The organism is Bacillus sp. 3255 (genome assembly GCF_031456485.1).
Taxonomy (GTDB): Bacteria; Bacillota; Bacilli; order Paenibacillales; family NBRC-103111; genus Paenibacillus_E.
Genome location: NZ_JAVDUS010000014.1, coordinates 1 through 230686, shown reverse-complemented (window position 1 = coordinate 230686; position 230686 = coordinate 1). Strand labels below are relative to the sequence as shown.

Below are 230686 nucleotides of genomic sequence, written 5' to 3'. Positions count from 1 at the left end.
GCCGATAGCAGCAAAAAGCTCGATAGCAGAACGGCTGAAAGTTTCTTTTTCATGTTGCTCCCCCTGTTTGATTGAGTTATGAAAATGCTTACAATGTAATCTTAACATCCCTCGAAAAAGGCCTGTTAGGAATTACTTTTCAACAATTAGTGTTATTTTTTGAAGTTACAACCGTTCTTATTCTCTTATTTTTTTAGAATTTGTACTTTTTTTAGAATTTGTACTTTTTTTAGGATTGCAGGGGGGTTACACCCGCTGATCGGTCAGCCATGGAATCCTAATCGTAATTTTCGTGCCCTGGCCTAGTCCGCTCTCCATCGAAACGCCGTACTCCTTGCCATACAGCAGTAATAAGCGGTCGTGAACGTTGCGGATACCGATGCCTGTGAACGGATGTTTCGCATGGGCCGGATTCGTCGTTGTCTCCTCAGAGGGTGCCAGCTCCATTCCGTCGCCATTATCGACGACCTCGCAGACGAGTGTTTCCCGGTCTCTGGTAATGATAACGTAAATATAACCTGTATGTTTTTTATTAAAAGCATGAAAAAAGGCATTCTCGATAAAAGGCTGGAGCATCAGCTTGGGCACCTGCGCCGTCAGGCAATCCGGCGAGACGAAGTAATCGACTTTAATGCCGCGGCCATAGCGCACCTGGTTAATAAACACGTAATGCTTCAGACTCTGGAGCTCCTGCTCAACCGTAATCGTTTCTTTGACATTGCTGATCGTATTTTGGAGGAGCGAGATGAGCGCATGAATCGTCTCTGTAGCCTGATCATTACTGCCCCGCTGGACTAATATGTTCACGGAGGCGAGTGTATTATACAGAAAATGAGGATTAATTTGCTGCTGCAGCGCGGCCAGCTCCGCCCTTCGCTGCTCCTTCTGGGTCTCAACCAGCCTGCTGATATAGTCGTTAAGCTCGTCGAGCATATAATTGAAGGAATTGCTGAGCTCCCGCGTTTCGTAGGTCCCTGAGACCGTCATATAGTTGTTAAAATTGTTTTTGGTTACGTTCGACATCTTCTTGACGAGCGTTCGCAGCGACTTGGTCAGTCTACGCGTAATAAAGTAAACGAGCAGCACGGCAGCGGCCACAATACCTGTACAAATAAGCACGATCGCCTTCGTGTTGAGCATATGGCCGAGCACCATATTTTTATCGATCACATTCACAATATAGAAATCAAACAAAGGCAAATAATCGGCAAGCACGATAACATCTTTGCCGATCATTGCCATCTCCAGATTAGCCCCGCCCGTCTGCTCCAGCGTCTTGGCGCCGGTTAGCAGCTGATCGGATACCGTCCCGATGAGCTCCGTCCGATTGCTGGAGACGATGACCCCGGATTGATCCAGGATCATCACATCATTACCGGTGCTTGTAAAATTGTTGTACACACCATTGAATTCGCTTTCCCTGATCATCATGTACAGGGTGCCGTATATTTGCTCGCTTCCCGGTATGTACAGCGCTTTCGAAGCGACCAAACAAGCCTCATCGCAGCCCGCCGCTTCCGGTTTCATAAAGCTGTATAGCAGCTTTCCAGGCTGACTGAGCGTGCTTTGTGTGATCGGATTTTGCTGCAGTTCATGCGGGGATCCGGACCAATAAGCACGGTCGCTGACATAGCTTTTGCCGTTTCCCCCGAGCAGCAAGATCCCAATGCTTTTGGCCCCGATACCGGATTGAATCCGGTGCATCTGCTCCTCCATGCTGTACACGATGCTGTAGCTCGTCAAAGAGTCCATCTCCGGCCCGGTCAGATAATTTCTGATCGCAGCGCTTTGCGCCGTATTAATCGCTATGTTTACGTTGGAGTAGTGGAACGATTCCAACCCGCTTTTAATCTGGTCGATAATCTTCGAATTGGTAATACTGAACGTTTGTACAAACAGCTTTTTAGACATTTGCACCGTTACCCATGAAGTTAAGATCGTGATGGAGATAATACTGATTACCATGACGATGAAAATTTTGCTAAATAAGCTTTGTTCTGCGATTTTCCGTAGACGCGTTCCCATTGGCAGCCGATTGTCTCCTCTATTGGTTTTTACGATATAGGCTAGGCGAAATTCCCTTTAACTTGCGAAACACTTTCGTAAAGTAACTGTGGTCGGAGTAACCGACTTTACTGCCTATCTCTGCGATCGAAAGCGCCGGGTTATCCCGCAGCAGCTCACAGGCCTTGTCAATGCGAAGACGGTTCAAGTATTCATTGAAGCCTTCTTTATTATGAACGGCAAAATAATTGGATAAATACGAGGCGTTAAAATGAAACAGCTTCGCCACTTCCGTTAAGGTCAGCGGTTCCGATAGATGCTCGTCGATATACTGTAAAATCTTTTGGAAGGCCGGCGAGCCGGCTTTTTTGCCGGTGACGCATTCCATGGCCTCGTTCAAAAATTTCTCTACCAGCGCGATCACGTCCGTAATATGATCCGCCTCATGAATCAAACGAAAATACTCATATTTGCTTTCATCCAAGGAAGCCGCCTCATAATGAAAATGCAGCAGCGAAACGATAATATTGAAAAGGCTGTGGCCTAATGACGATTTCAAGGCGAACATGTCCATGTCCATCCGTCCAGGCATCGACTGCACATAGCTGCGCAGCCGCTCGAACGCCTGAGGATACTCTTGGCGGTTCAGCCCGGCATTAAACGCTTCCATATCAAAGCTGACGCTTTCCCCTTGCTCCATCAACTCATCCAAAATCAAGTACTGCCGGTTCGACAAAAAGAAGCGGTGGTTGACGATTTGCATAATTTCGTTGGCATACACCTCGTGCATCGCTTCAATGTCTGTAAAAAATCGGCTAAGCGCGAAAAACAAGCTTCTGCCCGAGCTGGCCCCGGCTTCCGCAAGCTGTCTAACCAAGCGTGCAGCATCCGCTTTGGCCTCCGGATCCAGGTTGAGCAAGAAGCGGATTTGCCCGTCTTGATGAGACAGCAGCCGCACGGTCATTGGGCTTTGCATTTGCTGCACACCGGCCCCGATAACCGCCTCGGCCCATTCTTCACTGCGTTGAAGCGTGGCCGAACCAAGCTGCTGCGCATCCCCGATCAATAGGGCAAAGTCCGAATATGGAAGCGCGCTGGTCAGCTCCTGACGGTCGTACGGGATGGAATAGCCGGATATCAGCTTATCGAGAATATAATCCAGAGAATGCTTGCTTTCGCCGGCCAGCTCCATACCCCGCAGCTCAGGGATGCGCTGAGCTGTTTTATGCAGCACTGCGAGCAGCGAATCGGCATCGAGCTTCGGCTTCAGCATATAATCGGCAACACCGCTCTGAAAGGTCGAACGCACGTATTCAAATTCGCCGAAGCTGCTCAGCACGACAATTTCAATGTCCGGGTACATCGCTTTCACGACTTTCGCCAGCTCTGTGCCGTCCATCACCGGCATCACAATGTCGGTCAAAATAATATGCGGCCGGTGCAAATGAACCAGATCCAGCGCTTCCTTGCCGTTGGCGGCTTCGCCGACGATTTGAAACCCTTCACTTTCCCAGTTCAACAGATGGATAATTCCTTGACGCACCAGCATTTCATCGTCAACCACGAGGATTCTGCCCTTAGCCTCCATGTTCCGCTCCTTCATTCCAAATATAATTAGTCTCGCAATGACTTCCATTTTTATACATGTAAAAAAACGAGAGAGGATGCTTCGGTGTGAAGCGTCCCTCTCTCGATTCTATGATGGAAATAGCCTCGGTCGTGCCCATCCTTGGCAACCTATTCTAGCAAAAAACTTATGAAATTACAAAGAATATGCAAGATTGTGGCGGCTCTAAGTCAACACTTCGATGTCTCTTTTTGTTTAAACCCAAGGGGACTTGGAAATAATTCTCTGAAGAGGTTTGGATAAATGGGGGATACCCGTGCAAAACAAATTAGGCAACGATCTCATCGGCATCCTGTCCGCGTTCTCGATCATCATATTGGCCGTAGGGTTAATGAATCACGTCATGGTCATCCCCCCGCTTCTCCATGAGGCAAAACGGGATGCTTGGGTAAGCGTATTGTTTGCCATACTGCCCTATTTAGCGTGGACAACCCTTTTATTCTACATTATGAGGAATACAGATCAGCAGCCTCTTTTTACTTGGCTGACACAATATTATGGAAGAGTGATCTGCGGAGCCTATCGTCTTTTTTTCATTCTATACCTCTTCTTGATCATCGTGATGACGTTAAAGGAGACGACGATGTGGACACATACATCCTATTTGCCGCGCACTCCTCAGTGGGCCCTTTCCATTTCGTTGGTCCTGCTTTCCTGTTTTGCCGCACAATTCGGCGTACAGTCCATTGCGATTACATCGGGTATTTTGTTACCTTTCGTAATCATTTTCGGAGACTTTGTCATGAGCTCTAATCTTCCCCAAAAAAATTATTCCTTACTAACACCTGTTTTTGAAAATGGGATAGGCCCCATGATCAATGGGAGTTTGTATATTGGCGGGGGGCTTGTTGAGCTTATTGTCATTCTGCTTTTCCAGCATCAGATCAAAAAGAAAGTCCCGCTCTGGTCGTTATATTTGCTGGCTTGCTTTCTAGTCCTATTGATTCTCGGACCTGTAACGGGGGCAATTGCAGAATTCGGACCCTTCGAGGCTGGGGAATTACGATACCCTGCCTATGAAGAATGGCGGCTTGTCACGATCGGGAAGTACATCCGTCATGTAGACTTTTTATCTATCTATCAATGGCTGTCAGGAGCTTTCGTCCGTATAGCTATATCGATGTATTTACTCGTCGAATTGATGACAATGACCAAGCAAAAGAAGAATTCTGGTGTATTATTAGCGCTTCTCGGCATCGTGGTCGTAATCTTTGTAGAATTACCTATCAGTGATATGCAGTATACCGCATTCTTGAAGGGCTTCTACTTGCCAGGCTCCCTGTGGGGTACCACTTCGGCATTGGTCATTTTATTTGCATTGGCATTTTTTTCGAAAAGGGAGGTGAAAAGAGAATGAAATCGAATTGGTTTCGGAGACTTATTACACAAGAGGAAAATGTCCGAGTTGCTTCGGAAGCCCTCCCTTCATCTTCTCAAGATAAGGAATGGACCGCCGAAGAGATTAGTCAGCTATTTCGAAAATCAGCGGACATGAAAATGGAAACATACGAGCTGGGTGACACGGAACATTTGCAAAGCGTGTTGCTTTTTTATTGCGAAGGGCTGACGGACACCAAACCGATGAATGAATATTTGCTCCCTCGATTGACAGACTTAATCAATAAGAATTTCAGTATGGAGCTGGATAAAAAACTAAAATTAGACCGCATCTATCAAAAAGAAGAAATCATTGACCGTGTTTTTTCCGGCGAACTCGTTCTATACTTTGAACAATTGAATGTCATATACACAGCTGATACGTCGTCCCCTCCTCAACGCCAGCCCGAGGAATCGAATACCGAGATATCCATTAAAGGCCCGAAAGACGCGTTCGTTGAAGAGCTTAGTACCAATGTAGCATTGGTTCGCAAAAGGCTTCGCAGCAACTCTTTGTGCTATGAACAGTTTACCATAGGCAAACGAAGCCGCAGTAAGGTCGCGCTTCTCTATGTTAACGATATTACGCGGACGGAGATCGTTGACGAAGTCCGATCACGGTTGCAGCATATTCAGATGGATTTGCTGTTCAGCAGCAGTCAGCTGGAAGAAATACTTTCGGATTCTTCCCGTTCCTTATTTCCATTGCTGCATTATACCACTCGTCCCGATTTTGTAGTGGATTGCCTCGCACGGGGCAGGTTTATCGTGATCGTTGATGGGGCACCAACGGCCGTCATCGGGCCGGCCAACTTAACGCTGCTGCTGAAGACCCCGGAAGATTTCTATATTCCATTCTATATGAGCTCGTTCGGACTGCTATTTCGCTTTGCCGGGCTTGTAATCTCTTTACTGCTTCCTGGTTTTTGGGCTGCACTTGCGTCATTCAACTTGGAGCAGCTTCCTTATCCGTTCGTTGCCACAATCTCTCTTTCACGTATTGGACTTCCGATGCCAGCACCTTTGGAAGGATTCTTGATGATCGCTCTGTTTGAATTGTTCCGGGAAGCCGGTGAACGTCTCCCCAAAGCAGTTGGACAGACGGTTGCCGTTGTCGGAGGCATTGTCGTCGGCGATGCGGCTATTCGAGCTGGACTTGCGTCCACGACCTTTCTCGTCATTGCCGCTATCACCGCCGTCTCCAGTTTCACTCTGGTCAATCAGTCCCTGGTAGGTACAGTCAGTATCATCCGACTCTTTGTCCTGCTCTGCGGGTCTACGCTCGGTATCTTCGGATTTAACCTATCGGTCATCGCCATTGTCGTTTACCTCTCTTCGCTCAAATCGTTTGGGGTACCGTACCTTGCGCCCTTATCCCCCATCCGCTGGAAGGATATTGTCATGGCGCTGCTCCGGAAGCCCTGGTACATGAAAACCCGGCGATCCGACATGCTGCAGACCAAAGACACGACCCGGCAACCGGAGGAATCCTAATGCGCAGAGTAGGGAAAATCGCTATGATATGGTTGCTGCTGCCGTTGCTAGCAGGGTGCTGGGACATTAAAGATATACAGGAAATCAACTATGTCACTTCCATTGGGTTCGATCTAGACAACAACCGGTACCGCGCGTATGTGCAAATGCTTGACTTTTCCTCCGTAGCGAAAACAGAATCAAGCAAACCAACACAGCCCATGCCGGTTTGGGTGGGGGTTGGTACGGGGGAGACCTTAATTGGAGCATTCAATGATCTGTATAAAACCTCACAAATGCGAACTTCATTTGGTCAGCTTAACACAGTTGTCATAGGTGAAGGCCTCATGAAAACAGGAATGAAAGATGTGAAGGAACTTCTGAGCCGCTATTATGAGTTCCGATACACACCATGGGTGTTTGGAAGCCGACAACCTATCGATGAATTGTTTGAGATTACCCCTTTTTTCAATCTATCGCCACTCATGTCCGTGCTGAATCAACCTCTAGAAGTATACAAACAACAATCTCTCATCGCACCTTTAACATTGAGAGAGTTTATTTCGGAGACGCGTGAACCTGGTAACTCCACGTTCCTACCTTCATTGTCAATCTCAAGTCATACTTGGAGAAACGGTAATCAGCAAAAGCCAATGCTGAAGATCGACGGTGTTTTTGTTTTTCAGCGTGAACATTTTCAAAAATGGTTCGACTGGGAAAGCGTTCAAGGACTTAGGTGGGTTGAGCCTAAGACCGAACGAAGTCCGCTTCTGCTCCGTTCCGAAGGTAAGCCTCAAGCATCCGTATCCTTGGAAAAACCCAAAATCAACATAGTTCCCCAAGCCGGAGAGGATCAAGTCACTTTTCATATGAACGTAAAGATTTCAGGTTATATCAGTGAAATTTTACAGCAACCGATACCCGAAACGGTTCTGGAGCTAAGAGTCGCGGAGGAAGTAAAGAAACAAATCAAAGATACCTACGAGGAAGGACTTAAAAAAAATTTGGATTTGATGCATTTAGAACACGCCCTCTACCGGCTAGACAACCGGGAATGGAAAAAATGGCGTGATCGCGGAGGTCTGAATCTAACTCCAGATTCCCTCAACATGAGGGTCGAAGTTAAATTAAACCACTCGGGAAAAATCAAGTACTGATTCTCCCGCATTGGTCAATAGCTGTATGACTCGGGCTGCCGTTTTCATCATGCGGCAGCCACTTTCTGTCTCCTTTCTCCTTTCTGCATCAAAAAATATTCGCCTTGTTTTTGTACAAAACCCTTATATATTCGAAAGCATACCATGCAGCAGCTTCATTCATCATTTTCAAAACCTTTTCATCTTCATAATCGGCTTGTTTCAAATGCTTTTCGAGTGTTTCACTGAGACCATCACTAACATTTTTTATTAAATCTAGATATGGAGCGTAATCCTTTAATAGCTTTGGCACTCTTTCATACCCCTGATGGATCATCAATATGGCTTCTTCCTCAGAAATTCCATAGCTCTCTCTTAATAGATCTTTGAGTCCATCCAATAATTCAGTGTTTTCATTTTCATTCAAGGACACAAATGTGGTTTCCATACACTTCCTCCTATCTGGCAATTTAGCACAATAGCGTATAATTGATTTGTAGGATCAAATTTAATATAGCTTTTATTTAGAACAAAAAGTTATACTTTTTCGCCACAAAATGTCACTCAATTGATATACTTGAGATTGGGGGGGAGAGTTGGATGGAAATCATAGAAAAGGGTTTTAATGTTTTAAATAATAGGGACATAGAGCTACGATATAGAATGGTAACTACAGAAAACCCTCGTATTTTTTATCATTATCACAAAGGCATCGAGGTCATATTTGTACATCGGGGTAAAGGAAACCTGACCCTCAATCGCAGGATTTATGATTTGGAATCAGGATGCGTAGTCATTTTACAACCTTTTCAGTTACACCGTATTCAATTTGATACGAGTCAATGTCCATATGAGCGCACGGTTTTGAATTTTGAACCCTCAGCTTTCGCACCTTTTCTTAAGAATTTCCCTATCCTCTTCCGTTTTTATGAGCAGGTGTGGAAAGAACAACTTGTTAATCAAGTGTTCCGTATAGAGAGCAACACGGCTTATATTTCAGGCGTTCTAGAACGTTTAAATGATCTTTTTTCGTGGCACGAGGATATTAACCCGGAAGCTGCATCGATGCTGATTCTCAACATTTTTGATTATCTCAAATCATTGCATAACGGCCATTCCGTTGCAGTCGCACGCCATGCAAGCCATGTTGAGAAAATAATGAATTGGATAGAGCTGCATTATACAGAACCTTTTAACCTCAACACCTTAGCCGAAGAACTTTATCTTTCTAAGCACCATGTCTCCCGTCTGTTTCGATCCGAAACAGGGGGCAACATCACCGAATATATAATTGCTCGAAGAATAAGACAAGCTTGTTGGTTGCTTAAAACTGAGTCCAAATCGGTTGAACTTATCGGATCGTCCGTCGGAATCCCCAATTTCCCTTACTTTTGCCGTCTATTCAAAAAAATAACGGGCTTAACTCCCATTCAATATCGTAACAGCCATTTAAATTAATTGAATTACTATCCGTTCTCATATCTCACGATCAAAGATCCAGCGGGCTGCTTAGACGATCCGCATAAAAATCAAAATAGAGCTTGCCATCCGTACCCCGTACAGCATAAAAGACATCACCTAGTGCATATCCCTTACTACGTACAGCCTGCTCTAGGGACTGCGTTTCCATACCGGCTTCCTGCATATGCTCAGGAATCACCTTCCCCTCCATGATTAGTTCAATCGGATATTTGGATTTGGGTTTCTTTGGTTGGGGCTTCCCTTGGAGATGTGACTGTGATTGGTAATCTTGAAGGGTGAGCGTCCGATACTCCTTCTTCTTAAGCACCGAGAGCTTTCCGTTATTCTCAAGGAGCGCATACTGGACTTCGGCGATGTCGAAGATATCTTTCTCACGAAGCATCTCGTTCAACGAATCCAACGTATACTTATTTTTCTTCATATGATCCTCCAGCAGCTTCCCATCCTCAATGAGCACGGAGGGTTTGCCGAACAACCATTTTTCGGTATTACGGCTCTTTAAGGTTAGAAATGAAATGATCCACGAGGTAACCGTAAACACAAGTAGGGAAATCAGCAGATGAGAGGAAGCAATTTTCTCATTGAATGCCAAATTAGCGGCAATGGCGCCTAAAATGATTGTGGTAACAAATTCATGAATATTCATATTGGATAACGTCTTCTTACCGATAAACCTTGTAATGACTAATAGAAGAACGAAGGCTGCAATGCTTCGGTACAAGATAATTAGATAGTCTGACACTCATATACCTCCGACAATTGTGTATTTGGAAATATTTTGCTCAAAGGGCATTTATTTATTCGCCTCCGATGAGAACAACGCATATGATGATGTGCGCCTACTATTTCCCGACATTGGAGGAAGGTTCATGTATTACGTAAGTTCTTACTGGAGAGCTCCTACTCTTGTTCCCGTCTGGCTCATTACGCCTCAGCAAGCTGTTGAACTAATTAAGGAGTCTGTGCAAGGTGAACGAAGTGATGAATTGTTTTACGACCAGCTGATCAACTTGGCACCGAATGCGCAGCAAGCCGCGATCATCGCCTCGATCCGAGATGATGAACGCAGCCATAATCGTATGTTTCGGCAGATGTACAAGGACTTAACCGGCTATGAAATTACAGGGGAAGTGAATGAAGAGAACCCTATCGTGGACTCCTACATGGACGGCTTGCAGAAAGCGTTCGAAGGCGAATTGGCCGCGGTTGAGAAGTACAGAAAAATTTGGTTTGGGCTCCCGAATGGCATCTATAAGGACACCTTGTATGGAATAATCGTGGATGAGCAGAAGCATGCCGCTAAGTATAACAACCTGCTTATCAATAATATAAAAACTGCGCTCTAGCCTATTGTTCGAGGTCTTGAAAACAGACAAACTCCTGCGTCTCGTTTAGAGCGCAGGAGTTTGTCTTACAAACATAATACAGCAAATGCTAGGCTAGTGTTTCGATCTATTCCGTAAACCGACTGTTATACAAACGTTTGCTGAACGCCTCAGCAATGATTAAAAGCAAAATGGGGAACAAGATATAATACCATGAGTCCCACCAAACCGTACTAAACAAAATCCTACCTTTTTTCAAGGAATATGTCACTATGAGTGTTATCATCACTGTTAATACAGTTTTTATCCATTTATTTATCCAAAACCTTTTCACTAAAAAAACTAATATAAAACTAATGCCTATGTAATACACAACCGCGAAAGCACTTGTGTCATAAGACTGATTTAAATACCAACCAGGTCGATAAACCCTGTTCGAGAAAAACATAATGGGGAGAAAATGCAAGGTACCGGAGATAGGTGCTATGCATAAATATAAAAAAACGGAATGTAGAAAACCATTTAAGGAATAAAGCATCCGCCGATAAATGATTTTTGAGAGTGGAAAATATATTAAAAGACCGATAACCGTATATTCAATTCGCCACCAATGTAGGGTGTAAATTTGAAGCTTCACGAATAGCCATTCGATTCCTGCGAGCAATATCGTTGCCGCAATCATCCAAACCCAGTTGAGCTGAAATGTGGAGATGATGGTGGCAGCCACAGGAACTGCAATCAAATTCGAAGTTATCGCACCCAGATGGCTATCGTAATATGAATTGTATTTGATGATGTTCGGGTGATATAGATAGCTTCCCAAGAAAATATAGATGACGGCTTCAATGAGATACGCAATTTCGACTAGTACGAGGAATTGGAATATCGTAAGCATGTTTCCTTGTTTATAAAGTACGAAGGCAAGTAAAATCAAAAAAAGCACACTCAATCCCACATACCAAAATGTATTATGAGTCACTCCTACTCACTCCGCTTCATATCTAAATAAACGCCATGAGGTACATAATTTCCCCATTTCTAAATAATTTATCCTATCTTGTAGTTGTATAAATCAAAGCTTGTGAGCAGAAAAAGCCCCTGCAGGGGCTTTTTTACATGACCTCAAAAGTGATATTCTCTGTAAATTCATTTATATCAATAAAATTGCGGCTGGCCTCCTGCAAGTATTCGCCATTCACTTGCACATTAATAAATCGGATCCCGCTCACTCCCCGCTCCGCATTGTAGCCATGTATGCGAGACGGATTCTCATGTCTTCCGCAGTACGTGATATCTTTGAATGTAATATTTGAAATTCCCTTGCCAGGGACCGGGTTGTACTTCGCATTCCAGACGACCCGTAGATCGAACAATTGCCCCTGTTGGAAATCCTCTACCCGGATATTATCGAACACAACATCACGAACGGTATTATTATCCCCAGCATTAATAGCGATCGCCCCCCAATAATCGGGCTGCGGCTCATGATGCTCCAGAATATCGATATTCTCAAACCGGATGCCGCTCACTTGATCCCCGTTCCCCTGATGGTTGCCGTGTGAGCCCAAGTTAATAGGATGTGCAACGTCCGCCCATAGAACGGAATTCCGCACGGTGATATCACTCGAACCCCCTCGATACTGCCAGCGGCTTCCGTAAATCGCAATGCAATCATCTGAATTACGCATAAAAATGTCATCAATGTCGATATGCGAGCTAGCCATCATATCAATGCCATCCGACCAACCGCGGGTGCTAAATGATTTGAAATTCTGGATCGTAATGTATGCCGACTGCCCGATGTAAATACTGTAATGAGGAGAATCCACGGTGATGACACCCTCAATGTGGATGCTTCGCGAGAATTGCAGCCGAATGGCGCGGAAAGCCGAGAATCTGTGGAATGCCTCCAAATAAATGATGCCTCGGCCGCGAATCGTAACATTCTCTGCATGTCTGCATACCAGCGAGCCGGCAAGCACGGCGCCCCCCGCCAAGTAAACGGTCGTATGGGATGGAATAAGCAAAATGGTCTCCTCCAGCCAATGCATGCCCGGAGCGAAATAAATGACCTTAGGTGCCCGTACACATCCGGTATGTACATCAGTCATTTCCAGCAGCTGCTCATTGCGGTGAATACCGGGCCCAACCACAAGGACACCTTCCTCCTGCATGTCCGGAACATCGGACTCGAGCGGATTGGCGAACACATGCAGATTATGAAACCGATCCCCATCCACTTCAATGGACAGTTTTCGCGGACGATCCAACGGAAAGGTAAGAGAGTTCCCATTCTGCTCATACACAATTCCTGCTGACAGGGGTCGAATAGCGACCAAGCTAATACCGCAGCGGTTGCCGGTTACCTTAACCTCTACCGTTCCCTCCATGTCGAAATATACCATTGAAGCTGCGCGCACTTCGTGCATATCGACCTTAACCCGATATACGAATAATTCTTCCCAAGTTCCTCCAGCAACTCGTACCCACACCGAGAAGTCATCGTTTGCGGGCGCTCCGGCGGGAGCTGGGTATATGACAGTTTTATTCACGACTAATCCTCCTGCAAGCTTTGTCTGAATTCAATCCCAGGACGCCAAGTCAGCTAGCCGGTTGGCGCCCATTCTACTCAGCGCTATGTGTGCGCCCCTGCGTGCCCCTTGAATTATCTAGTCTCGCAGCCTGTTATCCGATACTTAAAGCCCTTATAATTACCGCTTCGTTCAATGGCTAAGCTTCCATCCCAGTCCAGCTTGATCCAATTGTAATGACCATCCCGGAATTCAAAGGATTCTCCATCATCTTCATAGAGGTAAGCCGCTTCAGGATGATCCCCGAAACGAATTACGGTGATGTCAAAGACGGTATCATCGGAAATGTATGGAAGCGGCTTGGCAAGAGGAAGCAGCGTTCCTTCTTTTACAAATACCGGAATTCGCTCAAGTCCCGGTGCCAAGGTATACGTTTGCCCGCCTGAATAAGATTGGCCTGTCCAGAAACAACGCCATTCGCCTAAGGGCAAGTAAACGTTTCGTTCTGAAGTTCCCGTTACGATGGGAGCAACCAGAATGGCATCTCCCATCATATAGGCATCGTCGATCCCATACGTGTTGGGGTCATCCGGATAATCCATGACGAGCGCTCGGAATGGAGGTAATCCGTTTTGATTGTATTTCGCATAGCTGGCATACAAATACGGAATGAGCGACATGCGAATTTCGAATAGATTTCGGCAAATCGCTTGGATCTCCTCAGCATTATCAAGAAATACACCTTGAACATTTAATTCACGATCCACCTGCATCCACGGCGGATTAGGAATACGCCAGCAGTTGAGAAGCGCCATTGGAGAGAAAACGGTTGTCTGAATGCGACGTATTAAATCTTCCGCCGATGCCGCCTGGCGCACTTCCGGGGTCCAGAGAAGTCCGGAGAACCCCGCATTCACGACCCCACGGATAAACACTTTATGGTCATATAAATCGCTATAAAGTACAAATGGAAACGGAGCCGCGAGGGCGCCGGAGGCACGCACTTGGGACAACGTTCTTCGGCCTGCCTCTTCGAAAGGGGCTTGGATTACCGATTGATACAGAGTACCAATCATATTGTGCATCTGTTCCCCATCCATACCAGACGGGAATACGGAGGTGTCCGGGAATGACCAATTGGAATGAACAAAATCGGAACTATCGCATTCATCTAACTTGAACCCTGCGATCCCCTTATCCACGAATGCATACAAATGATGTTTGGCAAACACGTCCTTCGCCTCAGGTATAGACAGATCAGGAACTAAGCCTTCCCAAACTTCGTAATCCCCGGAATGAGGCAGCAGCTCTTGGTACATAGGTGAAGTTGGATGCACAAAGAGATGCTCCCACAGATTGACACGATAATTGTTCGCATACAGCTCATTCAGCATATCTTCATGTTCCGGAAACCTTACGTCATCCCAAACAAAGGAGCATGAATAAGCCTTGGTTTGCCATCCCGGTTCAAAGCCAAAAACATCGACAGGTATTTGATCTTTTCTAAACCCATCAGCTAAGCGCATCACATCCTCACGTTTGGCCGCACTGTACGCACGGTACCACATCCCAAGGCCCCACATAGGTGGCAGACAGCCGCCTCCCGAGAACAGGTTATACCGCTGAACGGCCTTGACCAACGTCGGTCCTTCAAATAGATACACATCGATTCCCTGTGCTGCCGGTACGTCAACCACGACAGATCGATCGCCTTCCGTCTCCTGATAGCCATACAGCTCATTCTCCGAGGTTCCGATTTCCTTATGCTCAAGCTTCTTGTACTCGGAAGCTCCTTTGCGCAAGTTCGTTCCACAGTAAAAAGTCGCATAACGGGCTGTATCCACGTAAACACCGTAACCGGCCGTTGAAACATAAAAAGGCACCGGCGCATGGCTGTCACCCGTATCCGCAACAGGGTCACTATTTACGCGGATCACTTTCTTTCTGCCTGTATGATCTGTGCGATGCAGCTGTAGTCCGAAGCCATAAATATGCTCCGTTGCTTTTAGAGGGATTTCCATATAAACCCCTCGAGGCGTTTGCTTCATAATAATTTCGTTGTCAGAAAACGGAGAAGTCCCGCTGCAATCAAGTTTCTCTAAGGCTGCTGCGTTAATTGAAGATTCACGTAATTTAACAGGTGTATGCGTCTCTGTCGTTCCAAAACTTAATTTCCAAATGCCATTTGCAATGTTCTCCATTAAACATAACCTCGTTTGCAATATTTCCATCAGTATATCACTTCGATTTCCGGAAAAGTTATGTTATGATATCGGAAAATGTTCATTTTTTGTCATATCAGGAGGATCATGAAGCGGCTATTTGAGTATGTGAATTTAGAGCGAAGAACGATCTTTTGGGATTACCTTATTCGGATGCAGAGCAATTTTAAAGGCTACTATCATTGGCATCAGTGCTGCGAGATCCTGTTCGTTCATGAGGGGCAAGGCCGTGTCGTCCTCAATCGCCAGACCTATGACATTCGCAGAGGCATGCTATTCTTCTTTCAACCCTTTCAATTGCATCAAGTTTATGCGGATGTAAGTCCAGACACCCCTTACTGCCGCACCATCTTTTATGTCGATCCGCTCATTATGGACACACTTTTGCGTCCTTTCGCCAACCGTCATGCTCTTTTCACCTCGTTATGGCAGGGCAAAGTCGACTGTCAGGTTTACGATTTATCTCACCAGGCTGAAATTTTAGAATGGCTATTTGGCGCCTATCAACAAGCTTACCTCGCGGGAAAAGGGGAAGAGGATGAGGAACTGACATTTTTATTTTCTCATTTGATGAGCTGTCTGCTCTCGGTTGAAAGAAAAAATGTCGAATTGCCTCCTGCAGATACTCATGATAGGAGAGCTCAGCGATATTCGGAATTGATGATGCAGTGGATCGAGGACCATTTCCATGAAGAGATTAACCTGGATCGGCTTGGAGAGCACATGCATTTGTCCAGTTCCTACCTATCGAAAGTATTTCAACAAGAAACCGGGAGCAGCCTCACCGATTATGTAACTGCACGAAGGATCAAGCAAGCTTGCCGGTTATTGGACACTACGATCTTATCCGTTCAACAAATAGGAGAGGCGATCGGATTTCCGAATTCTTCTTATTTCATCCAAGTCTTCAAAAGAGAAGTAGGCATGACGCCTTTGAAGTTCAGAAAGCTGGAAGTATGACCGAAATCGGATTTCTCCGCCTTGTCCTCCTAAAAAAGCTTAAAACCAACGCCCTCTCCTGGACAACGGAGCGAGTTTTTTCATCAATCGAAAAGGGCGGTAATAAGCGACCTTCCGCCCAATTGCATAAGCATCATGTTCAATTCGCTGCCGCTCAATGGCCCACTGCTCCTCATTAGAAGCGTCGAGTAAAAGCACGGTACTGTGCCATCCCTTGGTTCTGCAGTGAGTCAGAATGAATTTGGATAATGACTGCTTTAGCATAATTCGTGCATCAGGCCATGCTTGGTCCTCGCTCAGTATCATATACAGTGCCAAGGGCAGGTCATTATTGATGTGTGTGTTGATGCCAAGCAAAGCATCCTGCAGTACGAAGCCATATTTGACGGCAGCCTCATGAAAAGCAAGCTCCCATGCAGGTGAACAGGGCAGCCCTGCCTCGTAAGCATCGACAGCATCGAGGTAGAGCTTCGCGAAGCCGACTAGAACACGCTCCATCCAAACGGTATCATGGAAAAAGCCGGATGCAAGACGCTTTTGCATCTCCTGCGTCATCAACAATTAGACACGCTGAAATACGGCCCGATGGACCGAAATCGCATTTCTCCTTCGATCTTCTACTTATTAGCCCCGCCTAGCGATTTGAATTCTTGCGGCAGCTTCCCGAAGTGCTTTTTAAACATATCGCTAAACTGTCTCGCGTTGTTATACCCTACACGCTCGGCAATCTCATAAATCTTCATATCGGTATGAAGCAAAAGTCTAACGGCTTGTTTCATCCGAACATCGGTTAAATATTGCTTAAAATTCATTTGCGTATGCTTCTTGAAAAAGCTGCTAAAGTAGTACGGATTCATAAATATTTTGGAGGCAACGCCTTCTAGTGTGATATTCTCCATATAATACTGCTCGATATACGCTTTGACCGTCAGAAGCTGCTGCACCTCCCTGAATCCGCCGCCTGATTCCAACCGCTGGAGCAGACCTTCAATCAAGTCAGATAGATATTGCTCCAGCTCCTCATAATGGGAGAACTGCTGCATGAAAGTAAGCTGATCCTTAAGCTCTTCACTGGATTGCGTTAAGGTAATGCCGACTTCCTCTAATCCATCCGACCACTCCAGCAGCGTATTGTAACAGGCCATCACAGCTTTGTCCTTTCTCCCGCGGGAGAACAGTCGAATTTTCTCGAACAGGGCCGGCAGCTCGATCTCCAACCTGCCGCGTTCCTTCGTAATGATGGACTGCAGGACAAGCTGTCTGGCTTCTCCAAGGTCTCGTTCGGACAAAGTGGTATCCCAATTTTCTTCAAGTAAAGAATGAGCCCTGCCGCCATTTGAGAAAAAAATGAGACCTAGCGCCTCGGAAGCCGTCTGATAGGAGTACTTCATCTCTTCCAAATCTGTGACTTCATTGCCGATTCCAATCGACAGCACAACTTTCAGATAATTTTGCACGTTCACAATCATTTCCTCAGCAAGTGACTGTATTCCGATATCCTCGCCATGGTTCACCACCGCGCAAAGCCGTTCCCCTCTGCGTAATACAATGCCCACCGCATTGCGATGGATAAGCTCTTCTGCCATATTGCCAATTGCAAAAAGAAGCAGCCGCTTCTCATGCTCGCCCCAACGGGAATCCGCACCCGGTTGTTTCGATTCAAGCAGCATAACGGTATAGCGGCTATATATATAACCGGGATCCAAGCTGTACAGCTTCTGTTCAGCTTCCTCTTTCCGAATGTCTCCATCCAGGAGACGATCAAACAACTCCTCCAGTTTGGCCTTCCGGTTTTTATGCTCATAGACTGCTAGTTTGCTCTTGTATTGCACGCCTTCCGACTCTTCCTTTAGAACAGATAAAGCTCTCTCCACAGCATTCAGCAGCAGCCCTTTCTCGATGGGCTTCACCAGATAGTCTACGGCTCCGAGTGCAACAGCCTCCTTGGCATAGGAGAACTCTTGGTAGGCACTGATGAAAATCACCTTAGCCCGCAGCCCTCTGCGCCCGATTTCTTTAAGCACATCAATACCGGTCCAGTCCGGCATGCTAATATCCGTAATGACCAGCGAAGGCTTCTCTGTCTCAATAAGCTCCATGAGTCCCCTGCCTGTCCAAGCTTCACCTACAATTCGAATCCCGTGCTCCTCCCAAGGAATGAGCTTCTTCAGTCCTTTAATGATCATAGGCTCGTCGTCGGCCAGAACCGCTGATATCATACACTTTTCACCTCTTTCTTATAGGGAAGAATCATTTGGATGGAGGTGCCGATATACGGGGTACTGTTCACGCGAATTCCGAACTCGGGTCCGTATAAGGCCGTAATACGGTCATGTACATTCTTAATCCCGATCCCCCCTACCTCTTGATCCGGTGGGACATTACCTGCCAGTTTATCTCTCAGCATTTGAAGTTTACCCTCCGTCATACCTACCCCGTCATCATCCACAGTAAGCATGAAAAGCCCCCTCTCTATCTCCCCCGTAATCCGAATCGTTCCCTTACCTGACTTGGGCATAATGCCGTGGTAGATCGCGTTCTCTACTAACGGTTGGATAGACAGCTTGGGTAAGATGCAGTTCAGCAGCTCGCTATCGATTCGAAGATCCAAAGCCAATCGATGATCCCCGTACCGCAGCTTCATCAATCGGAAATATTGCTCGATGTTTGTCTTCTCCTCCAGGAGCGTAACGTGTTCTTCTCCATAATTCAAAACATATTTCAACTGTTGGGATAAGGAGAGAATCATATCTGCCACTTCATCATCATCGTTGGCAACCGCACTCATTCTGATGACTTCCAATGTATTATAAAGATAGTGTGGACGTATTTGACTCTTCAGAGCCGTCAATTCGGCCTGTTTTTGCTTAATTTGGGCTACATACACTTCATCAATGAAGCTTTTCAACCGGTCCGTCATCCTATTAAAGCCCCGGGCTAGCATACCGATTTCGTCGGAAGTTCGGACTTGAACCTGCATATTGAAATCACCGGATTCCACTCGAGTCATATTGCGGATAATTTGGCGTATCGGAATGGATAGATTATTGGAGAACCAAACGGCTACTACCACGAGCGAAAGGATACAAAGACCAATGACGATGGCAATCGTTCTTTTTATCCCGTTAATTTTGTTAAATAGCTCGTTTTTATTGACCTCTCCGATCACGCTCCAATTGGAGTTGGGCATATCATGTTTGACATAATGGTATACCTCAGAATCGGAGGGCTGGAACAATTGTCCGATCAGGTTGATTTTATTGCTATAGAGGATGCGCCCTTCCTGGTCCGTCACATACATGACGTCCTTCTGATCAGTCGTCAAGTGCTGAAAGATTTCATCGAACGCGCTGAGGGAGACATCGAAGAACAAGCTGCCTACGACTTTGCCATCCAATCCCGGACTGCCAATCACATCAATTAAATTGCGTGAGAACGTCATAACCGTCATACCCGAGTGGGGATAGTATTCCTGCGGATGCGTTGGGAACAACACCAACTCTTTTGAATTCTCAGTCATCGTTCTTTTCCACTCGACAGGCGGGTACTGGAATCGGAAGTCAATCCGGCTTCCATCCCGGTTTAAATCCTGGTATCCGCCTTCCGTAAACACAAAAGCGGCGCTGCGGATATGAACGTCCGAAGCCACGACCGTCTGAAGAAATTCGTCAACCGTAGCGGTAAGCCGATTGTCTTTCTGTGAAACTTGTTCTGCAATAACCCTGCCGAATTGGCCGTTGTTGGCATACTGTCCGTATGAATACATCATCTTGGAGATATTATTATACTTCGTATATAAATCATCCGCATTTTTGCCGGCATAAAGTACCATTTGCTCGAAGTTGTTGATGGAGTAGCGCTCCATATAATTGCCGTAGGTGTTCAATGAGAAGAAACTTAAAACTAAGAGCGGTATTAAACCTACAATAATAAATGAAAAAGCGAACTTGGCGAAAATACTCTTTCGCAGCCTGCCAAACTGGAATAGATTCAACATGTATGCCCCTTTCTATCTCAGAGGAGGAAGTGCTTTTATCATATCAGGTTCAATAAGGAAAACCTATCCCATGTGTCACTTATAAATATGGTAAAACCGCTCCCGAAGATTCAGAAGCGGTTTCCAGACATTATCCTTTCGTAGCGCCTGCGGCAATTCCCTTAACAAAATACTTCTGCAAAGCGATGAAAATAACCAGCACAGGTAGGATGGACATCGTTGTGCCGGCGAATACCATATCCCATTGGGAAGCAAGCTCGCCAACGAATTTGAAAATCTCCACAATCATCGTTCTATGATCCGAATGAAGAACCAAGCTCGGCATCAAGAAGTCATTCCAAATTCCCAATCCCTGAAGGACCACCATACTTGCCGTACAAGGTCCAAGCAGCGGGAACACGATCTGCCAAAAAATACGGACTTTCGAGGAGCCGTCAATAGCTGCCGCTTCTTCAATTTCAGCAGGAATGCCTTTGATGAAGCTCGTGAACAACAGAACCCCCATCCCCACAGACCCCGAGACGTAGATAAGAATCGGAGCGGACAAAGAACCGTATAAGCCGAGAGTCCTCATTTCTTTAAACAAGGGAATCATATAGACTTGAAACGGGATCATCATGCCCGCTAGATAGTACACATAAATAAAATGGGTCCATTTTTTTTGTGTCCGTTCAATCGCGTACGCCGCCATAGGGATGATCAGAACCATGAAGAAAATGGATACTACGGTTAAGATCATACTGTTCATCATGGCTTTCGGGAACTCAGTTTGGGTCAACAAGTACTTGAAGCTATCCAAATATAAGCTTGTAGGAAACGCGATGGCATCACGCAATATCTCGCCGTTCGACTTAAAAGATGAGATTAAACTAAAATACACCGGAAAGAAGAACAGGATGGCCAAAATAACGGTAATGACAAACAGGATGATATCGAATCCTTTACTGGATTTTTGCATTACATCTGCACCTCCCGTTGCCGCAGCACTTTAATTTGAATCAACGATACGATAAGAATCAGGATGAATAAAACGAGAGACAGCGCTGTACCGTAGCCTTGCCGAAGCTCACCGAAGCCTACTTTATAGACAATATACGTAAGGGTCTCCGTCGCGAAGCCCGGCCCTCCATCCGTCATTACAGCAATTTGATCGAAGATCTTCAATGCCCCAATCATGGATAACATCACACAAACCGTCATTGCTCCAGCTAATAGCGGGAAAGTGATATGCCGGAATTGCTGCAGGCGATTCGCACCGTCAATAGCCGCCGCTTCGTGGAGCTCGGATGGGATCCCCTGTAAACCTGCCAAATAAATGATCATATAGTACCCCGAGCTTTTCCAGACCGTGGTAATAACGATTGCAATCAAGGCGTAGTTGGGATTTCCCAACCAGTCAATCTTGTAATCGCCCAAGCTGATCCGGTCAAGCAACTGGGAGATGACTCCGAAGTTATAATTGAAAATAATTGTCCATACAAACCCCATAACAATGCCGCTTAGGAGAACGGGGAAATAGAAAACGCTTCGCACTAAATTTTTAAACCAGCGAACCTGATCCACTAGCATAGCTAGCAGAATAGCTATCACATTTTCCAACACAACCAATAATACCGATAAAATCAATGTGTTCTTCAATGCATTGTAGACTCGCTCGCTATGAAACATCTCAACAAAGTTATCGAAGCCGATATAATGAATCTCTTCACTAACCCCATCCCAGTTGGTAAAGCTTAGATTAAAGCTGTTTAGAGTTGGATAAATAACGAATAAGGTATATAGAATAAAAGAAGGTAAGATAAAAAGAACGGAGAAGGAGAGCCATTTTCTTTTCTTTTTGGCTTCCGCCCTCGTGTATGTCCTTGCATGTACAGTTTCCGCTTTCGCCATACTCTCACTCCTTAGAACTGCGATTGGGAAGGAGCAATCGTTCTGCGCTGGCAGAAGATTGCTCTCGCCCCTTTACATCTATTTGCCGGCTGTGTTCGCTTTCACGTTGGCATCCCATTCAGCATCGGCCTTTTTCAAGTAGTCTACACTGAAGTCGCCTTTGGTCAGCCATTCTTGTGCAAGCTTATAGAACCAGTTACGCCATTGTGGAGGCATTTGGTTGTCGCCCCAGAAGCTGTTGATTTGCAGCGATTTAATTGTTTTAGGATCATTCATGACTTCAAGCACTCGTTTCATTTGCGGTCCGCTGTCATAAGTGATGGTTTCTTTGGTAGTTGGGATCCCGTTCACAGACTTCATAAACTTCGTATATTGATCCTTCGAGAAGAAGAATTTCACAAATTCTGTGATGGCAGCTTTCTTATCCGCATCCTGATTTGCTTTGGTGGAAATGGACCACCCTTGAAGCGTGTTTAGGCCGTTCACGACAATTCTGCCCTTACGGTCTGGCACCGGATACCAGCCGAATTCAAATTTAGAATCCGCTTGTGAGATTTGAGAGAACATCCATGGACCTGAGAACAGTTGAGCAGCTTTGCCGGTTACGAGCATAGAAGAAGTTTGGTTGTCGGCTGTACTTAAGAACCCTTTGTCCACGTAACCTTTCGTAAACAATTCACTAAAATCCTTCATAGCCTGCGACGGGCCGGCATCGGTAAAGCTCGCTTGCCCTTTGGTACGTTTGGAATTCCAGTTCGGATCATCCGCAAAAACATCGTCCATCAGGTATTTGTTCACCCAGAATCCCCAGTGGAAAATATCCTTCCCCCCGAAGGTCAGCGGCGTAATTCCTTTCGCTTTCAGCTTTTCTTGAATAGCCAAAAATTCATCATAAGTCTTCGGCTCGGACGTTATACCTGCATCTGCGTAAGCTTTTTTGCTGTAAATGATACCTTGAGGTGCTGTACCTGCAATAGGCGCCGTCCAATTTTTGCCGTTCAATTTCGGTGCGTCACTGAACAATCCAAGCCATTCCGCCGGTAGTTCCGCAATTTTACCAGCCTCAGAGAATAATTGTGTGTCGCGCATCTCCACGAGATCCGGGAACTCGTTAACAGCATCCTTCGTTTTAAGCCAGTCCAAATAGGAGGCCATCCCTCCTTCGGAGAGGTCGTTAATCTTAATATTCGGATTCGCTTTAGTGAAGGCAGCCACTGCATCTGCCATCGCTTGCTTGCTTGCCGGGTCGCCCGTTGCATAACCAATGGAGAATGTCACATTTTTCTTTGGTGCCGCACTGCTCGTGCTTGCTGCTCCCGTTGCAGCCGGGCTCGTGCCTGTGTTGCCGCTTCCGCAAGCGGATAAAACGAGCGATAGTGCCGTTAAGCTTGTTACGGTTAGAACGATATTTTTTTGCATCTTTTTCATGTGCGTTTAACCTCCCCAATATGGTAAGAATTCTATGTGTAGGACTGGTTTTTATCCCACTACACTCTTTTTTCTTCCGTGTTTTAAGACTAACATACCCCAAAATCGTTTCGTATGCTGTTTTTTAAGTTCATTATGCAGGAATTTAAGAAGTTTAGTGTAGATAGATACCTTTCTTTGTTATTACCTTTTTTTAGAAAAATAAATACCGGCTACAAGTCGTAAGACTCATAGCCGGTTAAGTCCTTGTGATTTTCGGTTAAGTGAACCCCTATGTCAGACCTAAAACAATAGGCTTCCAGCCGTCTCTGTTACTGTAACAATCCCCTTTTCGTGTGTTTCAGTCATTCTAATTCTAGTAAAGGTATGGTTGGTACAGTATCCAACATACAAAGTATTCTTTAGTAATGCTTTAAATCCTGTCTTTATGACTATGTCTGAAGTGGAAACTTTTTCATGGACCGCATGACATTTCAAACAGTAAAACATATATGAGTCCCCCTTATGTACCACTTTTCTGTCTGGGGCTGTCTTGTTAAAGTGTACACAATCCTGTCACAGTACTAATGACTTGAGGGCTGCTCTTTTCCTTGTATACCTGCATACCGTTTAGCCACGCGTTTCGTTACGGATTTCCCCGATCCAGCAAATATGTTGGCTGACAGCAGCATCCCCACAATAACTATAACGCCGCCAACAATCTGGGAGACAAGTAATACCTGTCCTGTAAGCACAGACAGAATAGCCGTGAAAACCGGCATTAGATTCATCGTGATGCTGGCTTTACCCGGTCCAAGTATTTTGATTCCCTGATTCCAGAACAAGAATGAACCGATGGATGGGAACAAGCCCAAATAGATGACCCCCGTAATCCCGATTGCAGTGATATGCACGGTTTGTAGAGGTTGAATAAAAAGTAACGGAAACATGCAAATGACGTCGATAAAGGCTGTGAATGCCACAAATGTAATTGGAGGCAGCTGCTGCGCTTTTTTACTGATAATGGAATAGATCGCCCAAAGAAACACGGCTATGAGCAAAATGCCATCCCCTAGGTTGTAATGCGTACTGAACACGCCAAGGAGATGCCCCTTCGACAATACAGTTAATACTCCTAAGAAAGATAATATCAGTCCCACTCCCTGCAACACCGAAATTTTGTCCTTCAGGAACAGCAGAGACAACAGAATCATAACTGCCGGAGTCAAACTGTTAATCAGACTACCGTTTGTCGATGAGGTATGCTGGAGTGCTGTATAGGTAAGAAGAGTGTAGAACATAACTCCCACTATCGAAAGAAATAATATAAGTCCCCAGTTATTTCTCCATATCTTTAGCCAGTTTGGCTTTTCCAGCAGCTGGGCCATTGGAATTAATACGACAGAAGCAATCGCCCAACGCAAGAAGGAAGCCCAAATCGGTGGGAAATCCGTTGTGACCGCTTTGCCGAAAATCAAATTCCCTGCCCAGAACAAATTAGCTAATATTAGAAAAATCCATGCTTTAGCTTTCATAACCAAACACCTCACCCACTCTATTTTAGGTACTTCTTTCTCTTGTTCTATTATCATGTTACAATAAACTTTATCATAAATGAAATGAATATAAGTTATTAAGGAGATATCATATTTGGTATGAATAGATCACTTCTTCAGTTGATTGTTGCTATCTCGGAGACCCAAAGCTTTACTTCTGCCGGGAAAATAATGAATATGACACAGCCTGCCGTCAGCCGTGCTGTCACTTCACTGGAACGCGAACTGGGAGTAACGCTCCTTACTAGAGACCGGCGTCTAGGCGTCGCCCTCACGCCCGTTGGAGAGCGAATCTTACCGATCTTCCGAAAGATTCTTCAAGGGTACGATAAGATTGATCAGGAAATCTCGAATGAAAAAGGGATGGAAACCGGCAATGTCCGAATTGGTGCATTCCCGGTTGCTGCTTCTTATTTCGTTCCCAAACTGATCAGCCATATCAAACAACTATATCCAAAGCTCGAATTCAGCATTTTGGAAGGTACCATTGCGGATATTCAGGAATGGCTGGATAATCGGATCATTGATGTGGGGTTGCTTATCCCTTCGGATAAAACGACGAACTCTCATCCACTTTACAGAGAAGTCATTTATGCAGTTATGAGAGATGATCACCCTTTAAGTGAAAAAAGTATCATCAGACCGGAAGATTTGCGAGAGGAACCTATGCTGATCTGCAAAGCCGGTTACGAACCTCCAGTCCTGCAATGGTTCGAAAGTGCCGGTGTAGAGCCCAATATTAAATACATCCTCTACAACTACAGAACTGCGCTTCAAATGATTCTTGCAGGCGAAGGATTGGCCGTCATGTCCGAGCTGTCCCTATTGGACCTTCCTTCCGGTATAATTCTAAAACCTGTCTCCCCCGCAGCATACCGGGATATTCACATTGCTTCCGGTCCCGTTGAGGACTGTACCATTGCGGTTAAAACTTTTATCGAGAACGCTCAGAAGTTGTTCCCCATTCAAGCTGAGATGAAATAGAATGAGGATTTCATCAGATAAACCAAAAAACAGTCGCAGCGCACCAGCATAACCGCCGGTACTCTGCGACTGTTCTCATAATTTCTGACTCCATTTTCGAATCGCTAGCCTAATTCTCTAAGTGATGCAAACTAGTTTATCTGGCTCTGTATGATATCAAGCAGAGTGCGCTGCTCCTCCACTGGGACGCTTTCTCCTAGGCGTGCCGCTATTAGCGGAAGCTCCCACTTAGCGAGCTCCTCCCGGCTGTATCCGGTCAGTTCGAGATACGTGTCCTCGTAAGTTTGCATTAATATAGTTCTAAGCTGAGCAAACGTCTGGATAATGACCTCGGGAAGCTCCGCCGGTAAGACTGCGTGACGCAGAATAAGGATCGTTCTGGCTGCATCGGCTTGTGCCGGACCACATACGGCGGTCATCCAATCGATGACGACAGGACCCCTCTGACTTAAAAGTACATTGCCAGGATGGAAGTCACCATGGCAAAGATGATCACCCCCGGGAAGCTCGGATAGACGGCTTTCGATCACCGCTCGTAACGGCTCGAAGCCGACGTGACGAATGCCGCTGATCATATATGCCAGTCGACTTTTAATGGGCTCCAAACGACCGGTTGCCTTGACACTGTGTAACTTAGCGTGAAGCTGCGCCAGCTGACGACCGTATTCTGCAGCTTTTTCCGGCTGACTCATTAGAATCTCTAGCATGGAAGGCCCCAGGATCCTCTCATATGCAAGTCCGGTAAGCCCGTCAGTTTCTACCTTTCCATAAAATGTCGGGGCTCCTACCGCCAATTCCTCAATAGTGGCACTAATATTCCGCTCCAGGTCAAGCAGTTTCGGGTCGCGAAATACTTTAAGGACCTGTTTCGACCCTAGTGCATAAATATCCGCAGTGTTGCCTCTGCCAATCCGTTCGCCCACTCTCATAAGAAACACCCTATTCCATATTAGAATAATATTCCTATGAATTACTATAATCGAAATAAGGTAAAATCTCCCGTTTAGGTTGTTCATTCGATCTGATCAACTGAAATTACCTCGATAGCATTGCAATAGAAACTGTCCCGAATCCTACTATAGATTCTCCTTAGTATCGCACAATAAAACAAGGCTGGACACAAGAACCCAATTACAAAAAAACTGCCGCTTCAATGCGGCAGTTTTTTATAATTGCTATTTTACAAATACAATATAACTAACGAATTAATTGATGTTGGTTGCGACATACGCAAGATCCAAGATATCAATTTTGTTATCGTCGTTCATATCTGCAACCTTAGCTTTTGCCCAATCTTCGCTGATGGAGTTCTTGCCGTAGTGATAAGCTACAATCGCGAGGTCACCTACGTTAGTGTCTCCATCTCCGTTAATGTCTGCAGACTTATTAGCTGTTGCTTTGAAGACATCAATGGAGGTGTTGAGGGCTGTGAGAGCACTGTCAACTTGGGCTTGAGTCGCGCTCGCATGGTCTCTTACAGCAATTGCGGTGTTAATTGCTTCAAGGAGTGCGTCTTTAGCTGCTTGCGGATATTGGCCAGGTTGAGTACCTACTATAGCCGCGCTGTACAGGGCTTGTGCACTCGTAATTGCTGCATTTAAAGCAGTTTTATCCACATCTATTTGAATAGCACCAACGGATATAGTCTTGCTGCTCAGTGCCGCAGTGGTTACGGTTCCATCAGGACCGCCAACCTTCGCTTGGGAGACAGCAACGGTACCCGTTGTATTCTGAACCCCGGACTTTACCCTAAAGGTTATATTTAGAACAGGTGTGCTGGTTCCGGATACGCCTCCGATATTAACGGAAATGATTCTCACCTTTCCAAGTGTGGCGGTATCTTCTTTCAGAACCTGAATGTTACTGGTTGCACCCGCTGCACTGACATAATCGAATACGCTGGAATCATAGCTTAGCGTGATATCCTGTGCGTATACGCTTTGTGTCACGCTATCCAGGCTAACAGCTGCTGTGAAAGTACTTCCAGGTGTCACACTGTTGTTAGCTGCAATTGTCGCTGTAAGCGATTTGGCTTCTCCATTACCAGGTGTATAAATTCCAAGATCGCCTAGATCAATTGCATAGCTGTTCTGGAGTTTCTCGTGTTCGCCTGCAAAGAAATCATCCAGGTAAGAATGTCCGAGAATGAATCTGTCCGGATTCACGGCGCCATAGTAGCCGGCATTGGCATTGCTCTGACTGTCGAACAGCACATAGCTTCCCTGCCATCCCGAACCGGCTACGCCCCAGCTGATGATGTGATCGATGTAAGGAGCGAACTTGTTGAACAGTTTGTACATCAGCGCGTACTCATAACCGAGGGCGTCAGACTGTCTGACATTGAGCACTGCGGGAGCGACCGCACCACCACCCGGGGTGTTAGTCGGCATCTTAAGGTCAAGTTCTGAATAGGCAATACCGGATAGAAGGCCTTCGTCCACGAGAGAAGCATAGAGGGCCATGGCATATTGGTTATCGCTTGCAAGGGTCTTTCCAATCGAATCGTGTCCCTGGATACCGATGTCTTCGATTAGAGGTCTTCCGTCATACAGCGGATCGGAAAGCCATGCGGTGTTCAGTGCGCGAACCATGTTGTAGACAGTTCTTGCTTTGGTGCGATTAGAAATGTCGTAATCGTTATAGGTCAGCTTCGGAGGATCGTTAACGATATACGCATCAATGCTGCCAACGTTGTCGTGTCCGTCGAGCTTCATGTACGCGGGAAGGTTAGCGTAGTTGGCTTTGTAAGCTGCCGCCATCTTGGCGTTGGGGGCCGCGATGTGCGCGTATTTGAAGAGCAAGTAAATGTAATGCCCGGAGATGTCGCCGCCAATTAGATTATCCGACATTGCAGAAAGCCAGTTGGTGTTTTTGAGTGTCTGTCTCCAGCTGTTCGGATCCGCAGGGATGGTTTCGCTGTGGCGGCTTTCGTGGACCTCTTCGTTGAGTACGTCCCATGAATTGAAGGGGATTACTCCGCGGGATACACTTGAGCCATACTTCGTATCCGTGGTCAGGAAGTGCCGCATCACATACATTGTGTGGTTATACTGCACTCTTCTTGCCATTTCCCTGTCTACCTTAACCGTTGTTGTAACGCCGTTGCCCAATCCGTAGTAATCAGTTGTTCCATTATATCCCAAGGGAAGTGTCGCGGGAATCATCTGCCTCATCCATGCAGGTGCCTGGTTGTACCATGCCAAGACGTGAGCGTGAGACTTGTACTGACCTGGAGTTCCGGAATCCCTGATCGCTTGATAAGAGCTGGTCGGGAAACTGTATTCACCTATACCAGGGGTGGTGGTTGCGCCGCTTAGAGCCTCGCCGGTAACGCTTTTCAACCAACTCGGGCCGCGGGGATGCGTACCATCTGCCTTGAGATTGTTGCCGTCGACAAAGATTTCATAGTGATTGGCTCTGGTTCCGGTTACTGCTCCGGTTCCGATCGTACCGACCATGAACGTGCCATTTTGCCTGTTGTAAATATTCTTTAAAGGCGTTACGACACTCTGGTTTTCATTGTTGACAACGTTAGGAAGCGCAACACCGTTAGGGTCCGGTGCGGTTATTTGGATGTTGGCGACAAGAAGCATACCGGTTTCTGCGGGACGGCCGTTCTCGCCATGGAGTTCAAGAATGAAGTTAGAGGAAGTGCCTGTTGTGGCGGTAATGCTAGTGTGCTTCAACAACCAGGTTTCACCGTTGTAGCTGCCAATCCAGTCGGGGTTAAGGTTGTTGTACTCGTATTCCCTGAGGTAGGTATCGATGTCAGAGCCTGCATTTCTGATTCTCCACCTCATGAATTTTCCCTGAGCGCTCTTGGGATAGTACACATCAAACTCAATAGTTGAGCCTGCGGGAACATCTACACTCGGGGACAACGGAGATTGAAGAGACATTCCTCCGAAGATGGTTTTTCCGTTATGGACGTAATTGATCTGGAGCACATCAGCTTTGCCTTGAGAATCTGCAAAAGGATACGGAATCATTTTGAATGTACCACCAGCAAAGTCGGTGGGAACACGGTTGTCAAGCGGGGTTCTTGAGGTCCAGACATTGGTGGGCGCGGTAATTTTTACAGGTATTTTACCAGGACCCGGATCAAGACGGAAATAGGGATTGGAACCATCCGCTTTGATCTTTCCAGTGAAACTCGCTATTGCGTTTTCAAGACTGGCAATGGCTTCGTTGGCCGGAGTGTGCGCATCGCGCGCGAACTCAAGCGCGTTATCCAGTTCTTGGAGTTCGTCGGCGAACACCCAGGGGAAAGCTTTATTCACATCGGATCCAACGTCAGTGTGACTAATCTGGAGCGGGAATTCCTCGTTGCCGGCTTTTAAAGCTTCGGCTTGTGCAATGAGGTCGTTCAGTTCTTGTGTCCGTTCGCCTTCAGCCGCAGCGGCCGGGACGGGGGCAGACGCGAATAAAGAGAACAGCATGATGACGACGAGGATGCGGGAGACGTTGATTAAGAATTTTTCACGGTTCATCTTCGTTTTACTCCTTTTCTTAGGCAACCTCTACAGTCTCGTTTTAAAGTCGCCCAATTGTTAGATTTCGAAATTTTTCACAGTTTCACTGATAGTTGTGTTTGTTGGAAAAATAGGAATTACATGGCTTGACGGTCAATTAAACACCTCCCTCTCATATTGGCCGGCAGGAAATGGAAACGTTTTCAAGATTAACTATTGATACTATGATAAACAAACCTTATTATTAACTCCATGGATGGATAATAGATCATTTGTATTTTTTTCGTAGGCGGTTACAACTTGAGCATGAGAGCCCCCTGGAAGGAATGTAATCATTTCTTTCGTAGTCTCATGCGACAGCTCCTCTCCTGTAAATACAGAAAACCACTCCACCAATATATGTAATGGAGCGGCTTTAACTCACTACTGCTTGTTAGTATTGTCGCTCGGGAAGAGCCTTCTTCGCATCTTCTGAAGTAAACACGCCTTCTTTGGTAACAATGCGCTTCTCGATTTGTTTACCGGCCACAACATCATTCACAGCCTGCATCAATTGCGGTCCGAGCAATGGATTACATTCAACGATGAAGTTGATTTTACCTTCAGCCGCTGCTGTCATGCCGTCCTTCACCGCATCAACAGAAATAATTGTAATATCTTGGCCTGGTTTGAGACCAGCCGCCTCAATTGCTTGAATCGCGCCAAGCGCCATATCATCGTTGTGTGCATACAGCACATCAATATCTTTATGTGCTTTCAGGAACGCCTGCATAACTTCTTTCCCTTTGGCACGAGTAAAGTCGCCAGTTTGGGAAGCAATGACCTTGAGGTGCGAGTTGCTCTTAATCTCTTCAGCGAAACCGGCTTTTCGGTCGTTTGCCGGAGCAGACCCTGTTGTCCCTTGAAGCTCAACGATATTCACGTCTTCCTTCGCATCTTTGTATTTATCAGCCAACCATTTCCCCGCCTTTTTACCTTCCTCTACGAAGTCCGAACCTATAAATGTCGCATATAGCGAAGTATCTTTGGAATCAACAGCACGGTCTGTAAGAATGACCGGAATTTTGGCGTCTTTCGCTTCCTTCAATACCGTGTCCCAACCGGATTCAACGACCGGAGAGAACGCGATGACGTCCACTTTCTGCTGGATATACGTTCGGATGGCTTTAATTTGGTTTTCTTGCTTTTGCTGAGCGTCGGAGAATTTAAGGTCAAAGCCCGCATCCTTCGCCGAATCTTGAATTGACTTGGTATTTGCCGTACGCCAACCGCTTTCCGCTCCCACTTGTGCGAAGCCTAGCGTAATTTTTTTTGCTGCCGCCGGAGTCGCCGGAGCAGTTGTCGCTGTATTACCTGCCGGAGCTGCAGTTGTGCCGCTGGAACCCGTACCGGCGCTATTGCTGCAAGCCGCCGTGAATAACATCATGCAGGAAGCTGCGATGAGGACTCCCATTTTTTTCGTCATTTTCATGATTTATTTCCTCCCCTTCATTCACCTCTTGGTCGGTGTGCCCTCATTATAAAACGCTTCCATCATCGCTTTATACGGAGTTTCAAGTTCATTTCTTATAAATTTTTGGGGTTCACTAAGATGTCTCAGCAAAAAGTTTGTTTTTTTGAGAAAAAATTGTTATTTACTTTGAATTTGATAAGCACCATATCCGCCTTGGTAACAATTTGCTATAGTAAAATGGAGAACTATGACCTGAGCGGTAGAAAGGTTGCATCATTCATGAGATTGATACGATGGATTTCTTCCAGCTTGCAAATTAAGCTGCTTACAATGTTTATCATACTAACTTGCATTCCTCTTATTGCAGTTGGACTTATCTCCTATCAGAAGTCTTTCAAAACCGTATTCGACAACAGTAAAGCAGCCGCTATGCTTTCCGCAGGCCAATTGGCTAGGGACCTTGATACACAATTCATCGCTACGCGGAGTCTGCTTGAGATCAGTAAAAACTCGCAGGTGCTTCATTTTATGTTCTCCCAGGAAGATACTTATGAAGATGCCAAACAAATCTTACGAACCATGGATTCTTACCGGCAGACATACCAATATGACAGCGTTCTCAATATTACCATGATTAACTTATACGGCAGAGGCATCAGTGAGCGTAGGGGCCTATTCCAACTGGAGAAAAACCCTTTGCGCAATCCGCACCTGACACATCTGACGAATAACCCGGATGAGGTGCTTATTATTCCTCCATCCGAAGCATCCGCGCTCGACCGTATTGACGGTTTTCAATACAACACCACGAACGTCATTTCCATTATGGCTGCGATCAAACAGCAAATCACTCATGAAGTCATTGGATTCATCATCATTGATGTGGATGATAAGATTGTCAAACAATTTTGCGATAACGTTATGATTGGTGAAACTGGATTTTATTTTGTCGTGGATTCATCAGGTAAACCGATTTTTACGCCATCATCCCTCAAGAACCCGACCAAGCTCCCGTCGTCTTCGGATTTATCACGCATAATGACCGGTTCGGATTCAAATTATGTGGACTCCGCGGAAGGTAAGCCTAAGTTTGTATATGCAGCTCCTTCAAATGCAACTGGGTGGAAAATTATTGGTTATGTCCCGCTTCAGGAAATTGTTGAAGAAGCAAACTCCATTCGCCAACTGATCATTATTACTGTTGTGCTTAGTTTTATCTTTGCCGTCTCGCTTCATTTTTTCATCTCCTATCGATTAACGCACCCTCTTCATCTATTAAAAAGTAAAATGCAGCTCGCGGCTTCAGGCTATTTGGAAGCTAAGGTCACACCAAAAGGTAATGACGAAATTGCGCTTCTAGGCAACAGCTTTAACTCTATGCTCAGTAAAATTCGAGAGTTGCTTGAACAGAGTATTAAAGAACAGGAAGAAATTAAAAAAGCGGAACTGCGGGCCTTACAGGCGCAAATTAATCCTCACTTTCTGTACAACACATTGGATTCCATCGTGTGGATGGCCGAGGCTGGGAAGAATGCTCAAGTCATTCAGCTTGTACAATCTCTTTCCAAGTTGTTTCGCATTTCACTCAGCAAAGGCCGGGATTGGATTATCATTCATAAAGAAATCGAGCATGTACAAAGCTATCTAGTTATTCAACAGATGCGTTATCGAGATATTCTGGATTATGAGATTCTTATAGACGAGAAGTTAAACCCTTATCCAATCCTCAAAATGACGCTGCAGCCGATTGTAGAGAATGCGCTTTATCATGGCTTAAAAAACAAGCGCCGAAAAGGCTTGATCCGAATCTATGGCCACATCGAGGACAATGAAGAAATAGTGCTTGTCGTCGAAGATGACGGTATTGGAATGTCACCGGAGAAGCTTGAACAAATACGTCAATATTTAACCAATAAGCAGCTGCCGGAGCAAACGGGGAATGAAGTATCAGGCGGGTTCGGTCTGCATAACGTGCAGCAAAGAATTAAGCTATATTACGGAGACAAGTACGGAGTAAGTATAGACAGCATTCAAAATGAAGGAACAAAGGTTTCCATTAGAATCCCCAAAACAGGAGGCAACGGATATTGAAAAAGGTGTTGCTAGTTGACGATGAAATTTTAATCCGCGAGACGATTCGAGATACGATTCATTGGGAAGAAGCTGGGCTTATATACTCCGGGGATGCTCCCGACGGTGAAGCCGCACTGCCGCTGATCGAGCAATATAAACCTGACATTTTGATTACGGATATTAAGATGCCGTTCATGGACGGACTTGAATTAAGTTCATACGTCAAGAAGAACATGCCGAATATCAAAATTATCATTCTAAGCGGCCACGGAGAGCACGAATATATCAAATCTGCTTTACAAATAGGCGTGGAAGCGTATTGTACGAAACCGTTTAGTTCAGCAGATCTGTACCAAGTACTTCGGCAGGTAAGCGACAAGATTGACGCTGAGTGCCGTGAAAAAGGGACGCTAACTTGATGAAAAGAAAGGAGCATAAGCTCTGTGTCAGTAACTCCTAGATCGCTTTTGTTATTCTTCATTATCTGTTCACTAATCACAAATGTCGGCTGCCGAAAATCCAGTACTCCCCTGATTTCTTCCGAAACGCTGTCTACGCCCGCTCCAAAAACAGCGCATAACCCAACCTATACGTTTGGTATCATTTATCCAATCGCCCATTTTTTTTACGAAATCATTACCCAAAATGCCGAAAAGACGGCTGCCGCTAATTCAGTTCAACTGGTGGTGAAAGCGCCGGAAGAAATGAGTACCGAGCAGCAGATTCGCATGATGGAAACGATGATTAAGCAAAGGGTCGACGGAATTGCCATTGATCCAATCGATCCAGACTCCCTGATCTCCGTAATTAACAAAGCGGTGGATGCCGGAATACCGGTCATATGTTTCGAAACTGACGCCCCATTAAGCCGACGCTCTTCCTACATCGGGCTTGATCATTATAAAGGTGGGATGCGAATGGGCGAGGTAGTGAACAAGCTAATGAAAGGCAAAGGGATGGTGCTTGTCGAATCTGGCATGGTTCATAACTCTATTCAGAAGGAACGACTATCCGGCCTGCTCAACTATTTGTCCCGGAATACGGAGATTCAGGTGCTGGAAGTCGGCTATAACGAAGGCTCTTCGGATAAAGCTTTAAAAGATATGGAACGTATGATCGACGACCATCCCCACTTTGATACGCTCATTACCCTTGATATTATGTCCAGTCCAGCCTCGATCCTCTTGTGGAAGGCCAAGGGTTTGAAACGAAATGCAATCTCCTTCGGTATGATGCCGAAAGTGAAGGAGGCGCTCATTAACGGGCAAATCACCTCGGTTATTTCACAAAATGAACAGTTGTGGGGAGACTACATCATTGGACAATTGCTAAGCACTGTTCGCGGGGAAAGCGCCTCTGCCTATATCGACACCGGAGTTCAGGAGATGACCAAGCAAATGCTGGAATAATGTTGAATAATTTATTTGAAAGGTTTGTTATTTTATCATCGCTAAAAACGGGAAATAAAAATTTATAATTTTTGAAGCGCAAAACTTCATCGATTCTAGTTATGACACAGGTTTATAATAGAAGTAATTCAGGAAAACGCTTACGTTGCTGTAACTAATATTTTTAAAAATTTATGGTACATTTCCGTGCTACGAGTGGGAGAAACTCGCTCCCCTTGTCCTATAGGAGAGGATGGTAGACATGCTTAAACGTAAACTCATTCTGACAACTCTATTTTGCAATCTATGTTTAACTTTAGCTGCAGCAGCGCCTGCAGGAGCAGCGGACGACGTCAAATTCGAGATAACGGCCCCCGTTACCGAAGCAGACAACGGAGAGTTTACAGTTACTTTGAAAGGGCAAAATATCCAGGATTTATTCGCATATGAAGTAAAACTTGGCATCGATGCCAACAAGGTCGAAATTGTTAAAGCAACCACTGCCATTAACGGATTCTCCGTTCCACCTATAGTGAAAAACAATGAAATTACTTTTGCTCATACAAAGGTTGGTAAAGTAGATGGCGAGAAGGGCAACGTAGACATCGGTACTGTCACTTTCAGGGCAAAAAAAGCAGGAACGACAACCATTAACTGGACGAACATTAAAATCGTCGATTCAAAGTTGGACAGCAAGACTTTTACACCAAACGCATCCACTAATTTTATTAAAATATTCAGCGACCTTGCAAACCACTGGGCCAAATCCGATATTATGCAGATGGTAGATAAAAAAGTCGTAGAAGGTATGGACGACGATCGTTTTGCGCCTGATATGAATGTAACGCGAGCTCAATTTGCAACGTTGCTCTCCAAGGCATTAGATTTGAAGGATGACACTGGGGAAAATCCTTTTGCCGATGTATCCTCAGGAGACTGGTTTGAGGGCAGCGTAAAAAAGGCTTATGCGGCAGGACTTATCAACGGCATAGCGGATGACACGTTCGCGCCGGAACAAAATATTACCCGCGAGGAAATGACAGCAATGCTATTGAGAGCTAAAGCCCATGCAACAGGGATGAATATGGATGATATGACTGTCAAAGAATCCGTCAAATTCAGCGACGAGACTGCCATCAACGATTGGGCCAAAAAAGCAGTCGCACTCGCCGTCGAATCCGGCCTAATGAACGGAAGAACCGAACAAGAATTTGCTCCGCAAGAGCATGCCAGTCGAGCTGAATCCGTTGTCGTGTTGAAAAGGCTTCTAGCAGAGCTGAAATAAAAAAACTTCCCTTCCCGCATATTGCCGTGGGAAGGGAAGTTTTTTATTTCTATTTATAGTCCTCTTTTACACGTAGATGACTCGCTGACCTTGATCGTAAATACCAGATTTCCGGTAAAAGTACGTGTTAATGACGTCTCGCCATTGTTTGGCATTGTCCAGCTGCAAATCAAGTCGCCGTGCGACATGACCGAAGCGCTCCGCGTCCATCTTACCTTCAAGGTCCTGCCAGCGTGCAATCCACTGCTCCACTTGCTCCACGCCAGCGAAGTGTGTATCGTAAATATGCTGAATGACGGTTTTGCCGGTCTGAAGCCGATGCGTATATGGCACATGGTGAAAAAATAGAAGCAGCTTATCCGGGCATCTGTTAAGTCCTTCATATAGCTCAGCGTTCGCCTTACCATATTGTCCCGTATAGCCAGTTCCGGTTCCAGTCGTCCGGTCCACGCCTATTCCTGCATGATCGGCAAAATGGTATGTCCCCCACTTGGAGTACTCGTAACCATCCACGTCAACGCCGTAATGAAGATGCGGGCGCACCATCCATCCTACTCCGAGCGGGGCGGTATAGTTCTCATAGGTCTGCCATGATGACATCAAGATATCCGTTATTGTGTTTTCAACATCGGGATGATCGCCGAACGTTAGGAGTACCCATTCCTTGGCGATTTCCTCCGCCGTAAGCTCGGGATTCCAAATCAGTCTACCGTATCCGTATAAATTCGCCTGTGCCAAATGATGCCCCGTCCAATTCGCGTCATCTCCCACATTGGTTACGGCTGTAATACCGCAATGGACATATGGATGTACAGTGCCAGCCGCGATTTCCTTGATCGTACTGCCTTGCCCCTTCATGTAGGTATCAAATTCAAGAATCTCTTTCCATTGTGGAATTAAGTAGCACACATCAATCTGATGACCGGTGTATTCTTGCGTAATTTGAAACTCCATGATTTGATTCGTCCGCTCCATGGCACCGAACAACGGCGATACGGGCTCACGCACTTGGAAATCCATAGGCCCGTTCTTAATCTGCAGCACGACATTATCCATAAATCGGCCGTCCAGCGGCTTAAAGTGATCATAGGCGGCACGGGCTCTGTCAGTCGAACGGTCTCGCCAATCTTGGTGACAATTATAGACGAAGCATCTCCACATCACTAGTCCGCCATATGGCTTTAGCGCTTCCGCCAGCATATTGGCTCCATCTGCATGATCTCGCCCATAAGTAAACGGACCCGGTCTGTTCTCCGAATCAGCCTTTACAACAAACCCTCCGAAATCCGGGATATAGCGATATACGTTCTCAGCTGTCGTCTTCCACCATGCCGCTACACTCGAATCAAGCGGATCTGCAGTCGTAGTCTCTCCCAGTTCAAGCGGGCTGGCATAATTCACACTGAGGAACAGTCGAATGCCATACTCGCGAAATACATCGGCCACAACTGCGACATGAGGTAAATATGTCTCCGTCACCAGCAGTGTTTCGTGCTTATGAACGTTGACATTATTGATAGCAATACCGTTGATACCGATGCTGGCCATTAAGCGAGCATAGTCCCGTATTCGTTGTGAACCAGCCAAAACCTCATTGTTCAGGAACAGAAAGGAGCGCCCGGCATAGCCACGCTCAATGGAGCCGTCCATATTGTCCCAGTGATTGATCATACGCAGTTGATATTTCGGTTGTTCCTTAATATCAAGGCAATCAAGAGCTGCCCCGGTTGACAACAGCCGCAGCAAATGGAACACGCCATATAAGCAGCCTTTACTCGAACCGCCAGCCAGCAAGATCGCTTCCCGATTCGTTGTATGAACGGTTTTGATCAGGTAACCTTCCGGGCCGACTCCCCCCAATTCGTTCTCACTCAACATTTGCGCCACCAGCGGGGAACGTGATGTGCCCAGTACAATTTGTCGATGCTGCCCAGAATCCTTTACGATAGCCGGACGCTGTCCAAGCATCGCTTCAAGACCTATTACTAGCTCATTAACAGCTGTTTGTAGTGTCCCTTGTTGAGGCGATTCGTCTATGATGATTTCCCTTGCCCACTCCCTGGCAGCTTCTTTCGCTGCCCTTGACGTAAGCTCGTAATCCAGCCAACAAGCATATCCGTTGCTGCTCATTCGAATAATCCTCCTAGTCGTTGTTTAGCCATATCCATGCTTACTTAAGATTCATTCCGTTGATTTCGATTATATGAAATCGCGTATGACTACACCATGGAAGAACCCAAGATGATTTGTAATTTTTAAAGATACTTATCATTTCTACGGTTGTATATGAATCTGAACGGATCACTTGAAACAAAGAAGCCGCTCCCAGGGAGCGGCTTCTTCGTTCAGCTATTCGAGAATCTTGGACGCAATATACGCAATATCAACAATATCGATTATATCATCTCCATTCATATCGGCCATGTTGGCAGTCGCCCAGTCTGCGCTAGTTGAATTCTTACCGTAATGGTAAGCAGCAATCGCAAGGTCACCTACATCGAGGCTTCCATTCTTGTTCAGATCTGCTGATACGACTTTAATGACCGCTGCTTTGAAAATAGCTTCAGCACTACCTAACGCTTCAACCGCAGTGTCTACTTGAATCTGAGTGGCATTTCCGTTGTCTTTTACCGCCTTTGCTGCGCTGATGGCTGCGCCGAATGCATCTTTAGCTGCTTGCGGATATTGTCCAGGTTGTGAACCAACCACTGCCGTTTCATATAAATTTTGAGCATTGGTAACGGCTGCAATCAATGCTGCCTTATCTACAACCACTTCTGAATTGCTGATTGAAATGTTCTTACTGCCATGGGCCGCTTCAATTACAGTTCCCTGAGGAGCTACCCCAAGCTTTGCCTGTGTAACTGCAATTGTCCCGCTAGCATTTAGAACGCCGTCTTTTACTTTAAAAATTGTATTCAGAACAGGCGTACCAGCCCCCGATATTCCTCCGATGTTAGCTGCGATAAGTCTAACTTTGCCAGCGGTACTTTTATCCTCTGTAACAATTTGAATGTCAGCATTTGCACCAGAAGCGCTTATATACTCAAAAACATTGGCATCATAAGTTAAGATGATGTCCTCAGCAAAAACTTGTTGTGTCACATTCGCCAAACTAACGCCTACTGTAAAACTGCTTCCAGGTTTAACGCTGTTGTCTGCCGAAAGTACAGCGGTAGGTACTAATGGTTGGGTGGATGAAACCACCGTAATATGAAACAATGCGGTTTTACTGCCATCTGCTGTGGCTGCAGTAATGACTGCATTTCCTTCTGCTACTGCGTTTACCTTTACGCTAGTAGCACCTGTAGAAGGATTGTAAAATGCTTCAGTAACTGTTGTTACTTCTGTATGACTTGATGAAAAGGTAACTGTCTTGTTTGCAGCATTCCCGGGAGATATTGTTGCAAGCAGTGTTGCGGTGGACCCCTTGATCATGCTTAACGCAACTGTTACATCTGTTACGGGTACAACCTCTTCCGTATTTAGAGTCTTGATTGTATTGCCTGAAGAATCCAATACTATAGCACTGCTTACCCCGTCAATCTTATGCCCTAGATTTAGGTTTGCATCGGTTGCAGCTTTAACGGAAGGTGGCACGCCGATAAAAATGCTCGCCGATATAGCCGCAGACATAAGTAAGGAGACAATTTTTTTTACTTTTCTCATCTGCCGAACTCCTTTTTAAGAAAAGGTGATCTCTAAAGATATTAGAGTTATGCCCTATCTCGCTAGAAATTAACTTATCGAGAGAGGGCATAAACTCGCAGTTCAACTAAATATTCAATCAGTTACTCGAGTATCTTAACTGCAACAATCGCAAGATCCAGAATGTCGATCTTATTATCCCCATTGAGATCAGCAGCTTTAGCAGTCTCCCAATCCGCGCTTGTGGAATCCTTGCCATAATGGTAGGCAACCATCGCCAGATCTCCCACGTTGATGCTTCCGTCATTATTCATGTCTGCAGATTTAATTACCGCAGCCTTGAAGATATCCACTGCGCTGCCCAGTGCTGCTGCAGCACTGTCAACCTGGGCTTGTGTCGCATTCGCATTGTTGTTTACAGCTTTGGCTGCTTGGATGGCAGCGCCTAAAGCATCTTTGGCTGCCTGCGGATATTGACCAGGTTGCATTCCAACCACTGCTGCGTCAAACAGACTTTGTGCATTCGAAATCGCAGCTATCAAGGCGGACTTATCTACAACGACTTCCACGCTGCCTACTGCAATGCTCTTACTGCCGAGAGCTCCCTGCACCACGGTTCCCTCCGGACCTACGCCGAATTTGGCCTGCGTTGCTGCAATCGCTCCCGTCGTATCCTGAACACCGGCCTTAACCTTGAAGGTCAGATTGAGAACCGGTGTGCTGGCTCCAGTAACCCCGCCGATATTAGCGGCAATAAGTCTAACTTTGCCAGGGGTCGACTTATCCTCTTTCACGATCTGGATATTGTCGTTTGCACCTGCCACGCTGACATAGTCAAATACGTTGGCATCATAAGACAAGGTAATATCCTGAGCATAAACACTTTGTGCCAAGTTGTCTAAATTCACCGCCACTGTGAAGCTGCTGCCGGGCTTCACACTGCTCTCGGCCGAAATTGCAGCTGTTGGTCCTTTCTGTTCTGGCCAGACTGGATCAGTCGTTGCGCTGCTTGTGGTTAACAAGATTCGGTCTATAATAAGCCCATCTTCCCTCCCCCACAGTTTCAATTCATGCATGCCGGCAGTAACATTCAAAGCAGCTCCACCGGTTACCCCTGCGCTTGTACCGCTAACATTAATCCATTTAAATTGGCTGTTACTCACGCCTTGCATACCATTGGCGGTAAATTTATATTGATTATCCAATCCGACGTGGATAGAGTCTGAATTATAATCAATACTCTTCGCAAGTAACCATACGTTATAAGAACCGGTAGCCGGGAAGTTGACTTTATAGTTCAGACTTGATCCCGATGCCAGTGTAGCTGCATCCGTACCTGACATGGCAAAACCGTTATCAGGGCCAAATAACATAGCTTTCGTTGACTGTCCGTCAACCAGCGACCAAGTGTGTCCATTTATGGTGCCATATACGTAAGCATTAACTGAGTTTTCTGCTGCAGCTTCTGCTTCAATGGCCACTACGGCAGGCGTATTGACACTTACATTCATTTGCGTTGTTGCTGCATCGCCTAATGTCCCTTTATAACTTACAGTAACATTGGTTGTTCCACTGGCTTTGGCAGTAATTGTACCGTTTGCAACATCTGCTACGGCAGGACTCGAATTCGTATAAGTGGCTAATTTCGTTACATCTTCCGTATGTCCATCCATATACTCTGCTGTTACTTTAAATGTGGCGGATTTGCCCGCATCCAGTGCGAAAGAAGCATTATCAACCGTAATATTCTTTACCGTCAACTCACTGTTCAAGTCCTTAACCAGTAAATTGAGTGTATCTGTTTTACCGCCATAGGTTACGTTAATGGTTGCCGTACCATAGCCAATGCCGGTGACTACTCCTTCACTGACACTTACGATGCTGCTAGGCGATGATGTTGCAGTTGCTTGAGCAGTAACATCTTCACTAGTCCCATCGGAGTATACGGCAGTAACCTTCATAGTTGCTTGGTTCGTTCCGGAAACAGTGTCGATCTTTTGTTTATTGATGGAGGCATTAATGGCAGCTAATTCATGAACAGCACTCTTTGGTTCGAACTGCCAGGAGTCAACCTTGAACAGATTGCCTGCAGATGTTCCTCTGTATACCATATAAACATCATGAACACCTGCCGCGCCTGAAACATTTGTTGCTTTTGTTTTCCATACGTTGTCTCCGCCTGTGTTGGAAATCGGAAGTGTCCCAATCAAGGCGCCGTCCGCACTATCAAGACGGAGTTCTATCGTGCCGCCGGCCGACCCGCTTGCAACATTAGCCTTAAATACTCCTGCTCCTGTGGCACCAAAGTCGACTTTGGAAATGGCTGTCCAGTCTCCATCATTAATATTGGTAACAGCCAGGTTTATGCTGCTTACCATTCCTCCGGGCTCAGTAGTGGCTTCTGTGGCAATGCCCCCGTTCCAACCGATGGTTTCAGCCTCAACTCTGGTATATGGATTGAAGTTTTTCAACTGCGGGACACCTTTATAATCCCCAGTAATATTTTCAATGACTCCGTTTGCATCAATATTGACCTTATTAATGTGTGCATTACGGTATCCATGCGGTTGTCCCCCCATTTGAGGTACAGTCCCGCTTTCAGCCAATGCCTTAGCGAGGGTCTGGGCATGGTAGACGATATACCATTGATCTTTAAATTCAAAGACGGCATGATGGTTGTTGCCTCCAACACCGAAGAAGGTTGCCGGATTAGGCAGTATGGTTTTCACATACGTGAATGGGCCCATTGGATTATCACTTACCATATAAGCAATCGTTCCAGTTGGAATATCCGCCGGATGTCCGCTTGAGAAATTCGTACAATAAGAGTAATAGTATTTTCCATTATATTTATGAATGCCTGAGTCCTCAAACAACCAAGGCGGATTGATGCGGCCCAGTGTTCCACCGCTCGCGCTCAGATCCAAACTGATCATATCCGCTCCGAGCTTAGCCACACGCGCTGTCCCCGGGTCAGCTTCCTTACCCGTCGGTACGCCGCCGCCAAAATAGATATATCCACTTCCATCATCGTCAACCAATACCGCTGGATCAAACAGCCAAGTAACATCACTAGCCCCTGGTGTGTTTCTATTCACCAAAGCCTTTCCAATTGGATCTGTAAAGGGGCCGATGGGACTATCCGCTGTGAGCACACCTATTCCGTTCGCGCTATCAGCAAAGTAAAGGAAGAATTTCTCTTTGCCATCAATCGTTTTATGTGCAGCTGCCGGTGCCCAGGAATTATTGGCCCATTTGGCCGCACCTTGCGGGCCAGCTACAGGTATTTCGCCGTGGTCTGTCCAGTTGATCATATCGTCAGATGAAACAACCGTAATCTTATTAATTTTGCCATATCCGTTATCCTTAATAGTCCCGTCTGCATTGTATTCAAATACATCATTGGTCATGTAAACATAAACTCTGCCGTTATATTCCATGGCATACGGATCAGCACCGAACTTCTGCGTAAATAGCGGATTTGCGTTGCCAGGAGTTTTGCCGATCGCTGGCGTGACCGTCGTTGTCGCAGCCTCGACTCTCTCTGTAATTACCGGGCTTGATGTGAGCGCAACCGTTAGAGCCATTGTCACCCCAAGCACTTTCTTCCACTTTTTCATAGAACAACCTCCACCGTCATGAAAATGATTTTTGTTGCGTTAGCCATCACATTTCTACTTGCAATCTATAACTCGTTTTTGCCTGGACACCTCCTTTCACTCCATCTACGCCATGGAAAATAAAGCGCTTTCATTAACACTGACACAGAATAAGTTTCCTAGTTCCTAGCCCTTTCTTATTCCAGATACTCGAACATTGCTTATGACTGCCATTGTCCTTCTGACTGCTTTAATTATAACTTTGCTATTTGGAAATCACGATGTAATTTCTTTTTTAAAAAGTTGAAATTTTAGGTGGGATTTTGCGCGAAGCGAATGTCAAAAACGACTAAACTTAGGCGAATCAGGCGAGCTAATTGATTATTTTTTTCGGGCGTTTTTTCTACATAGTAAGCTCTATCCCACGATGAGATCACATGTTAAGGATAGAGCTTACTAGCATTCAGTTTTTGTTAGCGTTATGACCTATTCAAGTATTTTAGATGCAACCAACGCAAGATCCAGAATGTCGATCTTATTATCCCCGTTCAGATCAGCAGCTTTAGCAATTGCCCAATCCGCGCTTGTGGAATCCTTGCCATAATGGTAAGCAACCATCGCCAGATCTCCCACATTGATGCTTCCGTCATTATTCATGTCCGCAGACTTGATTACCGCAGCCTTGAAGATATCCACTGCACTGCCCAGTGCCGCTGCGGCACTGTCGACCTGAGACTGTGCTGCACTTGCATTGTCATTTACAGCTTTGGCCGCTTGGATGGCAGCCCCTAACGCATCTTTAGCCGACTGCGGATATTGACCGGGTTGTGTTCCAACCACAGCCGTGTCAAACAGACTTTGTGCATTCGAAATCGCAGCTGTCAAGGCGGTTTTATCTACGACAACTTCAACACTGCCAATTGAAATGCTCTTACTGCTTATAGCTGCTTGAACAACCGTTCCATCCGGGCCAGCCAGCTTGGCTTGAGTAACAGCAATCGTTCCAGACGTATCATGAACACCGGACTTCACTTTAAAAGCAAGATTCATAATCGGCGTGCTGCCTCCCGTGACCCCTCCGATATTAGCCGCAATGAGTCTAACTGTTCCGGCGGTCACTTGGTCCTCGCCGGCAATCACAATGTTTTCATTGGAGCCTGCCGCACTTACATAATCGAAAACATTAGGATCATAGGAGAAGGTCATGTCCTGAGCATAAGCCGTTTGTGTCAGGTTGTTCAGGTTAACTGCAACTGTAAAACTGCTTCCAGGCTTTACGCTGTTATCTGCCGTTATTGCAGCTGTAGGTACTTTCGGCTCGACCGCCGGCCACACAGGATCTGTGGTTGAATTGCTTGTGGTTAGATAGATCCGGTCAATAATTAAGCCGGATTCTCTTCCCCATAGATTCAACTCATGCTCACCGGCAGTGATATTTAACGTTGTGCCGCCTGTTACAGCTGTACCGCCATTACTTAGATTCATCCATCTGAACTGGCTGTTACTCACGCTCTGAATACCATTGGATGTAAATTTGTACTGATTATCCAGCCCGACGTGGATAGAATCCGTTTGGAAGCTATGGCTTTTCGCAAGCAACCAAACATTGTAACTTCCTGCCGTTGGAATGTTGATTTTGTAATTAAGACTGGAACCTGCAGCAAGACTCGCCGCATCCGTTCCTGGCGTAACAGAGGTGCCGTCGTCCGGTCCAAATAACATGGCTTTCGTGGATTGACCGTCAACTAGCGTCCATGTATGGCCATTTGCTACACCATGTACATAAGCATTAGCTGAGTTTTCTGCAGCCGCTTCCGCCTCAATAGCCACAAAGGCTGGCGTATTAAAATTAATGGTATAGACCGCTGATTGCAGACCCTCCCTGCTTACAGTCACTGTGGCCTTTCCTGGTACAGCCGTTGCTTGTGTAATTGTGACAGTTGCATCAGCGTCATTGGAAGCGGCCGTAATTTGCGGCGGTGCTGAGCCTGCTGGCAGATCGACGGAGTAGCTGTATACACTTGGATTAAATCCGCTCAGTTGTACGCCATTCATCTGAAGCGATTTTAAATTCGTGTCGAAATTTGAGCCTGATAACTTGTCATCTAATTTAAAATAATCAAAGTCAACGTAACCGCCTGTTGTTTGAGTCGCAAAATTAAATAATGCAAAACGGTAGCCCATAAAATGCGGGATTGTATACGACATTTGGAGTGTGTTTCCTATCGATGCCCAACGCTGACCGTCAAGACTGAAATAAAAATAAGCTTTATCCGTCCTGTTCTTAAAATCCAGTTCAGTCCTTAGGTAGACCGTATTTTGATTAAGAGGGATACTTGCTAATTCCACTGCCGATCCAGAACTGCCATTCACCATGATGATGGATTTGGTATTTCCCGACATTTTAACGCCGACAAATCCATAGTTTTTTTGGAATGCCGCAATCCCAGCATAATCCCCATCTTTCATATTGCTAACATCTAACGCAACTGTCCCAGAACTCTCCGGTCCAAAGGTTCTCTGTGTAAGAGAATTTCTTGCATTCAAAATATCCGTGCTCGTTGTACCAGTCTTAAGTCTCAGATACCCTGTGCGATCAGTTAGAGACCAGAACCTATTATCCGGATTATGGTTCCATTGCCATACAAGTGAGAGATTCGAACCATTATCGTCGTTTTCACCGCTTGCTACCTCTGTATGATATGCTCTAACTTTCTCTGTTCTCTGATCGAAGTTGTCCGATGAAACCCAGGATTTCGAAAGCGCCGCTGGAATCCCCGTATCATTGACATCCCCGAATACAGGCCATCCGTCCTGACTCCAGGTCATAGGCACAATGTAAGGAATACGGCCCACGGACCCGTAATCCTGGAACAACACGCCATACCATTTCCCGTCAGGGGACTGAACAACTCCCCCTTGCGCTACACCGGCACTGTTAGAATTACTGCCGGATCTTAAAGCAATTTTCCCTTCATATGCTCCATCAATCGTATCCGCTCTGTGGACTAACTCAGTACGGATACTCCCTGATGGCCATGAAATATTGAAAATGTAATATTTTCCATTAATTTTATATACGTGGGTGCCTTCAGCACCAAGACCGCCAGAGCCTCCTGGAGCACTAGCATTTTGAATGATTGTTTTATTCATACCGCCTGCTTTGATTGCTGTCGCATCTGCTGTAAGCTCAATTATTTTAATCGTTCCATTTCCATAAACCATATAAACACGTCCGTCATCATCGAACAGCAAGGACATGTCATGATAAACGCCACCGGCTAATTCATACTTTTCCCACGGACCTTTTTCTATGTCCGTAGTCTGAAAAACATAGGTCTTACCAATATCATTGGAAGCAAACACTACATAAAACTTGCCGTTATTGTATCTAATGCTGCTTGCCCATGAGCCCTGACCGTATAGGTTCTGCCCATTTGAAAGAGTTTGCTTGTCGTTAGCGGCCAGAATATCGTATACATAATTGACAATTTCCCAATTGACGAGGTCCTTAGACTTCATAATTGGAACGCCTGGGTTTACGTGCATGGTCGTGCTGGTCATATAATAAGTATCGTTTACCCTAATGACATCAACATCCGGTACATCGGCCCAGATAATTGGATTTTTCGCAGTGCTTTCTGCAGCTTGTGCCGTATTGCTGCCTGGTAAACAACTTACCACTAATGTAAAAACTAATAAGAATGCAAACATTTTTTTATACATGGATTTGAATTTCCTCCCATTCTGGTTCAGTCTGAAAGCTAATTTTTGACCATTTGGACGAGTGATCTGTACTCCCATGAATTTAAAAGCAGAAATTGATAGCGCTTTAAATATTGCGGATCATCATTGAATTGGAAACATTTTACCGCCCCCCTGGATAATATTTCCTTCATTATAACTGTGCGATTATTAAAGCACGATGTAATTTCTTTTTATAAAAGTTCATTTTTTAGGTAATACGTCCATGATCCTTTTTGCCAAAAATCAAATTTTTTGCGAATGAAAATGAACTTTTGCCTTTTAGCAAGATGCAGCGCTAAAAAATTTACAAGAAACGAGTTAGAAACTCTGTATAAAATGATTTGTGATCTTTCTATAATGAATTCATAAGGAATCGGCCAGCTCTGATGTTAGTGCTCGTGAGGACTGGCTATTCTCATCTAAGAGAGGTGTTATCCAATGAGGGAAAACGAGCCCGTTCTAGAAATGTCCGGTATTCATAAACAATTTCCTGGTGTTAAAGCTCTGTCAGACGTTAGCTTCCGGATGTTCCCGGGAGAAGTTCATGCTTTGATGGGAGAGAATGGAGCTGGGAAATCAACGCTTATTAAAGTTCTGACAGGAGTTTATTCCATTGATCAAGGTAGCGTAATGTTGGACCGGAAAGCGGCTAAATTCACCAGCCCCCGGGATGCACAGCAGGCTGGTATCAGTACCGTGTATCAAGAAGTTAATCTATGTCCTAATCTTACCGTGGCTGAAAATATATTCATCGGTAGAGAACCTCGGCGATTCGGCCGTATTCTCTGGAAAGAGATAAATCGGCAGGCCGAGCAGTTGTTGAAAAAGAGAATGAATCTTGAGATTGATGTAACGCAACCTTTGCATACATACTCAGTAGCTGTTCAGCAACTAATCGCGATTGCAAGAGCTGTAAGTATATCAGCCAAAGTCCTCATCTTGGATGAACCGACTTCAAGTCTTGATCGTGGCGAGGTTATGCAGCTATTTACGGTCATGTCCAGGCTGAAAAATGAAGGATTGGCTATCTTATTCGTCACTCATTTCCTCGACCAGGTATACGAAATTTCAGATCGTATAACTATTCTTCGCAACGGGGAATATGTTGGCGAGCATTTGGCTAAAGACCTCCCTCGCATAGAACTAGTATCGAAGATGATAGGCAAGGACATTAGTCTTCTCGATGAACTTCCCAAAAATAATGTGCATTATCTAAAAAATGAAGTCTTCGTGGAAGCCTCGGCCTTAGGCAAAAAAGGATCGATTGAACCAGTTGATCTCTCGATATGCAAGGGTGAAATTGTTGGCCTGGCTGGTCTTCTAGGCTCGGGGAGAACAGAGCTTGCCAGACTGTTTTTCGCTGCAGACCGTGCCGATTCGGGTGAATTAAAGTTTTCCGGTTCCATCGTCGATGTACAATCGACAAGACAAGCGATTGATCAAGGAATTGCTTTTTGTTCAGAGAACCGCAAGACGGAAGGGATTATTGATGATTTAACCATTCGTGAGAATATAATTCTAGCTCTTCAGGCAACTCGCGGTTGGTTTAAAACGATTTCAAGAAAACGGCAAGATGAGATAGCCGAAGAGTATATCCGTGCTTTAAATATCAATCCGCCCAATCCCGAGCATTTAATTAAGCATCTAAGTGGCGGCAATCAACAAAAAGTACTGCTTGCCAGGTGGCTTCTGACTGAACCAAAACTATTCATTCTGGACGAGCCGACGCGGGGGATTGATATTGGCGCAAAAGCAGAAATTCAAAAGCTGGTCCTTTCTCTTGCACATAAAGGCATGTCGGTCCTATTTATCTCGTCGGAGCTTGAAGAGGTGCTTCGAGTTAGCGAACGAATCGTTGTTCTTAGAGACCGTAAGAAAGTGAAGGAAATGTCAGGAGAGGAAATCAGTCAACGAAATGTCATGAAGGCGATAGCGGGAGGTTAAGTCATGATGAAGCATCATTTGTTTTGGCCGATATGTCTGTTAGCTATTTTGTTATTGTTTAATTTGGTGTACTCCCCCAGTTTTTTCGCTATTACAATGAAAGATGGCCATTTATACGGAAGTTTAATTGACATTCTGAATTTCGGTTCCCCTCTCATTCTTGTAGCAATTGGTATGACTTTAGTTATTGCAACAAAGGGTATCGATCTTTCTGTGGGATCTGTTGTAGCCATATCCGGTGCTGTAGCTTGTCTAACGATTAGTAAAAGCGGCGATCAAAACGCATTGGGAACATTATTGTTATCCGTTGGGATCTCCCTTGCATTATCCTTGCTGCTAGGTTTATGGAATGGATTCCTAGTTGCGAAAACAGGTATTCAACCCATTATCGCCACTTTGATTTTAATGGTTGCCGGAAGAGGAATTGCACAGCTAATAACAGGCGGTCAAATTATTACCGTATCGAGCTCGTCTTATAAATATCTTGGTGCCGGTTCTTTAGGGACTCTGCCCTTTTCCATCTTTCTTGTTGCCATTGTTTTTGTGATTTCCGTTTTATTAACACGTAAAACAGCCCTTGGGTTATTTATTGAGTCCGTTGGTTGTAAACCGACGGCAAGTCTTTTGGCAGGTGTTCGCTCTCACACCGTTACGCTGTCTGTATATATTTTTTGCGGATTGTGCGCAGGAATTGCCGGTTTAATTTTGAGTTCAAACGTCTCTAGCGCGGACGGTAATAATGCGGGTTTATGGTATGAACTGGATGCCATTCTGGCCGTTGTCATCGGAGGAACCTCATTAAATGGAGGACGATTTTATCTTAGCGGTACGCTAATCGGAGCATTAATTATTCAGACCCTGACAACAACGATTTATATGATCGGAGTTCCACCCGAAATTACATTAGTCGTCAAATCCATTGTTGTCCTTGCTGTATGTCTCATTCAATCGGAAACCTTCCGCAAAACGATACTTATGAGCTGGAAGGCTCGCAAATATCCGGCAGAACGGGAGGTTAAACGTCATGCTGCTTAATCGTAAATATATTCCTATCTATGTGACCGTTTGTTTATTCGCATTGATGTATATATCAGGCTCGTTCAGATATACAGGTTTCTTCTCCTTGCAGGTTCTATTAAATTTGTTAATCGATAATGCCTTTCTACTCATTACGGCCGTTGGGATGACCTTTGTTATCATCTCAGGAGGTATCGATTTATCGGTAGGATCGGTAATCGCATTAACGACGATAATCTCTGCCTCGCTTTTGCAAGCAGGCTGGCCCCCTGTTATTGTAATCTTATTCGTATTAATAATTGGGACCCTTTTCGGCTGGGGGATGGGAGCGATTATTCATTACTTCAATATCCAGCCGTTTATTGTCACACTCGCTGGGATGTTTCTAGCAAGAGGACTTTGTTACGTGATCAGCATAAACACAATTACAATCGATAATGCACTTTATACCCGTATTGCACAGACCAAAATTCCGCTGCCAGGAGGTAACTTCATTTCGATTAGCGTAATCATCGCACTCATGGTTGTGGCGATTGGATTTTATATGGCACATTATACCCGCTTTGGACGTAATACCTATGCTATCGGCGGTAGTGAACAATCCACTCTATTAATGGGCTTACCTGTTGCGAAAACAAAGATGGGCGTTTACGCTTTCAGTGGTTTATGCTCTGCACTCGCCGGCGTTGTCTTCACGTTCTATATGTTATCTGGTTATGGCTTACATGCCATGGGAATGGAGCTTGATACGATCGCGGCCGTCGTCATTGGCGGAACCCTCTTAACCGGCGGAGTAGGTTATATAGCAGGTACCTTCTTTGGAGTCCTGATTCAAGGGGTCATCCAAACGATAGTTAGTTTCGAAGGTACGCTTAGCTCTTGGTGGACTAAAATTGTAATTGGTTTACTACTCTGCATATTCATCCTTCTCCAGAAGGCATTAAGTGAGCGAAAATGGGCTAATAAGTAAAACAACAAAAGGACTTTGGCGGGTTCCGCCAAAGTCCTTTCTTTCATTAAGTTTCATCCTTAATGCATAAGATGGATGATAGCAATTCATGCTCATCGTTTAATCAACTGCTCACTGGCTTCGCTCCGCTCCATGACCAAGAGGGCGCTATCCAAATTCCCACTTTTCTTAAATTCCTTGGTGGTCATCCCGGTTATGCGTTTAAAGAGAGTAGAGAAGTAATGGGAGTCGTTATAACCGACGAGAAATGCAATTTCAAACGATTTGTACGATGTCGTTTTAAAGAGCTCCATCGCTTTACGAATACGATAATGTGTCAAGTACTCAATGAACGTGCGGCCTGTTTCCTGACTGAATACCTTGCTTAAATGACTGGAGCTCACCTTGACATGCTCCGCTGCATCCTGAAGCGAAAAAGTGTCATTGTTGTAATTAGCATGAATGTATTCCTTAACACTCCTGAGCATATCGCCATATCTGTCATTCGTTTGAGAACGCCACGACCAAAACTGATTTGTGAGGCTGGTCAAATAGTGAATCGCATCCTCCGTAGAACGAACCGTCTTGAGAATTTGCTGCAACTGCTGAAGCGTGTCCTCAGGCGCGTCCCAATGCCGGTACATATCCTTAGCCGAACGAAATACCTCCAATGTCAAATCATTAAGAATGTAATAACCAATTGGGGAGGAGGTCCAATCAATACCAGCCAATGCCGAGGCGTATTCCTCCAAGAACGAAGATAATTGTGAAGGAGAGCCTATTTTCAGGAAGTTCACGAACCAGGCACGGTCCAAGAAAACGTATTGTTCCATGGACCCTGAGATCGATTCCCAAAGCGTGACCCGGTTTTGACTGGATAATCGCCTCCAGTGCATATCCTCAACAGCCTCCAAGAAAGAGAGGTGAATATTCATCAGCCGTTCCTGTACGCTGCCAATCCCTACCGCGATCGAAACCGAAGCAGAAGGTATCCGTTCGTTATTCATATTTAGTATTTCCTTGAAAATTTCTAGCTCAAACTGGATTTGTTCTAGCGTCTCACCTTTAATTAGCCAACAAATCTCCGTGCGGCTTCGCTTAAATTGTAACAATTCCTTACGATCAAGAGCTTTTTGAAATTGCCCGATCAGATTATCTTCTATTTGACTCGCTACGCCGGCATCCAATATTGGCTTGTCTTCAACCGTACGCACATCTGAGATTACTACAACATAATAGCGCGCTTGCAAATCAAGCGACAAAGTCGCGCCGAGCTGAATAGCCTCAATCGTTGTAACAAAACCGCTGCACAAATCATTCAGCAGCTTTTCACGCGAAACTTCAATTTTCTCGAGCTCGCTTTGCCTCAATTTGTCAATGCTGGCCTTTATTTCACGTTCTTTATCGATCAACTCGCTTGCATTGCGTAAAAGCTGGACGAGATCTAATGCACGGATCGGCTTCAAACAGTAATCGTGGACCCCCATCCTTAAAGCCGTTCTTGCATAGCCGAAATCCTCATGTCCAGTCAAAATAATAATTATCACTTCCGGATATCGTTCTCGAACGATAGCGCTCAGTTCCAAACCGTTCATAAAGGGCATCATAATATCTGTAATGATGATGTCAGGCCGTAATTGCTCAATTAAAGTCAGCGCCATTTCCCCGTCGGGGGCGTCACCGCAATAAATAAAGCCCTCTTGCTCCCAATGGATGCACTCCCGTATCGTTTCCCTGATCAGAATTTCATCGTCTACTAGCATGACTTTTTTCATTATGGCTCACCTTTTTCCATTGGAATGAGAAGGGTGACTATTGAAGCAACTTCGAAGCAATATCCCGGAATTAAAACGCTTTCAAATCTGTGTAACACTATTTTAACAGTCTATAAACCAAAAGATAATGAACAAACTTTCGATCTTTTGCACTTTTATCGGATTTGATGCTCATAATGGATATTGGCAAAATCGGCATACCCACCACTTTCTCCGGTTGCATAGTTTGCATCGGCAGTCAGCTCCGTAATACGGACATCGCCATTTCCATGAAAAACGAAATACGCGGCGGTGATCTTGACGTGTTATATCTTCATTGTAAAATCCAGAAAAGGAGCGGACAATGTGCATCTCTTTACTTCACTTACCAATCGTTGTCATATTGTAAGCGCAATCATAACCAGGCATCAATCATTACTCCTCAAAGGAAAGGAACGCCAGCTTATAGCCAAAAAGGTTAACCAAAACTTTCCGGTTAACCTTTCGTCTCCTCTCACACCTCAGCACGGTGCTTACCATTTGCCGGCTACACGGTCCTTGACAGCATTGGTGATCGTCCCCTCATATCCTTGCTTGTCCAGCTTGTTTAGTTCATTGATGTATGCATTCCAAATGGATTCGAATTTATCAGGAGATTCAAGAATCATCTTCGATAAATATTTCTTTTGAAGATCGTCGGACCTGGTTGTAAAGATCTGTTCGGGCGATCCTTGAGGAATACTGATCGACCAGGCCGGGAACCACTTGCGCTCTTCGGGCTTGCTGAAATAATCACTGAAGGTTTTGGCACCGTAGGTATCGAGAATTTTCTTGTCACCTTCGGTGTACAATTTGGACACGACCTCCGACTGGTTGCCCGGTGCAAAAGCGTTACCATCCTTCAGAACGGAGTTATAGCCGTAACGAGGCCAGTCATTGCCATAATAGGTGAATCCGAATGTGCGGCTAAGTTCAGGGTCTTCATGGTATTTACTTTGATCATCCTTATAATAATAGCGGCCTTTTTCATCAACACTGTAAGTTTGATCCTTCATTCCCCAAGAAACCAGAATTTGATTTTCTTCCTGCAGCATATTATCGAAATACTTGATGATACGAACGGGATCTTTGGCTTTCACTGTAATACCGATACCGTAGTTGTTTACAAATCCCGGCGGGTCTATGTATTGATCTTTTATTCCTTTATCAAATACGATAGGTAACGGCGCATAGCGCTTCTCGTCAATTCCGGCTGCTTTCAGTTTTTTAGTAGCCTCCGCAACCTGCCAGCCATAGTTAAAATAACCGAGTACGCGACCCGAAGTCAGCTTAGCTAAATATTGGTCTTTGTTCATGGTCAAGGACTCCGGATCGAACAAGCCAATGGCATACATTTCATTTAGCTTCTTCATCCATCTCTTCTGATTGTCGGTACCTGCTACAAGCTTGGCTTCATTTGTCTTCATATCCACAGTTACGCTGCCGTCGTTGGGGTAGCCCGCCAAATGCATAGCTGGATTTTGCAGGGTGAAGAAATTGTTTGTTACACCTGCTGATATCATAAAGCCAATTGTGTCCTTACCGTCAACCTTCGGATTTTTTCCCTTATACTTCTTAATCAAATCAAAATACTCATCTATTGTCGTAATTCTGGGATAACCGAACTCTTTCAGTACAGATCGCTGGATCCAGAATGCACCGCCGCCGATATCGGGTTCTGCCGTGTATCCCTGATTAGCTGTGAATGGAAGCGTATAAATCTTACCATCCTTAGCTTTCATCATATTGAAATAAGGACCGTATACACGCTTAATATTCGGTCCATACTTTTCGATCAAATCATCCAGCGCGATGTACGCCCCTGCATCCATCAGCTTGGCCATTTCACCGCTGGAGCTAATGACATCAGGATAATCTCCACTTGCAATCATGACTCCTGCTTTGGTCGCACTGTCGCCAACAAGATATTGAAGTTTGAAATCAACCCCTGTTTGCTTCTGCAGCTCTTTGCCAATGGTAGTTTCGCTAGCCAATACATCCTTTGTCCCCTGCGCGAACAGATAATACGAGAAAGTTACTGGCGCTTTATTCTCAGTATCCGCTGTTTCAAATGCAACGCCTGAAGCATTGATCGGAGTGCTGCTGCAACCGGTCACTACAGCGGCTAACAAGATGGCGGCCAACCCTGAAGCAAACACTTTCTTTCCAAGCATCCGACTATTCCCCCTTTCGGATTGTATGATACCGTCCCCCGCTGAGCAAAGGCAATACAATTTCAACGCGCGTTCCTTCCCCTTCTACACTGTGGATGTTGAGCGCAAAACGTTCCCGGTAGATAAGTTTCAAACGATAATAGGTGTTTTTAATACCGACCCGTTCACCCATCACATCATCCTGATTAAGAAGGTGGTGGATTTCTTCTACCTTTGCCGGGGACATACCGCATCCATTGTCCTCAATCGTAAATCTTAATTCGTTTGCCACCACACCGATTTGAACACGAATGATCCCTTTATCCGGAGTAGATTCGATTCCATGTATGCTGGCATTCTCTACGAAGGGGAGAAAAATCATATTCGGAACATTACAATTTATTGCATTTTCATCGACCTGAATGTCATACTCTAGCTCTTCATCGAACCTATATTTCTGAATCTCTAAGAAGCTTTTAATAACCTCTAATTCCTCGCCGACCGTAATCCAATCTCGACTCCATGAAATGGATTTACGCAACATTTTGGCCATATTATGGATGATCTCTGATGTTTCATCCTCACCTTTGAGTACACTGCGCATTCGAATGGATTCCAGCGCATTAAACAGGAAATGGGGATTTATCTGACTGTGAAGAGCATGGAGCTGGGCTTGCTGTTGCTTAAGTTCCAGATCCTTCTTCTGAATATCCGCAAGATAAACATCGGTAATAAGATTGTCCATGCGCTCTGTCATCCGGTTGAACTCATTCGTCAACTGGCCGATTTCGTCCTGTCCTTCATCATGGGGAATGATCTGGAAGTTTTGATTTTTAACTTTTTTCATATGTTTGAGAATTCGCACAAGCCGAACGTGCAAAGATCGGGACATGAAGACGATGATGATGGTTGGAACCACGAAATTTATGCACGCTAACAGGAAGACGAAGAAACGTGACTTCCGTACTTCGTTCAGTACGATTTCTCTGTTCATTACTCCGTGCAATGTCCAACCTTCCAAATAATTGATCCCTGTGTATGTCGTATTGAACACTTCAGACTTTGGCGGCAGTGCAATATCCTTAAATTGAAGTATTTGCTGTGCCCAATTGGTATCGGAATCGTTACTGTATTGTACGCGCCCTTGGGGATCTACAAGATACACTTTGCCATCGAAACCGTTGTTCTCGAAATATTGGCTGATATTCTTCATGTTAAGATCAATTTTGAGAATAGGGCTGAACGTATTGTTGTGGAAATTATTTAACCTTTGAAGCAAGCTAAACGAGTGATCCGAGCTAATCAGAATGGGGGAGGAAGCGGGATTAAGCTTGATCTGGCTATACCAATCGGAACTTTTGACTTCATCGGTCAACGGCTCAATATAACCAGCAAGGATAGTAGGGTTATCCGTGTAAACACTATATTTCATAATGCTTATCAGATTTTTGTCGGAATTGGAAAAGGCCTCTTTCAAGTATGAATTATACGCATCAACATACTCAAACGTACTGGCATAGTGTCGGTCAAGATAATCATTAAAAGTCCGGTCCACATAAAAGGAGTAGGACAGGCCGGCCGCCTGATCGGTCACTGTCTTCAGGGAACCCTTGATATTTTCTAAAGCTACGCCAGCATCTCGGATCTTCTGGTTACGGATATTCGTAGATGTGACGTTATAGAATACAACATTCGTCATTACGATGGGAATGAAGACGGACAGCACATACATAAGCAGCAGTTTATTTCGCAGTTTCATATTATTGAGATGTATCTTTCGCATCCATAACGCCACCTATTCTTTGTTAACGAGTTTATTACGATAGTCCAACGGTGAGACTTTTTCCCGCTTTTCGAACTGGGTTACGAAATAATTCGCATTCGGAATGCCCACCCTCGACGCAATTTCATAAATCCGCAGGTCCGTTTGCCGAAGCAGCTTCTTCGCCTCCTCCACACGCAACTCTAGGAGGTAATCGTTGAAGTAAGGTCCATAGGTCTTCCGAAAGAGCTGCCCCAAATAGACGGAATTCATATAAAATTGATTGGCAATACTCTTAAGATTAATATTTTCGTTATAATGAGCGTCGATATATTTCTTGATTTTCTCGATATCTCCCTTATTCTGTTCTTTGCGCAGCTGGGCTATATACTCGGCTGCTTGTGAAGTCATTTGTAAGAAATGCTCCTTTAACCTCTGGAGGCTCCAAGTTTGATGGCCTTCTTCTAGAATTGTAAGCAACCGGCGCTGCTCTTCATCGTCGCCGTGCATCTGCTTTATGACATCAATAACTCTTAAACTGAAAGCAGAAAGAAGACTGACAACGGTATGTAGGGCAAATCGCTGATTTCGAAAAGTCAAAAACATGCCGTCGATGGTTTTTACGAAAGCTTGTTTATTATTTTCCTCCAACTCTACCATCAACTGATGGTATGTACTAGGGGCCAATTCGGTCATGTTAAGAGGCTTGCTTTTCACTTTCCCATATAGAATGACATCCTTGCCATCTTCGGCAAACTTATGTTTAACTGCTTCGTTGGCACCGAAATAAGATTGCCGCAAATGCGCGATGCTATTCACGATGTCGCCTGCAAAGAGGGTTACTTCATGACGGAGCTCTCTGGAAATCTCTGCACGAAGCCCCGCCAAGGCATACGATACCTCATTCCCCCACCGATTCAGTACCTCTGTACTTACTACCATTCCAAACCGGCCCTGCGTATTCTCAAGCACGGGGATCCTGCCTCCTGCCTTGCCAAAGGAAGATAATACTTCTCGGAAAATTTTTAAACTAACTTGCTGTTCACCGAGCGCTACTTGGATCTCGGCCCATGCAAATAGGAATCCTTCAGCATTGGATTCAATATAACGCACAGCCTCATCCTCTTGAAGATCCTCCTGCAGCAGCAGCTCCAACACAGAACCGAGTGCGTATCTCCCCTCCGTAAGCGCTGTCAATTTCTTTCTGCTAATAGAAACCGCAAGTCTCTGCAGTGTATCACCCAGTTCCTTCACATCTATAGGCTTTAAAATATAATCCTGAACACCGTAACGAATCGCTTGTTGAGCATATTTGAAATCATTATAACCACTAATAATAATAAATTCGGGATCTACGTGTCCTGCCTCTTTCACGCTTCGGATCAAGCCAAGCCCGTCTAATACAGGCATCATAATGTCAGTAATCACCACATCCGGCTCCAAACGGTGAATCATGCCCAAAGCTTCCCCACCGTTTTTCGCCTCTCCAATCAGGGTAAATTTATAATCTTCCCATTTCATCAACTTTTGCAGACCCTTACGAATGAATACCTCATCGTCAACTAACAATACCTTGAACAAGATAATTGCCCCCTTCTATATCTGCCCAGATTGATGAAAATTATTGTATCATAATTAACCTATCCCCAAAAGAATGCTAGGCAGACAAAAAGAAGGAACTTCAAGAGTCCCTTCCATTTGCCATCTCCTTTGTATTCGCCTAAGTACCACTAAGTACCAAACTTAAACGGAACTATTATTCAATGATCTTGGATGCTATATAGGCGATGTCCATAATATCGATCTTATGATCCCCATTCAAATCAGCCCTCTTAGCCGTTTCCCAATCCGCACTGTTAGAATCCTTCCCATAATGATAAGCCGCAATGGCGAGGTCACCTACATCAACATTTCCATCTTTATTAAGGTCAGGAGATTGAATAACCGCTGCCTTGAAGATTTCCACTGCGCTGCCCAATGCGCCAACGGCACTGTCTACTTGAGGCTGTGTCGCACTTGCATTGTCTCTTACCACTTTGGCCGCATCGATCGCAGAGCCGAAGGCATCTTTGGCTGCCTGTGGGTATTGACCTGACTCTGTGCCGACAACTGCAGCATCATACAGGCTCTGTGCGCTTGAAATGGCCGTTGTCAAAGCTGTTTTATCTACAATGACAACCTCACTGCCAATTGAAATATTCTTGCTGTCAAGCGCTGCTTGAATGACGGTTCCTTCAGAATCAGCAAGGTCTGCCTTTGCAGCTTCGATCGTGCCGGTCGTATTCTGAACACCGGCTTTTACTTTAAAATATAAATTTAGAGCCGGCGTGCTTGCTCCTGTTACACCTCCAATGTTAGCAGCAATAAGCCTAACTTTGCCGGCAGTTGCTTCCTCCTCTCCAACGATCTCGATGCTACGATTTGCCGCTGCCGCACTTACATAGTCAAATTTATTGGCGTCATAAGTCAATGTAATGTCTTCGGCATAAACACTTTTCCCCAAATTGTTCAAGCTAACTCCCACTGTAAAGCTGCTCCCAGGCATCACACGATTGTCTGCTGAAAGTGCAGCAGTCGGTACTAGATTGCCCGTATGGATATCAGCAACAAAAGTCGTAACACTTTGGGCAGGCAGTTCGGCCGTAAAGGAACCGTTCGTTACTTGAATAGGAGCTCCGGCAGTAAGATTCCTTGTGCTGTCCGTTAACCACGAAGCTACGTTCGTTGCGGTCTCATTCTGCAAAACAAATTTTTGACTCACGGCTGTATTTCCTTTATTTACTGCTACAATAACCGCTTTATTGTTACCTTTATAGGCAGATGTAAAAATCTGCGGATCGGGATTCTTGGTAGCCTCAACCCTAACGTAGCCTGGGCGAATAAATTTGGAGTAATGCGCCATCATGTATCCGCGCTTACTTATCGTTCCGTCCTCTTTCATGGGACCGTATTGTCTGCGGATATACCACCATACGTAGGTTTGGAAATTCCCTTCTACCATGGCATTATACATATGCTCTGCAACACCTAATGCCTCGGGCCAACGATCCGCTGAGTTATTCTCACTATTTGGATAGTACACTTCCGTCATCCAGAGTTCTTTGCCTGTTCCTTTCTGTTCAAAAAGCGGGTAAGGGAAATCCTTATAATTCGTGCCATACGTGTGAGCGCCTAGAATATCCAAATTCGCTAGTGCTTCCGGATCGTTCAAGATAGGGTCTGACATTTGTTTTACGTAAGAAAATGACTCCGGTGCGATAACCCTGTTATGAATCGTACCCGCATTTTCTTTCATAAAACGAAGCATTTCTTCAGGGCTCCACCACGTCCAATCGTGGGCATAATCAGGTTCATTTTGAACAGAGATCGCATACAATTCCACGCCATTGCTCTTCATATAAGTATCGAACTCATTCAGATACTGCGCATATTCGTCGTACATATCATGTTTAAGGCGTTTAGCTGATGGATCCTCAACATATGCCGATAGGTTGATATGATCTATATTCGGTCCGTCTGTCCCGGTAGTTACCAGTTTTATCGTATTGTTCCCGCTAATCATAGGAACCTGAACGGATTTTTCGCCCCAGGTTGACAGGCTTCCGGTTGCTGCAAAGGCTACATCGGTGAGCATTTTCGTCCCATTCACATAAATATCTAGATTGCTTGTTCCTTCCTGTAAAGCATACCGAATCCTTACGTTTTTCGTACCCGTACTGCCAATGCCGATACTCCCCCACTGAATAGCCGCATCAGACGCTGCTTGAAAATTAACATAGCCGGTACCGCTATACCCTGAATTGCTCATTTCCACAACGGAATTGGTCAATGTTGTTCCCGTCTCCGCTTCATATGTGGTGCCGTTGCCTGAACTCATGCCAAGGGTGAATGTCTCAAGCATTTCACTCGGAGGATTCCAAGGCGATGCAAACACTATTGCTCCTCGTTCAATCGCCTTTTTAGCTGTTTCAAGTTCTTTATACCAGTTGTTCTTATTGGGATCTATAAAAATCCTTAAAACAGAAAAACCCAACTGATTATCTCCGTTACCAAAAGCAGTTTCTCTCTGAGCAGGTGTCAAATCCCCGATCCATGCCGGGTGGTTTATCCCCCCGAATCCGCGAATCACTTGCTTTTCTGCCGATAAGTTAACAATTACATCGTTAGCTGCCGAAGCGGCTGATACCTCAGCCGGCGCAGGCACGAAAAACAGCGGCATAGCAGTTACACATGCCAAGAGTATGCTAAATGACTTTCTCAAACGTAAGTTCATTGTTTTCATCTCCTTGAGTAGTTAATAGGCTACTGCTTGCCAATAACGTTTATCATCACATCCTTTCTTCCTTCATACGTTCATGTGAAACAGCTCTTAATAAAAATTTTAATCAAATATAGATAGGAGTTACATGGAATATTTTTTTAAAAAACTTTAAATATTTTGCCTTTCATCTTTTATCCAATAGAAATAAAAAACTCGGTTCCCCCAATGAGTGAGAACCGAGTACGTTAGGCTAAAAAAGAGTTATTTTTTGTAGGTTTGTTGATACGCCTGTCTTCTTTCTTTCATAACAGCTTCGCCTCCCGCATCTTTCCATTCCTTCAGCTGCTGGTCATAGACACTGTCGACTTCGGTAGACTTGGCCGTAATAATCTTTGCCAGCATCTGCTTGATCTTGTCGTTCAGAATCTGTGAATACTTGATTTCCGCTTGAATGGGAATGTCCACGCGCGGGCCTGTATAGCCGTCTCGCGCACCAGACTTAATACTGTCTATCGTGAAGTCTTTAAATTGCGGATCCGTTGCATTGGCTGCCATGTTCTTTTCTGGTGCTTCCGTGCTCACGTATTTACCATTCATAATCATGGCGTAATCTTGATTATTAAAGAGAATCTGATTGGCTTCAGGCGTTGTCAAGGCAAATGGAATGCCGTCGTCACCTATTCTATAAGAAACGCCTTCTTGACCAAACTGCAGGGCGATAAGATTCTTCGGTTCCGCCATCCAATTCAAATATTTGATAACCGAATCGACGTTTTTACTCGCTGCTGGAACCATCAGATAAATACCGCTTGGGGAATACATCGGTTTAGGATACTTGCCATTCGCTGCTTTGAACGGATCGATCGTTGCAAGAACAGCTTCAGGATTGTTTTTCTTAAGGTTTGCATAGTAGCCGCTGTAAATTGGATCGTTTGTATTCGGTGTGGCAGACCCTGCAAGACCGTTGACGACTTGTTTGTTGAAGGTCTGACTGAAGTCTGCCGCTAGCGGGAAGTCTTTATCAAGCAGGCCTTCATTGTATAGTTTATTTAAGAATTTGAATGCTTCCTTGTTGCCAGGCAGCGTCCAACCGTCCGGATCAGCAAACAGATCTTCTTCAGTGATCTTACTCCAATCCCAGAAGGAATTGGTTAACGGCTTGATATGGAACATATCGATCAACGTAAAAGGAATGACTTTACCGCCAGTATTGCCCGGATCCTTCTCCTTGAACGCTTTCAATGTTTGATACCATTCATCCGTCGTCGTCGGCAAAGGCAGGTTCAATTTATCCAACCAATCTTTACGGATGATACTTGTCGTTTGCGATTGGATGACCCGTAGCGCTGGAATGGTATATTGCTTACCGTTAAAAACGCCGTCCTTCAGTGTTGGAGCAAGTACTTTCTTCAACTGAGGTCCGTATTTCTCAATCGCCGGCCCAAGATCCGCAATTCCGCCGCTTTGCACGTAACTTTGAACAGTAGGTTTGTCATACGTAAAGACGAGATCTGGCGCAGTTCCGGACGCCATCAATACATTCAACTTCTTGACTTCCTCGGAGCGAGGGATCGTGACAAACTTAACTGTGATATTATTCGGATCTCCGAAGTTTTTCTGAACGTACTGTGTCATGAAATTGTCTGTGATTGGCGGAGCGCCTGCCGGCGCATTACTTCGATCAAACAGCTCAACCGTTAAAGTGATCGGCGGACCCTTCGGGGTCTCGCTCGCACCTGCCGAACTTCCCGGCGCGGCTGAGTGACTTGGGCTGTTTTGTGAGCTGCTGCAGCCTGCAAGCGCAATAGCAGTCGTCGCTACAACGGCCATAGCCACGTTAATCGTTTTGCGTAATTTTACTCGCATGGTTAATCCTCCCTTTAATCTATTGAATATATAGTGAATTCAACCGTTTAAAGCGGTTGAAGACAGCTATCAGCCTTTAACTGCACCTACGAGCATGCCAGAGATAAAATAACGTTGGAGCCAAGGGTATACGAGTAGAATTGGGACAGTTGCGAACATGATGCTTGCCGCCTGCAAGCTCTCCGGCACCGGAGCAGAGCCCCCAAAGCCTTCCTGGGCAGTAGCGTCGTTCACCTGACTGTTGATTACGATCTCATAAAGCTTCTGTTGAATCGGGTATAGCCGTGAATCGTTAATATAGAACAGCGCATCCTGAAACATGTTCCATCGATCGACCGCGGAATACAGAGCCAATGTCGCCAAAATCGGTAATGACAGCGGCAGCACGATTCGCATTAAGTAACGGAAATGACCGCATCCGTCCATCCAAGCCGAGTCTTCCAGTTCACCGGGTAGCTGCGTGAACGATGTTTTCAGGATAATCAACAGGAAGGCGTTGATGAGCAGCGGCAATACCAGCGACCATACGCTATTCAACATATGAAGCTCTTTAATCAACAAGTAGTTTGGAATAATCCCCGGATTAAAGAACATGGTGATGATGATCAGAGCGAACAGCATGTTCTTCCCCTTAAAATTGCGCCGGCTTAGCGGATACGCAGCCAGGATCGTGGCGATCAAGCTAACCATTGTGTAACCGACAACAAGCCAGATGGTAAACAACAGCGAGCGAATCATGCTCAGGTCACCAAATACGTTCTTATAGGGTTCGAAGTTTAAGTCTATCGGCCATAAAGTCACTTCGCCGGACATGATTGCCCGGTTACCACTGAGCGATAACGAGAAAATATGGATCATGGGCACCACGCAAAACAAACAGAAGATGCCCAGCAGAAGGATAATAACTGTATTGCCTATTTTCTCAGCCGGATTCTGAATCATACATGTACCCCCATTAAAAAATACCCTGATTATTGATTTTTCTCGAAAGGAACTCTGCCGACAGAAGAAGTATTAATCCCACTACGGATTGGAACAAACCGACAGCAGTTGCAAGTGCGAATCTTGCCGACTGAATTCCTACAGAATATACATAAGTGCTAATTACCTGAGCGTAATCCATCACATAGGAGTTCTTCAGAACATAGGGCTGCTCGAAGCTGATATTGGCCATATTCCCGATCTGAAGAATGAACAGGACGACGATGGTCGGCTTAATGCCTGGTAAAGTAATATGCCAAATCTTGCGCATCCGGGCTGCACCATCCACTTCTGCCGCTTCATACAACTCCTTATTTATTCCCGTAAGTGCTGCCAAATACAGAATCGTTCCCCATCCGGCATTGCGCCAGACCCCTGTTCCAACATAAGTTGCAATCCATAATGCCGGTTTTTCCAAGAATGGAATGGGGGAAGTGCCGATCGCCATCAGCATATGATTAATTGAACCATTATTGGTTGAGAGCAGCTCGATAGCCATCCCCCCTACGATGACCCACGAAATGAAATGGGGCAAATACATCAATGTCTGGCTAAGCTTCTTATACCATTGCACCCGAAGTTCATTCAGAAGAAGTGCTAATAGAATGGGAACCGGAAAGGTCAGCAATCCGAGCACGTTCAACATCAAAGTGTTGCGAAGTGCCTTATAAAATTCGGGCATGGCGAAGATTTCCTTAAAGACTGCGAACCCTACCCATGGACTGGCCCAAACCCCTTTAAAAATGTTGTACTCTTTGAAAGCAACGGCCACGCCGGCCATCGGGATATACCTAAAAATGATGAAAAATGCCATGGGTACGACCATCATTGCGTAAAGTGGCCATTGTCTTTTCAAGTAGGCGATGCCACCTCCTTTGACAGCAAGAATGGAGGTAGTAGTGCTGGTTTCTGTTTTCATTACATCGTTCCTCTCCATTTGGTGTACTCACCTCTTTGTGTTTTTTAACTATTGCTGCTTGCATCAGATGCCTCAGATCAAACGAATCCTAGGCTCCCGAAGAGTTTTTTATATTTGAATTGTAATTTTAAGCGCTTTCAATATCCATGGACAAACTTTTTACCTTTTGTATTAATTATGGATAACATTTTAATTTAAGCGGACGGATCTCAACAGCATGAAAAAGAACCTCAGAGAAGTCCGAGGTTCTTGTCATTTCAGGCCTACTATCTGCGATAAGCCTTTTTTTCTACTTGTTTACGACTTCAAATTCCTGCCGCTCAGATCTGCTATTTTCTATTAGTATTCTAGAGGGGGGAAAACCTTTTATTTTTTTAAATAGCTTGCTGAAATAATAAATGTCTTCAAAACCGCATTTATAAGCAGCCTCCTGAACGGTAAATTCACCGCTTAGAAGAATATTCTCAGCATTGTTAATTTTCATTCTGTTGATATATTCTTTAACGGATACCCCCATGTATTTCTTAAATAGCGTTCCAAAATATGCAGTGGTTAAACCGGTAATAGCTGCTAGCTCTTCAACCTCAATTTGATTCTGCAAGTTGCTAAATATATATCTAATGGCCTTCTGAATCCGTTTGTCTATATTCACATTGTTACCTTTATAATAAAGAGACTTGAAATAATAATGGAGAATTAGGAGAAGCAATGCACGCGCTTTCATTTCATGCCCTTTATTTTTCTTTAACCATTCAAATGTCAATTCATTGTATAAGGAAAGCAGTTCCTCTGGCTCACCGATATGCGAAATTAAAGGAAACGGCAATTGAACGTCTTTGCCTTTCAGATCATAGAGATGAATGTTTAGAGCATAACTGGTCATCAAATTCGTGGGGTCAGTGGTGGCACTTCGACGGCTGCCTTTAGGAATACATATGAGATCACCTTGATTAACTTCATGCACGGTGCCATTAATGGAGTAGTAAGCTCTTCCCTTGAAAATATAGGTTAAGTCGATAAAATCAGTTGTGGCATCCTCAATAATCCAAGTGGGTGTGGAGTGTCTATTGATGAATAATTCAATCTGAGGATTAATTTCGATATATTCCATAGAAATTATCCTTTCCAATATAAAATTATACAGCTAATCCAATACCTACTCTAGAGAATTTAATTATATTATGGGATTTTTTTGGATTCAAGAAAGTTTACTTCATAAAGTATAGAACATACTACAAAAAGTAAAGAACATGCTCTTTGCGAATTTATACTAGCTTCTATTCTTCTTTCCGACGAATGCTCGGGCGAAAAAAAACAGCCCTTAGGCGCTCCTAGTGAGCACCCGAGGGCTGATTCATTATTTTTCTTATCTTTAGTTATTTAAGATAAGTCTTGCGATGTACGCTAGATCGGCAATATCAATCTGACCACTATTATTTATATCGTAACGCTTATAAAGGTTCCAGTCAGATGAATCCGATTTTTTATTGTAATACTTAGCCAAAATGCCCAAATCACCAATTGTAGCTTGAGTTTGAATAGAATTATGAAAGGTTTGCAGCGCACTGTTTAGCTGCAATACCGCTTGGTCTACCTGCTCTTGCGTAGCTGAGGCATTCGCTGCCGTCGCTTGTGCATCGCTGACAGCCGCTTGCAATGAAGCTTTAGAACCGACTGCATATTGTCCCCATAGAGTGCCCTCCATCGCATTACTCAGAGTTGCGGATGCCGATTGGATAGCATTATTCAATGCAGTTTTATTAACTTCGTTTACACTGCTAATAACGACACTATACGTAGAACCACTGCTCACTGAAGTGACCGTTCCGCTATCATCGGAAACCTTCACATCTGACAAGGATACGGTACTTGTTGCAGTGCCGCTCGAAGCAAGCGCCTTAAACAGTAACTGAAGAAGATCGCCGCTTCCGCTTACCGCGTTCTCCTCACCTTGAGAGTAGGCTAGAATACGCACTTTGCCCGGTGCTACTTCGTGCTTGTCAATGACAACAAAACCTGGCTTCAAGGATTGAACACTTTGCAGTTCAAGCTGCGAGGCATTAAAGTTTACAGTGATATCCTGAGCATATAGATCAGTTGATACATTGGCCAAACCGTAGTTTACTTGAAAGGATTGGCCTGGAGCAACACTTCCTGGGCCTGTTAATGTCGACGTAGCTGCGGTTGACGGAGCTGTGGTAACTGATTTGGAAGGTCCGTTTGTGCTCCAATTTCCGGCATGATCCCCTGCCTCAACCTTGAATGTATAGGTCGTTTTTGGCGTTAATCCAGTCATAGCGTGACTATATACATTTCCAGCTACAGTAATAGGCGTTTCATCGATACCATTGAATATTCGGTAGCCGGCTACCCCATTAGCGTCCTCAGCCGCGGGCCACTTTAATGTCAATCCCGTGCTTGTTACACTACTTTCTTCAAGTACGCTTCCTTGGGTCCATGTAGGTGGCGTTGTGTCTTCTGTGCCTCCTACAACAGCAAACGAATTGACACTTACGCTTGAAGCTCCTTTGGAAATAATCAACGTATATTGACCATTCTCATAGAGAATTGTGCAGGTAACTCCAAGGGCGCTCAGATTAGCGTCGTTATCGAGTATCGTTTGTGCTTTTGCTTTCAGTGTTTCTTCATTATCACCGGTTGCATTCGGAACAGCCAGCCGGGTACCAATCAATGCCGCTGCTTGCTCCACAGCTTGTTGATCGGGGTCAAGCTCTCCGGCCTCCGCTAAAGTTTTCACCAAGGAGACATTTGAAAATTTCACGTTCAAATCTGTTGTCGCACTAAAGTTAGTCCCATATAACTCCAATTTCGCTTCATCAAAAAAAGCTGGAGTAAATGTTGTTGTATTCCCCATAGCAAGCCAGCTTGAGCCGCCATTCGTCGAGAAATAACCCTGTACAATATTGCCTTCCTTCACTATACGAAGATCATAAACAGTACCTGTTAAGTTCGTTTGGTTCGTATTACCCGAGTACGTGCTGGTACCGGTTTTACCTGAGTAATTCACCTTAATATTAGGAGCGACTTTTCTTGCATTGATTCTATAAAACTCACCTGTTGAAGGGCGATTAATGCCAAGCCCTACTTGTGAAAGCTCATCTATAGTGGAATCATTCAGTGCTTTATTCACGGTAAGTCTCGCTGTGAGCGTCCAGTTGCCACTCGCCGAGCCCGGGAATTGCAGCACATTCCGACTATTCGGATAATCGGCATCCGCTTTCGTGGTAGCAATCGTTACCTCTCCTGCCGTACCATACGTGATAGCAGTTTGAGGATCCGCCGGATTAGCTACCTGCCACCCTGTCGGAAGACCGTTCGCGAAGCTGATGACATCATTTGTACTGAAAGCAATCTTATATGTTTTAATATTTTGACCTTTAATAAACCGGACAACAGCCGTTCCTTGAGCACTTTCCGCTTGCGAGATACTTACGATTTCATTTTTATCACTCGATGAAGCGGTTACAACCGGTATGGAATTTCCAGATACCGTGTACGTATAATCCGACTTATTTGCATCAAAATTCGAAGGCTGAACTCCGTTAATAAAAAGGCTATAGCTTGACGTTACTTCGGGTGTAAGCGATAGCTGGTCTGCATAGAGAATATTGGAATCCTTTGCGTACACAGCCAGGACCACTTTGGCCGTCCCCTCTGGTTCGTTATAAGTAAACGGTTGGTTCGGTGTTTCGTGCCAATCAGCCACTTTCACATTAACAGGCTGGAATGAGCTTAAACCGACCGGTCCACCCTCTAGAATGCGCCCGATAAACTTACCGTTGCTCCAATAAGCAGCGTCTCCGGCTTCACGAGCTGAGTACGGTTCAGGCATGTCTCGGTTATTAATAGGCGTCATACCCAGTTGCTTCCCGGCGCTGTCGTAATACACCAATGCGGCTTCCACATCCCCCGGATTTTCAGCGGCAATATCATAGCTCTCCGGACGACTCTTCATGGAGAGGAAGTAACCTTTGAAGTTGTATTTGTCACCCTTAGTCAGCTTGCCCGTGACATCCTGCCACATTCCGTCGTATTGATCCGGGGCGTCAATACGATTTACAACTTTCCCGGAGCCGGCAACCTTTGATGTGGAATTGTTTTTGAGATAACGGGATATACCCGAGTAGCTTTGGATGGTATCCGCAGTTAACACAGGCCCTGAAACGGTCTGTTCAAACGACCCTTTCGTATAACGACCTGCTGACCAATTGTTTGTATTAGAGGCTGTTGCAGTATCAAAATCACCATTTTGTAAAATGTTTCCTGGAATAGACACCGTCGAGTTATTTGCAGCGGCACTCCAATCGGAGTCATTAGCTCCGAATAAGAAGCGGTCAACGGTGACCGTACCGTTAGATACGATATAAAGATCCTTATGACCATACGCGCTAAGGTCGCCTGTATCAACCATGTCCTGATATTTGCCGTATTTATCATTAGCAGGAACGAGAATTTCAGCTACCTGCGTACCTTTGGATACAATATCGGCGGTGCTGCTCACAGCTGTTCCAACCGGCAGAACGTAGGCTTGAAGCTTGCCGCCTTTTGCCGACTTGGTTTGCGCTGTAAGGTATAACAAGTGTCTACGAACCACCCCGCCGTTAGCGGAGCCATCCGCAAAGTTCATGTTTTTGTAGGAAAGGTATTTTTCCTCACTCAAGGTGACGGCCTCATTATCACGTCCCGCGTTTCCGGCAGTGTCTCCATTCACGCCGTTGTCATTTCCCTCCGCCTCAAGCGAGGAGAAAATATCACGCTCACGATCAAGACCGTTGTACGTGGCATAGGTCCCTTGGGACGGTACAATCGTAACGATACTAGCCGACGGGATGTCGATAACGAATTTGCCGTTACTCACTGGAATCGTGGCTAACTTCTTTTGATTCTCACTGCCTGAGGTACGGAAGACGGTTACACTCGTCGTACCCGCCGGGAAGTCCTTCAGTGTAAGCTCCAAGGGCTGAACGCTGTCATCATTTTTGGCGTTAGAAACCGTGAGTGCAAAATCATTCGTGTTCGGATTCTTGAAGCCGACAACATTAATATCTTCAGCGGGCGTTCGTGTTACATCGAAACGTACATCGCCGGGATTCATAAAACGTGAAAAATGACCATAACCGTAAAAACGCTTGAATGCTCGGTATTCGCCTGTCAACGTGCTAATTCTTCCGGGCTCCTGCTGAGAGTTCGTTGTTACGAAACGTATCAAGTCAGAGCCGTCTGCACCGTTGCTATCCCACATACTCCACCAAACGAATCCGTTAAAGCCTGGATTGCTAGTGAACATATTGGTCAGCAGGTTGGACCAACGCACGGCATCATTAATGTTCTGATTACCGTACCGCTGCGTATACGCACCTGCAGATCCGTCCGCGGTGTCCTGATTCATAAACTCTGCCTGCCAGAGCTTATATTTATTCAAGTATTCGGGATACTTGGACCCATCCTTGGTATAATCTAAAGGATTTTTGGAAAAGTCACCTGTATGGTACAGCTTTGTTTCATCCGTACCGATGCCTACAGTTCCATATAAATGTGTCGTAAACACATCGAGGTATGGATTTTTATCTAAGGCATTATCCGGATCTGTATCTTGGAAGACCAAACCGCCTCTGCTTAAGGACGCACTAAGATTAGTACCATCGACGGCAGCAAGTTGAGGTATAAAATCAATAATCTTACCGTCTGGATTCTTAATATCATACAAGGCTCCGCCTGGTTGCATGGACTTTTTCAAAGTAGGTCCAATATAGCCGTTTATCAGCTCCCGAACATAGTCAGCAGTTCCGCCGGCAAGATCAACTTCATTGAAGGGATTGATATGCGTTATCGGAATTCCCCACTGCTCCCACATGCCTCGAATATAATTGACTAGATAATCGGCATAGGCCTGGTAGTAAATCTTTACGACTTTGCCATCAATGGTTGCCGTGTCGCCTCGGACGATCTTGCTAGGAGAGTTGGTTGAAGAATTGCTCATCCAATAAGGAACCGTCCATGTACAAGCGTAGAACTGCTTGACACCATACTGCATCGCCTGACGCATTGTCCATACCTGATCGAAATCGAACAGCTCTTTTCGGGTACGCGGACCGTTCTTCATAACTACAGGCTCTTGATCAGAAGCGCTCAGGAGGTTGGTGGGTCCTCCATCGTCATTTGCAATCGGCTGATTCCAGGACGGATAATCCCATACGAAGCCCTCAACCGGCACCAACGTACCCGGGGCGTGCTCCGGCTCGTTAGGCCAAATACTATCTGTATTACCGTCGGCATAACGGTTCTCAGCTTCAATTTTGTATCCGTACTGGCCAGCTGTTCCTCTCATAGGTATAGGATTCCCCTCAACGTCGAAGCCCGGTTTCGAGGTGTCTGCCAGCAACCCTGTTACAGGATTGAAGCCCGGACTTGCTGCAGTAGCGCCTGAGGCGGTTAAGCCGCCGTTATCCCCAATAATCACACGTACAATATCGTGTCCTGTTCCATTTTTCTCGCTAAATGTAAGATTTAGCAAATGTCTTACGGTATCCTGATGCCCAGCAGCAGCAAGCTGCAGCATATGAATGGAATCCGTGTATGCATAGGCCGCGCCTACACCATCCATCGTTTGATATGTCGAGTACCAATTGGCTGTTACAGGAGCGGCATTCACGGCTGCTTGAATTTCCTGAACCTGGATGGAATAGGCCACAGGGGCAATGCTTGAAAGCATCAATGCGCCCATCAACTTAACCGCAAGTGTCTTTCGCCAAATAAAACTACTCATACACGTGTTCCTCCTTAACTTTCTTCTTATTGAGAAATTAAAGCAGTCATTCTCAATCCACATGATTTGAATGGCATAGCTAGAACGCAAAGATTGGATACGCTTACAACATATGTGTTTATTTATTCTTTGGAGTATGAATCAGAGATCACCTGTCATACTTAGTTGGCTATGAAGTTGAAGTAGGATCTTGAGGCAACCGTTGATACTCGAGGTAAGATTTGATAGCGGTTACAATCGATAGCACATTTATTTATAAGTAGATCATCGTTCATCTCCTCTATAAAATGTTCCTTCACTTTATCATTTTATCTTTGAAATTTCTCAAACTAAATGGTTAAAGTATTTGTCGTTTGTACTATTTTCGAAAGATTAGAATAATTTTTTTGCAGTTCTATTGTTTTTACGAGATAGTAACGTACGTCTTTCGCATAGTAATTTCTTCCCAACCTGGGTCGTGACTTTAAATTATACAGCCCAAATACAAACAACAAGGCCATTGAAGTCGTACTTGTTGATCCTCACCTTGTTTAAAATAATGGCTATGTTAATCTTTGATTTTGCTTTTTGAATAAAACAAACCACCTTCTCGAAAGGAGGGTGGTTTGCTGTGTTAACGTTCCCCGTTAATTCTTTTTCTCTGAGGGAGGTTAATACCTTTTGAAGACTATAAATCGTCAATAAGAGTTCGCAGTTTTGACATCAATATCTGATTGCTGTACGACAAAACCCGCTTATAATGAAGCCATTACCATGTGGTAGGAAAGGAGATCTTCGGTTTAAATGAGCGAAAACCACCATGCACCGCGGCAAGCTAGCAACAAAAATTATACGGCTGCCATCGTCACCATCTCATTAGTCGCTAATATCGTTATTTTACTCTTGTTCTTCTCACCGATTGGCTACAAGGGAGAGATCGATTTCGATCTTACCATCTTTCCAAGAATCAATGGGGTGTTGAACAGCTTCACCTTCATCTTCCTGCTAGCCGCGTTGATAGGGATCCTACGGAAGAACGTAAAGCTTCACAAAGGGTTCATTCTCGCCGCCTTCTCTTCTACACTGTTGTTCCTTGTCTCCTACTTAACGTTCCATTACATGTCTTCGGAGACGGCGAGGTTCGGTGGTGAAGGCATTATCCGGCCGATTTATTTCTTCACTCTGATCTCTCACAGCATTCTGGCGGCCATCATCGTGCCGCTCGCCTTGTTCACTCTCGTGTGGGGATGGACTAACCAGTTGCATAAACATCGTAGAATTGCCCGTTGGACGATGCCGATTTGGCTATATGTCAGCTTAACCGGGGTTGTCGTGTTCCTAATGATGGAACCGTATTATTGAAGCTAATGCGACGATAGTCGATTTGAGGAGCAATCCTTAATGTTGACAGTTGTCATGACACTCACACTCACTTACAAAAATTTAATATTGCCGAACCTTTCCGTAGTTCAGTACCGCCGTCATATGTTCGATCGTGATCGCCCAATGCGAGGCCGTCCAGTACTTCTCTTTATTTGTAACGTAGATGATTTGCGGTGATTGGTGATTGACGCCAAGATCTTCGGCGATTTGGTTCGAAACAGGACGAGATTCGATTACCTTTACGAGTACGTAATCGACATCACGATTTGGATTGTCTTGCAAATAATCATTATATTCTTTCAGCGCATTGGCACTAACCGGGCATATCGTGCTATGCTTCAGCACCACTTGTCCGCGTTCGCCAGAATGCTCCAACACGGATTTCCATTCTTCGATTGTTGTGATTTCTCTCGCATTCATCTTAATCATTCTCTCCTCTCATTAAAAGTGGACATTCTCCACGGCTTCAAGATATTTCTCGCAATCGAGCGCCGCCATACAGCCGCTGCCCGCTGCGGTAATCGCCTGGCGGTATTTGTGAAACCCAGGGAAATTCTCCACGTCGGTTGTTGTCGTCAGCTGCCCGCCAGGCTCAGGCCCTTCGATAACAAGCGGCTACTGATTCGCGCGCCAAGTAAATGGCAGCCGTAAGTCCGGCTGGCCCCGTGCCGATTACGATGGATTTGTATGTCTTCATTGCGATTCCTCCTTATTTTTAACCTACGACTCTTGTAATTGCCCTGACTCCCGGCGCCGCCGGTTCATAAATATCAAGGACAATGCGATGACCGTGAGGATAATGCCAAGCACTCGAAATCCTTCGAAGCTGAACTTGCCTCCCATTACGATACCTATTAACAAGGAAGAGAGAATGGTTCCCAGGTATCTTGAAGTATTGAATATTCCGGATGCTACTCCGATTATTTCTTTGGGAGCACTTTTGAACAAGGCCGCTTGCATACCTACACTGTTCAATCCATTACTGATACCGAATGCTGCTAACGCTAAACATACACTGATAACCGGTGAAGTTTGATTTAATGTCACGATCCATATGGACCCAAGTGCCATCAGTATACCGGATAGTAACAATGCCGGCCTGGGTCCTGATTTATCGATCCAGCGTCCTGCAATTGGAGAAACCACGAGGGAGCACAAGCCCAAGCTTAGCATGAGAACCCCTGTGTGGAGTTCGCCCACATGACGTACCATTTGCAAGTAGGACGGAAGTCCGAAAAAGATAGAGTAAAAAAGTAAGTTAACGAGCATGAATTCGACATTGACCCAAGTCATCGTAGGATACTTGGCGAATGCGCGCAAAGGAATAAAGGGTGACGTCGTTTTTAACTCATGCCGTACGAAAGCCACAAGCAGCACGAGGCCTATCAGCCCGACAAAAGCACTCATTAATGAGATATGCCCATTTGATTTTGCTGAAAGTAAGGAGGCGAGGAAGGCAACCAAACCTACTGTGAAGAGCAGGATCCCAGACGCATCAAGCAAATCCAACCATTTACTAAAGGACATGCCCCGTGCAACGGATGTTGCCGTTTTGTCCTTAGGAATATTCCTCCAAGCTAATAGAAAGCTCGCCACCGCGAACGGAATATTGACGAAAAAGATAGCAGGCCAGCTCCACCAGTGAATCAGGATCCCGCCAACAAAGGGACCAATTGCTGCTGCCCCGGATAGGAATATGGACAAAACAGACAGCGCAGACGCTTGCTTCTCCGTAATATGAATTCGCACAATGGCCATTCCCACCGCAACCATCATGCTTGTTCCAATAGATTGCACAATGCGGAACACGATGAGCCACCCGAAGTTGAGCGAAAGAGGAGCTAATAATGAGGCAACGAAGGCTACAATCAGTCCGATAAGAAATATCCTCCTGCGACCGAATAAATCGCTGGCTTTTCCCATAACAGGTTGAGCGATGCTGCTTGCAATGTAGAAAGAAAAAATAATCCAGGAAACAACTGTAAAGTCAAGTTGGAACACATTTTGTAGTCTTGGAATAGCAACAGAAACCATCGAAGAATTTAATGGGTTCAATAATATACCAAGGCCAACGGAAATCATCAACCACCTGTTGCGAGCATTCATTTTTGAGCTCCCCTCCAAAGTTTATTGATGTCATCTTACTTGAAATCAATTATTTATTCCAACGCATTTTATGTTATGATTTCATTGACTTGAAGGAATGAATGAGGTGTGGAATGGAACTTCTTCAACTGCAATATTTTCTAGCGGTAGCTCGATTGGAACATGTGACTGAAGCTGCACGTAGTCTGCACGTTACTCAATCGTCGCTAAGCAAAACGATTCAACGCCTAGAGGAGGATCTAGGGGTCCCTCTATTCGATCGAATAGGGAGGAGACTGAGACTCAATGAGTTCGGAAGCAAATTTCTTCGCCGTGCGGAAAGGGCTTTGTTTGAATTGGAACAAGGGAGGCAGGAGATTATCGATTTGTCCAGACCGGAACATGACACAATCGAATTGGCGGTGACCAACGCAAGCACGCTGCCTAATATCCTTCGAGAGTTTCAGAAAAAGCATCCCCAGATCCAATTTCATGTGCAAATGCTGACCACGCAGGAAATGATTACGCTCCTTCATCGAGGAGAGGTCGATTTCTGCTTGTCCTCGCCTCCAATACAAGGGGATGACATTGAATGTCAAATCGTGTTCATCGACCCCATCCTTGTAGCTGTTCCAATGGGGCATCGGCTGGCAGACCGAAGCAGCGTATCCTTGAATGAACTTAAGGATGAATGGTTTGTCGGTGTAAAGAAAGGCTACCTTACTCGCGATTTAGTAGACTCCGTATGTAAAGAGGCCGGTTTTGCACCTAAATATGTGTATGAGGGAAATGAGCCTGCCAGGTTAAGCGCGCTTGTAGAAGCCGGAATAGGCATTGCCTTCATACCAAGTACAGCAAGGAATTCGCGGGAGCATATCCAGTATCTCCAAGTAGAGGACCATGAATTGGTAAGGGAGATTGCTTTATTACGGCACAGGAGCCGATATATTTCGCGGGCTGCTCTGGAATTCCGTGATGTAGTTGAAGAATATTTCGGGTCGTTATCCAAACAGACAGTTTAATCATGCTTTTCATTTGGGAAGCGTACATGGATAGACCCTGGCGGTATGCGAGGCAGGAACAAAGCTCTTGAGCTCCAAGCACTCGCTAGACTTCGTTGGAGACGCTACATGCTCTTTGGAAGACAAATGGGAGCTGCGGCACCTCATCGAAGAATTCGAACGAATCTGCCACATCATTGATGAAGCGGACGAGATGATTAAAAAGCTTTTGCCCGAAATCCCCTGTTCTGATCTCGTTCGATCCGTCGGTGTTTCTGTTCCTGCAACGGCTGCTCTTTTGCATGTGGAGGTGACTTACGTAAACTTTCTCATGGTAATCCGTTATTGCGGAAGGTTGGGTTGAACTTAGCGGAAATGCGTTGCTTATCATCCGCTACCGCCAAATCTTCGCCGGTGTTATCGATCTTTTTGACATAATTAAAAACGGCCGCCAGGATGAAATACCCACGACAGCCACTTTGTATTCAATGTTCCGCGTTAATAGGACTATATTGGCACTTGTGTGACTTCTACACCGTTGACCAGAACAACGGTTTGCGCTCCGCCCGGCCATTGATTGTCGGAAATCGTAACGTTCGTACACGCCTTAAGCTGTATGGGATACTTCATGAAATGATGCGGCGGATAAGATTCGCTTTTTTCAATCACATTATTTACGAATTTGATCCCGTCGACAGAATGCCCATTCACGATACCGACATCGAATGTAACAAACCGATTATTCTCAATCGTAATATTGCGATGGTAACATTCCTCGAACGCCTCAGGCCGCTCAATCTCGGGATCGATATCGATCAAGGCACTTCCCCAATCCGGACAGCAATAATTGCAATCCGTAAACTCGTTGTTGCGAATCATAACCTGCCTAACCGCTCCGGACTCGAACCAGTAATTGGCGTCGCCGGAAATTTTAATGCCGGCTCCCGGTGTGCTGATCTTGTTATGCTCAAGAAGCACGTTTCCCGAAGTAGTGATCAAAAATCCACGGGCACGGTTAGCCCTGACCGTACAGTGCATGACCGTTAAATCTGGATACCACAAGGTATTGCCGGCTGCATCAAGCAATTGCACATCCTCAGGCAGTTGCTGATCAAAAGTAAGCACCACATAATCTTTATTCAAAACGTTCACGTCTTTAACCGTTGAAGCTGCGTATGCCAACAGCGAGTCGCGCCGCACGAATTCAACTTGATCGCCGGGTTCGGCAATCTTGATCCCCTTGGCCATGCCGTGAGCGAGTTCAACCATAAGCCTGTCATCACCGAGCTTTTCGATTATTCTGGCATAAATGCCGTGCACATTGCATGGGTCGTCCAGTTGATTCTCAAAGAGACAATGCTCGATTTCCACTTGGCCACGGCAATAAACAAAGTGAGTGGCATCCGCTGTGGCTGTTACCATACGGTCAGATCCTGGTCTAAGCATGACGTTGAACTTATACAAACGTATATTCGTACACCATTGCGCAATAAGTCCCATGCCCGGGGCATGATGGACGTTAACCGATTCCAAATTCATGTTTTCCCCGCCGTTGATGAAAAAAGCCGGATTCTCTCTTCTTCCGAAACGCATAACCAAGATATTGCCAACTTGCGGCGGTTTTATGTTATCTCCAGAATATGTAATTGTTCCTGGACTCGACTCTTCAATTCGCACCTTGCGATAGCTCCCCCAACTTAATCTGTCGCCGCTTTGATAGGCAGGTGCTTTCGTCTTCATGTCGAATTCGTTCAGTCCCCATACTTTTTCAGGCTTTCCGCCAAATTCAAACCAAACCGCGTTGTTCTCGACCCGATAGACACTCCCTTCCGGCAGCTGGATGTCGAACGAATCGGAATGGGTGCGTGAGACCGTTCCTTGGGTGAACATCGGCTCCTCCCAATCGATCACGAGGTTCTGAATGGTCACATGACGGCAGTTATCGATAACGAATGGGATCACCGGACCATGGAAAATAAACTCCGACCCTTGTCCGTCAATTGTAAACCCGCTTCGGTCAGTCAAATGGAATACAATTCGGCGCAGTCCTTCCTGATCGTGATTAGAGATGAAAAGCTGCCTCTCTACTGCTTTGTCAGGCCAAAAATGATAACTCCCCGTCGGAAAAACAAGCGTTGAGGCTCCCGATTCCTTACAGTACTCCAGTGCATTCCTGACAGCCCATGTATTATCGAAGCCTTGCTCCGGCTTTGCGCCAAACTTCTCTACATTTAAGATCATGTATTTTCCTCCTGCCTTCTCGCATTTATTTCCCATTCCGATACTCTTGCGGCGTTACATCGTTGTACTTTTTGAAAAATCTCATAAAGGCAAGCCCGGATAAATAACCCACCGCTTTCGCAATATCCTGAATTTTCATCCCTGTTTCCCTTAACATTTTTTTTGCTTGTTCGTTACGGACCGAAGCAATGTACTCGGATATGCTGATCCCCGTGACGCTTTTATACAAGCGGGACAAATAAGAGGCATTCAAATGGACCTGTTCCGCAAGGCACGTCAATGAAATATTGCAGGCTATATTCGCATGAACATATTCGCGCACCTTATCGACAATGATATGCGTACTCTTATCCATATCATTTCTTTGACAGACGAACATGCATATTGCCAATCGCCTGAAATATTCAATCAATTCCATCCATGAAATGATTTCACTTGAATCAAACAGCTTACCGACTGGCACCTGCTCGACCACTTTCCGCGTAAGACCATGCCTGTTCATATAAGACATGAAAATCGATGCAAGGGAATGATAGATTTCCATTTTCAGATAATCATTGCATTCGTCGCTCGCAAGAGTGCTCAGCACTTCCTCGAGTACGATTGTGAATTGCTCTTCTCCGCCATTTTCGAGATGGTAGCCCAGGAGTTGAAATTTCCTTTGTAAGGAGAAACCGATTACTTTACTAGGAATCGCCGTCAACATACTGGATGTTGTTAAACGGCTTCCTTCAACCAAGAGCACTTCGCTCTGCAAACCGATTTCTTGTGCCAAAAACGATAGCAACCGGTCGAACTTCTCGGAAATACCGCTCCACTCTCCCGGCTGCTCGCTTAATACAAAAGAGACGGGTAAACGGAGCAGATCCCGGGACGCGTTCTGGATGGTTTCAAGCGTTCCTTTGATGAAATAGAACGTACGCTGCCAAACTTCGTTTTCTGGAAGTGACGCTTCAAGTTTATTAGGTTGAATGAACCATATCATTTTGGAGGGTTCGTAGACAACCGAGAAAAATGTCGCGCCATCGCCAAAACATTCTTCCATGATGTTCTGTAAGGCGAAAATGAGCAACTCTTGCTCCAGCCTCATCGAGACATTACGCCAGCTGTCGACTCGTGCAATCAGCAGAAATACAGGAATGCCGCTTTTCAGAGGAATACCTATTTCTGTAAAATCATGCTCGATACGAAACGGATCTTTCGATTTTCCATGCAGCAATGCCAGTATATATTCCTTCTGCAGCGTCGGGATAGCCAGCTTCATATGTAGTTCCGCCTTCTCGACGAGCTTCTTTGATGTGAATTCTTCCTCTATGGTTTGAATAGCCCTCGAAATGACTTGTATAATTTTCGTCTGCTCTTCGGTTTTCAAAATATAGTCAAATGCACCGAGACTTAACGCGCTTTGGACATAATCAAAATCGTTGTAGCTGGTCAAAAAGATAACTTTGCAGTTCGGCCACTGCGCTTTGATTTCTTGGAGTAAAGCAATGCCCTCCATATGCGGCATCTTGATATCAGACAAGACGACGTCGATTTTATTCTTCATTAATATTTCGAGAGCTTCTATTCCCGAATACGCTTTATAAACTTCTATATCAAGCGATTCTTCCTCCAGAAGCGATTCCGTTAAACCGTCGACGATAATCGGAACGTCATCTACTACCAATAATCGATGCATGCTCAATCTCCCCTTGGTTCTTAGTTGGGGCCACTTTAAATAGAAGGCTTACCCGTAAACCTCCCAAACTGGACCTGCCAAGTGAAATTCCACTTTCTTGTCCAAACTTTAACTGTATACGTCTATGTACATTATGTAGACCCGATATATCTTCGTTATTACCCGGTGTGCTTATTACCCGTTCTTGCAGTTTTAAGATGTCAAGATCGGTCAAATTATCACCATTATCCTCAATATGTATAGCGATGCCCGTTTCGTCTTCGTTCACATGAATGCGTAGCTTACCGCCTGAGTGTTTATTGCCGAAAGCATATTTATAGGCATTTTCAATAACGGGCTGAACAATCAGCCGCGGTATGATCCATGCATGTTTAAAAGAAATTTGCTCAGGTATGCAAACGTCAACACGGTCCGCAAAACAAATTTTTTGAATATTGATATAAGTTTGGCTATGCGCAATCTCAGCTTGAAGAGGTATTTCGTCGGCACCATCCCTGGTCATAAATTGAAAGTATTGCCCAACAAATAGCGAGAACCGGTATGAGGTTTCCAGCTCTCCTGATAAAATCAGCTGATTCAATACGAACAAGCAGTTGTATAGAAAGTGCGGATTTATCTGCGACTGTAATCGCTTCAGCTCATGACGCTGACTGATAATTTTCTGGTGGTATACTTCCCGGATCAGATCATCCAATGTTCCTACCATATCATTGTAGCCCTGGTATAAATAAGCGAACTCATCGTTACGGCGGGGTACCTCGATCAGTCTCAGATGGCCGTTCTTCATACTTTTGAACGTGACAACCAGTTTCTTAAGCGGTTTATGAATGATACGATAGATCCAATAAGAAAAGATGACAATCAATGTTAACGACACCGCAAAAAGTATCCATAGCCTCGTTTCGTACTTTCTCAATTCACCCAGCAAGCTGCTTTCCGGTATGAAAGATACCATATACATCCCTAGTTGAAGAGACTTGCGATATACAACCATATACGGCTCTTTATGATAGGAAACATATTCGATGCCTGCATGATCTCCCCCTTTCTGCAGACGGCTCTTGAGCCACTCCGTCCGTTCCGGATCGTTTCCGGTCGAAATGGAGGAATCGGCAGAAAAGCGAACGAGCTCCGTGCTTATGCCTAGCGATCGATTGGTATCGGATAACAATTTCGTCATCTCAGGCAAAGAAAGCTCGACACTTTGTACGAACAACGGTCGATTATTTAAACCTCCGCCATAGCGAAATCGAATCCAAAGACGTCCTTCCCAGGAAACCAGCGATCCCTCATGCGAGTCCAAGGCCGCCATTGCCGTAAACTCCTGTACGTTGATTGAGGTTAGATACTGCGAGCTCAATATAGTCCGGTCGATGGATGGAATATAGGTCTTCACTTCCGAGATAAACGGACTCGATTGCTTCACAAGCTTGAGTCTACGTTGAATGGCTTGAATTTTCTCGACTTTATCGTAGTCATCCAACTCAGCTCCATTTGCTGCGAGTATCAGCAAATCTTTGTCCAATACAAACTCAGGCAGCAATCTTAGTATCCGCTCGCTTTCTATTTCCAACGAGTGCAGAACGTTCGTATTTCTGTCCATCATCGACTCCGAAATTTTATCCCTCAATTCCTCCTTCCCTTTATCGATGAAAGCAAGCATGATGACAAACAAGGGAGTCAAAATAATAATAAAGGCCAAAATAAGCCGCAAAAATATCGGTGAGGATCTGCGAAATCCTTGCAACGTTGACCACCTCACTTAGTCATCTATAGCCATGTTTCGTTATATCTTCTATTCTTTGACGCTGCCCATCACAATACCTTTAACGAAGAAACGTTGAAGGAAAGGATAGACGAGCAAAATAGGCAGTGCAGCAACATAGATTTGAGCAGCCGTACTTGTCCGATCGGACATAGTCGCCAGTAATTGGGCTTCCTGGGCTGATAAAAATCGCGGGTCTTTACTGATCACGATGGTTTGAAGAAATGTTTGCATCGGGTAATTCTCTGGATTGTTCATCAGAATCAAGCCGTCAAACCAACTATTCCAATGTCCCACCATACTGAACAGTGTAATCGTTGCCAGAGCCGGAAGCGAAAGTGGAACAAAAAATCTCCATAAAATCATAACATGCCCCGCTCCATCCATTCTGGCTGATTCCTCCAGCTCCTTCGGCAAACTTCGGAAGAAATTAAGAAGCAGAATCACGTTAAATACAGGTACTGCCGATGGAAGCACAAGCGCCCATATCGTATCCATAAGCCCTGTCGCCTTGATCGTCACGAACCACGGTATCAGTCCGCCGCTAAATAGTATCGTAATGACGAATATCCAAACATATACGGTCCGCATACGAAAATAGGTAGAATCCTTGGATAGCGGATAAGCAGCTGTTACAGTCAGCAGCAAGTTAATCCCTGTTCCAAGGACTACACGCTTGATGGACATCCAAAATGCAGTTAGATATTGAGCTTTATTAAATATATTCTGGTATGCTGCTGTTGTAAACTCGACCGGCCACAGCTTCACAATCCCAGCAGAGGCTGCAGCCCCAGAGCTAAGCGACACAGCTAAAAGATGAATGAGCGGCAGCACGCAAAGCAGAGAGAGTGCAGTTAGAAAAACATAATTGCAGCCAATAAATGCCTTTCTGCTGATAGATGCGCGAGTAACCATGTTTCTTCCCCCTTTCAGGTTAGAAAATACGATAGTTGGCAAAACGGTAAGCCAAATAATAAGACGTAGAAATCAAAAACAAGGAAACGGTGGACTTCAGCAATCCAACTGCCGTAGCAAGCCCGTATTGCGCTTGTAAAATTCCGAGACGATAGACAAGCGTGTCGATGATATCACCGCTTTCATAGACAGGCGGGCTGTATAAATTGAATATCTGGTCGAACCCTGCATTCAAAACATTACCGATACTGAGCGTTACCATCAAAATGGCTATAGGCATGATGCCCGGCACTGTTACGTACAAAGTCTGTTGAAGCCGATTGGCCCCATCGATTTCGGCCGCTTCATAAAGGCTGGGGTTAATCCCCGTTAGCGCTGCTAAATACACAATTGTGTTGAATCCGAATTCTTTCCAGACATCGGATGAAACCAGAACAAACCGAAACCAGCTGTTTTCGCCAAGAAAAAAAATTGGTTTGATGCCGAACATGCTTAGGATTTGATTGACGATCCCATGAGATGGAGATAATACATCGATTAATATGCCTCCCAAGATAACCCAGGATAGAAAGTGTGGCAAATAGACAAGTGTTTGAAATGTGCGCTTGAACGCAGTCTTCCTTACTTCATTCAGCAATAAAGCAATGATCATTGGCACAATCAGGCCCAAGGCAATTTTCATCGATGCGATAAGCAGTGTGTTAATAATGGCTCTCTCGGTATCGGGCAAATCGAATAAATAGTTGAAATTCCTCCAACCAATCCACGGTGATCCGAATATCCCTTTGGTGGGGATATATTTTTCAAATGCGATGATGATCCCAGCCATCGGCCAGTAGCTGTAAACGGCCAATATCGCTAAACTTGGCATCAGCATGAGATGCAAAGGCAGTCGTTCGTTTCGCATGAATCTCCGCACACTTCTCAACTCCCATCTGTAACTAGGCCACAGAAGATTGAAGTGTCCGGGAATGCGGATTCTACCCGCATCCCGAACACGTTCGTCCGTCGCTACTTTTTAGTTTTTGCATACCAATCATTAGCTTCTTTGGTCATTTGTTCGCCGCCAAGCTTCTTCCATTCCACTACGAATTTATCGAATTCATCTACCGATACGTTATTCATTATAATTTTGGTGAAAGCTTCCTTGGCTTTTTCTTCAAGTATCCCTTTCTTCTCGAGCATGGCCGGTGTCAATGTGCCGTAGAACTCATCGATTTGGTAGCGCTTTTCCCGATCATACTGATCCATGATCGCAAACGATCCACCTGGCTTGGAAATCGCCCATTCGTTCCACATGGACAGGTCCCCTGCCAAATATTTCTCCACACGTCTGTAGCGGGAATTGATTTCAGGGTTTGATCCGAGCAGTGTAGGGTCTTTCGCCTCTATTGCTTTTGGAAGCAGTTTGCCTGCAGGCAGATTCTCATCCTGGGCGAAAAATACAGTCGGGTTAATTTTCCACAAGAGCGCACTTTTGTCCACACCTGATTTTCCGAACATGTAAACTTTATTCGCATCTGTCAAATTGGTTTGAACATCAATCCATTTATTGATCATTTTCATTACGGCTTCAGGATGCTTCGCTTTTTTAGATACGACGAAATAATTGCTTGTTCCAATATCTGTTGCGGTTTTCGCCGGTTTGCCGTCAATCGAAACGATAGGATATGCTTCCCAATCCTGAGCTAGCTTCCCGTTCTGCACTGCGGCCGATTGAAGCGGCCAAATGCTTTGCCAGAATGCGCCGTAAGCCATTCCAATCTTACCAGCCACAACCAGTTCATTTTCCTTATCCGCATCTTTCACAGCAAATTCCGGATCGATCATCCCGGCTTTATACATGTCCTGAAGTTGCTTTAGCGCCTGCTTCATTTCCGGCATAACCGTTCCATAGACCAGCTTTCCTGAAGCATCTTTGACCCATTTGCCCGGATAAGCGTGATATCCGTTGAAGAAGCCTTGCAGATCGTAAGCGCCTCCAGCGATATAATCGCTATTTAAAGCGAAGGCATATGTCTTGCCTGCTCCCCCTGGATCTTTCTTGGCAAACTCCTCGGCAATCATCATTACGTCCTGCATCGTTTGCGGCTTGGGCAAACCTAATTTCTCCAACCAGTCTTTACGGATCCATAAATAACTGGAAGAGTTATAAGGATTGTCTGTAGCCGGGAAAGCCATTAAGCGGTTATTGAAGGTAGCTGTACTGAGCTGCCGTCCCCCGTCAAGATGAAACCATTCCTTTGTTTTCTGACTTGCATATTTATCAAAGATGTCAGTTACGTCCGCAATCATATCGGCTTCCTGCAACTGCTGCAATTCATTCGCGGATACCCGAAAGAAGTCTGGTATGTCATTCGAGGCAATGCTGATTTTCAGCTTTTCTGTATATTTGTCGGATACCCAGCTATTTTTGATTTTGATGCCAAGCTCCTTCTCATAAGCGTCATATACCGCATTTTTATCAATGGTTTCACCTTCGTCAAACTTAATGTTGCTGACTGCACGTATTGTTGTTACTTCAATTGGCGGATCATATTTAGACATCGGATCGGTTAAAGACATATTCACCTTTTCACTCGGCTCAGTCTGATTTCCATTTTGCGGTTGATTTGACGAATTGCTGGTGCATGCTGTCGTCATACCTAAAGCAGAGACTAACGAAAGTGTTAATCCTATTTTAAACAATTGCTTCTTCATTGGATCTACTCCCCCATTGTCATATTTTGTTCCGATAAGAAATCGCTTTCTTCATATTTAATTATAGAGGGGGGCTGAATGACCTCTCAATATACGCATTTTTACATTACTATATTCACATTTACCATTTCATCATTGTCATACCGCCTTTTCACACTAGCTTACTTTAGTGATATCCATATTTCCCAACCAATCATCAATGAGTGTAGAAAAGATCAACTTTTGGATAAAAAATATCATTTGTATGCGCTTTTATCAGATGTAAACTAAATGATGATGTATTGTGTATTCCTAGACTTCAGTAGAAACAAGTTCAATCAAAGCGGACAAACTTTTCCTATTCTTTACAAACGAGAGGAAGAATCAGATCATGAAGCACAAAATGATGATAACAACTCTAGCCTGTAGTCTTTGTTTAGCACTTGCAGCAACGCCTTCCTATGCGGAGAATACTGCTCAATTCGAGCTGGTTGCCTCCAGCGCCGAGTCTGTTAACGGCGAATTCACCGTAACATTAAAGGGTCAAAATATCAAAGATTTATACGCATATGAAGTCAAACTGGACATCGATGCGAACAAAGTGGAAATCATCAAGGCCGATACAGAGATAACGGGTTTCTCGGTTTCTCCCATGGTGAAGAACAATGAAGTTACCTACGCGCATACAAAAATCGGCCAAGTTGACGGTGAAAAGGGAAATCTGGATATTGGCACCATTACCTTCAAAGCAAAAAAAGCGGGTACGACGAACATCAAATGGAACTCCGTTAAAATCGTTGATCACCATTTATCAAGCCAAACGTTTACACCGAATGAGTCGATTCGTTTCACCAAAATTTTCAGTGATCTTGCTGACCATTGGGCCAAAGCCGATATTATGCTGATGGTTGACAAAAAAGTTGTTGAAGGTATGGATGACGATCATTTTGCCCCGGATACGAATGTAACGAGAGCCCAGTTTGCAACCTTGCTTACCAAAGCATTAAACCTTCAGGCTGTTTCAGGGCAAAACCCGTTTGAAGATGTAACTTCAGGGTCTTGGTATGAGGAGACGGTTAAGAAAGCTTATGCAGCCGGCTTAATTAACGGTATTGCGGACAACAAGTTCGCGCCTGAGCAAAACATTACACGTGAAGAAATGACCGCTATGCTCCTTCGTGCAAAAGGATACGCTACAGGGACGAAAGTAGAGGATATGCCTGTTACAGGTTCAATTCATTTCAGCGATGAGACAGCGGTGAGTGAGTGGGCGAAGAAGACTGTAGCACTTGCAGTTGATTCGGGACTCATGAATGGTAGAACAGAGCAAGAGTTTGCACCGCAGGAGCAAGCCAGCAGAGCTGAAGCGGTAGTCGTGCTTAAAAGATTGACAGGCGGATTGAAATAAATTAAAAAAAACAGAAATCCAGAACACATTCACGTTGTTCTGGACTTCTGTTTTTTTTATAAAAGCTGTTTAATTGAAAATCAATTGTGCAACGGCTGACAGATCGAGGATGTTAATCTCTCCGTCATTGTTCATATCCGCTTTCTTATAGATTTCATTCCAGTTCAAATCAGCTGATGTTTTGCCATAGTAAGAAGCAACCATAGCCAAATCCCCGATAGAGAATTTATTGTCACCGTTCAGATCTCCTTGAGTCCCAGCCGCAATCTGTACGTGGTAGGCAGTACCTTCCACTGTTGTTTCCACGCCATCGCCGCTCGCGTAAGCAGCGTTTGTCAGAGCAATTGTGCTGGAACCGGCCGAAGATGCCTTGACTTTCAAAGTTAGCTTGAACAGCTCGCCCACAGCACTAGGATGCGTGCCTACATTTGCCGTTATCATTCTTATTTTCCCGTTCGTTTCAGTTGAAACAGCAACAATTTCCCAACCGTCTACTAACGAATTTGCAGCAATGTACTCCAACTGCTGAGGATCGTAAGTAATCGTCACATCTTGAGCATAAACATTCTTGCTTACCGTGTTTAATGTGTAAGTAACATCAAAGGTCTGTCCGCTGGAGACGCTGGCCGGACCTTTTAATGTGGCTGTTGGGGTAGGCGGAGTGGTATCAAGCTGCTTAAGCACCTTGAGCGTAAACGTCTTCGTGTCGATAACCGCTCCTTTACTGATCGTAGCTGTCAAAGTAACGGTCGCATCGCCGGAAGTGTAGGGAGGACGCGTGACAGTACCGTCCGTCGAGACGAGAAGCGGCGCGCTGCTGCTCCATGTGATCGTGGAGCCGTTGGTACCGGAAGCGTTCAGAATAATGCTCTGCGTCACTTGCGATGCGCTGTCACCATTCGCGTATCCAATGTCGAGTGCTGCTTTATCCAGTGCGACGGACTTCAAGTCAGCATCGGCATCAGGAATGACAACTGTTCCTTCGGGATATGCTTCATATAGTACAATCGAATTTGCAGGTATGGTTATGGCGTATGGGACCCCAGCTGTCAGGTGCAGATCCGTTTCATTTTTGAGCTTGTTCACAAGCTTGTATCCTGTCTTGGCACCGGGAGGCAATACAAATGCCTCATTCACGTCAATGTTCATAGTTTGGCTTGTATTTCCGGAATTTCTTAACATTAAAACCGCTTTTGCCGTTGAATAAGAGGCTATGCCGTACGGCTCGCCTTTACCCGGGTCTCCGCCAATGAAATGTGAGTCTAGCAGCACGTCATGATTTAACTGTGCCCAAGCTGAGGCTTCGGCAAGAGTGTCCCACATTTTATCCGTTGTGTAATCAGAAGTGGGGCGAATGTATAATTCCTGAAGGTTATAGCCTGATGCAAAGTAGGACCAGACCTCATCAGCAAAATCCTTGAGATTTGCCGGGTCTGTCATGTCTAATAAGGGACCGCTTTCAGTACCGCCTACATGGCTATTCCATGCGCCCTGGCCGAATCTTGAATGAACAATACCGTGTACCATTAAGGAGTTTAACGGATAGAACGGATTCTTCTGCAGCAGATCCCGGCTCACTTTGTCGCGATAGTTCACCCACTGCTGCCTAATGGTCCCAGTCCCTGCCTTACCCATATCTCCACCACCGCGCCAGATGGAATCTACATAGAATGTAAAGTACGGGGAAGCCCATGTTCCAACGGTCGCATTGATAAATACGGATGGGTCGTTGCTCCTCATATCTTGTGTAAGCCTCAGGAGCGCGTGGAAGTCTTCAATACCTTCCGTCCTGTCAAACTTGAAATGATTCGCACCTTCCACAAGCTGTTTCTTGGTAACTGCATGTTTAAATGCTTTATAGTAATTAGGACCGCTCATTTTGAATATTTCTTCCCCTGTGCTGCTCATCTTGGTTTCAGTTGGAGGATTCATCTTCTTTCCGACAGCGATCCTTTTCGTCAATTTATCGTAATATCCGCCTGTGGGACTCAACCAGAAGCCAAGACTTGCTCCGAAGCTCTCGGCTGCGCTCTTCATCTTTGATGCCCCGTTCGGGTAGGTTTTTGGGTTAAAATCCCAAATCGTTGATGCCGTACTGCTGTAATCGTCGTATCCATCGTCGAACAGGAAATTTTTCAAAGCTGCGCCTCGCTGCTGAACAAATTTCTGCCCCCAGGTGTTAATGACATCTAATGAATCTGCTTCCGTCATGTAGGTATCTGTAATCCAGCTTAAATCGTACCAAGAATTATAATGGAGGAAGCTGTAGTGCTCATGAGCCCTTTCCCTTTCTAGATAGTACTGAAAGGCTCTTTGCTTCTGATTTCCTGGATATATGCCGATGACCGAGCTTTGTGCAAAAGATTGCCCCTGCAGAGTTGCCTCGCCTCTTTCCACATAAGCCGATGCCTTATTTCCAGAAATGCTGACCTTGGCCACAGGTGTTTGTTGGGCAAAGAAAACTTTGCCGGCAAAGAACGGTGAACCGTCCACCACACCGGCCTTCTCCACTCCGGCAGCTGTGATGTCTATAAGCTTAACCTTGGTCACATTCCAGCTTCCCGTAACAGCCGAGTAAGATACATCCTGTATGATGTAATTGGAGCCGTCACGCAGTGTTGCGGACCAATTCACCGTCAATGTATTTCCTCCGCTTACATAGGTGAATGGCACGCTTATTTTCCAGCCATCATAACGATCGGATACTTTAACGCTAGAAGCATTTCGGGTGATTTTTGTAAGAGTTGGCGTTCCTGCCGTCATATCGGTGTCAACCAAGCTAGTTCCACCTGATAATTCAATATTGAATAGTTTCCCGACGGTTATAGGGTTTACGTTTCCTGTCATATTGTCCTTGAATTCAGTTAGCGTCAGGTTGTTCCCTAATAACTGAAACTTGGCTGATAGGATCGCATTGTTTAATACGTACACGCCCGAGCTTGGATTGGTACCTTGCGCTTCTCCCGGCTGTGGCCCCATAAATCTGAAACCGCTTTCAACTGGAACTAGTGTCGTACTGCTGAAAAGTGTACTCCATCCGCTTGTTCCTAAATTATTTTTGGCTCTTACCCTGTAATTGTGTGTTGTTCCCGCAGCAAGGCCGGTGTGACCGTAAGGCATCGTTACGTCGGTTATGACAGTGCCGTCAACCTCGATATCATAGCCTGACGCGCCTTCAGGCAAATTCCAGCTTGCATTGATGCGAGATGTCCCCATAGGGTAAGCATAGCCAGTCGGTGCTATCGGAGGCGCGGTTGGAGGAGGCTCTGCACCCATGACTTCAACTTCTACATAGTGGTTATTCGTGTTTGATGTGCTGCCGTTAGAGTAAATCCTGACATACCTTGCGTTCGTATTGTTGAAACTAATACTCTTCCCAGCGCTTGTTTCGGTATATTCCGTATCTGAGCCTGCACCAAATCCAGCGCTATTATTGGTATCGTTGTTAAAGACCGTCGTGACTTCACTTGAGAAATCGGATTTGTTTGAAAGTCTGACGATCACATCATGATATTTTCTTCCATCATACCAGTAATGCCAGATATTTACGCTTGAAAGATCATAACTCTTACCTAGATCGATTTGTATCCATTGAAGGCCGCTTCCATTGGGATAATCCTGTGAGTAGGCATTGGTATTATTTTTTACACCGTCATTAATGACACTCATATTGGAAAATGAGAGACTGCCAGTGACCGGCTTGCCAAACGATACATTTTTTATTGTCCCAGGTGTACTATTTAAGGCAATATTTGTTACTGTGCTTGCACTGGTACTATTAACACTTAGAAACGATGTCAAAAGCATAAGCAGTGTCAATAATAATGCCAAATGTTTTTTCCCGCCTGCTCTTCTTGAAGTATGCATTTCTTGACCTCCTTGTGTTTTTATTACTGGCACCGGTAGGATACCGGCGCCAGATTCAGTAAATTACTCTATTACTCTATAATCTTCCGTGCAATGAAGGCTAGATCTGTAATATCGATTTTGCCATCATGGTTCGAATCTAAATGTTTAATGCTCTCCCAATCCGGACTTCCCGACGTTTTGCCGTAATTCGCTGCAACGATGCCAAGATCACCAATGCTTACTCGATTGTCATGGTTGATGTCGCCTGGAATTCCCGGAGGCGATGTCGTAATGCTCACGCCCACCGCAGAAGCTTGCGCCTTCGTTTCCGCTCCCTGCGCATCGCCAAGCATTGCGTCGGTTACAGCAATCGTTCCCGTCGTCGGCTGTGTCACAGCTTTGGCTTTGAACTTCAGTTCCAGGATCCCGGCATCTCCTGTCACAGCCTTATCGGCCCCTTCGCTTGCGAGAATAAAGCGAAGTTTACCCAGCGTATCCTTCTTTGTATCTACAAGTTGAATTCCATCTTTCACGGCACGGGCCGAGACGAAGTCAAAAACGTTCGAATCGTAGTCCATCTTCATGTCTTCTGCATATACGCTTTGCGTGACGCTGCCCAGTCCCAACTGTACAGTAAATTCCTGGCCCGTCTGAACAGTGCCGGCTGCAGATAGCGTCGTCAAAGCGTTCTGCGTGTCGTTGCCTTTTTGTACGGTAATTTTGCTTACCGCTGTAAAATTGCCACCCACCGTGGTGACCGTAATGTCCGCCACTCCTTCTTTCAATGCGGTTACAACAGTTTTACCGTCCTTGACCTCCACTTTGGCGACGGTATCATTGCTGCTCGACCAAGTTACATTCTTATTCGTTGCGTTCTCAGGAAGCACAGTTGCAACCAACTCTGCTGTCCGCCCTTCTTTCAGCGAGACTTGCGGTGTATTAAGCTGCACGCCGGTTACGGGCACCTCGATTATGCGATAGACATTCATTTCAGCTGCAGATGCCCATCCGCCTTGCCCTGCGGTTGCTTCCAGTTTAATAAATGACGCTCTCGTCGCCGGGAACTCCGCTGTTTTCGCCACGGCGTCTTTCGCCCATGTTCCACTTACGACTTTAGTGTACTGGATGCCATCCGTGCTCGTATAGACATTGTAAGCCGTAATCATGCCGTTACTTCCCCCGCCTTGTCTAGGGTGAACCTTGATTTTATTTACCTTGTGAGCACCGCCAAGATTGAGTGTGATCGATTGCGGCAGCGGATTAGACAAATCCCACTTCGTATGCCAAATGGTAGCTGGATCTCCATCAAGTACCATGGATGCTCCGTTATCTTCGGATTCAAGCTCTTCGCTCGTTGCCGCTGCGGTCATTTGGGATTGCGGAATGAATGGGGTTTGCGGTTTGCCGATTTCTTTGCCTTCTAATTTAAGCATAACTACTCCATGTGACGGCACATTCGCTGTATAGCTGCCGTTGAATTGCCCCTTATCTGCATGTTCCCACAAATCCCGAACCGTTGTGGAAGCATCCAATCCAACTTGTGCAAAATCCACGGTTATATTCGCAGCAGAATCAGTGCGGTTAAGGAGGGCAATTGCAAGTGTTCCCTCCTTCGACAATTCTTTCGCCCAAACTTGAAGTCCTCCCGTTTCGCTTACTAGAATGCCTTGAATGCCGGCAGGATCTTGATCCACGGCTATCACTTCGGCATTCTGAATGATATCGGCAAATTTACTGCTGTAGGAGTCCGGGTCGTCTAAAGCGGTTACATCCAAACCAAGCATAAGCGGAGACGCCAGTACCGCCCACATACTGAAATTGGCCTTGGATTCCTCGTAAGATAAGCTTTTTTGGCCGGGGTATTTGTCGGCTATTACACCAACCTCCAAGCTGTCCGGGTCATTAAAATGCCCGGGACCCGCTACATCCGCATGCGGAGAGGTCTGATCGATCTCATAGAGCACACCGTTCCAATAATCTCCCTGATTATCGATATCGTAACCAACCCTCCATGTATGCCCGATGCTTGGTGCCCATTTCCACGGCTGCTGCTTACCCCACTCGCAGATATTTAACAAGATATCACGTTTCGGATTCGCCTGATTTAAAGCGTCCTTGAATTGTTGATATTGGGTCTTGAAGTCGAGACCCATCGCATCCGCACCGCATGCATCTACTTTGACATAATCGTATCCCCATTCTGCAAACTGGTCGACATCCTGCTGATAATGTCCGTAACTGCCCGTCTTTCCTCCGCAGCCAATTTTCCCAATATCGGTGTAAATGCCAATCTTCAATCCTTTGCTATGCACATAATCCGCAAGCGCTTTCATTCCGCTCGGGAATCTTGTTAAGTCGGCGTTTAATTTACCAGTAGCATCTCTGGTGCCTTGCCAACCGTCATCAATGTTGACATAGTTGTATCCTAAGTCACGCAAACCGGTGGACACCATACTGTCCGCCACATTACGGATCAGTTCCTCATTCACGTTAAAACGAACGGCATTCCAAGTGCTGTAACCCATCGGCGGTGTTGCTGCCAATACAGGTGTATCCTGCAATGATGTTTCAGGCTGAACGGCGGCCGATGTGGCCTGTACAGAGGACACGGCGCCCATTAACGAAATGGAGACAAGAGAGCAGGCAAAAACTGCTTTTTTCATAAACGGACTCAATTTCATACCTCCATTCATTTAATTACTGGCACCGGTAGGATACCGGCGCCAGATTCAGTCATTTACTCTATAATCTTCCTCGCAATGAAAGCCAGATCCGTAATATCGATTTTGCCATCATGGTTCGAATCTAAATATTTAATGCTCTCCCAATCCGGACTTCCCGACGTTTTGCCGTAATTCGCTGCCACCATTCCCAGATCGCCGATCGATACTTTACCGTCATGGTTCATATCTCCCGGAATGCCAACTGGAATAGGCGTTATTTGTACGCTGATAGAGGAATTTGCAGCCTTGGACTCGTTGCCTTGCCCATCCCCGAGTATCGTATCCGTCACAGAGATTGTGGTCGAATGAACCTGGGAAACCGGCTTCGATTTAAAAGTAACCTTCAAAAGCTGCACATTGCCGGTAACGGCATGCCCTGCCCCTGCGCTGGCGACAATCAAGCGAAGCTTGCCTGCTCCGTCATTCGCTTCCCGTACAATGCTCGTGTTCGAAAGAAGCGGCTCTGCCGAAGTGAATTCCATGACAGTTGGATCGTAGGTCAGTGAAATGTCCTCCGCGTATACTTGCTGCGTAACACCACTCAAGCCATAAGTAACCACGAACGGCTGACCGCTTTGAACACTGCTGCTTCCGGTCAATACTGTAGACGCAGCCACGGGATCGGCCATTTTGACAACGATCGTTGCTGTCGTCCGCTTGCCTCCGTACGTTGCCGTGATGACGGTTTCGCCATGCGAAACACCGGTTATCGTTCCATTTGCGATCGTTGCCAATGATGAATTTGCGATCTCAAACGCGGATTGAGCCGTCACGTCTTGCTGGCTGCCATCCAAATACCGAGCCGTAACTTTCACTGCTGCGGTTTGGCCTTCCTTCACTTCATAGCTTGCTTCATCGAACGCAACCGCTTGCGGCGAAGCGGAGTCAGCTTGCTTATACACGTTCAACTCGGCAGCCGAAGCGAAGCCGCCAACCCCTCCTGTTGCTTCAAGCTTTACATAACCGGCACGAACGGGAGCAAAAACCACTTCTTTGACTGATGTGTTCTTCAGCCATGTGCCGGTCGCAACTTTCGTAAACTGTACGCCATCTTGACTTACATAAACGTTATAGGCTGTGATCGTGCCGTTGCCGCCATCCGGACGCGGCATATACTCCAGCTTGCTGACGTTGTACGTACTGCCCAAATTCAGAGTAATCGATTGCGGCAGCGGATCGACGCCGAACCATTTGATGTGCCACCATGTGTTCGGGTTGCTGTCAAGCGTATTGCTCGGATCGTCTCCCGGCTGGTAGCTTGTTGCCGTGGCCGTCATTTGGCTTTGCGGGATTTTGACCAAGCCGGTTTGCCCCGATACGGTGACATTCAATGACGCTTTATAGCCACCATCCGCTGTAGTGACGGTAATCGTTGCCGAGCCTGCTCCTTTCGGAGTGACAACGCCATTCTCGTCGACCATCGCGATACCAGGATCACTGCTGCTCCAAGCAACCGATGTGTTCGCTGCATTCAGAGGCGCTACTGCAGCTTCAAGAGCGACTGGGGCATCAAGCACATTCATGTTCAGCTCTGTCCGATTCAGCGATACGCCGGTTACAGGAGCTGTGCCGATGATCGGCAAGCCAATCAGCTTCACATCTGCAATGCTGGCTTTCGTTGCTGCGTCAGGCAGACCTGTAATCGTAATTCGCACGTAGCGGCCTTGGCTGCCGAATGTATCCTTCAGCACAGCGCCGGCTTCCGTATTGTTCATGCGGTTCAATACTTGAATCCAGTTGCTGCTGCCCGCCTCCCGGACTTCGAGCTTATATTTATACACTTTGTCGCTTTGCCCAAACGAGATCTCAATGCCCTTAATCGCGTACATTTTACCCAGATCGGCCGACCATACATGGCCTGGGTTCGTATCGGCGGCCGACCACATTGTAGCCGGATCGCCGTCGTTGGCGTAGCTTGCCGGGAAGGCGGCATCTTCACTGTCTGCAGCTGCCGGCTTACCTCGTACAATATCGCCTAACGCAGGCGGAGCCTTAGGCGTCTCATAAACGTCGATCTCGGATGCGGAGGCGAAGCCGCCTACTGCAGCCGTCGCTTCCAGCTTGACATACCTAGCATCGACTGCCGTGAATTGGATATATTTCTTCACATTGTCCCGCACCCAATTCCCCGTGCTGATTTGCGTATAGTTCGTTCCGTCCGTGCTCACGTAGAGATTGTAGGACGTAATCGTTCCGTTGCCGGCATTAAGCCTTGGCGCATAGCGGAATTGGCTGATGCTGCGGACTTTGCCTAAATCCACGATAATTGATTGCGGCAGTTTATCGGAACCGTCCCATTTCGTGTGCCAAAGGGTGTTGGCATCGCCGTCGATCGCATTCGAGGGCTTGTCGCTAGGCTGGAAGCTTGCAGCCGTTGCGGTCAATTCACTTTTCGGAATCGGCAGCGGGATGATAACAGAACCATCTCTGTACACATTCAATTCAGCTGCAGCCGCAAAACCATTAACGCCAGCTGTCGCTTCCAATCTCACATACTGCGCTTCGGCGGTATCGAATGTCACCGTTTTTTCCAACTTATCCGCATTCCATGTTCCGGTGGCTACCTTCGTAAAATGCGTGCCGTCTGTACTGACATAGACGTTGTAAGCGGTAATATTACCGTCGGTCCCCATGTATTGTCTTGGCAAATATTTCAGTTTATTCACTGAAAACTTCGAACCGAGATTCAATGTGATCGATTGAGGCAGCGGTGTGCTGCCATCCAGCTTCGTGCTCCAGATCGTATCCATGCTGCCATCCAGCGCATTCGCGACTGGCGCAGTCGTATCGGCGCTGGTAGCCGATGCTACCATGTCTGCCTGCGGAATTTTCGTTGGATCGTTATCCAGTTCTGGCAGCGAAATGACAGTTGCATCCATAAGCGGAGTCGTATCCGCTGCAAAGCCTGCCACTTTCAGTTCAAATCCTTGATTGGTCGGCAGATCCGGTGTTTTCACATAGACAATGCCGCCTTTGTCCGCGCTATCAAAGTACCAACCGCTTGCGGCATTCGTCCATTCCGCCTTGCTTGCCAATTCGGTATATGCAGAGCCTCCGACTTCAACGCTCGCTGGTTTCGTATGCATATGAATCTGGAATTGGTTCGTCCGCGATGCCAGCTTTCCGTTATAATCACCGATGCTCGCCCCGACTTGAACTTTCAAATCACCTGTTCCGGTTTCCGGCGCGATCGAAGTAATGATCGTCTTCGCGAATTTGCCGCTGCGGTGCTCCCTCGATACACCGTCATCCTCATACATCGTGAAACTGGACGTTTTGTACGGATAGATGTCATAAGTAATCGGATTTGGCGGCACTTGGCCGTCATACAAAGTTTCCGGATACATCGGGATGATCGCACCCGCTTTGACGAGAAGCGGCAAACGGTTCAATGGCGTGCTGTATTCGTCAAGCATTTTGGATCCGTAATGTTCCTTACCTGTCCAGTAGTCAATCCATTTGCCCTTCGGCAAATAAATTCCGTTCCGGACCGTGGCATCTTTGTACACCGGTGCAACGAGGAACGACCCGCCGGACATGAATTGGTATTGTGTCAGCGTGCTCTTCGTATTCGGATCGTTCGGGAATTCGTAAACCATCGCTCTCGCAAACGGCGCTCCCGATTCGTAGGCTTCGTTCAAATAGGTATAGAAGTAAGGCGTCAAGCGCTGTCTGAGTTTCAAAATATCTCGATTATAGCTTGTGTATGGCTCTCCATAGTGCCATGGCTGCTTATCGACGGACGCCCAGCCCGACATGCTCATCAGAATCGGCGTGAAGGCTTTCCATTGCAAATCACGCACATAAGTCTGAGGGCTGCCGCCGAAAATCCCGTCCACATCACCGGTCGCATAGGTCATGCCTGACAATCCGGCGCCGATCATGGATGGAATGTGGTAACGGATATATTCCCAGCTGCCGGTTTGATCTCCGGACCAGACGGCTGAATACCGCTGTGTGCCGGCCCAACCGCCAACAGACCAAACAAAGCCACGGTCGTTCGAGTGGGTTTCAACCCCTTGATGAGCCTGTCTCGTCCCGTCCAGCGCAAAGTCATATCCAGGACCGACCCAGGCTACATCCAGCTTGTTTAGCCGAGTGCCGGCGACGCCAACCTCCGTTGCGATATTGGCAAGACCGTTCTGTGTCCACAAGCCGGTGTAAAAGCCCAAATCATGAAGCTGCTTAACGGTGCTTGGCAGCTGCACGTAACCACAGCCGTAACCGTCGTTCGGCAGCAACCAGCCGCCCGGCATGTCGTTGGCTCGGAAGTCTTGCGCAACCTTCACGACATCCGGCGTCGTCAGCTTACCCGGTTTATTCGCTCCGGTGTTGCTCGTGTTGTAGCAATCCGAGTCTCCCATGCTCATGCCCCAACGCGGAATGAGCGAAGGCTTACCGGTCAAGTCGGTATAGCCATTTAAAATATCCTTGAATGTCTCGCCGTAAAAATAATACGCGTCAAAGCGATTCTCCTCGTGCGTTAACTGGGCTGGACTCCCGAAATTGTAAGTTCCATCCTGGAACGTGTTCCGCAGTACGCCGTAGCCAGCTGTACTTAAATAAAACGGTGACGGATTGGACACAGTTCCGCTGCCCCAGTCGCCGTAGTTTTCGGCAATTGTAATCTTTTTATCTCGATGGGAGAAAAATCCGTTCTGCATCCCTCCGCCGTAGTAATACTCGTCGGCTCCTCTAACGAGCGTCTGGGTCGTCGACGACCCGCTATAATTCAGCGGTGACTGCTCTTCCCATACGACAGTCTGATTATCGCTCTTGTACATAGCGAATTTGAGAGGACTTTTGTAGGCACGCAGCACAAACTTGCCCGTTGCCATTTTGTAATAAGCGCCCTCGTCGGACCAATTGACCGAGACCGGACCGAAATCCTCTTTCATCACGATCGGCTCTTTGGGCTCGGACGAGCTTCTGCCTGACAGCGTTTGGTAATTTCCGCCTACACCGAGCCATATGCGCACGATGTCGCCACGATTAAAAATGACCTTCACCTGATCGGAACCTGACGTAATCGTGAAAGTTTTATCGTCTGTTTTCTCAAAGCCCGTTATGTCTCCTACCGCAGCCGCATGTGTCGTTGTCCCGCTGATGAACATAATCACGAATACGAACATTAGGCAAAAAGTAAAACCCAAAGCGTTTTTAAGCGTTTTCAATTCAGACACTCTCCTCATTCATCCTGAACCTCATTTGGCCAAACTGCCGAGGCGTTCCCCGTGTCTTGCCATAATCCCCCCTTTCAAGCCGCTCAGGCTTAGCCTTTTAATGCACCGGCCGTTATGCCTCCGGTAATTTGCTTTTGAAACATGGCATAAAACACAATCGTGGGCCCCATCGATAGGATTAGAGCGGCAAATAGCGGTCCCCACTCCGTCCTATATTGCATTTCGCCCTGCATGACCGCAATCGCGACCGGTATCGTATATTTCGTAGGATCATTCATCAGGACGAGCGCGAACACATACTCATTCCAAATATTCAGCACGGTAATAATCGCTACAGACATCAAGCCGGGCTTGGCCAGCGGCAGCATAATCCGAAAAAAGACGCCATAATGCGAGGCGCCATCCATGGCAGCAGCTTCTTCCAGCTCACTGGGCAGCGATTTGAAAAAACTGACTAAGACGAAAACAGCGAACGGCACGGCGGTTACCGTATAAACGAAGATTAAGCCCAATAAATGGTTCGTTAAATGAAGATCGTTCAACAAAAAGAATAGAGGAATGATGCCTAGAAAGGTTGGAATCATCATGTAGGAAAGATAGGAATAGTAAAGCAAGCCGTTCCCTCTGAAAGTAAACCGAGCGATCACATAAGCTGTCGTTGCCGATAAAAGCACGCCCGCAGCGGTGCTCACAATGGTCACAACCAATGAATTCATAAAATTGTGGGCGAAGTTATATTTTTCCCATACAAAGGTGAAATTGCTCCAAAGCAGCGGAAGCTCCGGCAATGCCCAAGGCTTGCCCAGGAAAAACTGCTTGTTGTCTTTCAAAGCGCTTAAGACCGTCCAGAGCAGCGGATAAAGGACGCAAATCGACCAAACGAACAGGCAGATTTTGAAAAAGACACGACTGACTGGATTGAGTATTCTTTGACTCATATGCATGGCCCCTCTACGTTATTTCAATGGTTTCTCTCCTCATCAGCCGCTGAAGGGCTGCTGTCGTTATGAAAGAAAGAACCAGGATAAGCACACCAATCGCGGACCCATAGCTGAATTTGCCGAATTTAAAAGCATTCAGATACAGATACGAACCCATGACCTGTGTGGCATTGTCGACGCCGCCTTCAAAGGTCATGATCGTTACGATGACGAATGATCCGTTCAGCGTCGTCATGACAATCCAAAGCACGGACGTCTTGACCTGCTCCCACGACAACGGCAGTGTAATCAGCCAAAATTGGCTCCACTGTGAAGCGCCGTCGATGTCGGCGGACTCAAATAAGGACGATGGAATACTGAGAATGCCGGCAACCAGCAAAATGATTGTAAAACCGATACCGGCCCAAATCGATGGCGGCAGCAACGCAAAGATCGACCATTTATCGCCTAACCAGGCGAAATCGAAAGGCTTATTTGTAAATAAGGAGAGAAAAGAGTTCAGGAAGCCGAGGTTCGGATTATATACGTAGCGCCAAAGAACGCCTACGACAACAACTGAAAGCACATTCGGAATAAAAAATACGATCCGATAAAAGCCCGAACCTTTGATGTTGAACCGGGTTAGCGCTACGGCGAAAAACATGGACATAATCATAAACCCGACCACTTTCCCGATGACAAGGATATAGTCGTTGCGTATAGCCTTTGCGATCACAGCGTCATGCAGCATCTCTTTGAAGTTGCCGAGTCCGATAAAATTATAGGTTTCGGAACCGCCGGACCAATCAAACAAGCTCAGATAAATGCCTTTCAACATCGGATAGACGGTAAAGACGATATATAGGAGCAAAGTTGGAAGAGTAAAGGAGAGAATGAACATATTCCGCTTCATCTTCGCAGTGCCGTTTCTAACAGTCTTGCGCTCTTGCATACTTGCCTCCAATCTAAATATCCGAATGATACAAAGGGAATCCGAAGTACTCCCTTCGTATCATCAGATCCTTATGAGAGTCTTATTTCTTTTCTTTGGCGCGGATTTTCTCCGTCGCTTCTTCCATGCGGTCCGCCCACTGCTGCGGCGTAATTTCGCCTTTGGTCAGCGCTACAGTTGCATTGTTTCTAGCTGTTACAAGTTCCTCCGGAATGACGATCTCAGGCGCTACGACGGTATTCGGGGAATTGTAGAATTTGGCCGCCTCTTTCGTAAGCGCAGGCGCATTCGTGCCTTCAAGATCCGCTTTAATGTTAGAAGGGGCTTTGGAAAGCTCCGCCCATGCTTTACTTTGCTTCTCCGTAAAAATAAATTGCATGAAGGCTTTGGCCGCTTCCGGATTTTTCGCTTTTTTCGCAATAGCGACTGTTGCTGTGTATGGATTCGCGACGAATTTACCGCCCTTTTCTTGGCCGATAGACGGCAAGAAGCCGAATTCAAAGCCTGCCGGAACGTCCTTCGCCATCTCACTTTCAACCCAAATGCCAGTCGGAATGAACGCCGCTTTGTGCTGCAGCCATTGGGATTGGGAATCCGTATGATTCAGTGCTGGTGATCCTTTGTCGATGAAGCCCTTATCTCGCATTTCCACTATTTTGGCAAGCGATTTCATGACCGGCTCACTTTTCCAAATCCCTTTTTCAAGCGAATTGATTCGCTTAAAGATCGAGGTGTCATAGTTGTTCATCGCGATGATAGTAGGATCCAACAAACCGCCGTTAATGTAGTAAGGATATACACCTGTATGGATGTAAGGAATCATGTTGCCCTCAGCTTTAATTTTGTCGCCTATAGCAAGGAAGCTTTCGAAATCCGCAGGAGCTTGCCAGCCTTTACTTTTAAACAACGCCTTATCGTAGAACGTCCCCCATGATCCGAACACCAGAGGAATGGCATAGGATTTGCCCGGTTTGTATTCTTCAGGCTGGGCGATCAAGAGATCCGTAATTTTTTTGCCGTCAACGTTCTTCGCATCCTTCAGCCAGTCTGTTATGTCCATGAGCTGATCGTCCGACACCATTTGTCTTGTATTGGATCCAGCACCGTCAATGTACACGAAATCGGGCGGATTCCCTTGAAGCCAGCGAGGTTTCATTTGGTCGTTGATTTTAGCTCCTGCCGACTCTTTGATCTTGAGATCCGGATTCTGCTTTTGGAAATCGGATATGACTTGTTTCCACCACGCATCGCCGTAACCGCCGACAAAATACTGAATTTCAAAGTCCCCAGTAAGTTTTGAGCCCTGAGGCTGGCTGCTTGCAGCGGGTTTTACGCTTTCAGTCGTGTTGTCGCTTTCAAGGGGCTTCACTGTCCCGCCCGCCGAATTCGTGCTGGTTCCACAGCCGGTTGATAGTAAGACCGTTGACAAAATCATGCTCCATGCCATTGCTTTTTTAGCATTTCTCATTTGCGATGACCTCCTTTAAGTTTTACATCTTTATCATATTGGTTTATCCAGCGGACAACTATTGAATTTCGTCCTGTAAATCGTTGATAAAGTACTGTCTTTGAAGCACAAGTGATATTGGCACAATCATGGAAGCTGCTAAACGCAAAAAGGAAGAGCCATCCCGCCGCCATTTCCATGGCAGCGGACAGCCCTTCCTTCTTCAGTGGAATTACTCCATCATCTTTCTGGCCACGAACGCAAGATCTTCAATATCGATTTTGCCATCGCCAGTTACATCTGCTTGCTTGATTTGCTCCCAATCTGGGCTGGAAGATGTTTTGCCGTAATTTGCTGCAACGATGCCAAGATCACCGATGCTAATTTTATTGTCATGGTTGACATCGCCTAGAATTCCCGGTGGCAGCGTCGTAATGCTCACCCCCACCGAAGAAGTTTGCGCTTTCGTTTCCGCTCCCTGCGCATCGCCAAGCGTCGCGTCGGATACAGCAATCGTTCCCGTCGCAGGCTGCGCATTAGCTTTGGCTTTGAACTTCAGTTCCAGGATTTCAGCATTGCCTGTCAAAGTCTTGCCAACGTTTGCGAGAATAAAGCGAAGTTTGCCCAGAGTGTCCTTAACAGAATGTACGAGCAGATTCCCTTCTCTTAAGGCACTTGCCGAGACGAAGTCAAATACGTTCGAATCGTAGTCCATCTTAATATCCTGTGCATAGACGCTTTGTGTAACGCTGCTCAGACCCAGCTGTACAGGGAATTCCTGGCCTTCCATAACGGTGCCTGCTGCGGATAGCGTCGTTGAAGCAACGTTTGGAGTGACATCGTCTTTCTGTACCGTAATTTTGCTTACCGCTGTGAAATTGCCGCTAACAGTGGTGACCTTAATGTCCGCCTCCCCTGTTTTCAATGCAGTGACAACTGCTTTACCGTCCTTCACTTCCACTTTGGCGACGGTCTCGTTGCTGCTCGCCCATGTTACATTCTTATTATTCGCGTTAAAAGGAAGCATCGTAGCAACGAGCTCTGCCGTTTGTCCTTCTTTCAGCGAGACTTGCGGTTTATCCAACTGAACACCGGTTACTGGCACATCGATAACGCGATAGACATTCATTTCAGCTGCAGATGCATATCCGAATTGCCCTGCGGTTGCTTCCAGTTTGATGAAGGCCACTTTCTTTACCGGGAACGAAGCTGTTTTCTCCATCGTGTCATTCGGCCAGGTTCCATCGGCGACTTTTGTAAATTGGACGCCATCCGTACTTGTATAGACATTGTAGGCCGTGATCATACCGTTCGTCGCCGCGCCTTGTCCTTGTCTAGGGAGAACCTTGATACTATTCACGTCGTACGAACCACCAAGATTCAATGTGACCGATTGCGGCAGTGGAGTAGACTTGTCCCACTTCGTATGCCAAATCGTTTTGGAATTTCCATCGAGCACGTTGGATGCTCTGTTATTCTCACCCACTACTTCCTCACTAGTTGCCGTTGCCGTCATCTGCGACTGGGGAATGGTAGCGGTCGTCACAGGAGGTGTCGTATCTTGGACATTTAGATGAATCGTGTAGGTTTGCGTTTTAGTACCATCCTCCGAAGTCACGTCAATTGTAGCCTTGCCTGGAATTCCACTCGGGTTAGTGATCGTAGCTTTTGCGAATGGGTCGGACAGCTTAGCTTTGAAAGTCGGAAGCGCTGTTGAAGGCAATTGCACTTCATAGGAAAGGGCGTCTGCTTGGAATCCAGCAAAAGGTTGACCGTTAATTTCAATTCCTTTCAATGCTGCGTCATGCCCCACAACAGGGACTAGTCCGATAACTTCCATTTCCGTAATCCCCAAACACATACCAGCGACACTATTCATGTTCACTCTTACCTTCGATGTAGATACAGGGTCAAAAGTGATCGTATTCTTCTTGTCTGTAGGTACCGTTGGTGCATTGGTCACATGTGTCACGTCGACCCATTTCGACCCATCCCACACCTGTACATTCATGGATGTCGGAGGAGCTGCGCCTCCATCAATGTATACATACATATTGACTTGATTAATGGTCTTTGTTTGACCGAAATCGATTTGTACCCAGTCTGACGGCCTAGACGTAGGGCTCCAGTTCGTCCACCGGTTTTTCGGATTATCCGTATAGGAAATAATACCATCGTTCAAAAAGCGATCAGGATCAGAAGGATTGGTAAACGACGCGCTTGCCTTCGGATACTCTCCGCCTGTATTCAAAGAGACATTTTCTGGAGCAGCCGACTTAACCAGAACAGACGCACCAACGGTCAGGTTTGTTCCTTCCACTTTACCTGCAACCGGAAATTCGCCTTCGGCCGCATACTTCGATGGCTCAATCGCATCCCAGGTTACTTGGGACAAGCGAAGCGATCCGTCGGTATATTCCACATCAACCTTGCTTGGAAGATTAGGTGCCGTACCTACAGACGTTTTGACCGTGATCGAGCCGTTAACTCTTGAAACGCCAACGATTGATACGGTGGCAGACGCTTTGATGGAAGTCTCTTGTACCGTGCCGTTGACGGTAAAGCTGCCTGTCTTCGCGTATTGTGCTGCGTCAACCGGATTCCAGGCTACAGTAACCTCTCTTTGTTTCCCATTTTGCTGGATCACAGTTACGGTCGAAGGCAGTTCCGGAGCAATGCCCGGTTTGGATTCAACAGTGACCGGTTGAATACCGATAATATCCGTACTGTTCGGATCGATATCGGACACTGCAAATACTTTCGTACTATCCGGTGCCACGTTGTAACCTGTCGCGTTGACTACAATTTCACCAGCGGTTTTGGACGGCTGCACGATGAGCAACGCCTTGCCGCTAAACGCTTTGCGGCTTGATCCTTTATAGCTTTCCCAGCTGATGGAATTTCCGTTGTCCACACCGACGATCGTTCCGCCAGTTACGCTAAAGTTAATCAAGTTGTCCGCATTAGGAACCAGTGCGCCATTCGCATCGACGATATCGGCTTCAATGAAGACAAGGTCTTTGCCGTCTGCCTTGATGACAGTTCGTTCCGGCTTTAGCAACACCTTGGCGGACTCACTTGCTGTCTTCACTTCATCCGTTGCTACAACGACGCCATTTTTCTTGGCAACGGCCTTCAATGTACCCGGTGTAAATGTAACGTTCCATTGCACTTGCAAATCTCCGGGGGCAAATGTTTTTACGCCAAGAGATTGATTGTTCAAGAACAGTTCAACGCTGTCCGCGTTGCTATAAGCAATAACCGGTATGGTGTCCCCGGTTTTCCAATTCCAGTGGGGCAGCACATGCACCATCGGCTTGCTTGTCCAGCGGCTTTGATAGAAATAGTAAATATCTTTCGGGAATCCCGCCGTATCCACGATTCCAAAGTACGAACTCTTAGCAGGACTATTGTCTTCGTAATACGGAGTCGGTTCGCCAAGATAGTCAAAGCCTGTCCAAATAAATTGACCTGCAACAAAATCGCGTTCAGCATCCAGCTTGTATGATTCTCTCGCACTGAGTCCCCACCCGACCCAGCTGTTATCGTAAGAAGAAGTTTGAAGATCCGGATCTGTCAGTACATTCTGATCGATCGGCAGATGATAGACTCCGCGCGATCTGACCGCAGAGGCTGTCTCGCTTCCATAGATCTTCCATTCAGGATGATCTGCGTGATGTTTATCGTAAAGATATTCCGTGTAATTGTAGCCGACAATATCTAACTCGTTCGCAAATTCTACCGTTTTGGCGTCAAACATCAGCGCAATGCCCATCGTAATCGGCCTTGTAGTATCAATCTCTTTAACCCATTTCTTTAGGTCTCGCACAGTTGCAACAGCGTCATCTCTATTCGTAGTATCCCAAATCTCGTTACCAAGGCTCCATGCGATAATAGAAGGATGATTCTGGTCACGACGCACCATATCCTTGAGGTCTTTTTCAGCCCACTGACCAAAGAAACGGGAATAATCGTACTCCTTCTTCGATCCTTTCCAGACGTCGAATGCTTCTTCAATGACGACGAATCCCATCCGATCGTATAAATCGAGCAGTTCGGGCGCCGCAGGATTATGAGTCGTTCGAATTGCATTCACGCCCATACCTTTCAAAATCTCCAGCTGCCTTTCCATGGCTCTGGTATTAGCAGCGGCCCCTAACGCTCCCAAATCGTGATGCATGGACACGCCCTGCAATTTCACATGCTTATCGTTCAGGAAAAATCCTTGGTTTTTATCAAATCTGAACGTCCTGATCCCAAAAGACGTTTGATACGTGTCGACGACGACCCCATCCACTTTCACTTCCGTATCTGCCGTATAACGATCAGGTTTCTCGATGGACCATAGTTTCGGATTGCCCACCGTCAGTGTCTGATCAAATTCGCTTTTCCCTTTTGCATCAATCGGTGTTGCTGCCGTTTCAAGAACGGCCTGCTGAGCTCCCTGATCGTCACGGATCGTAGTCTTTAAAGTGACCTGCTTGCTTGCAGAGGTTTCGTTCATGACGGTTGTTTTCACATTGACATCTGCCGAGGAAGCGCTAACCTGCGGAGTGGTGACAGAGGTGCCCCATTGCCCAACATGAACCTGGTCCGTGGTCGAGAGCCATACATGACGGTAAATCCCGCTTCCCGAGTACCAACGGCTGCTCGGCTGCTTGTTAACGACTTTGACGGCAATGACGTTCTTTTCCCCGCCCAATTTCAAGTAAGGGGTCAAATCATATTCGAACGAAATGTATCCGTTCGGGCGATTACCAAGAACATGTCCGTTTAGATACACCGTACTGTCCATAAAGACGCCGTCGAAAGTAATGGTTACTTTTTTTCCAGTCGCTTCACTTGGCATCGTGAATGATTTCCGGTACCATCCGGTTCCGCCATCCAGAAACGCTGCGTCTCTGCCGGCTAAAGAATACTTATTAAAATTCTGTTCAATACTCCAATCATGGGGAACGTCCAATGTTCTCCATGATGAATCATTGAAATTGGCGACTTCCGCACCAGCGACATCACCCAGATTAAATTTCCAGACGGAGTCAAAGCTTTGTTTTCTTTCATTCTGGTTTGAAGCCACACTTGCTGGTAGATCAGCAGCGTGAGCCGATTTTACCATTGAATCGGAAGTTAATGGTATTGGACCATATAACAGCGAAAATAAACATGCTATCGTTACTATTTTTCTAAACACTTTTCCCACTCCTAAACCGTAATTAAGATTCTAAAATACCCTGTCGTTCATGTCCCCCAGAACTGTTCATGTCTCCCGGATCGCTTCATTTATTTTCTAAAAAAATACCTCCTTTTTAGGAATAACACGCATTTGAACCGCTTTCAAAATAATGATAATAGGAGTTCGGCGTTTAGAACATGATATATTCAATAAATTGCATGATATATTCTACGATTGCATGATATATTTTGCGAGTTACATGATTTATTCTGCGGACTCATTGACTCTTGCTTAATGCAATTTGCTGCAGCCGATCCAACGCTTGTTGGGGCGTCATTTGCCCGAGCAGTACGGCCTGCCCCATGTTCCTAGTCGCGTTAAGCACAGCGGACCAAGCGGGATGCTGGATTGGATAAAATTTTGCGTGCTCGATCCAATCGAGATTTTGCTTCATGACGGAATCATTCTCGGCCAGCTTCACCCCTACCGTGCTGATCGTCGGGATGAAGCCTTCTTGGATAACAAACTCCTCATAGCGCGCATCCTCATAAATAAAGTCGAGAAACTTGGACAATGCTTCCTTGTTCGTATGATCCGTCCGGAACGACATCCATACATCCTGCACGCCTAGCACAAGAGGCGTTTGTCCTTCCTTGACCGGGATCGGTCCTTTCCCCCATTTTAATCCTGGAAATTCACGGGGCACGACGGTCTCGAAATAATTGCCGGATATGAGCATGCCCATCTGGCCGTTGCCGAGAATGCGTTGTTTTTCATCACGCGTCGTGACCGTGGGCTCCGGGTCCGTCAACCCTTTTTCATAAAGTTCCTTCAGGAATTGAACGCCTTCCACATTTTTGGGCGAATTGATCGCCCATTCCCCGTCCTTCATCCAACCTCCGCCGGCACCATAGAAAAAGTAGGAAAGATAAGCCCAAATCTCGTTATCCGTCAGATCGACACCGAAGCCGTCCACTTGTTTCGTATTCTTGATTTGGCGCGCAGCGTTCTCCAGTTCTTTCCACGTTTTGGGCGGACCGTCAATACCTACCTCATTGAAAATATCTTTGTTGTAGTACATTTCCCGGATCGTCGCCGCATATGGCACTGTGAAGCGCACGCCATTCCACTTGCCGGTTTCTGTGAAATAAGGATACATTTTCGCCCGAAGTGCGGGAGAAAGCAGTTCATCCATAGGATTCAACAGGCCATCCTTCGCAAAATGCGCGTAAATGTTCGAAAGCAGCAAGTCCGGCGGCTGGTTGCGGCTGATCATCGTATTGTAGGCACTGTCCAAAATATCCCAGTTAATCACTTGAAGCTCGACCTCGATGTTCGGATATTTCGTCTCGAAATCCTTCACCAGATTTTCAAAAAAAGGCTTGGTCGCCGAACTGTATTCAGGAGCAACGAAGGAAATAAAAGCCTTTGGTTCAGGCTCGGCCGAAGCTGCGCCACGGTCCTCTTTCGTGCATCCGGCGAGTGGAATTGCTAAAAGAAGAAGCGGCACGCCAGATAGCGATGCCAATTTACGCACAACTGCGATACTCATTTGTTCCCTCCTCCACCCTATTGTTACTTCTCCACTAAAGGAAAGAGCAGCTCTTGATTTTGCTGCGTATACATATTGGCTTTGGTGATGACTAACGCCTCCATCTTATGGAACGGTTCGACTTTAATCCCCTTCAAAACCTTTACAGCTGTTTCTACCGACAAGTACCCCATGTTGAACGGCTTTTGCACGATCATTGCCTGCAAACGGCCTTCTTCCAAAAGCTTGACTTGATAAACGGAGCTATCGAAACCGACGAGTTTTACGTTATCGGTCCGTTTATATTCTTTGAGGGCTCTTGCGGCCCCTAACGTGGCGTCTTCATTCAATCCGGCTATCCCCTGAATGTCCGGGAACAAGGACAACAGCTTTTTGACTTGCTCATAGGCTGCGTCTTCGGTTGAATCAAAATAAAAAGTACCTGCATGTTCAACGCCGGCAAGGCTTGCAATGGCTTCTTTAAATCCTTTCACACGTTCCTGTTCAGCCAAAGCGCTCTTGCTGTCGCTAATCGTCAGCACTTTCGCCGGTCCGCCATTTCGTAAGCCCGCAAAGCTCATGCCGATTTTCTTTCCCGCTTCAATATGATCGGTAGCAATCAGGCTTTCTCCATCAGCGTTATAGATAAGCGAATCGATTAAAATCAGTTTAACGCCTGATTCCTTTATTTTCTTAGCCATCGGCGCGAGCTTTACGGCATCGGTCGCTGCAAGGATGATAGCGTCGGGCTTTCCGGCCAGCACATCATTCAAATTGCGGATTTGTTCGTCCGTATCCGTCTCGGATAGCGGCCCAGTAATGCTGACATGGATATCGAATTCCTTCGAAGCGGCTTTCACGCCGCTGCTTACCATCTGCCAATAGACGGAGCGAATATTGTTCGTTTTCAGCACGACAGCAATTTCATATTTCCTTGGATTCATCAAACGAAACGTATCAACGACGTGCGCGGCCAGCAGTCCAATAAGAACAGCCAGCAGTACGGCCAAAAGTACGGGGTTCTTATGCGCCATCCGATACTCCTTTCCGAGCGTTCAAGGGAACTACAATCGTAACCTCGGTGCCTACCCACCGCTCGCTGTTAAAGCTGATGCCATACTCATGACCAAACAGCTTGATCCGCTCATCCACATTGCTGACCCCGATTCCTTTCTTGGTTCCGTTCTTCGCCTTCAAAATTTGATTCAGCTTGTCCGGTTCCATGCCGACCCCGTTATCTGCAACGACAAACACGATGGCTTCTCCTTGCGCCTTCCCGGTGATTCGTATCACACCTGGCTCCAGCTTATTTTTAATTCCGTGATAAATCGCATTTTCCACAATAGGCTGCAAAATAATTTTAGGAATGTGATGCTCAAGAATGTCCGGATCCACGTCGATAGCAAAGTCAAGATTATCTTTATATCTAAGCTTTTGAATCTGCAAATAGTTGGTAATATGCTCCAGTTCTACTCGAACGGGGACCGTTTCATCATTTTTATGAATAATGGCGCGAAACAGCTTTGCTAACGAAGAAGTCATCAAAACAACCTCTTCATGCTTCTTGCATTCCGCCATCCAGATGATCGAATCGAGCGTATTGTACAAAAAATGAGGATTGATCTGCGCTTCCAGCAGCTTCATTTCGCTCTTTCGTTTGACTTCCTCGTTTTGAATGAGTTGGCTCATTAAATCTTTGATTCTGCCTACCATCATATTGAACGCCCGGCCCAACTGGCCGATTTCATTCTCGCTGTGAATTTCAGAGCGAATGTCGAAGTTGCCTTTTTCCACCTGCTTCATGCTGCTCTGCAGCACTTTGATCGGTCGCGAAAGATGCCGGGAGACGGTAAAAGAGAGATACAGCGCAATGACCAGCGCCAGTATCGTCCATAAGAAATAAGATAACTTGATCTGATACTGATTGGCGATCAGTTCGCTCGCATAGGCAACTCCGACAATCTTCCACCCGAAATGAGCTTCTTGGATCGAATAAATCCGTTTTCTGTTGCCCTCCCCCGTAACGAAGCTGCCGCTATCGGCTGATCTTACTTTATCGATCAACTCCGTTTTGAGATTACTAGTAATGAGCTTTTGCTGAGGGTGATAGACGATGTTCCCGTCCTTATCGACGATGAACACGTACCCTCTTGGTCCAAGGTTAATCTGATTGCAAATTTCGTTGATCACGCTCAGATTCAAGTCAACCAAAAAAATGCCGTCCCCCGTAATGCCGTCAGCGTTTTTCAGTTCCCGGCTCAAGGATACGACCCAGCGGTACTCGTTTTGGATTATATTTTGGACATGCGGGGCCGTGATGACGGATTTGCCTCCCTCGGTTCGCGCACGCTGGTACCAGGGCTGCTCTTCAATTCTGGTATTCTCATTCAAGCTTGTGATTCTGCGGTCGGAGACGAACCGGCCGTTATAGCCGAAAATCATGATCGAGGCAATATCTTTGCGGGAAATCAGAATCGATTGAAACAGATCGGATATTCTTTTCTCATATGGCCTTCGCTCCTCTTCGCTAATGAAGCTTGTGCCCGATATATAATACTTCACATCTTTGTTCGCCGAAGCGAGCATCCCGATATTCTCCATATTGGTGATGTATGACTGAATGTTACTATTTACCTGCTGTATGATTTCCGAAATGTAGTGCTCCGAATTCCCTTCAACAGCTTGGGCCGACAAATGATAAGAGATGAAGCTCGTGATCGTAATTGATCCCAGGATCAATAACGAGAAGGCGACGGAAATGCTGGATTGAATGCTTCGAAATTTAAAGAGTTGAAGTCCCGCTTCCCGTCCTTTTTTCATCCGGCCGTCTCCTTCGCGAGCTTTTCTCGGTACTCCGTGGGACTTGTCCCCGTATGCTTTTTGAAGAGTACACCGAAGTAGTTGGGATCGCCGTAACCCACCTTCGCGGCGATTTCGTAAAATTTCATGGGGGTATGCCGAAGCAAATCTTTAGCTTTGTCAATCCGGAATCGCGTTACGTACTCCATGATCGTTTGTTCCGTATGCTGCTTAAACACGGAACTGAAGTAGCTTTTACTGAGATGTACGTGGCGGCAAAGATCATGGATCGTCAAATCCTCGTTATGATAATTTTTCTCGATATAATCAATAACACTTTGGACCTGCATTTTCGTCAAATCATTCCGCTGTCCCGCAATGTAGGCAATCGCTTCCTTGCAAATTTCCTGGAGCCATTGCTCGATCTCTTCCAACGTTTTTAAACGGTTCATATTTTTGAATATCAACTCATGTCCTTTAAAGTGAGCGCTTTCATCTCCGACTAACTCATGAATCGTATTCAAAATCGCAATAAGGATCGACTGAATCTGCAGGTAACAGGCATCGATAGGCATCAATGAGGCTTTCAAAGAGAAGATTAATTGTTCAATGAGGGCATGAGATTCTTTGTTCGTACCTGTTTTGATCATGGTGGCGAACCTTCGGTTCCATTCCGTGTCCAGCCTATGCATGGAGTTATGCGCACCTTCCATATCTTGAATGGAAATAACACGATTAGCCCCCAGCAGGAATCGGTAATCCAATGCGGATATTGCCCCCTTGTAAGAAATAGACAGCTCGCTTAATGCGCTGCATGATGTACCGAGACCAACGGTAACCGTGAATTTCAAATATTTCTCAATACAAAATCGTATGACCTCTGCTAAATGGAAAGCCGCGTCATACAGCACCTCTTCCGATTTACCGTAAAATACGACTACCATGCGTTCTTCCCTTGTACGGAAGATCACCGCTTCTTTGCCTTCTATGACCTCTTGTACAATATTGTATGCCGCAGAACGGAGAAGCTCCGGATCGTTATCCCATCTGCCTTTGGTTATTTCACTGAATTCGTCAATGTCAATGGCTGTAACCAGATAAGGAGGGAGCATTGCCGGAATGCGGAAATAGTGTAGCCTCTCTTGAATGTGCCTGTCTTTTAGGGTGCCGCTTACCATCTGCTCAAGAAAACGTTCCCTTAATAACGGCAAACTCTGCTGAAGCTGTATTTTGAGATCGGTCAGATTTTCTCGATGCTCTGCTTCCTTGTCCATGTCCGATCTCACCTTATCCAGAAGACCTCGAAGCTCAAATGCAGTAATCGGCTTTACGATAAAGTCGTATACTTTTAACCGCAGAGCCTTTTGGACATAATCAAATTCATCGTGAGCGGTAAGGATAATTACTTTGATATAGGGATATAACATCTGAATGTTCCGGGTCAACTCGATCCCATCCATAAACGGCATGCAAATATCGGAAATGACCAGATCCGGTCTCAGTTCTGCGATTGCTTCCAAAGCTTCTCTTCCACTCGCATAATCGCCTATGCACTCAAAACCGTGTTGCTCCCAATCGATACTCTCTTTGATGCCTTCCCGTACATCTGATTCGTCATCCACAATCATGATTTTGTACATGATGAGCACCTGCCCTCTTCTTCTTATGGATTATCAAGTGATTCTACTCGAAATTCGGCGCAAAATGAATGATATTTCCTGCAATTTACCCATCATTTTTTATCTAAATCCCCCGACAATTATCAACCAAGGATACAAAAGCCAACCAGTAATCGCTGGTTGGCTTTTGTACTGTTATCTGAATGATTTACTCCATCATCTTTCTGGCAACGAATGCCAAATCTTCAATATCGATTCTGCCATCGCCAGTTACGTCTGCTCGCTTAACTTGCTCCCAATCCGGGCTGGCAGAGGTTTTGCCGTAATTCGCTGCTATGATGCCAAGATCGCCGATGCTGGTTTTATTGTCATGGTTGACGTCGCCCGGGATTCCCGGAGGCAGCGTTGTAATGCCCACGCCCACCGAAGAAACTTGCGCCTTTGTTTCCGCTCCCTTCGCATCGCCCAGCGTTGCGTCGGTTACAGCAATCGTTCCCGTCGCCGGCTGCGTCACAGCTTTGGCTTTGAACATCAGTTCTAGAATCTCTGCATCGCCTGTCACTGCCTTGCCAATGCTAGCGATAATAAACCGAAGTTTGCCCGGAGTATCTTTCTTCGTATCTACGAGTTGAACGCCTTCCTTCACGGCACGGGCCGAGACGAATTCAAAAACACTCGAATCATAGTCCATCTTCATATCTTCTGCATATACGCTTTGCGTGACGCTGCCCAGACCTAGCTGTACAGGGAATTCCCCGCCTGCCATAACGGTACCTGCTGCGGATAGCGTCGTTAAAGCGCCATTGGGCGTGACATCGCCTGCCTGTACCGTAATTTTGATCACATACGTTTTCTTCGTCCCATTAGCTGACGTCACTTCAACCGAAGTTGTGCCTGGAAGTGAAGTTGCTGCTTGAACAACCGCAGTCGCATTCGGATCATTCGTAACATAGGTCACTTCAGGAACGATTGTCGAACCTTTTGGCAGTTGAACTTCATAAGAAAGCGTACTCGGATCGAAGCTATTCACGCTAGCTCCATTTACTTTCAAACTGCTGAGTGTAGCGTCACTGCTTTTGACAATTGGAATCAGTTTGGCATCCGCCCAGTCCCCATGATCTTCACCGATGCCATTTCCCGCATCCGTTACAACCAATTTTAATTGTCGAACGCCAGTAACATCAATGTCAATCGGTACAGCTACAGTTGACTTTCTCATCGCCGTTGTCCCGCTGTCGAAACTTTTCACGCCATCGAGCCACACTTGGAACATCACTGTAGCACTGCTGCCTGAAATCTCTTGATCGACACCTGCCACTGCTGTGAATCTTTGATACATTCCTGCAGGGAGATCATATACAATTTCCGAATTGGCATGCGTCCCTATCCCCTTCTCATAGGTAACGACTCCTGAAGCTCCAAGAACTTTAATGGGATTGCCATCCACGCTTAGATCCTTCTTAATCGTCGACCATCCCGTTGTCGCACTTGTCCAATTCAAATCGCTGAGATATGGATCGACTTCATTAAAATTCACTTCATACTTATAAGTGGTCAGACCGTCTCCCGATATGGCAGTAATCACCGCTTTGCCGGGCAAGCTTGTAACTTGTTCGATCTGTGCATGAATAGAATCGTTTGTTTTCACCGCTTCTACGATCGGCAGTGCGCTCCCCCGAATCAGTTTCACGTCATAGCTGGGATTCAGAGGATCGAAACTTGTAAAATTGCTGCCATTGATACGTAAACCAAGGATTGGAGTTTCAATGGTTGTCTGGTCACTAGCCGGAGCGGCCGGCATGATCGCCTCAATGCGGTCCAAAACGAAATAATTCCCCACACTGCTCGGGTTCTTGGTACCCGTCACTCGAATCGTCACCGTATGCTGGCCATTGGCCAATCCCAATTTACTATATACAAGCTGATTGCCATCGCGAACCGGTGTATAGAGGTCGACCATTGTTTCCGGACCGCCATCAATCGACACCGCTCCGATTCCATTATTGCTATCTTTAACGGCATACACCTTTATACCCGTGCCGTTAAACTTCATCGAAACTGTATTCCCCGTGGTATTAGACCAGCTATTCGTTCTATTGTATAAAATCGAACCGTTGCCTGAATTTCGGGACCAAGCACCAACGTAATTCAATTGATTGGAACTTGTCCCCAGCACGCTGTCATCTATCGAAATGCTGTCCCATTCTCCTTGAGCTGCTACTCCTCCGCTAGCTTTGCTGTAGGTGCCATAAGGAGCAAGCGTCACATTGCCGAGTCCTCCGTCCGTTGTACCCTCTCCCCAAACCGCGATCGAAATATCATTGATGCCGTTCGTATTAAGAATACCTTTCGGCACGAAGAACGTGTTCTGCGGGCCTACGTTATTAGAATATAAACCCATATTCCAGCCGTTAATAAACAGCTGTGCCTTGAATAATTTCGTCCCTAACTTATCAAAATGAATGCCTATCGGCACATCGACATTATCAGGGATACTTAAGTTAAACTGTGTCTTATACCAGCCTACGCCTTCGCCTGAAACGGAAGCTGCCGACCAATCGTGCGGAAGGGTGACATTGCTCCATGAGGAGGTATCGTAATTGGGCAAATACCAGCCGTTTCTCTCGCCATAAAGTCCACTGACGTTAAATATGCCGCGAGTCGTATCAACGACATTCTCCCCGCCCTGAGCGCCTTGAATTTTCCATGCAATCGCTGTTGTAGCGCCACTCATTGTCGCGGAGATGACGCCCCTTGGATCTCGCCAAGATTCATTAGACGCCCAGTCTTCATCATGGGACATATTCACGATCAGCACACTAATTACGTTATCCTGTCCAGTCTTCAAAGCACCGGCTGGGAATGTAAATGCTTTGTCTGCGTTACTGCCCCCAATAAAGGTGCCGTTTAACCACACGTTATAACGTCCTGCATGGCCTGGCTTTGCGCTAAGTGATATCCCCGTTTCCTGGCCGGTTGCAGTAAAATGCCCCCGGTACCACACATAACCGTAATGAAAACCATACTTGTCCATTTGCAAATTCGATGCATTCGCATTGGTCCAGTTGGAGTCGTCAAAGTTCTGCAACTTCTCAGGCGCCTCAGGCATAAACTTCCACCCCGTTAGCGCAGGAAGCTGTACAGCTGGCGGACCGCTTAATTGCGATAAGCTTGAACCATCCTGGAGAACGGTAAGAGGAAGTGTACCCCCATTCCAAGTAATACTGCCGACTCCACCTGCCAATATTTCGATCCCCGTTTCAGCTTCCGTATCTCCTGTCAGCGCCAACGTCCCGTTGGATGTCGAGGCGGAGCGGACGAGATATGGCCCTCTCACAAGCACCGGACCATTGTCAGTCTGATTCAACCAAACACGGTCGGCCTCTTCATCCGTTCCGATCCATAACATGAGATCGCGTGCGCTGCCGCCGCCGGTTATTTTGATCTTAGCCATTCCCGTGTGTGTATAGTTTAAACGCAGCTGGCCTGTAGATTTATTATAGGTCTGGCTCACATTGCCTGAAAGTACCTCAACCGTCGGTTGATTTGCAAAGCGAAGCATCGTCTCGCCGTCCTCGCCATTGCGTCCGTATAAAACAGCAACATCCTGATTGTTAATGGTTGTATTCGTCAGCAGTTCGGATGTGGAATAGATAAGTCGCTGAGCACCGAATGAATAACCGGAAATGAGCGTTTTGGCATCTCGCCCATTGATGCGAATCGAAGTGTTTGCTTTTTGCGGAATCGTAAAGGTCCCGTCCTGACCATTAATCGTCACCTTCGTCGTATCATTGACAGAGGACCCCGAAGATGCATGCTGCAGTGTCCAGAACGCCGTTCCGTTATCCGGATTTTTCCTTGCGTTGACGAGAATACTCATATTGGATGCAGTTATGTTGTCGATGCGGTCCGTTTTTGCAAACGGATTCACTGCATGCAGCATATATCCGATCCGCTTCATCGCATACGCTTTCGGTGTCAGTTGTAAAGCTTCATCAATCGGGGCGCCGTAATCATAGGATGTATACATGGTCGTCGACGGCAGCCAGCCCCAGTTCGTTCCGCCATATCCCATATAGGAGTTCATTAACGTCGCACCCTGACTTAAAATTCCTTTATAGAATACATTAATGAAGTCCGGGCCCGTCTTCTCCCTGCACTTGCCAAAGCCATATCCGGAAGAGCCCCATTTATCGAAGGCGCCGCCTTGAAACTCTGCCAAGAAAATCGGACTATTGGGCGATGCTGTATGAACACCGCTTTCAATTCCAGTTGGCACTGCCCCCCAAGCCGTCGGGTTGCTGCAGTCGAATCCTTGTGGATACGCATCAAAAGAATAAATATCCGGAGCGCCTTTACCGGAAGCCCATAACCCCCATAAGCCTGCATCGTTATGGAAGGTAGGCACCGTAATGCCGTCCGCTTTCGCCTTATCGATCACGTCCTGCATGTACTGCGGGTCTTTACCGAAGTATTCATTCTCCGTCTGATACAAGATAATGTTCCCACCATTGTTAATTTGGTGACGAGCCAGAATCGGATCGACAGCGGAGAGCCACTCTCGGTACGCTGCAGTATAATCGGCGGCCGTTGTTCTTGCTTCGCCGCTAGTATTCTGCAGCCAACCCGGGAAGCCGCCCGAATCCGTTTCCGCATTAATATAGGGACCAGGTCGCGCGATCACATACAGTCCGACCTGCTGTGTCATTTTGAGCAGAGCATCAATGTCCCGCAAACCGGTAAAATCATAGACGCCCTGTTTTGGGGAGTGAAACCCCCAATCAAAGTAAATGCTCACGGCGTTGTAGCCTGACGCTTTAATTTTTTGTAAGATTTCAAGCCACATTTGCTGGCTTGGCAAGCGCCAGTAATGGAATTCCGCCGACCAGATCGGAACGCGCTGATCATCAATTTTTAGTGAATACTTATCCCAAGATACAGTATGGGGTTGTCCTGAAGTAACTGACACCTCAGGGACGTTAGGAACAATTTCTGCAGCAGACGCTTCAGTTGAAGCAGGCAAAATTGCAAGAAAATTCACAAATGCCATTAAACTTGCCAGAACAAAACTAAGGATTCTTACCTTCAATGAGACTGCACCTCTCCTACTTCATTTTAGTTACACCTTATATGCCTTCAATTTTTCTCCCTCACATTTGAAGCGCTTCCAAAACAAGCTTTTTCATTGAATCAATGCATGGTTAGGCCCTCCTCTTTTTTGATTCTTACTATAATTTTAAATTACTTGCAAGCGCATTCACATGATCTTTTTCCAACTAAACATGATATTTTAATGCAATAAGTCTGAAACAAATGCAGGTGCATAGTGCGACAATTATCGCACCTGGCATCGCCATGCTTCCTCAATGATTTACTGCTTGATTCAGCAACCATTGAACTGGATAATCCGTTACTTTGACGTTCTGCGGATCTTCCGCTAGTAGGGTCAGATGTATTGATCGTTGCCGCAACGGCAGCCTCCCAAACCGATTCATTCTTTTTTTCAATCATTACAAGAAACATCCTTTGAGAATTTAAATTTGCACTAAAACGCTACAAAACACCCCTCATTTTTCATCCCCCTTTAAGACACATTGTTCTTGACAATCGGGTAGGAGGCTACCCATTAGTTGAGTAGCCGACCTCCCACACCACCGTACGTACCGTTCGGTATACGGCGGTTCCTTAGTTCACGCAGTTACTTGTCGATAATAATCTGAAAAGAAAAGGAATCCTAAACCTTTGATGGTGTTGTTTCCGAGGGATTTATCGAGGATTGGGCTTTTGGAGGTTCTCCTTGCCTCCAGCTTCCTTCAGATTCCACCTCACGGTGGACACCCTTGCTCTTGGCTAATGGTTGGTAACTACAAACCCCCATAGTGGACTTTCACCACCTAGTTAACCGCCATGCGCGGCACACCAAAAAGGTCAGCCGGCAATCGCTGGCTGACCCTATCAGTTAGAGACAATACTTCGAAGATTATCTTTGATTGGTTTTCATTTCTGCAGCTAAACCAAATCTTTCCCTATAAACCTTCGGACTTACACCCGTGACCTTCTTAAACACTCGGCTAAAGTGCTCCGCATTCACGTAACCGATTTTTTCAGACAGATCAACGATTTTATATCCCTTTTTTAACAAGCGTTTAGACTCTTCGATACGTAAGTTCGTTACATATTGAATAAAACTCTCGCCGACATTTTGCATAAATAACCTGCTTAAATAATTTTCGCTGACCCCAACCCATTGGCTAACCATACCTAGACTTAATTCCTCACAATAATGCTGATGAATGAATTCTTTCGCCTTCTCAACGATACTATAGGGCGAATTTGCTTTCGAGCTTAGCTCATGAATATAACGATAAATATCTGAACAAACCTGCTTGATCCATTGTAATGTATGCTCAAGGGTATGAAAATCCTTCAGTTGTTCAAAGGGATGACTATGGTCAAACACACCTCCCCAACGAACTTCTTGCGCGTACAGTAATGAGCCAAGCTCCCATAGGAAATCGGTGAGTATCAACCTTGTTTCCTGGACTTCAAATCTTGCTTTTTGTTTCAAGAGCATCACATAGCGGTCAAATTCAAGCTCCCATTGCGGTCCATTCTCCAGCTCAAGCAAACGTACAATTTCAATGCCTTTGGCTTTTAGAGTATCTCGCAGATCAGGACTAGGTTCCATGCCCAATTTGATTTCACTCTCTGGATAGAAGAACTTGTCATAGCCTTCAAAAAAGCGCAAAGAAACTAGGCTTCGTGCCTGATTCATTAACTTTTGCCAATGCATGCTCCCATCAGCCGTATCGCTAATTCCCATTGCTACACGGACGTTCATATATTGCTCAAGTCTGGTTTTGATCAATGAAAGCGTAGTGTGAATCAGTTTACGAATGGCTGTTTCACTTCTGAGCTGTGGAACGGTTAACAGAATGATGATTTCGTTCGCGTCCTCACAATGAACGATATGCTTCAAGAACGCCGAGTCCATCTCGGTTTTAATCGTCTGCTTAATCGCCGTCTTCGAAATCATCTCCGCTGGGCTATAAAGCGACACCGCAACGGCCACTTGATTGATTTCGCCCAGCCAATTGCACACATCAGAAACGATTCGGGAATACTCCCTAACATTAGATTGGATATCTAAAGTGAGAAGCTGGACGATCACTCTGTCCGGACCTTCTTTTTTTTCCAATTGATGGGTTATTTGCAACTCATTCAAAGTATTCAGCTTTTTTAACTTTTGGCGTGCTTTTTGCAGAACAGGCAGCATGTGCTCTTCATCCATATCTACTTTCACAATATAATCAAAGGCTCCAAGCAGAAAGGCTTCACGAACATAACTAAAATCACTGTATGCGCTTAGGATTATTGGAATCGGCTTTTTCATTGAATCTATGGATTGAATTGAATTTAGCAGTTCAACACCGTTCATTTTAGGCATCTGAATATCTACCAGCAAAATATCGATATCATTACGATCTTGCAAAATAGCCAAAGCTTCCATGCCATCATCGGCTTCAGCTACAATCTCCATATCAAGTTCTTTCCATAAAATCAATTGGTGCATGGCCAACCTGACAAGTGGCTCATCGTCTACGATCATGACTTTATACAAGCATACATCATCTCCAATGGAAATTTTCCTGTTAGGCTAATTACCCTTTAATCGCACCGTCCATCATTCCCTTAAAGATATATTTGTGGAAAAGGAGATAGATCAGTGCGCTCGGGAATAATGCGACCATGATGGCTGCACATAAGGAAGCCAGATCTGAACTATGGTCGCCAACATAACTGGTTAAGGAGGTAGCAATCGTTAATAGCTTTCGGGATGGCATATAGAGCTGTTGGACAAATATATCGTTCATGATGGTTACTCCCTTAAGAATGCCAAGCGTGGCTGTCGCTGGGAGCAGCAAAGGGAAAATAATGGATCTGTAAATTCGGAAATAAGATGCGCCGTCCAGCATGGCACTTTCATCCAGCTGCTCTGAAATTTTCTCCAAAAATTGCATGTAAATATAAATTTGCAAAATATCCGTGCCCACATAGATAATAATTGGTGCCCAGATCGTATCATAAGCTCCAAGCTTATGAATTAATTGAAACCGAGCAATTTCAGTCGTATAGGTAGGGATCACCATCGCAAACAAAAATAATGAAACAATGATCTTCTTGCCAACAAATTGAAAGCGATTCAATATATAAGCTGTCATTGTTCCAAGCAGTGCGTTGCCAACAATACTTATACCTACTAATAAAAATGAATTTTGCAAGCCTCGTAACAACTGGCCCTTGGTAATAGCAACTTTGTAATTATCCAGATTCAAAAAATTAGATGGCAAGGAAAACGGAGATGTTGCAGCCAGCTCCATATTGTTTTTAAACGACCCGAAAAAAATGAGCAGCATAGGTACAAACACGATAACAGCCATACCTATGAATAACATGTAATATATGGTTCGGCTTAGAATACGTACCACCTAAAGCTCACTCCTATCTCTAATCAACCATTGCTGCACTCTGGAGAGAATAATAACCAAAAGTAAGAGTATGATAGCCATCGCAGAGGCAAGACCGTAGCTGTTGTTTTTAAATGCAGTACTTAACGCAAACAGCCCGAATGTGCTGCTTTCAATTCCCGGTCCGCCACCGGTGATAACTAAAGGAATATCATATTGAAGCAGTGCTCCCGAAATGTTCAGGAACAATATAATTTCAACAACGCGCCGAATACCTGGCAACGTAATGTAACGCTGCTGCTGCCAAAAGTTAGCCCCGTCTAACTTCGCAGATTCGTATAAATCATGAGGGATCGATTGAAGTCCTGCCATAAAAAGAAGAATATGAACCCCTGAGAAGCGCCAAACCGATACGGCTACCAGCGAGTAATTAACGACATTCACATTGCTGATCCAGCCAGTAATAAATGACTCCAGGCCTACAGCTCTCAGAAATGCATCTAACGGTCCATTCACGGGATTGTAAATATAAGTAAACATATAAGCTACTGCAATCCCATTAATGATATAGGGCATGAGAACAGTGAATCTGAAAAATGAACTTCCCAGCAGTTTTCGATTTAGCAGTACAGCTGCCACGAGCTCAACGGGAATCATACATGTATGAATAATAAAATAAAGACCGTTATTTTTCAGCGCGTGCCAAGCTTCCGGAAAATCAAACAATACCCTTGTATAATTGTCAAAACCCAAGTATTTAAAGGTTGGGCTGAACCCGTCCCAGTTCGTAAAGCTGTATCTAACCAATTCGATGGTTGGATAGAGAAGAAATAATAAGAGCAGCGAAACTGGTGCGAATAATAAAGTAACGATCGTTACCTTTTTTTGCAGATTGTAATTCATTCATTTCACTCCTGATTGTAAGAAGAAGGTGCTATTCCCAATGGCAAAGTAGCACCTTCTCTTTGAATGATCACGAATTATTTGCTGGAATCGATAGCCTTTTTCCACTTATTGTTCAAATCGGCTTCAAGCTTGTCAATCGACTTCCCGGCAAAAATATCTTGAGCTACCATACTAGGGTCATATTGAGCGGCGGCTTTCACCTTGTTATACATTTCATCGCTTGCATTGTACACAAACGGTTTGAAAGGTGCCTTCTCTGCTTGTTTATCAAAGAAAGCATTGTCACTTTTTACATTACTCATCGTAGACATTTGTTTGCTAGTATTCAGATAAGCTCCATAAACCGGCTGGCTGAAAACCCATTGCAAGAATGCTTTTGATTCTTCAAGGTTTTTCGAGTTTTTGCTAATGCCAACGTGCATATCGGACATCGTCATCGCTGTAAGCGGTTCGCTTTCACTGCTTCTCCAAGGCATAACAAAAGCACCAAGATCATCTTCTGATTTCACTTTATCGAGATATCCTGGGTAATACCATTGGCCTAGCGCGGTCATCGCAGCTTTCTTAGCTTCGAATGCTTGTGTCTGCTGATCGAAAGAAATGGACAATGGATCTGGACCTGCCAGTTTTTCGTTTGAAATTTCTTGCAGGAACTTGGCAGCCTTGTCAAAGGAAGAGTTAGCCGCGAACGGCGCTTCGTTTTTCGGAAGATTTGTCAGAAAGCTTTCGTCTCCGGATAGCACGTGCGGTCCGAATTCCATAAACGGATAAGAGGTCCAGCTATCTTTCATACCAAGGGAAAGCGGAACGTATTTCCCATCGGCCTTAATTTTCTCGCATAAAGCTATGAATTCAGGCATTGTTTTCGGAATCTCTAAGCCCAGCTCTTTGAAAATACTTGGGTGGTAGTAGACAACTTCATAAAAAGAAACCAAAGGAAGACCTAGCGTTTTGCCATCAATCTTTGTTACATATTTATTATCTTTCGTTACCGGCAAATCATCGAGCGGCTGTAAAGCTTGTTTATAAACTTGCAATGCTGCCGGTTTCATGTAAAAGACATCCGGCAAATCGTTAGCCGCAAGATTAACCTTTAAATATTGCCCTTTATTATCCGGTACTTTGAGCACTTCTACATTGACATTCGGTTTCAACTTCGAATACTCTTTGACTTTCTCTGTCCAGAAGTCGAGATCCCCTTGCGCTTCCCACATGGCGAATTTCAGCTTGACCGGTTCTTGCGCATTTTGCGTAGCTGCCGGAGCTGTTGCCGGATTAGATTCTGTTTTTGTTCCGCAGCCTGATACCACGCTTGCCATGACTAACGTAACCATACCTAATGAAGCCATCCATTTTCTCTTGCTCAATTGAAGCACCCCTTTACAGTGAATAGGTTGTGATTAACCTGCTATCAGCATACAATTTTTAAAAACGCAAACAAATGATAGAATCTAACACAAACATGATATTTTCTACACCTTTTAAACCCCATTTTGTTGCAGATCATTATCTTGTGACCTCGTTGTAAGAAGAGGCACACGAATCACAATTTTCGTACCTTCCGGTTCATTCGGTTGTATCGTTAAACCAAATTGCGCGCCATATTGCAATTGGATGCGACGATTCACATTGGAGATCCCCATGCCGCTGAACTTATTCTCATGATTCTGATTCATAAAGGAATTCCGTTGTTCCTTCTCCATTCCGACACCATTGTCTGCGATTTCTATATGCAAACTCCCCTCGACAATGCTTGTTTTCACCAGGATCTGCCCATCTATATCCTTCTCATCCAACCCGTGCACAATACAGTTTTCCACAATCGGCTGCAGTAGCAGCTTCAATATAAAGAGAGATGACGTTTCTTCCGCTACATGCCACTCGACACTTATTTTCTTGCCAAACCTGTTTTCCATGATGTAAAGATAATGCTTGAGATTCTCAATTTCCTCCGAAAGCGGATTCAGGGTACTCCCCCGATTAAAAGCTGAAGAGACCAGTTTCATTAAGGCTACGGTTATATTACGGATATTGTCTACCTTATTTACAAGCGCTATTAGCTTGATGACATTTAGTGTATTAATTAGAAAATGAGGATTAATCTGTGATTGCAGGGCGTCAAACTCTGCGATCCGTTTTGCTCTCTCTTCCTCTTTGTTCTGCAAAATTAATAGATGAATATGATCTAACATATAGTTAAAAGTATGTCCAAGCGTTACCATCTCGGCGCTCCCCGAAGCAGCAATCCTGGCATTCAAATTCCCTCCCACCACGCTTGTCATTTTCCGGACCATCAGATGGATCGGCTTCGTCAGATTGCGCACCATGGAAAACGAGATCATCAAAAACACGCAGGTACATACAATTGTGAAAATGATTACCGCTTTGAAAATTTGATCGTAAGTTTGCGTAAGCTGGCTGTAAGGAATTTGGTGAATCACCTTCCATCCGGTATTGGGGACGGTTGCATAAGTGACGAGCATCGATGTATTGTCTAATTTGGAAACAAAATGACCTTCCTGATCGTTATTAATTTTCTCATATAAATGCTCATCCACCTGATTGATATTGGATAATCCATAGCTCGAAGCAATGACTTGCCTATTTTTATCTACGATTAGAAAATCAGAATCAACGGTATGAGTTTGATTGCCCCGTAATAAGTTCTCAAATGAGCTGCGATTGAAAGCACAGTAAATCAACTCGACGGTCTGCAGTCCAGGTATGAATTCGGGGGAAACAGCTGCGGTAATGACATAAGGCTTTCCGCTATCGAACAATACATTTTTTTGCAAGCCAATAAAATGAACCTGATTTGAGTTGGTAAGGGTCTTTGCATACCAATCCGTTTGATGGATGACATTTGAATCTTCGATCAAGTTTCGATTATAAGAGAAGACTCCTCCATGCTTGAAAAAGAAACTTACCGAAAGAATGTAGTTATTGATTGATGCATTATACCGAGTCAATGCTGAATTTAAAAAATCAATGTTCGTTTGATTTTTGCCGCTATCTGCTTGCGACATCTGTGTGGCATTGGTCAAAATTTCTTGATCCGTCCCAATATTGGCCGTGATATACATCACTTTCCTAGTTTCCTGTTCAGCAGTGTAGGTAATGGAGTGTAAGGTTTGCAAGGTTCGATTGGTTGTTTGCGCTAATAAATCACGCTTATAAACCTGTAAAATGATGGTGGATAACGTTGTCAAAGGGACGACCACCATGACAAAAAGAAGAAGATAAAGGAGTGTCGAGATTTTCCACGGTTTTCTTAACCTGCTCATCTGTATAAACCTCGTCCCATTCAGAATTCTTAAAACAAAGTTAGGTGCACGGTGCAACAACCGTCGCACCATGCACCTATTATCGTCATTTTAACTAAATGACTTACTCTATAATTTTGCTGGCCACGAACGCAAGATCGACAATATCGATTTTGCCATCCCCATTTATGTCAGCTCGCTTGACTTGCTCCCAGTCTGGGCTGGATGATGTTTTGCCGTAATTCGCTGCGACGATGCCGAGATCGCCGATGCTTGTTTTATTATCATGGTTGATGTCGCCTGGAATTCCCGGAGGCGGTGTCGTAATGCTCACGCCCAACCTAGACGCTTGCGCCTTCAATTCCGCTCCCTGCGCATCGCTCAGCGTTGCGTCGGTTACAGCAATCGTTCCCGTCGCCGGCCGCGTCATCGCTTTGACTTTGAACTTCAGTTCGAGAATTTCGGTATCGCCTGTCAAAGCCTTGCCTACGTTTGCAAGAATAAACCGAAGTTTGCCCAGTGTGTCCTTCATGGTATCTACAAGCAGAATCCCGTCTTTCACAGCGCGAGCCGAGATGAATTCGAAAACATTCGAATCGTAGTCCATCTTAATATCCTGTGCGTAGACGTTCTGCGTGACGCTGCTAAGCCCCTGCTGTACAAGGAATTCCTCACCTGTCCGAACGGTGCCTGGTGCCGATAACGTCGTCAAAGCGTTTGGCGTGACATCGACCTTCTGTACGGTAATTTTGCTTACTGCTGTAAAGCTGCCGTTAACTGTGGTGACTGTAATATCCGCCACTCCCTCTTTCAAGGCGGTCACCACGAATTTGCCGTCTGTAAACTCTACTTTGGCGACCGTATCGTCGCTGCTCGCCAAAGTTACATCCATATTGGTTGCATCATCAGGAATCATAGTTACAACCAGCTCTGCCGTTTGACCTTCTTTCAACGTGACTTGCGGTTTATCCAGCTGCACGCCGGTTACAGGCACCTCGGTTGGGACCGGAATGCCAATTACGTTAATCTCTGCGGCCGATGCATAATTGTTCACTCCCTGAACGGCTTCCAGCTTCACATACGTTGCCGTTGTTACCGTCGCGAATTGAACGTTCTTCTCCGTCCTGTCATTGCTCCAGCTGCCGTTTGCAATGTTCGTATAATTCCTTCCGTCGGTGCTGGCATAAACATTGTAATCGGTTATAATGCCGTTGCTGCTTCCCTGTCTTGGCAAATATTTGAGATTCGTTACTTGATATGCACCGCCAAGATACAAGGTAATCGATTGCGGAAGCGGATTGCTCCCATCCCACTTTGTATGCCAGATAGTCCCATTATTTCCATCCAACACATTGTAGGCTGAATTATCTTCGCCTTCCGTTTCCTGACTAGTCGCCGTTGCTATCATTTGTGATTGTGGTATGACGACCGGCGCATTATCAGACGCAGAATCATTTCCATATAGAATCAGTTCAGCCATACCCACACGATAACCGCCGCCGGCAACGATATCTTTAATCGTCACACGGACATAATTGATATTTTTATAGGACTTGGCGAATGCTTTCGGTGTGAACGTCTGCCCACCTACATTGAGATTAGTCAATGCTTTTTGCCATACTTGCCCATTGGTTGATACTTCCAAATCGTAGGTGTACCAATTACTGTCTTTCTCCCAAAAAATACGGCTGCCGACTACCGTTTGAGGCTCATTGAACTTGACTGTAACCGATTGTGGCAGTTCTGTTGATTTGGCCAGCCATCCGGTTCCGATCGTTGTAATGCCATCTCGTAATTTATCGGTGCCACGCTCAGGTTCAGACGCCGTTGATTCATTCATGACTTGAATAGCATCATTCGGAATCATGTCACCCGGTTCTTGATCATCTGCAGGTATCACTTTAAATTCATACAAGGATGCCCAGTAGTTATCCGTTATTTTGTCTACGATCTTTAACCTTACATATCGGCCCCGGGAATCAGCCAGAGCTGTTTCTTCCGCTCCATTAGGCGTGGTATTGGCCGATCTGTCGATCACCTTATCCCAGTTTACACCATCTTTTGAAACTTCAATATAATATTTATAGGCAACAGCTTTCATCTCCCAGAGCATCTTAAAGCCGGTTAACGAATAGTCTTTACCTAAATCGACTTGTAACCATTGTGGCAAAGACGATCCATTAGCCGTCCATTTCGTAGATGCATCATCATCTACGGCATTGACAGCAAAGTTTCCTGATTGCTCCGAAGAACTTGTGATTGGCTTTCCAACTGCGATGTTTTGAACGGAGTCTACTGGGGACTCTAATTTCTCAACTCCACCCACCCAAGGCGTATGCTGACCATCTGGCACAAACTGTCCTTGATAGGGTAGTGTACTTACCTCCTCATTCCCAGAAACAAGTCCGTCAGAAGTGGCATTAATTTGTATAGCTCCACTCGTACCGGAAGTTCTTACGAATGCAAAGCCAATTCCTCCTTCTACAACCTGTTCCTCCACACCTATTCTTGCGATTCCACTGCCTACAAGCTGCCCTTCACCCGTTACTGATATGTTAACTTTACCACTGTAATTCGGCACAATGGTTCCATTCGCATCAACAACCTTGAAGTAGACAGGGATTAAGTCTGATCCGTCTGCTACCGGTTTTACCCCTCTATCTCTCACTTCAATTTCGATTTGACTTGCTTGACCTGGTGTTCGAACGGTATGCGTTTGAACAACCTGTCCATCCAAGATGGCCTCAGCCCTTAATTCTCCCGGGATAAAGCTATTTAAATTGAATGTGAATATGGGGCTTCCGCCTTTTTTCACGATATTTGGAGCTGAGCTTGAAGCCTCTGTTCTCGTTATTTGTTTTACCAGCACGTTATTTTGGTATAATTTCACAGAATCAGCGTTGCTGAAAACGTTAACTGAACGACTTGATGTAGAAGAATAAGTGCTTGCAATAAATACCATAGGACCATAAAGCGGGTCTCTTGCGGACTGCATGGATTGCAGCCAATAGTAACCATATTTCTCATAACGATCAATATCTACCGTACCGCTTCCTAATGTCTTCGTTGTTGAACCGCGAATGTAGTCATTCCAGCTCCAGAGGAAGTAACCGCCAATCCGGTCGTTGGCGTCAAGGCCGCCCCAGTCCGAATATCCATTGCCATTTAAATATTTTTGCCGAGTCAAATTTTGAGTGATCTGTGCAGCTTCACCCTCTTTTCTCAACGCTTTACTGGACTCTTCAAAATCTCCCCACTCGCGAGTAAAGAAGGGTTTATTTGAATCAAAATCGGTCCATTGACTCGGGTCTGTCTTCCAGTTGGTATCAACCACTTTATAATTTACGTCATAGTACGATCCTCGCAGACCATAATCAGCCGCTGTATAAATTTGGTTCCCTGGATACTCCTCATGAGCAGCTCCAGTTGCTTCTTGCGCCCAATCCTCAGGAACCCAAGTTTCATTTAACGAAGTTTCCCATAAAATAACCGAAGGCCTGTTTCGATCACGCCTTACCATTTCACGTGTATCTCTGATCGTTAATTCACGAAATTTAGTGGAATTAGTGAAATTTTGCCATCCCGGCTGACATTCGATAACCAAGAGTCCGATTTCATCGGCTGCATCCAAGAAGGCAGGATCGTTGGGATAATGCGTAGCACGAACGGCATTAAATCCGTCTGCCTTGATCTGCATTGCATCGCGAACCTGCATTGAATTCGAAGCTGCATCCCCTACATTTTGAAACGCTTGATGGCGATTCGCTCCACGCAAGTAAATCTTATTACCATTGAGATAGAAGCCATCCGGCTTATACGCAATCGTTCGGATTCCTACTTTCGTCGTAACCGTATCAACCAAGCCGGAATCAGAGTAAACCTCGCTTACAAGCGAATACAGATACGGCGAGGCAGTGTCCCACAACTGTGGATTTGCAACAGTCAAGTTTTGAGTGAATTGATGATCCCCGCCTGCCGATAAACTTGTTGCGGCGGTCTCGTCTTGAGCGACAACAACCCCATTTTTATCCACTAACTTGCTTAAAACTCTAGTGTTTGCAGAAGCTTGATTCTCATTAACGACATGAGTTTTCACATTAACTGTGGCGCTTGAACTTGTCACATTAGGGTAAGTGACAAATACACCGCCGCTGGCTGTTTTATTGGCCTGCAAAGCATCGGAAATATGCAGCTTATTTGTGATTCTCAATGTTACATCTCTATAAATGCCGCCATAGTAATGGAAATCCAAATTGGCAAGCGGTTTGCCCGGCGGTGTATCCGGGTTGTCAGAACTCGATACTTTTACCGCGAGCACATTCGTTTGGCCGTACTTTACTTTGTTGGTGACGTCAACGGAGTAACCTATATAACCGCCATTGTGCGTATAGATTTTCTCGCCGTTCAAATAAACATCACTATCAATCATTACACCTTCAAAATCAATATTGATCGTTTTTCCCTTATAACTTTCATCAATCGCAAAATAGCGTCTATACCAGCCAATCCCCGCATAAACAGCGTTCGCTCCATTGGCATGTTTTTTTTCAAGCCTCATCGTATGCGGAATGGTTACTGCAGCAAAAGCGCTATCATCAAATTGGGCCGCTTCAGCGCCAACAAGGTCTCCCCGATAAAAACCCCAGTCCGAATTAAAATTGTATACGGTTCTCTCATTTCCCCCGATATTTCCTTGATTAGCACTTGCTACGAGCGGTACATTTACAAATATGATCTCCAACACCATGAGAAGACACAGCATTAGTCGAGTTATAACCTTCAAATTCATACACCCCATTTTTGCAGAATCTTAGCTTACGCTAAGAAGCAAAGCTAGGTGCATAGCACCTAGCATCGCCATTCGTTCCTGAATAATTACTTACTCCATAATTTTGCTGGCCACGAACGCAAGATCGACAATATCGATTTTGCCATCCCCATTTATGTCAGCTCGCTTGACTTGCTCCCAGTCTGGGCTGGATGATGTTTTGCCGTAATTCGCTGCGACGATGCCGAGATCGCCGATGGTTGTTTTATTATCATGGTTGACGTCACCTGGAATTCCCGGAGGCGGTGTCGCAATGCTCACGCCCACCGCAGAAGCTTGCGCTTTCGTTTCGACTCCCTGCGCGTCGCTAAGCGTTGCATCGGTTACGGCAATCGTTCCCGTTGCCGGCTGCGTCAAAGCTTTGGCTTTGAACTTCAGTTCTAGAATCCCGCTATCGCCTGTCAGTTCCTTGCCTACGTTTGCTAGGATAAACCGGAGTTTGCCCAGTGTGTCCTTCACAGTATCTACGAGCAAAATCCCTTCTTTCGCGGCACGGGCCGAGACAAAGTCAAAAACGTTCGAGTCGTAGTCCATCTTAATATCTTGTGCATATACGCTTTGCGTGACGCTGCCCAGACCCAGCTGTACAGGGAATTCCTCGCCTGTCTGAACGGTGCCGGCTGCGGATAGCGTCGTTAAAGCGCCAATTGGCGTGACTTCGCCTTTTTGTACCGTAATTTTGCTTACCGCTGTAAAATTGCCATTTACCGTGGTGACCGTAATATCCGCCGATCCCGCTTTCAATGCGGTTACAACTGTTTTGCCGTCCTTGACCTCAACTATGGCGACGGTATCGTTGCTGCTCGCCCAAGTGACATTCTTATTCTTCGCGTTCTCAGGCAGCACAGTTGCAACCAGCTCTACCGTTTGCCCTTCTTTCAGCATGACTTGCGGTTTATCCAACTGCACGCCGGTTACTGGCACGGTAGCGACAGGAATACTAAATACGTTAATCTCGGCAGCAGACGCATAATTATTAACTCCCTGAACGGCCTCCAGCTTCACATGCGTTGCTGTTACCGGCTTAAATGTTACACTCTTCTGAGCTGCAGATTGGTCCCAGTTCCCCGTCGCTGCTTTCGTGAAGTTCACACCATCTGTGCTTGTATAAATATTGTAGCTTTTAATGAAGCCATTCGATTGCCCGTCTTGTCTTGGCAAATAATCCAACTGGCTGACCTGATAGCTTCCGCCCAAATCCAACGTAATCGACTGAGGCAAAGAATTGGAAGAATCCCATTTCGTATGCCAGATGGTTGATGAAGTTCCATCCACTACATTTGAGGCGCTATTATTCTCATTTTCCGTTTCCTCACCAGTCGCCGTCGCTGTCATTTGCTCTTGTGGAATGATGACTGGCTCCTCGTAGTTCACGTTGATTTCTGCTGCGGAAGCATAACCGCCATTACCGGCTGTGGCCTCCAGCTTCACATACGATGCCGAAGTTGGTGCTAAAGCAGCATTTTTCTCAGTCGCATCATTTGCCCAGATGCCGTCAGCTACTTTTGTAAAATTCGTACCATCGTCACTAACATAAACGTTATAAGCCGTTATGATGCCATTCACGCCGCCGGCTTGTCTTGGCAAATATTTCAGATTTGTCACATTGTAGGTGCCGCCAAGGTTCAGGGTAATCGATTGCGGCAGCGAATTGCTCAAATCCCACTTTGTATGCCAGATTGTCCCGCTTTGTCCATCCAACACATTAGAGGCTGGATTATTTGCACCTGCCGTTTCCTGGCTAGTCGCCGTCGCCGTCATTTGCACCTGTGGAACACTGGGTGGAGGAATCTCCCCTCCTACCTGCACGGTAAAATCATCCATAACAAAGTCTGAGCTATTATTCGTCAGCTTCCTGATTCCGACCCATGTATTGCCTGACGTGCTTCCGGCAATCACTTTGGTAAATGTTTTCGTTGAAGTAACGGTATCGAAATTGACGGAGGATATTTCTCTTGTTCCGTCGCCGATAACCAAAGCGTAATCACCGGCTTGTTGATTCTGGTACTTGAAAGAAATTGTATAGTTTGTACCAGGCGCGAATCGAAGCGTTTGAGGCAATGTTCGATATAGAAGCCCGGTATTCTCCTTATGGGACATCAGCGACCAGTCTCCACTAATCACATGGTCAATCGGATTGCCGTTCCAGCCCTTTTGCGTGTAAGGCGCATGCAAGTTGGCCAAAGAAGTTCTAGGATCGGAGGTCGTCCCCCCCGCATCCGCCTTCACAAACGGATACCAGCCTGCATCAATGTGTTCAAAATCTTCTGCGAAGTATGCCCCTGTCGGGTTTGCCGACCGCTGCACTTTCATGAGATGAACATCATCAAACGTAATGGCGGCAGTACCTGGTTCACCCTGCAGATACAGCGTCGCTGTCGTTTGTCCTGCTGGGACATCAAACATTACGCGCATCCTCTGCATCTTGGTACCGTTTTTGGAATCTCCGCCTATGCTGTTGATGGCGAAAGAGCTATCTGTATAATTACTCACCTCGATTCCGCCGTAATCTTTGACCCCAATTCGGGCACGGCGCGTACCGTCCACTTGCACATAAACATAAGCCGAATAAGTTCCCGGCGAAAGTCCTGTAAGCTGCCCGCTGACGCTAACAGAATCACCGCTTGCGATTTTCAACTCGTATTGCCCGCGTGTATTTCGCTGAACGGATGCAGCCTGTTTATCGCCGGTTACCGTCCAGGATGAGAGATTTCCGCTATTGAAGCCCGGGTCTTTCACTGGCGTACCTTCTCCAAATTTCACATCCGGAGTTACAGGACCTGTTCCTTTGTAGACCACGTAAGGCGTATTCGCCAGAGCGTTAATTGCTACTTGGTTGCCATTAACGGTCAAATCTTGAATAAACTGTTTACCTTGATCCGTCAACTTGTAAAGCTTCACGGTTTGAAGCCCTGACCAGCTCACCGGAAGTGTCCAGGTCGTGGAACCCCCGTTAGCATTCCAGTGATATAGTTTATCTTCTGTTTTTGGACTCCAAGGAAGCAAGTACGATCCACCATTCAAGACCGTGATGCCATCCTTCTTGATGACTCTCGTGCCGGTAGCGTTGCTAACGCTTACATGATCTGTGAACTCGATGAAGTTATTCGTCCATTTCAGAATAGGGAAATGCTGCATATATTTCGTTGGCAGATTCGTCGTGAATGTCAGCTTGATCATGTCGTCATAATTCACTTTTCCTTGCCAACCTTCGTATGCTTCAAGCTCTGTACCGCCAAGCAGCGGATTGCGTGCGATCCAGGTATCTTTATGATGGTTGTGGATAAAACGGGCTATTTGACTATTGAAGCCCTTAGTTTCCTGACCGCCATAATTGTAGTCAACGGACCAATGATACCAAATCGCATCGTCCTCCATATACATGGGGAATTCTGTAGTAGTCGCCCATCCTAAACCATTCTGTTCCTGTGCCAGTCTTCTGCCGTCAAAGCCATTTTCAAACCAGGCATCATTATAAATGAAGTCGAGATTCGGCACTCTATCCTTTAATTCTTTCAAGCGGTTTAATCTAGCCCCTGTCGCAGCTTCGCTGCGCATTTGAGCTTTGTTATAATCAAAAGATAAGTCAAGCCAATCCCATCCTGGTTTATTCGGATCCACCAAATTCTCGCTAAAATATTTGGCTTGCGGACTTGCGCCTGTGGCGCTAATGTGCACCCCGAAATAACCTCCATATTTATGGCCTTCATTGACAAGGGTATTGATATCCGCATCTCCGCCTTGGCGTATGCCGATATTATTACCGTAATCCGCATGCGCGGAATCATGACCTTCTTGTTGATACCCTTTCAACTCGATAAATTGCTGAAGTCCATCCGTTCCCAGATAAATTCTTTTCGTTTCATCCAATGTCTTAAGGAATGGGTTCGTAGCCTGGCTGGCGAAATTAAAAGGAATTCGTTGAACAACCAGATCGGGAACCTTCTCACTGCCAAACGGACTTTTCGAAATGCTACGGTACGCAACGGCCCCGTCTTGCCAATCAACGCCGCCATCTCCGTTTGCATCCGGCGTGATGACAACTTTTTCATTAGGCAGCGGCTCGGTTGTGCTCATGCCCTCCGGTCTGTATACCCATGGCGCACTCCAGACGCCGGTACGGTAATAGTCTGTTTTATTTACCGTTTGTTTGTGAAGTCGATCATTATCCCAATCTGGGGAATAATCCTGAACTGCGTTCGTCCAGACGGCCCCCGCCAGTTGGTTCGTATTCAGTATGCTATACATATAATTTCCGGGAGAGCTATCAACGGCAGGAGTGCCGGTTACATTCAAGAACGTATCTCCGCTCCCGGCAACAGCCGTGTGCAGTCTTGTACCGGAAAATGCAGCTCCTGTTTGTGTACTTCTAACGGAAAGCAGGTTATGATTCGGGATCTCGAACGTGCTAACTTTGGTCGTACCACTCTCCGTGATTCCGGTAACATGATAATTCAATACATTCCCGACAACATCAAGATCGATGCTTATCGTAACTTCAATTGAAGGAATCGATAATGTATAAGATGCCTTCGAGCCCGTCTTACTAAATGTTACAGACGGGGTATAGCTTGTACCATTGATCTTGACTTCATTTAATGCATCTTCTTGACCATACATAACAGCGTTATTAGCTAGCCATTCATACTGCAGCACTCTAGGAAATGTGTCATCAACAGTCACTCTCATCACAGAAGATTCTATGGATTGTGATTGCGATTGCGATGCTGCAGCTATAACGGGAGTTGTAAATTTGGATACTGTTGTGTTGATACTCCCGACCGCTTGAACAGACATGCATAAAGCTAACATAACCGAAAATTTCTTGACCAGTCTCATCATCCCCTTAAATCAATTAACAACCGTTCCACTTTGCAACCTCAAACAAGTGACCGTGTTGGTCATTTTTTGTCACATGCTAACGCTTTCACAATGATTGTAATCTGATGTTAAGGATAAGAGAATGATATATTCTACAAATTCCCCCTCATTTTTTAACCAAATTTCATGAATCCTAATTGGATTCTCTCAACCTTTTTCGGGCAACCCCTGTACGGTAGGCCGCTTCAATAACAGCCTCTCTCACTTTTTCAACTACCTTCTGATTAAATACGCTGGGAATAATATACGTTTCGTTCAATTCATCGTCCGACACAACCGATGCGATCGCATGTGCTGCCGCAAGCTTCATCGATTCATTAATTTCGCTTGCCCTGCAATCCAAAGCTCCACGGAAAATGCCCGGGAAGCACAGCACGTTATTGATTTGATTTGGTTTGTCAGACCTTCCCGTAGCCATGACCCTAACGTAAGGCTTGGCCTGCTCCGGGTCAATCTCTGGGATCGGGTTCGCCATTGCGAAGACGATTGGATCTTTAGCCATGGACTGCACATGCTCCACCGTTAAAATATTCGGAGCCGATACGCCGATAAAAACATCTGCATCCTTGATAACCTCGGACAAGCCGCCGACCTCCAAGTTCGGATTCGTCAAGTGAGCAAACGCTGTCCAATGCGGGTTATCGTAATGGGACTCGCGATGAATGGCGCCAAAGCGGTCCACACCGATCAAATTACGCACACCGGCGGCGAGCAGCATCTTCGAGCATGCGATGCCCGCTGCACCGATCCCGCTCACTACGACCTTTATATCCGACATTTGTTTGCCGGTAATCTTGAGTGCATTCAATAATCCGGCCAGCAGGACGACAGCCGTCCCGTGCTGGTCGTCGTGAAACACCGGAATATCGAGTTCCTGTTTCAAACGTTCCTCAATTTCGAAGCACCGAGGGGATGAAATGTCCTCCAGATTGATGCCGCCGAATGCCGGAGCCAATGCTTTGACAATACGGACAATTTCGTCGGGGTCCTTTGTGTCCAGACAAATCGGAAATGCATCGACACCTGCGAATTCTTTGAACAGCATGGCCTTGCCTTCCATCACCGGCATGGCTGCCATCGGTCCGATATCGCCAAGCCCAAGTACAGCCGTTCCATCCGACACGACCGCGATCATATTCCTTTTTATCGTCAATGAATAGGCCTTGCTTGGCTGTTCCGCAATCGCTGTGCAAACCTGGGCTACACCTGGGGTGTATACCCGGGACAAATCGTCACGGTTTTTTACCGGCGTTTTGGAAGCAATCTCGATTTTCCCGCCCAAGTGCACGAGGAACGTGCGGTCCGATACGTGAATGACCTGGACACCGCTTAGCTTTTGAAGCAATTCATGGATGGATTGGCTGTGCGCTTGATCTAACACATTGACGGTTATATCGCGGACCGTATGGGTACGCCCGGAGGAGATAACATCAATTCCCACAATATCGCCATTAGTCCCTTCGATTACAGCGGCTATATCGCCTAGAGAGGTTTGTTCTTTATCGATTTGAAGCCGAAATATCATATACGTGCTGGTAACGTTTGAAATTGTCATATGTCTTTACACTCTCCTTTTAATTTTGTGAAAGTTTTTTTGTCTTGCTTCATTTCAAGCAATCGTGAAACTCCTATCAAGACGGCATCCGTTTCATCTCTCGCCACGCCATAGGCTGCTTCACCGATCAGCGCAGCCCGGGCGTCATTTTCAAGGATACAAGGCAATTCGAATACCCCTTCAAACCACTGTTCAAAAGGAAACCCTACAGCATCCGAGTATTTATCGTTGATCGATAATAGGGTTCGGCTTGTTGGATCCACCACTCCCGGCGCTGCTAGCCCGATCCCCGTACATTCGGAAATGGAAGATTTGCTATGGGAAAGTAATTGATAGATGGATCCTATTACATCCGAAAGACGTCTTAAAAGCCCTCCATGCGATAGGGCCGGTAATCTCATTTTTGAGATTACGGTCCCATTTTGGACCAAACCGATTTGGATGTCCGTCCCCCCAAAATCGATCGCTATGTGCATTTTGTCCCCGGCCCTTCTCATAGCTTGCGAAGAAGCCCCGCTATCAGTGCAGCCCTGACAGGAAGCTGATCGATTTCAACATGCTCGTTTTCTGCATGGATGCCTTCCCCAACAGCACCTAACCCGTCTAATGTCGGAATACCTAGAGCGGTTGTGAAATTCCCGTCGCTGCCTCCACCCACGGCTTCCTCCGTCAAGGAAAACCCTAATTCAGATGAGCATGCTGCGGCAAGTTTAAACAATTCTGCATTCCCCGCTGTTCTTTCCATCGGCGGGCGGTTGACGCCTCCGGAAATTTGCAGGGTAATCCCTTCAAGATGCGGCTTCATCCCATAAATGATTTGCGAAATCCTTTCACCCTCACTCATTTGGATGATTCGAAGGTCCACACCCAGTTCCGCCTGTTCGGCTACCACATTCTCTGTGCTTCCTCCCCTTACCAGGCCCACATTCAGGGTGGTGCCTAATTCATAGTCGGTGAGTGCGTGCAGAAATAAAATTTGATGAGCCATTTCCTGTATCGCGCTGATGCCATCCTGATGATGGTTCCCCGCATGCGCTGCCTTACCAGAAATCTTGATTCCAAACCGGCCAACCCCTTTACGGCTCGTTTTCAGTGCGCCTGTGCGCGCCGCGGCCGGCTCCGGCACGAGTACCGCCCGGCTCTGTACAGCGTCCCGCTCGATCCATTCACGGGACGTACCGCTTCCGACCTCTTCATCACTGGTGCATAAGAAAACAATCCGTTTAGTTAAAGGAATCCCCAACTCATGACAGGCTTTAACCGCCCAAAGAGCTTGGATGATCCCCCCCTTCATATCCAGAATGCCCGGTCCATACGCTCTGTTTCCATCTACACGGTAGGACAGCCTGCCCACATCCCAAACCGTGTCAAAATGTCCCAGGATTAAGATTTGCTCCTCGCCTTCTCCATAACGAAATCGCAGATGATCTCCCCTATGCACTTGAGGAATCACTTCAGGATCGAGGTGAAGATGTTTCTTAAACAGCTTTTGAATTTCTGCTCCACATTGATCTACCCTATCTTTCGAACGGGTGGGCGATTCGGCCAGCACAAGCGTTTTGAGATCATCCAGCATCTCATCTTGATGTTGTTTTAAGTATGCTAATACTTTATCCATCCAGTAAAATCCCCTTGTTGTTAGTTATTAGAAAGGTCCCCAGTTGATCCATACACCGATCATGATGAATATAATTCCAAGCAGAAACCAAACTGCCGTTAATGGAAGCATGAATCTAAGCCATTTGCCGTAGGAGATACCGCTCGTGGCGAGCACGCCCATCATGACGCCGGATGTCGGGTTGATGCAATTTACGACGCCTTCTCCAAACATGACCGCCTGCACAGTTACTTGGCGCGTTATATGCAACAAATCTGCCAAAGGGACAAGAATAGGCATAAGAACGGTAGCCTCCCCAGAACCGGAAGAGATTAAAAAGTGAAGAGCAGCACTTCCGAAAAACATGCCGATCGAAGCTGCCATTGGGGATAATGGAGCTAGCACATTTGCAAGCGCATTCACAATCGTATCCAAAATTTTTGCATCGTCCAGAATGATGCCCACGGCTCTGGCCATGCCCACTATGAGCGCCCCATAGACCATTTGTTTACACCCTTGCATGAATGTGGAAGCGATTTCATTTGCGCCCATTCGTGCAATCATCCCACAACCGATGGCCATAAAAATAAAGAGACCGGCCATTTCGTTTTCCGTCCATTTAAATTTCTGCGAGAAAATGATAAACCCCAGAAGAGATAATCCTGCAAAGGATAAGATGAATTTTTGTTGCAGTGTAACGGTTGTTTTACTGCCTGCTCCCTCATGATCGACTCCGGCCGTATCGCTGAGCCAGTCTGTGCCTAAGACACTTTTTGTCGGATCTTTTTGAATTTTGCGCGCATACCAGTAAATATAGAAAAGCGTAACAATAAGAAACGTTACATATATAATCATCCGGTAACCGATACCTGAGAAAAGCGGAAGTTCCGCGATACGCTGAGACAGTCCAAGCGTTTGAGGTGCAAATACCGGTACATTCCATCCGGCATAGGTTCCTAGATAGATAAGAGCGGCACCGAAAACAGGATCCAATTTCAATCCCCTTGCAATGACTAATCCTAAAGGTATAAAGGCAATAACGGAATTGACAACAATCCCGGTCGTTCCTAACACGGAAAATAGTAAGCCCACAGGGATGATTAATAGCAGCAGCCGATTATTGAATCGTGTAAGCGTCGACTTCAGAAGCGCATCAATAGCCCCTGATTTTTCAATGACAGCCAAAGCTCCGCTGGTAAAAAGAATAAGGAAAATAAGCGGTGCGCCTTTCACCATGCCTGCTTGGATCGTAGTAAAGAAGTCGACGAAGCCTGTAGGATTAGAAGGAACGGTATGATAGCTGCCCGGAACCGTTATGGTGATATCTCCTTTTTTTACCGTTTTGAAGACTCCCGACGGTAAAATATAGGTAGCCATAGCGCAGATTAACGCAACAAAAAATAATAGAACGTAAGCATCAGGCTGTGCAAATCTTCTTTTTTTCTTTTTTTTCTCTTGCGTCGTCTCTTGCTTTGTTAATAGTTCCATAAGGTTGTCTCCTCTCGTATTGTAATATCGTATTATTCCATGATTTTTTTCGTTATTTCAGGCACATAGATCATTTCATCTGTTCTTGGTTTAAAGTCAATCGATTTATTAACTCCGTACAAGCCCTGCTCATTGTATAGATAAATATGCGGTCTTTCATTGGCAACAATTTTTTGGATTTGCTGATATTGTGCAATCCGATCTTTAGGGTTCATATTGATTAACGCTGCACGCAGCAGATCGTCTACCTCTTTGTTGTGATAATCAAGTTCTGTTTTGGCTTTCTCCGAACGATATTTGTCAAGTGCGTTATCGGCATCGAATAAGGAGTTCCCATAAGACAGAAGAAATAACTCTTTATTCCTTCCAGCATTACGCATTTCACTAAACTTCGAACGTTCCATAAGCTCTAAGTTCACTTTAATGCCAACTTTACCCAACATCGCTTGAATCATCTCAGCAACATCTTTATCCTTCGTGTACACGCCAATAGGAGCTGACAAAGTAATCGTTAACCCATTCGCATATCCTGCTTCCTTCAATAGTTGCTTGGCTTTCTCCGGATTATACAGTGATGTATTAAAAAGAGACGGATCCGCACCGAAATTTCCAGGCGTGACGCGGGTACGCGTTGGTATCCCGTATCCTCCAAGCGTCGTGTCGATCAGTGTCTTCTTATCAATGGCAAGATCGATCGCTTCACGCACTTTAGGATCCGACGTCGCTAATCCTTTCGTGTTTCGAACAGCAAGTAATCCAACACGGTTGGAGGCAGATTTTAAGGTTGTTGCATCCTCTTGTGCATGAATGATATGAACCAAGTCGGGAGGAATATTGACAGCAATATCACTTCCTCCTGCCAAAAAATCGGTTATACGGTTCTTATCATCCGGAATTTTACGGAACACAACACGATCCCAATCTTTTATACGTCCACCATAAAACTGATTAAATGCTTCCAAAGTAATATGATCGTCGTGCACCCATTCCACGAATTGAAAGGGGCCAGAACCGACAGGATGCGTTAGAAAATAATCAAATCCATTTTTTTCAATATAGTTTTTCGGCAATATACCTGAACCTATTCTGGATAATCGGTTGAGCAACGCAGGCTGCGGCCCATCCGTTAAGATTTGGAATCTAAGATTGTCTATTATTCTGACTTCTGTAATTTGTTTATAATTGGGGTTTTCTTTCAGAGATTTGTCTTTGGCTACGCGTTCTAATGTAAACTTTACATCAGCAGCAGTTAATGAATCGCCATTATGAAAAGTAACATTTTTCTTTAATTTAAACTCCCAGGTCGTATCATCGATGACTTTAAAGCTTTCTACGAGGTCCGGCTTGATTTCCAGGTCCGAGCTCCGTTTAAACAAATAACTAAACATATTGATATGAATCGCTTCGGTCGAAATGGTATTGTGATTGTGAATGTCAAATGTGACCATGTCAGTCGGCATACCGATCGTCAGAATTTTGCTGCCGTTGTGATTATGTTTCTCTGCAGTCCGATGATCCGCTGTACCAAGAGGCTTGGAACAACCTGTAAAGACCATGAATGCACAGGATAAGACAAGCAATTGCCTAGCCCACATTTTCCTCCTCATAATCACCTTCTGTGACCCCCTTATCCTAGAATCTCTTTGCCAAAAGCTGTATTTACTTTAGGATGTTCTAATGTTCGGTGATTTATCATCCGCGGGATCATCATATTACGGTGAGTTTCATCCTACAACTGACAGTAATTTACCTAGCTTACGTCTAGAATCGAAGTGCCAGAAATACAAGCTGATTTTTGGGAGATAATAGTCAAATAAACGCCATTATTTTTCACAGCAGGAACACGATTCAAAAAAATGACGGATGACAGATCGAATAAAAAAGCAAAGCCATGATCGGCTTTGCTCTAGTTCATTTGCAATCGTGCACCTTCAATTTTTGTTTTGCATCCGATAATTCGCTGGCGTGGTGCCTGTTACATTTTTAAAAACACGTCCGAACGTTCTTTCCGTATAGCCCACCGCTTCAGCGATTTCATTTATAGATAAAGTACTGTTTACAAGCAAGTGTTTCGCCTTTTCAATTTTTAAATTAGCCGTAAATTGAACAAAGCTTTGGCCGGTCATTTTTTTAAATATACGGCTTAAATAGGATGGGTTAATTCCAAATTGTTCAGCAACGGAGGTCAAAGATTGCATTTGCGTTGCGGACTCATATAGATATTGTTTGACTGCTTCAACAGTTTGATACCCTCTGTTTTCATTCATAAGCTCAATTACCTTAAATACCTCTGGAAAAAAATCATGTTCAAACCAGTATTCAAGTTCATCGACTGTCTTCCATTGGGGAGGCGACGTTAAATCCCACCTGGCAGCTAACACTTGATTATCTGTGTTTTCATATAAGGCTCGCAGAACAGAGAAATACAGCATTTGTGAAGTTTGTATCAATCGAAGCGAGTTAATATTCGCATCGATCATAGTTTGAATCATATTTTTGAATAAACGCAGAGTCTCTTCCTGTTTGTTTTGTTTTAACTCTTTGATTAGTAATGCTTCTAATTCGTAAGGATATTGAAAGATATACGGAGACTTCATATCCCGAATAGCAATAATGCTGCCGGTCCCTTTTACTAACCTTTCCTTGAGGCACTCACTTGCTTCTCTATAAGAGTTGTGTAGCCCTTCTCTTAATGTATAAGCATTTCCAATACCTATTGAGATTGGGATGCTTAAATAGTTATGGACAGCACTTTGAATAGACTCGGCAACTTGAGTTGAAATGCCAGCGATATGACGTTCTTTCATTTGGGGAGGCGTACAGCAAATAACAATGACTTGCTTCATATCCAAAGATGGGAGCACTTGTCCATCTGTAAAATTTTGTTGAATCACTTCTTCGCATAAATTAGAGATTGCAAAAATTTGTAACGATGATTCATCTTCACTGAAACTCGATTCTGCAGAATCCAATTCAGGCTCCACAAGGATCGTCCAATACTTATTATGTTCATCCAACGAATATTCACGAAGGAAAGAATCAAATTGGTCAATGGATGGTTGGGATCCATGGAGCATACGATAGTACGTCAATTCTTTTATTGATAAGGTTTGCTTCCTGTTTTGTTCCTTAAGTTGAAGGATTTCCTCCCGCTCTTGTCGGAGAAACTCTGTCATGATTTTGCGTTCATCAAGAAATCGAACCTCATTATCTTTCACAAGGTCTCTAATCAACCGTGACAATGGTGAAAATATATAAGAATAAGATGGGATCAAAATTAGCATAGCGCCAATTAAAACGATGAGTTCAAGTTTAATCAAATACTGAAATATAGCTAACTTATAAGAGAAAAATGCATCCATTGGATACCGAACCGCCACGATCCATTCACTTGAAGACAACCTGCTAAATGTGGTGAACGTATTTCTCGAATGTTCGATGATGTAGCCGGTACGAGCAGGTGCATCCAAGATGTCCTTTAGCATCTGTTCCATATCCGCATCTAGAAATTGTCCTAATTTACGCTTATCCTCAGTTGAAATGATTTTTCCTGTGTCACTAATGATCAGGGATTCGTTAGGCAAATCCCCCTGACTGATTTTGACGATATTGTTTAAAGCTCGTTCCCTGATATGAATAGTTAAATAAGCTTGAGGAAAGTTTGATTGTACCGGCAGTGGTTGAAAAAACGAGATCACATTTTCTTCGGAGGATTGCTGAGTAAACATCCACATTGGTTTTCGTAACGCCTCAATCGTTTGATACAAGCGCATCGTATCGTCAGACATCGATGTGGATGGTATAATCCCGTTTGCACTTGAGATAAGTAAAACAACGCTGGGTATATATAAATCGGCACTATAAATATCTTTTACGTTCTTCGTATACGCATTCAATTTCTGCTGGATTTGTAACATCTGATCCGTTTGGTGTTCTAAATCCTTTACGTAAATTGCCTGTACAATCTCCTGATCCATCATAAGATTGGTAGCACTTTTCACAACTGATTCCAACAGTGAGTCCACATGCGAGGCAATCAAGCTATTCAACCGAACCTGATCTTCTATATGATGATTGTCAAAAACATTCGTTGCGTATCTATAACAACTAATTGTTATGAGCAAGGAAACCGTCATTACAGCTATTAAGGATATGGCCACTGTTTTTATAAAAAATTTCCCCTTAAACAACTTCAATGATCCCTCACCCCCAAACTATTGATTATTATTAATTTTGTCTTTTTAGATATAAATTAACGAACTTAGATAATAACATAAGTATCCACTTTTACAACCGTCATTAATTTACCGTCAGATTTTTACCATGCTTCACTGAAAGTATTTTTTTCGAACCGCAGCCACTCCCAATAATAACAAAGGCAAAAATAACCCGAATGTTGCTGCGTATGGCATCCATGTCTCTTTAAAAAAAGAGGCGGCGTAAGTACTATTCGGGTAGGCAACAATAGAAAAAACAATCAGAATCATCCCCATGGGAAAAGTTAAGAATCGGAAGTCCTTCAAATGAAACGTTTGACCAAAACCTAACAGGGATACATAGAAACAGAGGGTAGCCTTAAAATAAACACAAATAAATGCAACGTAAGCTATTATTACATCGATCCTTTGGTAAAAATCACCGATATTAATTTTTTTTGTTACGGTAAAACTCGCGAAAACATTGGCTGCCGTCAAATCAGGACCTAGAACCACAAGACAGAAGAACAGAGGAACCGTTAAAAAGATTCCCCCCATGAAGCCCCCTGTTAAAAAGTTTTTTTTGACTAAATCTAATCGATTCATGAAGGGGATAATCATAAGAAACACGACAAGCTCCAGGATTGGAGAACCGACAAACGGAATGATACCGCGTATGATCGGTTTAACCCCCCCTTCAAATACAGGTTGCAGTTTGATCAATTCGATTTCAGGCATTAGTCCGATCATAGCCATTAAATAAAATAGAATCAGTAAAGGAAATAATATTTCTGCCATGCGTGCAATTGTTTCGATCCCCAGTCTCGCTCCCATAATGATGATGCTCAGGAACAAAATATGGACGGCTTGGATCGGTGTTTGCGGCAGCAGGATCGTGATCAAATAATCGCCTATATTTCGAAGGACTAAACCGGAAAGCAAATAAAAGTGAGTACAAATCAATACGGATACGAGTTTGCCTAACCATTTGCCTAAAATCTTTTCGCTATATTGAACAATAGTCATATTCGGAAACATCGTCCCGATTCGATGAAATAAAAGTATGATTAACAATCCCAAAGCGACTCCCATTAATGCAGACAACCAGGCATCTTGTTTGGCTTCGGAGGCGATAAAAGACGGAATATATAAGATCGAGCTTCCAATTGTGAAAAGTGTCACTAATAAAGTAAATTGTTTGGACGTAATTTTCCCATTGTCGAACACCCCACTACCTCCTTCTTGCATCAAGTTCGTTACCTCGGTTTATCATTTGGATGTGGGAATACCAAACACGTTCCGAATTTTAGCAAAACCAAGCAATAGCAAAGGTAAGACGAGCCCAAATGTTCCAGCATAGAAAAATTGAGTATCTTTAAGAAAGGCTGCAATATAATGATCGCTCGGAGCAATAACAACCGATACTGCAACCATGAACATCCCTAAAGGCGCGCTAAGTGGACGAGCATTTTGGATGCCGAACAGGCCCGCAAACACAGCAAGGGACACATGGAAGTACATCACCCCTCGAATGAACGTTGAAATAAGCCAAATGAAAGCAATGATGGCTTCAATACGAGTCAGGAAGTCCCCGACATTAATCTTCTTGGCAAGCGCATAAGTTGGCGCTGAATTACTCGCCATAATTGCCGGGCCCAGAACGAGGATATTCAACAGAATGATGATGATTAGCAGGAATCCTCCTAGGCATGTACCGATATAGAAAGCTTTCCCCGCGGCTTTGCGATTGTTAACGAAAGGGAAAATCATTAAGAACTTAACAGGTGAAAACGAAAATACACTTACATAAAAGAGTGAAGCACGTATGATCGGGGTAACGCCGCTATCTAGCACAGGTTGGATATGACTTACCTTAATTTGGGGCGCTACGACTACAATGAACGTGATCAGCAAGATGAGAAAAGGGACAAATAATAGTTCAGCCGTTCGGCTAAAGGCTTCTACTCCCAGACGCGCAGCACCAATCACGATAGTTACATACAAGATAATTAATGCAACGCTCGGTGTTTCGGGCATCCAATACGTTTTAATAAAATTACTTACATGAAAAAGGTTTCCGGCACCAGTCGTTATTAGAAAGAAAAAAAAGCTGAAATTAATCAGTTTTCCAATCCACTTTCCGAACACTCTTTCAATGATTTGGTCCAAAGTAAGATCGGGAAACAAATGAGCGACTTTGATATATAACCATACAAGCATCAATCCAGCCGCGGTACCGAGTATAGCTGCCAGCCAAGCATCTTGTTTGGCGAAGGCCGCTAGCGGTGAGGGAGTATGCAAAATAACCGTGCCAACCGAGTACAATAGGACAAGAATCATAAACTGTCGAGGTGATATTTGTATTTTTCCAGGCACGATTGATTGTCCCCCCTCAATGTCTGCTTCTTATTTCAAGATGTTATTCAATAAATCACTAAACGGCTTGTATATGATGATGATCCAGTCGATGGGGTTCGGAATCTCAACATGTAAACTGATCAAGATGCTTAATACGGTTCCCACTACGAGCAAAATGGAAAATAGCCATAGTTCCTTCATGAACCGCCCTTTGAAGAGCGCAGGTGCTTCAAATATGAAGATGGCGCCAGCTGCAGCAAGGATTCCTGGAATCGCCCACATGTCCCATCACTCCTTCATCTTTTCCAGGACCGAATTCGAAACGGTTCCTAATCGGCGGGTTTTGACATCCGCTGTCACTTGAACTGGCAGGTTGGAAAACTCCTCGTCCCAATTTGTTTTCAGCTTCCTCCATGCCTTGGGATTGGCACGGTGAATCACCTCGCCAAAACCGAAAATATCGACTTTGTATTTCATTTGCACGCTTTCGATCGTATGCTTTATTATGGCTTCAAGTTTTTGATTCGCCCTCTTATCCAAATCGTCAATCGTTTCCTTCTTCGTAAAGTCGATCTTACACTCCACATCCTGGATATTTTGTTCGATTCGAATATGAATACTAATTTCGGGTCTGCCTTGAACAACTTTTCCTTTCACTTCCGTTTTCGAGTGGATAACCTCGGCCGTTATGTTTCCTCCGTCGGGACATCCCACAACACCGATGGTACGCTTCACTTTATCCTCGATATAGTTATATGACTTGCTTTCCTCTTCATTAAGCCAGCCCAGCAATTTATCTTTTTTCATGACTGCCAATCCCGTGTAATGCAGCATGCCGGGAGTATCTACCTTTTCCAGATTGTTCTTACTTGCTGCTTGTTCAGGATTTCCCGATATCTGGATTGTACTCAACACGGGATGTTTGCCTTCACTGATTAGATCAGACATCAGACTATCCAACTGGACAGGAACAGTTGGTGCCCATGTTTTTCTGGACACCTCGAGCGTACCAAACATAGTATTCGCGGAGAGTGTTTCTAATGGTGTTAACACCCCTAATAGTTCCCTTGCTGTCGTTCCCTTCGCTATAGCAAAGTAGAAGTCCGTTCGGATCTCGTTGTTTCTCGACAGGAAGTCAAGCGTATCGCGGATACCGTCCCTCGCAAGCTGTTCGCCGAAAATAAGCATTCGAATATGTGAAAAATAGAGGTGACGCGGAGTATCTGCCGACATTCTCCGGATGGCCTGAGGTACCGTTTCTCCTTTTGCATGATACAGCACAGACGGTGATCGGCCACTGCTTGCTTTCTTTGCAGATACTGCATTCGGATCCATGACCAGGACGGAGACTTCAAAATCGTTCCCTGCTTTATCGATGCCGATCACACCTGCAAAGGCAAGGTTATTAAGTTCGCGGCGACTCCAACAGCCGGTCAAGCTGATGAGCAGAATCAGAACAAATGGTAACAGGAACACTCCTCGTTTCACATCTAACAACTCCTTTGCCCATCTAATGCACTAGCCCTTTATTTTCGCGGTTCAGGTTTCTGCGATGGTGATTTTTGCCCACGAGTTACGTTCTTCTGACTGATGAGGCGTGGACGCGAAAACATGGCCCATCGGGGAAAACGGAAAATAGCATCCTTCTGATCAAGAGCTATCATGGGTGCAAAAGGACTCATATAGGGAACTCCGAAGGAGCGAAGACTGCACAGATGCAGTAAAATAGCAATAACTCCGACAAAAATCCCAAATAACCCGAAGGATGCGGCTAGCCCCATCATGGGTAACCGGAGCATGCGAAAGGTGTTGGACATGTTGTAAGAAGGAAAAATAAAGCTGCTAATCGCAGTCACTGCAACGACAATGACCATCGCAGCCGATACAATTCCCGCCTCGACGGCAGCCTGCCCAATGACTAAGGTACCGACGACGGACACCGCTGGACCGATGACTCTTGGCATGCGAAGACCGGCTTCCCTCAAGACCTCGAAAGCTACCTCCATCATTAGCGCTTCGATGAAGGCAGGAATGGGAACACCTTCCCGCTGAGCTGCCAACCCAAGCACCAGAGGTGTAGGCAGCATTTCTTGGTGAAACGTCGTTATCGCGATATATAGCGATGGAAAAAGTAAGGTGATAAAGATCCCGATGTAGCGCAGGATTCGAACAAGCGTGCTGATATCCGCGCGTTGATAATAGTCTTCAGCGGCATGTATGAAGGAAACAAACAACGCCGGAACGACAAGAACAAACGGGGTTCCATCGACCAGAATAGCGACTTTGCCTTCCAACAATTCGGCTGCAATGACATCCGGCCGTTCCGAGTTCTTAATGGTTGGAAAAGGTGTGTACGTTTCGTCTTGAATCAATTCCTCGATATAACCGCTTTCCAGGATACCGTCAATATCGATCCGGTCTAAACGTACGCGGACTTCCTCGATCACTTCATCGCTTGCGACTCCTTTGATGAACATGATGGCAACTTCGGTTTTGGTCACCCGTCCGATTTGTCTGGATTCCAGCCATAGATTCGGGTCTTTGATTTTTCGGCGAACCAAGGCGGTATTTGTACGCAGCGTTTCAGAGAAACCTTCATGAGGTCCGCGGACAACGGATTCGGTCGACGGTTCGTTGACCCCCCGGTCCTTCCAGCCCTGTACGCTGACAGCTACTCCCTTATCATATTCGTCTAGCAATATGACAGCCTCTCCGGACAAAATCGAGTTGTATAACGTATCGAAGTCGGTAAATTCTTTGATACCGCCGATCGTGAGGGCAAAATCCTTCAACCTCTGAAACATATCTGAGGGCGATAAAGGATTCTGGGGTTGATCCGTCAAATCCATCATGACCGATTCCGCAACGAAGTCATTGATTATTTTTTGATCCGCCAAGCCGTCGGTGTACAGAAGTCCCATTACCTGCGCACCGGATGGACTTAGGGATACCTCGCGGAAGATAATATCCGAACTGTTACCGAGAGCTTCTTTCACCCTCTGTATATTTTGTTTAAGGTTAGATTGAAGGTATTCTTTCCCGGTTGGACTCTCTATTGTAGATTTACTCCTAGACGACCGGTTCAACAACCGAGTAAATTTCATGGATGTGCTCCCTAGTTTTGATTTACAAACAATCCTAAGCTTTTGTACTTCTAAGGCAGCCGTTTAATCAGTATCTGTATAGCCCCAAATCATCACTTTTATTCGCTAATGCGGCAAATATCGTGTGCGGCTTGATGAAAAAAGGCCAGCCAGCAATCACTGGTTGACCTTATCTGTTAGGGACAACCATCTGAAGGCTGTCTCTCTCTATAAACCTTCGGACTTACACCCGTAACCCGATCAAGGGTATGGCTTCCTTGGTCACCAAAGTTGGCTGCATCAGGCAATTCGCTGATGCCAACACTATCGAGGACAATCACACTAATACGTTCGAAATGCATATCGTTTTTGTCTCCAGTAAACTTGAATGCTGGTATAAAATTACCTCTGAGTTAAAATACTAAAGATACTGAGTGAAAGGATCTACGACTGATGATTACTAACCTCTCTGATATTACGATCTTCTCAGATCTTCCTAAGGATTCCTTATCGCATATCGAACCTTTATTGAAGGAACGTCAGTTCAAAAAAAATCATGTACTCATGTTTGAAAATGATCTAAGTGAAGAAGTTTACTTAATTCGATCAGGAAAGCTGAAAGTGTATCGTCTAAGCGAAGATAGAGAAATTATTCTTAAAATTGCCATTCCGGGTGAAATTTTGGGTGAATCAGAAGCATTATCCAATCATAATTATCGAATTAGTACTGTTGAAGCTTTAGAGAATGTTTCAGCTTGGCAACTAGAAAAGCAAGATTTTCTTCATATCGTCGAGCAATATCCTTCTGTTCTAAGAAATGCTTATGCGATCCTTATTGAGCGAACACGCATACTCAATCGCTTAATTCGCTATTTGTCGTTTTATGATGTTCGGACAAGAACAGCAAATTTAATCACGGATCTGTATTATAACTTTGGAAAGCAGGAAGATAGCATTTGTAAAATAGACTTAAAGATAAATCAATCTTTTCTGGCTAATATGATCGGGGTTACAAGAGAATCCATATCCAAAACCCTGTCTGATTTTCAAGCCGAGGGAATTCTGGATATTCGAAATAAATATTTTTATATCTTAAATAAGGACAAACTTGAATCGATTTGTAACGATACTGAAGAGTTTCCAGAACTTCGAAAATGGGATAACCCATAGACATGTCTTGAATCAAATACAATTCTGTAAGTCAATTATTCCAGTTAACGCTTTAACGATATATTTGTTAACCAGTTTACAAATGTGATGTGAAATTGATAACTGAACGTGAAATTGCATTATGTTATGCTGTGATGGAATCGTTTTCTTAGCATATAGTTACAACAACAGGAGGCAGTTAACATGAGTTTTCATATTGAAGCTAAAGCTGGGGAAATTGCAGAATCTGTTTTATTACCCGGTGATCCATTACGTGCAAAGTATATTGCAGAATCTTTTTTGGAAGGTGCTGTTTGCTACAATAATGTTCGTGGAATGCTCGGTTATACAGGAACTTATAAAGGAAGTCGTGTATCGATTCAAGGTACAGGAATGGGTATGCCCTCTGCATCCATTTATATTCATGAGCTAATAAATAGTTATGGAGCAAAAAATCTAGTTCGTATCGGAACTTGTGGCGCCATACAATCTAATGTGAAAATTCGAGATGTTATTATTGGACAAGCAGCCGCGACAGATTCATCAATCGTTCGTAATAACTTCCCAGGATATGACTTCCCCCAAATTGGGAACTTTGGTTTAATAAAAAAGTCATACGAAATTGGAACTACAAAAGGTCTTAATCTTCACGTGGGTAATGTGCTGTCTTCAGATATTTTTTACACAGAAGACAATTCTACGGTGATGAAGCTGGGCCAACATGGCGTATTAGCTGTAGAAATGGAAACAGCAGGACTGTATTACCTTACTGCTAAATTTGGCGTAAATGGGTTGTCTCTTTTAACGGTTAGTGACCATCTCATCACGGGTGAGCAAACCACTGCACTCGAAAGACAAACCACGTTTAACGACATGATCGAAGTTGCTTTGGAAACCGTGACTCGATAAAGTAACGAAGCGATAATAATACCAGGCAATTCCCCCAAAAGTAACATCCGGGCCGTCATTGGAAGCGCTTCCTCAAATCGCAAAAAGAGAACAACAAAGGAGAACAGATCGGCTATGACTACAATAACGGCAGATGTGAGCACGAAGAAGGCTCTGGAATTTAATATGAAGAAAGCAGTGCCTGTTACCTTACTATTATTTCTACTATGTTTGATCATTGATAATTCGTTTAAGATCATTTCTGTTGATATGGCAAAGGATTTCCACGTTTCAGCGATAACAGTCAGCTGGCAAGCAACCCTAGCTGGCCTTGTGACTGGAATCGGGGCAGTGGTTTACGCAGCTTTGGCGGATTCCATTAGTATCCGAAAACTTTTTATCGCTGGGATCCTTTTGATATGTGCCGGTTCAGTTATGGGGTATATGTTTCAACATTCGTATTTGCTCGTTGTGATCTCACGAATTATCCAAACGGCGGGTCTAGCATCAGCTGAAACATTATATGTTATATTTGTAACCAAACATCTACCTGCCAATGAACAAAAGAAATTTCTAGGATTAAGTACAAGCAGTTTTGCTCTTTCGCAGCTTATTGGTACATTAACTGGCGGTTACGTTTCTACGTATTTCCATTGGACGTCTCTATTTTTAATTTCTTTAGTAGTCCTTTTAACACTTCCTTTTATTTTAAAGTATCTCCCTAAGGGAGAAGCTAAAAACAGTCATGTCGATGTATTAGGATTATTGCTAGTAGGAACCATTTCAGCAGCCCTACTCCTGTATATTACCGATTTCAATTGGATTTACCTGATCTTGTTCGTTATTGCAGTTACATTATTCCTTGTTTATATCAGTAAGAGCTCGAAAGCGTTTATTGGAATGTCATTCTTCAAAAATATACAGTTTATCTCCTTGCTTGGAGTTGCCTTTGTCATTTATTCTGTACAGTTAGCCTATATCTTCTTATTTCCATTCTTGCTTGAAAAGATCTATGGCTTGAAGCTAGATACCATTTCGCTATTAATGATTCCAGGCTTTATCGGAGCTACGATTGTCGGGGCTCTTTCCGGGAAAATTGCGAAGTATCTGGGAAGCAAGCAATGCATTACAATCGCGATGTCTTGTATTATAGTAAGCTTATTACTAGGCGCTTTCTTTTTACAAACTTCGGTTGTTGTACTCGTGATCTCCATGGTATTGTTCTCCAGCTCATTTGCATTCATGTACGCACCATTAATTGATTCTTGTATTCGTACGATTGAAAAAGATAAAGCTGGCACAGTAGTCGGATTTTATAACTTGACACTTAGTATCGCGATGTCAATCGGAATTGCCTATACTGCAGCTATGATGGATAATTTCCCATTAGGAAAAAGCTTCCTAGGAATTACGAGTAATTCAAATGCTTCCATGTTTAGTAACATCCTATTCATTCTCGTTCTCATTACCCTTTTGAGTTTATCTTTGTACTGGGTAATGGTAGGACGAAAAACGACGAAATAGAAAGCTATTTTAGTTCATCATTAGAACCTTAAGCCCTAAAATTTTAGGGCTCATTTTTTGATTGTAGTTCCGCGTAAATACGTACAATTTGGAAGTTTCAAAGGGAGAGGCGTGCCATATTATAGCACGCCCTTTAAAAAGTTATTATTTAGAAGACAAAATTAATTCGTTTCCAAATTCGTCTGCTATAGTCGCTTGGACTGATAGATCCTTTGCCTTTGTCTTTTTAGCTTTGAAACGAACTTCCAAAAGATCTTTGTCACCGTGTATGGCATGTTCCATACCTAAACTTGTCAAGATCAGCCGAACCGAACCTTCACTAGTTTTTGAGGCAATAACTGGGATACCTTGATCCAAGGAAGAGTAGCTATCAAATACATAATCATCAGGATTAAAAGAAATCCGGATATCTTCTGCTACAATATTGCCTTTGATGTCATCCAAAGAAATCTTAAAGACTGCTTCATCTTTCTTTTTACCAACTTTCTCCTGAAAAATCTTAATTTCGCTTTCAGGAGACCTAGCTAGTGCAAAGGTCTGACCAAGAAAAGACAGACACAGAACTACCGAACCTACAAACAACACTTTTTTCAAGACACATAACTCCTTTAAACTATCTGAATAACTTCGATATAAAATATCGGAATTAAAATCGGCGAATTTTGTAGTCTTTTGTTACCATTTTTTTCAACCCATGTATAGGTGAATGTACCTGCTATGACTTCCACCAATGCGCAAAAGACGCCCCCCCCCCAAATAAAGGAATACCGTTATCCTTGATCTGCATTCATTACTGCCCCTAAGCCGAGACTTTCCCTATAAGCCCTCGGACTTACACCCGTGACTTTCTTAAACACCCGGCTGAAGTGCTCCGAATTCATATAGCCGATCTTTTCAGACAGATCCATAATTTTATATCCCTTTTTTAACAACCGTTTAGACTCTTCAATGCGCAGATTCGTTACATATTGAATAAAGCTCTCGCCGACATTCTTCATAAACAGCCTGCTTAAATAATTTTCACTGACCCCAACCCATTGGCTAACCATACCTAGACTCAAATCCTCACAATAATGCTGATGAATGAATTCTTTCGCCTTCTCAACGATACTATAGGGCGAATTTACTTTTGGGCTTAGCTCATGAATATAACGATAAATATCTGAACAAACTTGCTTGATCCATTGTAATGTATCCTCAAGGGTATGAAATTCTTTTATTTGTTCAAAAGGATGACTATGGTCAAATACTCCCCCCCATTGAACTTCTCGGGTATACAGTAATGAGCTAAGCTCCCATAGGAAATCGGTTAGAATCAACCTTATTTCATGAACATCAAATCTTGCTTTTTCCTTCAATAGCTTCACATACTGGTCAAATTCAAGCTCCCATAGCGGCGCATTCTCCAGCTCAAGCAAACGTACAATTTCAATACCTCTCGCTTTTAGCGTAATTCTTAAATCAGCGCTAATTTCTAAGCAAGATTTGATTTTACTCTCAGGATAAAAGAACTTGTCATAGCCTTCAAAAAAACTCAAAGATACTAGGCTTCGCGCCTGATTGATTAACTTTTGCCAATGCATGCTCCCATCAACCGTATCGCTAATTCCCATTGCTACACGGACGTTCATATATTGCTCAAGTCTGGTTTTGATCAATGAAAGCGTAGTGTGAATCAATTTACGAATGGCTGTTTCACTTCTGAGCTGTGGAACGGTTAACAGAATGACGATTTCGTTCGCGTCCTCACAATGAACGATATGCTTCAAGAACGCCGAGTCCATCTCGGTTCTAATCGTCTGCTTAATCGCCGTCTTCGAAATCATCTCCGCTGGGCTATAAAGCGACAACGCAACAGCCACTTGGTTGATCTCGCCCAGCCAATCGCACACTTCAGAAACAATTCGTGAATACTCCATAACATTAGATTGGATATCTAAAGTGAGCAGCCCGGTAATCACTTTGTCTGGATCTACTTTTTCTTCTTTCACTTCATAGATCACTTGTGAAACATTCGAGGCACCAAGCTTTTTTAGCTGTTGCCGGGCTTTTTGCAGAACAGACAGAATGCTCCCCTCGTCCATATCTACTTTTACAATATAATCAAAGGCTCCAAGTATGAAGGCTTCACGAACATAACGAAAATCACAATATGCGCTCAGGATTATTGGAATTGGCTTTTTCATTGAATCTATAGATTGAATAGCGCCTAACAGTTCAATACCGTTCATTCTAGGCATCTGAATATCAACTAGCAATATATCGATATCATTACGCACTTGCAAAATAGCCAAAGCTTCCACGCCATCAGCAGCCTCAGCAACAATCTCCATATCTAGTTCTTTCCATACAATCAATTGGTGCATGGTCAGTCTCACAATGGGCTCATCGTCTACGATCATAACTTTATGCAAGCATCCATCATTCCCTTAAATAATTTAAGTAACAGCCTCGCACATCACCATATCCAAACAAATATTTAAGTCCATATTTGTGCTACATGGCATGCAATTCCAAATTGATAAGAAATAAACCAGCAACGATATAGATATTAGTTCCACTTTGGACTCCGTTACGGAATCTGTAAGTGTTTCTCCCAGTGCTCTCACTCTGTTCCCAAAAACAAAGATAACGGTCCCATTTTGGACCAATCTGATGTCGATATCATTACGTATTTTTGATATTTTCTTTCCAATTCATAATATTTTTATACATTAATTGATGTATTCAGTCCTAATTGGATTCTCTCAACTTTTTTCGGGCAGCCCCTGTACGGTAGGCCGCTTCAATAACAGCCTCTCTCACTTTTTCAACAACCTTCTGATTAAATACGCTGGGAATAATATACGTTTCGTTCAATTCATCGTCCGACACAACCGATGCGATCGCATGTGCTGCCGCAAGCTTCATCGATTCATTAATTTCGCTTGCCCGGCAATCCAAAGCTCCACGGAAAATGCCCGGGAAGCACAGCACGTTATTGATTTGATTTGGTTTGTCAGACCTTCCCGTAGCCATGACCCTAACGTAAGGCTTGGCCTGCTCCGGGTCAATCTCTGGGATCGGGTTCGCCATTGCGAAGACGATTGGATCTTTAGCCATGGACTGCACATGCTCCACCGTTAAAATATTCGGAGCCGATACGCCGATAAAAACATCTGCATCCTTGATAACCTCGGACAAGCCGCCGACCTCCAAGTTCGGATTCGTCAAGTGAGCAAACGCTGTCCAATGAGGGTTATCGTAATGGGACTCGCGATGAATGGCGCCAAAGCGGTCCACACCGATCAAATTACGCACACCGGCGGCGAGCAGCATCTTCGAGCATGCGATGCCCGCTGCACCGATCCCGCTCACTACGACCTTTATATCCGACATTTGTTTGCCGGTAATCTTGAGTGCATTCAATAATCCGGCCAGCAGGACGACAGCCGTCCCGTGCTGGTCGTCGTGAAACACCGGAATATCGAGTTCCTGTTTCAAACGCTCCTCAATTTCGAAGCACCGAGGGGATGAAATGTCCTCCAGATTGATGCCACCGAATGCCGGAGCCAATGCTTTGACAATACGGACGATTTCGTCGGGGTCCTTTGTGTCCAGACATATCGGAAATGCATCGACACCTGCGAATTCCTTGAACAGCATGGCCTTGCCTTCCATCACCGGCATGGCTGCCATCGGTCCGATATCGCCAAGCCCAAGAACAGCCGTTCCATCCGACACGACTGCGATCATATTTCTTTTGATCGTCAATGAGTAGGCCTTGCTCGGCTGTTCCGCAATCGCTGTGCAGATTTGGGCGACACCTGGGGTGTAGACCCGGGACAAATCGTCACGGTTTTTTACCGGCGTTTTGGAAGCAATCTCGATTTTCCCGCCCAAGTGCACGAGGAATGTGCGGTCCGATACGTGAATGACCTGGACACCGCTTAGCTTTTGAAGCAATTCATGGATGGATTGGCTGTGCGCTTGATCTACCACATTGACGGTTATATCGCGGACCGTATGGGTACGCCCGGAGGAGATAACATCAATTCCCACAATATCGCCATTAGTCCCTTCAATTACAGCGGCTATATCGCCTAGAGAGGTTAGCTCTTTATCGATTTGTAGCCGAAAGATCATATAAGTGCTGGCAACGTTTGAAACTGACATATGTTTGTACACTCTCCTTTTATCTTTGTGAACCGTTTTTTGGGACTGCATCATTTCAAGCAATCGTGAAACTCCTATCAAGACGGCATCCGTTTCATCTCTCGCCACGCCATAGGCAGTTTCACCAAGCAGCGCAGCCCGGGCGTCATTTTCAAGGATGCAAGGCAATTCGAATACCCCTTCAAACCACTGTTCAAAAGGAAACCCTACAGCGTCCGAATATTTATCGTTAATCGATAATAGGGTTCGGCTTGTTGGATCCACCACTCCCGGCGCTGCTAGCCCGATCCCCGTACATTCGGAAATGGAAGATTTGCTATGGGAAAGTAATTGATAGATGGATCCTATTACATCCGAAAGACGTCTTAAAAGCCCTCCATGCGATAGGCCCGGTAATCTCATTTTTGAGATTACGGTCCCATTTTGGACCAAACCGATTTGGATGTCCGTCCCCCCAAAGTCAATCACTATGTGCAAATATCATCCTGCCTCCACTTTTTCAATGATTATTAGTTGAACCTATTATTTCTTTTTCACTAAATACATAGCAAGAAGCAAGCCAATAGGAAAATAGGCATTGAATAGGCAAATAAGCATACGTGGCATTTATTTTGTGAGCGGCTGCACAATTTTTTTACAGCAAACTGTAAAAAAATTGTGCAATTTAAAACAAAAAAAGAACACGGATTATGTTCCGTGTTCAATTCCGCAGCCGTATACATAGCTATATAAATGGACAACTTCGTCGTTCAATATGAACGAAGCCTGGATGAGAGAATTCTCAACTCCTCACGATACTTCATGACCGTACGCCGTGATATTTGAATGCCATCTTTATTCAGTAAATCGGTCATTTGTTGGTCAGATAATGGCCTTTTCTTATCTTCACGTTCCACAAGCAGTTTAATTTTAGTTCTGATGCTTTCGGCCGAAGCCTCTTCACCACTTACCGTTGATACACCGAACGGGAAAAAGTACTTCAATGCATACACGCCTTGTGGTGTAAGAATATATTTATTCTGTACAGCACGGCTGATCGTCGACTCATGAAGCCCTAATTGGGCAGCAACTACTTTTAAATTCATCGGTTTTAAGCAGCTGACACCTTTTTCCAAGAACGCGTTCTGTTCTTTCACGATAATTTCAATGACCCGGCGCAGCGTTATTTTTCTTTGAGCCAATCCCCACAACAGTTGCTCTGCATCCTGGAGCTGGTTTCGCACATAAGCGGATATGTCTCCTGATATATTTCCCGTAAAAAGCGAGCGGTATTCCTTGTTCATTATGACTTTCGGGAGAAAGGCATCTGTCATCGTAATTGCGTACTCGCCGTCAACTTTCTGGACTTTTGCATCCGGCTGGATATAGGATTGCTGTTGATGGCCGAACGCAAGACCGGGCCTTGGATTCAATGTGCGAATATACGCGATCGCATCCAGTAGTATATCAATGGAGATGTCCAGTTTATCCGCCAACTGCTTTCGGTTTCCATTAGCCAACTCTTGCATGTGATTAACAATCAATTCTGCAGCCCATGGGTCCGGGCTTGAGTCCCGCTGAATTTGCAGCAGCAAACACTCTTTCAAGTCCCGCGCTGCTATCCCGGCCGGTTCCAGGCTTTGAAGGCACGCAAGCGCATACAAAACTTCCTTTTCATCAGCATGGCAAGCCGCCAGAGCCTCATCTACGGAAATCTCCAGGTATCCCGATTCATTCAAATTCCCCGCCAAGTATTGAGCAATTGCAAGCGTGCTCTTAGGTATATTCGCAAGTCTCAGCTGAGCTAACAGCGCCGTCTCTGCCGTTTCACCCGGCCTGCTCAAGTTGTTCAACCAGCGATCCTTATGGTCGATGCCCGCCGTCCCACCTTTATTACTGCCGTTAATGCCGGTGGAGGGCCATTCTATGTCCAAAAACGGATTATCTGTCGCTTTATTTTGAATAAAATCGACCAGTTCATCCGAAGCTATTTGCAAAATAAAAATCGATTGCTTTAGCTGAGGCGTTAGATTCAGTTGGGTCGTTTGTGTCGCTTCGGCTGCAAGTTTCAGAATCATCATGTGACACCCCTATACCAAACTTCTATTAAGATTTATTGTAAAAGAATCAATTGCGAAATGATACTGGATATTTGCGTGAAATTACTGCAACAGCCGGTGTTCAATGAAGAACATCGGCTCTTGCGTTATACATGGCGATTACGGTTCCAAGCCGATCTTTTCGATAAAAAACCGCCGTGGAACATATTCGGTTCATAAGAAACGACAAATGCTTGCGGGTCTTTGAGCAATATTTCATGATAAAGCCGCTGCTGCTCCTTGCGGGAAATGACTATGGAAATGACCCACCGAGCACCTTCCTTGCCTTCACCCTGCCATACGGTAACCCCATAGCCTTTGGACCTTAATTCCTCAGCTATATAACTGAACTCGGCTTTCGTTACGGCCTGCACGGTGACAAACCCGAGGGCAAGCCGCTCCTCGATTTTCGTTCCGATCAGGACACCCAGCCCATAGCTTAGACAGTACACGATCAAATTGACAGGTTCGTCCAAATGATCCAGCACGATTTTGAAGCCGATGACATAGATTCCGATTTCGACCGCACTCATCAAGGCCGCGACGTAGCGAAATCCTTTGACCATCAGGATAAAGCGAATTGTCAGCATGGAGACGTAAATCACTTGCAGGACGAGAATGATCAACAGTGTCGTCATCGGGATAAAATGGAATAGCTCATTCATTTCCCTCCAAACTCAATGACGTTACGGCCGACATTGACGCAAGAATGGTCGTGGAAGCTGTCAAACGCCTGATTAATTTGGTCCAGGTGAATGCGGGATAGCACCAATTCATCCAGCTGGAATTTGCCCTCCAAATAGAGCTGCGCGATAATCGGGAAATCCCGGAACGGATGCACATCGCCATAGAAGCTTCCTTTTAAAATTTTGCCGACGCGATGAAAGCCTCCTGCCGGAAGCGCCAACTCCTTTTTCGGATTGAACGCGCCGATCACCACGGTCGTGCCGCCTTTGCGCGTACCCTGCCAGGCGGACGTCGCCGCATGCGTATTGCCCGTACAATCGATGGCATAATGAACGCCGAAGCCACCGGTCAGCTCCTTCAGCGCCTCGGCGGCGTTGACATCGCCGACGCCCACGGTATGCGTGGCGCCGAACTTCTTGGCGATCTCCAGATTTTGCTCTTTCAAGTCGCATGCGATGATTTTGGAAGCGCCGGCAATCCGCGCGCCCTGAATTGCATTCACGCCTACGCCTCCAATGCCGAAGACGGCGACCGTCGAGCCGGGTCTCACTTCCGCCGCGCGGACAGCGGCTCCGTAGCCTGTCGCGACACCGCAGCCGATCAAGGAAGCTTGCGCAAAAGGCATATCATCCGGCAGTTTGACGCAGCTCATTTCAGGAACAACCGTATACTCGGCAAAGGTGGACAACAAGGAGTTGTGATATACCTGTTTGCCGTCCTTGCTAATGCGCGTTGTGCCGTCGAGCAGCGTGCCCGCGAACATCGGGCCGAACGCGGACTCACACAAATTCACTTTGCCCGTCTGGCAAAATTCACAGGTACCGCAAAACGGCACCCAGCTTAAGGCCACTTTATCGCCAGGCTTGACGGTTCTGACATTCGGTCCGACTTCAACGACAATTCCGGCGCCTTCATGACCTAGAATCGTCGGGATAGGCGTCGTTTCGTCAAGTAGTGCATTGTAATCACTGTGACAGACGCCTGTCGCTTCTATTTTGACTAGCACCTCATTCGCCTGAGGCGGGGCAAGATCGACTTCCGTAATCACTAGCGGTTTCCCGATTTCTGTCATGACGGCTGCTTTCATTTTCATAATGCGACGTCCTCCTAAGACAATAGTTTAATGAGCGATCCAGATCGCTTTCGATTTGGTATAAGAACTTAAGGAATGTATCGCGTATTCCTTGCCCCAGCCGCTTTGTCTAAACCCTCCGAACGGACTCGCGTAATCGTAACAGCCATAGCGGTTGACAAACACTTGTCCAGCATCCAACTGCTTCGCAACCCGGTGCGCTCTTGACACATCGTTCGTCCATAGTCCTGCGGCCAAACCGTAGATCGAGTCGTTCGCAAGCCGAACCGCTTCTTCTTCTGTATCAAAAGGAATCACAACGAGCACAGGCCCGAAAATCTCTTCTTGTGCCACGATCATATCATTCGTCACATCGGCCAGGATCGTTGGCCGGACGAAATAACCATTGGCATTGTCGCCTTCTATGTCCCGATAGCCGCCAGCAGCAATGCGGGCGCCCTGGTCGACACCTTTTTGAATGTAGCCTAGGATGCTTTCCATATGCGCTTTGGATACTTGCGGGCCTTGATTCGCATCCGGGTCGAATTGGTCACCCAAGCGGTAGCTGTCCGCAAACTCGGCAAGTTTCGCAACGACAGTTTCATAGATGGGCCTTTCCACAAACAGCCGCGTGGGAGCGGAGCATTTTTCCCCTTTATGCGTGAATAGTCCGTAAAAGGAACGCTCGATTGCCGCTGCCATATTCGGCGCATCGGCGAATAAAATATTCGGCGATTTGCCGCCAAGCTCAAGTGTCACAGGCTTCAGATTCGAATCCGCGGAATCGTGAACGAGCTGCTTGCCGACACCCGTGCTTCCGGTAAACGAGACTTTATCTACGCCCATATGACGCGTTATATAGGAACCGATGCGGCCCTCGCCGAGAATGAGGTTGATCGTCCCCTTCGGCAAAAGACCGGAATCATGAATGATTTCAAATAAACGGATGATCGAATAGCTCGTCGTGCTTGACGGCTTGAATACGACCGTATTGCCCATCGCCAGCGCTGGAGCCAGCTTCCAGACGCCCATAACGATCGGGAAGTTCCAAGGTACGATTTGACCGCATACACCGATCGGGTCTTTGGTTGTAAAACTAGTAAAATTGCCCTCTACCGGGTTCACTTCGCCATAGAATTTATCTACCCAGCCTCCGTAATACTCAAATAATTCGGCGGCTTCCGTCACGTCATCCGCATAAGCTTCCTTGTATAGCTTTCCGTTGTCCAGCGCCTCTAACGTCGCCAGCTCCTCATGATGCTCGCGAATGAGCGAGGCAATCCGCCACATGACGCGCCCCCGTTCTTTGCGGGACATCGACTTCCATTCCCCTTGCTCAAACGCCTGACGTGCGGCAGCTACCGCCAGGTTCACATCTTCTTCATTCGCGCCGCGGAAGTTCCCAAGCACTTGCCCGTTAGCCGGATTGATCGAGCTAAGCAGCGAGCCTCTGCCTTCCACCCATTCTCCGCCAATATATAGAGATTTCGTTATTTTTAACCAATCCTTTGCCCAGTCCAATCGGGCATGCCGAATGTTACTCATGCTTCTCTCTCCTCCCGAATTTTACAATGATCTGCTCCGGTTTCCATTGCTTTAGCCACTCCGCTACCTGTGTATACCCGTATGTTTCCTTCAAATCAACGATCAGCGGAATGAAACTGTCTGCGTAACGCTTGCATGTTTCTTCATTGACCGTGATACCGGCCAAGCACCGATAATCGAATATATCTGCCGTGCGGGCGAGCATCTGTATACTGTCGAGCAGTAGCGTGCCGATGAAACCGTCAGCCAAGTTCAAATGCACCTCGCCGAGCTCTACCGCCGACTGGATAATCGCATCATTGCCGCCGATCAGCAGACCGCAATGGATTACCGTTTCCGGAATGACCGGATTGACTTTACCTGGAAAAAAGGAGGATCCTGCCTGCACCGCAGGAAGCGTCAGCTCGGATAATCCGGTTTCGGGGCCTGAAGCGAGCAGCCGCAAATCTTTGGCCAATTTTACGAGCACTGCTGATGTGAGCCGAATTTCTGCTGACAAACGGCCTAAATCGTCCGGATATTGCGCTGCATCATACAGATTCGCCCGCAATCGCAGAGGAAGCGCTGTTATTTCGGCGAGCACAGGGACAATTGCTTGACGGTAATTCAAGCTGGCTCCTGTGCCGGAGCCGATCACAGTCCCGCCCAGATTGATGTGATGAATGCCATCCACCGCATGATCCACTGCTTCCAGCCGGCGCCACAACGCAGATGCCGTCGCCTGAAACAAAACCCCTGCCGATACGCGCATCCCGTCCTGCCAGCAGGTGCGGGCGATCGTTGTTACCGGCTCCAGCTCCAATGCCTTTGCTTCTAGCGTTGCTATGATGCGAAGCAAGTTCATCTTTAACGACTTCGCTGACTCAATGAGCGCAATACGAATTGCCGTGTGGCATACGTCGGCTGTCGATTGGGACGCATTCACATGATCCGCGGGATGCACATCTCCCCCCGCCAGACCGGCGATCACTTCGTTCACGTTTATGTTGATGCCGATACTCCCGCCGCCGTGGAAGGCGTCTACGGGAAATTGATCCGTATACTCGCCTTTGATCAACTTATCACAAGCGGCGATGATCGCGTCCCTGATCGGTTCGCCGATCGTCCCGTCTTGCGAATTGGCGATTGCCGCCGCTTTTTTCACAGCTGCGAGCGCGCGAATGTAAGCAGGAAATTGCGCCAGGGTCCGGCCTGAGTAGCTCATATTGGCGACCGTTCGCGCCGTCTGTATGCCGTACAAGGCATCATCCGGGATATGCAGCGATCCGAACACATCATTAACTTCCCGCATAAGTACGTCCGTGTTCTTCCATTTGATCCAGGATCGTATCAATATCGATTGTCCCTATACGGCAATTCATGTGATTGACAACCGTCAGTTCCTTTACTCTTGTTTCAACCAAACGGGTGAATACATCCTTCACGCTTTCTTCTAGCTGAACGACATCGTAGCTGCTGACGACAGGCCCTTTTTCCCAATTCTTCACATCAAGAATGTCGCTGATTTTGAGTAGATTCATCCGCCGGTAAATGTCTCTGTCGCCGACCAGCTTTTTCACAAAATCATTGACAGGGCTCGTAATTATCGCATACGGAGTATCGAACTGGACGATTCGACCGCTCTGCATCACCACGATTCGATCGGCAAGCCGGAAGGCTTCATCCACATCGTGAGTAACGAAAAGAATCGTTTTCTTCGTCTTGCGCTGAATGCGCCGCAGTTCATCCTGTAAGCTGAGCCGCGTGATGGCATCGATCGCGCCGAACGGTTCATCCATTAAGAGAATGCTTGGATCGGCGGCCAGTGCGCGGGCAATGCCGACTCTTTGCTGCTGGCCGCCGGACAGCTGGCTCGGCAGCCGTTTGCGGAAAACTTTCGGATCGAGGTGCACCATCTCCAGCAGCTCGTCGATACGCTCGGAAATCACCTTCTCATTCCAGCTAAGCAGGCGTGGAACTACGGCAATGTTATCTTCGATCCGCATATGCGGAAACAGCCCATTCTGCTGAATGACATAACCGATCCGGCGGCGCAGCGTCTCCGGCTGCATCGCCATGATGTCCGTCCCGTCAATCTCGATCGTGCCCGAAGTGGGCTCATACAATCGGTTGGTCATCTTGAGCAGCGTCGTTTTTCCGCATCCCGAAGGACCCAGGAAGACGATAAACTCGCCTTCCTGGACGGATAAATTGACATGGTCGACAGCTGGAGCCATAGCACCTGGATACTGTTTAAACACCTGTTTGTAATTAATGCTCATCAGTTACTCACCTCATCAGAAATTCAAATTGACAGAACGGAAGTGCGAAGGCTGGATCTAGCCTCCGTCCACTCCCCCATCGATGTACAACATTGCTTGTATTGTAAGCAAAGCGACTTCAGCGCTATTTGATAAGTTTGTTTTCTTTAAGGAATGTTTTGGCTACATCTTCAATTTCTTGCTTCTCAGGACCGTCAACCTGCCAGTTCAATTTTTGAATGGCTTTGTCATCCAGCAGCTTGGATAATTGATTCAGGCGATCCTTAATTTTCGGTTCCGCACTCAGCTTCTCATTGCGAATCAGCGGCGCTACCTGATAAGCCGGGAAGAAGCCTACATCGTCTTTCAGCTGGACCAATCCCATGCCGACAATTTGTCCGTCGGTTCCTACGGAAACCGTCACATCCGATTGCCCGTCTTTCAACGGATTGTAACGAAGGCTGTAATCGATCTGGAATTGCTTCTTGAACTTGAAACCGCCTTTATCTTTAAATACTTTTTGCAATCCAGGCAGCGAATCCTCGCGTACATCGAATTCCTGCGGATAGGAAAGTGTTAGCTCGTTAGAATTTGCAGCCAGATCCGAGATCGTTACAAGCTTATATTTGTCAGCCGTCTCTTTCTTCACTGCAAAGCCGTAAGTGGCGTTCTCTTGTGCCGAATCCAGCCACGTGAGGTTCCATTGTTTGAAGCCGTCGGCCAGCGTTTGCTCCACCTTCTTCTGATCCTTCTCCACCGGCTGCTTGAGCATAACCGTCAGGCCTGTCCCCGTATATTCCGGATAAATGTCCAGGTCGCCTTTTTTCAACGCTTCAAATGTCGGAGCCGTACCTCCCAGGCTTAACTTCCGCGTTACTTTAATACCCATATCTTCGAAGATTTCGGCATACATCTCGCCAATCAAATGGTTTTCCGTGTTATCTTTGGAACCGACAGTCAGAGCAAGCTTACTTGACGAGGCTCCGTCCGTTGAAGCTGTCTTCGTGCTGCCGCAGCCAGCCAGTGCTACTGCTGTAATCGTTAGAACGGATAGTACCAAAATGCGTTTTTTCATATGAATGTCCCCTTTATCAAATAGATTTAATTTTTCAATCGCCTTGTGGGCTGCATTGATCATTTATCAGTAATAACTCAAACGCTTTTGAATGTAAGCGAATACACTTTCGCTTGCGATCGCCAACAACGCGACGGGTACAGCTCCAATGAGCAAGTAGCTTTTCGACATCATGCTGACGCCATTGATAATATAGCTGCCCAGCCCGCTTCCGCCAATCAATACGGCCAGCGTCGCACTCGCGATAACCTCCACGGAAGCCGAGCGAACGCCTGCCAGCATAACTGGAAGAGCAAGCGGAAACTCGACTTTGAACACCGTCTGCAGCGGCGTCATGCCCATTCCTTTGGCGGCTTCCTTGACACCAGCGTCGATTTCGCGAAACGCAACATAGGTGTTAATAATGATGGGTGGACAAGCGAGCACGATCAAAGCAAGCAGCGCGGGCAAAAAACCAACCCCCAGCACCGGCATGGCCAAAGCCAGAATCGCGAGACTCGGTACGACACGGAACATATTGATGCCGTTAATGATATAGTTGGCCACTGCCAGCTTTCTGGAAATCCAGATGCCAAGCGGAACGCAAATGAGCAGCGCGACGCCTACGGCCGTGAGACTGAGTACGAGGTGGCTAAGCAAGTTGCTCCAAAATACGGAAGCGTTTTCTTGAAAATACGTTTGAATTTCTTTCCGAAGCACGGATGGTTACCTCCTTTAGCAGCGCTACGCCAATTTCGGACGAAGCAGCTTCTCAATCAATCTAAACAAACCATCTGCAGCGATGGCCAACAACGTAATCGCGATGGTTCCCGCAATAATTTTGCCGGTATGCTGATGATTCAAGCCTTGAAAAATAAGCGTTCCCAATCCGCCTCCACCGATCCAGGCTGCAATGGTCCCGATCGAGATGATGGATACGGTTGCAATTCGAATTCCAGCCAGAATGACTGGAACGGACAGCGGCATCTCAATTTTCCAAACGATTTGCCATTTGCTCATGCCCATTCCTTTGGCCGCTTCGAGCATCATCGGATCGATGCCTTTAATGGCCGATATGATATTCCGGACCAAAATCATCTGGGCATAAGCGACGAGCCCGATCGTTGCCGTTTTGACGCCCAGTCCGGTATACGGAATCAATGCCGCATAGAGCGCCATGCTCGGTATCGTATACACGATGCCCAGCATACCGGTCACCGGCGTGTGGAGCCGCCGGTACTTCGCGACCAAGAAACCGATCGGAAAAGCGAACAGTAAGGCCATCCCGAGCGATGTAAACGTCAAGAGGACGTGTTCTCCAAACAAGGCCCCTACCTTTTCCCAATTGTTGAATAAATAGCTCATCAGCTTTCACCTACATACACGTGCTTGTAATCATAACTTTCAAGCGCTTCTTCATCGAGTTCGATACCGAGCCCCGTCGTATCCGATGCTTTGAAAGGCAAGTCCAAAGGAAGCAGATTATGTTTGATATCGCTTGCAGTAATTTTCATCTTGTCACCTCTTCTATTTGGATGACTATATACAGAGCAAGAAGCGTGCCAATAGAAAAAACCGACGTTGAATAAGCAAATAAACATATGAGGCTCCGATTTTGTAAGCGATTGCACAAAATTTTTACGGCAAACTGTAAAAAAATTGCGCAATTTCAATATAAAAAGAACACGGTTTATTTTCCGTGTTCATCGATTCAAAATATGATTTTGCAGCAAAAATTCGCGGGCTATTTGGGTCACATCCTTATGCAGAATATCGACCTGGTACATCAATTCCATCATATTGCTATTATTGACGACTTGAGCAATGGGTCTGATGATATCGCTGATCTCTTTATTTTGATCGAGCGTATTTTTGAGAATAACCGGAGCCGTGTGGTACGGCGGAAACGAATGCCGGTCATCCTCGATAACCACCAGATGAAGTTCTTTAATCCGGGGATCGGTGGCAAGACCAATCACTACTTCTACACGTGACTCTTTGACAGCCTGCGGCAGCAGGCTTGTATCCATGGCAACAATTTGATTGCGGGGGATGGTAAAATCATAAATTTCCTGAAGCCGTTTCACGCCATCTTCCCTCTGCAAGTATTCATCGTTCGTGGCGAACTTCATTGAAGCCCGGTTCCCCTCAAAAACGCGAATCAGATCCGATATGGTCCGAATGCCAAGCTGCCGCGCGATATCGTCCCGCATCAGCAGCGCCCAGCTGCTGTTAAACTCACTTCGCGGCAGCCAGACGATCCCTTTCTCCGCATCGGATGCCAAGACGGCTCGATACACTTCGTCCGGATCGAACAGCACAGCTTGTTTCTGATAATATTGCCTCGCCGTCGTCGTATATTCCCAATACAAGTCGATGACCCCCGCCTCCATCGCAGAGCGGACCGCATCGCTATCGAGTGTAACCATCTCATTCACCGGATATCCGTGCTCACGCAGCACAAGCGAGGTCATTTTCATCAATAAATATTGCTCCGTTATCGACTTGGATCCGACCGTTATTCTCGTTTTGTTGAGAGGAAGCGGTTTATGGCTTACATTTGGCGCATCCAAGGCTCCGCGGTTACAGGACAATAGGAAGGCCATCAGTAGAACCCCCAACAACGAGCTACATAACAATTTGTATTTCGTCATCGTTTGATCTTCTTCATTTTATGGATTAACGTGTTACGGGAAATGCCCAGCAGATCCGCTGCTTTCGTCTGGTTTCCCTTGACGCGGAGCAGCGCGTCCTCGATCATCTTTTCCTCGACCTCTTCGAGCACGTCTTGCAGCTTGCCGGCCGGAGATTCCACTGGTTTCGTTTCAATGGAATCCGAAAGATTGGGAGGCAAATCTCCGATATGCAGATGGCCGGTCGTTTTCATAATATGCATCCGCTCCAGCACATTGAACAGTTCCCGTATGTTGCCTTGCCAAGGCAAAGTTTCAAGCATTTTTTTGAGCTCATCGGAGGCAGTCACCGATTTGCCGTATTTCAAATTGAGATCCTTCAACTTTAGTTGGATAAGCACCTTGATGTCCTCTTTACGTTCGCGCAGCGGCGGCAAAACAATTTCCACCAGGTTCAAACGGTAGTATAAGTCCTCGCGAAACTTGCCGCTGCGTACGAAATCCTGAATATTCCGGTTCGTCGCGGCAATAATGCGTACATCCACCTGGCGCTCTTGATGACTTCCAAGCCGTATAATCCGCTTTTCTTCGATGACATGCAGCAGCTTTGCCTGGGTTGCAAGGGACATCTCGCCAATCTCATCTAGGAAAATGGTGCCCTGATTGGCTGCCTCGAATTTGCCGATGCGCGTATCGATCGCGCCTGTGAAAGCCCCTTTTTCATAGCCGAACAATTCGCTCTCCAACAGGTTCTCCGGAATCGCCGCACAATTGAGGGATATAAACGGGTGCTGATGGCGATGGCTCATCTGATGAACCCATTTAGCAAGCGCCGTTTTGCCGACTCCGCTCTCTCCGAGCAGCAAAATGCTGGCATCGGTTTGATTGACCCGCTCGAGCATCTCGCGAATTTGCTTCATTCTGTCGCTTACAAATGCCATAGTGCCCGTAAATTCTTCAGTGTCCGTTAGCGGCAGAACCGTCTGAATCTTTTCGGCCAACACTTTCAATTCAATCGGTTTGTTGAAATAGTCTGCAGCGCCGAGCTTCATCGCCATTACTGCATTTTCCACATTTCCGTATGCGGTCAGCATAAAAACGAGCAAATACGGATGCTTCTGTTTAATCGCCTGGAGCACATCCAGTCCGGTCATATCCGTGAGCATATAGTCCAAGATGACTGCTCCGTAGGTAAGCCGCTCTATCAGACCGATAGCCGTCTTGCCATCGTGGGCTGTGTCGACTTGATAGCCGCAGCGTTCCAATTTGATGGCAATATTCCGGCATAACTTCACTTCGTCGTCTACTACCAGAATTCTGTGTGTCATTCAGCTTCCTCCTACGCCCGTATTGGAAATTTACAAATGACTGTCGTCCCTGCGTGAAGCACGCTTTCGATCTGGATTTCTCCTCCGTGTTCTTGGATAATCTCACTCGCGATCGTCAGGCCGATGCCGGTGCCCTGCTCCTTAGTGGTGAAAAACGGATTAAACAGCCATTGCATATCACTTTGGGTAATGCCTTGTCCGGAATCTTCGATGCTTACTTCCAGGTACGGCTTTCTCACATTTATGTTAATCTTCAGAACGCCGCCGCCCGGCATCGCATCAAGACTGTTCAAAAACAGATTTAAAAACAGTTGAATCAGTTTATTCGATTTTCCGCGAGTCAGCGGCAATTCGGGTGCATAACTTTTGACAGCATGGACGTGCAGTTCGTTAAATTTAATCCGCAGCAAATGAAGCACCCGATCGACAAGCTGATCGATTTCGATCCAGGTTTCATCTTCATTTTTGGTTTTGGCAAAAGACAGAAATTGATTCACAATCCCGCTCATCCGAGCAATTTCCTCGTCGATATCGGCCACGAGCATCCGGATCAATTCGGGGTTTTGCAACTCTTCCGTCATCTCGTCCTTCAATAACTCCGCGCTGCTGGCCAGTACGGCAAGCGGGTTTTTCAACTCGTGTGCCACGCCCGCCGTAACTTGTCCCATTTGGGCGAGTTTTTCTCTTTGATTGACCTGCTCTTCCAGCAATTTTATCTGCGTAACATCCTGCAGGACAGCTAACATCCCGTTTTGGAATGGTGCCGTTACGATGCGAACGATAATTCGCTCGCCTCTTGCTCCAAGAATTGCCAACTCGGTTTCCCCATGGATCGACGGAATAGCTGAAAGTTCCGGTATGACCGAAATTTGCCGATTCGACGGATCCGTCCACCTAACTTGAAACAGCTGCGCAAATTTATCATTCGCATGCGTAACCACCCCTTCATGATTGATCGTAACCAACGCAAAAGGAATACCCTCAATCACATCTCGAAGAAAACGTTCCTTGAAATCCAGTTCCCGCGTGAGCGCCTTCATCGTGACGGTCAACTGGCTCAGTTCATCCTTCGTCTGTTCCCGTTCCTTGAATGAGGTTTCAATGGCATGATCCTGCTTGTATTTCATGGCAAATCGGGTCAAATGTATAATCGGATAAAGCAGTTGTCTCATTCCCAGAACAATAGTAAACAAGGTCAGTGCGAAAATCGACAAAAAACTAATGGTAAGCGCCTGGCCAAGCCTCTTGACGGGTTGAAAAGCGAGTTCCTTGGGAATGCCGAGCGCAAGTCCCCAGTTATCCCGAATTTGCTGAAAGGCGATGATGCTCTCCCGACCTTGATAGAAGCTGGTAACCAGGTCCGAATCGCCTACGGTCAATCGTTCACCGATAGGATCCTGACTGAAATCCTGTCCAAGAATGGATTCGTCTGAAGATGCGATAACTCTTCCATTCAGATCGAGCAAGTAACTGAACCCTTCGCGGCTCGCGCTCATCGTCCTAAGCATCTCAGATAAATAATCCCGGCTTAGCTCAGCTACGAGTGCACCGTGAAACACTCTGTCTTTATAGTAAACAGGAACGGCAATCGTCACCGCCATTTCCTGCCTGGAATTCGGAATCAACCCGGAGACCATATACGTATAGCTCCAACGCACATGCTCCAGACCCGGATAGGTAAAAGAAACCGATTGCATATCCGGAGAAAAAGGGGCTTCAAAGCGCAGCTTGGACTCGTTGTCAACATAATAAATGGAATGGATCATGGAGCTTTTGGCAATCGTCTGCCTTGCATTCTCGTACATCGTTTTTTCATCGGTTCGAAATGCGAGATTTTGGCCGGCTATGAGCTGAAGCTGGAGCACCACATCAGTAATTTCCGCATTCAAACGCTTCACGACCGCATCCGCTGCAATCAAATTGTCGCGGGAAATATGCTCCTCCATCGTATGCTGCGCGAAATTCACAATGAAACGGTATATAATGATTGTTGGTATGATCAAAACTAGCGAAAAGATCCATAAGTACTTCTGCGTTAGCCGGCTGGTAAAGGCTTGAAAGAAAAATGCCATCGTCTCTCACCCCTTTTTAGACAGACCCATCATATTCTAAGTATCATGACCCGTCAATGTGAAGTGTATTCTGTTTTCTCCAAACTTGGATCCCTCTGGAATCGTATGCGTCTCTGACCTTTTGCTTTCCGCAAGCAAAAGTCCCCCCGATACCACATCGTTCTGTGACCCAAAAAGCTCCGGAGCCTCCCCGACCCACGCAACCGCAGTTACTGTGTAGTGTTAAAATCACGTTCTGACATTAATCTTACAATAACCTCTTCTATGAAGATAAAGAATACGGTTCGAGTTTTTTCAAAGGCTAACAGACTTGCGTTTTGAGTAGATCTTGTTAAGTAAAAAATATTATCAACTTCAAAAGTTAAAGAGTTATCATACTCTTCCAAAATTAGCATGATTTCTGCCCCACAAGATTTGGCCGAATTAAATAGGTTTTCAAATGAAGTAAATTTACCAGTTACTGAAAAAACGATCAAAAGAGTTTCTTTATCAACCAAATTTTGAGCATATGTTTGACTTTGGGTCGCAAATATATTTTTTTTCGTTAAGGGAGCAAGCTTATATGAAAAATATTCCACACAGAAAAATGATGGACCTAAACCGAATAGAACGATTTTATTGTATTTCTTAAATATTTTCAAAAAATTATCAATCAAAACAGGATTAAAGTTCTCTATAAAGTTTTTTAATCTTTCAAGCTCATTTGATTTTTTTTTGTCTTCTGAAACGATTTTCTGACCTCCAAAATACTGCTTATACTGTTTAAAACTTTCAAACCCTAATTTTCTAACAAGTTTTGATATTTGGGATGGAGATACCTGACAAAAATGAGCTGCATCCAATATTTTAAGATTGTTGTTTTGTACAATAGCCTCTGTAATTTTGTTATGGACTGAAAGCTCTAGCTGACTTAATTTGTTTACATTTATATTTAACATATTTCCTCTTTTCTACATATTCCGATTAGTTTGATCATAGATCCTGTTCATTTTATATCATTCATTTTATGTTAGTAGCCACGATTGTCAAGATGAGTTGACGGGTATTCATTATTTTCAGCAGTTTCTTTACCCAAGCATTAGTTTTAAAGAAATTTTCTATTCTTAAACCGTTTAAATTATATAAAAAGAAAATTTTCCTTGATTTTAGATTTTGATGTGATATTATGAGTATGAAATTGAGATGTTGAGAAAGTATATGAGCATAAAAATATAGGTTTGAGAAAGTGGGTGTAAGCTTGAAAAATCATATCAAAGATTTCTCGTTGGATTTTTTTAGCCTTAAAGGAAAAATTGCAATCATCACTGGAGGAAATTCCGGGTTGGGACAAGGCTTTGCACTGGCACTTGCGAAAGCAGGGGCGGACATCTTTGCAGTCAGCATAGCTGATGACAATGATGAAACAAGAAAATTGATTGAAGCAGAAGGTGTGAAGTATCACCTTATGATTGCGGACATTACGAAAGATGGTATCTGTAACAAAGTCGCGGAAGAATGTATCAGAATTTACGGCAAAATAGATATTCTCATGAATAACGCTGGTATTTGTATAAACGAACCGGATGTAACCAAGTTTACAAGAGTTCAATGGGATCGAATGATCTCCCTCAATTTAACCGCTTGTTTTGAATTATCTCACGAGGTAGCTAAATTTATGATTCCACAAAATAGTGGAAAAATCATTAATACGTGTTCTTTGTTTTCTTACCTTGGAGGGCAATGGTCACCTGCATACGCAGCAAGCAAGCACGGTTTAGCCGGTTTTACTAAAGCTTATTGTGATGAATTAGCGCAATTTAATATTCAAGTTAACGGCATTGCACCTGGGTATTTTGCTACTGAAATTACAACCTCGACACGAGCAAACCCAGTAGCTAATCAACGTATTTTAGACCATATTCCTGCAAATAGATGGGGTCATATTTTAGATCTAATGGGTACCGTAGTATTTCTAGCTTCAGATGCTTCCAATTATGTTAATGGCACCTTGGTTAATGTTGATGGCGGATACTTAGTAAGATAAGAGATAATAATTCATATTAAGGGGAAATGGATACCATGAATAAAGAACAATTATTAACCGAATTGAAGTCTATTATTCCAGTGGAACAAATCAATACAGATTCTGAAGCACTTTTTGATGCAGCGGCAGATCGTTATAAAAAGTATGCAAAAGCCAAAAAAGCCCTTGATGTTCCCATTCCATTGGCCATTGTATATCCGTACTCAGCAGAAGAAGTGAAGTCACTTCTAATGTACTGTAATGATAATAATATCAATGTTATTCCTAGAAGCGGTAAAACAGCTACAGAAGGCGGTCTTGAGAACTGGAAAGAAGCCACGTTGGTGATCGACGGATCGAAAATGAACAAAATTCTCAAAATTGACCCATATAATATGCAAGCAACTGTGCAAGCTGGTGTGATCCTGCAATCATTAGAGGATGAATTGCGTAAAATTGGTTACACGACAGGTCACTCTCCACAGTCCAAACCGGTTGCACAATATGGTGGATTATTGGCAACTAGAAGTATTGGACAATTTTCTACTTTGTACGGCGCCATTGAAGACATGGTTATTGGGTTGGAATGCGTATTTCCTAACGGACACATTTCCAGAATAAAAAATGTTCCAAGAAGAGCTGGCGGACCCGATATTCGGCATATTGCCATTGGTAACGAAGGAACTCTGTGCTATATAACAGAAGTTACAGTTAAAATCTTTAAATACTACCCTGACAATCATGTTTTCCACGGTTATCTTATTAAAGATGTTGATACAGGTATTAAAATTTTAAGGGAAGTAATTGTGAACGGTTTCAAACCCTCGGTTGCACGTGTGTATTCCGAAGAAGATGCAAGACAACATTTTTCACATTTCTATAAAGACAAATGTGTTTTAATTTTTATGTCAGAAGGACCGCTAAGTATTGTTAAAGCAACTGTAGAAGGAATTGAAGCAGCAGTTTCTAAATTCCAAGATGGCATCGTCGAAAAAGTAGAAGACCACTATATTGAGAAATGGTTTAATCACTTGAATTGGACACAACAATCTATTGATAATGAATTCCAGAGAATGGTTGACTTTGGCAAACATGATGGATTTACAACAGAGGTATCTGCAGATTGGGAAAACATTATTAAGATTTATCACAATGTAATGAATAGGGTTAGGGAAGAATTTGACAGAATAGAAGATATAACAATGCTTGGTGGACACTCCTCCCATAGCTATATGAATGGAACAAATATGTATTTTGTATATAACTACAACATTAATTGCGCACCGGAAGATGAGATGCGAATTTATCATCATCCAATCCATGCTATTATTATCGAAGAAACATTAAAACTTGGTGGTTCCATGTGTCATCACCATGGTATTGGGAAGTACCGCACCGAATGGACTAAAGAAGAGCACGGTTCTGCCTATTATATGTTGCAAAAATTAAAAGAAGCTTTTGATCCTAATGGCATCATGAATTTTGGTACCATCTTCCCTCAAGAAGAAGGAATGAAATATATAAAGGGACGAAACTGAGGTGATTTTGTGAGCAAGTATGTAATGGGTATTGATAATGGCTCACAAAGTACGAAAGTAGCTATATATGATTTAGATGGAAATGAAGTTGCTTTCGGTTCAAATAAGTTAAGGGAAACGTTATCACCTGAACCAGGTGTAGTTATACATCCTGATGATGATTTATGGGACAGTGTGTACGGAGGTATTAAAAACTGTCTGGCTAACTTTAAAGGCGATCCTGCACATATTGCCGGAATTGGTTTATGTACAATTAGATGTTGTCGTGTTTTGTTAAAAGAAAATGGCCATCCAGCTTATCCAGTGATAAGCTGGATGGACGCAAGACTTAATAAACCTTATGAACATACGGATGAACAAGTCAAGTATGTTACGACAACTTCTGGCTATCTTGGCTTTAGACTGACAGGTGAATTTAAGGATACAGCTTCTAACTATGAGGTTCACTGGCCATTAAACCGCGAAACGTTAGAGTGGTCCAATGATGATGAAGTCATGAAAGCAAACGGCTTGAAAAGAGAGATGTTATTTGATCTCGTTAAGCCGGGAGATAAGTTGGGAACGTTACGCCCAGAATTGGCTCGTGAATTCGGTTTAAATAAAGGTATACCAGTAGTAGCGACAGCAAATGATAAAGCTGTAGAGGTCTTGGGCTCCGGAATTAAGGACGAGGGATCCATTATGATATCTCTGGGAACATTTATTTCCTCTATGCTGTTTAGAAATGAATATTATGAAAATGCTCGTAATTTCTTCCCTACACTCGCATGTATTCCATTTAAATATGTTTATGAATCAAATGGAATACGACGCGGTATGTGGACAGTTAGTTGGTTTAAGAAACTAATTGGTGAAGAACTTGTTACTCATGCAGAAAAGCTGGATATATCGGAAGAGGAATATTTGAATTTGAAAGCACAAGATGTTCCTGTGGGTAGCGAAGGACTGATCACCATTTTAGACTGGTTGTCTTCTTCATCTTTCCCTTATAGAAAGGGAATTATGATAGGTTTCGATCAGCGCCATACAAAATACCACATATACCGCTCTATATTAGAAGCGATTTCATTCAATATTAAAAATAATATTGATGAGATGTTAGAGGAAATCGACGTGGAGTTATATGAATTAGTTGTAATAGGTGGGGGCTCTAAAAGTGATTTGCTTATGCAAATCATTGCTGATCTCTTTGGATTGCCAGTGCATAGACGTGAAGGCAGTAGCAGTGCGTGTCTAGGAGCAGCTATATGCGCATGCCACTATTTGGAGGTCTACAAAGATTTTTATGAGGCTGCGAATAAAATGGTTAAAACTGAACGAACTTTTCTGCCAAGCCAAAAGAATCACGAATTCTACAATCAAATTAACAATAATATCGTTAAAAATATAAGAGCGCATACAGATGAGATTTTAAAGCAAACTTATCCAATCTTTCACTAAAGGGTGTTAACCTATGGAAGCAAGTGGTTATAAAAGGTATTTTCAGTTTTTGCTAATCGTTCTAGCGGCAGGATCCATATATCCTCTTATCTATTTAAAAACAAATTATCAAGAAACGATTTTGGAAGTTTACGGAATAACTCTTGCGGATTTGAATGGTATCTTCTCTGTTTTGGGTATCGCTTTTCTGTTGGGGTATTTTCCAAGCGGTTGGCTAGCTGATCGATTCTCCTCAAAAAAGCTTATATTCATTTCACTATTGGTTTGTGGACTTAATGGAATTTGGTTCGCTCAAGTTCCGAGTTATCCAATCGTTTTAATTATATTTGCCATTTGGGGTTTTTTCTCCGTATTCACCTTTTGGGCAGCCCATTTAAAACTTGTTAAGCTAATTGCCAAGAAAGAAGAAGAAGGAAGATTTTTCGGTGCTTTAGATGGCGGTCGTGGTGTAGTAGAAGCTATATTAGCTAGTATTGCAATATTTATATTTACTAGCACATTGGGAGGCAGCACAGAATATTTTCATAAAAAAGAAGCCCTGCAATTTGTTATTTACATGTATTCCGTTGTGCTGATACTGGTTTCAATCCTTTTTATAGTCTTTATTAAAGAAGATAGCTCTTCTTCTAATGAAGCAGAATCTTCATCCAAAGTAGAAACCAATACTAAAGTTAATGCTAAACTTTTCAAAAAAATATTTAGCAATAAGTTTGTATGGCTGCTAGGTGGCATCATTTCAATGTCATACATTGTGACATGGTCTGTTTATTATCTAGGTGGTTTTTTACAAACGAATATAAAAATTGATGCAGCAACTGTAGGTAAAGTGACAGTTCTAATGCTTTGGATGCGACCGATTGGTGGATTTATTGGCGGTTATTTAGGAGATAAATTCGGAAAGAGTAGTATCTTAATATTAGCCTTAGGGCTGTCCACAACTTCTTTATTAGCTTTAGTACTCTTGCCAATTACTTTGCCTCATCTTTACTTTAATTTCCTGGTCATATTATCCGGATTGATGATCTATACCATTAGAGGACTCTACTGGTCGTTACTTGGCGATTGCCAAATAGATAAAGAGATTCTCGGTCTTGCAATCGGAGTTATCTCCTTTATAGGATATTTGCCGGATATTGTAATACCAATCGCGAATATTTATTTCTTTAAAACATACGGAGCCAACGGCGGTTATAATGCGTTTTTTAGTTTTTGTGCATTGGCAAGTGTAGTTGCTATTTTAATAACTATATTATTTAGAGTATCCGTAAAGAAAAACAGTGAACGAGTAATCGAAACAACAGAATCAAGTATTGCAAACTGAACTAACGTCAATCAATTGTAAGCGCTCGCGAATTTGCCGGTGAAGAAATCACCGTTCAATGACGTGAGCGTTTGTGCATCAGATTACTATACTCGATTCTCGATCTACTTACCTGGGTGATAGATAAGTACGATTCTTTCTTCGAGCAACATAACCAGCTCAATTGAGAACATTCTCCTGTATTGGAAGATGAGTAACTTTTGATGAAATTATGTCCCATGTTCATGGAATAACCCTTACAGCTACTAACAAATCATATTCAAAGAGATCAAGAACCATTTTCATTCAATATTTTGCATTAATTTCCAACGATGTGATTGTACCACACTCAAAAGTTACCCTTCTTGAATTCTTTAACACAGGGGAAACAAGAGCCCTGAACTTCTCTCTTTGCCATATTGTATTTAAACGTTCAAATTTATTATAACTTTTTTTCCACATTGCAACTTTATCTAAAAAAATAAATAAAAAACAACAACAACAAAAAAAAAATGTGATATTCCATAATTAATTAGAAAACGGAGCCCGCAAATCCGCGTGCTCCGTTTCCATTGTTTCTTAATTCACTAGAATTCGATGACCGTCGCGGCGGAAATGTACTGCATAAATATACATGCGATTTTTCCATCCATCATTATCATTAACTATCTCGAATCCCCCAGCGCAAGAAGATTTTCGCATCGCTTTAACATCCTGCAGAGGAGGCAGACCAAAAGCCTTCGGTATTCCCGATTGAATTGCGACGGACTTTCATAGCCTAATGTCAATGGGCAGTCGTTGCACCCACGGGACCGCTAAACATCATTCGCCTGGCTTCCTGAAGTCGAAGATACTCATGTCCAGGATTTTGCGAGTTCCTCAACGGTAAAAAAACGTGCGTAATTTTCTTTGATCCATTGGATCGCCTTACCGACTCGGAGTTTTTCGATATGCATTAAGAGCTCATCACTTAACCAGTTGTTCTGTTTGTCCTTATGCACCTATTCCTACCTGGAAGATTAAAAAACTTCCTTTTATACTCATCGGCACAGCAATGTGCTTTCTGTTACTTGGGACTAATCACTTTTATCTGTTTTCTTTCTTCTGCCGATAAAGGCTGAATGTAGGAGTAGTTTCCCTTCGGAGCTGCACCTTTAATTGAACCCTGCTTAAAACCGCTTGCTCCGCCTGGTGCAGCAACACGCAATCCAAAAGTATTCATGACAGTCGCGATAGGAGTACTAGTACTTATAGATCCATCACTGGTACCAGCAAAATTAAGGGCAGCCGCAAAATGATCGCTTTTACGCAACCATACTCCCCCTGAATCTCCAGACCGGTCGATATTTGTCCCTGAAATAGTAATCTGATTATCAAATTGCAAAGTGGCATTTTCTACATTTCCTATGTCGTAGCCTGAGATTTTGGCGCTCACACCAATGGCTTGAATGATGCCTGTTACAAAGCCTGTTGTGCGCCCTGATTTAACAAGTGTTGCTCCGAGCTGGGGGCTAAGTAAATGACCTGGAACTACTATTAGGTTGGGATGATTGCGAACTCCGCCAATCAGATATCGTGGATTGAGTAGGTTATCGGAAACAGGTTTGGCTATAGCTGCATCCATAAAGTTGACTTGATTTAGTCTTAACGGCACAAACAAAAAAGGTCGACCAATAAAATCGCCTGGTTTGAACTGACCATTCTCAAAAGGGGCGGGCTGATATAGCCCTACAGAAAATTTGTTTGCACGAACAAGGACATGATTGTTACTGAGAATATACGGTTTACCGTTTCTGGTCACAACAATTAGTCCTGCTGTACCAACAGAACCATGTTTAGGAGCTGCTAAATAACCAATACTGACTCCGGCTGGTACCGGACGTATCCTTTGTCGGAAAATAATTTGACTTCTTTGAGAAACCTTTTTCTTCGCTCCCGCCGGGTTCCGATTTATCTTTCTAACGAGCTTTAGCTTTCTTTTCATTGTTGATGCTGCCCCTGTTCTGAATTGGCCTGATGCAATGATACGAACCGGGATGCTTGTCCCCATTATTTTCGTTACCATTTGTTTAACTTCCGTAGCCGCGATGTTTTTTCGAGTGTAAATGATGATGGCAGCACCGCAATCCGGTCTCTCCGGATTCGCGTATCCGATACCCACCCCTACAATTTCCGGACGGCTTAATAATTTCATGGAAATCTTGTTCTTTTGCAAAAAGGCCTGATACATAGTAGCCAAGAGGCATTCCTCCAATATTGTGGAATGCTACAGCATATGAAAATCATTTAATTCCGGGAATATCACTTGCCCATTGATTGTCCAAAATAGGAAACCTTTTCATTATTGGACCTTCTATTTTGATAAAAATGGGGTAGGCAAATGTCATCATTGCCTATTCAAAGTTCCTCAGCTCCATTACTTTTACGATAAAAAGGCAAACGATCAATGTTGTCGTTGTTGTATTTTTACTCATTTTTTTATATCAATATATATTTCTAAAGAATTCTGCAACAAATCGTCTAAGGAATTAGAATTATGGATCCATTCTAAAGATTTCTGGAATTTGACAACAAAAAAAAAAAAAAAAAAAAAAATGTGATGTTTCATAATAAATTATAAAACGGAGCCCGCAAACCCGCGGCGCTCCGTTTATTTTGTTTCATAATAAAATAAATTTGTCCATTCCTTTATCCCGTAAGACCCAGTGTTTCAAAATTATTTATAGTAAAAAATTCCACATATACATTTATGCAGCAATATGCATTTCCAATTAGCTGTTACTAACAGTAGCGGCAGCCATGACTGAAATGAATACTCGTGGCTGCTGCTAGTTTTTCAATTTCATTTAATTTAACAAACAAGCAGCTGATTATTAAGCCGGCTGCCGCGGTGTTCATATTGAGCTAACGTTCCCGTGGAACCGGCAGCCCGATGATCGGCTGCCACGCCATTCGAGTGCCCTAATTATTATCCTTGAGTGGGGGCATCCTCGTCCTCAAATTCATGGTACTCATCCCAATCACATTCATCCCCGTCTTCAAAGCCAACGCTTTCAAGGTAAAGATTGAAGTAATGCTCGAAATCCGAATAAATCGGCTATGATGTCTTTACACCTTTATCTTCCCAAAGTTTCACCCTAATTTCGTCTAGTAATTCCAGTATGGTTTCGAATGCGATATCACGATAAGGTTGCTTCGAATGACATGCCTCATACAATTTATTTGCATATGACTTAAATGAGTCGCCATTAATGATAGTCATAATTACGGATTGAATCAGCGTCTTCTTGATATACCTCGGCTGATAATATCTCATGAAGTAATGAACATTTTCAGAGAGCACAAGATAAGGATTAGCCTCTAACTTGTCAATTCTATAGCGATTTACTTGCCCCCCTCTGCGTACATTTTTGATGAGTTTTTTTCTTCAAGTGAGGTAATAGCCAATTTTACCGTGGATTCACTAATACCCAAATTACATGCAATAGTTTCTTGAGAAGGAAAGGCTTCTACGTTCTCACCTATATGAGATAGGATATCTAGTAACACGCCTCGTTCATTCATGCTTAAGCCATAGCACTTTCTAAGCATATGAGGATACGGAATGTAATACTTGTTATGATGGAACGTTGAATGAAAACTGTGCCAATTCTAATTCAACGATAGCTCTATCAGTCTTTCTTGGATATTTTTCGCCATGCGAATACTCCCTATCAATTTTGGATTTGTTTAATACGAGTGGGCAGTTAGCCAAACCGCCCTCTTCTATGTAAACTGCTCGTCAACAGAGTTCTTTCTTCGAAGTAACAATCGCTTTAATAGTCAGTTCAGTTGCGGACAATATCAAAATTCTTTAACTTAGCCGCCCTACTATAAATAGTCGTGCTATCCATTCTAGAAGGTGCGGCTTCTGACCTTTTCACCGTCCCTATCGGGACAGGGTATTATGCAGTTGCGGTAAATTTCAAAAAAACGGGGGAAAACGAAGATAACAAAAAACAGATCAATCATGGTGGTAACTGACCATAATCGACCTGTCTCATGTAACGGCTTAGCTTTATTTAGGGTATAAAAGTAAAACGTAAGATGTGCGTACAAGGCTATGAAGATTTTATTTTAACGGTATAACACGGGTTAAGTAATTTCATTGAGTCATAAAGGATTCACTCGGCACTGGGTGGGGTCTATCGGACAGCCGCCGCTCATACTCTCTGAGCGGTTATTTGTATTGTTAGCGATACAGCGGCGGACAAAAAGAAACCACCTTACGATGGTTAAGTCGTAAGGTGAATCTTAATTCAGTACCTAATTTGAAACCCAAACTTCCTCAAATGAAAATCCTCTAAGCTGACTTGTTTGCACTGCTTCTCTAAAATCATCAGAAACAAAAATGGCTTGAGTGGGAATATCTACAATTTTAAAGATATGTTGATGGTTCACAATTTCGGGTATAAATTCATATTTCTCAAACCTCATTATTCTTCCACTTCTATATCTTTTTATTATAGAAGCATCGTAGTCTATACAATTTAATACGCTAAGTACATTTATGATAAAGTATTCCTCTCTATCGAAATCTGTTGGGAGAATTTCCACAGAATCATTAATCAATGGTTGTAATTGTTGAACAGCATTTGCACTCAACACTGGTGCACTTCCTAGAAAAGAGGGAGCATCACTCCTTGCTGCTTCTTCATATAGCTCAAGTTTAATTGGTTTCCATTCATGAAGCAAAGGTTTCCCCTCAAACTTCTCTATTAATTCTGTCCAATCCCCTTCAACTATTCTAAATCCTTCATAATTATTACTATCGTATCCAAGTTTCCAGACTCTCACTGTGTTATCCCTCCATAATTAATTTATCGGAAATGTCCCATTAGTTAATTGATCTCTAATATCATCGAGAATATCAATAACATCATCTTGAGACTTTGCACCAGATAATAAGCTATTAACGTTATCGTAGTAAACATTTGTATGGATCCGTCTATGGTTTGATTCAACAAAACCATCACTGGTTGGCAAAAATACTCCATTATATGCCGAGTCAATATCAACATTATATTTATTTAATATATCTTGGGCTATCTTTGCCCTCCCATCAATTGCCGCTACGATATGATGGGCTGCATTAGAATAAGTTGGCTCTGAATACCCTGCACCTTTCAAGTTACTTCTTAATAATGCCGAGTTGCTACTCGTTAAAATATATGCAGAGTTGTCTATTATAGGTTGTTGAATGACACTAGAATTAGCTTCTTCTTGTGCCTGTTGCTGAAAAATAATCATTTCTTGTTCATCTAACTTCCATTGTTCTGTTTGAAGATCTGGTGAAATTAAACTCTTGATGTCGTAATAAGGATCTCCATAACTATATGGATCATATGATGCGGAAATCGCCCCGTAACTTAATGGATTTCTAGGATTAGTAAGCGATTTAGAAGTACACGAACAATGTCCTGTTGGATCAGTTTTCGTTAACGGATTATTCTCGACATACGTATACAGGTTCAAACTCAGCGGATTATCTATCTGCCCCTCATACGTATCCTCATTAATAAAACGACCTACACTTGGATCATACCATCTTGCTTTCAAATATTGTAGTCCTGTTGAACTATCATAAAATTCTCCACTATAACGGAACGGCTGTTGTACAGTTTCTTGTGCAATAATAGGGTTACCCCATATATCGTAGCTATAGGAGTTTAACGTAGTTCCATTACTATCAGTGAGACCAATAACATCTCCATGACCATTGAATTGATAAAATTGTTTATTCCCGTTAGTATCAATTCGTGCATTTAAGCCGTTACCATATTCATATCTTGCCTTTAAAGTAGCTGCACCATTGGAGGACACCGTTCCTTCTGCAATCAAATTCCCACCATCGTAGTAATAGCGAGTGGTTACTCCATTTTCTGTTCGCTCGTAAAGGATGCCGTCACCATTATACAGGTAAGTCACATCTCCCCCATTTTCAGGTATCACTTGCGTAAGGCGATTACGCTCGTCATACGTGTAGCTTGCCGTGTTAAGGTTCAGCGCAGCGTCGCTTTGCAGTGTAGCGCGATTTCCGCTAACGTCATACGTATAATTCTCATTGAATTGACTGGATGTAGAGATACGGTTTAACGGATCATACGTGAAAGAATATGTCTCCCTCTATGGAGAATCAATTAGCTCTTAAATACTCTTGTTTGCTTAGATTTCGAACGTTTTTCTTCCGTGAAAGACAATCAACACATGGAACAAAGTTGTGGAAAATGTAAAATATGGGGTGAGAAAAGCGCAAAAACACATCCACCCAGACCACTCGTTTTAAAAAGTGGAGATTCTGGAAATATATGATCGCACCTTTGGATCTCCACATGGCTCATGGCGGTCAACCCTCCCATGTCTCACAGAGTCTTCGCTCCCACATTCCTTCATTCAACCTGTCCATGAGGTGGAGGTCGGATATGCTGCCCGACAGGATCTTCGTCCGTATGTTAGTTCTGTTCCGACTCATCCGTGCTTCAATTGTCTGTCCCTTTTAATATTTCGATTTCTATGAAAACAATGAATCTAAGCTACTAACGACACTGCCGTGAATCGGGGGATATCCTGCAACATCTTTTCTTCACTAAACCGATGCCCCTTTTTTAGGACACCAAAGAGAACTCGAGTCAGCTTATTGCATAGCGCAATGAGAGACTGCATCTTTTTCAAGGGATTATCTGGCCGTTTGGTGTAGTACTGATGCAAGGCCTTAAATGCTCGGTTCTTTGCCACCAGTGGCATGATGACGCGAAATAGTAGCGCTCGTAGCCGCTTACGACCGCGTTTGGTGATCTTTGTCTGTCCCTTGTGTTTACCGGACGTATTTTCTTTTAAGTTCAAGCCCGCTAGCTTTATGATTTGATTAGGATGCCGGTAACGCTCAATGTCGCCAACTTCAGCCAGGAATCCAGCTATGCTATCCCGACCAATACCTTTAATGGCCATTATTTGCTTTACATGAGGGATTTGCTCCAAGAGCTCATCTAACTTCTCTTCGAGCTCTTCAAACTTACTTTTAAGCAACTCGTACTGTGTTAACAGCAGCTTAAGTTCGAGCTTTGCTAATTCTGTACCTTCTCGGATGCCAATAGAACGGCTTGCAGCTGCTTTCAAACACCTCATACGTTCCATGCCGAGACCTCGCTTAGCCACCTCTCTGAGATGCCTTAACAGAGCTTCCTCTGAATGAGCAACCAGCTCATGTGGCAACAAACAAAGGCTAAGCATTTGGCGTGCTGACTTGCATTCCCAATCTTTAAACACCGTGAGGAACTCTGGAAAGTACCGATCCAACCAATTATGAACCCGGCCTTGCACCACTCGCAGGTCAGTCGACAGATGATCGCGAATTTTCATCGCTTCCCTTAGTTCGGCATATTTGCCGTGGAGAAGATTAGGTATGGCGTATCTCCCATCTTTGACAAGCTGTGCGATGACTTTGGCATCTTTGACGTCGTTCTTGGTCGGTGAATTGTCATCTAATTCTTTGCTTTTCTTCACGTGCAGCGGATTAACTACGCCACATAATACTTGTTGTTCTCCCAGGTAATACGCGAGGTTCAGCCAGTAATGACCGGTGGGTTCCATGCCAACAAGGGCGTCCTTGAACCCTTGCTCCGTCGCAATCTTCCGGAACCATCTAACAAACAATTCAAAGCCTTCTCGGTTATTCTCAAATGTAATAGGCTTCCCGAGCTCGACTCCGCGATAGTCTTGCGCCCTTGCCACATGTTTGAATTTTGCGATGTCGACTCCTACAATTAAGGTAGAAGAAGTGATTTGATTAATGCGTTCATTTTGAGTAGAATTCATCTTGTAGTCTCCTTGGTTTTGTTTTTGGATCCGGTAGCTGGCGAGCATCTGGGACCTAAGAACATCATACCAAGGAGTCTTTTAATTTCTCAAACCTCGTATTTCCTCATAATAGGAATGCTGCCCGTTAGCTTAACGCTAATGCTAACGCTCAATTTATTATTTTGTTCTTCAGTCTCTAATCGTTTATTTTCAATTCAACAGTACCCCCTCCGCTGTTCGCTTGGGATTTTCGTGGTTAGTGGGGTTTCTGGCTTAAGTTTTTATTGTAAACTGCTCTTATTGTAGGGACTTTCTTGTCGCTAGCACGGTTTGTAGGGATTTTCATGTCGTAAAAAAAACGACAAGAAAATCCCTACAAGTACAAAAAACCTTGATTTAACAAGGTTTCATTGTAGGTACTTTCATGTCGTTAGACTCTTTTTCGATTATCAAAATAATAAGTTGTTCTACAATGGAAAAAGAATACATACCAGGGCTGCTTTTTCCTTTTGGCGATTTGAATACTTAACTAACTCTTCTTTCGTAAATAGTTCTGGTCACATTTCCACCACTTTAAACACTTCTTAGGCTTCTCGATACCAACAGCTGAGATGTCAAAACCTGCGTTCAAGAAAATCTCCATCGGTGTCTCACCTTGTTCATATGCCTTCACCGCTTCCAACATTCAAATTGAGTTCCAACCGTCTTCTTTGGTTTTCAGTGAACAGTCTGTTTGCCCCTCTTACTTTTCCCATAAGCCTCTCCGCATTCTTATAAAACTTGATTAAAACCCAAATGACCCGTAAGAGGGTCACTTTCTTCAAAGTGTTTATCATACGGGTCACAGTTCCCTTTTTTATGCCTAAAAATCCTTGCGTATCAAGGCTCAGGATTTTGAAAAAATGCTCATTTAAGTATGAAATGTATTTTTTTGTTGAATACTATACAATTAAGTTGATATTGTGATCAAAAAAGAAGGAGCATTGAATGAAATATTTCTGGACCAATACAATTTGGTATATAATTTTAGGAATTGCCTCTATTATAGAACTAACTTTTGGTGTAATTAACAACAAAAGAAAAAAGCTTTTATTGGGTTTGTTTATTAGCATTGTGGGAGTAACTGTTATGTGTGAAATTATTATCATGGCTGACTTTAAGTCTTATTCGTACTACCCAAAGATTTTACCAGAATCATGGCAACATTTTAAGCTTCCTCATGCTGAATATTATTGGCACAATGAATCGATTATTGGAAATTATTTTTCACAGGTGTCTGTATCAGCAACAGCTATTTTGCTAGCAACTCGTAATCTAAAGTTTTATTGGTATGTAATCAGTATCACTCTATACTGCCTAGTAGAAGAGTTGTTTTTATATTTAGGTATTTATAGTCATAATTGGTACCGGACATGGATGACATTTGTTGGTCTTATAATTCTTTTTGGTGTAACAAAATTAATATATATGAAAAGCCTAAAAGGAAACGGTCGGGTTTTGAATTTTATTTATATTTTGTTTGGATTATTGGGTATAAATTGGTTCACATCACCTGGTTGGTTCATGTATTTGTTTGGAGTTCAGACGTTAACATCCAATTTGTTTTCGACCCCTTCTGCCAATGCAGCTTCTATGTATGCCGGTTTAACATTTTTACAGGGAAGTATTGCAATGACCACATATTTTTTAAAGCCTAAGTGGTGGTGGTATATTATTGTATCAGGTTTTCTCTTCTTGCAACATTATCTTTTATATATATTTAATTTTAACGTCTTCAAGTATTGGTGGGGGTTTGGTGTTTTTTCTACTACATGGATTTTGGGAACATGGTTGCAAATCTATATTTTGGATAAACTATATGATGGCACCAACAAAAAGAGTTTCAGTTATGCAAAATGGAACAGGTAGCAAATCCCCTTATTAGTAGGTTTGTACCAGCATGTTTCGTATGCACAGACGCGGCAAATCCATCTCTTGGGCCATGGAACGGACGGAGATTCTAGTCGCTGCAGCAAAGTGAAGCCCTTTCAAAGAAGCAGCTTTCCAAGTCACTTAGTTCCAATGGAAATGCTCATCAAATTACTTCTTCAATACCAGGAGCATCTGGCCGCGCTCGAACAATCGGTAGAGGCCCTGGCCGAAGAATTAATGGAATATGAATTAATCCAATGCATTGCTTAACATTTGCCCCTTGAGGTGTTTTTACAGTTTCTCAACACGAATCGAACTGATCATGTCATTGCAATTGTTATCGACAAGGCTGGAATCATCATTCGAGAATACCCATGAAGTACATCCCCCCTCCCCCCAAAAGCCCTTAAATTGATGGGATTTAACGATTACTTGCAGAAGGTCACCTCGGCCACTCTTACCCCGTAACTGCGACCATAGGGGTAGCCTGTTGCCAATAGCCCGAACGCCCCGGTATCCACATCCTGTTCAAAATTCAATTCCTCTCCATTATCAAGCCAACGGACGGATTCGACTTGTTGGGTTATGCCAGCGAACCATTTCATTTTGTTCTTGCCTGACGCATGCCCATTGCCGACGATGTGCAGATCATGGATGAACAAGTAAGACTTCCCGTTCGCCTCAAGTGCGAAATCGGCACCGTAGCTCGAGATCGGCGATGGCATTCCTTCGTAAACGGCGCGTCCATTGATGTCCATCCATCTCCCGAGCACTCGCAGGATTTCCTGCTGGATCGGTGGCACTTCCCCGCCTCCGTCTGGACCGACGTTCAGCAGGTAGTTCGCTCCGACTTTTCGGCAGGCGAGAAGCGTCTCGATCAGCTCCTTGGTCGATTTATAGGACAGATCGTCCTCCCCAAAGCCCCAGTGATCGTTGATCGTATAGCACATTTCAGCCGATACATACTTGGGCATGTCCGATCGGTTCATGGAAGAGGGGCGGCCATGCTCAAAGGTAACGCTGTCGATTTCGGGATGCTCGAGTGCCCCGCGGTTTTGCAAGCTAGTATTATTGATGATCATTGCATCGGGTTGATACCTTCGGATCATGCCGTAAAGCTCATCCAACTTCCAATCTGCGGTGGGCTTCGCCCAATTGCCGTCGAACCAAAAGCCACCAATTTCACCGTAGCGTGTGCAGAGCAGCTCGACCGAACGGCGCAGATATTCCAGATAGGCGTCAAAATCGTGTTTGAATGAGTCCTCGTACCAATCAATCGTAGTATGATAAAGCATCGGAATGATCCCTTCCATGCGGCACCCTTCCACGAATTCGGCAACCAGGTCGCGTCTTGCCGGACTATGCATCACGTCATATTCGTTCAGCCCCCGAGTATCGTACAGCGAGAAGCCCTCATGATGGCGCGCCGTAAGCGTGACATATTTCATGCCGGCGCTTTTCGCCAATCGCGCGATTTCACGTCCGTCAAACTTTTCCGCTGTAAATTTGTCCATCAGCTTCATATATTTCGATTTATCGATGCCTTGATGGTACTGTACCCATTCCCCTTGCCCGAGCTGTGAATATAGTCCGTAATGGACGAACATCCCGAATGCTAGCCTTTCGAACCGCGCTATCCTCGGTAGCGGCTGTGAAATCGTCATACCTAATCATCTCCTAAATTGGTTTGTCTGAGTGCGCTCACTCTGCCGTGTTGTCCAAGAGTGACAGAGGTGGGGGCTCCCCCACCTCCTACTCGGTACTCTGTTACTGGTATCCAAATGAGACAAATACCAAATAAAGTGCCGGTTTTTCAAAATCTTGATTGTATGCTGTCCGGCTGCAGGCCATGTTTTCGTATATACCTTTTGATCTGTGAATCTGGTACTGCTTAAAGTCTCCACATTAGCGTCTAATACCCCATCTTATAACTTGGAACACCCTCTATGGAATTCCAGCAAATCGCACATTGAAAATAGATCAGGGACTAAGTCATACCTAATGATTCAGGTAATTCGCTGCAGTCAGCGGCAATGAATAAAGCTTTATATCTTTTCTACACGGATTGAGCTGAACATGTCGTTGCAACCGTTATCTACCAGACTTGAATCGTCAGCCGTGAATATCCATGAGGAGCCCGTAAAATTATCATCGGCGTACCCGGTTACTCGATATCCAAAAGGAACCTTTAAGGAAGATACCGAGTCGTTGCCAATACCCAGCGCTGTAAGTTGAGCCATTGTATAAGTGCCTTCCGGTAGCTCCACTGCAGAACCCGAATAGCTGGTATTGGCATATACGGTTGGCGGAATCTGCTCAGCTTTGATTGCGAAAATTCCCCACTTACCGGTGTAATCCGTTTGCCTTTCAGCAACATTAATTGTACCTGCAATTACTCTTATGGAGTTTCGATTCTCAATAAAGTTAGCATAATTCACGCTATCCGCGTTCGAAATGTACGGAATTCCAAGTGTGTACAGCGTTGACCAGGAAGATCCCATGTCGGTCGTTTTCCTGTTATCAATATTAGTTCCATTAATATATAGTACCTCAAAATCATCGGAACCTGACTTCACCATATCTTTAAAATTAGTGGTTCCCGTAGTTACAGTTGAAAAACTCCATGCACCACTTACGAACTTGCCTAGTTCAATTTTCTTGGTACCATTATCATAAGTTCTTCCAAAGCCTATAACCACCGTCCCATCGTCAGCGATGCTAGGTTGCGAAACGCTAATTGGAAATTTGTTGCTGGAAATCGGCGTAGCTGTAACAACTTTACAACTGTCCATATCAGCAGCATTCACAACATTTCCTACACTACTACCGGCGACGTTATGCATTGTTGCTGTCTCAGTATCCAAATAAGCTAGATATAAGTCCTTGCTTGCCTTATTGTGACCCTCCGGGCCGCCGGAAAGCTGCCATGAAATATAAATTTTTCCATCCTTTAGATACACTCCATGGGCGTACACCTCGTTATACTTATCACTAGTTTTTCCGCTATCGATCACAAGACTTGGTATAGACCAAGTAGTGCCGTTATCTGACGATTTAATATATCGATAGGTTCGATATGGATAACTCACATCGTCATTCCGTGAATAAAACAAGTAGATGTCGTTACCGGAGACAACAGGCATCGGATAGGCGTTCAGGTCGTTGCTGACCACCGTACGAGTCCAAGTCCCGGATAAAGAATGGGTATTCGGCGCTTTAATCATATAGGCTGCTGTTGTATGGTCAAAAATAAATAGAGCCAACTTCCCATCAGGCAACAAAACCATCGTGGGGTAGTCATGGTAAGCCCACGTTGAGGAATCGTTCCAATCATATACTTTGATAGCACTTTCCCAGACATTTGTTAAATGGTTATATGCTTTAACGTATACATCCATTTCCGGACCGCTATAGGTAATAAATGTTTTGTTTGCAACGCTGTCATAGAGACCGGCGCCAAAAGTTTTTACGTTATGGTAGGACCCATTACTTGCGATATTGCTTACTGATTCCGCTGAAGCGATCGAGACGAAGGAAACACTCATAACGATCGCAAGCAAGAAGGAAAAGATTGTTTTTTTCAAATTTTTCCTGTTCAACTTTACTCACTCCATTTCATTCTTGTTTTAATGGCAAGAAACTGAGCGATAAGACAATACCTCTTTAATAAAGTGCCTTCATCTTCACCCCTACATGGTTCATTAACTGGGCGCCATTTCTAATTTTATTCCCGGATGACCTGAACTTCAGCCAAACTTAGAGCGTTCTTTCCTTCCAGCTGGATTCGCACGAATCGACCGGACTGACCTACGGCCACTGTTGTGGGGCGACCTGCTTCCCCGATTTGATGTGATGCCCACAAACCGGGCTGCTGTAGTGTCTCTGCAAGAGACCCATTTGTGAAAGGCGTCTCGGACACCATAACATAGTAGTTGCTAAGACGTTTGGAACAACAACTATCCGACCGATTCCAAATGTAAATCTCTTCGATTGACTGGCTGGTGCCAAGGTCAACCTGCCACCATGGTTGCAAACTGTTTTCGTTCGTATGAGTCACCGATCCACCGCTATAAGCACCATTTATATTACCATCGACTGCGCGTTCCGGGACGCCCAGGTAAGCGGTGCTGGACTGAGTTACCGGTTTGCCAAGCGCTATATTTTGTTTTGCAACCTCGACTTGGTCTGCAACACTATGAGTCACGGTCGCTGATTTCAAGGTCGCAGTCACCGAATGTTGACCGTACTTCGCATCCGCAGGAACTGTCAGCTGTGCTGTGAATGTAAGGGATTCGCCTGGAGCAAGCGACGGGATCTCGAAATTCGCCAGATCCAATATCCAACCCTCAGGGGCGTTCAAGTCAAGTTCGCCACCGGGAGTGCGTTCCCCTCCATTGTACACATTCACCGTTACGGTTGTTTGCTCGCCACGATACAACTTTTCTGCCGCAACGTCGACAGCGACATCAAGAACAGGAGGTAAATATTCATGCGCTTTTGTGTTATATCTTAATTTAACGTTGTGGGTTTTCCCATTCGAGGAAGACGTATCGATTTCTATCCGAGTATATGGCGCCATGCGTGACACTGTAACGGAGTCGTCTTTGTTTACGACTGAAGCGCCGATTTTGCCCAGTTCAAGCGTAATCTTGCTCTGAGTTTGCGTTGGATCTGAGACTGCGAGCGTCAGTTCGTTGCCTTCCTCCTTTATCATAACGGAGACCGGCTGGTACGAACGGATAAAGTCCACCGTCCCCGCTTCCCAAAAGTTGGCGGCGGTAATGCCCAACGAATTCTCCTTTACCGCATGTACGGAAGTTGTATTGGCGAGAATCGATATATCCGAATTAGACGAATAATTTTGTACCTGAGACGACGTCATTCCCGGTAAAAGAACGTATTGATAAGTCTGATTCGTCGGATTGACACCATGATTCAGCCAAAGTGTCATATAATTACGCGTGAAGCTGATATCCGGCGTGCCTGTTTCTGTGCTAATATCTCGGGTTGAACCCGTGCGCGCTTCACGAACCGCCTGTATATTTGCTCCAGCCGGAAAATAATACCCCGTACTACCTTCGGAGCTGTCCCCTGCCAGGTACGCCCAGTTCGTGCCACTCAGCGTGGCACTCCAGCCCAAAGCCGACGATTGGGTTGAACCGTTCACGATGAACGTGTTGTTGCCCGAGGAGTTAAGCATCCGGCTCTCGACGATCGTTTCCACTTCCTTGTTGTCGGTGCTTGTGATCCCCGAGCCCAAGGCAACAATCTCGTTGTCGAACATAAACCATGATTTCTTCGCATTCAACGTTTGCCCGTTCGGATGCAACTCCATCCCCGATACTCCGTACTCATTGCTAATTCCAGTACCCCCAACCCAGTTCTTGTCGCTTCTTTTGCTTGGAGCATATGTGGTGTTCTGGTTAACAGTCGTACCCGGCGTTCGATATGCATTCATTGTCGGCCAGTATGCATCGTCAAATTTCCTCATATCGCTATTGAGCAGCTGCAACCAGCCATCACCCTGGTGCCAGCCCTTTAGGTTCGTACTGTTCAAGCTCTCATAATTGGAGGTACGCGTCGAATGCATGCTGAGTGCAGCCGCATATGTAGGCCGTTGTTGGACCGCAACGTCCATATTATGAAACTGTTTGTACAGTTGCAGATCCCCCCGTGCGACTACAGAGGCATCGCTGATCAACTGTTTACCCCATATGATCGAACTCAAATCTGCTTCCGAATAATAGGTGTTCGTGTGCTGCAGCCAGTTCTTTACTAAGCTTTTTAACCGGGGCTGATAAATCGAGTTGATTTGACTTAGCTTCAAGGTATTTGACAGGATACTTGCTATCGAGTTTTTTAACAAAGGCCCTGCAACTGCGCGCCCCCTCAGATCGTCGAAGATGTATCCTTTGTAAATGAGCGGCTCAAAAGCATCGAAGATCCAATTATACACATTGTTGACTTTTGGGTCCGTAATCGTCCAAGATGATCCTTGCAATAAGAACATCGTGTCAATAGTATCGCGCAACAGAACGGCGCCATAGCTTGCCGTATAAGCAATATCCGTATGCTGGATGAAAGAACCATCCGAATAAAACCCATCGCCGCTTGTTACGTACTCGTAGTTTGGGGCCATTGCATCTCTGCCCTGGATGATCTTAGCGCTGCTTTTTCCTATAATTCCCCTTAATACAATATTTGCGCTCTGCGCAGATCGGTTGGCTGCAGTCGAGTTTAGCCCGATCCATATCGTTGGGTCCGGACAAAAGTGATCAATCGTTTTCAGAAAATTGTTCAACTGAGTGGCGGTAAGGTCGTCATACATGAGTGCGAGCAACTTGACCAGATGCTGGATATTACCAATTTCCTTGTTAAAACCGTGTCCGCCCTCCTGCTTATAAGTCGGTGAATTCTCATTGTATTTGTTCACATAAAGCCAATCCATTGCACTAATAATATCATCTCTTAGTGTTGTATTCCCTTTTAGAGCCGAACCTTCCGTTTTATAGGCTAACGCCATACCGGAAAGCCATAAAAAGCCGTATAATGTCGAAATGTCGTTATCTCGAGTATTGCTGCCATAACGTAAGTCCGACCATAGATACGTCCGATCAGAAGCTTTATTAAGACTATTCCATCGATTCATATACTTGTCTGTACGACCAATATAGCTCGCAATATCCGGGTCGGAGATGTCGTAACCGCTACCACCCGTGAGACTGGCTACATATTTTGCTCTCAAATTGTCAAATTCATCAGCTGCTGAAACATTTGATACGTGAAAGGCAGTTACTATCATACACATTGCAACAAGAGCACTTAACACCTTTCGGAACGACATCATGTCATCTCCCATCTTTATATTCAGTATGGCTTCTAATCCTCCTAATCCTCTAGTTGCTGAACGACATACAGCTCACTTTTTTCTATAGGAAAAGTCACAATTTGCGCATCTTCATCTACCGTGAAGTCAATCACCTCCTTATCACGGTTTCGGACGGTAACGTGCATCCCGGTTCTAAGTCTGCATACTCCATTAAGAGTAGCAAACAGATGCGCCTTATGAAGTTTGCCGTCACTCCATGAGATAGAGACTTCCAGTCCGCCGCGCGCTCTAAGCCCGAAGACCTCACCTTCCTTCCACATCTTTGGTAAAGCAGGAAGTAAATGAATTTCGTCTTGGTGGCTTTGCAGCAGCATCTCAGCTATACCTGCGGTTACACCGAAATTACCATCTATCTGAAAGGGAGGATGAGCGTCAAACAGGTTTGGATACACAGACTTACGGAGCAGATTCATCACATATTCATGCGCCTGCTCCCCATCACCTAATCGGGCATACATATTAACGATCCATGCACAGCTCCATCCGGTATGTCCGCCGCCGTATTTGAGTCTTCGTCGGAGCGTTACTCGAGCAGCTTCGGCAAGTTCCGGAGTCCGGGAGGGAGAGATAATCGTCCCCGGGTGCAAAGCAAAAAGATGTGAAATATGCCTATGACCCGGTTCCGCTTCTTCGTAATCCTCTAACCATTCCATTAGCTGACCATACTTTCCAACTTTCTGCTGAGGAAGACGCTCCAATAATTCAGCCAACTGGCTCGTAGAGTCTTCATCAAGTTCCAATAGCTTCACACATTGGATGCATGCTTGGAACAACTCCGAGAGGATCTGAGTATCCATAGTAGGCCCCATACAAAGCGCACCCTTTCTACCATCAGGTAACAAATAACTGTTTTCTGGTGAGAGCGACGGTCCGGTTACAACCCTCCCATCTGGCAGTTTCGTCAAATAATCAACATAAAAAAGCGCTGCTTCCTTCAAAACTGGATAAGCTCGCTCGGTCAAGAAGACCCGATCCCCCGTAAACAAATAATGTTCCCAAAAATGAAGGCTAAGCCAAGCAGCACCCATTGGCCACAGTACACATGTGTTAAACAAACCTTCTGGCCTTGTTTCTCCCCAAATATTCGTATTATGATGGGCAACAAATCCGTTACAGTTATATAGCTCTTTGGCTGTCCTACGGCCATGAACTCGCATTTTCTCCACAAGGTCAAACAGCGGAGCATGACATTCGGATAGCCCGCAAACCTCAGCCGGCCAATAATTCATTTGTGTATTGATGTTAATCGTATATTTGGATTCCCATGGGGGAGTAAAGCTATCGTTCCAAATTCCTTGTAGAGTTGACGCAAGAGAGCCAGGCCTGGAGCTCGCAATCATTAAGTAACGTCCAAACTGAAAGAGCAACTCTGTCAACCGCGGATCATTCGCTCCTTCACCAACTCGCTTTATTCGTTCGTCTGTCGCTAAATGTTCAACAACATCTGGACCCAATTGAAGAGATACCCTTTTGTATAACGTTTCATGGTCCAAGATGTGTCTTGATCGCAATGCCTCGTAGGAGAGGTTTTCCACTTGGTGGAACCGCCTGAGGCAGGCATCAACAGGGTCCGATTCTCGGTAAGTACTCCCTGCAGCAAGTAGCAGGGTCACATCACCCACATACTCTATCGAAATAAAATCTCCGATCGTTTTAATCTGCCCCGATGAATCTCCACTCTGTATAGCACGAACCAAACAGGCAAACTCCACTCCATCCTTCCCGCACTCCCCAGTCATTTTTATCGTCTGTTCATCCACTGCATCACTGAAACCCTCAAAGGGTCTTCGGTTTAAGCTAAGACATAAACGATGAGACATAGGGTCACTACAGGTTAACCGGATTACAAGAATCTGATCGGGGTAACTGCTGAATATTTCCCGAGTGTACTGGCCCCCGTCAAGTGTGTATGAAATTCTGGCGATCCCCGTTGACAAGTCCAATTCCCGGTGATAATTCTCAAATGATTTTCCACCGGCATCCCAGAAGTTCAACTTGAGTTCGCCAAGTGGTTGGTAAGGGTTATAATACTTAGGCGAGGAGTACATCGCCATGCGAGCAAGCCATTCGGCTTCCTCCACCTGTCCGTTAAGGAGCAATTCTCGGATTTCATTTAGATGATGGAGCGCCTGAGCGTTTTCACCCGTTTTTGGGCCTCCGTACCATATAGAATCCTCGTTTAATTGAATACGTTCGTCTCCAGGATGTCCAAATATCATCGCACCGAGCCGACCATTTCCAATCGGTAATGCTTCCACCCAACGCGAGGCTGGACTGCGATACCACAAGCAATCTTTTCGTTCCAGCATTGTCTTTTTCTTCCCTTTCTTTATCACAAACTGGCTGCGTCGGTAGCGAGATGATTTACCACCGACGGTAGCAGGCTTCGTACTTCAAAAGAACAACTACTTTCGTGAGTTAAATCGGTCTAGTGCATCTTGATAAATTTTCTGTGCTTTCTCAATGCCCATGACCCTAATTTTCTGATTGAATTCATCGTACTTGCTAACCGGTTCAACCCCCATGATGAATTTCAGAATCATTTCGTTCTTGTACGTATTAATATCGTTCATGATGGAAGACAGTTTGGCTGACTCTTCCGGTGAAAAGGACAAATCTGTAGGAGTAAGCAGTGAAGTATCAGCTTTTGCCCACTTATCTGCTGCTTCTTGTTGCTCTGGTAACGATAGATTAATTTGCTTGTAGGCCTCGAAATCCATCACTTTAGTAAATCCATTGATCGGGAATGCATAATGTGCAATAGCTTGAATAGGCGCTTTCCCCTGGGGATTGTTCAAAATTTCTGGTGTAAATTGTTTCTTGCCGTCCTTCACAGTATAGCTTTTTCCTTCTATTCCCCAATTCAGCAAAGTGTTCCCCTCTTCGGAGTACATGTAATCGATCATCTTTACTGTCTCGATTGGATTCTTATTGTTCGTGGTGATAACGGCGGACCACCCCGTTTTTTGAAGCATTTCCTGCGAAACATAGTACGATTTTCCTGCCGGCCCGATAGGCATTTCTGCCCCGACAAGGGAGAAACCAGGGGTATTTGCACGTGCTGTTTTGATATTATTCCCCATTCCGCTACCAATAAGGCCGTAAGTGGCACCCGCCAGATTGCTTTGAAGCTTGGTATCCCGTCCTTTTTGATCCGTTGAAGCATATTCAGAATCAATAAGTCCTTCTTTATACCATGCGCTCATTGTAGTTAGGAAGTCTTTGAACTGCGGTTGAAGTGCACCATATACTAATTTTCCAGTGGCCGGGTCTTTATAAAATCCATCCAGTATGCCCCATGCTGAAGCAAATTCTGTAAGTCCGGCAGATCCCCCACCTAATGGGCTGGCCCCGGATACTTTTGGTAAGATATACGGAATTTCATCGACCTTGCCATTGCCGTTAGGGTCTTTTTCTTTAAATGCTTTAAGCACAGTATGCCATTCCTCGATAGTACTCGGAGCCTTCATCCCCAGTTTTTCCAGCCAATCCTTTCGCAGCATAAAACCGTTGTAAGCTAATCTTTTAGGATCGGGATCAATCTGATAAAAGGCCGCTATCGTACCGTCATCTAGCATCGTATACTTTCTTATCTCAGGATACTTTTCTAACACTTTTTTGTAGTTTGGTGCATACTTGTCGATTAGATCATTCAATTTGATAGCAACACCATCGTCAACAAGCCCCCGTAGTCCTTTCGGAATCGCTGAGATATTCCAAAAAATCACTCCCGGATATGAACCCGATGCCAACATCACATTAAGCTGATCAGGTGTAGCAGGATGCTGCCAATCTAGCGATACGCCTGTTTTGTGGGAGATTTCTCGAAATCCTTCTGCCTCACCCATCGTTTTCAGCTCTGCTCCGGCAAAATTGGTCTGATACCATGAAACGGTAACCGGTTTTCCAGATGTATCCGGGACTGTATCTGGTACAGATGGCTTACTACCTTCTTTAACACCACTACAACCGACCAGCATACCGACGGAAATAACGCCGGCAATAATTCCTGTGACCGCCCTGTTTTTCTGTTCCATACGTTTCCTCCTTGTGTAAATAAGAAGTTGAATTTATATGATAGACCGCTGGGGCGTTTCAACATACTTCCAGCAGAAATATCTACAATTATCCTTTAATCGAACCGATCATTACGCCTTTTACGAAATATTTTTGCAAGAACGGATAAACCATCACAATAGGAAGTGTTGATACCATAATGCACGCATATTTCACGATTTCATTCATATCTTGTCCTTTCCTCGAACCCAAACCTACCAGAGTGTCATCTGTAGAGTTTAATGTCAGGATGTTACGTAGTACAAGCTGCAGAGGATATTTGTTGGAATCGGACAAGTAGATCGAAGCATTAAACCACGCATTCCAATGTCCGACGCCATAGTACAGCATCATCACGGAAAGTATCGGCAAAGAAAGCGGTAACATGATCCGAAAAAGAACCATCAAATCATTAGCCCCATCTATTTTTGCCGATTCTTCAAGTTCAATCGGCATGGATTGAAAATGCGTCCGCATAATGATAAGGTTATAGGTGCTGATTAAACCAGGGAAAATTACTGAAAACCATGAATTAATAAGACCAATCTGTTTCATAACCAAATATGTGGGAATCAGGCCGCCACCAAAAAACATCGTAATAACGATTGCAAACATTATCCCATTAACAAGTAACGGCCCTCTTCGGGATAGTGCAAATCCCATCATTGCCGTTAACATGACATTAAGCATCGTTCCTAGCACAACATAAATAATTGTATTTCGATAACCGATTAAGATCATTGAGTTGGATAAGACCGCATTATAAGCATCGAATTGTAGCCCGAGTGGAGAGAACAGCAAACCTTCATGACTTCTCAACAAATCCGGTTCGCTTACCGAGCCCAGAGCGATATATAAGAACGGATATAGCGTACAGATCATGAGTAGAATTAGAGCCAGGATGTTTAGCGTATCAAAAATTAGGTTACCTATTGTGCGTCTCTCTTTCATGCTTGTGCCTCCATTAGAACAGACCTGAACCGGATATTTTTTTGCTGAACCTGTTGGCGGCCAGTAGAATAATAAAGTTGATGATGGAATTAAATAGTCCGACCGCAGCACTGTAACTGTAATTTGCTTCAATTAATCCCTTACGATAAACAAAAGTTGAGATTACGTCAGCTGTTTCAAAGGTTGCTGGGTTGTAGAGGAGAATAACTTTCTCGAATCCGACATTCATAACCTGTCCAAGCCGTAAAATCAAAAGAATGACAATGGTGGTCGTGATTCCCGGTAGTGTCACATGAATCAACTGCTTCCATCTTCCGGCTCCATCCATCCTAGCGGCTTCATACAGTTCTGGAGAAATACCGGTTAAGGCCGCCAAATAGATGATAGATCCCCATCCTATCTCCTGCCAAATACCTGAACTTACAAAGATAAGACGAAATAATCCCGGTTGTAACAATAGATTTTCGCGGCTTCCGCCAAGCCACTCGATGATATCATTGAATAATCCGCTTTTCGAACTGAATTCAATTAGCATTCCGCTGATGATTACGACAGAAATAAAGTGCGGCAAATAGGTGATCGTCTGAACGGTTCCTTTGAACCATTTTTTTCGCACCTCGTTCAGCAAGAGTGCTAAAATAATCGGCATGGGAAATCCGAACACAATGGAGTATAGGCTGATAAGAAGTGTGTTAATGATAATTCGTTCAAAATAATAACTATTAAAAAACTCCGCAAAATGTTCAAAACCCACCCAAGGACTTCCCATAATCCCTTTAGTCGGAACATACTGTTTGAAAGCAATCGTCGCACCGTACATGGGCCAATAATCGTGGATTGCGTAATACAGAAGTCCTGGTAGCGCCATTAAATAAATAAATTTGTATTTTGTTAAATCTTTGAGAAAAACCTGAATCATTTGGACTTTGACACCCCTTTTCTGAAGATATATCCGTAACTTAGCATAAAGGCCGTGAAATGAATATCATCAGTTTTTTTGGTCATCGTCATGGTTTTAGGTTACAAATGGTCAGTTTTTTATCATCGATTTTTTAGACAAAAAAAGAGCAAAGGATCGATTCCTATGCTCATTCTTATGAACTTCTAGTCCCTCTTTGTCATCTCTCTATACTCACCTGGTGTAATTCCCTCAATTTTTTTAAAATTACGGATGAACGTATTACTGTTGGTATAACCGACAATCTGTGCAACGTCCTGAACCGACAATGAAGGATTCAGAAGCTTTTCCTTTGCAGCCTCAACGCGTAGTTTCATAAGCATAGTCATGAAATTATCACCCAAATGTTCTTTAAACACATTCGATAGATAGGAAGGATTTAACTTGAACACATCCGCTAACATAGAGAGGCTTAAATCAGCATCTGCATAGTGTGTATTCATGTACTTCAGTATCAAAGATCGCACACCTTCGCTTCGGCTGGTTAGTTTGACCTGGACATGCGAACAGATTTGAGTAAAAATATCGATTAGTACCGCCTGCATCTGGATAATCGTCTTACAAGCATAAAGCTCGTCAAACGGGTTTCGGTTTCCAAAAATATGCTCTACATGTACAGACTCTTGATTTAATACTTTAATAGCCGTACTCATTACATCAAAAAACAAGCAGCGGGACATTGTAAGCGATGTGCTACCTATATTAGGGTTTATTTGGAAAATATCATTCAATAGCATTCGTGTCTTTTGAATATCCCCAACCCTAATTGCTTTGAAGATGGACATCTCCATTTCGACAGTGTAGATGTAATTATTTTCTTCTGTTACCATCGATAGATCCTGAATATGAATAACAGCGCTTGTCCCTTGTATCGTCTGATAATCAATAGCGTGCAGGGCTTCACGGTAGGAATGATGTATTCCTTCAATGCCACTCTGCACACGGCCTACTCCTATGCTAATATGGATCTTAAATTTTATTCGGATGAATTCAACTGTTCTTTCAGCAATGTCAATTAGTTCTCGATTCAGATTTTCTCGAGTATTGTTTAAGTTTATTAATAACCCCAACCGTTCCGGTTCCAGTTCAACGACGTAAGAAGGACCTATGGTCGCACCCAAGTGCTCTATTACATTTCCGATAACAAATTTAGCGTAACGCTTCTCTTCCCAAGAATCTGAATGAAATAGGTCCACCTGAACTAGCAAAAAACAAAACCAGCTATACGGCATATTGAGACCCAGAGATTGCGGAGAATGTTTCTCCAGTTCACCGGAAAGAATATTTCCTTTTACAAGCTGCGTCAACAAGTTGGACCGCATTATCGGAATTTGTTCCTTCAGGATGGAGCTACTCTGATCGCGATCCCGCAATATCGTTTCGGTGACTCGCTCAATATATTCAAACTCATTTCCTAAACTGCTTTGTGGTTCAATTCCAATCACCTTTCCTTCCAAGCCTGTGATAAGTTTTTTAACCGGTCTATAGTTCGATTTGGCCCCTCTATATGCGATCAAGAGACTGATAAATACAGCCAGAGAAGAGAAGATAATAAATTTCTCTTTACTCTCATTCACGGATTGCATAATCAAATTGGTCTGGATAATTGAGATTAATTCTCGATTGGATGAGAACGGATTTGCCTTGAATATGGAATACTCATGTCCATTAAAATTTACGTGGGACGATCCCACCGAGAATAATGCTTCGTTATTATTCAAGCTCCTTATCAAGGATGGGTTACCCAGCGAGATCAAAACTTCTCTACGATTGTCCAGTAAATATACAACACCCTGATCCACAACCGCGATATCCTTTAGCAATGCCTTTAACTTATCTGCGTCTACAAGCATCACTAGGGTAGCAAACGAGTTTCCGTTGACCTTATAATCAACAGATTGCATGATACTGATAACATCCTGCTTTCCAAGAGTCAATGAGGCTGTTGTGACAGGTAAATAATCTAAGGTATGTTTCTCCCTCAATACTTTCAGCCACGTTTCATAATCAATACCTGACTCTATTAATGTTTGCTGGTAAAAAGTTTCTATATTGGTTGTTGAAGTGCTGGTTACAATAAGTCCTGATTTCTCATAATACACATACATATCAATTACAAAATCATTGCTTCTAATTACCGAATAGAGGTATTGCATTAGTTGGACAAGATTAAACCGCCTCTCGGAATCAAACACCTCGTCGTTTAGAAAACGGCGGACTTGTGGATCTAGAGATAATCGCAAAGCACTCTCCTCTATGCCGTTGAATCGTTCATCAAGAATGCGATTCGTCTGATTCAAGGAATTGGTATGATAGACACCAACCTGTTCCGTTAGCTCCGAGGAATAATGAGAATAGAATATGATGGCTAAACAAAGTGGCAAGACAAGCATCAATACATTTGTAATCAGTATTACGACGAAGAATCTACGTTGCCTAAATCGCATTCGCAATTTTTATCCTCCCCCCCTTTTTAACGCGAGATTGCTGTTTACCAATCATTATACAATAGAGCGGGTAGTGTCAATAAGATTGTGTATGAAAGATAAAGATAAGGGAACTCTTGGAACTGTTTGGTTTTAGTTTATGGATGTCGCCCAAGCGACGGTGCTGAATGTCTCAACGAAGGTTGCAGACACCAGTAATATAAATGACAAGGCTTCAATGTAGGGGCAGAGAGAATGGTATTAAGAAGGAAATACTTTGTACTAGCTGTTTATTTGAAGTTCAATTGAACTATCCTGATCACCCCACTCCCACTAGACGGGATGTATTAATCCCATACGGCTTTTCGAATTACAAATGCGTCAGTCATCGTAAAATAAGTATATTTCTGAAAATATGAAGCGGATAACTGGAGTGAGTCGATTGTTTACAGGTAGAGAAACGTAGCTCAAGCGAAGGCGCCGGAGCTACGTTTTTGGTTTTGTTTATTAGTACTATTGAATCTTCAAATAGATGTGCCCTTCCACACGCTATCTGGTCTCTCTCAGATTGAACATGTTGTACTACAGGCTACTTCATCTGATCCAACAATATCTTAATGTCTGGCATCAATTCAAGTGCTCTTAGAACAATCGTTAGCGATTCTGCCCTCGAAGAAGGAGCCTCAGGAGCAAAGATATTCGTATCACGGCCTTCAACTAAGCCAGCATTCGCTGCTTCTTGAATTTGGGCCCCGTTCCATGAGCCCTGAATATCTGAGAAACTTCCTCTTTCCTTCTTAACTGCATGAAGATCTACGATTCGGCTAATAATCGCAATGATTTCAGCGCGAGTTATCTTCTTATCAGGCTTGAAGGTTCCATCTTCATAGCCGTCGATAATGCCAAGCGAAGCAAGTGCTTTTATGGATTCTTTGGCCCAGTGATTATTCACATCAGAAATACTGACTGAATTCGAACTGCCGTTTATATTAAATGCTTTTGCAACGATGGTAGCAAATTCGGCACGGGAAATACTTGCATCCGGGTGGAAGCTGCCATCTTCATAACCGCTTACGATACCAAGCTTCACAAACAAAGTAACGCTTGCCATACTCCAATGATTGGTGACATCAATCGGATTGACAATAGATGTGTCGTTCTTCGCTCGAGTAATTCTATCCTTAAGGAATGAAATAATTTGCGCAGAACTAACTTTATCCGTATAGATAATTGTTGATACAGTTGGTTTTCTTTCCGTTGTTGGTTTTACTGGCTCAGTTGTTGGTTGAGGTACAGTAGTGTTTGTGCCAGTAGATCCACTTGAGCTGCTGTAAGCACGGTATACATTAACTATATACGATTGCTTTGTGCCATTCTGTGCTGTAATTACAATGTTAATAACATTTGAGCCCTCATTTAAATAAATAGGATTGGTAACAGTAGCCCCGTTAAGTTGCAAAGCTGCCGTCGCATTATGATCCACGGTGCTATACGTAACGGTTGTGACAGAGATACTGTTTGCTACATTTGCAGTATAAGCATATACACTACTGCTTACTGTTTGATTTAATGAGATCCCACTTAAGTTTAATGCTGCTAATGCCGCATTGCTGTTGCTGTTGCTGTAAGCACGGTATACATTAGCCGTATAAGACTGCTTAGTGCCATCCTGTGCCTTAATTACAATGCTAATAACATTTGAGCCCTCATTTAAGTAAATAGGGTTGGTAACCGGAGCCCCGTTAAGTTGCAAAGCTGCTGTCGCATTATGATCTGATGTGCTATACGTAACGGTTGTGACAGAGATACTGTTTGCTACATTTGCAGTATAGGCATATACACTACTGCTTACTGTTTGATTTAATGAGATTCCGCTTAAGTTTAATGTTGCTAATGCCGCATTACTAATCCTCTGGTTCCGTGTAACCGTTATTGTATACGGCTGCACAGTTCCATCTTCCGCAATAATTTCAAAGGAGATGATATTCGAACCTTCGGTTAAGCTTAAAGGATTTGATGCCAGGATCCCATTTAGCTTTACTGGAGTTACTGTTGCCTCATCACTGACTGGTGTTACAGACAATGAAGTTGTGCTCAACTCATATGGAACAGTTGCTGAGTAATCGTACACATCGCTACTAACGGAAGGAGTAATCGAAATGCCATCTAAGTCGATCAGGGAAACACCTGCATGATTATCTGGCGTACGGAAAACAGCATTAAACGTTCTGCCGTGAGCCCCATTTGTATTTACAATAAGCTTAGTTGTTGGCTCGGTTTGAACAATTTGAATCGATGGATCGGCTTGAACGACCTCTTTTACAGATATTCCAAGGTCAATAACAACTTGCTGTTGCTTTTGAGTAGGATCAGCAATGGAAACGCTCACCGTACCGTTGGATTCCTTCACCATAATGGAGGCAGAATTAAGGGCCGTAATAATACCTACTGTTGAGGGATTCCAGAAGTTCGCCGCTGTAATCCCAAGCTTCTTCTCTCGAACTGCATGTACATCGGTCGAGTTTTTAATAATTTCAATATCCGGATTACTACTATAAGTCTCAGTATCTACTTTACTCTTATTTGGAAGTAACACATAAGAATATGATGCATCAGAAGGGTTAACCCCATGATTAAATGCTAGACTTAAGAAATTTCTTGTTTGCTGCTCTTTAGAACCTGTATTCGTATTAATGTCATAAAAACTTCCGATTCGCGCTTCACGAAGAGCATTGACATCCGAACCGCTCGGGAAGTAGTAGCCGATATCAGAATCTGCAACATTTCCATTTAAATGCGCCCAGTGTATATCTTTCATTTCCTCATTCCAGCCTAATACAGTTGGTTTATCCTGACCATCAACGACTAAACCATTATTTCCATCTGGATTTAACTTCCTATTCTCAATGATTGTTTCTACATTACGGTTATCTGAAGAATTAATACCTGAGCCTAATGCAACTATTTCATCATCAAAAGAGAACCACGATTTTTTACCCTTAAGCGAACTACCAGTAACACCTGAGAGAGAGAATTCCATACCAGTTGCACCATATTTACCTTCTATGGATGAACCACCAACCCAGTTTTTTGCATTCATATAAGACGCCCACTCACCCGGTATTGTACCTTCTCCTGAACGATCTGTTGTCGTTCCAGCAAGACGGAAACTATCTACGGTAGGCCAGTAATAGTCTAAATACTGTTTTTGATCAGCATTATAAATGTACGTCATGCCAAGTCCGGTAAACCAACCTTTACTGTTTTCCTTATTTCCGTATTCAAAGGCTGAAACCCTGTCTGAAAACATGCTGATACCCATACCCCAACCTGGGCGCAGGTGAACTGTTCTATCCATTCCTGCGAACATTTTATGTTTAACCAATTCTGGTCTTGGACTTAAAGATGTATCATTTAATAATTTATCAACCAATGTTCTTTGATAGACAGTTAACCCTGATTTGTAATCGTTAACAGTATCAGCAATGATCCATGCTTTTACCGTTTGCTTTATCTCCGTTGCTTTCTCAGGTGGAGCAGTTTCTGCCAATTGCAAAATAGAGAGAATTAAATCTTTTGCACTACCTGCTCCTGATGCAATTCCTCTACCATTTATCATTTGCATAAACTGACCGTTATAAATTAGTGGTTCGAATGCATTAGAAACCCAATCGAAAACGCGTTGAATATCTGGACTTGAAATTTCCCAAGGAGAGTCATGGAACATATAAAGTAAGCCTTCAGCCTTGTTTACGAAAGACTGCCCGTAACCACCAGTATAAGCATTATTCGTATGTTGAATGATTGAACCATCCTCATAAACCCCATCTCCGCTGGTAACAAGCTTGTATTCGTTACCGACAGGCGCAAGAGCCTGTTTAATCTTCGCACTGGACTTTCCAAGAACACCACGAAGCGCTACGTCATAAGCTTTGTCTAATAAATTTGCTCCCGTTTCTTGGGTAACAACTTGAACACGCATCGTGGGATCAGGAACGAATGCATCAATAGCACGAATGTAATTATTAATTTGTACAGACGATAATTCATCGTACATTAGTACCATTAGCTCGCCAAGCGATAAAGGGACTGCAATTTCCCAAACAAACCAATTTCCGTATTGGGACTTATTCTCATTATATCGATTTAAGTAAATCCAATCCATGCCGTTCACAATATCCTCGCGTAGCTGCTGATTATGATATAACGGAGAACCGCTCATTGAATAAAGAAACGCCATATCTTTTAATCTTCCGTAATTATATAGAATGTGATAGGGATCTGTTGTACTAGCCCTATCGCTCCATAAGAAAGTTCGATTTGCTGACTTATCCATAACATCCCACAATCCAGTACCACTTTCATTATGAACGGACGCCATTTTAGCTGATATAAAGTCTGTAACGTATGATGCATTCGGATCTATGTCCGATCGCATCGTAAGCTTTTCAAAAATCTTCTGCCGAATTGCTTCATAAGAATTTACCATCTCGTTAGTTTCAACACTGATTTGAGCAGATGCTGATTTTAACCCATCTGTTGAAGTCGCAGTAATTGTTGTGCTTCCATATTCAATGGCATTAACAATACCATTGTAGACTGTCGCTACTGTTGGGTCTGAACTACTCCAAATAAAAGATCTGCCAGGCGAAGTTGGGTTTAATATCGTATTCAGCTTGAGTTGACTACCTTTTTCTATTGAAACAAATTGTTGGTCAAGTTGTAGTGTCTGATTATCAACTAAAGATACATCATCATACCAAGCCGTACCAGTTCCAGTATCAAAAAAGAGCTCTACAATCATTTTTACAGCTCCATTTGGTGCCGTAAAATCGATTTTAGTTTGTTTCCATGCAATCGTACCTATTGTTTTAGATGAAGAGTAATTGCCCCCGATCTTTGCTCCCAAACTGTCATAGAATTGTCTCCTTACATACACACCATTCCCACTTGTCACAACATTATCTAATTTCGTCCACAAGGTTAGAGAATAGTTCCTCCCTGCTTCCACATTAGCGAACTGGGAAATCTCAGCGCGTCCTTGGGATGGCAAGCTAACCTTAATTGATTTTCCACCGCTATGATATTCTGTCTGATCGATAGTAAACTTGATTGGTCCAGAATATACTCCTCCCTTCCAATCTGTTGCTTTGATATTATTCAGCCAGCTTTCATTGTTCGTGTCTGTTGAAAGTTCTTCAAATCCACCATTTAACATAATATTCGAAGACCCATTCGCTTTGACAACGTTTTCATTTAGTGGTAAATATAACATTCCAATAGTCATACAAACGATTAATAAAAGACTCACCATTTTCTTCATACTCATCACTCCTATTCTAGCCTTGGTATCGTTAAGTGAACTTTTGTATATTTCCCTGGATCACTAGCGATATTAATAGTAGCTTCATCTCCATAATGGAGCTTTACTCTTTTCTGAACATTGTAAAGTGCGTAACCCGTTAGAGGGCGTTCATCTGAGAGATATTGTAACGTATTTACCTGCATTCCACATCCATTATCCTCAACTGTTAGGTAAAGGAATTGATCGTCTTGTCGAATTTTTAACATGATACGACCACCTTCATTCATATCTTTAAATCCATGGAGAATCGAATTTTCAACTAAGGGCTGCAATACAATCTTGAGAATGCGCTGCCGGACATCGAGACCCTCTTGCACATCGATGATATATTCGAATAAATTCTCATAACACTGCTGCTGAATCGTAATATATTGTTCAACGTGCTTAAGTTCATTGTGTAGAGTAGTCATCTCCTGCCCTTTATTTAACCCTAGCTGGAATAGACTAGAAAGAGCTAATACCATCTCTTGGACTGACTGCAAATGTTTCAATTGACATTTCCAATATATTGTATTAAGCGTATTATACAAGAAGTGAGGATCAATCTGCGCTTGCAACGCCTTTGCTTCCGCTTTGCGTTTCTCTTGCTCAGCTAGAGCTACTTCATGAAAAAGTCGACTTATTTCTCCTAGCATTCTATTGAACCGATAGCCAAGTTGAGTAATTTCATCACGATATTCACTTTCGAATCTAACGTTAAAGTCGTTCATTTCTACTTTTTTCATTAGTCCTTGAAGATAATATAGCGGCTTTAAAAGAAGTCTCGTTAATATTTCGGCACAAACTAAAGAAACGATCAGACCTCCGATCATGATCCATAATATAGCCCAATTAATATCGTTCATTTGTTTGAACAATTCAGATTTAGGCAATATACTGAAGAGGGTCCAATCCTTTACTTCTTTTAACCTTGTAAAATTCACAAGGTACTTTTTCCCGTCTAATTCAAATTCATAGTTGCCACTCCTCTGCTCTAGGGCCTTCGTGAACTTTTTGTCATTTCTCAAGGTGGCGAACAAGTTGGAATCCGAACTAATAACAGGCGTTCCTTCACTATTAACGAGCAAGAATCGTTCTTGTGACCCGCTTACATTTTCAATAATAAAATTGTTAAGGCCTGTTACTTTAATATTGGCTACAACAAAGACATCTTTTGGATTGCTACCGAACACGCCTTCCATTACAAAAGAAAGTACGCGCTCACCTCCAGAAAAAAAATGATCTTGATGATCTTCAATCCAAATAGCATTGGAATTCTTATATCGACGATACATATCCGAATTATAGAAGGAATTTTGAAAAAGCCGACCAAGGTTGGTAAGATAATAATCCCCATCCCTAGTCGCTATTAATATAGAGTGCATTAAAGGTTCATAAAGCTTCGTTTGTACGAATGTAGCTTGCAATGAGGTAAGATAAGTGTAGTAATTATCCTTTTCTGAATCAGCATAAACATCCAAACCGACTGCTCTTCGATACGCTGAACTAACAATCAGTGAATAGACGGATTGCTGAACCTTGTTAAGTCTCTCATCAAGAACTTGGGAAGTCTTGTTCAGCGTATCCTGACCTAAACGATATGCATTATCCTCAACGACTCTTGCTGCAATCTTATATGAGAGCAACCCTGTTATTGCAATAGCAGAAGCAGCTATTATCATAAATGCGATCCATATTCGTAAACGAAACGAAAGCTTGTATAGAACCCTCATGTTACAAAGCTCCTCTATGATAGTACTTTCTGCTCATTATAACACAAGTCGCTTTATCCTTTTAACGAACCAGCGGACATTTGCATAAAAGATTTGTTCGCAATGACATAGAGAATGAGAATTGGAAACATTGACAATACCGCGCCTGTCAACATTAAATGATTCTGCACTGCACCTCCATAACCGTACCGAAGACTAGTTAATCCAACAGTAAGTGGCATGAGTTTCGGTTGAGTCATTGTGAATACTAGAGGCAAGATATACTCGTTCCAGGCTCCGCGAAAAGCGAATAACGCTGATACTCCTAACCCAGGCGCCATTAAAGGCAGTACAATTCGTGCATAAATGTAAGCAAAGCTTGCTCCATCAAGCATAGCTGCTTCATCAACTTCCCGATGAATCCCCTTCACGAATCCTAGAAGAATAAAAAAAATGAAACCATGACCGGCAATTAACAAAATGATAACGGCTAAAAGTGATTTATGTAGTCCGAGCTTCATCATAATGTCGAATTGTGGTCTAAGAACGATTACACCTAAAGATATGAACATCATTATGGAGTGGAGTAGTAAGAATAGGCGTTTTCCAAGAAACTCTCTTCGGTCAACGGCATAAGCAGCCATTGAAGCAACAATGAGAATTCCAATTGTGGACGCGGTACTCAAAAATATACTATTCCACATATATGTGGAAAAGTTGGCTTTCTTCCAGGTAATATAGTAATTTTCAAATTCCCACGAAGTAGGAAATAAACTAGCTCCTAAGGTTAATTCAGCATTCGTCTTGAATGATCCAAGAAACGCCATTATGACGGGAAACAATGTTAGAACGACCATGACCGCCAGAAATCCCCATAGAACTAGTCGCTTTCCAATATTGCCCAGGAAAATCCGAGCAGAGTAGGATCTGTGTTGCAACGAAACATTTGAATGCATGGTTCCACCCCCCCCTCTTAATCCTTAAAAAATACGGCTCATTCTTCGAGTTAAGTAAAAATAGAGTGCAGTGATAAGCCCGACTATGAGTGCCGCTACGAATCCTACTGCACTTCCATAACCGATATCCTGTGGGACAGATTCTCCCGTAGAAACTGGAAACAGTAACTTATACAAATAAAGGTACATAACCTCAGTTGCTCCTGCCGGACCTCCTCCAGTAAGAACCATAATACTCTCGTATCCTTTCAATGCACCAATTATTGCAAGCATCATGATAACTTGGAGCACTGGCCCCAGCATCGGAACGGTAATGTAACAGAAACGTTGAATGCTATTTGCCCCGTCAATTGAAGCGCTCTCTTGCACCTCGTTAGGTATTCCTTGCAATCCAGCAAGAAAAAGAAGCATATTATTACCTATCGCCCCCCAAGCAGCAACGATAATTGCTGTTAGCATAGCATATTTTGAGCCCAGCCATTCTATAGGCTCCGAGACAACACCTATTTTAAGTAATAGTTGATTCAACATACCATTATATGAATTAAAGATAATATAAAACACGACAGACATCACGGCCGTACTTATGACAGTCGGCATGAAATAAATGCCTCGCAATAGTTGTCTACCTCGAAGCTTTCCATTGAGAATTACTGCCAGAATCAATGCAATCGGAATCGATAGCAGAACTTTTCCTCCTGCATAAATGAATGTATTCCAAACTGATTTCCAAAATATTTCGTCCTTCACTAATCGCTCAAAATTGGCAAGACCCGAGAATTCGGGAACTCCGTAACCCTTATAATCATAAAACATAAATCTCAATGCCCATATAATTGGGTATATACCAAACACTAACTTTAAAAAAAAGCTAGGAAGAATAAATAAATAAGATTCTGTAATCGTCCTCCACTTTTTCATGAAAATCCTCCTTCAGTAAAGGTCTGCCAACATATTCGAAGGCAATGTCAACAGACCCTGTACATGCTGAGTTACACTTTTTTATTTCTTAATCATACTTCCTTGCAATTTAATTGGATCAAAGTCAGGAATAATAGTTGCTTTCATTTTACCCGCAGCTACTTCCTTCTCTAGAGCAGCGTTGTACCTTGTATTCAGATCGGAAATAATCTTATCAAGATCTCCACCCTCTAAAATATACTTAACAAATTCCTCGTACTGTGTGCGCCCCTCAGGTTTCAATCCTTGAGGCGGAACCGGCCAAATCCCATCATATTGCGTCGGTAAAAAGTTTTGCATTCCTGCGATTTCCGGCTTACCAGCTTTTGCTGCAATGGATGGTACAACAGAAAGACCAAGACCTTGCTCCTGATAACCCGTCAAAACTTCATCCCCATACATATAACTCAAAAATTTCCATGCAGCTTCCTTCTTAACCGATTTGCTGCTCATCGCCAGCCAACGAGATGCACCAACACCTAGATTAAAAACGCCCTTATACGTCCCATCAATCGTCGGAATTGGAGCTGCATCCCATTTAGCTTTGGCAGGGAATTGGTTCTTGTACACTCCAGGTTCTACAGAATAAGACAAGTACATGCCTATCTTCCCTTCGGCGAACTGAGCGCGAAGTGGGTCGATATCCAAAGATTCAGAACCGGGCAATGTGCTGCCATTTGCTTTCATCGTTTTAAAAGCTTCGATAATAGGTTTATATCCAGTAAAATCGTATTTACCTGTCCGGAAGTTGTACCCTTGGGCTAAAGTACCTGTAACCTCAGCAATTGCCGCAGCTGACCGCGAAAGAGCGCTCGATGCGTTTTTATATGGAAGAGCAAAACCGTATACACCATCTTTTTTCCCAATATTCGTTATTTTTTTAGCCGCATCTACCAATTCATTTAGTGTTTTCGGAGGAGATTGGATACCGGCTTTTTGCAACAAATCTACATTGTAAATTAATCTGATCGTTGAACCAGTTGCAGGCAGAGTATAGATCTTGCCATTGATTACATTTGCACCATCGACAAAACCATTTCCGAAGCGTGACTTATATTCCGGATTCAAAAATGCATCCAGAGGCTCTACGTACCCTTTATTATAGAAGTCAACTAGATCTCCGAGCGAAAATACATCTGGGGACTGACCGCTAGCAAAAGATAAGTCCAGCGATTGCGCAAAGTTTTCAGCCATTACTGTCATTTCTACTTCAATATTATCTTTGTTTGTCGAGTTGAAATTATCAATTTTGCTTTTGATATAATCGGCATCATGCCTCCCAGCCGTCCAGTAGGTCAGCTTGGTTTTAGCAACTGGCGATGAAACTTTTGGCGTTTCCTTTGGATCCTCGGTCGAACCACATGCAGCAAGACCTACAGTCATCACAGAAAAAGATAGAATAGATAATAACGATTTTTTCAAGAATCTTTTTTTCCTTGTTTTTGAAATCTCCATTTGTCGTGAGCACCCTCTTTTATTGTATTGTTGACTTACATTTGTATCATAATATATTTCGGTATGGACAAAGGATAGAGAAAACATTCAAAAAGGGATAAAAATTAACGTCAAATTTCAACAAAGTAATTATAAAAACGCTTTTAATTCTACTTTTACCATTTCCCAATTGAACAAAATTAGATAATCACTTCCATCAACTGTCAGTTTCAAGTCATAGGAAGTTTCACCCTGTTTTGTAACTTCTAAAGCCATTGGAGAACTACCAATAACATGGTCATAAGAAAAAGCGTTAATAAACATCACTTCATTTTCGATGTTCGCTCGTTCAATCAGTGTCTGCCGCACCTGATTGGGTGGATTGTCTAACGTACACGCTGTGTATAACGTACTCTGTTTAGAGCAAAATGCAATATGTTCCACGAAAGCTTCTCCCATATGCCAGATGAATCGTTCAGTCGCCTGAAACGGTTTCTTTCTTTTATTCTTAAACATCTCTTGAGACAACTCACTCAATGTATCATCCGTCTTTGACCAGACAGATTCGTCTACCAATTGACCGTTCATATGAAATAACAAATCAATCTCTTTCTCAACTGGAACAGTCACTTTTACAATGTCAAGTAAGAACCGATCTGTCAGAACATTAATTCTGCGTAATCCTACCCCGTCATAGGCTTCGTTATCCCACGAACACATTTCAGCAGGTAAGATGATTTTATTCTTTAAGTAATACTCGTCATGACACCAATCTACCGCGCTTTCCGTCCAAGCGCCCCAGGATTCCTTGCACATAGTAATCAACTTAGCGTCTGCCGGCGGTTGATCTTTACCGTTCACGCATATGGTATTATGCGAGTAAGTATGCTTAAACCAGGCATAGTGAGCTGGCACAGCGTAAGCAGTCGTACCAGGATCAATGAACAACGGAAGCCTACCACAGCCGAAAGAAAGTCCAAGCCGATCTAAATGATCATGTTCGCCACCGAACAAGCTGTGTTTAATCGTTAGATGCCACTGCCTGCGATTAATTAGCTTCGTTAGACCGCTCTCATTTGATGAGCTATGCGACGACATACAGTTAATAAGTACCCGCTCATATCCAGGAAACTTTGATATTCTCATATCCTCTAGGGGTTCCCCATACAAAAGCGCAAATATTGAATTTCGTGGAATTGTTGTGATTTGTCTTGAATCATGGTCTGGTAAGTTGCTTATACCGTAGGCTAACTCTAGTAATTCCAGGTAACGAATATCGTTATACCAGTCTAAAGCGACTTCGTAGAAATGCGCATAACTGTGAAGCCCAGCCTTAGAACTAGCGTCGTTTAACGAAGCGAAAAAGCCATCAGGTAATATGTAATCAAGCGGAAAGTCGAACATACTTTTTATTTTAGGATTATAGCGGAGATCCCACGAACTGCCTTCAACGATCATGCAATATTGAATTATTGGGTGCAGGGTGTAAAAGTGATATTGAAAGGCCCCTTCATACCAAAAACCATCAGTAAGAATTCCCCGTTCGATCTGGTCAATCAGCCCGTACTCACCATAAAGTCCTGCACTTATGATAGATTTATCGTCAAGCAAAAAGCCAAGGGAAGCAATCGCTGAATTAATAAGAACAGCGTGATTATGGATCTGCTGCTCCCTGTGATCAATAAGAAACCGTGCGCAAGGCTCAAAGAGCCCAAACTTAATGATTTCTTTTTCCTTTTTTGACCATTGATCTGAAATCATTAGATAAGCCATGCAAAGATCTAAGATCCAATGTGACTCGTCAAGCGTCTGAGCAAATAATTTTCCGGGACCGTTATACGGAATCGAACCATGAATCTGGTAGCCTTTGTAATGTGTAGCATAAGCTATAAAAATACTCTTTGCATGTTGCGAATATGTAATTTCCTGTTTAATAAGACTAGCAAGTACTAGACTTTTCATGCCGTTGGCAATAGCTGAATGGGCAAGGGAAACCCATGCCGAATCGTAAGGCTCCCCTTCCCATTCGGTACCACAGAGGGGACATAGATGATTCTTCGGTTTTTCCCAACTCATCGAAAGTCGCGAAGCATCATGAGAACAATAGTAATAATGCCCCCAATCACCACGCTCGGTGGCACCAATCGAATAAGAAATATTCATCATTCGTTCTGCCTCAGTAAGAATGTCTTGAATTACATGGCTGAATTCTAAAGAACTGACGTTTCTTTTCAATCTTTTCAATTGTATATCATTCATTTGCTGCCCTCTGCATCCATGGTATTCATGTAAGCTTCACGAAATTCCGATGGTGTCATTCCAGTATATTTTTTGAAAACGCCGGTAAAGTATCTTCTTTCCACAAAACCAAGCATTTCAGCGATTTCTTGAACCTTTTGCTCCGCAAGTAACATCTTTTTGGCTCTTTCCATTCTCTCTTGCAGAACAAACTGATGAAATGTACACCCAATAGTCTTTTTAAACAGGTTAGCAAAGTAGTTTGCACTCAAATGAACTTGTTTAGCACAAAGAGTCACGCTAAGATCTTTGTCTAAGTTATTCGTGATAAAGTTAATTGAATTGTCTATGATTTTCGCACCGTCTGAACGGTACTTGTGCATCACCTTTTCGCAGGCTTGTCCACAAATATCTTTCAGCTCCTGCCGAACCTCCTGCAAGCTTAGAGAACTTGGTATCTTAATATCTCGTATCCTGAAATTCAAATCAGTCAGCTCTTCGTATGATATTTTTTCTTGTAGAGTCCGAATCATCATAAATGCTAGCTCATGTAGTATGCTTATCAAGTATTCTGGATTAGGTTGTGAGTCAGTAAGCATTAGTTCATTCAATATGTCGTCTAGTAGTGCAAGTGCCTTGTTTTTGTTACCCGAACGAAGGCAAAGGAGCAGCTCTTGCTCCTTTTCAGGGGAATATCTCGGTAGCTGTAAATAAGAATTCGAAACATCGCTAAAAGATACCACTCCGTTACCACCTGTATAGAAATGATATGATAATGAAGACATTGCCTGCTCAAAGGAGGAGGGTAAACTCTTGATTTGATCAACCACACCTCCAACCCCAACTGACACGGTATATCGTGTAAACCTTTCAACGTTCTGGCAGCAATGCTCTGCAACTAGTAAGGCAGTTATGTTTTCCGTAGTATTAAATATTGCAGTAAACCGGGATTCACTTTCCCGAAATACTACTCCTTTTGTGAATATTCTTATTGTATCCTCCACAACGTTTTGTATGGCAAATCTAAGAAGTTCTACTTCCTGTATAGGTAGATATTCACTCAGGTCGGTGAAACGATCAATTTCGAGTACCATGACCGCAAGCCTTTCGGGGTCAACCTCAATTTGCATGAACTCCCAGCGTTGTCTAGCATTTTCTTCATTTGTTCGATAACGGATCAATAAATTACAATATTCTTGTCGTAACATGGGCATGCTGTCCGTTAATTTCTTTTGCAAATCCTCTAATACAATAGCTCTATTTAGAGTCTCTTCAACTGCTTGCTTCGCTTTTAGTACAACTTGCTCAATTTGATTCAACGAAAAAGGTTTTGTAATGAAATCAAAAGCGCCTAAACGAACTGCTTCCTGAGCATATTCAAAATCCGTATATCCAGTGAGCAATATAATTTTAGTTTCTGGGAATAACTCCTTAGCCTTACGAGAAAGTTCCAGCCCATCCATTTTCGGCATACGAATATCCGTAACGATAATATTCGGCCTGTATTGCTCAATGAGACGAATTCCTTCTTCCCCGTTCATTGCGGTCCCACAGACATTTATACCATGACTTTTCCAATCAATCTGGGTTGCCACTCCTTCCAGAACACTTGGAATATCGTCAATGACGCACATAGAAATGGGACTAGCAGAATAAAAAGGTAATTCCATTCAAATTCTCCCCTTCTCACAATAACCTTGAACTCAAACGACAGTATATGCTATTAATTGTAACAAAAATTACAGTGAATTTGAGGTATAAGTCCATCGGAATAGGGATAAAATTCAACGCATCTAGTTAATATAAAGAGACATGCTTCTCTCTGTGACAAGAAAGCATGTCTTTGTAATTTACATTAAGGACTGATCCTCAGTATAGATCATAGACAATTTCTGTTATCTGAATTCTCACGAGGCAACTGTTCGATAACTGAACCATTGGCTAGTCTTATCCAAGTTTCAAATTAGCGCTCCTTGCGTCAAACGAATGATTCTGTCACCTCTTTGAAATCCATCTTTCCCATAAGTGTTGAATCCCGTTGCTCGACCATAGCAAAGTTGAATACCATGAAGATCTCCACAATAGTCGTTGATACAATCGTGCCCGACGAAAGTACCGACTACATCTCCTCTTTCAAGCATTACAGAGAACAAACCCGACTTTATTTTAGCGCAGCATATCTCTTCAAATTTATTGCCACGACAATTCCCTAGCACCCAGACTTCTTTGTACTCTGGGAGAGGAATGTGAAAGAATGCAAGCACCGGAGCTTCATCAGCACAATCAATAGGAATCAACTTTTTTTAGATTCATTAACATACCATTCGATCTGATTTCGTTTAATCCAATGTTCGATCCTCACGAAATGCAAGTTGATTCTGCAAATTTAAGTCTACCTCTTTCTTGGTTTATTTTTTAAGCATAAACTACTCATACAAATCTTAATAAATACACGCCTCCCTTTTCCGTGACGAAATCTATGATATTTAAAGGACTCTGATGTACAGTGATTTGCGTACCTTCAAAAGTTTCTACAAATATCGTTCCCGTTGCCCGAACACGACAAGTATTTCCATTTTTTGAGTAAATTTTAGCACTCACAAGATGACCATCCCGCCACTTCACATTAACTTCAAATCCTCCGCGTGCTCTTAAACCACTGAAAGAGCCTGCTTTCCACGCCTTTGGAAGGGCAGGAAGTAAGTGAATTTCTCCTGTATGACTTTGCAATAGCATCTCGGCGATCCCCGCTGTGCCTCCAAAATTACCATCTATTTGAAATGGAGGATGATTATCAAATAGATTTGGAAGCGTCGATGACTGAAGTAGTTGCTGTACGTTCTGGTAAGCAAGTTCGCCGTCCTGAAGACGTGCCCACATATTAATTATCCATGCTCGACTCCAACCGGTATGGCCCCCACCATTTTTTAGTCTTCGTTCCAAAGTAATTCTTGCAGCATCGGCAAGTTCAGGTGTCTCATTTACAGTAATTTGGTTTCCTGGATGTAGAGCGAATAAATGCGATATGTGTCTATGCCCTGGCTCTTTCTCATCGTAATCAATGATCCACTCCTGCAACTGACCATACTTACCAATTTTAGGTTTAGGGAGTCGTTCTAACGTTCGTTTGACATGTTCACGGAATTCTTCGTCAATCTTAAGCAGTTCACCAGCTTCAATCACCCTTGAGAACAATGCAAACAAAATCTGATTATCCATCGAGGGACCATAACACAGAGTACCACTCTCTCCGCTAGGAGCAATGTATGTATTTTCCGGTGAAACTGAAGGACAAGTAACCAATTCCCCTTCAGGGCTTTCGATGAGGAAATCAAGGAAAAACTCTGCAGCTTCTTTCATAATATTATAACTTCGTCTCAAGTGATCTGGGTCTCTACCAAAATCATAATGATCCCATAAGTGAAGGCACAACCATGCTGCTCCCATCGGCCACTGGGTGGCATGAAGCGAGATATCCTGTGGGGCTGTATCCGCCCAAATGTCTGTATTATGATGTGTTACAAATCCTCGACACCCGTACATCTTTTGTGCAGTAATTCTTCCAGGCTCTCGAAGCCTTTCGATCATGTCAAAGAGAGGCTCGTGGCATTCTGCCAAGTTACAAATTTCCGCGGGCCAATAGTTCATTTCTGTATTGATGTTGATTGTATATTTACTATCCCATCGTGGAGTAAACTCATCATTCCAGATCCCCTGAAGATTAGCAGGTAGAGAACCGATCCGGCTACTTGCGATCAGAAGATAACGGCCAAAATGAAAGTAAAGTGCAATTAATTTTGGATCCTCTTGCCCTTGCTTTACCCGTTCTAGTCGAATATTTGTAGGAAGGTTTTCATTAATCTCCGGATAAGAGTCTTCCAATGTCAAATCGACTCGAGCAAAAAGGTTATGATAATCTTCAATGTGACGAGCTCGAAGTATCTCATAGTCGAAGGAACTTGCCTCTAAAATCGTATGCTTGCAAACATGTAAAGGATTAGAATGACGATATGTCGTCTCTGCTGTCAATAATAGCGTTACACTATCTGCTTGTTCCACTACTAGGAACTCTCCAATAGTTTGAATTCGACCTCCTACAGGTATCGCTGTCAGATTTACTGCGAAATCCGAGCCGCCCGTACCACCGCAGTTCCCTGTAATAATAATCGAATTGCCTTCTGAACCATAACTTTGATCAAGATATCTTTGTCTTCCACGAACCAGCCTTGCTACAAATGATATGCATCCCTTTTCACTCGCTGTTAAGCGGATTGCCATAATATGATCAGGGGAACTTGTAAAATATTCACGCTGATACTGAACTTGATTTGACTCATATTGAACTTTCACAATTGCGTTATCAAGATCAAGTTCTCTGCGATATTCTCTATAATCGTGGTGACCGAAGGTGAGAAGCAAGTCACCTAAAGTCGAATAATGACGCTGTGTGTCTGGCGTACCGGATAGGGCCATAGCAGTGAGTTTATGTGCCTCAGTCAGTTTGCCATTTATAATTAGTCGTCTTACCTCAGGTAAATACTTAAACGCATCAGGATTATTTCGATCGCGAGGACCTCCATACCAAACAGAATCCTCATTCAGTTGTACTCGATCTTTGTTTGGCTCACCAAATACCATCCCCCCTAAGAAACCATTGCCAATTGGCGTAGCCTCGTTCCAATCCATGGCTGGTTTATCAAACCATAGTTTTTTCATAATTGTTCGCCTCCGAAGTTTATTGAAGAAATTAATAATTTTATATTTCTTTAATTATAAAAGTGAGAGGCCCTTTATTGCAGGCGTGAAAACAGTGATTAAGGGACAAAAATCCACTCAAAAACATATGATTTGCTTTTTAGTTGTAATTTATCCCTTAATCTTTATTTTACTACCCACACAATAAAGCGCTTACACATTATGATTGCTTTGACTAGCCTACTCATTCAAAAAAGAAAGTGGGAAAAAGGTGGTGTTTGGGCAATATAATCACCCAATATATGATCCAACTACAATCGACAAAGACAATGCGACGCTGGCAACCAGCATGCTTTTCTTTTTCATTATTAATATACCTCCTTAGTAACGATCATTGATTTTCTATCCATCGTAGGCAGAAGGAACAAAGCAATCCATTCGATAGCCTTAATTATGGAGTAGATATTTATACGATCTGCTCATTGCCTTCTTATTTATATCTTCATATTTCTCGAACTCCACGAAGCATTCAGAACATTTAAATATAAGTTGAGTATGATTTTTGACATGCTTTTTTATCTCAATCCAGCCCTGATCACAAGCGCTGCACCAATCAACCTTGAATTTATATTTTTCCTGCATAATTAACCCCTTACTGTTATAGTGTCGTTCAATAATTTTCTACGTAGATATCACGTTAACCTGCCCGTTAGCGTGGAAAAGGCAGCCGATCGTCATGGCCGGCTGCCGCGGTATATCTATTCAGCTATCGTTCCCCGTTAGCTCAATTGTCTTATGTTTTAATTAGAGTCGCTGCTTAATTCGATTTATGAATGATGGTTTTTTGTTTGAGGGTTTAATGTACGATCTTATCTTGGATTAGCTCCTTTACAAACACTGTTGCAGCTGCACGATTGTCTGTAGCAAGTAAATTTAGATATATTGCAAAGAATATTAATAGTCGGTCAGATAGTTCGGGTCCTGCTTCAGATGTTTGGCAACCATAGCCCGGAGTTGCTTCGCGCTCATTAATCTAGTCGTTGCGTTGCCGAATTTCCCGAGGGTCATTACACCGGTACTAAGTGCTTCAGGTTCGAGTTTCGTGAATGTGTTGGATCCGACCCGTGCGCAGTGGCGAAACTGTGGCGTGTAGTGGCGGTCACCTTTGGGCCCGATCGTGTATAAGTCAGTTTTCTCGGCAGAAATCGTTCCGACTGCCCCATCCCATTCCTCGACCCCATGAATGAAAGTGTTACGACTAAAATTAACGCCGATCAGCAGGATCTGGGCACCCCGCTGCCAAAGTTTGTGATAGGTGCCGCCCGCTCCGCATGGGGTTTGCAGATGTTCCTCGCCCGCGATAAAGGACTCGGCATCTTTACCAAAGGCTGCCACTGAGTGGGTCGGGTGCAGAGAACGCACGACTCCTGGACGCTTGCGAAAAAGCTCGGTCAGCGCCCCGATGCATGTTGGCGTATACAGGTTGTCGCAGACCGGATTGTCAGTCCCGACATTGCGCCACGTGTGCGCCCCCAGCACGAGCAACCCGTCCTTCATGTAGTCACTCAGCGCATCAAGCACAGTCTCCGCACCACCCTCGACCGCTCCGATTGCCTTATACGAAATATGGATTTTCAACGTCCCAAGCGGGTCAACGCCGATATTTTGAAGATGCTCGATCAAATCAGTCTTCGTAAACATAATGTACCTCCGTTTATTCTTATAGGAGGATTTTATCACAAATAACGCCATCTACAGCCAATGTTTACGAATCTTCCGTAAACGAAAAGTCGGACGTTTAACAAACGGCAAGAACTGTTCGCTATTTATGGATGAAACAATTGTAATAACCATTTATTGCAACTGGTTTGTCTGTCATATTTTGATTTGAATTTATACTGCAAGCATTGGTCATTCAAACATCCAGGCATGGAAACTTCCTAGTATGCAGCCTCTGCTATTTGATCAGTCTTCGACCGGAGCAACCTGTAATTAGACTTCGTCGGGAATGTTATCATGTTCTTGTCATTTCATTTTGACAAGAACTTTATAACATAAAACAAATAAGCTCAGTGAATGCTGCTTTCAATGTTACTATGTTCTTATCACCCGACAGCAGCTTCATCCTGATTTCTTATTGAACTAACGTTCCCCGTTAGCGTAGTGAACGCTGGTTCGTTGTTTGCTTTAACCAATACCTTATACCTTTACCAGCTAAAGGCTCATCATCAAATCTAGGAATTACATGCATATGAGCGTGAAATATTTCCTGTCCTCCAACATTTCCACAATTCCACCCAAGATTATATCCTTGTGGAGCATATTCTTTATCTAATAATTCCTTGACCTGTTGTAATAGTTCAAACGTTGCTTGCCATTCTTCAGGCGTTAATTCAAAAGCGGTTTCTCTATGCATTTTTGGAACAATCAAACCAGAACCTATTAAGACTTCTTGGGGTTTTTGAACAAATATACAGTAATCATTACTTAAAACGATGCTCTGTTCACGGTCTTTTTCTGGAAAACAAAGTGGACAACTCATCTTAAGCCCTCATTTCCATATCCTTATTCTCCTAAAATTCCCCTAAGCTTTTCAATTCTCCTGCCAGTTACTAAAAAAGAACAGATGCCAGCGCGGCGATCTGTTCCCTGGCTATTCAGCTATCGTGTCCCGTTAGTTGAATCACGTATCAATCCTGACTGTACAAATATCTTAGGAATCCTATGAAGGAATCCGAACATCCGCTTACCTCGTCTGAATAGAGTTATACGTAATTTAATAATTCTCAAAAAAAACTATAAAAAGACCAGTGTGCAGCTCGTAGTCCGAACTACTCTCCTGATCACTGTGATTATGAAGTTACCCGTAGACCGGACTCCCACCAAGCCGAGATCGTAGAGATTGCCGTTTTGGGATTAAACGAAGAGATGCTGTATCATTCGCTTGTTCGTCCGGAGCGGGCGATCCCGCCGGAGGGAATGATCTACTCCGCCTGCCGACGGTACGGACAAGAAACCGGCCTTTAGGAACCTACAATAACCATTGTGTGGTGAGACCGTCAAGCCCTTCAGGAACTAAAGGCTTCTTCTGTCAATTCCAGATTAATGCTGGCGGCAGCAATACTGCCAGCCGCAGCAGCCACGATGAGTTGTGAGGGGAATCCAGTGGTCACTTCCCCAGCTGCAAATAAACCAGGTACCGTGCTTTTTCCCATTCCATCGGTTAGGATTCCACCTAGATCGTTTACCGCATAACCAAGTTCTTGTTGAAAACCAGCCCGTGGGACCCACTTAGGTGCAATGAATCCGCCTGTTCTCTCTATTCTAGATCCGTCCGTGAACTCCACTAGCCGCAACTTGCCATCACTACCATGAAAAGCTGATACAGATTGTTCAGAGACAACGATGTCACGGGAAGCTAATATTTGCTTTTGTTCATTAGTCAGAATGCCAGGGCCATTGGTACAGACGATAAGATCGCGACTCCAATTATAGAGCAACTTTGCATGTTGGAACACGCGGGGATGATCCCACAACACAAATAACGATTTGTCCCTGAGTTCCCAGCCGTCACAATATGGACAGTAAAAGAGGCTTTTTCCATATAAATTCCTGACACCTGGGATATCTGGCAATGTTTCTTGCAGGCCTGAAGCGAACAATAGCTTGCGAGCTTGAATTTGTTCCCCCTCGTGTGTAGATATTAAAAATCCTGCATTAAGCTTGCGAATATCCGTAACTTCAACGTGATGATGCTCTACTGACGGATACTTCAGCACCTCCTCGTATGCGATACGCCGAAATTCTGCTGGTGTAACACCATCGCGTGTAAGAAAACCATGTGAAGCATGCGTAACAGCATTTCGTGGCTTGTTATGATCGAACAAAGCTACGTTTCTCCTTGCCCTGCCTAGAACTAATGCTGCATTGAGTCCAGCCGGGCCCCCGCCAATGATTGCACAATCGTAAATCATGTTAATCCTCCTTCTCAGTTTGGTTGCAGGAACAAAATTAAATTCAGTTATTTTACGGGCCGCTTAACGTACGAAATCCGCGTTTTGTTGGCTGAACCCCATGTAGTCCGTTTCCGGAATTTTCGGAATGCTTACAATATAAAATATCCTTGATCTGATCCGTTGTTAAACCTAAACCAAGATACAGTTGAATCGTATTTATCAGATCAATTAATAGAATCATCAAACTCACGATAATTATTGGCATGACAAGAAACCGTGAGTAATCCTTTCTGCTCATAATACCGGACGGATCTGGCACTGATCCCGGTTAGTTTAGCGATTTTACTTATTTTCAAATCATGAACTCCCTTCTTTGTAATGATTAGTTTCATCATAAAGTATGACACTAGCGTTAAAGTCAAGTCCTTTTTCTGCAGATATGGATAAGGTTTTGTTGCGTATAACTGCCCTTTAGTTCAATCAGTTGGAAAAAACTCCTCGCTGCCCTCCGTCGGGAATGAGATAAAGTTCTTGTCAAAATCGGGAATGGGATAAAGTTCTTGTCATTTGGTTTTGACAAGAACTTTATCCCATAAAACGAAAAAGCCGCGGTTTTCGCGGATCTTAATGAGATAATGTTCTTGTCACCTGACACCCGACACATTGATCACCCTTCACGATTCTAAACCCTATATCTCGTAAAAGTTCTAGGCTGCCGCGGAGTTCTTTATTAAGCTATAGTTCCCGTACTTCAACGACGTTCCATGAAATTTCGATTCGAAATACCAATTACGAAGATACTTCCCCCAAGGGCCCAATTCGGCAACTGCTCTTTCTGTTAAATTAATGAAGTCCCAATCCACTTTTCTACAACCCCTGCATGGAATCGGATAGTACTTGGGCTCATCATTTACTGAGAATACCGATAAGAAATTTTTCAAATGATCCTCTGGGTCAAAATAAAGTAAGCAATGTTCTTCATCATGGACGTATTGCTCAAAACAATCAGTACAAACAACTACAACATATTCTGCATGTCTGTTGAGGGGAGCATTGATGTTAAATTTTCCGTTGTCCACTCTTATTAAAGGCAAAATCTCATCACCCACTTATATAGCAATTTCAAAGCGGTTGCTACGGTGTCTTTATTCAGCCAAAGTTCTTCGTTAGGGCAATCTTTATTAACCCCACTGATAGAACTCTAAAATAAACACCTTACCATCAATAACAAAATAAAACTGTTCCCAATCAAATTCATTTTTTTCTTCAACTTCTGTCTCTAATCTGTATACATTTAGTTCTCTTCCATCAAAAAATTCATCTATTAGATCAATTAGTTTGGTGCTAACTGAATTTGATCTTTTATCGAATTCAGCTGGTATCTCAGGAAGTTCCTCCCCATTATCATCGAAATAAGTCACTCGAACTTGGAAGTTTTGCATCCGATAGAGAGAGAAGAACCAGTATGCGCTAACCTCAAAAAGAGTTTCCTTCCAGTCTTCGATGAGACGTAACGGCAAGAACTTAATGTCATCGTGGTTTTTCAGATTGCTGCTCTTATTATACTGTATAACAACTTGCTCTAAAGGCAGATCATTTTCGGATTCACAAAACACGTATTCATGACCATAACAAGTTCCAAAATGTGTATTAATCGTACCTAATCCATCTAAGTATCCACTAATTTTATGTAAAATTTTGCAATCCATCTTTCCCGCCCTTTTGACCATTATTTTCTAAATTATAGCACTTACTAGGTATTAGCGTAATCTGCCCGTTAGCTTAATCGCTAAGCCCTCCACATTCCTTTCGTCGGGAATGAGATAAAGTTCTTGTCAATATCGGGAATGGGTTAAAGTTTTGTCACCCGACAAATGTTCATGGGATCAAAGCTGTTAATTTCTTGGTGTCCAGTAGTTAACGAATATCCTTGTCAAAGTACCAGTCAAAATATAGAAAAGGAAAGAATAAGCATAGGTCCAACCATAGTAAGTTATTGTTCCGGCCCAAACTGAAAATGGTTCCCCAATAAATGCAAAAATAAGTGCTTGAATGAATATAGCCATTGAAAAGCTTTTCCATGTTCTGAAGTATTGAAAAATCAACATTTGTACAACCGGAACTGCAGAAAAATCAAAAGGGAATGAAATAAGAGAGTATGGAACTAGCTTAACAGGATACACCCAAGTACCAATCTCGGCACCGACGTCATCTGTAAAGGATGTAATAATTAGTATCATAAGTCCATAGCACCATATAGAGTGAGATCTTTTGCGATCAATTAACTTTACTAAAATGATCCATGGTATTATTAAGCCAGCAAGCAAGAACCACCACTGCCATGTAAAAACACCACTTGTTAACCATCTTACCAATTCGGCATGTGCACCATTTTCTTGAATATCATGTAACTGATCACTCATAGTTTTTACCTCGAATTTAATTTCACTACCTAGCTAAACTAACTGCTAACAAACCGCCATTCATATTTTGGCATCATATCCTGGTTGGTTATTCGCGACTATTGACTGTCATTAGCTTCATTTGGCTCCTTAAAACTAAAACAAACTAACATAGGGGTAATAAATCTTAATCCAGATGAACCTTAAAAGCGTAGATTAGAAAGCAAACGATCCCAACTGAGAGGAGATATGCAATGCCAGGTCTACGGCTATGTAATATCATCATCGGGAACATCATCATATCGAAAAATATAGAATATAAAAGGGTCCAGTTGTTTTGATAGCTTATTCGACCTGTTATCACCATCATCCATTCCACAGAAGCATATATCGTTATCCATATAGTAATATGAAGGGATTTCTTCCAAAATCCTTTCTCCGGAAGTGTGGATAGAAAGAGAAGAATGTTTAAAGGCATCGTTAGTACTGCGTAAACAACAACAGTTACTGTTTGATTGTAAAAATAATCAGGGTGAAACTTCCACATTGTTTGATCTTTCGTCAAATATTCATATAAAAATGCCCCTGAAGTCATATAAAGCATGGTTGAATGATATCTTTTCCAATGTCTACTGTTTGACCACCATAAAGCTGCTATAACACTTAGGATTGCTAAACCAACATGCATACGTTTTCGCCTCAACCGCATTTGAATTCTCTGTTAATTCTGCCCATAAATCCTTCATTTATCCTACTCAATCTTCGGTTTATGTGCATCATTCAGTTGCTTTCCAACCCGATCTGGATCGCCCATTTGTCGCAGTGATCCTCCCCCTCGGTCTTTTCAAGTTCTCCACCTTCTCAGCCGCTAACACTTCCAGATAACTACGCTTCTCAAGCCTGATGCCATCGTGAGTTCCTTCTAGGCTTTACTTGGGAGCATACCCTCTCAAGATAGGCGAAGACTTCAGGACCATTAACGAGGCTACCGTTGTACACGCCGGTATTGTTATTTAGCTCCGCCGCCAGTTAGATCAACCGCATGTAATTAATATTCATGTTTGCCGTTCTTCATAAAATTTCTATAAAATAGGCTAACCAGTATATTCTGGTTAACCTATTGATACGAAAAGCCGCATATATCTGCTGCTCTTGCGTACAAGTCTGTAAAGGATTCCGTCATGCCGTAATACTCCCAATTTCGTAAAGCTTACACTGTGGCATCCCTCCTGACAAAGCGATGTCCCCACATTCCTACCTGATCGGTGCAATTCACGTAAGGAAAATGATCGTTCATTTCAATTAGACTTGGTGCTATTCCTCCGTCTCGATTACAGAAGCTTCATCAGTCGTGCCCCTGCCCTCACAAAGGTAAATGCATTTCGGCGATTGCCTTATTGCAACCGTTTCGTGGAACAGCCCTTCTTGCAACATCCCTTGTTTTCCAAGTCCCTTACAACCTAGCTTTTTTTTCTGAACTTAGGTGCTTCCTCTAAGCCTGTGAGATTGATGCCGCCTTTGTTCGGCATAGCGTATTTCATATGAGAAAGTTTTACTTTACGCCACTCACCCCATCGTCTGATGGTACACAAGTTTCCGTGTGCTCTAACTTTAGACCTGTACATTCGGAAGTTCGTCAGTCCGCTTCTGTGCGAGCATTCTCACCATATCCAGTTTTTCAGCCCCGCGACATATCTGTTGGCATACCTTTTCTGTTAAGACGGCTCCAGCCTTCATTCTGCCGAATCTACCTGTACTTCAAACCACATGTTCTGTTAAACATGACGCATGCAGGAGTATTGGCGGGATGGTTTCAGGATACATGGTTCCGTCATTCCCACCCTCAGTTGTAAAGTTAAAATTACTTCAGTAATTTCCTGCTTTTCGCACAGTTTGGTGCTTATAGCAGAACTTGTCGTACTTAGTTCAACAAAGATAGCCGATTGTATATCATTTTGGATAAAAAGGATGATTTTTCAAATACTATATGTAGCGAATTTTCACTGACTGAATAAACAGAGGAAGAAAAAAAATTCATGCTACTACTTATTCATTCCATATTAGGAACGGTTGCATTGTTAACGTTGATTTTCTCCCTACGTCGTCTTCATCCGTTGGAAACAGTTTTAACCTTCATGATGGCTTCATGCGTCCTACAAAATATTGAAACTGTTTTAGGTGCCAATATAAAGTTATTTGATGCACCCACCGTACTTACAACATATTTAACTTTTCAACTCGACAGGATTGTTCTTTACCCTTCTTGTCTATTCTGGCTAACTTTCTTCTTAAGTTACACTCGTAATTCATTAGTTATGAAAATTGCACTAACTGCTCTAGGAATTTTCACGATGACAGCAGGACAATATTTGGAAAACCACCTAACTATTCTTACCATGAAAAAATGGAGTATTGTGAATTCTTTACTGGAGTGGGGATCCTTACTGATTGTTACAGTGGGCTTTAGCCTCTTCATCAGTAAATTGTTGATGAAAGTGAAGGTGAAATCACACACATGATATTACCTTTGCCACAAAGGTTTGATGCAAACGAATGGTTTATCCTTCTGGCAGGAGCCATAGTTATTATCTCTTCTCTGCTATTTCCGAGAAGGTTTCTTGTTATCGAGATAGTAACGATAATTCTGTTGAACTTTTTTGTAGCTTTTACCGTTGATTCGATCATTTCTGTAAAACCAATTGATTTATACGATATTAACGATACCAAAGAATATGAACTGATGGATGTGCTCATTTATTTTCTCTGCTATTGCCCGACCGCGTACCTTTTTCTGTACTTCTATGATAAGTGGAAGTTAAGCCTATGGAAAACCGTCCTATATGTCGTAGGTTTTTCCCTTCTAACAGGAGGACTGGAATATCTGGCACATCTCGCACATGTATTTAAATACAATAGATGGAATACTGCCTTGTCCGTTGGGGTCTATATTATGGCATATAGTTTTAATATTGGTTTCTTCCATTGGATGAGACGCGTGTTGGGGCGGTCTAGGCCATTCAGGAGATAAACTCGTCATGTATTTAAACATCAAGTGTAGTTGATACGAAATACACATCTGATCAGTAAATAAAGACAAAGCCACTTCCCAATGGAGTTTCTAACCCACCCTATTAGCGAAAACTCCCTCTATAGAGAAACGCTTTGCTCTCAAATACTCTCGTTTTCTCAGCTTTTGACCTTTAAATACTTTTTAGCAGACAACATTCAATGGT

General features: G+C 44.4%; 142 protein-coding genes and 3 pseudogenes (1 of these 145 cut by a window edge). 27 read left to right on the top strand and 118 right to left on the bottom strand.

The window, feature by feature from the left end; all coding sequences use genetic code 11:
* The 3 genes from J2X61_RS21360 to J2X61_RS21350 all read right to left on the bottom strand — a co-directional run.
* A protein-coding gene (locus J2X61_RS21360; RefSeq protein ID WP_274465677.1) for an ABC transporter substrate-binding protein crosses the window boundary here: on the bottom strand, positions 1 to 53 show its beginning. 1255 nt of this gene lie to the left of the window's left edge; the window shows 53 of its 1308 coding nt (coding positions 1–53); its start codon is at positions 51 to 53; its stop codon lies beyond the left edge, outside the window.
* Between the two features lie 193 nt (positions 54 to 246).
* Positions 247 to 2025 carry a cache domain-containing sensor histidine kinase gene (locus J2X61_RS21355; protein WP_274465678.1) on the bottom strand — a complete coding sequence of 593 codons (1779 nt, stop codon included), beginning with the start codon at positions 2023 to 2025 and terminating at the stop codon, positions 247 to 249.
* A 19-nt stretch (positions 2026 to 2044) separates the two neighbouring features.
* On the bottom strand, positions 2045 to 3607 hold the full coding sequence (locus J2X61_RS21350; RefSeq protein ID WP_310190407.1) for a response regulator transcription factor: 1563 nt from the start codon (positions 3605 to 3607) through the stop codon (positions 2045 to 2047).
* A gap of 280 nt (positions 3608 to 3887) precedes the next feature.
* On the opposite strand from J2X61_RS21350, the gene J2X61_RS21345 reads away from it, so the two are divergent.
* Genes J2X61_RS21345 through J2X61_RS21335 form a run of 3 tightly spaced genes read left to right on the top strand, consistent with a single transcriptional unit; the run spans position 3888 to position 7638 of the window.
* Positions 3888 to 4988 carry a GerAB/ArcD/ProY family transporter gene (locus tag J2X61_RS21345; protein WP_310190405.1) on the top strand — a complete coding sequence of 367 codons (1101 nt, stop codon included), beginning with the start codon at positions 3888 to 3890 and terminating at the stop codon, positions 4986 to 4988.
* Entirely contained in the window at positions 4985 to 6502 is a 1518-nt protein-coding gene (locus J2X61_RS21340) for a spore germination protein (RefSeq protein ID WP_274465681.1), read from the top strand. Before J2X61_RS21345 ends, J2X61_RS21340 begins: the two co-directional genes overlap by 4 nt.
* Positions 6502 to 7638, top strand: a complete 1137-nt coding sequence (locus J2X61_RS21335) for a Ger(x)C family spore germination protein (RefSeq protein ID WP_310190400.1) — start codon at positions 6502 to 6504, stop codon at positions 7636 to 7638. The genes J2X61_RS21340 and J2X61_RS21335 overlap by 1 nt, the downstream gene beginning before the upstream one ends.
* An 88-nt stretch (positions 7639 to 7726) precedes the next feature.
* Here J2X61_RS21335 and J2X61_RS21330 read toward each other — a convergent pair whose 3' ends face one another.
* Positions 7727 to 8065: a hypothetical protein gene (locus J2X61_RS21330; RefSeq protein WP_310190398.1), complete on the bottom strand. Its 339-nt coding sequence runs from the start codon at positions 8063 to 8065 to the stop codon at positions 7727 to 7729.
* Between the two features lie 152 nt (positions 8066 to 8217).
* On the opposite strand from J2X61_RS21330, the gene J2X61_RS21325 reads away from it, so the two are divergent.
* Positions 8218 to 9075, top strand: a complete 858-nt coding sequence (locus tag J2X61_RS21325; RefSeq protein WP_310190395.1) for a helix-turn-helix domain-containing protein — start codon at positions 8218 to 8220, stop codon at positions 9073 to 9075.
* Positions 9076 to 9106: 31 nt separating this feature from the next.
* Here J2X61_RS21325 and J2X61_RS21320 read toward each other — a convergent pair whose 3' ends face one another.
* Entirely contained in the window at positions 9107 to 9841 is a 735-nt protein-coding gene (locus J2X61_RS21320; protein WP_310190393.1) for a DUF421 domain-containing protein, read from the bottom strand.
* 127 nt (positions 9842 to 9968) lie between these two features.
* On the opposite strand from J2X61_RS21320, the gene J2X61_RS21315 reads away from it, so the two are divergent.
* A complete protein-coding gene (locus J2X61_RS21315; protein WP_274465686.1) occupies positions 9969 to 10445 on the top strand; it encodes a ferritin-like domain-containing protein in 477 nt (158 codons plus the stop codon).
* A 1091-nt stretch (positions 10446 to 11536) separates the two neighbouring features.
* Here J2X61_RS21315 and J2X61_RS21310 read toward each other — a convergent pair.
* On the bottom strand, positions 11537 to 12976 hold the full coding sequence (locus tag J2X61_RS21310) for a glycosyl hydrolase family 28 protein (RefSeq protein WP_310190390.1): 1440 nt from the start codon (positions 12974 to 12976) through the stop codon (positions 11537 to 11539).
* Between the two features lie 113 nt (positions 12977 to 13089).
* Entirely contained in the window at positions 13090 to 15156 is a 2067-nt protein-coding gene (locus tag J2X61_RS21305) for a glycoside hydrolase family 31 protein (protein WP_396135476.1), read from the bottom strand.
* A 108-nt stretch (positions 15157 to 15264) separates the two neighbouring features.
* On the opposite strand from J2X61_RS21305, the gene J2X61_RS21300 reads away from it, so the two are divergent.
* Positions 15265 to 16137, top strand: a complete 873-nt coding sequence (locus J2X61_RS21300; RefSeq protein WP_310190384.1) for an AraC family transcriptional regulator — start codon at positions 15265 to 15267, stop codon at positions 16135 to 16137.
* A 39-nt stretch (positions 16138 to 16176) separates the two neighbouring features.
* On the opposite strand, the gene J2X61_RS21295 is transcribed toward J2X61_RS21300, so the two are convergent.
* The 7 genes from J2X61_RS21295 to J2X61_RS21265 all read right to left on the bottom strand — a co-directional run bounded on the left by J2X61_RS21295 (position 16177) and on the right by J2X61_RS21265 (position 24966).
* Positions 16177 to 16692: a DUF5995 family protein gene (locus tag J2X61_RS21295; RefSeq protein WP_310190382.1), complete on the bottom strand. Its 516-nt coding sequence runs from the start codon at positions 16690 to 16692 to the stop codon at positions 16177 to 16179.
* Between the two features lie 62 nt (positions 16693 to 16754).
* Positions 16755 to 18356, bottom strand: coding sequence for a response regulator (locus J2X61_RS21290; RefSeq protein ID WP_310190379.1), 1602 nt, complete (start codon positions 18354 to 18356; stop codon positions 16755 to 16757).
* Entirely contained in the window at positions 18353 to 20134 is a 1782-nt protein-coding gene (locus J2X61_RS21285; protein ID WP_310190376.1) for a cache domain-containing sensor histidine kinase, read from the bottom strand. The genes J2X61_RS21290 and J2X61_RS21285 overlap by 4 nt, the downstream gene beginning before the upstream one ends.
* A 130-nt stretch (positions 20135 to 20264) precedes the next feature.
* Positions 20265 to 21092: a carbohydrate ABC transporter permease gene (locus tag J2X61_RS21280; RefSeq protein WP_310190372.1), complete on the bottom strand. Its 828-nt coding sequence runs from the start codon at positions 21090 to 21092 to the stop codon at positions 20265 to 20267.
* Positions 21092 to 22024, bottom strand: a complete 933-nt coding sequence (locus J2X61_RS21275; RefSeq protein WP_274465693.1) for a carbohydrate ABC transporter permease — start codon at positions 22022 to 22024, stop codon at positions 21092 to 21094. Before J2X61_RS21275 ends, J2X61_RS21280 begins: the two co-directional genes overlap by 1 nt.
* Positions 22025 to 22102: 78 nt before the next feature.
* On the bottom strand, positions 22103 to 23452 hold the full coding sequence (locus tag J2X61_RS21270; protein ID WP_310190369.1) for an ABC transporter substrate-binding protein: 1350 nt from the start codon (positions 23450 to 23452) through the stop codon (positions 22103 to 22105).
* Positions 23453 to 24015: 563 nt separating this feature from the next.
* Positions 24016 to 24966, bottom strand: a complete 951-nt coding sequence (locus J2X61_RS21265) for a DMT family transporter (RefSeq protein ID WP_310190366.1) — start codon at positions 24964 to 24966, stop codon at positions 24016 to 24018.
* Between the two features lie 141 nt (positions 24967 to 25107).
* On the opposite strand from J2X61_RS21265, the gene J2X61_RS21260 reads away from it, so the two are divergent.
* A complete protein-coding gene (locus tag J2X61_RS21260) occupies positions 25108 to 25971 on the top strand; it encodes a LysR family transcriptional regulator (protein ID WP_310190363.1) in 864 nt (287 codons plus the stop codon).
* A 131-nt stretch (positions 25972 to 26102) separates the two neighbouring features.
* Here J2X61_RS21260 and J2X61_RS21255 read toward each other — a convergent pair whose 3' ends face one another.
* The 3 genes from J2X61_RS21255 to J2X61_RS21245 form a co-directional block, all read right to left on the bottom strand.
* Positions 26103 to 26987 (bottom strand): phosphotransferase family protein, encoded by an 885-nt coding sequence (locus J2X61_RS21255; protein WP_310190360.1) that lies wholly within the window; start codon positions 26985 to 26987, stop codon positions 26103 to 26105.
* Positions 26988 to 27176: 189 nt separating this feature from the next.
* Entirely contained in the window at positions 27177 to 30461 is a 3285-nt protein-coding gene (locus J2X61_RS21250; RefSeq protein ID WP_310190357.1) for an endo-1,4-beta-xylanase, read from the bottom strand.
* Positions 30462 to 30876: 415 nt separating this feature from the next.
* The gene (locus J2X61_RS21245) at positions 30877 to 31914 is read right to left on the bottom strand and encodes an ABC transporter substrate-binding protein (protein ID WP_274465698.1); all 1038 of its coding nucleotides are present in this window, start codon (positions 31912 to 31914) and stop codon (positions 30877 to 30879) included.
* Between the two features lie 120 nt (positions 31915 to 32034).
* Between J2X61_RS21245 and J2X61_RS21240 the strand changes: the two genes are divergently transcribed.
* The 4 genes from J2X61_RS21240 to J2X61_RS21225 all read left to right on the top strand — a co-directional run bounded on the left by J2X61_RS21240 (position 32035) and on the right by J2X61_RS21225 (position 36642).
* Entirely contained in the window at positions 32035 to 33987 is a 1953-nt protein-coding gene (locus tag J2X61_RS21240) for a cache domain-containing sensor histidine kinase (RefSeq protein WP_274465699.1), read from the top strand.
* 5 nt (positions 33988 to 33992) lie between these two features.
* Entirely contained in the window at positions 33993 to 34388 is a 396-nt protein-coding gene (locus J2X61_RS21235; RefSeq protein WP_274467409.1) for a response regulator, read from the top strand.
* Between the two features lie 24 nt (positions 34389 to 34412).
* The gene (locus J2X61_RS21230) at positions 34413 to 35378 is read left to right on the top strand and encodes a sugar ABC transporter substrate-binding protein (protein ID WP_310190353.1); all 966 of its coding nucleotides are present in this window, start codon (positions 34413 to 34415) and stop codon (positions 35376 to 35378) included.
* Positions 35379 to 35619: 241 nt separating this feature from the next.
* Positions 35620 to 36642, top strand: a complete 1023-nt coding sequence (locus tag J2X61_RS21225) for an S-layer homology domain-containing protein (RefSeq protein WP_274465701.1) — start codon at positions 35620 to 35622, stop codon at positions 36640 to 36642.
* A 66-nt stretch (positions 36643 to 36708) separates the two neighbouring features.
* Here J2X61_RS21225 and J2X61_RS21220 read toward each other — a convergent pair whose 3' ends face one another.
* The 4 genes from J2X61_RS21220 to J2X61_RS21205 form a co-directional block, all read right to left on the bottom strand.
* Positions 36709 to 38772, bottom strand: a complete 2064-nt coding sequence (locus J2X61_RS21220; RefSeq protein ID WP_310190350.1) for an alpha-glucuronidase family glycosyl hydrolase — start codon at positions 38770 to 38772, stop codon at positions 36709 to 36711.
* A 219-nt stretch (positions 38773 to 38991) separates the two neighbouring features.
* Positions 38992 to 40311, bottom strand: a complete 1320-nt coding sequence (locus J2X61_RS21215; protein ID WP_310190347.1) for an Ig-like domain-containing protein — start codon at positions 40309 to 40311, stop codon at positions 38992 to 38994.
* Between the two features lie 122 nt (positions 40312 to 40433).
* Positions 40434 to 43910: a carbohydrate-binding protein gene (locus J2X61_RS21210; protein WP_274465704.1), complete on the bottom strand. Its 3477-nt coding sequence runs from the start codon at positions 43908 to 43910 to the stop codon at positions 40434 to 40436.
* A 465-nt stretch (positions 43911 to 44375) separates the two neighbouring features.
* A complete protein-coding gene (locus J2X61_RS21205; RefSeq protein ID WP_310190342.1) occupies positions 44376 to 47615 on the bottom strand; it encodes a family 43 glycosylhydrolase in 3240 nt (1079 codons plus the stop codon).
* Between the two features lie 459 nt (positions 47616 to 48074).
* Between J2X61_RS21205 and J2X61_RS21200 the strand changes: the two genes are divergently transcribed.
* Genes J2X61_RS21200 through yjfF form a run of 3 tightly spaced genes read left to right on the top strand, consistent with a single transcriptional unit; the run spans position 48075 to position 51567 of the window.
* The gene (locus J2X61_RS21200) at positions 48075 to 49580 is read left to right on the top strand and encodes a sugar ABC transporter ATP-binding protein (RefSeq protein WP_274465705.1); all 1506 of its coding nucleotides are present in this window, start codon (positions 48075 to 48077) and stop codon (positions 49578 to 49580) included.
* 3 nt (positions 49581 to 49583) lie between these two features.
* Positions 49584 to 50615 (top strand): ABC transporter permease, encoded by a 1032-nt coding sequence (locus J2X61_RS21195; RefSeq protein WP_310190339.1) that lies wholly within the window; start codon positions 49584 to 49586, stop codon positions 50613 to 50615.
* Entirely contained in the window at positions 50605 to 51567 is a 963-nt protein-coding gene (yjfF, locus tag J2X61_RS21190; protein ID WP_274465707.1) for a galactofuranose ABC transporter, permease protein YjfF, read from the top strand. The genes J2X61_RS21195 and yjfF overlap by 11 nt, the downstream gene beginning before the upstream one ends.
* Positions 51568 to 51659: 92 nt before the next feature.
* Here the strand turns inward: yjfF and J2X61_RS21185 are convergent, their stop codons facing one another.
* The 11 genes and pseudogenes from J2X61_RS21185 to J2X61_RS21130 all read right to left on the bottom strand — a co-directional run bounded on the left by J2X61_RS21185 (position 51660) and on the right by J2X61_RS21130 (position 72068).
* Positions 51660 to 53321, bottom strand: coding sequence for a response regulator transcription factor (locus J2X61_RS21185; RefSeq protein ID WP_310190336.1), 1662 nt, complete (start codon positions 53319 to 53321; stop codon positions 51660 to 51662).
* Between the two features lie 512 nt (positions 53322 to 53833).
* Entirely contained in the window at positions 53834 to 55513 is a 1680-nt protein-coding gene (locus tag J2X61_RS21180) for an extracellular solute-binding protein (RefSeq protein ID WP_274465708.1), read from the bottom strand.
* A 4-nt stretch (positions 55514 to 55517) separates the two neighbouring features.
* A complete protein-coding gene (locus J2X61_RS21175) occupies positions 55518 to 57275 on the bottom strand; it encodes a sensor histidine kinase (RefSeq protein WP_310190332.1) in 1758 nt (585 codons plus the stop codon).
* A gap of 12 nt (positions 57276 to 57287) precedes the next feature.
* Positions 57288 to 58835 carry a response regulator gene (locus J2X61_RS21170; RefSeq protein WP_310190329.1) on the bottom strand — a complete coding sequence of 516 codons (1548 nt, stop codon included), beginning with the start codon at positions 58833 to 58835 and terminating at the stop codon, positions 57288 to 57290.
* Between the two features lie 175 nt (positions 58836 to 59010).
* Positions 59011 to 59799, bottom strand: a complete 789-nt coding sequence (locus J2X61_RS36590) for a cohesin domain-containing protein (protein ID WP_310190422.1) — start codon at positions 59797 to 59799, stop codon at positions 59011 to 59013.
* Between the two features lie 54 nt (positions 59800 to 59853).
* Positions 59854 to 61131, bottom strand: a pseudogene (locus J2X61_RS36585) (carbohydrate-binding protein); the annotation flags it as partial.
* A gap of 645 nt (positions 61132 to 61776) precedes the next feature.
* Positions 61777 to 63381: an extracellular solute-binding protein gene (locus J2X61_RS21150; RefSeq protein ID WP_274465712.1), complete on the bottom strand. Its 1605-nt coding sequence runs from the start codon at positions 63379 to 63381 to the stop codon at positions 61777 to 61779.
* 69 nt (positions 63382 to 63450) lie between these two features.
* Positions 63451 to 64323: a carbohydrate ABC transporter permease gene (locus tag J2X61_RS21145; RefSeq protein ID WP_274465713.1), complete on the bottom strand. Its 873-nt coding sequence runs from the start codon at positions 64321 to 64323 to the stop codon at positions 63451 to 63453.
* Positions 64324 to 64336: 13 nt separating this feature from the next.
* Complete coding sequence (locus J2X61_RS21140; protein ID WP_396135479.1) at positions 64337 to 65191, bottom strand: ABC transporter permease; 855 nt, start codon at positions 65189 to 65191, stop codon at positions 64337 to 64339.
* A 379-nt stretch (positions 65192 to 65570) separates the two neighbouring features.
* Positions 65571 to 66392, bottom strand: coding sequence for an AraC family transcriptional regulator (locus J2X61_RS21135; RefSeq protein WP_274465715.1), 822 nt, complete (start codon positions 66390 to 66392; stop codon positions 65571 to 65573).
* A 261-nt stretch (positions 66393 to 66653) separates the two neighbouring features.
* Positions 66654 to 72068, bottom strand: a complete 5415-nt coding sequence (locus J2X61_RS21130; protein ID WP_310190321.1) for a cohesin domain-containing protein — start codon at positions 72066 to 72068, stop codon at positions 66654 to 66656.
* A 783-nt stretch (positions 72069 to 72851) separates the two neighbouring features.
* Here J2X61_RS21130 and J2X61_RS21125 point away from each other — a divergent pair.
* Positions 72852 to 73409, top strand: coding sequence for a DUF420 domain-containing protein (locus J2X61_RS21125; protein WP_274465717.1), 558 nt, complete (start codon positions 72852 to 72854; stop codon positions 73407 to 73409).
* An 81-nt stretch (positions 73410 to 73490) separates the two neighbouring features.
* Here J2X61_RS21125 and ytxJ read toward each other — a convergent pair whose 3' ends face one another.
* The 3 genes and pseudogenes from ytxJ to J2X61_RS21110 form a co-directional block, all read right to left on the bottom strand.
* Complete coding sequence (gene ytxJ / locus J2X61_RS21120; RefSeq protein WP_310190319.1) at positions 73491 to 73850, bottom strand: bacillithiol system redox-active protein YtxJ; 360 nt, start codon at positions 73848 to 73850, stop codon at positions 73491 to 73493.
* 120 nt (positions 73851 to 73970) lie between these two features.
* Positions 73971 to 74127 (bottom strand): annotated as a pseudogene (locus tag J2X61_RS21115) (NAD(P)/FAD-dependent oxidoreductase); the annotation flags it as partial.
* Positions 74128 to 74150: 23 nt separating this feature from the next.
* Entirely contained in the window at positions 74151 to 75536 is a 1386-nt protein-coding gene (locus J2X61_RS21110) for an MFS transporter (RefSeq protein WP_310190316.1), read from the bottom strand.
* 113 nt (positions 75537 to 75649) lie between these two features.
* Here J2X61_RS21110 and J2X61_RS21105 point away from each other — a divergent pair, with 113 nt between their 5' ends.
* Both J2X61_RS21105 and J2X61_RS21100 read left to right on the top strand, forming a co-directional pair.
* Positions 75650 to 76537, top strand: a complete 888-nt coding sequence (locus J2X61_RS21105; RefSeq protein WP_310190312.1) for a LysR family transcriptional regulator — start codon at positions 75650 to 75652, stop codon at positions 76535 to 76537.
* Between the two features lie 115 nt (positions 76538 to 76652).
* Positions 76653 to 76880, top strand: a complete 228-nt coding sequence (locus J2X61_RS21100; protein ID WP_310190309.1) for a hypothetical protein — start codon at positions 76653 to 76655, stop codon at positions 76878 to 76880.
* 143 nt (positions 76881 to 77023) lie between these two features.
* On the opposite strand, the gene J2X61_RS21095 is transcribed toward J2X61_RS21100, so the two are convergent.
* The 6 genes from J2X61_RS21095 to J2X61_RS21070 all read right to left on the bottom strand — a co-directional run bounded on the left by J2X61_RS21095 (position 77024) and on the right by J2X61_RS21070 (position 85665).
* Positions 77024 to 78757: a right-handed parallel beta-helix repeat-containing protein gene (locus J2X61_RS21095; protein WP_310190306.1), complete on the bottom strand. Its 1734-nt coding sequence runs from the start codon at positions 78755 to 78757 to the stop codon at positions 77024 to 77026.
* A 25-nt stretch (positions 78758 to 78782) separates the two neighbouring features.
* Positions 78783 to 80438, bottom strand: a complete 1656-nt coding sequence (locus J2X61_RS21090; RefSeq protein WP_310190303.1) for a response regulator — start codon at positions 80436 to 80438, stop codon at positions 78783 to 78785.
* On the bottom strand, positions 80413 to 82185 hold the full coding sequence (locus J2X61_RS21085) for a sensor histidine kinase (protein ID WP_274465724.1): 1773 nt from the start codon (positions 82183 to 82185) through the stop codon (positions 80413 to 80415). The genes J2X61_RS21090 and J2X61_RS21085 overlap by 26 nt, the downstream gene beginning before the upstream one ends.
* Before the next feature lie 48 nt (positions 82186 to 82233).
* Positions 82234 to 83118: a carbohydrate ABC transporter permease gene (locus J2X61_RS21080; protein WP_310190299.1), complete on the bottom strand. Its 885-nt coding sequence runs from the start codon at positions 83116 to 83118 to the stop codon at positions 82234 to 82236.
* Between the two features lie 19 nt (positions 83119 to 83137).
* On the bottom strand, positions 83138 to 84025 hold the full coding sequence (locus tag J2X61_RS21075) for an ABC transporter permease (protein WP_310190297.1): 888 nt from the start codon (positions 84023 to 84025) through the stop codon (positions 83138 to 83140).
* A 104-nt stretch (positions 84026 to 84129) separates the two neighbouring features.
* On the bottom strand, positions 84130 to 85665 hold the full coding sequence (locus J2X61_RS21070) for a type 2 periplasmic-binding domain-containing protein (RefSeq protein ID WP_310190295.1): 1536 nt from the start codon (positions 85663 to 85665) through the stop codon (positions 84130 to 84132).
* 523 nt (positions 85666 to 86188) lie between these two features.
* Here J2X61_RS21070 and J2X61_RS21065 point away from each other — a divergent pair.
* Positions 86189 to 87205 (top strand): S-layer homology domain-containing protein, encoded by a 1017-nt coding sequence (locus J2X61_RS21065; RefSeq protein ID WP_310190292.1) that lies wholly within the window; start codon positions 86189 to 86191, stop codon positions 87203 to 87205.
* A 69-nt stretch (positions 87206 to 87274) separates the two neighbouring features.
* On the opposite strand, the gene J2X61_RS21060 is transcribed toward J2X61_RS21065, so the two are convergent.
* The 30 genes from J2X61_RS21060 to J2X61_RS20915 form a co-directional block, all read right to left on the bottom strand.
* Positions 87275 to 91072 (bottom strand): immunoglobulin-like domain-containing protein, encoded by a 3798-nt coding sequence (locus J2X61_RS21060; protein ID WP_310190288.1) that lies wholly within the window; start codon positions 91070 to 91072, stop codon positions 87275 to 87277.
* 71 nt (positions 91073 to 91143) lie between these two features.
* Complete coding sequence (locus J2X61_RS21055; protein WP_310190287.1) at positions 91144 to 93717, bottom strand: discoidin domain-containing protein; 2574 nt, start codon at positions 93715 to 93717, stop codon at positions 91144 to 91146.
* A 74-nt stretch (positions 93718 to 93791) separates the two neighbouring features.
* Positions 93792 to 98909, bottom strand: coding sequence for a discoidin domain-containing protein (locus J2X61_RS21050; protein ID WP_310190285.1), 5118 nt, complete (start codon positions 98907 to 98909; stop codon positions 93792 to 93794).
* Between the two features lie 140 nt (positions 98910 to 99049).
* Positions 99050 to 99898 (bottom strand): carbohydrate ABC transporter permease, encoded by an 849-nt coding sequence (locus tag J2X61_RS21045; RefSeq protein ID WP_310190283.1) that lies wholly within the window; start codon positions 99896 to 99898, stop codon positions 99050 to 99052.
* 13 nt (positions 99899 to 99911) lie between these two features.
* The gene (locus J2X61_RS21040) at positions 99912 to 100832 is read right to left on the bottom strand and encodes a carbohydrate ABC transporter permease (protein ID WP_310190281.1); all 921 of its coding nucleotides are present in this window, start codon (positions 100830 to 100832) and stop codon (positions 99912 to 99914) included.
* 82 nt (positions 100833 to 100914) lie between these two features.
* Positions 100915 to 102300, bottom strand: coding sequence for an ABC transporter substrate-binding protein (locus J2X61_RS21035; RefSeq protein ID WP_310190278.1), 1386 nt, complete (start codon positions 102298 to 102300; stop codon positions 100915 to 100917).
* Positions 102301 to 102511: 211 nt separating this feature from the next.
* Positions 102512 to 107356: a discoidin domain-containing protein gene (locus tag J2X61_RS21030; protein ID WP_310190276.1), complete on the bottom strand. Its 4845-nt coding sequence runs from the start codon at positions 107354 to 107356 to the stop codon at positions 102512 to 102514.
* A gap of 373 nt (positions 107357 to 107729) precedes the next feature.
* The gene (locus J2X61_RS21025; RefSeq protein ID WP_274465735.1) at positions 107730 to 109004 is read right to left on the bottom strand and encodes an extracellular solute-binding protein; all 1275 of its coding nucleotides are present in this window, start codon (positions 109002 to 109004) and stop codon (positions 107730 to 107732) included.
* 23 nt (positions 109005 to 109027) lie between these two features.
* On the bottom strand, positions 109028 to 110017 hold the full coding sequence (locus tag J2X61_RS21020) for a substrate-binding domain-containing protein (RefSeq protein ID WP_310190274.1): 990 nt from the start codon (positions 110015 to 110017) through the stop codon (positions 109028 to 109030).
* Positions 110007 to 111803 (bottom strand): cache domain-containing sensor histidine kinase, encoded by a 1797-nt coding sequence (locus J2X61_RS21015; protein WP_274465737.1) that lies wholly within the window; start codon positions 111801 to 111803, stop codon positions 110007 to 110009. The genes J2X61_RS21020 and J2X61_RS21015 overlap by 11 nt, the downstream gene beginning before the upstream one ends.
* The gene (locus J2X61_RS21010) at positions 111800 to 113422 is read right to left on the bottom strand and encodes a response regulator (RefSeq protein ID WP_310190272.1); all 1623 of its coding nucleotides are present in this window, start codon (positions 113420 to 113422) and stop codon (positions 111800 to 111802) included. The genes J2X61_RS21015 and J2X61_RS21010 overlap by 4 nt, the downstream gene beginning before the upstream one ends.
* A gap of 187 nt (positions 113423 to 113609) precedes the next feature.
* On the bottom strand, positions 113610 to 118451 hold the full coding sequence (locus J2X61_RS21005) for a beta-galactosidase (protein WP_310190271.1): 4842 nt from the start codon (positions 118449 to 118451) through the stop codon (positions 113610 to 113612).
* A 930-nt stretch (positions 118452 to 119381) separates the two neighbouring features.
* Positions 119382 to 121010 (bottom strand): response regulator, encoded by a 1629-nt coding sequence (locus J2X61_RS21000; RefSeq protein ID WP_310190269.1) that lies wholly within the window; start codon positions 121008 to 121010, stop codon positions 119382 to 119384.
* 52 nt (positions 121011 to 121062) lie between these two features.
* Positions 121063 to 121842 (bottom strand): carbohydrate ABC transporter permease, encoded by a 780-nt coding sequence (locus J2X61_RS20995; RefSeq protein ID WP_310190267.1) that lies wholly within the window; start codon positions 121840 to 121842, stop codon positions 121063 to 121065.
* A gap of 48 nt (positions 121843 to 121890) precedes the next feature.
* Positions 121891 to 122772, bottom strand: coding sequence for a carbohydrate ABC transporter permease (locus J2X61_RS20990; RefSeq protein WP_310190264.1), 882 nt, complete (start codon positions 122770 to 122772; stop codon positions 121891 to 121893).
* A 77-nt stretch (positions 122773 to 122849) separates the two neighbouring features.
* Positions 122850 to 124142 (bottom strand): ABC transporter substrate-binding protein, encoded by a 1293-nt coding sequence (locus tag J2X61_RS20985; RefSeq protein ID WP_274465743.1) that lies wholly within the window; start codon positions 124140 to 124142, stop codon positions 122850 to 122852.
* 114 nt (positions 124143 to 124256) lie between these two features.
* Complete coding sequence (locus J2X61_RS20980; protein ID WP_274465744.1) at positions 124257 to 126059, bottom strand: cache domain-containing sensor histidine kinase; 1803 nt, start codon at positions 126057 to 126059, stop codon at positions 124257 to 124259.
* 103 nt (positions 126060 to 126162) lie between these two features.
* Positions 126163 to 130785, bottom strand: a complete 4623-nt coding sequence (locus J2X61_RS20975) for a discoidin domain-containing protein (protein WP_310190261.1) — start codon at positions 130783 to 130785, stop codon at positions 126163 to 126165.
* Positions 130786 to 130917: 132 nt separating this feature from the next.
* On the bottom strand, positions 130918 to 135663 hold the full coding sequence (locus tag J2X61_RS20970) for an endo-alpha-N-acetylgalactosaminidase family protein (RefSeq protein ID WP_310190258.1): 4746 nt from the start codon (positions 135661 to 135663) through the stop codon (positions 130918 to 130920).
* Between the two features lie 217 nt (positions 135664 to 135880).
* Positions 135881 to 137272, bottom strand: a complete 1392-nt coding sequence (locus J2X61_RS20965) for an NAD-dependent malic enzyme (protein WP_396135478.1) — start codon at positions 137270 to 137272, stop codon at positions 135881 to 135883.
* 26 nt (positions 137273 to 137298) lie between these two features.
* The gene (locus J2X61_RS20960) at positions 137299 to 137778 is read right to left on the bottom strand and encodes an ROK family protein (RefSeq protein WP_310190255.1); all 480 of its coding nucleotides are present in this window, start codon (positions 137776 to 137778) and stop codon (positions 137299 to 137301) included.
* A gap of 17 nt (positions 137779 to 137795) precedes the next feature.
* The gene (locus J2X61_RS20955; protein WP_310190253.1) at positions 137796 to 138920 is read right to left on the bottom strand and encodes a M20 family metallopeptidase; all 1125 of its coding nucleotides are present in this window, start codon (positions 138918 to 138920) and stop codon (positions 137796 to 137798) included.
* 27 nt (positions 138921 to 138947) lie between these two features.
* Positions 138948 to 140387: a YfcC family protein gene (locus tag J2X61_RS20950; RefSeq protein ID WP_310190251.1), complete on the bottom strand. Its 1440-nt coding sequence runs from the start codon at positions 140385 to 140387 to the stop codon at positions 138948 to 138950.
* Between the two features lie 32 nt (positions 140388 to 140419).
* The gene (locus J2X61_RS20945; RefSeq protein ID WP_310190248.1) at positions 140420 to 141943 is read right to left on the bottom strand and encodes an ABC transporter substrate-binding protein; all 1524 of its coding nucleotides are present in this window, start codon (positions 141941 to 141943) and stop codon (positions 140420 to 140422) included.
* Between the two features lie 375 nt (positions 141944 to 142318).
* Positions 142319 to 144583: a helix-turn-helix domain-containing protein gene (locus J2X61_RS20940; protein ID WP_310190246.1), complete on the bottom strand. Its 2265-nt coding sequence runs from the start codon at positions 144581 to 144583 to the stop codon at positions 142319 to 142321.
* Positions 144584 to 144715: 132 nt separating this feature from the next.
* Complete coding sequence (locus tag J2X61_RS20935; protein WP_310190245.1) at positions 144716 to 145810, bottom strand: GerAB/ArcD/ProY family transporter; 1095 nt, start codon at positions 145808 to 145810, stop codon at positions 144716 to 144718.
* A 42-nt stretch (positions 145811 to 145852) separates the two neighbouring features.
* Positions 145853 to 146959, bottom strand: coding sequence for a GerAB/ArcD/ProY family transporter (locus tag J2X61_RS20930; RefSeq protein WP_310190243.1), 1107 nt, complete (start codon positions 146957 to 146959; stop codon positions 145853 to 145855).
* A gap of 30 nt (positions 146960 to 146989) precedes the next feature.
* Positions 146990 to 147223 (bottom strand): hypothetical protein, encoded by a 234-nt coding sequence (locus J2X61_RS20925; RefSeq protein ID WP_310190240.1) that lies wholly within the window; start codon positions 147221 to 147223, stop codon positions 146990 to 146992.
* A 6-nt stretch (positions 147224 to 147229) separates the two neighbouring features.
* Positions 147230 to 148429 carry a Ger(x)C family spore germination protein gene (locus J2X61_RS20920; RefSeq protein WP_310190237.1) on the bottom strand — a complete coding sequence of 400 codons (1200 nt, stop codon included), beginning with the start codon at positions 148427 to 148429 and terminating at the stop codon, positions 147230 to 147232.
* 38 nt (positions 148430 to 148467) lie between these two features.
* Positions 148468 to 150045 carry a spore germination protein gene (locus tag J2X61_RS20915; protein ID WP_310190234.1) on the bottom strand — a complete coding sequence of 526 codons (1578 nt, stop codon included), beginning with the start codon at positions 150043 to 150045 and terminating at the stop codon, positions 148468 to 148470.
* 432 nt (positions 150046 to 150477) lie between these two features.
* Here J2X61_RS20915 and J2X61_RS20910 point away from each other — a divergent pair, with 432 nt between their 5' ends.
* The 3 genes from J2X61_RS20910 (at position 150478) to J2X61_RS20900 (ending at position 153585) form a co-directional block, all read left to right on the top strand.
* Positions 150478 to 151194 (top strand): Crp/Fnr family transcriptional regulator, encoded by a 717-nt coding sequence (locus J2X61_RS20910; protein WP_310190231.1) that lies wholly within the window; start codon positions 150478 to 150480, stop codon positions 151192 to 151194.
* A gap of 183 nt (positions 151195 to 151377) precedes the next feature.
* On the top strand, positions 151378 to 152082 hold the full coding sequence (deoD, locus tag J2X61_RS20905) for a purine-nucleoside phosphorylase (protein WP_310190230.1): 705 nt from the start codon (positions 151378 to 151380) through the stop codon (positions 152080 to 152082).
* Between the two features lie 114 nt (positions 152083 to 152196).
* Positions 152197 to 153585 (top strand): MFS transporter, encoded by a 1389-nt coding sequence (locus J2X61_RS20900; protein ID WP_310190228.1) that lies wholly within the window; start codon positions 152197 to 152199, stop codon positions 153583 to 153585.
* A 144-nt stretch (positions 153586 to 153729) separates the two neighbouring features.
* On the opposite strand, the gene J2X61_RS20895 is transcribed toward J2X61_RS20900, so the two are convergent.
* From J2X61_RS20895 to J2X61_RS20815, 18 genes and pseudogenes are all read right to left on the bottom strand, one after another.
* Complete coding sequence (locus tag J2X61_RS20895; protein WP_310190420.1) at positions 153730 to 154170, bottom strand: cohesin domain-containing protein; 441 nt, start codon at positions 154168 to 154170, stop codon at positions 153730 to 153732.
* Positions 154171 to 154355: 185 nt separating this feature from the next.
* Positions 154356 to 155987: a response regulator transcription factor gene (locus J2X61_RS20890; RefSeq protein WP_310190225.1), complete on the bottom strand. Its 1632-nt coding sequence runs from the start codon at positions 155985 to 155987 to the stop codon at positions 154356 to 154358.
* Between the two features lie 331 nt (positions 155988 to 156318).
* Positions 156319 to 157710 carry an NAD-dependent malic enzyme gene (locus J2X61_RS20885; RefSeq protein ID WP_396135477.1) on the bottom strand — a complete coding sequence of 464 codons (1392 nt, stop codon included), beginning with the start codon at positions 157708 to 157710 and terminating at the stop codon, positions 156319 to 156321.
* A gap of 108 nt (positions 157711 to 157818) precedes the next feature.
* Positions 157819 to 158208: pseudogene (locus tag J2X61_RS36415) on the bottom strand (ROK family protein); the annotation flags it as partial.
* Positions 158209 to 158489: 281 nt separating this feature from the next.
* Positions 158490 to 159797: an RNA polymerase factor sigma-54 gene (gene rpoN / locus J2X61_RS20880; protein ID WP_310190218.1), complete on the bottom strand. Its 1308-nt coding sequence runs from the start codon at positions 159795 to 159797 to the stop codon at positions 158490 to 158492.
* 128 nt (positions 159798 to 159925) lie between these two features.
* Positions 159926 to 160456, bottom strand: coding sequence for a DUF2179 domain-containing protein (locus J2X61_RS20875; protein ID WP_310190215.1), 531 nt, complete (start codon positions 160454 to 160456; stop codon positions 159926 to 159928).
* 23 nt (positions 160457 to 160479) lie between these two features.
* Positions 160480 to 161598, bottom strand: coding sequence for a Zn-dependent alcohol dehydrogenase (locus tag J2X61_RS20870; protein WP_310190213.1), 1119 nt, complete (start codon positions 161596 to 161598; stop codon positions 160480 to 160482).
* Between the two features lie 27 nt (positions 161599 to 161625).
* Entirely contained in the window at positions 161626 to 163122 is a 1497-nt protein-coding gene (locus tag J2X61_RS20865) for an aldehyde dehydrogenase family protein (RefSeq protein ID WP_274465750.1), read from the bottom strand.
* Positions 163115 to 164413 carry a lyase family protein gene (locus J2X61_RS20860; protein WP_310190210.1) on the bottom strand — a complete coding sequence of 433 codons (1299 nt, stop codon included), beginning with the start codon at positions 164411 to 164413 and terminating at the stop codon, positions 163115 to 163117. The genes J2X61_RS20865 and J2X61_RS20860 overlap by 8 nt, the downstream gene beginning before the upstream one ends.
* The gene (locus J2X61_RS20855; RefSeq protein WP_310190208.1) at positions 164400 to 165383 is read right to left on the bottom strand and encodes an ABC transporter ATP-binding protein; all 984 of its coding nucleotides are present in this window, start codon (positions 165381 to 165383) and stop codon (positions 164400 to 164402) included. The genes J2X61_RS20860 and J2X61_RS20855 overlap by 14 nt, the downstream gene beginning before the upstream one ends.
* Before the next feature lie 124 nt (positions 165384 to 165507).
* Complete coding sequence (locus tag J2X61_RS20850; RefSeq protein WP_274465753.1) at positions 165508 to 166437, bottom strand: ABC transporter substrate-binding protein; 930 nt, start codon at positions 166435 to 166437, stop codon at positions 165508 to 165510.
* A gap of 66 nt (positions 166438 to 166503) precedes the next feature.
* Entirely contained in the window at positions 166504 to 167136 is a 633-nt protein-coding gene (locus J2X61_RS20845; RefSeq protein WP_310190203.1) for an ABC transporter permease, read from the bottom strand.
* Positions 167137 to 167160: 24 nt separating this feature from the next.
* Positions 167161 to 167781 carry an ABC transporter permease gene (locus J2X61_RS20840; protein ID WP_274465755.1) on the bottom strand — a complete coding sequence of 207 codons (621 nt, stop codon included), beginning with the start codon at positions 167779 to 167781 and terminating at the stop codon, positions 167161 to 167163.
* Entirely contained in the window at positions 167781 to 167930 is a 150-nt protein-coding gene (locus tag J2X61_RS20835; protein WP_274465756.1) for a hypothetical protein, read from the bottom strand. The genes J2X61_RS20840 and J2X61_RS20835 overlap by 1 nt, the downstream gene beginning before the upstream one ends.
* Before the next feature lie 189 nt (positions 167931 to 168119).
* Positions 168120 to 169022: an ABC transporter substrate-binding protein gene (locus tag J2X61_RS20830; RefSeq protein WP_310190199.1), complete on the bottom strand. Its 903-nt coding sequence runs from the start codon at positions 169020 to 169022 to the stop codon at positions 168120 to 168122.
* 44 nt (positions 169023 to 169066) lie between these two features.
* A complete protein-coding gene (locus J2X61_RS20825; protein ID WP_310190197.1) occupies positions 169067 to 170377 on the bottom strand; it encodes a sigma-54-dependent transcriptional regulator in 1311 nt (436 codons plus the stop codon).
* 11 nt (positions 170378 to 170388) lie between these two features.
* Positions 170389 to 172449: a PAS domain-containing sensor histidine kinase gene (locus tag J2X61_RS20820; RefSeq protein WP_274465759.1), complete on the bottom strand. Its 2061-nt coding sequence runs from the start codon at positions 172447 to 172449 to the stop codon at positions 170389 to 170391.
* 209 nt (positions 172450 to 172658) lie between these two features.
* A complete protein-coding gene (locus J2X61_RS20815; RefSeq protein ID WP_310190195.1) occupies positions 172659 to 173387 on the bottom strand; it encodes a MurR/RpiR family transcriptional regulator in 729 nt (242 codons plus the stop codon).
* Positions 173388 to 173686: 299 nt separating this feature from the next.
* On the opposite strand from J2X61_RS20815, the gene J2X61_RS20810 reads away from it, so the two are divergent.
* The 4 genes from J2X61_RS20810 to J2X61_RS20795 are packed head-to-tail and all read left to right on the top strand — an operon-like array spanning position 173687 to position 178750.
* Positions 173687 to 174472: an SDR family NAD(P)-dependent oxidoreductase gene (locus J2X61_RS20810; protein ID WP_274465761.1), complete on the top strand. Its 786-nt coding sequence runs from the start codon at positions 173687 to 173689 to the stop codon at positions 174470 to 174472.
* A 35-nt stretch (positions 174473 to 174507) separates the two neighbouring features.
* Positions 174508 to 175989 carry an FAD-binding oxidoreductase gene (locus J2X61_RS20805; protein WP_274465762.1) on the top strand — a complete coding sequence of 494 codons (1482 nt, stop codon included), beginning with the start codon at positions 174508 to 174510 and terminating at the stop codon, positions 175987 to 175989.
* Between the two features lie 9 nt (positions 175990 to 175998).
* Positions 175999 to 177429: an FGGY-family carbohydrate kinase gene (locus J2X61_RS20800; RefSeq protein ID WP_274465763.1), complete on the top strand. Its 1431-nt coding sequence runs from the start codon at positions 175999 to 176001 to the stop codon at positions 177427 to 177429.
* A gap of 13 nt (positions 177430 to 177442) precedes the next feature.
* Positions 177443 to 178750 (top strand): MFS transporter, encoded by a 1308-nt coding sequence (locus J2X61_RS20795; RefSeq protein ID WP_310190192.1) that lies wholly within the window; start codon positions 177443 to 177445, stop codon positions 178748 to 178750.
* Between the two features lie 1045 nt (positions 178751 to 179795).
* Here J2X61_RS20795 and J2X61_RS20790 read toward each other — a convergent pair.
* The 5 genes from J2X61_RS20790 to J2X61_RS20775 form a co-directional block, all read right to left on the bottom strand.
* On the bottom strand, positions 179796 to 180968 hold the full coding sequence (locus tag J2X61_RS20790) for a chymotrypsin family serine protease (protein ID WP_310190190.1): 1173 nt from the start codon (positions 180966 to 180968) through the stop codon (positions 179796 to 179798).
* 1145 nt (positions 180969 to 182113) lie between these two features.
* The gene (locus J2X61_RS36410) at positions 182114 to 182293 is read right to left on the bottom strand and encodes a helix-turn-helix domain-containing protein (RefSeq protein WP_396135474.1); all 180 of its coding nucleotides are present in this window, start codon (positions 182291 to 182293) and stop codon (positions 182114 to 182116) included.
* Between the two features lie 741 nt (positions 182294 to 183034).
* The gene (locus J2X61_RS20785) at positions 183035 to 183565 is read right to left on the bottom strand and encodes an imm11 family protein (protein ID WP_310190188.1); all 531 of its coding nucleotides are present in this window, start codon (positions 183563 to 183565) and stop codon (positions 183035 to 183037) included.
* Positions 183566 to 183583: 18 nt separating this feature from the next.
* Positions 183584 to 184696: an RHS repeat-associated core domain-containing protein gene (locus J2X61_RS20780; RefSeq protein ID WP_310190186.1), complete on the bottom strand. Its 1113-nt coding sequence runs from the start codon at positions 184694 to 184696 to the stop codon at positions 183584 to 183586.
* Positions 184697 to 185296: 600 nt separating this feature from the next.
* Positions 185297 to 186583, bottom strand: coding sequence for an IS110 family RNA-guided transposase (locus tag J2X61_RS20775; protein ID WP_310190184.1), 1287 nt, complete (start codon positions 186581 to 186583; stop codon positions 185297 to 185299).
* A gap of 969 nt (positions 186584 to 187552) precedes the next feature.
* On the opposite strand from J2X61_RS20775, the gene J2X61_RS20770 reads away from it, so the two are divergent.
* Positions 187553 to 188473: a hypothetical protein gene (locus tag J2X61_RS20770; RefSeq protein WP_310190182.1), complete on the top strand. Its 921-nt coding sequence runs from the start codon at positions 187553 to 187555 to the stop codon at positions 188471 to 188473.
* Between the two features lie 431 nt (positions 188474 to 188904).
* On the opposite strand, the gene J2X61_RS20765 is transcribed toward J2X61_RS20770, so the two are convergent.
* From J2X61_RS20765 to J2X61_RS20650, 24 genes are all read right to left on the bottom strand, one after another.
* Positions 188905 to 190140, bottom strand: a complete 1236-nt coding sequence (locus tag J2X61_RS20765; protein WP_310190180.1) for an alpha-L-fucosidase — start codon at positions 190138 to 190140, stop codon at positions 188905 to 188907.
* 381 nt (positions 190141 to 190521) lie between these two features.
* Positions 190522 to 192060: a BNR-4 repeat-containing protein gene (locus J2X61_RS20760; RefSeq protein ID WP_310190178.1), complete on the bottom strand. Its 1539-nt coding sequence runs from the start codon at positions 192058 to 192060 to the stop codon at positions 190522 to 190524.
* Positions 192061 to 192200: 140 nt separating this feature from the next.
* A complete protein-coding gene (locus J2X61_RS20755) occupies positions 192201 to 195335 on the bottom strand; it encodes a polysaccharide lyase family 8 super-sandwich domain-containing protein (protein WP_310190176.1) in 3135 nt (1044 codons plus the stop codon).
* A 29-nt stretch (positions 195336 to 195364) separates the two neighbouring features.
* Positions 195365 to 197674: a glycoside hydrolase family 95 protein gene (locus J2X61_RS20750; RefSeq protein WP_310190174.1), complete on the bottom strand. Its 2310-nt coding sequence runs from the start codon at positions 197672 to 197674 to the stop codon at positions 195365 to 195367.
* A 96-nt stretch (positions 197675 to 197770) separates the two neighbouring features.
* Positions 197771 to 199402: a type 2 periplasmic-binding domain-containing protein gene (locus J2X61_RS20745; protein WP_310190172.1), complete on the bottom strand. Its 1632-nt coding sequence runs from the start codon at positions 199400 to 199402 to the stop codon at positions 197771 to 197773.
* 88 nt (positions 199403 to 199490) lie between these two features.
* Complete coding sequence (locus tag J2X61_RS20740; protein WP_310190171.1) at positions 199491 to 200372, bottom strand: carbohydrate ABC transporter permease; 882 nt, start codon at positions 200370 to 200372, stop codon at positions 199491 to 199493.
* Between the two features lie 13 nt (positions 200373 to 200385).
* On the bottom strand, positions 200386 to 201291 hold the full coding sequence (locus J2X61_RS20735) for an ABC transporter permease (protein WP_310190170.1): 906 nt from the start codon (positions 201289 to 201291) through the stop codon (positions 200386 to 200388).
* Between the two features lie 185 nt (positions 201292 to 201476).
* Positions 201477 to 203630 carry a helix-turn-helix domain-containing protein gene (locus tag J2X61_RS20730; protein ID WP_310190168.1) on the bottom strand — a complete coding sequence of 718 codons (2154 nt, stop codon included), beginning with the start codon at positions 203628 to 203630 and terminating at the stop codon, positions 201477 to 201479.
* Positions 203631 to 204345: 715 nt separating this feature from the next.
* Positions 204346 to 209079: a polysaccharide lyase family 8 super-sandwich domain-containing protein gene (locus J2X61_RS20725; RefSeq protein WP_310190166.1), complete on the bottom strand. Its 4734-nt coding sequence runs from the start codon at positions 209077 to 209079 to the stop codon at positions 204346 to 204348.
* Positions 209080 to 209090: 11 nt separating this feature from the next.
* Positions 209091 to 210833 (bottom strand): sensor histidine kinase, encoded by a 1743-nt coding sequence (locus tag J2X61_RS20720; RefSeq protein WP_310190164.1) that lies wholly within the window; start codon positions 210831 to 210833, stop codon positions 209091 to 209093.
* Between the two features lie 53 nt (positions 210834 to 210886).
* Positions 210887 to 211768, bottom strand: a complete 882-nt coding sequence (locus J2X61_RS20715; protein WP_310190162.1) for a carbohydrate ABC transporter permease — start codon at positions 211766 to 211768, stop codon at positions 210887 to 210889.
* 24 nt (positions 211769 to 211792) lie between these two features.
* A complete protein-coding gene (locus tag J2X61_RS20710; protein ID WP_310190160.1) occupies positions 211793 to 212689 on the bottom strand; it encodes a carbohydrate ABC transporter permease in 897 nt (298 codons plus the stop codon).
* A gap of 81 nt (positions 212690 to 212770) precedes the next feature.
* Positions 212771 to 214183: an ABC transporter substrate-binding protein gene (locus tag J2X61_RS20705; protein WP_310190159.1), complete on the bottom strand. Its 1413-nt coding sequence runs from the start codon at positions 214181 to 214183 to the stop codon at positions 212771 to 212773.
* 129 nt (positions 214184 to 214312) lie between these two features.
* A complete protein-coding gene (locus J2X61_RS20700) occupies positions 214313 to 216421 on the bottom strand; it encodes a heparinase II/III domain-containing protein (protein WP_310190158.1) in 2109 nt (702 codons plus the stop codon).
* Complete coding sequence (locus tag J2X61_RS20695) at positions 216418 to 218070, bottom strand: response regulator transcription factor (protein WP_310190156.1); 1653 nt, start codon at positions 218068 to 218070, stop codon at positions 216418 to 216420. The genes J2X61_RS20700 and J2X61_RS20695 overlap by 4 nt, the downstream gene beginning before the upstream one ends.
* A 288-nt stretch (positions 218071 to 218358) precedes the next feature.
* Positions 218359 to 218697 carry a metallophosphoesterase family protein gene (locus tag J2X61_RS20690; protein WP_310190154.1) on the bottom strand — a complete coding sequence of 113 codons (339 nt, stop codon included), beginning with the start codon at positions 218695 to 218697 and terminating at the stop codon, positions 218359 to 218361.
* Positions 218698 to 218830: 133 nt separating this feature from the next.
* A complete protein-coding gene (locus tag J2X61_RS20685; RefSeq protein WP_310190152.1) occupies positions 218831 to 221116 on the bottom strand; it encodes a glycoside hydrolase family 95 protein in 2286 nt (761 codons plus the stop codon).
* Between the two features lie 933 nt (positions 221117 to 222049).
* Positions 222050 to 222796, bottom strand: a complete 747-nt coding sequence (locus J2X61_RS20680) for an AAC(3) family N-acetyltransferase (protein WP_310190150.1) — start codon at positions 222794 to 222796, stop codon at positions 222050 to 222052.
* Between the two features lie 454 nt (positions 222797 to 223250).
* On the bottom strand, positions 223251 to 223637 hold the full coding sequence (locus J2X61_RS20675; protein WP_310190148.1) for an HIT family protein: 387 nt from the start codon (positions 223635 to 223637) through the stop codon (positions 223251 to 223253).
* A 526-nt stretch (positions 223638 to 224163) separates the two neighbouring features.
* The gene (locus J2X61_RS20670; protein ID WP_310190146.1) at positions 224164 to 225069 is read right to left on the bottom strand and encodes an NAD(P)/FAD-dependent oxidoreductase; all 906 of its coding nucleotides are present in this window, start codon (positions 225067 to 225069) and stop codon (positions 224164 to 224166) included.
* 206 nt (positions 225070 to 225275) lie between these two features.
* Positions 225276 to 225443 (bottom strand): MerR family DNA-binding transcriptional regulator, encoded by a 168-nt coding sequence (locus J2X61_RS20665; RefSeq protein WP_310190144.1) that lies wholly within the window; start codon positions 225441 to 225443, stop codon positions 225276 to 225278.
* 789 nt (positions 225444 to 226232) lie between these two features.
* On the bottom strand, positions 226233 to 226760 hold the full coding sequence (locus J2X61_RS20660; protein WP_310190143.1) for a hypothetical protein: 528 nt from the start codon (positions 226758 to 226760) through the stop codon (positions 226233 to 226235).
* A gap of 186 nt (positions 226761 to 226946) precedes the next feature.
* Entirely contained in the window at positions 226947 to 227474 is a 528-nt protein-coding gene (locus J2X61_RS20655; protein WP_310190142.1) for a CBO0543 family protein, read from the bottom strand.
* Positions 227475 to 227640: 166 nt separating this feature from the next.
* Positions 227641 to 228141, bottom strand: a complete 501-nt coding sequence (locus tag J2X61_RS20650) for a CBO0543 family protein (RefSeq protein ID WP_310190140.1) — start codon at positions 228139 to 228141, stop codon at positions 227641 to 227643.
* Between the two features lie 1348 nt (positions 228142 to 229489).
* Between J2X61_RS20650 and J2X61_RS20645 the strand changes: the two genes are divergently transcribed.
* On the top strand, positions 229490 to 229972 hold the full coding sequence (locus J2X61_RS20645) for a hypothetical protein (protein WP_310190138.1): 483 nt from the start codon (positions 229490 to 229492) through the stop codon (positions 229970 to 229972).
* Positions 229973 to 230686: the final 714 nt, after the last annotated feature.

Bases quoted from the DNA above. Each gene is read 5' to 3' on its own strand.
- J2X61_RS21355 (WP_274465678.1), bottom strand. From the start codon at position 2,025: ATGGGAACGCGTCTACGGAAAATCGCAGAACAAAGCTTATTTAGCAAA.
- J2X61_RS21350 (WP_310190407.1), bottom strand. From the start codon at position 3,607: ATGAAGGAGCGGAACATGGAGGCTAAGGGCAGAATCCTCGTGGTTGAC.
- J2X61_RS21340 (WP_274465681.1), top strand. From the start codon at position 4,985: ATGAAATCGAATTGGTTTCGGAGACTTATTACACAAGAGGAAAATGTC.
- J2X61_RS21335 (WP_310190400.1), top strand. From the start codon at position 6,502: ATGCGCAGAGTAGGGAAAATCGCTATGATATGGTTGCTGCTGCCGTTG.
- J2X61_RS21330 (WP_310190398.1), bottom strand. From the start codon at position 8,065: ATGGAAACCACATTTGTGTCCTTGAATGAAAATGAAAACACTGAATTA.
- J2X61_RS21325 (WP_310190395.1), top strand. From the start codon at position 8,218: ATGGAAATCATAGAAAAGGGTTTTAATGTTTTAAATAATAGGGACATA.
- J2X61_RS21315 (WP_274465686.1), top strand. From the start codon at position 9,969: ATGTATTACGTAAGTTCTTACTGGAGAGCTCCTACTCTTGTTCCCGTC.
- J2X61_RS21305 (WP_396135476.1), bottom strand. From the start codon at position 15,156: ATGGAGAACATTGCAAATGGCATTTGGAAATTAAGTTTTGGAACGACA.
- J2X61_RS21300 (WP_310190384.1), top strand. From the start codon at position 15,265: ATGAAGCGGCTATTTGAGTATGTGAATTTAGAGCGAAGAACGATCTTT.
- J2X61_RS21295 (WP_310190382.1), bottom strand. From the start codon at position 16,692: ATGACGCAGGAGATGCAAAAGCGTCTTGCATCCGGCTTTTTCCATGAT.
- J2X61_RS21290 (WP_310190379.1), bottom strand. From the start codon at position 18,356: ATGATATCAGCGGTTCTGGCCGACGACGAGCCTATGATCATTAAAGGA.
- J2X61_RS21285 (WP_310190376.1), bottom strand. From the start codon at position 20,134: ATGTTGAATCTATTCCAGTTTGGCAGGCTGCGAAAGAGTATTTTCGCC.
- J2X61_RS21280 (WP_310190372.1), bottom strand. From the start codon at position 21,092: ATGCAAAAATCCAGTAAAGGATTCGATATCATCCTGTTTGTCATTACC.
- J2X61_RS21275 (WP_274465693.1), bottom strand. From the start codon at position 22,024: ATGGCGAAAGCGGAAACTGTACATGCAAGGACATACACGAGGGCGGAA.
- J2X61_RS21270 (WP_310190369.1), bottom strand. From the start codon at position 23,452: ATGAAAAAGATGCAAAAAAATATCGTTCTAACCGTAACAAGCTTAACG.
- J2X61_RS21265 (WP_310190366.1), bottom strand. From the start codon at position 24,966: ATGAAAGCTAAAGCATGGATTTTTCTAATATTAGCTAATTTGTTCTGG.
- J2X61_RS21255 (WP_310190360.1), bottom strand. From the start codon at position 26,987: ATGAACAACCTAAACGGGAGATTTTACCTTATTTCGATTATAGTAATT.
- J2X61_RS21250 (WP_310190357.1), bottom strand. From the start codon at position 30,461: ATGAACCGTGAAAAATTCTTAATCAACGTCTCCCGCATCCTCGTCGTC.
- J2X61_RS21245 (WP_274465698.1), bottom strand. From the start codon at position 31,914: ATGAAAATGACGAAAAAAATGGGAGTCCTCATCGCAGCTTCCTGCATG.
- J2X61_RS21240 (WP_274465699.1), top strand. From the start codon at position 32,035: ATGTCTCAGCAAAAAGTTTGTTTTTTTGAGAAAAAATTGTTATTTACT.
- J2X61_RS21225 (WP_274465701.1), top strand. From the start codon at position 35,620: ATGCTTAAACGTAAACTCATTCTGACAACTCTATTTTGCAATCTATGT.
- J2X61_RS21220 (WP_310190350.1), bottom strand. From the start codon at position 38,772: ATGAGCAGCAACGGATATGCTTGTTGGCTGGATTACGAGCTTACGTCA.
- J2X61_RS21215 (WP_310190347.1), bottom strand. From the start codon at position 40,311: ATGAGAAAAGTAAAAAAAATTGTCTCCTTACTTATGTCTGCGGCTATA.
- J2X61_RS21210 (WP_274465704.1), bottom strand. From the start codon at position 43,910: ATGAAAAAGTGGAAGAAAGTGCTTGGGGTGACAATGGCTCTAACGGTT.
- J2X61_RS21205 (WP_310190342.1), bottom strand. From the start codon at position 47,615: ATGTATAAAAAAATGTTTGCATTCTTATTAGTTTTTACATTAGTGGTA.
- J2X61_RS21200 (WP_274465705.1), top strand. From the start codon at position 48,075: ATGAGGGAAAACGAGCCCGTTCTAGAAATGTCCGGTATTCATAAACAA.
- J2X61_RS21195 (WP_310190339.1), top strand. From the start codon at position 49,584: ATGATGAAGCATCATTTGTTTTGGCCGATATGTCTGTTAGCTATTTTG.
- yjfF (WP_274465707.1), top strand. From the start codon at position 50,605: ATGCTGCTTAATCGTAAATATATTCCTATCTATGTGACCGTTTGTTTA.
- J2X61_RS21185 (WP_310190336.1), bottom strand. From the start codon at position 53,321: ATGAAAAAAGTCATGCTAGTAGACGATGAAATTCTGATCAGGGAAACG.
- J2X61_RS21180 (WP_274465708.1), bottom strand. From the start codon at position 55,513: ATGCTTGGAAAGAAAGTGTTTGCTTCAGGGTTGGCCGCCATCTTGTTA.
- J2X61_RS21175 (WP_310190332.1), bottom strand. From the start codon at position 57,275: ATGCGAAAGATACATCTCAATAATATGAAACTGCGAAATAAACTGCTG.
- J2X61_RS36590 (WP_310190422.1), bottom strand. From the start codon at position 59,799: ATGCCTGGGAGCAGCTTTACAGTGGGAGTTAGCTTGAACAATTTGGGG.
- J2X61_RS21150 (WP_274465712.1), bottom strand. From the start codon at position 63,381: ATGCGAGTAAAATTACGCAAAACGATTAACGTGGCTATGGCCGTTGTA.
- J2X61_RS21145 (WP_274465713.1), bottom strand. From the start codon at position 64,323: ATGATTCAGAATCCGGCTGAGAAAATAGGCAATACAGTTATTATCCTT.
- J2X61_RS21140 (WP_396135479.1), bottom strand. From the start codon at position 65,191: ATGATGGTCGTACCCATGGCATTTTTCATCATTTTTAGGTATATCCCG.
- J2X61_RS21135 (WP_274465715.1), bottom strand. From the start codon at position 66,392: ATGGAATATATCGAAATTAATCCTCAGATTGAATTATTCATCAATAGA.
- J2X61_RS21130 (WP_310190321.1), bottom strand. From the start codon at position 72,068: ATGAGTAGTTTTATTTGGCGAAAGACACTTGCGGTTAAGTTGATGGGC.
- J2X61_RS21125 (WP_274465717.1), top strand. From the start codon at position 72,852: ATGAGCGAAAACCACCATGCACCGCGGCAAGCTAGCAACAAAAATTAT.
- ytxJ (WP_310190319.1), bottom strand. From the start codon at position 73,850: ATGAATGCGAGAGAAATCACAACAATCGAAGAATGGAAATCCGTGTTG.
- J2X61_RS21110 (WP_310190316.1), bottom strand. From the start codon at position 75,536: ATGAATGCTCGCAACAGGTGGTTGATGATTTCCGTTGGCCTTGGTATA.
- J2X61_RS21105 (WP_310190312.1), top strand. From the start codon at position 75,650: ATGGAACTTCTTCAACTGCAATATTTTCTAGCGGTAGCTCGATTGGAA.
- J2X61_RS21095 (WP_310190306.1), bottom strand. From the start codon at position 78,757: ATGATCTTAAATGTAGAGAAGTTTGGCGCAAAGCCGGAGCAAGGCTTC.
- J2X61_RS21090 (WP_310190303.1), bottom strand. From the start codon at position 80,438: ATGCATCGATTATTGGTAGTAGATGACGTTCCGATTATCGTCGACGGT.
- J2X61_RS21080 (WP_310190299.1), bottom strand. From the start codon at position 83,118: ATGGTTACTCGCGCATCTATCAGCAGAAAGGCATTTATTGGCTGCAAT.
- J2X61_RS21075 (WP_310190297.1), bottom strand. From the start codon at position 84,025: ATGCGAAACGAACGACTGCCTTTGCATCTCATGCTGATGCCAAGTTTA.
- J2X61_RS21070 (WP_310190295.1), bottom strand. From the start codon at position 85,665: ATGTCTAAATATGATCCGCCAATTGAAGTAACAACAATACGTGCAGTC.
- J2X61_RS21065 (WP_310190292.1), top strand. From the start codon at position 86,189: ATGAAGCACAAAATGATGATAACAACTCTAGCCTGTAGTCTTTGTTTA.
- J2X61_RS21060 (WP_310190288.1), bottom strand. From the start codon at position 91,072: ATGCATACTTCAAGAAGAGCAGGCGGGAAAAAACATTTGGCATTATTA.
- J2X61_RS21055 (WP_310190287.1), bottom strand. From the start codon at position 93,717: ATGAAAAAAGCAGTTTTTGCCTGCTCTCTTGTCTCCATTTCGTTAATG.
- J2X61_RS21050 (WP_310190285.1), bottom strand. From the start codon at position 98,909: ATGTTCGTATTCGTGATTATGTTCATCAGCGGGACAACGACACATGCG.
- J2X61_RS21045 (WP_310190283.1), bottom strand. From the start codon at position 99,898: ATGAGTCAAAGAATACTCAATCCAGTCAGTCGTGTCTTTTTCAAAATC.
- J2X61_RS21040 (WP_310190281.1), bottom strand. From the start codon at position 100,832: ATGCAAGAGCGCAAGACTGTTAGAAACGGCACTGCGAAGATGAAGCGG.
- J2X61_RS21035 (WP_310190278.1), bottom strand. From the start codon at position 102,300: ATGAGAAATGCTAAAAAAGCAATGGCATGGAGCATGATTTTGTCAACG.
- J2X61_RS21025 (WP_274465735.1), bottom strand. From the start codon at position 109,004: ATGAGTATCGCAGTTGTGCGTAAATTGGCATCGCTATCTGGCGTGCCG.
- J2X61_RS21020 (WP_310190274.1), bottom strand. From the start codon at position 110,017: ATGGCGCATAAGAACCCCGTACTTTTGGCCGTACTGCTGGCTGTTCTT.
- J2X61_RS21015 (WP_274465737.1), bottom strand. From the start codon at position 111,803: ATGAAAAAAGGACGGGAAGCGGGACTTCAACTCTTTAAATTTCGAAGC.
- J2X61_RS21010 (WP_310190272.1), bottom strand. From the start codon at position 113,422: ATGTACAAAATCATGATTGTGGATGACGAATCAGATGTACGGGAAGGC.
- J2X61_RS21005 (WP_310190271.1), bottom strand. From the start codon at position 118,451: ATGGCATTTGTGAATTTTCTTGCAATTTTGCCTGCTTCAACTGAAGCG.
- J2X61_RS21000 (WP_310190269.1), bottom strand. From the start codon at position 121,010: ATGATCGTAGACGATGAGCCACTTGTCAGGTTGGCCATGCACCAATTG.
- J2X61_RS20995 (WP_310190267.1), bottom strand. From the start codon at position 121,842: ATGGCTGTTATCGTGTTTGTACCTATGCTGCTCATTTTTTTCGGGTCG.
- J2X61_RS20990 (WP_310190264.1), bottom strand. From the start codon at position 122,772: ATGAATTACAATCTGCAAAAAAAGGTAACGATCGTTACTTTATTATTC.
- J2X61_RS20980 (WP_274465744.1), bottom strand. From the start codon at position 126,059: ATGAGCAGGTTAAGAAAACCGTGGAAAATCTCGACACTCCTTTATCTT.
- J2X61_RS20975 (WP_310190261.1), bottom strand. From the start codon at position 130,785: ATGGTGTTGGAGATCATATTTGTAAATGTACCGCTCGTAGCAAGTGCT.
- J2X61_RS20970 (WP_310190258.1), bottom strand. From the start codon at position 135,663: ATGTCTGTTCAAGCGGTCGGGAGTATCAACACAACAGTATCCAAATTT.
- J2X61_RS20965 (WP_396135478.1), bottom strand. From the start codon at position 137,272: ATGATATTTCGGCTTCAAATCGATAAAGAACAAACCTCTCTAGGCGAT.
- J2X61_RS20960 (WP_310190255.1), bottom strand. From the start codon at position 137,778: ATGCACATAGCGATCGATTTTGGGGGGACGGACATCCAAATCGGTTTG.
- J2X61_RS20955 (WP_310190253.1), bottom strand. From the start codon at position 138,920: ATGGATAAAGTATTAGCATACTTAAAACAACATCAAGATGAGATGCTG.
- J2X61_RS20950 (WP_310190251.1), bottom strand. From the start codon at position 140,387: ATGGAACTATTAACAAAGCAAGAGACGACGCAAGAGAAAAAAAAGAAA.
- J2X61_RS20945 (WP_310190248.1), bottom strand. From the start codon at position 141,943: ATGGTCTTTACAGGTTGTTCCAAGCCTCTTGGTACAGCGGATCATCGG.
- J2X61_RS20925 (WP_310190240.1), bottom strand. From the start codon at position 147,223: ATGTGGGCGATTCCAGGAATCCTTGCTGCAGCTGGCGCCATCTTCATA.
- J2X61_RS20915 (WP_310190234.1), bottom strand. From the start codon at position 150,045: ATGAAATTTACTCGGTTGTTGAACCGGTCGTCTAGGAGTAAATCTACA.
- J2X61_RS20910 (WP_310190231.1), top strand. From the start codon at position 150,478: ATGATTACTAACCTCTCTGATATTACGATCTTCTCAGATCTTCCTAAG.
- deoD (WP_310190230.1), top strand. From the start codon at position 151,378: ATGAGTTTTCATATTGAAGCTAAAGCTGGGGAAATTGCAGAATCTGTT.
- J2X61_RS20900 (WP_310190228.1), top strand. From the start codon at position 152,197: ATGACTACAATAACGGCAGATGTGAGCACGAAGAAGGCTCTGGAATTT.
- J2X61_RS20890 (WP_310190225.1), bottom strand. From the start codon at position 155,987: ATGATCGTAGACGATGAGCCCATTGTGAGACTGACCATGCACCAATTG.
- J2X61_RS20885 (WP_396135477.1), bottom strand. From the start codon at position 157,710: ATGATCTTTCGGCTACAAATCGATAAAGAGCTAACCTCTCTAGGCGAT.
- rpoN (WP_310190218.1), bottom strand. From the start codon at position 159,797: ATGATTCTGAAACTTGCAGCCGAAGCGACACAAACGACCCAACTGAAT.
- J2X61_RS20875 (WP_310190215.1), bottom strand. From the start codon at position 160,456: ATGACGACACTGTTGATCATTCTCGTCCTGCAAGTGATTTACGTCTCC.
- J2X61_RS20870 (WP_310190213.1), bottom strand. From the start codon at position 161,598: ATGAAAATGAAAGCAGCCGTCATGACAGAAATCGGGAAACCGCTAGTG.
- J2X61_RS20865 (WP_274465750.1), bottom strand. From the start codon at position 163,122: ATGAGTAACATTCGGCATGCCCGATTGGACTGGGCAAAGGATTGGTTA.
- J2X61_RS20860 (WP_310190210.1), bottom strand. From the start codon at position 164,413: ATGCGGGAAGTTAATGATGTGTTCGGATCGCTGCATATCCCGGATGAT.
- J2X61_RS20855 (WP_310190208.1), bottom strand. From the start codon at position 165,383: ATGAGCATTAATTACAAACAGGTGTTTAAACAGTATCCAGGTGCTATG.
- J2X61_RS20850 (WP_274465753.1), bottom strand. From the start codon at position 166,437: ATGAAAAAACGCATTTTGGTACTATCCGTTCTAACGATTACAGCAGTA.
- J2X61_RS20840 (WP_274465755.1), bottom strand. From the start codon at position 167,781: ATGAGCTATTTATTCAACAATTGGGAAAAGGTAGGGGCCTTGTTTGGA.
- J2X61_RS20835 (WP_274465756.1), bottom strand. From the start codon at position 167,930: ATGAAAATTACTGCAAGCGATATCAAACATAATCTGCTTCCTTTGGAC.
- J2X61_RS20830 (WP_310190199.1), bottom strand. From the start codon at position 169,022: ATGGCCTTCCTATTGTCCTGTAACCGCGGAGCCTTGGATGCGCCAAAT.
- J2X61_RS20825 (WP_310190197.1), bottom strand. From the start codon at position 170,377: ATGACACACAGAATTCTGGTAGTAGACGACGAAGTGAAGTTATGCCGG.
- J2X61_RS20820 (WP_274465759.1), bottom strand. From the start codon at position 172,449: ATGGCATTTTTCTTTCAAGCCTTTACCAGCCGGCTAACGCAGAAGTAC.
- J2X61_RS20815 (WP_310190195.1), bottom strand. From the start codon at position 173,387: ATGTTAAATATAAATGTAAACAAATTAAGTCAGCTAGAGCTTTCAGTC.
- J2X61_RS20805 (WP_274465762.1), top strand. From the start codon at position 174,508: ATGAATAAAGAACAATTATTAACCGAATTGAAGTCTATTATTCCAGTG.
- J2X61_RS20795 (WP_310190192.1), top strand. From the start codon at position 177,443: ATGGAAGCAAGTGGTTATAAAAGGTATTTTCAGTTTTTGCTAATCGTT.
- J2X61_RS36410 (WP_396135474.1), bottom strand. From the start codon at position 182,293: ATGAATGAACGAGGCGTGTTACTAGATATCCTATCTCATATAGGTGAG.
- J2X61_RS20775 (WP_310190184.1), bottom strand. From the start codon at position 186,583: ATGAATTCTACTCAAAATGAACGCATTAATCAAATCACTTCTTCTACC.
- J2X61_RS20770 (WP_310190182.1), top strand. From the start codon at position 187,553: ATGAAATATTTCTGGACCAATACAATTTGGTATATAATTTTAGGAATT.
- J2X61_RS20765 (WP_310190180.1), bottom strand. From the start codon at position 190,140: ATGACGATTTCACAGCCGCTACCGAGGATAGCGCGGTTCGAAAGGCTA.
- J2X61_RS20755 (WP_310190176.1), bottom strand. From the start codon at position 195,335: ATGGGAGATGACATGATGTCGTTCCGAAAGGTGTTAAGTGCTCTTGTT.
- J2X61_RS20750 (WP_310190174.1), bottom strand. From the start codon at position 197,674: ATGCTGGAACGAAAAGATTGCTTGTGGTATCGCAGTCCAGCCTCGCGT.
- J2X61_RS20745 (WP_310190172.1), bottom strand. From the start codon at position 199,402: ATGGAACAGAAAAACAGGGCGGTCACAGGAATTATTGCCGGCGTTATT.
- J2X61_RS20740 (WP_310190171.1), bottom strand. From the start codon at position 200,372: ATGAAAGAGAGACGCACAATAGGTAACCTAATTTTTGATACGCTAAAC.
- J2X61_RS20735 (WP_310190170.1), bottom strand. From the start codon at position 201,291: ATGATTCAGGTTTTTCTCAAAGATTTAACAAAATACAAATTTATTTAT.
- J2X61_RS20725 (WP_310190166.1), bottom strand. From the start codon at position 209,079: ATGAAGAAAATGGTGAGTCTTTTATTAATCGTTTGTATGACTATTGGA.
- J2X61_RS20720 (WP_310190164.1), bottom strand. From the start codon at position 210,833: ATGAGGGTTCTATACAAGCTTTCGTTTCGTTTACGAATATGGATCGCA.
- J2X61_RS20715 (WP_310190162.1), bottom strand. From the start codon at position 211,768: ATGCATTCAAATGTTTCGTTGCAACACAGATCCTACTCTGCTCGGATT.
- J2X61_RS20710 (WP_310190160.1), bottom strand. From the start codon at position 212,689: ATGAAAAAGTGGAGGACGATTACAGAATCTTATTTATTTATTCTTCCT.
- J2X61_RS20705 (WP_310190159.1), bottom strand. From the start codon at position 214,183: ATGGAGATTTCAAAAACAAGGAAAAAAAGATTCTTGAAAAAATCGTTA.
- J2X61_RS20700 (WP_310190158.1), bottom strand. From the start codon at position 216,421: ATGAATGATATACAATTGAAAAGATTGAAAAGAAACGTCAGTTCTTTA.
- J2X61_RS20695 (WP_310190156.1), bottom strand. From the start codon at position 218,070: ATGGAATTACCTTTTTATTCTGCTAGTCCCATTTCTATGTGCGTCATT.
- J2X61_RS20685 (WP_310190152.1), bottom strand. From the start codon at position 221,116: ATGAAAAAACTATGGTTTGATAAACCAGCCATGGATTGGAACGAGGCT.
- J2X61_RS20680 (WP_310190150.1), bottom strand. From the start codon at position 222,796: ATGTTTACGAAGACTGATTTGATCGAGCATCTTCAAAATATCGGCGTT.
- J2X61_RS20675 (WP_310190148.1), bottom strand. From the start codon at position 223,637: ATGAGTTGTCCACTTTGTTTTCCAGAAAAAGACCGTGAACAGAGCATC.
- J2X61_RS20670 (WP_310190146.1), bottom strand. From the start codon at position 225,069: ATGATTTACGATTGTGCAATCATTGGCGGGGGCCCGGCTGGACTCAAT.
- J2X61_RS20665 (WP_310190144.1), bottom strand. From the start codon at position 225,443: ATGAAACTAATCATTACAAAGAAGGGAGTTCATGATTTGAAAATAAGT.
- J2X61_RS20660 (WP_310190143.1), bottom strand. From the start codon at position 226,760: ATGGATTGCAAAATTTTACATAAAATTAGTGGATACTTAGATGGATTA.
- J2X61_RS20655 (WP_310190142.1), bottom strand. From the start codon at position 227,474: ATGAGTGATCAGTTACATGATATTCAAGAAAATGGTGCACATGCCGAA.
- J2X61_RS20650 (WP_310190140.1), bottom strand. From the start codon at position 228,141: ATGCATGTTGGTTTAGCAATCCTAAGTGTTATAGCAGCTTTATGGTGG.
- J2X61_RS20645 (WP_310190138.1), top strand. From the start codon at position 229,490: ATGCTACTACTTATTCATTCCATATTAGGAACGGTTGCATTGTTAACG.